230 protein-coding genes, 5 tRNA genes and 1 other RNA gene (1 of these 236 cut by a window edge) are annotated in these 222,319 nt (G+C 68.5%); 127 read left to right on the forward strand and 109 right to left on the reverse strand.

The genetic code is table 11. The features are described 5' to 3' along the window. Window positions 1-549: 549 nt before the first annotated feature. A complete protein-coding gene (locus ACZ5BU_RS26405; protein ID WP_465703105.1) occupies window positions 550-1,359 on the forward strand; it encodes an HAD family hydrolase in 810 nt (269 codons plus the stop codon). Window positions 1,360-1,363: 4 nt separating this feature from the next. Here ACZ5BU_RS26405 and ACZ5BU_RS26410 read toward each other — a convergent pair whose 3' ends face one another. From ACZ5BU_RS26410 to ACZ5BU_RS26435, 6 genes are all read right to left on the reverse strand, one after another. Then, entirely contained in the window at window positions 1,364-1,972 is a 609-nt protein-coding gene (locus ACZ5BU_RS26410) for a bacterial proteasome activator family protein (protein WP_465703106.1), read from the reverse strand. A 20-nt stretch (window positions 1,973-1,992) separates the two neighbouring features. Beyond that, on the reverse strand, window positions 1,993-2,523 hold the full coding sequence (locus ACZ5BU_RS26415) for a CGNR zinc finger domain-containing protein (protein WP_465703107.1): 531 nt from the start codon (window positions 2,521-2,523) through the stop codon (window positions 1,993-1,995). Window positions 2,524-2,683: 160 nt separating this feature from the next. Next, window positions 2,684-5,287, reverse strand: coding sequence for an ABC transporter permease (locus ACZ5BU_RS26420; RefSeq protein WP_465703108.1), 2,604 nt, complete (start codon window positions 5,285-5,287; stop codon window positions 2,684-2,686). Next, a complete protein-coding gene (locus ACZ5BU_RS26425) occupies window positions 5,287-6,003 on the reverse strand; it encodes an ABC transporter ATP-binding protein (RefSeq protein ID WP_465703109.1) in 717 nt (238 codons plus the stop codon). Before ACZ5BU_RS26425 ends, ACZ5BU_RS26420 begins: the two co-directional genes overlap by 1 nt. Continuing rightward, window positions 6,000-6,575 carry a helix-turn-helix transcriptional regulator gene (locus ACZ5BU_RS26430; RefSeq protein ID WP_465703110.1) on the reverse strand — a complete coding sequence of 192 codons (576 nt, stop codon included), beginning with the start codon at window positions 6,573-6,575 and terminating at the stop codon, window positions 6,000-6,002. The genes ACZ5BU_RS26425 and ACZ5BU_RS26430 overlap by 4 nt, the downstream gene beginning before the upstream one ends. A gap of 33 nt (window positions 6,576-6,608) precedes the next feature. Next, window positions 6,609-7,181 carry a TetR/AcrR family transcriptional regulator gene (locus ACZ5BU_RS26435; RefSeq protein WP_465703111.1) on the reverse strand — a complete coding sequence of 191 codons (573 nt, stop codon included), beginning with the start codon at window positions 7,179-7,181 and terminating at the stop codon, window positions 6,609-6,611. 72 nt (window positions 7,182-7,253) lie between these two features. On the opposite strand from ACZ5BU_RS26435, the gene ACZ5BU_RS26440 reads away from it, so the two are divergent. Next, window positions 7,254-7,673, forward strand: coding sequence for a VOC family protein (locus ACZ5BU_RS26440; RefSeq protein WP_465703112.1), 420 nt, complete (start codon window positions 7,254-7,256; stop codon window positions 7,671-7,673). Between the two features lie 114 nt (window positions 7,674-7,787). Here the strand turns inward: ACZ5BU_RS26440 and ACZ5BU_RS26445 are convergent, their stop codons facing one another. From ACZ5BU_RS26445 to mobA, 3 genes are read right to left on the reverse strand one after another with little or no spacing between them, the layout of a single operon-like run. Then, window positions 7,788-8,765, reverse strand: coding sequence for an NAD(P)H-quinone oxidoreductase (locus ACZ5BU_RS26445; RefSeq protein WP_465703113.1), 978 nt, complete (start codon window positions 8,763-8,765; stop codon window positions 7,788-7,790). A 16-nt stretch (window positions 8,766-8,781) separates the two neighbouring features. Beyond that, window positions 8,782-9,642, reverse strand: a complete 861-nt coding sequence (locus tag ACZ5BU_RS26450) for a phosphotransferase family protein (RefSeq protein ID WP_465703114.1) — start codon at window positions 9,640-9,642, stop codon at window positions 8,782-8,784. A gap of 32 nt (window positions 9,643-9,674) precedes the next feature. Continuing rightward, on the reverse strand, window positions 9,675-10,214 hold the full coding sequence (gene mobA / locus ACZ5BU_RS26455; RefSeq protein ID WP_465703115.1) for a molybdenum cofactor guanylyltransferase: 540 nt from the start codon (window positions 10,212-10,214) through the stop codon (window positions 9,675-9,677). Window positions 10,215-10,270: 56 nt separating this feature from the next. Between mobA and ACZ5BU_RS26460 the strand changes: the two genes are divergently transcribed. From ACZ5BU_RS26460 to ACZ5BU_RS26480, 5 genes are all read left to right on the forward strand, one after another. Then, entirely contained in the window at window positions 10,271-11,062 is a 792-nt protein-coding gene (locus ACZ5BU_RS26460) for a carbon-nitrogen hydrolase family protein (RefSeq protein ID WP_465703116.1), read from the forward strand. A 77-nt stretch (window positions 11,063-11,139) separates the two neighbouring features. Next, window positions 11,140-12,177 carry an Rv2231c family pyridoxal phosphate-dependent protein CobC gene (cobC, locus tag ACZ5BU_RS26465; RefSeq protein ID WP_465703117.1) on the forward strand — a complete coding sequence of 346 codons (1,038 nt, stop codon included), beginning with the start codon at window positions 11,140-11,142 and terminating at the stop codon, window positions 12,175-12,177. A 104-nt stretch (window positions 12,178-12,281) separates the two neighbouring features. Continuing rightward, window positions 12,282-12,776, forward strand: coding sequence for a hypothetical protein (locus tag ACZ5BU_RS26470; protein WP_465703118.1), 495 nt, complete (start codon window positions 12,282-12,284; stop codon window positions 12,774-12,776). Further along, window positions 12,773-14,056, forward strand: a complete 1,284-nt coding sequence (locus ACZ5BU_RS26475; protein WP_465703119.1) for a cupin domain-containing protein — start codon at window positions 12,773-12,775, stop codon at window positions 14,054-14,056. Before ACZ5BU_RS26470 ends, ACZ5BU_RS26475 begins: the two co-directional genes overlap by 4 nt. A gap of 32 nt (window positions 14,057-14,088) precedes the next feature. After that, entirely contained in the window at window positions 14,089-15,042 is a 954-nt protein-coding gene (locus ACZ5BU_RS26480; protein WP_465703120.1) for a sucrase ferredoxin, read from the forward strand. On the opposite strand, the gene ACZ5BU_RS26485 is transcribed toward ACZ5BU_RS26480, so the two are convergent. From ACZ5BU_RS26485 to ACZ5BU_RS26495, 3 genes are all read right to left on the reverse strand, one after another. Next, a complete protein-coding gene (locus ACZ5BU_RS26485) occupies window positions 15,014-15,613 on the reverse strand; it encodes a gamma carbonic anhydrase family protein (RefSeq protein WP_465703121.1) in 600 nt (199 codons plus the stop codon). The genes ACZ5BU_RS26480 and ACZ5BU_RS26485 overlap by 29 nt on opposite strands. Before the next feature lie 232 nt (window positions 15,614-15,845). Next, on the reverse strand, window positions 15,846-17,063 hold the full coding sequence (locus ACZ5BU_RS26490) for an MFS transporter (RefSeq protein ID WP_465703122.1): 1,218 nt from the start codon (window positions 17,061-17,063) through the stop codon (window positions 15,846-15,848). 76 nt (window positions 17,064-17,139) lie between these two features. Then, window positions 17,140-18,378, reverse strand: coding sequence for an MFS transporter (locus ACZ5BU_RS26495; RefSeq protein ID WP_465703123.1), 1,239 nt, complete (start codon window positions 18,376-18,378; stop codon window positions 17,140-17,142). Window positions 18,379-18,634: 256 nt separating this feature from the next. Between ACZ5BU_RS26495 and ACZ5BU_RS26500 the strand changes: the two genes are divergently transcribed. Then, window positions 18,635-18,723: transfer RNA gene (locus tag ACZ5BU_RS26500), tRNA-Ser, on the forward strand. A 1-nt stretch (window position 18,724) separates the two neighbouring features. Here ACZ5BU_RS26500 and ACZ5BU_RS26505 read toward each other — a convergent pair. Then, a complete protein-coding gene (locus ACZ5BU_RS26505) occupies window positions 18,725-19,465 on the reverse strand; it encodes a DinB family protein (protein WP_465703124.1) in 741 nt (246 codons plus the stop codon). 37 nt (window positions 19,466-19,502) lie between these two features. Between ACZ5BU_RS26505 and ACZ5BU_RS26510 the strand changes: the two genes are divergently transcribed. Together ACZ5BU_RS26510 and ACZ5BU_RS26515 are read left to right on the forward strand one after the other, a co-directional pair. Next, window positions 19,503-20,531, forward strand: coding sequence for an acyltransferase domain-containing protein (locus ACZ5BU_RS26510; protein ID WP_465703125.1), 1,029 nt, complete (start codon window positions 19,503-19,505; stop codon window positions 20,529-20,531). Next, window positions 20,522-21,301 (forward strand): alpha/beta fold hydrolase, encoded by a 780-nt coding sequence (locus tag ACZ5BU_RS26515; protein ID WP_465703126.1) that lies wholly within the window; start codon window positions 20,522-20,524, stop codon window positions 21,299-21,301. Before ACZ5BU_RS26510 ends, ACZ5BU_RS26515 begins: the two co-directional genes overlap by 10 nt. Here ACZ5BU_RS26515 and trpD read toward each other — a convergent pair. After that, window positions 21,287-22,327, reverse strand: coding sequence for an anthranilate phosphoribosyltransferase (gene trpD, locus ACZ5BU_RS26520; protein WP_465703127.1), 1,041 nt, complete (start codon window positions 22,325-22,327; stop codon window positions 21,287-21,289). The genes ACZ5BU_RS26515 and trpD overlap by 15 nt on opposite strands. Before the next feature lie 221 nt (window positions 22,328-22,548). Here trpD and ACZ5BU_RS26525 point away from each other — a divergent pair, with 221 nt between their 5' ends. Both ACZ5BU_RS26525 and ACZ5BU_RS26530 read left to right on the forward strand, forming a co-directional pair. Next, entirely contained in the window at window positions 22,549-23,427 is an 879-nt protein-coding gene (locus ACZ5BU_RS26525; RefSeq protein ID WP_465703128.1) for a sigma-70 family RNA polymerase sigma factor, read from the forward strand. 104 nt (window positions 23,428-23,531) lie between these two features. After that, window positions 23,532-24,800 (forward strand): FAD-binding oxidoreductase, encoded by a 1,269-nt coding sequence (locus tag ACZ5BU_RS26530; RefSeq protein ID WP_465703129.1) that lies wholly within the window; start codon window positions 23,532-23,534, stop codon window positions 24,798-24,800. A 45-nt stretch (window positions 24,801-24,845) separates the two neighbouring features. Here the strand turns inward: ACZ5BU_RS26530 and ACZ5BU_RS26535 are convergent, their stop codons facing one another. Together ACZ5BU_RS26535 and ACZ5BU_RS26540 are read right to left on the reverse strand one after the other, a co-directional pair. Next, on the reverse strand, window positions 24,846-25,805 hold the full coding sequence (locus ACZ5BU_RS26535) for a VldE C-terminal domain-containing protein (RefSeq protein ID WP_465703130.1): 960 nt from the start codon (window positions 25,803-25,805) through the stop codon (window positions 24,846-24,848). 163 nt (window positions 25,806-25,968) lie between these two features. Beyond that, entirely contained in the window at window positions 25,969-26,616 is a 648-nt protein-coding gene (locus tag ACZ5BU_RS26540) for a TetR/AcrR family transcriptional regulator (protein WP_465703131.1), read from the reverse strand. Window positions 26,617-26,672: 56 nt separating this feature from the next. Between ACZ5BU_RS26540 and ACZ5BU_RS26545 the strand changes: the two genes are divergently transcribed. After that, window positions 26,673-27,191 carry an ester cyclase gene (locus tag ACZ5BU_RS26545; RefSeq protein ID WP_465703132.1) on the forward strand — a complete coding sequence of 173 codons (519 nt, stop codon included), beginning with the start codon at window positions 26,673-26,675 and terminating at the stop codon, window positions 27,189-27,191. A 196-nt stretch (window positions 27,192-27,387) separates the two neighbouring features. Next, window positions 27,388-28,152 (forward strand): enoyl-CoA hydratase/isomerase family protein, encoded by a 765-nt coding sequence (locus ACZ5BU_RS26550; protein WP_465703133.1) that lies wholly within the window; start codon window positions 27,388-27,390, stop codon window positions 28,150-28,152. Here the strand turns inward: ACZ5BU_RS26550 and ACZ5BU_RS26555 are convergent, their stop codons facing one another. The 3 genes from ACZ5BU_RS26555 to ACZ5BU_RS26565 form a co-directional block, all read right to left on the reverse strand. Beyond that, complete coding sequence (locus ACZ5BU_RS26555; protein ID WP_465703134.1) at window positions 28,153-28,488, reverse strand: YciI family protein; 336 nt, start codon at window positions 28,486-28,488, stop codon at window positions 28,153-28,155. 71 nt (window positions 28,489-28,559) lie between these two features. After that, window positions 28,560-28,715: a DUF6131 family protein gene (locus ACZ5BU_RS26560; protein ID WP_185759276.1), complete on the reverse strand. Its 156-nt coding sequence runs from the start codon at window positions 28,713-28,715 to the stop codon at window positions 28,560-28,562. Window positions 28,716-28,725: 10 nt separating this feature from the next. After that, window positions 28,726-30,150, reverse strand: coding sequence for an MFS transporter (locus ACZ5BU_RS26565; protein ID WP_465703135.1), 1,425 nt, complete (start codon window positions 30,148-30,150; stop codon window positions 28,726-28,728). Between the two features lie 191 nt (window positions 30,151-30,341). Between ACZ5BU_RS26565 and ACZ5BU_RS26570 the strand changes: the two genes are divergently transcribed. From ACZ5BU_RS26570 to ACZ5BU_RS26585, 4 genes are all read left to right on the forward strand, one after another. Further along, window positions 30,342-30,695: a YciI family protein gene (locus ACZ5BU_RS26570; RefSeq protein WP_465703567.1), complete on the forward strand. Its 354-nt coding sequence runs from the start codon at window positions 30,342-30,344 to the stop codon at window positions 30,693-30,695. Next, window positions 30,692-31,918 carry an RNA polymerase sigma factor gene (locus ACZ5BU_RS26575; protein WP_465703136.1) on the forward strand — a complete coding sequence of 409 codons (1,227 nt, stop codon included), beginning with the start codon at window positions 30,692-30,694 and terminating at the stop codon, window positions 31,916-31,918. The genes ACZ5BU_RS26570 and ACZ5BU_RS26575 overlap by 4 nt, the downstream gene beginning before the upstream one ends. A 12-nt stretch (window positions 31,919-31,930) precedes the next feature. Further along, window positions 31,931-32,560: a hypothetical protein gene (locus tag ACZ5BU_RS26580; RefSeq protein WP_465703137.1), complete on the forward strand. Its 630-nt coding sequence runs from the start codon at window positions 31,931-31,933 to the stop codon at window positions 32,558-32,560. 432 nt (window positions 32,561-32,992) lie between these two features. After that, window positions 32,993-33,310 (forward strand): MerR family transcriptional regulator, encoded by a 318-nt coding sequence (locus ACZ5BU_RS26585; RefSeq protein WP_465703138.1) that lies wholly within the window; start codon window positions 32,993-32,995, stop codon window positions 33,308-33,310. Between the two features lie 37 nt (window positions 33,311-33,347). Here the strand turns inward: ACZ5BU_RS26585 and ACZ5BU_RS26590 are convergent, their stop codons facing one another. From ACZ5BU_RS26590 to ACZ5BU_RS26605, 4 genes are all read right to left on the reverse strand, one after another. Further along, window positions 33,348-33,899, reverse strand: a complete 552-nt coding sequence (locus ACZ5BU_RS26590) for a DUF4240 domain-containing protein (RefSeq protein ID WP_465703139.1) — start codon at window positions 33,897-33,899, stop codon at window positions 33,348-33,350. A 56-nt stretch (window positions 33,900-33,955) separates the two neighbouring features. Further along, window positions 33,956-35,434: a hypothetical protein gene (locus ACZ5BU_RS26595; protein WP_465703140.1), complete on the reverse strand. Its 1,479-nt coding sequence runs from the start codon at window positions 35,432-35,434 to the stop codon at window positions 33,956-33,958. 126 nt (window positions 35,435-35,560) lie between these two features. Then, on the reverse strand, window positions 35,561-36,505 hold the full coding sequence (locus tag ACZ5BU_RS26600) for an aldo/keto reductase (protein WP_465703141.1): 945 nt from the start codon (window positions 36,503-36,505) through the stop codon (window positions 35,561-35,563). Window positions 36,506-36,534: 29 nt separating this feature from the next. After that, a complete protein-coding gene (locus ACZ5BU_RS26605) occupies window positions 36,535-37,338 on the reverse strand; it encodes an alpha/beta fold hydrolase (protein WP_465703142.1) in 804 nt (267 codons plus the stop codon). Window positions 37,339-37,414: 76 nt separating this feature from the next. Here ACZ5BU_RS26605 and ACZ5BU_RS26610 point away from each other — a divergent pair, with 76 nt between their 5' ends. Then, on the forward strand, window positions 37,415-38,065 hold the full coding sequence (locus ACZ5BU_RS26610) for a TetR/AcrR family transcriptional regulator (RefSeq protein WP_465703143.1): 651 nt from the start codon (window positions 37,415-37,417) through the stop codon (window positions 38,063-38,065). Here the strand turns inward: ACZ5BU_RS26610 and ACZ5BU_RS26615 are convergent. Then, window positions 38,045-39,121 carry a LacI family DNA-binding transcriptional regulator gene (locus tag ACZ5BU_RS26615; protein WP_465703144.1) on the reverse strand — a complete coding sequence of 359 codons (1,077 nt, stop codon included), beginning with the start codon at window positions 39,119-39,121 and terminating at the stop codon, window positions 38,045-38,047. The genes ACZ5BU_RS26610 and ACZ5BU_RS26615 overlap by 21 nt on opposite strands. Before the next feature lie 208 nt (window positions 39,122-39,329). Between ACZ5BU_RS26615 and ACZ5BU_RS26620 the strand changes: the two genes are divergently transcribed. From ACZ5BU_RS26620 to ACZ5BU_RS26645, 6 genes are all read left to right on the forward strand, one after another. Then, a complete protein-coding gene (locus ACZ5BU_RS26620; RefSeq protein WP_465703145.1) occupies window positions 39,330-39,656 on the forward strand; it encodes an L-rhamnose mutarotase in 327 nt (108 codons plus the stop codon). A gap of 3 nt (window positions 39,657-39,659) precedes the next feature. Next, on the forward strand, window positions 39,660-40,823 hold the full coding sequence (rhaI, locus tag ACZ5BU_RS26625) for an L-rhamnose isomerase (RefSeq protein WP_465703146.1): 1,164 nt from the start codon (window positions 39,660-39,662) through the stop codon (window positions 40,821-40,823). Continuing rightward, the gene (locus ACZ5BU_RS26630) at window positions 40,824-42,857 is read left to right on the forward strand and encodes a bifunctional aldolase/short-chain dehydrogenase (protein WP_465703147.1); all 2,034 of its coding nucleotides are present in this window, start codon (window positions 40,824-40,826) and stop codon (window positions 42,855-42,857) included. A gap of 8 nt (window positions 42,858-42,865) precedes the next feature. Beyond that, on the forward strand, window positions 42,866-44,287 hold the full coding sequence (locus ACZ5BU_RS26635) for a rhamnulokinase (RefSeq protein ID WP_465703148.1): 1,422 nt from the start codon (window positions 42,866-42,868) through the stop codon (window positions 44,285-44,287). A gap of 5 nt (window positions 44,288-44,292) precedes the next feature. Beyond that, on the forward strand, window positions 44,293-44,535 hold the full coding sequence (locus ACZ5BU_RS26640) for a helix-turn-helix domain-containing protein (RefSeq protein ID WP_325036210.1): 243 nt from the start codon (window positions 44,293-44,295) through the stop codon (window positions 44,533-44,535). A gap of 74 nt (window positions 44,536-44,609) precedes the next feature. Then, the gene (locus ACZ5BU_RS26645) at window positions 44,610-45,056 is read left to right on the forward strand and encodes a hypothetical protein (protein WP_465703149.1); all 447 of its coding nucleotides are present in this window, start codon (window positions 44,610-44,612) and stop codon (window positions 45,054-45,056) included. Here ACZ5BU_RS26645 and ilvA read toward each other — a convergent pair. Next, window positions 45,049-46,320: a threonine ammonia-lyase IlvA gene (gene ilvA, locus ACZ5BU_RS26650; RefSeq protein WP_465703150.1), complete on the reverse strand. Its 1,272-nt coding sequence runs from the start codon at window positions 46,318-46,320 to the stop codon at window positions 45,049-45,051. The two genes, ACZ5BU_RS26645 and ilvA, sit on opposite strands and share 8 nt — an antisense overlap. A gap of 233 nt (window positions 46,321-46,553) precedes the next feature. Between ilvA and ACZ5BU_RS26655 the strand changes: the two genes are divergently transcribed. Then, window positions 46,554-47,420, forward strand: coding sequence for an HIRAN domain-containing protein (locus ACZ5BU_RS26655; RefSeq protein ID WP_465703151.1), 867 nt, complete (start codon window positions 46,554-46,556; stop codon window positions 47,418-47,420). A 233-nt stretch (window positions 47,421-47,653) separates the two neighbouring features. On the opposite strand, the gene ACZ5BU_RS26660 is transcribed toward ACZ5BU_RS26655, so the two are convergent. Further along, complete coding sequence (locus ACZ5BU_RS26660; protein WP_465703152.1) at window positions 47,654-48,490, reverse strand: NAD(P)H-binding protein; 837 nt, start codon at window positions 48,488-48,490, stop codon at window positions 47,654-47,656. Window positions 48,491-48,565: 75 nt separating this feature from the next. Between ACZ5BU_RS26660 and ACZ5BU_RS26665 the strand changes: the two genes are divergently transcribed. Further along, on the forward strand, window positions 48,566-48,985 hold the full coding sequence (locus tag ACZ5BU_RS26665; RefSeq protein ID WP_465703153.1) for a MarR family winged helix-turn-helix transcriptional regulator: 420 nt from the start codon (window positions 48,566-48,568) through the stop codon (window positions 48,983-48,985). On the opposite strand, the gene ACZ5BU_RS26670 is transcribed toward ACZ5BU_RS26665, so the two are convergent. From ACZ5BU_RS26670 to ACZ5BU_RS26700, 7 genes are all read right to left on the reverse strand, one after another. Beyond that, window positions 48,982-49,899, reverse strand: a complete 918-nt coding sequence (locus ACZ5BU_RS26670) for a hypothetical protein (RefSeq protein ID WP_465703154.1) — start codon at window positions 49,897-49,899, stop codon at window positions 48,982-48,984. The genes ACZ5BU_RS26665 and ACZ5BU_RS26670 overlap by 4 nt on opposite strands. A gap of 88 nt (window positions 49,900-49,987) precedes the next feature. Beyond that, window positions 49,988-51,391, reverse strand: a complete 1,404-nt coding sequence (locus ACZ5BU_RS26675; RefSeq protein WP_465703155.1) for an FAD-binding oxidoreductase — start codon at window positions 51,389-51,391, stop codon at window positions 49,988-49,990. A 113-nt stretch (window positions 51,392-51,504) separates the two neighbouring features. Beyond that, entirely contained in the window at window positions 51,505-54,675 is a 3,171-nt protein-coding gene (locus ACZ5BU_RS26680) for a BTAD domain-containing putative transcriptional regulator (RefSeq protein ID WP_465703156.1), read from the reverse strand. A gap of 61 nt (window positions 54,676-54,736) precedes the next feature. Beyond that, window positions 54,737-55,699, reverse strand: coding sequence for an acetylxylan esterase (locus ACZ5BU_RS26685; RefSeq protein WP_465703157.1), 963 nt, complete (start codon window positions 55,697-55,699; stop codon window positions 54,737-54,739). A gap of 4 nt (window positions 55,700-55,703) precedes the next feature. Further along, on the reverse strand, window positions 55,704-56,162 hold the full coding sequence (locus ACZ5BU_RS26690; RefSeq protein ID WP_465703158.1) for a hypothetical protein: 459 nt from the start codon (window positions 56,160-56,162) through the stop codon (window positions 55,704-55,706). A gap of 34 nt (window positions 56,163-56,196) precedes the next feature. Continuing rightward, entirely contained in the window at window positions 56,197-57,177 is a 981-nt protein-coding gene (locus tag ACZ5BU_RS26695) for a hypothetical protein (protein ID WP_465703159.1), read from the reverse strand. Between the two features lie 68 nt (window positions 57,178-57,245). Then, window positions 57,246-58,814, reverse strand: a complete 1,569-nt coding sequence (locus ACZ5BU_RS26700; RefSeq protein WP_465703160.1) for an LCP family protein — start codon at window positions 58,812-58,814, stop codon at window positions 57,246-57,248. A 266-nt stretch (window positions 58,815-59,080) separates the two neighbouring features. On the opposite strand from ACZ5BU_RS26700, the gene ACZ5BU_RS26705 reads away from it, so the two are divergent. Next, window positions 59,081-59,170, forward strand: a tRNA-Ser gene (locus ACZ5BU_RS26705). Between the two features lie 151 nt (window positions 59,171-59,321). Here the strand turns inward: ACZ5BU_RS26705 and ACZ5BU_RS26710 are convergent. After that, window positions 59,322-60,176 (reverse strand): LLM class flavin-dependent oxidoreductase, encoded by an 855-nt coding sequence (locus ACZ5BU_RS26710; RefSeq protein WP_465703161.1) that lies wholly within the window; start codon window positions 60,174-60,176, stop codon window positions 59,322-59,324. A 153-nt stretch (window positions 60,177-60,329) separates the two neighbouring features. Between ACZ5BU_RS26710 and ACZ5BU_RS26715 the strand changes: the two genes are divergently transcribed. Beyond that, the gene (locus ACZ5BU_RS26715) at window positions 60,330-60,980 is read left to right on the forward strand and encodes a phosphoribosyltransferase (RefSeq protein WP_465703162.1); all 651 of its coding nucleotides are present in this window, start codon (window positions 60,330-60,332) and stop codon (window positions 60,978-60,980) included. Window positions 60,981-61,036: 56 nt separating this feature from the next. Here ACZ5BU_RS26715 and ACZ5BU_RS26720 read toward each other — a convergent pair whose 3' ends face one another. From ACZ5BU_RS26720 to ACZ5BU_RS26735, 4 genes are all read right to left on the reverse strand, one after another. Beyond that, complete coding sequence (locus tag ACZ5BU_RS26720) at window positions 61,037-62,914, reverse strand: phosphoenolpyruvate carboxykinase (GTP) (protein ID WP_465703163.1); 1,878 nt, start codon at window positions 62,912-62,914, stop codon at window positions 61,037-61,039. A 326-nt stretch (window positions 62,915-63,240) separates the two neighbouring features. Beyond that, window positions 63,241-64,446, reverse strand: coding sequence for a hypothetical protein (locus tag ACZ5BU_RS26725; RefSeq protein WP_465703164.1), 1,206 nt, complete (start codon window positions 64,444-64,446; stop codon window positions 63,241-63,243). Further along, on the reverse strand, window positions 64,443-65,033 hold the full coding sequence (locus ACZ5BU_RS26730; RefSeq protein ID WP_465703165.1) for a hypothetical protein: 591 nt from the start codon (window positions 65,031-65,033) through the stop codon (window positions 64,443-64,445). Before ACZ5BU_RS26730 ends, ACZ5BU_RS26725 begins: the two co-directional genes overlap by 4 nt. Window positions 65,034-65,213: 180 nt before the next feature. Continuing rightward, complete coding sequence (locus ACZ5BU_RS26735) at window positions 65,214-65,768, reverse strand: hypothetical protein (protein ID WP_465703166.1); 555 nt, start codon at window positions 65,766-65,768, stop codon at window positions 65,214-65,216. A gap of 136 nt (window positions 65,769-65,904) precedes the next feature. Here ACZ5BU_RS26735 and ACZ5BU_RS26740 point away from each other — a divergent pair. Together ACZ5BU_RS26740 and ACZ5BU_RS26745 are read left to right on the forward strand one after the other, a co-directional pair. Continuing rightward, window positions 65,905-65,980: transfer RNA gene (locus ACZ5BU_RS26740), tRNA-Arg, on the forward strand. Window positions 65,981-66,235: 255 nt separating this feature from the next. Continuing rightward, window positions 66,236-66,373: a hypothetical protein gene (locus ACZ5BU_RS26745; RefSeq protein ID WP_465703167.1), complete on the forward strand. Its 138-nt coding sequence runs from the start codon at window positions 66,236-66,238 to the stop codon at window positions 66,371-66,373. A 22-nt stretch (window positions 66,374-66,395) separates the two neighbouring features. On the opposite strand, the gene ACZ5BU_RS26750 is transcribed toward ACZ5BU_RS26745, so the two are convergent. Next, entirely contained in the window at window positions 66,396-67,748 is a 1,353-nt protein-coding gene (locus ACZ5BU_RS26750; RefSeq protein ID WP_465703168.1) for a hypothetical protein, read from the reverse strand. Window positions 67,749-68,041: 293 nt separating this feature from the next. Between ACZ5BU_RS26750 and ACZ5BU_RS26755 the strand changes: the two genes are divergently transcribed. After that, complete coding sequence (locus ACZ5BU_RS26755; protein ID WP_465703169.1) at window positions 68,042-68,743, forward strand: toll/interleukin-1 receptor domain-containing protein; 702 nt, start codon at window positions 68,042-68,044, stop codon at window positions 68,741-68,743. A 460-nt stretch (window positions 68,744-69,203) separates the two neighbouring features. On the opposite strand, the gene ACZ5BU_RS26760 is transcribed toward ACZ5BU_RS26755, so the two are convergent. The 3 genes from ACZ5BU_RS26760 to ACZ5BU_RS26770 all read right to left on the reverse strand — a co-directional run bounded on the left by ACZ5BU_RS26760 (window position 69,204) and on the right by ACZ5BU_RS26770 (window position 71,642). After that, on the reverse strand, window positions 69,204-69,593 hold the full coding sequence (locus ACZ5BU_RS26760) for a TIGR02391 family protein (protein WP_465703170.1): 390 nt from the start codon (window positions 69,591-69,593) through the stop codon (window positions 69,204-69,206). 161 nt (window positions 69,594-69,754) lie between these two features. Further along, entirely contained in the window at window positions 69,755-70,285 is a 531-nt protein-coding gene (locus ACZ5BU_RS26765; protein WP_465703171.1) for a hypothetical protein, read from the reverse strand. A 679-nt stretch (window positions 70,286-70,964) separates the two neighbouring features. Continuing rightward, on the reverse strand, window positions 70,965-71,642 hold the full coding sequence (locus ACZ5BU_RS26770; RefSeq protein ID WP_465703172.1) for a hypothetical protein: 678 nt from the start codon (window positions 71,640-71,642) through the stop codon (window positions 70,965-70,967). Window positions 71,643-72,037: 395 nt separating this feature from the next. Here ACZ5BU_RS26770 and ACZ5BU_RS26775 point away from each other — a divergent pair, with 395 nt between their 5' ends. The 3 genes from ACZ5BU_RS26775 to ACZ5BU_RS26785 all read left to right on the forward strand — a co-directional run bounded on the left by ACZ5BU_RS26775 (window position 72,038) and on the right by ACZ5BU_RS26785 (window position 73,176). Next, window positions 72,038-72,178 carry a hypothetical protein gene (locus tag ACZ5BU_RS26775; protein WP_465703173.1) on the forward strand — a complete coding sequence of 47 codons (141 nt, stop codon included), beginning with the start codon at window positions 72,038-72,040 and terminating at the stop codon, window positions 72,176-72,178. Window positions 72,179-72,307: 129 nt separating this feature from the next. Continuing rightward, complete coding sequence (locus ACZ5BU_RS26780) at window positions 72,308-72,745, forward strand: hypothetical protein (RefSeq protein ID WP_465703174.1); 438 nt, start codon at window positions 72,308-72,310, stop codon at window positions 72,743-72,745. A 71-nt stretch (window positions 72,746-72,816) separates the two neighbouring features. Continuing rightward, entirely contained in the window at window positions 72,817-73,176 is a 360-nt protein-coding gene (locus tag ACZ5BU_RS26785; protein ID WP_465703175.1) for a VOC family protein, read from the forward strand. Window positions 73,177-73,206: 30 nt separating this feature from the next. Here the strand turns inward: ACZ5BU_RS26785 and ACZ5BU_RS26790 are convergent, their stop codons facing one another. The 3 genes from ACZ5BU_RS26790 to ACZ5BU_RS26800 all read right to left on the reverse strand — a co-directional run bounded on the left by ACZ5BU_RS26790 (window position 73,207) and on the right by ACZ5BU_RS26800 (window position 75,578). Continuing rightward, window positions 73,207-73,548, reverse strand: a complete 342-nt coding sequence (locus tag ACZ5BU_RS26790) for a hypothetical protein (protein ID WP_465703176.1) — start codon at window positions 73,546-73,548, stop codon at window positions 73,207-73,209. Window positions 73,549-73,627: 79 nt separating this feature from the next. Further along, window positions 73,628-74,509 (reverse strand): hypothetical protein, encoded by an 882-nt coding sequence (locus ACZ5BU_RS26795; protein WP_465703177.1) that lies wholly within the window; start codon window positions 74,507-74,509, stop codon window positions 73,628-73,630. Window positions 74,510-75,074: 565 nt separating this feature from the next. Next, entirely contained in the window at window positions 75,075-75,578 is a 504-nt protein-coding gene (locus ACZ5BU_RS26800) for a helix-turn-helix domain-containing protein (RefSeq protein ID WP_465703178.1), read from the reverse strand. A 99-nt stretch (window positions 75,579-75,677) separates the two neighbouring features. Here ACZ5BU_RS26800 and ACZ5BU_RS26805 point away from each other — a divergent pair, with 99 nt between their 5' ends. Continuing rightward, a complete protein-coding gene (locus tag ACZ5BU_RS26805; RefSeq protein WP_465703179.1) occupies window positions 75,678-77,048 on the forward strand; it encodes a serine hydrolase domain-containing protein in 1,371 nt (456 codons plus the stop codon). On the opposite strand, the gene ACZ5BU_RS26810 is transcribed toward ACZ5BU_RS26805, so the two are convergent. Beyond that, the gene (locus tag ACZ5BU_RS26810) at window positions 77,043-77,738 is read right to left on the reverse strand and encodes a hypothetical protein (protein ID WP_465703180.1); all 696 of its coding nucleotides are present in this window, start codon (window positions 77,736-77,738) and stop codon (window positions 77,043-77,045) included. The genes ACZ5BU_RS26805 and ACZ5BU_RS26810 overlap by 6 nt on opposite strands. 5 nt (window positions 77,739-77,743) lie before the next feature. Then, the gene (locus ACZ5BU_RS26815; protein WP_465703181.1) at window positions 77,744-78,178 is read right to left on the reverse strand and encodes a VOC family protein; all 435 of its coding nucleotides are present in this window, start codon (window positions 78,176-78,178) and stop codon (window positions 77,744-77,746) included. Between the two features lie 82 nt (window positions 78,179-78,260). Between ACZ5BU_RS26815 and ACZ5BU_RS26820 the strand changes: the two genes are divergently transcribed. Both ACZ5BU_RS26820 and ACZ5BU_RS26825 read left to right on the forward strand, forming a co-directional pair. Beyond that, window positions 78,261-79,016, forward strand: a complete 756-nt coding sequence (locus ACZ5BU_RS26820; RefSeq protein WP_465703182.1) for a phosphotransferase enzyme family protein — start codon at window positions 78,261-78,263, stop codon at window positions 79,014-79,016. Window positions 79,017-79,085: 69 nt separating this feature from the next. After that, window positions 79,086-80,342 (forward strand): DUF6652 family protein, encoded by a 1,257-nt coding sequence (locus tag ACZ5BU_RS26825; protein ID WP_465703183.1) that lies wholly within the window; start codon window positions 79,086-79,088, stop codon window positions 80,340-80,342. 5 nt (window positions 80,343-80,347) lie between these two features. Here ACZ5BU_RS26825 and ACZ5BU_RS26830 read toward each other — a convergent pair whose 3' ends face one another. Next, on the reverse strand, window positions 80,348-80,914 hold the full coding sequence (locus ACZ5BU_RS26830) for a histidine phosphatase family protein (protein WP_465703184.1): 567 nt from the start codon (window positions 80,912-80,914) through the stop codon (window positions 80,348-80,350). 122 nt (window positions 80,915-81,036) lie between these two features. Here ACZ5BU_RS26830 and ACZ5BU_RS26835 point away from each other — a divergent pair, with 122 nt between their 5' ends. The 5 genes from ACZ5BU_RS26835 (at window position 81,037) to ACZ5BU_RS26855 (ending at window position 83,872) form a co-directional block, all read left to right on the forward strand. Next, window positions 81,037-81,459, forward strand: a complete 423-nt coding sequence (locus ACZ5BU_RS26835; protein ID WP_465703185.1) for a hypothetical protein — start codon at window positions 81,037-81,039, stop codon at window positions 81,457-81,459. After that, complete coding sequence (locus tag ACZ5BU_RS26840; protein WP_465703186.1) at window positions 81,456-82,016, forward strand: AAA family ATPase; 561 nt, start codon at window positions 81,456-81,458, stop codon at window positions 82,014-82,016. The genes ACZ5BU_RS26835 and ACZ5BU_RS26840 overlap by 4 nt, the downstream gene beginning before the upstream one ends. 99 nt (window positions 82,017-82,115) lie before the next feature. Next, window positions 82,116-82,490, forward strand: a complete 375-nt coding sequence (locus ACZ5BU_RS26845; RefSeq protein WP_465703187.1) for a hypothetical protein — start codon at window positions 82,116-82,118, stop codon at window positions 82,488-82,490. A 70-nt stretch (window positions 82,491-82,560) separates the two neighbouring features. Next, window positions 82,561-83,403, forward strand: a complete 843-nt coding sequence (locus tag ACZ5BU_RS26850) for a DUF72 domain-containing protein (RefSeq protein WP_465703188.1) — start codon at window positions 82,561-82,563, stop codon at window positions 83,401-83,403. 19 nt (window positions 83,404-83,422) lie between these two features. After that, complete coding sequence (locus ACZ5BU_RS26855) at window positions 83,423-83,872, forward strand: hypothetical protein (protein ID WP_465703189.1); 450 nt, start codon at window positions 83,423-83,425, stop codon at window positions 83,870-83,872. Between the two features lie 110 nt (window positions 83,873-83,982). Here the strand turns inward: ACZ5BU_RS26855 and ACZ5BU_RS26860 are convergent, their stop codons facing one another. Both ACZ5BU_RS26860 and ACZ5BU_RS26865 read right to left on the reverse strand, forming a co-directional pair. Beyond that, window positions 83,983-84,474, reverse strand: a complete 492-nt coding sequence (locus ACZ5BU_RS26860) for a methylated-DNA--[protein]-cysteine S-methyltransferase (RefSeq protein ID WP_465703190.1) — start codon at window positions 84,472-84,474, stop codon at window positions 83,983-83,985. Window positions 84,475-84,510: 36 nt separating this feature from the next. Beyond that, the gene (locus tag ACZ5BU_RS26865) at window positions 84,511-85,341 is read right to left on the reverse strand and encodes a carbon-nitrogen hydrolase family protein (protein ID WP_465703191.1); all 831 of its coding nucleotides are present in this window, start codon (window positions 85,339-85,341) and stop codon (window positions 84,511-84,513) included. Between the two features lie 374 nt (window positions 85,342-85,715). On the opposite strand from ACZ5BU_RS26865, the gene fgd reads away from it, so the two are divergent. Then, window positions 85,716-86,720 carry a glucose-6-phosphate dehydrogenase (coenzyme-F420) gene (fgd, locus tag ACZ5BU_RS26870; RefSeq protein ID WP_465703192.1) on the forward strand — a complete coding sequence of 335 codons (1,005 nt, stop codon included), beginning with the start codon at window positions 85,716-85,718 and terminating at the stop codon, window positions 86,718-86,720. Between the two features lie 10 nt (window positions 86,721-86,730). Beyond that, on the forward strand, window positions 86,731-87,306 hold the full coding sequence (locus ACZ5BU_RS26875) for a GNAT family N-acetyltransferase (RefSeq protein ID WP_465703193.1): 576 nt from the start codon (window positions 86,731-86,733) through the stop codon (window positions 87,304-87,306). 132 nt (window positions 87,307-87,438) lie between these two features. Here the strand turns inward: ACZ5BU_RS26875 and ACZ5BU_RS26880 are convergent, their stop codons facing one another. Further along, window positions 87,439-88,200: an IclR family transcriptional regulator gene (locus ACZ5BU_RS26880; RefSeq protein ID WP_465703194.1), complete on the reverse strand. Its 762-nt coding sequence runs from the start codon at window positions 88,198-88,200 to the stop codon at window positions 87,439-87,441. 107 nt (window positions 88,201-88,307) lie between these two features. Between ACZ5BU_RS26880 and ACZ5BU_RS26885 the strand changes: the two genes are divergently transcribed. The 8 genes from ACZ5BU_RS26885 to ACZ5BU_RS26920 all read left to right on the forward strand — a co-directional run bounded on the left by ACZ5BU_RS26885 (window position 88,308) and on the right by ACZ5BU_RS26920 (window position 94,336). Beyond that, on the forward strand, window positions 88,308-89,465 hold the full coding sequence (locus ACZ5BU_RS26885; protein ID WP_465703195.1) for a DUF6986 family protein: 1,158 nt from the start codon (window positions 88,308-88,310) through the stop codon (window positions 89,463-89,465). A gap of 9 nt (window positions 89,466-89,474) precedes the next feature. Continuing rightward, window positions 89,475-89,714, forward strand: coding sequence for a thiamine-binding protein (locus ACZ5BU_RS26890; protein ID WP_465703196.1), 240 nt, complete (start codon window positions 89,475-89,477; stop codon window positions 89,712-89,714). Next, complete coding sequence (locus tag ACZ5BU_RS26895; RefSeq protein ID WP_465703197.1) at window positions 89,707-90,117, forward strand: helix-turn-helix domain-containing protein; 411 nt, start codon at window positions 89,707-89,709, stop codon at window positions 90,115-90,117. Before ACZ5BU_RS26890 ends, ACZ5BU_RS26895 begins: the two co-directional genes overlap by 8 nt. 88 nt (window positions 90,118-90,205) lie before the next feature. Beyond that, window positions 90,206-90,700 carry a 2-oxo-4-hydroxy-4-carboxy-5-ureidoimidazoline decarboxylase gene (gene uraD, locus ACZ5BU_RS26900; protein WP_465703198.1) on the forward strand — a complete coding sequence of 165 codons (495 nt, stop codon included), beginning with the start codon at window positions 90,206-90,208 and terminating at the stop codon, window positions 90,698-90,700. Continuing rightward, a complete protein-coding gene (uraH, locus tag ACZ5BU_RS26905; protein ID WP_465703199.1) occupies window positions 90,697-91,011 on the forward strand; it encodes a hydroxyisourate hydrolase in 315 nt (104 codons plus the stop codon). Before uraD (ACZ5BU_RS26900) ends, uraH begins: the two co-directional genes overlap by 4 nt. Window positions 91,012-91,016: 5 nt before the next feature. Then, window positions 91,017-91,922 carry a factor-independent urate hydroxylase gene (pucL, locus tag ACZ5BU_RS26910; RefSeq protein ID WP_465703200.1) on the forward strand — a complete coding sequence of 302 codons (906 nt, stop codon included), beginning with the start codon at window positions 91,017-91,019 and terminating at the stop codon, window positions 91,920-91,922. Beyond that, window positions 91,922-93,265, forward strand: coding sequence for an 8-oxoguanine deaminase (locus ACZ5BU_RS26915; protein WP_465703201.1), 1,344 nt, complete (start codon window positions 91,922-91,924; stop codon window positions 93,263-93,265). The genes pucL and ACZ5BU_RS26915 overlap by 1 nt, the downstream gene beginning before the upstream one ends. Before the next feature lie 117 nt (window positions 93,266-93,382). Then, complete coding sequence (locus tag ACZ5BU_RS26920) at window positions 93,383-94,336, forward strand: type IV toxin-antitoxin system AbiEi family antitoxin domain-containing protein (RefSeq protein ID WP_465703202.1); 954 nt, start codon at window positions 93,383-93,385, stop codon at window positions 94,334-94,336. A gap of 27 nt (window positions 94,337-94,363) precedes the next feature. On the opposite strand, the gene guaD is transcribed toward ACZ5BU_RS26920, so the two are convergent. The 6 genes from guaD to ACZ5BU_RS26950 form a co-directional block, all read right to left on the reverse strand. Beyond that, window positions 94,364-95,641: a guanine deaminase gene (gene guaD, locus ACZ5BU_RS26925; protein WP_465703203.1), complete on the reverse strand. Its 1,278-nt coding sequence runs from the start codon at window positions 95,639-95,641 to the stop codon at window positions 94,364-94,366. Further along, window positions 95,638-96,528, reverse strand: coding sequence for a xanthine dehydrogenase accessory protein XdhC (xdhC, locus tag ACZ5BU_RS26930; RefSeq protein ID WP_465703204.1), 891 nt, complete (start codon window positions 96,526-96,528; stop codon window positions 95,638-95,640). The genes guaD and xdhC overlap by 4 nt, the downstream gene beginning before the upstream one ends. Then, entirely contained in the window at window positions 96,516-98,843 is a 2,328-nt protein-coding gene (xdhB, locus tag ACZ5BU_RS26935) for a xanthine dehydrogenase molybdopterin binding subunit (protein WP_465703205.1), read from the reverse strand. Before xdhB ends, xdhC begins: the two co-directional genes overlap by 13 nt. Beyond that, complete coding sequence (locus tag ACZ5BU_RS26940) at window positions 98,840-100,279, reverse strand: xanthine dehydrogenase small subunit (protein ID WP_465703206.1); 1,440 nt, start codon at window positions 100,277-100,279, stop codon at window positions 98,840-98,842. The genes xdhB and ACZ5BU_RS26940 overlap by 4 nt, the downstream gene beginning before the upstream one ends. Further along, on the reverse strand, window positions 100,276-102,189 hold the full coding sequence (gene uraD, locus ACZ5BU_RS26945) for a 2-oxo-4-hydroxy-4-carboxy-5-ureidoimidazoline decarboxylase (RefSeq protein WP_465703207.1): 1,914 nt from the start codon (window positions 102,187-102,189) through the stop codon (window positions 100,276-100,278). Before uraD (ACZ5BU_RS26945) ends, ACZ5BU_RS26940 begins: the two co-directional genes overlap by 4 nt. A gap of 142 nt (window positions 102,190-102,331) precedes the next feature. Next, window positions 102,332-103,861, reverse strand: coding sequence for a PucR family transcriptional regulator (locus ACZ5BU_RS26950; protein ID WP_465703208.1), 1,530 nt, complete (start codon window positions 103,859-103,861; stop codon window positions 102,332-102,334). A 151-nt stretch (window positions 103,862-104,012) separates the two neighbouring features. Between ACZ5BU_RS26950 and ACZ5BU_RS26955 the strand changes: the two genes are divergently transcribed. From ACZ5BU_RS26955 to ACZ5BU_RS26980, 6 genes are all read left to right on the forward strand, one after another. After that, on the forward strand, window positions 104,013-104,825 hold the full coding sequence (locus tag ACZ5BU_RS26955; RefSeq protein ID WP_465703209.1) for a hydroxypyruvate isomerase family protein: 813 nt from the start codon (window positions 104,013-104,015) through the stop codon (window positions 104,823-104,825). Window positions 104,826-104,890: 65 nt separating this feature from the next. Further along, entirely contained in the window at window positions 104,891-105,775 is an 885-nt protein-coding gene (locus ACZ5BU_RS26960; protein WP_465703210.1) for a 2-hydroxy-3-oxopropionate reductase, read from the forward strand. Beyond that, the gene (gene gcl / locus ACZ5BU_RS26965; protein WP_465703211.1) at window positions 105,775-107,544 is read left to right on the forward strand and encodes a glyoxylate carboligase; all 1,770 of its coding nucleotides are present in this window, start codon (window positions 105,775-105,777) and stop codon (window positions 107,542-107,544) included. Before ACZ5BU_RS26960 ends, gcl begins: the two co-directional genes overlap by 1 nt. Continuing rightward, a complete protein-coding gene (locus ACZ5BU_RS26970; RefSeq protein ID WP_465703212.1) occupies window positions 107,544-108,704 on the forward strand; it encodes a glycerate kinase in 1,161 nt (386 codons plus the stop codon). The genes gcl and ACZ5BU_RS26970 overlap by 1 nt, the downstream gene beginning before the upstream one ends. Then, window positions 108,701-110,041 carry an allantoinase AllB gene (gene allB / locus ACZ5BU_RS26975; protein WP_465703213.1) on the forward strand — a complete coding sequence of 447 codons (1,341 nt, stop codon included), beginning with the start codon at window positions 108,701-108,703 and terminating at the stop codon, window positions 110,039-110,041. Before ACZ5BU_RS26970 ends, allB begins: the two co-directional genes overlap by 4 nt. After that, on the forward strand, window positions 110,038-110,853 hold the full coding sequence (locus ACZ5BU_RS26980; RefSeq protein ID WP_465703214.1) for a bifunctional allantoicase/(S)-ureidoglycine aminohydrolase: 816 nt from the start codon (window positions 110,038-110,040) through the stop codon (window positions 110,851-110,853). Before allB ends, ACZ5BU_RS26980 begins: the two co-directional genes overlap by 4 nt. 125 nt (window positions 110,854-110,978) lie before the next feature. On the opposite strand, the gene ACZ5BU_RS26985 is transcribed toward ACZ5BU_RS26980, so the two are convergent. Continuing rightward, window positions 110,979-111,518 (reverse strand): GNAT family N-acetyltransferase, encoded by a 540-nt coding sequence (locus ACZ5BU_RS26985; protein WP_465703215.1) that lies wholly within the window; start codon window positions 111,516-111,518, stop codon window positions 110,979-110,981. A gap of 50 nt (window positions 111,519-111,568) precedes the next feature. Next, on the reverse strand, window positions 111,569-111,928 hold the full coding sequence (locus ACZ5BU_RS26990; RefSeq protein ID WP_465703216.1) for a hypothetical protein: 360 nt from the start codon (window positions 111,926-111,928) through the stop codon (window positions 111,569-111,571). Between the two features lie 17 nt (window positions 111,929-111,945). Here ACZ5BU_RS26990 and ACZ5BU_RS26995 point away from each other — a divergent pair, with 17 nt between their 5' ends. Next, a complete protein-coding gene (locus ACZ5BU_RS26995) occupies window positions 111,946-112,713 on the forward strand; it encodes an SDR family NAD(P)-dependent oxidoreductase (RefSeq protein ID WP_465703217.1) in 768 nt (255 codons plus the stop codon). 13 nt (window positions 112,714-112,726) lie between these two features. Here ACZ5BU_RS26995 and ACZ5BU_RS27000 read toward each other — a convergent pair whose 3' ends face one another. Both ACZ5BU_RS27000 and ACZ5BU_RS27005 read right to left on the reverse strand, forming a co-directional pair. Further along, on the reverse strand, window positions 112,727-113,503 hold the full coding sequence (locus ACZ5BU_RS27000) for an ABC transporter permease (RefSeq protein WP_465703568.1): 777 nt from the start codon (window positions 113,501-113,503) through the stop codon (window positions 112,727-112,729). Beyond that, window positions 113,503-114,450, reverse strand: a complete 948-nt coding sequence (locus ACZ5BU_RS27005) for an ATP-binding cassette domain-containing protein (RefSeq protein WP_465703218.1) — start codon at window positions 114,448-114,450, stop codon at window positions 113,503-113,505. Before ACZ5BU_RS27005 ends, ACZ5BU_RS27000 begins: the two co-directional genes overlap by 1 nt. A gap of 97 nt (window positions 114,451-114,547) precedes the next feature. On the opposite strand from ACZ5BU_RS27005, the gene ACZ5BU_RS27010 reads away from it, so the two are divergent. Beyond that, window positions 114,548-115,318: a TetR/AcrR family transcriptional regulator gene (locus ACZ5BU_RS27010; protein WP_465703219.1), complete on the forward strand. Its 771-nt coding sequence runs from the start codon at window positions 114,548-114,550 to the stop codon at window positions 115,316-115,318. On the opposite strand, the gene ACZ5BU_RS27015 is transcribed toward ACZ5BU_RS27010, so the two are convergent. From ACZ5BU_RS27015 to ACZ5BU_RS27025, 3 genes are all read right to left on the reverse strand, one after another. Beyond that, a complete protein-coding gene (locus ACZ5BU_RS27015) occupies window positions 115,304-115,906 on the reverse strand; it encodes an FMN reductase (protein WP_465703220.1) in 603 nt (200 codons plus the stop codon). The genes ACZ5BU_RS27010 and ACZ5BU_RS27015 overlap by 15 nt on opposite strands. Beyond that, window positions 115,903-117,048, reverse strand: a complete 1,146-nt coding sequence (locus tag ACZ5BU_RS27020) for an LLM class flavin-dependent oxidoreductase (protein ID WP_465703221.1) — start codon at window positions 117,046-117,048, stop codon at window positions 115,903-115,905. Before ACZ5BU_RS27020 ends, ACZ5BU_RS27015 begins: the two co-directional genes overlap by 4 nt. Before the next feature lie 88 nt (window positions 117,049-117,136). Further along, window positions 117,137-117,655 (reverse strand): hypothetical protein, encoded by a 519-nt coding sequence (locus tag ACZ5BU_RS27025; protein ID WP_465703222.1) that lies wholly within the window; start codon window positions 117,653-117,655, stop codon window positions 117,137-117,139. A gap of 139 nt (window positions 117,656-117,794) precedes the next feature. Here ACZ5BU_RS27025 and ACZ5BU_RS27030 point away from each other — a divergent pair, with 139 nt between their 5' ends. Continuing rightward, window positions 117,795-118,478, forward strand: a complete 684-nt coding sequence (locus ACZ5BU_RS27030) for a hypothetical protein (RefSeq protein ID WP_465703223.1) — start codon at window positions 117,795-117,797, stop codon at window positions 118,476-118,478. A gap of 30 nt (window positions 118,479-118,508) precedes the next feature. On the opposite strand, the gene ACZ5BU_RS27035 is transcribed toward ACZ5BU_RS27030, so the two are convergent. From ACZ5BU_RS27035 to ACZ5BU_RS27075, 9 genes are all read right to left on the reverse strand, one after another. Continuing rightward, window positions 118,509-119,486, reverse strand: coding sequence for a hypothetical protein (locus ACZ5BU_RS27035; RefSeq protein WP_465703224.1), 978 nt, complete (start codon window positions 119,484-119,486; stop codon window positions 118,509-118,511). Further along, window positions 119,486-119,920 (reverse strand): hypothetical protein, encoded by a 435-nt coding sequence (locus ACZ5BU_RS27040; protein WP_465703225.1) that lies wholly within the window; start codon window positions 119,918-119,920, stop codon window positions 119,486-119,488. Before ACZ5BU_RS27040 ends, ACZ5BU_RS27035 begins: the two co-directional genes overlap by 1 nt. Before the next feature lie 2 nt (window positions 119,921-119,922). Next, complete coding sequence (locus tag ACZ5BU_RS27045) at window positions 119,923-122,319, reverse strand: zeta toxin family protein (RefSeq protein ID WP_465703226.1); 2,397 nt, start codon at window positions 122,317-122,319, stop codon at window positions 119,923-119,925. Between the two features lie 55 nt (window positions 122,320-122,374). Continuing rightward, window positions 122,375-122,569 (reverse strand): hypothetical protein, encoded by a 195-nt coding sequence (locus ACZ5BU_RS27050; RefSeq protein ID WP_465703227.1) that lies wholly within the window; start codon window positions 122,567-122,569, stop codon window positions 122,375-122,377. A 39-nt stretch (window positions 122,570-122,608) separates the two neighbouring features. Next, on the reverse strand, window positions 122,609-123,994 hold the full coding sequence (locus ACZ5BU_RS27055) for a type IV secretory system conjugative DNA transfer family protein (protein WP_465703228.1): 1,386 nt from the start codon (window positions 123,992-123,994) through the stop codon (window positions 122,609-122,611). After that, a complete protein-coding gene (locus ACZ5BU_RS27060) occupies window positions 123,994-125,250 on the reverse strand; it encodes a M48 family metalloprotease (protein ID WP_465703229.1) in 1,257 nt (418 codons plus the stop codon). Before ACZ5BU_RS27060 ends, ACZ5BU_RS27055 begins: the two co-directional genes overlap by 1 nt. Window positions 125,251-125,619: 369 nt before the next feature. Beyond that, window positions 125,620-125,964: a tetratricopeptide repeat protein gene (locus ACZ5BU_RS27065; RefSeq protein ID WP_465703230.1), complete on the reverse strand. Its 345-nt coding sequence runs from the start codon at window positions 125,962-125,964 to the stop codon at window positions 125,620-125,622. Window positions 125,965-126,003: 39 nt separating this feature from the next. Then, complete coding sequence (locus ACZ5BU_RS27070) at window positions 126,004-126,879, reverse strand: aldo/keto reductase (RefSeq protein WP_465703231.1); 876 nt, start codon at window positions 126,877-126,879, stop codon at window positions 126,004-126,006. A 75-nt stretch (window positions 126,880-126,954) separates the two neighbouring features. Then, window positions 126,955-127,803 carry a helix-turn-helix transcriptional regulator gene (locus ACZ5BU_RS27075; RefSeq protein WP_465703232.1) on the reverse strand — a complete coding sequence of 283 codons (849 nt, stop codon included), beginning with the start codon at window positions 127,801-127,803 and terminating at the stop codon, window positions 126,955-126,957. A gap of 85 nt (window positions 127,804-127,888) precedes the next feature. Here ACZ5BU_RS27075 and ACZ5BU_RS27080 point away from each other — a divergent pair, with 85 nt between their 5' ends. Continuing rightward, window positions 127,889-128,638: an SDR family NAD(P)-dependent oxidoreductase gene (locus ACZ5BU_RS27080; RefSeq protein WP_465703233.1), complete on the forward strand. Its 750-nt coding sequence runs from the start codon at window positions 127,889-127,891 to the stop codon at window positions 128,636-128,638. Between the two features lie 41 nt (window positions 128,639-128,679). Beyond that, the gene (locus ACZ5BU_RS27085) at window positions 128,680-129,162 is read left to right on the forward strand and encodes a GNAT family N-acetyltransferase (protein ID WP_465703234.1); all 483 of its coding nucleotides are present in this window, start codon (window positions 128,680-128,682) and stop codon (window positions 129,160-129,162) included. 120 nt (window positions 129,163-129,282) lie between these two features. Here the strand turns inward: ACZ5BU_RS27085 and ACZ5BU_RS27090 are convergent, their stop codons facing one another. From ACZ5BU_RS27090 to ACZ5BU_RS27120, 7 genes are all read right to left on the reverse strand, one after another. Next, a complete protein-coding gene (locus tag ACZ5BU_RS27090; protein ID WP_465703235.1) occupies window positions 129,283-130,329 on the reverse strand; it encodes a hypothetical protein in 1,047 nt (348 codons plus the stop codon). A gap of 88 nt (window positions 130,330-130,417) precedes the next feature. Further along, entirely contained in the window at window positions 130,418-131,857 is a 1,440-nt protein-coding gene (locus tag ACZ5BU_RS27095; protein WP_465703236.1) for a diguanylate cyclase domain-containing protein, read from the reverse strand. A 105-nt stretch (window positions 131,858-131,962) separates the two neighbouring features. Continuing rightward, complete coding sequence (locus tag ACZ5BU_RS27100; protein ID WP_465703237.1) at window positions 131,963-132,718, reverse strand: sugar phosphate isomerase/epimerase family protein; 756 nt, start codon at window positions 132,716-132,718, stop codon at window positions 131,963-131,965. A 15-nt stretch (window positions 132,719-132,733) separates the two neighbouring features. Further along, window positions 132,734-133,549: a sugar phosphate isomerase/epimerase family protein gene (locus ACZ5BU_RS27105; protein WP_465703238.1), complete on the reverse strand. Its 816-nt coding sequence runs from the start codon at window positions 133,547-133,549 to the stop codon at window positions 132,734-132,736. Then, entirely contained in the window at window positions 133,546-134,694 is a 1,149-nt protein-coding gene (locus ACZ5BU_RS27110; RefSeq protein ID WP_465703239.1) for a dihydrodipicolinate synthase family protein, read from the reverse strand. The genes ACZ5BU_RS27105 and ACZ5BU_RS27110 overlap by 4 nt, the downstream gene beginning before the upstream one ends. Beyond that, window positions 134,694-135,869 carry a Gfo/Idh/MocA family protein gene (locus tag ACZ5BU_RS27115; protein WP_465703240.1) on the reverse strand — a complete coding sequence of 392 codons (1,176 nt, stop codon included), beginning with the start codon at window positions 135,867-135,869 and terminating at the stop codon, window positions 134,694-134,696. The genes ACZ5BU_RS27110 and ACZ5BU_RS27115 overlap by 1 nt, the downstream gene beginning before the upstream one ends. 144 nt (window positions 135,870-136,013) lie before the next feature. Further along, entirely contained in the window at window positions 136,014-137,408 is a 1,395-nt protein-coding gene (locus tag ACZ5BU_RS27120; protein WP_465703241.1) for an FGGY family carbohydrate kinase, read from the reverse strand. 108 nt (window positions 137,409-137,516) lie between these two features. Between ACZ5BU_RS27120 and ACZ5BU_RS27125 the strand changes: the two genes are divergently transcribed. From ACZ5BU_RS27125 to ACZ5BU_RS27200, 16 genes are all read left to right on the forward strand, one after another. After that, complete coding sequence (locus tag ACZ5BU_RS27125; protein ID WP_465703242.1) at window positions 137,517-138,410, forward strand: nucleoside hydrolase; 894 nt, start codon at window positions 137,517-137,519, stop codon at window positions 138,408-138,410. Next, window positions 138,407-139,693, forward strand: coding sequence for an ABC transporter substrate-binding protein (locus ACZ5BU_RS27130; RefSeq protein WP_465703243.1), 1,287 nt, complete (start codon window positions 138,407-138,409; stop codon window positions 139,691-139,693). The genes ACZ5BU_RS27125 and ACZ5BU_RS27130 overlap by 4 nt, the downstream gene beginning before the upstream one ends. A gap of 4 nt (window positions 139,694-139,697) precedes the next feature. Continuing rightward, window positions 139,698-140,597 carry a carbohydrate ABC transporter permease gene (locus tag ACZ5BU_RS27135; RefSeq protein ID WP_465703244.1) on the forward strand — a complete coding sequence of 300 codons (900 nt, stop codon included), beginning with the start codon at window positions 139,698-139,700 and terminating at the stop codon, window positions 140,595-140,597. Continuing rightward, window positions 140,594-141,484 (forward strand): carbohydrate ABC transporter permease, encoded by an 891-nt coding sequence (locus tag ACZ5BU_RS27140; protein ID WP_465703245.1) that lies wholly within the window; start codon window positions 140,594-140,596, stop codon window positions 141,482-141,484. The genes ACZ5BU_RS27135 and ACZ5BU_RS27140 overlap by 4 nt, the downstream gene beginning before the upstream one ends. A 9-nt stretch (window positions 141,485-141,493) precedes the next feature. Further along, entirely contained in the window at window positions 141,494-142,489 is a 996-nt protein-coding gene (locus ACZ5BU_RS27145; protein ID WP_465703246.1) for a sugar phosphate isomerase/epimerase family protein, read from the forward strand. Continuing rightward, window positions 142,486-143,364, forward strand: coding sequence for a transketolase (locus ACZ5BU_RS27150; protein ID WP_465703247.1), 879 nt, complete (start codon window positions 142,486-142,488; stop codon window positions 143,362-143,364). Before ACZ5BU_RS27145 ends, ACZ5BU_RS27150 begins: the two co-directional genes overlap by 4 nt. Next, window positions 143,361-144,329, forward strand: coding sequence for a transketolase family protein (locus ACZ5BU_RS27155; protein WP_465703248.1), 969 nt, complete (start codon window positions 143,361-143,363; stop codon window positions 144,327-144,329). The genes ACZ5BU_RS27150 and ACZ5BU_RS27155 overlap by 4 nt, the downstream gene beginning before the upstream one ends. A 14-nt stretch (window positions 144,330-144,343) precedes the next feature. Continuing rightward, complete coding sequence (locus tag ACZ5BU_RS27160) at window positions 144,344-145,846, forward strand: glycoside hydrolase family 140 protein (protein WP_465703249.1); 1,503 nt, start codon at window positions 144,344-144,346, stop codon at window positions 145,844-145,846. Window positions 145,847-145,875: 29 nt separating this feature from the next. Continuing rightward, window positions 145,876-146,850, forward strand: a complete 975-nt coding sequence (locus ACZ5BU_RS27165; protein ID WP_465703250.1) for a sugar-binding transcriptional regulator — start codon at window positions 145,876-145,878, stop codon at window positions 146,848-146,850. Beyond that, window positions 146,851-148,203 carry a threonine/serine exporter family protein gene (locus ACZ5BU_RS27170; protein WP_465703251.1) on the forward strand — a complete coding sequence of 451 codons (1,353 nt, stop codon included), beginning with the start codon at window positions 146,851-146,853 and terminating at the stop codon, window positions 148,201-148,203. Window positions 148,204-148,294: 91 nt separating this feature from the next. Next, window positions 148,295-148,828, forward strand: coding sequence for a TetR/AcrR family transcriptional regulator (locus tag ACZ5BU_RS27175; RefSeq protein ID WP_465703252.1), 534 nt, complete (start codon window positions 148,295-148,297; stop codon window positions 148,826-148,828). After that, complete coding sequence (locus ACZ5BU_RS27180; RefSeq protein ID WP_465703253.1) at window positions 148,825-149,475, forward strand: VC0807 family protein; 651 nt, start codon at window positions 148,825-148,827, stop codon at window positions 149,473-149,475. Before ACZ5BU_RS27175 ends, ACZ5BU_RS27180 begins: the two co-directional genes overlap by 4 nt. Beyond that, window positions 149,472-150,863, forward strand: coding sequence for an FAD-dependent monooxygenase (locus ACZ5BU_RS27185; RefSeq protein ID WP_465703254.1), 1,392 nt, complete (start codon window positions 149,472-149,474; stop codon window positions 150,861-150,863). The genes ACZ5BU_RS27180 and ACZ5BU_RS27185 overlap by 4 nt, the downstream gene beginning before the upstream one ends. A 77-nt stretch (window positions 150,864-150,940) precedes the next feature. After that, the gene (locus ACZ5BU_RS27190) at window positions 150,941-151,339 is read left to right on the forward strand and encodes a cyclic nucleotide-binding domain-containing protein (protein WP_465703255.1); all 399 of its coding nucleotides are present in this window, start codon (window positions 150,941-150,943) and stop codon (window positions 151,337-151,339) included. Then, a complete protein-coding gene (locus tag ACZ5BU_RS27195; RefSeq protein WP_465703256.1) occupies window positions 151,329-152,297 on the forward strand; it encodes an adenylate/guanylate cyclase domain-containing protein in 969 nt (322 codons plus the stop codon). Before ACZ5BU_RS27190 ends, ACZ5BU_RS27195 begins: the two co-directional genes overlap by 11 nt. A 123-nt stretch (window positions 152,298-152,420) precedes the next feature. Continuing rightward, window positions 152,421-153,143, forward strand: coding sequence for a GNAT family N-acetyltransferase (locus ACZ5BU_RS27200; protein WP_465703257.1), 723 nt, complete (start codon window positions 152,421-152,423; stop codon window positions 153,141-153,143). Here the strand turns inward: ACZ5BU_RS27200 and ACZ5BU_RS27205 are convergent. Together ACZ5BU_RS27205 and ACZ5BU_RS27210 are read right to left on the reverse strand one after the other, a co-directional pair. After that, window positions 153,127-154,284 carry an HAAS signaling domain-containing protein gene (locus tag ACZ5BU_RS27205; protein WP_465703258.1) on the reverse strand — a complete coding sequence of 386 codons (1,158 nt, stop codon included), beginning with the start codon at window positions 154,282-154,284 and terminating at the stop codon, window positions 153,127-153,129. The genes ACZ5BU_RS27200 and ACZ5BU_RS27205 overlap by 17 nt on opposite strands. 29 nt (window positions 154,285-154,313) lie before the next feature. Continuing rightward, a complete protein-coding gene (locus ACZ5BU_RS27210) occupies window positions 154,314-155,186 on the reverse strand; it encodes a LysR family transcriptional regulator (RefSeq protein ID WP_465703259.1) in 873 nt (290 codons plus the stop codon). A gap of 111 nt (window positions 155,187-155,297) precedes the next feature. On the opposite strand from ACZ5BU_RS27210, the gene ACZ5BU_RS27215 reads away from it, so the two are divergent. Both ACZ5BU_RS27215 and ACZ5BU_RS27220 read left to right on the forward strand, forming a co-directional pair. Then, window positions 155,298-156,485, forward strand: coding sequence for an FAD-dependent monooxygenase (locus ACZ5BU_RS27215; RefSeq protein ID WP_465703260.1), 1,188 nt, complete (start codon window positions 155,298-155,300; stop codon window positions 156,483-156,485). Window positions 156,486-156,559: 74 nt separating this feature from the next. Then, a complete protein-coding gene (locus ACZ5BU_RS27220) occupies window positions 156,560-157,486 on the forward strand; it encodes a helix-turn-helix domain-containing protein (protein WP_465703261.1) in 927 nt (308 codons plus the stop codon). 102 nt (window positions 157,487-157,588) lie between these two features. On the opposite strand, the gene ACZ5BU_RS27225 is transcribed toward ACZ5BU_RS27220, so the two are convergent. Both ACZ5BU_RS27225 and ACZ5BU_RS27230 read right to left on the reverse strand, forming a co-directional pair. After that, window positions 157,589-158,455, reverse strand: a complete 867-nt coding sequence (locus ACZ5BU_RS27225; RefSeq protein WP_465703262.1) for a DUF559 domain-containing protein — start codon at window positions 158,453-158,455, stop codon at window positions 157,589-157,591. A 184-nt stretch (window positions 158,456-158,639) separates the two neighbouring features. Then, window positions 158,640-160,571 (reverse strand): Xaa-Pro dipeptidyl-peptidase, encoded by a 1,932-nt coding sequence (locus tag ACZ5BU_RS27230; protein ID WP_465703263.1) that lies wholly within the window; start codon window positions 160,569-160,571, stop codon window positions 158,640-158,642. Between the two features lie 145 nt (window positions 160,572-160,716). Between ACZ5BU_RS27230 and ACZ5BU_RS27235 the strand changes: the two genes are divergently transcribed. Continuing rightward, window positions 160,717-161,736 carry a LacI family DNA-binding transcriptional regulator gene (locus tag ACZ5BU_RS27235; RefSeq protein WP_465703264.1) on the forward strand — a complete coding sequence of 340 codons (1,020 nt, stop codon included), beginning with the start codon at window positions 160,717-160,719 and terminating at the stop codon, window positions 161,734-161,736. Then, window positions 161,733-162,635, forward strand: coding sequence for a 1,4-dihydroxy-2-naphthoyl-CoA synthase (locus ACZ5BU_RS27240; protein WP_465703265.1), 903 nt, complete (start codon window positions 161,733-161,735; stop codon window positions 162,633-162,635). Before ACZ5BU_RS27235 ends, ACZ5BU_RS27240 begins: the two co-directional genes overlap by 4 nt. A 16-nt stretch (window positions 162,636-162,651) precedes the next feature. Here the strand turns inward: ACZ5BU_RS27240 and upp are convergent, their stop codons facing one another. Then, entirely contained in the window at window positions 162,652-163,293 is a 642-nt protein-coding gene (upp, locus tag ACZ5BU_RS27245) for a uracil phosphoribosyltransferase (RefSeq protein WP_465703266.1), read from the reverse strand. Between the two features lie 119 nt (window positions 163,294-163,412). Between upp and ACZ5BU_RS27250 the strand changes: the two genes are divergently transcribed. The 5 genes from ACZ5BU_RS27250 to ACZ5BU_RS27270 all read left to right on the forward strand — a co-directional run bounded on the left by ACZ5BU_RS27250 (window position 163,413) and on the right by ACZ5BU_RS27270 (window position 166,383). Further along, a complete protein-coding gene (locus ACZ5BU_RS27250; RefSeq protein WP_465703267.1) occupies window positions 163,413-163,574 on the forward strand; it encodes a hypothetical protein in 162 nt (53 codons plus the stop codon). Between the two features lie 127 nt (window positions 163,575-163,701). Further along, a complete protein-coding gene (locus ACZ5BU_RS27255) occupies window positions 163,702-164,184 on the forward strand; it encodes a tRNA adenosine deaminase-associated protein (protein ID WP_465703268.1) in 483 nt (160 codons plus the stop codon). Window positions 164,185-164,215: 31 nt separating this feature from the next. Further along, entirely contained in the window at window positions 164,216-164,644 is a 429-nt protein-coding gene (locus ACZ5BU_RS27260) for a nucleoside deaminase (protein ID WP_465703569.1), read from the forward strand. Window positions 164,645-164,657: 13 nt separating this feature from the next. After that, a tRNA-Ser gene (locus ACZ5BU_RS27265) sits at window positions 164,658-164,748 on the forward strand. Window positions 164,749-164,871: 123 nt separating this feature from the next. Next, on the forward strand, window positions 164,872-166,383 hold the full coding sequence (locus ACZ5BU_RS27270) for a potassium/proton antiporter (protein ID WP_465703269.1): 1,512 nt from the start codon (window positions 164,872-164,874) through the stop codon (window positions 166,381-166,383). Window positions 166,384-166,544: 161 nt separating this feature from the next. On the opposite strand, the gene ACZ5BU_RS27275 is transcribed toward ACZ5BU_RS27270, so the two are convergent. Together ACZ5BU_RS27275 and ACZ5BU_RS27280 are read right to left on the reverse strand one after the other, a co-directional pair. After that, a complete protein-coding gene (locus tag ACZ5BU_RS27275; protein ID WP_465703270.1) occupies window positions 166,545-167,108 on the reverse strand; it encodes a LytR C-terminal domain-containing protein in 564 nt (187 codons plus the stop codon). A 32-nt stretch (window positions 167,109-167,140) separates the two neighbouring features. Beyond that, window positions 167,141-167,434: a type II toxin-antitoxin system VapB family antitoxin gene (locus ACZ5BU_RS27280; protein WP_141857271.1), complete on the reverse strand. Its 294-nt coding sequence runs from the start codon at window positions 167,432-167,434 to the stop codon at window positions 167,141-167,143. A gap of 159 nt (window positions 167,435-167,593) precedes the next feature. Between ACZ5BU_RS27280 and ACZ5BU_RS27285 the strand changes: the two genes are divergently transcribed. The 5 genes from ACZ5BU_RS27285 to ACZ5BU_RS27305 all read left to right on the forward strand — a co-directional run bounded on the left by ACZ5BU_RS27285 (window position 167,594) and on the right by ACZ5BU_RS27305 (window position 172,663). Beyond that, window positions 167,594-168,298 (forward strand): L,D-transpeptidase family protein, encoded by a 705-nt coding sequence (locus ACZ5BU_RS27285; RefSeq protein WP_465703271.1) that lies wholly within the window; start codon window positions 167,594-167,596, stop codon window positions 168,296-168,298. Between the two features lie 60 nt (window positions 168,299-168,358). After that, window positions 168,359-169,909: a helicase HerA-like domain-containing protein gene (locus ACZ5BU_RS27290; protein ID WP_465703272.1), complete on the forward strand. Its 1,551-nt coding sequence runs from the start codon at window positions 168,359-168,361 to the stop codon at window positions 169,907-169,909. 394 nt (window positions 169,910-170,303) lie between these two features. Then, window positions 170,304-171,644 carry a GGDEF domain-containing protein gene (locus ACZ5BU_RS27295; RefSeq protein ID WP_465703273.1) on the forward strand — a complete coding sequence of 447 codons (1,341 nt, stop codon included), beginning with the start codon at window positions 170,304-170,306 and terminating at the stop codon, window positions 171,642-171,644. Window positions 171,645-171,665: 21 nt separating this feature from the next. Next, on the forward strand, window positions 171,666-172,199 hold the full coding sequence (locus ACZ5BU_RS27300) for a SigE family RNA polymerase sigma factor (protein WP_465703274.1): 534 nt from the start codon (window positions 171,666-171,668) through the stop codon (window positions 172,197-172,199). Then, on the forward strand, window positions 172,199-172,663 hold the full coding sequence (locus ACZ5BU_RS27305; RefSeq protein WP_465703275.1) for a hypothetical protein: 465 nt from the start codon (window positions 172,199-172,201) through the stop codon (window positions 172,661-172,663). Before ACZ5BU_RS27300 ends, ACZ5BU_RS27305 begins: the two co-directional genes overlap by 1 nt. Here ACZ5BU_RS27305 and ACZ5BU_RS27310 read toward each other — a convergent pair. The 3 genes from ACZ5BU_RS27310 to ACZ5BU_RS27320 form a co-directional block, all read right to left on the reverse strand. Then, window positions 172,660-172,926: a hypothetical protein gene (locus ACZ5BU_RS27310; protein WP_465703276.1), complete on the reverse strand. Its 267-nt coding sequence runs from the start codon at window positions 172,924-172,926 to the stop codon at window positions 172,660-172,662. The genes ACZ5BU_RS27305 and ACZ5BU_RS27310 overlap by 4 nt on opposite strands. Window positions 172,927-173,208: 282 nt before the next feature. Beyond that, a complete protein-coding gene (locus ACZ5BU_RS27315; protein WP_465703277.1) occupies window positions 173,209-173,430 on the reverse strand; it encodes a hypothetical protein in 222 nt (73 codons plus the stop codon). A gap of 1,064 nt (window positions 173,431-174,494) precedes the next feature. Further along, on the reverse strand, window positions 174,495-175,703 hold the full coding sequence (locus ACZ5BU_RS27320; RefSeq protein ID WP_465703278.1) for a hypothetical protein: 1,209 nt from the start codon (window positions 175,701-175,703) through the stop codon (window positions 174,495-174,497). Window positions 175,704-175,876: 173 nt separating this feature from the next. Here ACZ5BU_RS27320 and ACZ5BU_RS27325 point away from each other — a divergent pair, with 173 nt between their 5' ends. Then, complete coding sequence (locus tag ACZ5BU_RS27325; protein WP_465703279.1) at window positions 175,877-176,392, forward strand: SigE family RNA polymerase sigma factor; 516 nt, start codon at window positions 175,877-175,879, stop codon at window positions 176,390-176,392. After that, window positions 176,392-177,441, forward strand: a complete 1,050-nt coding sequence (locus tag ACZ5BU_RS27330; protein WP_465703280.1) for a hypothetical protein — start codon at window positions 176,392-176,394, stop codon at window positions 177,439-177,441. The genes ACZ5BU_RS27325 and ACZ5BU_RS27330 overlap by 1 nt, the downstream gene beginning before the upstream one ends. A gap of 38 nt (window positions 177,442-177,479) precedes the next feature. On the opposite strand, the gene ACZ5BU_RS27335 is transcribed toward ACZ5BU_RS27330, so the two are convergent. Both ACZ5BU_RS27335 and ACZ5BU_RS27340 read right to left on the reverse strand, forming a co-directional pair. Further along, window positions 177,480-177,983 (reverse strand): DinB family protein, encoded by a 504-nt coding sequence (locus ACZ5BU_RS27335; RefSeq protein ID WP_465703281.1) that lies wholly within the window; start codon window positions 177,981-177,983, stop codon window positions 177,480-177,482. After that, window positions 177,980-178,774, reverse strand: coding sequence for a helix-turn-helix domain-containing protein (locus ACZ5BU_RS27340; RefSeq protein WP_465703282.1), 795 nt, complete (start codon window positions 178,772-178,774; stop codon window positions 177,980-177,982). The genes ACZ5BU_RS27335 and ACZ5BU_RS27340 overlap by 4 nt, the downstream gene beginning before the upstream one ends. Window positions 178,775-178,888: 114 nt before the next feature. Here ACZ5BU_RS27340 and ACZ5BU_RS27345 point away from each other — a divergent pair, with 114 nt between their 5' ends. From ACZ5BU_RS27345 to ACZ5BU_RS27355, 3 genes are all read left to right on the forward strand, one after another. Beyond that, window positions 178,889-179,251 (forward strand): nuclear transport factor 2 family protein, encoded by a 363-nt coding sequence (locus tag ACZ5BU_RS27345; protein WP_465703283.1) that lies wholly within the window; start codon window positions 178,889-178,891, stop codon window positions 179,249-179,251. Between the two features lie 71 nt (window positions 179,252-179,322). Further along, on the forward strand, window positions 179,323-179,523 hold the full coding sequence (locus ACZ5BU_RS27350; protein WP_465703284.1) for an alpha/beta hydrolase: 201 nt from the start codon (window positions 179,323-179,325) through the stop codon (window positions 179,521-179,523). After that, window positions 179,475-180,212 (forward strand): phytanoyl-CoA dioxygenase family protein, encoded by a 738-nt coding sequence (locus tag ACZ5BU_RS27355; protein ID WP_465703285.1) that lies wholly within the window; start codon window positions 179,475-179,477, stop codon window positions 180,210-180,212. Before ACZ5BU_RS27350 ends, ACZ5BU_RS27355 begins: the two co-directional genes overlap by 49 nt. Here the strand turns inward: ACZ5BU_RS27355 and ACZ5BU_RS27360 are convergent. Beyond that, complete coding sequence (locus tag ACZ5BU_RS27360) at window positions 180,193-181,050, reverse strand: aminoglycoside phosphotransferase family protein (protein ID WP_465703286.1); 858 nt, start codon at window positions 181,048-181,050, stop codon at window positions 180,193-180,195. The two genes, ACZ5BU_RS27355 and ACZ5BU_RS27360, sit on opposite strands and share 20 nt — an antisense overlap. Before the next feature lie 88 nt (window positions 181,051-181,138). On the opposite strand from ACZ5BU_RS27360, the gene ACZ5BU_RS27365 reads away from it, so the two are divergent. Together ACZ5BU_RS27365 and ACZ5BU_RS27370 are read left to right on the forward strand one after the other, a co-directional pair. Continuing rightward, window positions 181,139-181,939 (forward strand): methyltransferase domain-containing protein, encoded by an 801-nt coding sequence (locus tag ACZ5BU_RS27365; protein ID WP_465703287.1) that lies wholly within the window; start codon window positions 181,139-181,141, stop codon window positions 181,937-181,939. Window positions 181,940-182,401: 462 nt separating this feature from the next. After that, window positions 182,402-183,118: a hypothetical protein gene (locus tag ACZ5BU_RS27370; RefSeq protein ID WP_465703288.1), complete on the forward strand. Its 717-nt coding sequence runs from the start codon at window positions 182,402-182,404 to the stop codon at window positions 183,116-183,118. Between the two features lie 198 nt (window positions 183,119-183,316). Here the strand turns inward: ACZ5BU_RS27370 and ACZ5BU_RS27375 are convergent, their stop codons facing one another. The 3 genes from ACZ5BU_RS27375 to ACZ5BU_RS27385 form a co-directional block, all read right to left on the reverse strand. Continuing rightward, window positions 183,317-183,640, reverse strand: coding sequence for a hypothetical protein (locus ACZ5BU_RS27375; RefSeq protein WP_465703289.1), 324 nt, complete (start codon window positions 183,638-183,640; stop codon window positions 183,317-183,319). Further along, window positions 183,637-183,819 carry a hypothetical protein gene (locus tag ACZ5BU_RS27380; protein ID WP_465703290.1) on the reverse strand — a complete coding sequence of 61 codons (183 nt, stop codon included), beginning with the start codon at window positions 183,817-183,819 and terminating at the stop codon, window positions 183,637-183,639. The genes ACZ5BU_RS27375 and ACZ5BU_RS27380 overlap by 4 nt, the downstream gene beginning before the upstream one ends. Window positions 183,820-184,097: 278 nt before the next feature. After that, window positions 184,098-185,300 (reverse strand): MFS transporter, encoded by a 1,203-nt coding sequence (locus tag ACZ5BU_RS27385; RefSeq protein ID WP_465703291.1) that lies wholly within the window; start codon window positions 185,298-185,300, stop codon window positions 184,098-184,100. A 62-nt stretch (window positions 185,301-185,362) separates the two neighbouring features. Between ACZ5BU_RS27385 and ACZ5BU_RS27390 the strand changes: the two genes are divergently transcribed. Both ACZ5BU_RS27390 and ACZ5BU_RS27395 read left to right on the forward strand, forming a co-directional pair. Further along, on the forward strand, window positions 185,363-185,770 hold the full coding sequence (locus ACZ5BU_RS27390) for a helix-turn-helix domain-containing protein (protein ID WP_465703292.1): 408 nt from the start codon (window positions 185,363-185,365) through the stop codon (window positions 185,768-185,770). Between the two features lie 72 nt (window positions 185,771-185,842). Further along, window positions 185,843-186,619, forward strand: a complete 777-nt coding sequence (locus ACZ5BU_RS27395; protein WP_465703293.1) for a GNAT family N-acetyltransferase — start codon at window positions 185,843-185,845, stop codon at window positions 186,617-186,619. Between the two features lie 159 nt (window positions 186,620-186,778). Here the strand turns inward: ACZ5BU_RS27395 and ACZ5BU_RS27400 are convergent, their stop codons facing one another. Continuing rightward, a complete protein-coding gene (locus ACZ5BU_RS27400; RefSeq protein ID WP_465703294.1) occupies window positions 186,779-187,351 on the reverse strand; it encodes a TetR/AcrR family transcriptional regulator in 573 nt (190 codons plus the stop codon). 37 nt (window positions 187,352-187,388) lie between these two features. On the opposite strand from ACZ5BU_RS27400, the gene ACZ5BU_RS27405 reads away from it, so the two are divergent. After that, window positions 187,389-187,775, forward strand: a complete 387-nt coding sequence (locus ACZ5BU_RS27405; RefSeq protein WP_465703295.1) for a nuclear transport factor 2 family protein — start codon at window positions 187,389-187,391, stop codon at window positions 187,773-187,775. Between the two features lie 34 nt (window positions 187,776-187,809). On the opposite strand, the gene ACZ5BU_RS27410 is transcribed toward ACZ5BU_RS27405, so the two are convergent. Next, complete coding sequence (locus tag ACZ5BU_RS27410) at window positions 187,810-190,275, reverse strand: Tex family protein (RefSeq protein ID WP_465703296.1); 2,466 nt, start codon at window positions 190,273-190,275, stop codon at window positions 187,810-187,812. A 152-nt stretch (window positions 190,276-190,427) separates the two neighbouring features. Here ACZ5BU_RS27410 and ACZ5BU_RS27415 point away from each other — a divergent pair, with 152 nt between their 5' ends. Next, complete coding sequence (locus tag ACZ5BU_RS27415) at window positions 190,428-190,814, forward strand: hypothetical protein (RefSeq protein WP_465703297.1); 387 nt, start codon at window positions 190,428-190,430, stop codon at window positions 190,812-190,814. Further along, window positions 190,811-191,377: a hypothetical protein gene (locus ACZ5BU_RS27420; RefSeq protein ID WP_465703298.1), complete on the forward strand. Its 567-nt coding sequence runs from the start codon at window positions 190,811-190,813 to the stop codon at window positions 191,375-191,377. The genes ACZ5BU_RS27415 and ACZ5BU_RS27420 overlap by 4 nt, the downstream gene beginning before the upstream one ends. Before the next feature lie 26 nt (window positions 191,378-191,403). On the opposite strand, the gene ACZ5BU_RS27425 is transcribed toward ACZ5BU_RS27420, so the two are convergent. Next, window positions 191,404-192,888, reverse strand: coding sequence for a DHA2 family efflux MFS transporter permease subunit (locus ACZ5BU_RS27425; RefSeq protein WP_465703299.1), 1,485 nt, complete (start codon window positions 192,886-192,888; stop codon window positions 191,404-191,406). A 59-nt stretch (window positions 192,889-192,947) separates the two neighbouring features. Further along, the gene (locus ACZ5BU_RS27430; protein WP_465703300.1) at window positions 192,948-193,565 is read right to left on the reverse strand and encodes a DUF624 domain-containing protein; all 618 of its coding nucleotides are present in this window, start codon (window positions 193,563-193,565) and stop codon (window positions 192,948-192,950) included. 76 nt (window positions 193,566-193,641) lie between these two features. Between ACZ5BU_RS27430 and ACZ5BU_RS27435 the strand changes: the two genes are divergently transcribed. From ACZ5BU_RS27435 to ACZ5BU_RS27460, 6 genes are all read left to right on the forward strand, one after another. After that, entirely contained in the window at window positions 193,642-194,724 is a 1,083-nt protein-coding gene (locus ACZ5BU_RS27435) for a LacI family DNA-binding transcriptional regulator (RefSeq protein WP_465703301.1), read from the forward strand. Between the two features lie 117 nt (window positions 194,725-194,841). Further along, window positions 194,842-196,116, forward strand: coding sequence for an extracellular solute-binding protein (locus ACZ5BU_RS27440; RefSeq protein WP_465703302.1), 1,275 nt, complete (start codon window positions 194,842-194,844; stop codon window positions 196,114-196,116). Further along, window positions 196,113-197,051, forward strand: coding sequence for a carbohydrate ABC transporter permease (locus ACZ5BU_RS27445; RefSeq protein WP_465703303.1), 939 nt, complete (start codon window positions 196,113-196,115; stop codon window positions 197,049-197,051). Before ACZ5BU_RS27440 ends, ACZ5BU_RS27445 begins: the two co-directional genes overlap by 4 nt. Continuing rightward, window positions 197,044-197,946, forward strand: coding sequence for a carbohydrate ABC transporter permease (locus ACZ5BU_RS27450; RefSeq protein WP_465703304.1), 903 nt, complete (start codon window positions 197,044-197,046; stop codon window positions 197,944-197,946). The genes ACZ5BU_RS27445 and ACZ5BU_RS27450 overlap by 8 nt, the downstream gene beginning before the upstream one ends. Window positions 197,947-198,171: 225 nt before the next feature. Beyond that, a complete protein-coding gene (locus tag ACZ5BU_RS27455; protein ID WP_465703305.1) occupies window positions 198,172-199,584 on the forward strand; it encodes a S8 family peptidase in 1,413 nt (470 codons plus the stop codon). Between the two features lie 487 nt (window positions 199,585-200,071). Continuing rightward, window positions 200,072-200,785 (forward strand): nitroreductase/quinone reductase family protein, encoded by a 714-nt coding sequence (locus ACZ5BU_RS27460; RefSeq protein ID WP_465703306.1) that lies wholly within the window; start codon window positions 200,072-200,074, stop codon window positions 200,783-200,785. On the opposite strand, the gene ACZ5BU_RS27465 is transcribed toward ACZ5BU_RS27460, so the two are convergent. From ACZ5BU_RS27465 to ACZ5BU_RS27475, 3 genes are read right to left on the reverse strand one after another with little or no spacing between them, the layout of a single operon-like run. Then, a complete protein-coding gene (locus tag ACZ5BU_RS27465; RefSeq protein WP_465703307.1) occupies window positions 200,780-201,535 on the reverse strand; it encodes a class I SAM-dependent methyltransferase in 756 nt (251 codons plus the stop codon). The two genes, ACZ5BU_RS27460 and ACZ5BU_RS27465, sit on opposite strands and share 6 nt — an antisense overlap. Before the next feature lie 38 nt (window positions 201,536-201,573). Beyond that, a complete protein-coding gene (locus ACZ5BU_RS27470; protein WP_465703308.1) occupies window positions 201,574-203,904 on the reverse strand; it encodes an FtsX-like permease family protein in 2,331 nt (776 codons plus the stop codon). Beyond that, entirely contained in the window at window positions 203,901-204,599 is a 699-nt protein-coding gene (locus ACZ5BU_RS27475; RefSeq protein WP_465703309.1) for an ABC transporter ATP-binding protein, read from the reverse strand. The genes ACZ5BU_RS27470 and ACZ5BU_RS27475 overlap by 4 nt, the downstream gene beginning before the upstream one ends. 142 nt (window positions 204,600-204,741) lie before the next feature. On the opposite strand from ACZ5BU_RS27475, the gene ACZ5BU_RS27480 reads away from it, so the two are divergent. The 4 genes from ACZ5BU_RS27480 to ACZ5BU_RS27495 are packed head-to-tail and all read left to right on the forward strand — an operon-like array spanning window position 204,742 to window position 207,592. Continuing rightward, complete coding sequence (locus tag ACZ5BU_RS27480) at window positions 204,742-205,518, forward strand: sensor histidine kinase (protein WP_465703310.1); 777 nt, start codon at window positions 204,742-204,744, stop codon at window positions 205,516-205,518. Further along, on the forward strand, window positions 205,515-206,162 hold the full coding sequence (locus ACZ5BU_RS27485; protein ID WP_465703311.1) for a response regulator: 648 nt from the start codon (window positions 205,515-205,517) through the stop codon (window positions 206,160-206,162). The genes ACZ5BU_RS27480 and ACZ5BU_RS27485 overlap by 4 nt, the downstream gene beginning before the upstream one ends. An 18-nt stretch (window positions 206,163-206,180) precedes the next feature. Beyond that, entirely contained in the window at window positions 206,181-206,993 is an 813-nt protein-coding gene (locus tag ACZ5BU_RS27490) for an aminoglycoside phosphotransferase family protein (protein WP_465703312.1), read from the forward strand. Window positions 206,994-206,998: 5 nt separating this feature from the next. After that, window positions 206,999-207,592, forward strand: coding sequence for a hypothetical protein (locus tag ACZ5BU_RS27495; RefSeq protein WP_465703313.1), 594 nt, complete (start codon window positions 206,999-207,001; stop codon window positions 207,590-207,592). A gap of 43 nt (window positions 207,593-207,635) precedes the next feature. On the opposite strand, the gene ACZ5BU_RS27500 is transcribed toward ACZ5BU_RS27495, so the two are convergent. Then, window positions 207,636-207,723: transfer RNA gene (locus tag ACZ5BU_RS27500), tRNA-Ser, on the reverse strand. 64 nt (window positions 207,724-207,787) lie between these two features. Here ACZ5BU_RS27500 and ACZ5BU_RS27505 point away from each other — a divergent pair. Next, complete coding sequence (locus ACZ5BU_RS27505; RefSeq protein ID WP_465703314.1) at window positions 207,788-208,300, forward strand: GNAT family N-acetyltransferase; 513 nt, start codon at window positions 207,788-207,790, stop codon at window positions 208,298-208,300. Here ACZ5BU_RS27505 and ACZ5BU_RS27510 read toward each other — a convergent pair. Further along, window positions 208,289-209,104 carry a TIGR03620 family F420-dependent LLM class oxidoreductase gene (locus ACZ5BU_RS27510; RefSeq protein WP_465703315.1) on the reverse strand — a complete coding sequence of 272 codons (816 nt, stop codon included), beginning with the start codon at window positions 209,102-209,104 and terminating at the stop codon, window positions 208,289-208,291. The genes ACZ5BU_RS27505 and ACZ5BU_RS27510 overlap by 12 nt on opposite strands. A 230-nt stretch (window positions 209,105-209,334) precedes the next feature. Between ACZ5BU_RS27510 and ffs the strand changes: the two genes are divergently transcribed. Both ffs and nadE read left to right on the forward strand, forming a co-directional pair. Further along, an RNA gene (ffs, locus tag ACZ5BU_RS27515) (signal recognition particle sRNA small type) lies at window positions 209,335-209,431 on the forward strand. A gap of 54 nt (window positions 209,432-209,485) precedes the next feature. After that, window positions 209,486-210,304 (forward strand): ammonia-dependent NAD(+) synthetase, encoded by an 819-nt coding sequence (nadE, locus tag ACZ5BU_RS27520; protein WP_465703316.1) that lies wholly within the window; start codon window positions 209,486-209,488, stop codon window positions 210,302-210,304. Window positions 210,305-210,349: 45 nt separating this feature from the next. Here nadE and ACZ5BU_RS27525 read toward each other — a convergent pair whose 3' ends face one another. Then, window positions 210,350-210,754 carry an SRPBCC family protein gene (locus ACZ5BU_RS27525; protein ID WP_465703317.1) on the reverse strand — a complete coding sequence of 135 codons (405 nt, stop codon included), beginning with the start codon at window positions 210,752-210,754 and terminating at the stop codon, window positions 210,350-210,352. Between the two features lie 2 nt (window positions 210,755-210,756). Then, window positions 210,757-211,233 carry a MarR family winged helix-turn-helix transcriptional regulator gene (locus tag ACZ5BU_RS27530; RefSeq protein WP_465703318.1) on the reverse strand — a complete coding sequence of 159 codons (477 nt, stop codon included), beginning with the start codon at window positions 211,231-211,233 and terminating at the stop codon, window positions 210,757-210,759. A 153-nt stretch (window positions 211,234-211,386) separates the two neighbouring features. On the opposite strand from ACZ5BU_RS27530, the gene ACZ5BU_RS27535 reads away from it, so the two are divergent. Next, window positions 211,387-213,012 carry a long-chain fatty acid--CoA ligase gene (locus tag ACZ5BU_RS27535; protein ID WP_465703319.1) on the forward strand — a complete coding sequence of 542 codons (1,626 nt, stop codon included), beginning with the start codon at window positions 211,387-211,389 and terminating at the stop codon, window positions 213,010-213,012. A gap of 27 nt (window positions 213,013-213,039) precedes the next feature. Here ACZ5BU_RS27535 and ACZ5BU_RS27540 read toward each other — a convergent pair whose 3' ends face one another. Next, window positions 213,040-213,855 (reverse strand): nucleotidyltransferase domain-containing protein, encoded by an 816-nt coding sequence (locus ACZ5BU_RS27540; RefSeq protein ID WP_465703320.1) that lies wholly within the window; start codon window positions 213,853-213,855, stop codon window positions 213,040-213,042. Between the two features lie 83 nt (window positions 213,856-213,938). Between ACZ5BU_RS27540 and ACZ5BU_RS27545 the strand changes: the two genes are divergently transcribed. The 7 genes from ACZ5BU_RS27545 (at window position 213,939) to ACZ5BU_RS27575 (ending at window position 221,196) form a co-directional block, all read left to right on the forward strand. Then, window positions 213,939-217,211, forward strand: coding sequence for a DNA polymerase III subunit gamma and tau (locus ACZ5BU_RS27545; RefSeq protein ID WP_465703321.1), 3,273 nt, complete (start codon window positions 213,939-213,941; stop codon window positions 217,209-217,211). Window positions 217,212-217,843: 632 nt separating this feature from the next. Further along, window positions 217,844-218,368: a YbaB/EbfC family nucleoid-associated protein gene (locus ACZ5BU_RS27550; protein WP_465703322.1), complete on the forward strand. Its 525-nt coding sequence runs from the start codon at window positions 217,844-217,846 to the stop codon at window positions 218,366-218,368. 1 nt (window position 218,369) lies between these two features. Continuing rightward, window positions 218,370-218,969: a recombination mediator RecR gene (gene recR, locus ACZ5BU_RS27555; RefSeq protein ID WP_380190574.1), complete on the forward strand. Its 600-nt coding sequence runs from the start codon at window positions 218,370-218,372 to the stop codon at window positions 218,967-218,969. Next, a complete protein-coding gene (locus tag ACZ5BU_RS27560; RefSeq protein ID WP_465703323.1) occupies window positions 218,962-219,606 on the forward strand; it encodes a DUF5063 domain-containing protein in 645 nt (214 codons plus the stop codon). The genes recR and ACZ5BU_RS27560 overlap by 8 nt, the downstream gene beginning before the upstream one ends. Window positions 219,607-219,695: 89 nt before the next feature. After that, entirely contained in the window at window positions 219,696-220,208 is a 513-nt protein-coding gene (locus ACZ5BU_RS27565) for a hypothetical protein (protein WP_465703324.1), read from the forward strand. Between the two features lie 8 nt (window positions 220,209-220,216). Continuing rightward, a complete protein-coding gene (locus ACZ5BU_RS27570) occupies window positions 220,217-220,867 on the forward strand; it encodes a hypothetical protein (protein ID WP_465703325.1) in 651 nt (216 codons plus the stop codon). Further along, a complete protein-coding gene (locus tag ACZ5BU_RS27575; protein WP_465703326.1) occupies window positions 220,864-221,196 on the forward strand; it encodes a GNAT family N-acetyltransferase in 333 nt (110 codons plus the stop codon). The genes ACZ5BU_RS27570 and ACZ5BU_RS27575 overlap by 4 nt, the downstream gene beginning before the upstream one ends. A 1-nt stretch (window position 221,197) precedes the next feature. Here ACZ5BU_RS27575 and dinB read toward each other — a convergent pair whose 3' ends face one another. Beyond that, window positions 221,198-222,319, reverse strand: the 3' portion of a protein-coding gene (gene dinB / locus ACZ5BU_RS27580; RefSeq protein WP_465703327.1) for a DNA polymerase IV. The gene runs 81 nt beyond the window's last position; only the last 1,122 of its 1,203 coding nucleotides appear in the window; the start codon falls outside the window, past its right edge; it ends in the stop codon at window positions 221,198-221,200.

Below are 222,319 nucleotides of genomic sequence, written 5' to 3' on the forward strand. Positions count from 1 at the left end.
TCGACAGCCGCTCGAGAGCTTCTGCCCCCCGGCCCCGCTAGATTGGCGCTGTTGACGGTCATCAAGGCTCCCCAAGTATCAAGACCCGAGTGAACGAACGGTGAACGACGTTCGTTCGCACGGCTCCACTAGCTGGTGGACCCGCACTTTGTTGCCGGCCCACCGTGTCGTCCCGGGCGTGGGACGCACCGATCCATAACTCTTGACGCCACTGCCGCGGTTTTGGTTGCAGCCAATTCCGCAACAGTTCTTCGACGTTTGTGTGTGCTTCCGGAGTGGGTGGCATCAGTCGCGCTGATCCAGAACACGCATAGGACGCGGCCGAACGGCCCCCGGTTCCCCGCCAGACCTAGGCATGGAATCACGCGCCAACCCTGCAGTGCAGGGGAACTTGCTGCCTTTGCAGCATCCTGCCGTAACGGTCTGATGACGTTGTCAAAGGCTCAATCAGAAACGTCAAAAAGACCTGAATCCGGCTGCACACTGCTTGCGCCCAAGGCACTTGGAAGGGTAATGCGGTACGGGGTCGTTCAAGGCTACGGTTGCCCCGTGAGTGCTCCGCAGTACCCCCGCCTGATAGCCACCGATCTCGACGGGACGCTCGTCCGCAGTGACGGGACGATCTCCGAACGGACCCGCGCCGCGGTCCTCGCGGCCCAGGCCGCCGGAAGTGTTTTCGTGATGGTCACCGCCCGGCCACCTCGCTGGCTGCACGACCTGGCGGACCTGGTCGGCGACCACGGTGTCGCAATTGTTGCCAACGGCGCCATTCTGTACGACGTCCTGCGTGGTAAGGCGATCCGGACCCGGTTGATCGACCCAACGGTCGGTCTCGAGGTCGCGCGGGCGATCCGCGCCGCAATCCCGGACGTACAGTTCGCCATCGAGCGACCGGACCGCTACGGACAGGAACCGGTCTACCTCAACCGCTGGCCGAGACCCGACGACACGTTGATCGCCGACATCGAGGTACTGCTCGCGGAGCCGGCCGCGAAACTGTTGGTACGGCACCCGAGTCTGCACTCCGACGACCTGCTCGCACTGGTGGATCCGCTGGTCGGCCAACGAGTCACCGCCAGCCACAGTGGAGGTCACGGTTTGGTGGAGATTTCCGCGACCGGGGTGAGCAAGGCCGCGATGCTGGCCGATTTCGCCGCCACACAAGGGATCTCGGCGGCTGAGACGATCGCGTTCGGTGACTCGGTCAACGATCTGCCGATGCTCGCCTGGGCCGGTACCTCGTACGGCGTCGCGAACGCGCATCCCGAAGTCCTCGCGGTCGTCGACCGAACTGCCCCGTCAAACGACGAGGACGGCGTCGCCGCCGTCCTCGAAGGGTTCTTCCAGCCTTTGAAATAAGGCGTTACAGATACATCCCGCCGCTGCCCGGGCCGTCGGGGTTGCCGGCCTGCGGTGCGCCGGGGAACTGCCCGTCGGCCGGGAGCTGCTGGCCGCCGGGGAGCGCACGGCGCATCTGCTCCAGCTGCTGCCGCGCGGCCATCTGCTGCGCGAACAAGGCGGTCTGGATGCCGTGGAACAGGCCCTCGAGCCAGCCCACCAGCTGCGCCTGCGCGATCCGCAGCTCGGCGTCGGTCGGCGTGCTGTCGTCGGTGAAGTCGAGGCTGAGCCGTTCCAGCTCCTCGACCAGCTCCGGCGCCAGGCCGCTCTCCAGCTCCTTGATCGACGCCTCGTGGATCGACCGCAGTCGCGCCCGGGACGCTTCGTCGAGCGGCGCCGACTTCACCTCTTCGAGGAGTTGCCGGATCATGTTCGCGACCCGCATCACCTTGGCCGGCTGTTCCACCAGCTCGGTGACCGAACGCGGTTCGTCGTCCCGCTCGTCATCGTCGTGGTCGGAGCGCGGCGGCCCCTCGACGGCCATGCCGTCCGGCCCGACGATCAGCACCTTGCCGTCCTCGGTGCGCGCCCCGGCCATCGGAACTTCCTGGCCCTCGCTGCTGCTCTCGCTCATCTGCCCATCCTAGGTCGAGCTCAAGCGGTACGGGCGCGGTGCCTCCGTACAGCGTCGCGGTTGGCGCAGGCGGGGCTGCAGTAGCGCTGGCGACCGGTGCGGGACAGGTCGGCGTACACGTTCTCGCAGCCGTCCGTCGCGCAACGGCCGAGCCGGGTGACGCCACGACCGGCCAGGTGCAACGCCGTACCGGTGCTGATCAGTGTCGCGACCAGCCGCCCGACGGGGACGTTGGCGGGACGGTAGTGCATGTGCCAGCCGTCGCCGGCGTGGTTCGTGAGGCGCGGGTGCTCGGTGTACTTCGCGAGCATCGCGTTCACCAGATCGACGCGGGTCTGGTCGTCGGTGGCGTCAACGACCTGCAACCACTCGTCGAGCGCCGTACGTACGGTCGCGAGATCTTCGGCGGTGACAGTGCGCGCGCGGACGAGCCGGTTCTCGACGCCGCTCGCCTCGCATCGTTCGGCCAGCTCCTCCGGCGTGTTCGCCGGACGGGTGGCCAGGTTCACGGCGAGCATGACCGCGTCCGCGCCGTAAGGGTTGAGATGCATAATGCCATTACATCACGATGGGTGCATGACAGACACACACCGGCACCGCTGGAGCCCTGTCTCGAGTCACCAGGTCAGCGACGGACTCGTGGTGTACCAGCGATGCGCCTGCGGCCGATGGCGCATCACCTCTACACCGCCGCACCCCGTCGCCTACCCCTTACTCGACCCGGCTGACCATCGGTAGGCGCGAGCGCGTCAGTAGCCAGGCGAGCAGGCCGGCGAACAGCGGTACGACGAGAACGATGCCGCCGATCTCCGCCCACGGGACCACGAAGTGCGGCGATCCGAACGCCGCGTGCGCGGTGTAGCCGTACAGCGCGCCGACCCCCACGCCCAGCACGCAGCCCAGCTGCCCGAGCACCCACGCCTGGGCCGCCGCCAGCGACCGCCGGCGCCGCGGCGGGGCACCGATCGCCGCCAGCGTCGCGAGATCGGCCCGGCCCTCCGCGGCCGACAGCGACACCGAGATCGCGACGCCGAGCAGCGTCACCACCGTGGCCGCGAGCAGGATCCCGATCAGGAAGAGCTTCGCGGGGCTCTGATACCCCTTCTCCACCAGCAGTCCCTCGTCGGTGCCGAGGATCCGGCTGACCGCGGCGAGCTCGTCCTTGGTCGGCTCCCGCTTCAGCTCGAAATGCACCTCGGCGACCTGGATCGTGCCCAGCTTTCGCGCCGCGTCCTGACTGATCAGCGCAGTGTCGCGAAGGAACTGCACCGGCGGCGGCTTGCCGACCGACACCGCGTCCAGGTTCTTCAGGTACTTGTCGCTGTCATCGTTGTGCATGGCAACCTTCTGCCCTGCCTTCAGCGGTACACCCGGCAGTACGACCTTGCCGGCCCGCATCGCGGCGGCCGCCTGCTGGCCGTACTCACCGAACTGCGCGACGAACGCCGGATCCGCCGCCTGCAGGGCGAAGCCGGTGGAACCCTCGAAGTTCTCCGGCGTCGCGACCGACAGCGCCGGTACGTAGCCGTACTGGTTGGCCTTCGCGTTCGGCAACAGTACGTAGCCGAGCTCGTGCTGCTGCCGCACCGGAAGGATCCCGTCGAGGCTGCTGATCAGCTCCGGCTTGTACGTCAACCCACCCGGGACGCCCTGCGCGAACCGCAGTACGGCGTTCCCGTGGTTGCTGGCCGCGACGTAGTTCGCCGCGTCCGCCGCGATCGAGTTGGACGCCGCGAACGCGACCGCCGCGGTACCTGCGACCGCCATCATGATCGCCGCCGTTGCGGGCCCGGTGCGATGCCGGTGCCGGGACGCGTCCCGCAACGCCATCCGCCCGCTGAGCGGCAGGGCGCGCGCCAGACCGGCCGCCTTGGCGACCAGGCTCGGCAGCATCCACACCAACGCGGCGATGGTCGCCGTGATTCCTAGCAGTACGAGCGCGATCGGTCCGGTGGGTGTCGCCGTCGCCTGCGTCCCGAGCGGTGCCTGTCTCGCCGACCTCAGTGCCGCGGCGATCATCGCGCTGCCGCCGAACACGCACGCCGGCCCGGCGCCCAGCAGGACGACCGCGAAGGTCCGGATCCGCGCGGCCTTCGCCGTCACGGTGAACCGCCCGGCCAGCGCGGCCACCGGCGCCTGCCGTCCGGCGCTGATCGCCGGTACGACCGCGGCGGCGAGCCCGGCGCCGACGCCGAGGACCGCGATCCCGGCGATCGTGCCCCACGGGATCTGCCACGCGGTGAAGATCGAGTCGGTCATCGCCTCCCACAACGGCTTCGCGCTGAACACCGCGACGCCCGCGATCACCAGTCCGCCGAGCACCCCGACCAGCCCGGCGAACAGACCTTGTGTCGCGACGATCCGCCGGACGTCCCGCGGCGTACCACCGGCGGCCAGCACCAGGCCCAGCTCCCGCGTCTGGCGGCGAGCGCCGACTGCGAACGCCGTACCGGCGAGTAGCACGATCTCCAGGATCCCGAAACCGATCACCAGCGCCATCGCGGCGTACGGACCGACGTCGTCGGCGGTCGTGCCCGACGGCGAGGGCGGCGGATCGATGATGGTTGCCCGGGGCAAGAGATACAGGCCCTGGTCGACCAGCTTCGCGTTCAGCTGGTCGACGTCGGCGGCGTCCGGCAGGTCGACCAAGTACTGGACGGTGCGGGTCGGATCGGTGTCTGCCAGCGCGTTGTCCGGCGTACCGAAGATCGTCGGCGTGCTCTGGCTGGTGATCATCCGCGCGATGCCGACGACGGTGTACTTCGCACCTTCCGCACTGGTCACCGTGTCGGTCGCACCGAGCTTCGTCGCCAGCGACGGCGAGATCGCGACCTCGTCCGGCTTCGCGGGCATCCGGCCCTTGTCCAGCTTCACGGTCCCGGCCGCCAGCGGACTGGACCCGTCGCCGGTGATCAGCGTGGCCGACGTCTTCGAGTCCGCCGCCCGGAGCTCGGCGATCCCCGAGTCGACGAGTTGGCGCGCGAGCTTGGTGCCTGGCGGGAGCAGCGGCAACGGGTCGAACGTCGCCGGCGTCCGGACGGCGCTGTCGTGCCCGTCGGCCGGCGGCGGTTCGCCGTACAGCAACGTCTCGCCGGGCGGTACCTGGAGCTTGCCGTACTGCGTGACGTCGAGCCGGCCGTCGGCGCGCCCGATCGTGTTGTTCGCCAGCGTCTCGCCGGTCGGGCTCGCACTCTTCAGTACGATGCCCAGCCAGGTGGCGGCCAGGACCGGCAGGCCGATCAGCGCGGCGACCAGGATCGTCCGGCCGATCGATCGTCGTGCCGTCCGCCGCGCGATCCGCAGTGCCGTACCCATCAGTGACTGTCCTGCAGCAGCGCGTCGGCGTCGGCCAGCGGCCCTGCTTGTCCGACCAGTACGCCGTCACGCAGGTACACGACGCGATCCGCCCAGGCGGCATGGCGAGCATCGTGCGTGACGAGTACGCCGCCGATCCCGTGCTGGTCGCAGCGGTCCCGGAGCAGCCGCAGTACGGCTTCACCGGTCTCGGAATCGAGCGCTCCGGTCGGCTCGTCCGCGAGCAGCAGGCGGCGCTCGCCGACGATCGCGCGGGCGATCGCGACTCGTTGCCGTTGGCCACCGGACATGTCGTCGGGGAAACGGTCCGCGAGTTCGCCGATACCGACCTCCGCCAGCGCGGCGACGGCGTGCTTACGCGCGCTCCGGCTGCGCGTGCCGTCCAGCTCCAGTGGGAGCGCGACGTTCTCGGCCGCGGTCAGCGCCGGGATCAGGTTGAAGTCCTGGAAGACGTAGCCGATCCGGCGCCGCCGGAGCGCGGCGACCGCGTTGGTGCCGAGGGTGGCGAGGTCGTTGCCGTCGACAAGTACTTCGCCGCTGGTCGGACGGTCGAGACCGCCGGCACAGGTGAGCAGCGTCGACTTGCCCGAGCCGGACGGACCCATCACGGCGACCAGCTCACCGGCCGCGACCGTCAGATCCACGCCGCGCAGGGCATGTACGGCCTGCTCGCCCTCGCCGTGCGTGCGGGTCAGGTTGCGGATGTCGAGAATCATGAGCGGGCCTCCTGCTCGTCCGGTACGTGCGACTGGTTCTGCGGTACGGCCCGCGGCTTTCCGCGGTGGCGTAAGAGCATCGCCTCGCAGTGGTCGAGCCAGCGGATCTCGGCCTCGGCGCCGAAGATCATCGACTCGATGACGAGCTGCCAGGAGATCTCGCCGTCGGTGCTGTTCCGCTTCAGCCGGGTCAGCTCCTGCAAGGAGTGCATCGTCGACATCCGCTGCCGCTGCACCACGGCGCGTACGTCGACCCCCGGTACGGCGAGGGCGAGCGCGAGCTTGATCGCGAGCTCGTCGCGCGGCCGCGACTCCCGGGTCACCGGGGTCTCGAACCACTTCGCGAGCTCGATCCGCCCGGCGTCGGTGATCTCGTACATCGACCGGCCGTCGCCCTCGTGGGACGCGGCCCGGACCAGTCCGTCACGCTCCAGACGCGTCAGCGTCGTGTAGACCTGCCCGATGTTCAACGGCCAGGTCGCCCCGGTGGCGGCCTCGAACTCGCCGCGCAGCTGATAGCCGTACTTCGGCCCGTCCTGGAGCAGCGCCAGCAATCCATGCTTGATCGACATAGATACTGAGTATGCATACTGGGTATGCGCCCGTCAATCCTCCCGCACCAGGCGACGGACCAACCGGGCCGTGATCGCGTCGACGTCGTACGGGCGGCCGGTGCCCGGGGTGAGCTGGTCGAGCATCAGGCCGTCGATCGCGAAGTGCAGCAGGCGGATCTCCTCAGCGCCGCCGGGCAGGCCGGCGTTGGCGTTGAAGGCGACGTCGGCGTCGAAGCCCTGCCGGAGGGTGCGGGACAGGATCTCGTGCAGGCCGGGGCGGCGGGCGGCCTCGAGACGGAGCTCGAACAACGCGAGCGTGAGCTCGGGGCGGGCGAGTAAGCGCTCGACGATGTGGTGCACGTAGTCGATCGCGAGCTCGATCCCCGGTTCGCGTTTCGCCAGCGGTTCGAGGACGGTCTCGTCGGGGGCGAGGCGTTCGAAGATCCGCTCGCCGAGCGTGCCGAGCAGGGCGTCGCGGGTCTTGAAGTAGTTGGACGCAGTACCGGCCGGAAGTCCTGCGGCGGCGTCGACGGCGCGATGAGTCAGGCCGCGGGCGCCTTGGGTGGCGAGAACGTCGAGACCGGCGTCGGCCAACTGGGTGCGGCGTTCCGGGTTCCGGGGCATGTTGACAGGCTAGCAGAGTTCCACTACAACTGTCGTACACAACAACGACAGCTGTAGTAGTCAGGAGAATGTATGCAACCCGCAGCCTTCGGCGCGACTGTGGTCGCCGATCGCCCTTCGGACGTCGCCGCCTTCTACACGCAGTACCTGGACCTGCAGGTCGGGATCGACCTCGGCTGGTTCGTGACGGTCCGCCGCGGTATGGCGGACTGGGAGCTCGCGATCATGGAGCGCGGGCATCCGACGATTCCCGCCGCTGTGTCTGCTTCGACGGAGAACTCGAACGTCTTCGGTTTCGTGGTCGACGACGCCGACAAGGTCGCCGACGCGCTGCGCCACGGCGGCGTACAGCTCGAAGGCGACCCGGTGACCGAGCCGTTCGGCCAGCGGCACTTCTTCGTCCGCGACCCGGCCGGCACCTGGATCGACGTCATCCAACTGGTCGAACCGGACCCGGAATGGGCCGCGGCCAACCTGCCGCCGGCCCCATGATCCGTCGCTGCGGATCTCCAGCACTCAGCAAGTCGACCTGAACGCCGCGATCGTTGGTCGACTGAGCGTCAGCCGCGACCGGCGGCGCAGGTTGGTGAGTGCTGGGGGTCCGCCTCAGATGGTGAGGAGGACCTTGCCCAGTTGGGTGGACTGTTCGAGGGTCTGGTGTGCCTTCGCGACCTCGGCGAGCGGGAACGTGGAGTGCACGACCGGGAGGACCTTCTTCGCCGCGATCAGCGGCCAGACGTGGCCGACGACCTCGGCGAGGATCCGGCCCTTGTCCTCGACCGACCGGAACCGCAGGCCGGTCGCGATGATCGAACCGCGGCGGCTCATCAGCCGGCCCAGATCCACCTCACCGGTCGAGCCGCCCTGCATCCCGATCACCACCAGCCGCCCGTCGAACGCGAGCGACTTCACGTTGTCGGTCAGGTACTTCGCACCCATGATGTCCAGGATCACGTCGGCGCCCGCGCCCTTGGTGGCCTCGTTCACGACGGAGGCCCACTCGGCTTCGTTGTAGTTGATCGCGACGTCCGCACCGAGCCGGGTGCAGAACTCCATCTTGTCCTTGGTGCCGACCGTGGTCAGCACCCGCGCGCCGTGCGCGACGCCGAGCTGGATCGCCATCGACCCGATCCCAGACGAGCCGCCGTGTACGAGCAGCGTCTCGCCGTCCTTCAGGTGCGCGGTCATGAAGATGTTGGACCAGACCGTCGCCACGACCTCGGGAAGTGCGGCCGCGCTGATCAGGTCGAGACCGTCCGGTACCGGCATCACCTGCGGCGCCGGTACGACGACCTTCTCCGCGTACCCACCGCCGGCCAGCAGGGCGCAGCACTCGTCGCCGACCGACCAGCCCTCGACCTCAGCGCCGACCTTGGCGATCCGGCCGGACACCTCGAGCCCGATCGTGCCCGGAGCGCCGGGCGGCGGTGGGTAGAAGCCCTGGCGCTGCAGCAGGTCGGCACGGTTCACCCCGGCGGCGACGACGTCGATCACGACCTCGTCGACGGCCGGTTCCGGGTCCGGGATCTGGCCGATCCCGAGCAGCTCGATTCCGCCGGCACCATCAACCACGACAGCTCGCATGCAGCCCAACTTACCCTCAGTCGCCGACCAGCTTCTCCAGGTCCAGCGCGATGCTGTCGAGGTGAGTGGTCTCGCCGATCGACTTGAACCAGTCCCACAGTTCGAGTGAGTGGTACAGCCGGTAGAGGTCGATCCGGTCCTGCGGTACGGCGCCGTACCCGTCTGTGAGCCCTGCGAGTTTGGCGGCGTTGTCGTGGACCGAGTACTGGATGGTCTTCGCGAGGTCGATCAGCGGGTCGGCGGCGATCGCGTTCTCGACGTCGATGAAGCCGTTGACCTGCCACGTTGCCGGGTCGACGAGGATGTTGCCTTCGTGGAAGTCGTTGTGGCACAGGACGGCTGACTTGTTGTCCGCGAACAGGTGCTGGTTTCGCTCCACGTGCTGCGCGATCTTCGTGTGCAGCTCCGGGTCGCCTTCGAGCTCTTCGAACTCGTGTAGCTTCTTCGCGAACTGGCGGCGCATGTACTGGTCGTTGTCCGGCAGCGGGTCGACGATCTGGTCGGTCAGGTAGCCGTACTCCGGCTGTCCGATGCTGTGGATCCGCTGGAGTAGTTCGCCCAGCTCGGCGTACGTCGTACGCCAGTCTGTTGGCTGTGCCTGCGACAGTGGTACGCCGTCGAGCTTGCTGAGCATCGTGACGCCGTCGCCGACGTGCAGGACCTTCGGTACGTGACCGCCGACGACGGGCTCGAGCATGCCGTAGACGTGTACTTCTTTCGCCTGTTTCCAGCGCCACTCGGGCGCGTAGACCTTCACGATCACGGGGCCGTCGGTCGTCAGCACCTCGTACACGGTGCTCAGCTGACCGCCTGTGCGTTCCGTTGTGGTGCTGGCCTTGGTGTGGAGCGCGTCCTCGACCAGTTGCGCGACGTCCATGCTGTGAACCTATGGGCGCCGTCCAGCGGTTTTCAGTCGTCCAGGTCGGCCCAGGTGTCCACGTCGTCGCCGGCGCGGGTTGGTTCGGTCCAGGCGAGGTCGAGGGTGGCGAGAGTACGGCGTACCGACTTGTTGCGCGGGTCGCCTACCTGTGCGATGGCTTCGGCCAGAGCGGTACGGCGATACGCGGCGGCGAGCTGCTGCTCCTGGCCGGCGGTGTCACGCAGCCCGAACCCGTCGTGGTCGCTCAGACCGTTCACGAGCCTGTCTACGTCCCCCGTGGTGATCCAGGGCAGATCGCAGCTAACCACCACGACAACGGGCGCCGAACCGTACGTCAGCCCCGCAGCGAGCCCAGCCACCGGCCCACCCGCCGGCGGCTCCTCCAACGTCCACTTCACCGGTCGGTACGCCGTCCGCACCGCCCCCACCACCACGGTCTCGGCCGCACCGGCGGTCGCCGTCAACACCCGGTCCAACAACGACACCCCGTCCAAGACGAGCATCGCCTTGTCCACACCCCCGAACCGAGTAGACCCACCCCCCGCCAGCACCACCGCGTCGAACTCCACCCGCTCAGTGTCTCTCAGGGCGCGTTCAAGTGTGGGTTGTGCGGCACCATGGACAGATGAGGATCGCCGTGGTGCAGACCGCCAGCAGTGACGACAAGGCCGCCAATCGCGACCTGGTCACCCGCCTCGTCGCGGAAGCGGCACAAGGCCGCCCGGACCTCGTCGTACTGCCTGAAGCGATGATGTCCGACTTCGCAGTCGACGGACAGTCCGTAGCGGACGCCGCGGAGCCCCTGGACGGAGAGTTCGTCGCCACCCTGCGCAAGGCAGCGGTAGAGCACGGTGTGGCGATCGTCGCCGGCATGTTCGAGCGCAGCTGTGATCAGAACCGTCCGTACAACACCCTCCTCGCCGTGGGTGCCGACGGCGTACTGCTCGGCGCTTATCGCAAGATCCACCTGTACGACGCCTTCGGGTACAAGGAGTCCGACCAGCTCACACCAGGCGATGTAGCACCGGTAGTGGTCCAGGTAGGCGACCACACCCTCGGCTTGATGACCTGCTACGACCTGCGCTTCCCGGAACTCTCCCGCGCGCTCGTAGATGCCGGCGCGGAGGTGCTGGTCGTTCCGGCCGCCTGGGTACGCGGACCGCTCAAGGAGCACCACTGGACGACCCTCCTCACCGCACGCGCCATCGAGAACACCTGCTACGTCGCAGCCGCCGCACAGAACGGCAAGAAGTACTGCGGCCTCAGCCAGGTCGTAGACCCGCAGGGCATCGCTCTCGCCTCAGTAGGCGAGTCCGACGGACAGGCGTACGCAGAGATCTCCGCTGAGCGGCTGGCCGACGTACGCAAGCGCAACCCGTCCCTGCAGAACCGCCGGTACTCCGTCACGCCGCACTGACCCCTCGCGACGCTGCGGGGGACCGGGAGACACGCCCCGGGGTCCGGAAAACTCGCTGACCCGTTAGCCTCCTGAGCGTGCTGTTTGGGTTTGATCTGGAGCATCACGGCGATCTCGAGGTCGGTGAGGGGCTTGTCGACCTCGCCGTCAACGTCCGCGCGGGCACCCCGCCACCTTGGCTGCTCGACGCGATCACGGCGAGTCTGGCCGACCTGGCGGCGTACCCCCGCTCCGCCGCGGCCGTCAGCGCGGTCGCCGCGCGACACGGGGTGGCTACAGACCGGGTACTGCTGACCGCCGGTGCCGCGGAGGCGTTCGTACTGATAGCGCGGGCGTTCCGGCCGCGGCACCCGGTGGTGGTCCATCCACAGTTCACCGAGCCGGAGGCGGCGTTGCGTTCGGCCGGTCACCTGGTCGACCGGGTGATCCTGCGGCCCGAGGACGGGTTCGTATTGGACCCGGCCGCCGTACCGCACGACGCCGACCTCGTTGTCATCGGTAACCCGACGAACCCGACATCGGTACTGCACCGCGCCGACGACCTGCGGGAACTCGCGCGGCCCGACCGGATCCTGGTCGTCGACGAGGCGTTCATGGACGCCGTACCGGGTGAGCCCGAGTCGCTGGCCGGTGCGTCGATCCCGGGGCTGGTGGTGATCCGGAGCCTGACGAAGACCTGGGGGCTGGCCGGGCTGCGGGTCGGGTACGTGCTCGCGAGTGCCGGCCTGATCGAACAGTTGGGCGCCGTACAGCCGCATTGGCCGGTGTCCACTCCTGCGCTCGCGGCGGCAATTGCCTGCAGCAACGAGCGTGCTGTCGAGGAGGCGGCGCGGGCTGCGTTGGACATCGAACGGCAGCGTGTCCATTTGATTGACAATCTGCGTACGTTGAATGGAGTGTCGACGTACGGCGTACCTCGTGCACCGTTCGTACTGGTGCAGGTTCCAGGGGCTGCGCAGGTGCGGGAATCCCTTCGTACACAGGGGTTTGCGGTGCGGCGCGGGGACACCTTCCCGGGGCTGGGGCCGGACTGGCTGCGGATCGCCGTTCGGCCGGAAGACGTCACCGACAGATTTGTGAAGGTGTTGTCCGATGTAATCGAGTTGGCGCTGTAACGCGCCAGGGGGTTTAGCTGAGCTGCACTTTGCGCACAAGATGGCCAGGTGCCCATTTGATGTCTCGGGGCAACTTTCTGGCCGTTCGCGAAGGGAGTAGCACGATGGGTCTCAACGACGACGACATGAACACCTCGTCCGGAGGTGGCGAAGGCCTCGCCGACGGCGGCGCCAACCAGGGCGGCCACGACGGCGGTGCCGATGGCGGTGCGGGCGGATACGGCGGCTCGGGCGGAGGCGAGTCGGCTTCCCCGGGCGGCGGTTACGGCGGCGGATCGTCCGACAGTGGCGCTGACGGCGGCGCCGATGGTGGTGCCGGCTACGGCTCAGGCGGCGACTCGGGCTCCGACGACGGCTCTGGGTCGGGTGGCGGCGAAGGTCCCGCGGACGGCGGCGCGACGCCAGGCGGCGAGGACGGCGGCGCCGATGGTGGTGCGGGCGGCTACGGGTCGGGTGGCTCCGGTTCGGACGGTGGTTCCGGCTCCGGTGGTGGTGACGGCGAGGGTCTCGCGGACGGTGGCGCTACGCAGGGCGGCCAGGACGGTGGCGCCGATGGTGGCGCGGACGGTGGCGCCGGCGGGAACTCCGGAAGCTGGTGAGTGTTGTGCCGGAGGCCGGGCCGTTCCCGCTCGCACAGCAGCCCGCTGGTGATGGCCTGCTGACGAACGAACGCCCGGCCCTCCGGCGCTGTGTAGCCGGCGACCTGGACGACTTCGCCAGCTCCTACTGGGGCTCGCGCGCCCTGCTGTCGCACGGTCCCGACCTTCCCGCACCGTACGACGACCTGTTCAGTCTCGACGCTGCGGACGAGCTGTTGTCCCGCCGCGGTCTGAGAACGCCGTTCCTGCGGATCGCCAAGAACGGCGCCGTCGTGAGCGACAGCCAGTTCAGCGGACCGGCCGGTGCCGGCGCAGAGATCGCCGACCAGGTGCGGGACGACAAGGTAGCCGCGCTGTTCGCCAGCGGGCACACGGTCGTACTGCAGGCGCTGCACCGGACCTGGCCGGCGCTGGTCGACTTCTCGACGCAGCTGGCCGCCGACGCTGGTCACCCGGTGCAGATCAACGCGTACATCACTCCCGCCGAGTCGCAGGGGTTCTCCGCGCACTACGACGTACACGACGTGTTCGTTCTGCAGGTGGCGGGTGAGAAGCACTGGACGGTACACGAGCCCGTGTACGCCGACCCGCTGCGGAACCAGCCATGGACCGACCATGCCCGCGCCGTCGAGGCGGCCGCGCGTGACAAGGCCCCGGTGATCGATGAAGTACTGCGCCCAGGCGACGCGCTCTACGTGCCACGGGGGTTCCTGCACTCGGCCAAGGCGCTGGGCGGAGTTAGCGCGCACCTCACGGTGGGCCTGCACACTCTCACGCGGTACCTCCTGGTGCAGGAGCTTGCCGCGCTCGCAGCGAACCAGGCGTCGCTCCGCACGGCGTTACCGCTCGGCTTCGACCCTGGCGATCCGGACCAGCTGGCTCAGGTACTGCCCGAGGTGATCGAGCTCTTCACGCAGGAGCTCCACTCGGCCAGTCCAGAAGCGCTGGCCGACCGGCTGCGTCGCCGTACCTGGTCGAGCAATCGCCCAGCTCCGCTGCCACCGCTGGCGCATGCGGAATCGATCGCCTCACTGGCTGTGGGTACGACGGTCCGCCTGCGCGCCGGGCTCCGCTGCCGGCTGGTACCGGGCGATCCGCTCGTCCTTCAGCTCCCGGACCGGACGATCACCTTCCCACCGAGCACGGCCCCGGCCGTCGCCGAGCTCGTGTCCGGCGCAGACTGCAAGGTCGGTAACCTCCCCGGTCTGGACGACGCCGATCAGTTGGTGTTGGTCCGTCGCCTCCTCACGGAAGCAGTCGTGGTCGCGACGGCCCGGTGAAGGCTCGCCCTGTTAGTTGAAGCTGAGGTGCTGTGGACGTCAGGTACCGCCCGGAAACCGGCTGTGCAGCCCAGGCCGACCTCCGCCACGACTCCCTGACCGCCACCGCCCCACCCGCCGAACGCTGGCTGCTCATCGAGTCCCGCACTCCCTGGCCCCGCCAAGCCCTGACCTCCCTTTCTTCGCTGGGCGACGAGGTAGCGCGCCGCTGTCGAGCTTTAGGCATCCGCCCGGTACTGATCCGTCGCTACGGCCGAGTCGACCGCACGCAACCCTGCCGCTGGGGCCTGGTCGACTCCCGCCCAGGCCGGGAGGCCGTCCGCTGGGGCGAACTACCGACGGACGAACAACTACTGGACGTCCTCGACAACGCACGCGAGCACCTGCTCGACGTCCTCGACGACGCGCGCGAGCCGGTGGCGGTGGGTCGGTTGGGTACGCCGAGCAGCGAGCCGGTGTATCTCGTCTGCACGCATGGGCGGCACGACGCTTGCTGCGCTGTCCGGGGACGTCCGGTGGCGGCGGCTCTCACCGCCGTGTACCCGGAGCGGGCCTGGGAGTGCAGTCATATCGGTGGTGATCGGTTCGCGGCGAACGTGGTCGTGTTGCCGCACGCCTTGTTCTACGGGCATGTCACACCGACGCGGGCTCTCGAGGTCGCGCGGCGGTACGACGACGGTGACGTCGTTCCCGATCTCCTCCGTGGATCAGGGGCGTTCGTCCCGCCGGTACAAGCCGCGCAGGAGTTCGCTCGTGCGGCCGGGTATTCGCTTGCTGTTGGCAACCTCCTTCCGTGGCGCGTCCAAGCGCTCTCCGCGCACCGCTGGCGGATCCTCCTCGCATCCACCAACGGCACCGTCACCGTCGAGGTGTCGGCACACCTCGATACCGTCGATGCCCGCCTGACCTGTGCGGGTTCCTCTCCCGCCCAGCTCCGCCGGTTCGAACTCGAGAAGCTCAGCCCGGGTCCACCTCGCGATCCGTGACGTGCGCACCGTAGTAGTCCGACTGCCGCGCCATGATGTCGCGCATCGACGTCCCACGTGGCACGCCGTACACGGTTCCGGGGAAGTCCAGTTCGCGTTGGACCTGCCACAGCTCCTCGTGCCGGTCCGGGGAGAAGAGCTGCGCGGGGTCGCCGGCGGCGATCCATCCGATCGGGAGGACCGTGCCTGCTGCCAGTCGCGAGTTCACGTGCAGCACGCTGTTGATCCGGAGCTCGGCGCCTGCGCAGGCGACGGAGCCGGGGAACAACGCGGCGCCCGTGGCGATGAAGACCTCGTCCTCGACCGTGGCGCCGTTCACGTGTGCATGGGGACCTACCAGGACCGCGTCGCCGATCACCGCGGGATGGTCGGCCCGGCCGCGCACCAGGGCGTTCTCCATCACCACGCTGTTCTCGCCGAGCCTGACCTCGCCGTTCTCCGCGGTCAGCACCGCACCGTGCAGGACTCTGCTGCCTTCGCCGAGGACGACGGCGCCGCAGAGCACGGCCGATGGGGCGACGTACGCGGATGCGGGCACGACCGGTCGACGGCCGCGGTGTTCCATCAGCATCTGTCGGTGTCCTCTCGTAAATTGACCTCCTACAGCGTGTACCAGACGAAGTGTGCGGAATCTCCACAGCCCGGGCCCTCACAACCCGGGCGGCGGTGTCCTCCGGGCCGTCCACGTCGAGGTGGGAGGCTCGGTCCATCGGACAATCCGGGTGGAGAACCGCGAACTGAGCCAACATTAGAACAGATGTTCGACGACATGCAACGCATCCTGACGAGTCAGGAACCAGCGTTCAGATCCGCCCCGAGCTCAGTCGCGGAGCGACCCTGGCGAGTACGTAGATCGTCAGGCTAGCGATCAGCGCGAGGACCGCGAGCGCGACCCATGGCAGGTCGTGGTGCACCTCGAAGAGTTGCGTGAAGAACCCCGGCGCGAGCACGCTCGAGAAGGTGAACGAGTACTGCCAGTACGACAGGTACTTCCCCCGCCCGATCTCCGGCGAGATCGCCGCTGACAATGCATTGTTGGTCGCCGCATGCAGCACGTCTGCGAAGGCGTAGCAGGCAGTCGCGAGGACCAGCACCGGCACAACCCACCCGCCCGGGATGTGCACCTGCAGCGCCATCAGCAGCGCCCAGGCCGCGTACGTGATCCCGGCGACCACCATGACGTTCGTACGGCGCCTCTGCTCGGTGTGCCGTACGACGAGCGTCTGACCGGTCGCCAGTACGACAGACGTCGCCGCGATGAGTACACCGACCAGCCACTTGGGCACTGTCAGCGCCTCGGTGACGTAAACCGGCAGGCCGACGCCGAGCATCATCGTGCAGAGCGCCAGCGCCGTGTTGGCGCCGATCAGTACCACGAAAGTGCGGTCCTTGCGCAGCAAAGGTGCAGGTCCGCTGTCCGGGTTCGTCCGCTCGTGATGCGACGGGTGCAGCCGCAGGAGGAGCACTCCGGCAAGGTAGAAGCTCGCTGCGTTCACCGCCATCGCGATCAGGAACGGCCCGTCGCCGCCGATCGCCAGCAGCCAGCCGGCCGCGAGCGCTCCAAGTGCCAGACCGCCGGCCTGCATCATGCCGCCGAGCCCGAACCACTTGTCCCGCTCGCCCTCGTCGGCCACGTCCGCGAGCAGGCTGAAGATCGCCGACCAGAACACCCGCTGCCCAGTGGCCATCACCAGCGAGCACAGGAACAGCAGCCACTCCGACCGTCCGAGGAAGAAGCCCGTGAACGCCAGCCCCTGGCCGAACTGCGCGGCGACAACGATGTTCCGCGGACCGACCCGGTCGATGATCACACCGACGCCGGCCGGTGCGGCGATCGAGAACAGCGTCGCGACGGTCAGCATCACGCCGGCGGTCCCGAGCGGGATGTGCGCGACCTTGTTGAAGTACAGGAGCAGGAGCGGCCCGGCGCAGCCGCCGCCGAACGAGTCGATCGCCAGCCCGGCGAGCAGCGGTACCCGGCCGCGGACGTTCGGCAGACCGAGCGAGGTGGCTGCGGGCATGGCAAACCTCTCCCATCGGTCTTCGTCGGCGGCTGGCGAACCCTAGCAAGCGCTCGCCAGCCCATTCCAACCGATTTCAGTCCGTCGCGGGTACCTTTCGTACCGCAACGTGTCGCAGCGGACGCCAGGCGACCGCTGTCGTCACCACCATCGCCACGAAGGCGATCGCGAACGGCGCGGCCAGACCGAACCGCTGCGCCAGTACACCTCCGAGCGCAGAGCCGACCGCAGCACCGCCCACTGAGGCCAGCAGGTACACGCTGTTCACCCTGCCCATCAGCTTGTCCGGTGTGACCAGCTGACGCGTTGTAGTCGAGACAATGCCCCACACCACCGCGTGGACACCGAAGACGGCCATGGTGGCACCAGCGACCCACGGGTTCCGTGTGAGCGCCAGGATGAGGTGGACCGTCGTCTCGATGACCAGCCCGACGCGCAACAGCATCACTGGGCCCACGCGTGGTTCAAGGAAGTGGTACGTCGGCATGCCGAGCACACCGCCCACTGCGCCGACGGACACGAGCAGACCGAACTGTGTGTCCGTCAGCCCGAGCCGCTCGCGCGCGAACAGCACCCACGTCGCGAAAGCGGCACCGAACGTGATGTTCATGACCAGAATCGAGAGGGCCAACGTACGAACGCCAGAGTGCCGCCAGAGCCACCGGATGCCCTCCCGCACCTCGCTCGACATTGCTGAACGAGTGGACCGGTCGGGCAGCGGCGGCCGTACGGCGACCCGCGCGATGAGGGTCGCCGCCGCGGCGAACGTGACCGCGTCGAACACCAGCGGCACACCGGCGCCTGCAGCGAACAGCAATGCCCCTAGCGGTGGTCCTCCTAGCAGCTGAAGCACCGTGCCGCTGGCGAACAGCCGTGCGTTCGCCTTGCCGAGGTGCTGCTTCGGTACGGCGCTGACGAGCAGTGCGCCGGATGCGTTGTCTGCAAGGGTTTCCGCGGTACCCAGCAGGAACAGCGCGGCGTACACCGCCCACAGCGGTGCAGTGTCGAGCAGAACGGCGGCGCCGAGCGCAGCCAGTACCACAGCACGAAAGGTGTCAGCGGCAACGATCATCAGTCGTCGGTCGAGCCGGTCGACCAGTACGCCACTGAACAGTGCGAACAGCAGCCAGGGCAGTTGCTGGACGAACGCGGCGGCGCCAACAGCCGCCGGTTCGGTGGTGATCGAGGCGACGAGCAGCGGCCCAGCGGCGAGCATGGCGCCGTCGCCGAGGTTGGAGATGATCGAGGCCGGGAAGATCTTGCGGAAGTCGGGTCCGAGCTCGGACGGAACGACGTACGCACCGAGGGAACGCATCTGAACTCCTGAGGGCATGACGGAACAACGGAACACCGGCTGTCCGCAGCCGGCGGTCCGCCCGGTCAGTCGCTCAGTGCGCCGACCGGACGGTGTGTGCCATGTCCTCGAACGACGTAGACATTGCTCCCACCTCCGTCCGTACCCAGCGACGCCCTCCGCCGCTGCGCACACCGTACCGACCGCGTCCGCTCCCCGCACACCGTTTCCGCCCACCCAGCCTGCGCTATCCTCAACCGTCGGCGGCAACCGCCGAGGAGGGCTCGCATAGTGGCCGAGTGCGCTGGTCTTGAAAACCGGTATGGCGGGTGACCGTCATCGTGGGTTCGAATCCCACGCCCTCCGCTCAGTCCTCGGCGCGGGTGGCGGCGATGGTGTTGAGGTCTCGGGTGGCGAAGCGGTAGTGCTCCCATTCTTCTTCGAGGATTACGTGTAGGCAGGATCTGGTGGTCTCGGGGTTGGAGCCGCCGTGGGGGTTCTTGCGGGGGGTGTCGAGGTCGGCCGGGGTGACCGTGGCGAGGTAGTCGCGGACCATGGCGACCCGGCCGGCGCGGGCCTCCAGAACCTCGGCGTACGACGGTGGGTTGGGCTCTGACTGTGACGGGTCCGCGGTGTGGCCCAGGCCGAGCGGGTGGAAGTCCTCGCGTTCGAGGATGCTGCGGCCGAACCACATGTCGGTGGCGTGTACGAGGTGACGCTGGGTCTGCGCCCACGACCACTCGCCGTCGACCGACACGTCCACGGTGCCCTCGGGCATGGTCGCGACCCGATCGTGGGCGGTGGCCCAGATCCGTTCGAGCGCGGCCCACGCGGCGCGGAGGCCGTCCGGGTCCTCGGCGCGGCGGTCGGCGCGGCCGGGGAACTGCCGGTCGAGCTCGGCTTGGACGTACGGCGCGACCTCGACGCCGTTGATCTTCAGGCTGGCCCCGGCCTCACCGAGCCACGGCGCGTCGATGTCGGTGCCCTGGATGTCGACGCCCCGCATCAGCACCCCGCTCAGGTCGCACTCGACGAACCGCGCCCCCTTCAGATTCGCCTCGGTGAACTCCGCCCCTTGCAACTCGTCGGACGGTCCGAACTTCGCCATGCCTGCTCCTTCGGTAGCTGTCGCGAGGAGCCTAGTAGTGAGCTCCGACACAAAAGTCGTGCGCAAGCCGCCCGGCCCGTGGTGGGCTCGAATCATGGATGCGATGAGTGCAGCGAAACAGGTGGGCTTCTCAGAGCAGGACCAGATGCGCTTCAAGGGCTTGGGCACCGGACCGGAGCTCCCCGAGGACGCCGAAGAACTGATGGAGTACTGCGGGGTCGTCGAGGCGGATCGTCGCGAGATGCTGGCCGCTCGCCCGGATCCGCACAGGGACCCGGAGTGGTGGGCGATCACGTCTGCGCTGGCTGCTGAGGTCGAGCGCGATCTGGACCTCGCCATACCGCCCACAGGCTTCACAAGCTGGCCGACCGTGCCGGAGGACCCCTCACCGACCGGACTGTTCGCTGCTGCGTGGGCCTTGCTGGCGAGCCTGCCTCGGTTGCGTGAGTTGCACGCGCAGCGCGGCGTGCCGGAGTCGGTTACCGTGGCGACGGTGTCTGCGCTGGGCGGAGTGATGGGGACGCACCGGCACATCCACGGGCGCCCGGGCGTGGGGCTAATGCCGCTGTGGAGTCCACCGCTGCGTTTCCGAGGTGCGGACTTCGAGATCGGGCGGCACGCGTTCACGCGTACGCAGATGGGTCTTGGGGACGGTGTGTCCGGCCACGTGCTGTCGATGCACATCCCGCCGATAGGACCGTTGGACGGCCAGGAATCGGAGGAGTCTGTTGCGGCCGCGGTGGAGTACTTCAGGCAGTGGTACCCGGAAGAGCCGCTGGCTGGACTCGTTTGCCACTCCTGGCTTCTCGACCCGCAGCTGGCCGAATACCTCCGCCCTGAGTCCAACATCCTCCGCTTCCAGAGCCGCTTTGACCTCCTTCCGTATCTGCCTGGTGAGGACCCGACTGAGGGCGACCGTGAGCTGATGCGCCTTGGCTTGCATCTGCCGGAGCAGGACCTTGCTGCCGTACCGCAAGAGACCACTCTGCAGCGTGCGTTCGTCGCACACCTGAGGGCCGGGCGTCACTGGCACCTGCGAACAGGCATGCTGAAGACATGGAGCTGACGATTCCGGTTGGGCAGGACACCGTCTGGGCCGAGCACCGCGCAGGGGGTGGCGTACCGATTGTGTTGCTGCACCCCGGCATCGGGGACTTGCGGGTTTGGGACCCCCAGCTGCCAGGGCTCGACGGCAGACGCGTCCTCCGGTACGACGTCCGCGGCTACGGCCGGTCGCCGCTCCCGACGACTCGGTTCTCGTTGCTGAAGGACCTGGAGACTGTGCTGGACCAACTGGACCTCGAGCGGGTACTCCTGGTCGGCTGCTCGATGGGAGGCGGTACGGCGCTCAGTTTCGCGCTCGCGCATCCGGAGCGTACGCACGGCCTCGTGCTGTTGTGCCCAGGAGTACCTGGGTTCCCCTGGCCGGAAGAGCCTGAGCTGGACGCACGGTACGACGTACTCGCGGCCGAGCGGGATGTGGACGGGCTGGTGGAGTTCGGATTGCGGCAGTGGGTTGCGGCCGGCTCTGACGACGCGGTGGTCGCTCAGCTGCGTGCTGCGGTGCCTGCGTGGTTCGAGCAGGACGAGTACTTGCAGCCGGATCCGCCCATCTACGACCGGCTGCAGGACATCCAGGCTCCTGCCGTCGTCATGGTCGGCGACAAGGACCGCCCGATCCTCGCGGCCGTAGCCGGCGGCACCGCCGCACGTATCCCCGGCTGCGAGTTCATCTGGATGCCCGGCGTGGACCACTTCCCGAGCCTCCGCGAACCGCAACTGGTAACCGACACCATCCTGCGGTTCGCGGGTGACCAGTCATCACCGAAACGCTAACGAGTGGTTGGTCCAGCGATCCAGTACTGCCGCAGCACGTCCACTGTCCACCGCCTCCCGGCATCGCTCGAAACAGTCGGCCAACTGCTCCAGCCCGGACTCCAGCGAGAGGGTCGCCACGGCGGCCGCGGCATTGAGCAGTACGACGTCCCGGACCGGTCCGCGCTCTCCGTCGACCAGCCTGCGGAGGAGGCGTGCGTTGAATGCTGCGTCGCCGCCGCGGAGCTCGGCGAGTGAGGACGGTCGTAGACCGAGCGAACGTGGGTCGACGACCACCTCAGACATAGACCCGTCGTGTACTACCCAGACACGCGAGTAACCAGTCGTCGTGAGCTTGTCGAGTCCGTCGTCGCCTCTTGCCACCAGGGCCGAGCGCCCTTGTTTAGCGAGCGCTTCAGCGAGCACGGGGAGCATACGGGCGTTGGCGACGCCCACTAGTTGGTGCTGCGGATCTGCTGGGTTCAGCAGGGGTGCGAGTACGTTGAACGCGGTAGGGACGGCCAGCTCGCGTCGTACGACTGCTACTTGGCGGAGAGCGGGGTTGAAGCGCGGGGCGAACAGGTACGTCAGGCCGACGTCAGCGGCGGTCTGGGCTGCCTCTTCTGGGGACAGGTCGAGTGGTACGCCCAGGTGCTCGACCAGATCGCCCGAGCCGGCTGCCGACGATGACGCGGCACGGCCACCGTGTTTGACCACGGTTATGCCTGTGGCGGCGACGACTACGGCTGCCATCGTGGAGATGTTCGCTGCGCCTGTGCGGTCACCGCCGGTGCCCACGATGTCCACAAAGGGTCCACGGATCCGCACCGGGGTTGCGTGCGAGCGCAGTACTGCTGCCAGACCGTTGAGTTCGTCCGCGGTCTCGCCCTTGGCGCGCAGCGCGATCAGGAAGCCTGAGATCTGGGCAGGGGAGGCCTCGCCCAGCACCAGCTGGTCCATGGCCCAGCTGGTGTCCGCCGCCGACAGGTCGGAGCCGGCCAGGAGCGCGGAGATCAGACCGGACCACGTCCGGAGCGTTGTTGCCATCGGCATTCCTCAGGGTGCTGGGCCGCCCACGAGGAGAGCATGACAACGGCCGCCTCGCAGGAGACGGCCGGGTGGGGTACGCGCGGATCAGGCCGTCAGTCGACGGCCCACCACATGCCAGCGCGCAGGAACATGCCCCGACCTTACCCCCTCTGCCCGCGGCCACGAGCAGCTGTCACATCATGGTGGGCTGATCCGTCAGGGCTCTGAGGAGGGCATTAGTGGACGAGCACGAGCAGTTGGCGCGGCGGTTCGAGGAGAACCGTGGGCACCTGCGGGCGGTCGCCTACCGGATGCTCGGGTCGCTGGCGGAGGCAGAGGACGCCGTACAGGAGGCCTGGCTGCGGTTGAGCCGTACGGACGTGAGTGATGTCGGCAATCTGTCGGGCTGGCTGACCACGGTGGTGTCGCGGGTGTGTCTGGACATGCTGCGCAGTCGTAAGTCGCGGCGGGAGGACACGCTGGACACGTACGTCCCGGATCCGGTACTTGGTGAGCTGGGGCCGGAGGACGAGGCGGTTCAGGCGGATGCGATCGGGCTGGCGTTGCTCGTCGTACTGGAGACGCTGTCGCCGGCTGAGCGGCTGGCGTTCGTGCTGCACGACATGTTCGGGGTCGGGTTCGACGAGATCGCGACGATTGTGGACAAGTCGCCGGCTGCCACCCGGCAGTTGGCCAGCCGGGCGCGGCGGCGGGTGCAGGGTGCGCCGGCCGGCGACGGAGACGTGAGCCGGCAGCGCGTGATCGTCGAGGCGTTCATGGCGGCGTCACGAGGCGGGGACTTCGAGGCTCTGCTGTCGCTGCTCGACCCGGAGGTGCTGCTGCGGGCGGACGCGGGCGCTGCGAGCGCGCAGTACGCCGGGCCGGCGGTGTCGAAGCTGGTACGCGGGGCGAAGGCAGTTGTCGAGCAGGCACTCATGTTCGGCCGGATGGCGCCGCACCTGCAGGTCGCGACGGTCAACGGCATGCCCGGGCTAATCACTGTAATCAACGGTCGGCTGATGGGCGTCCTGGCGTTCACCGTGACAGACGGCTTGATCACCGAGCTGGACATCCTGGCGGACCTGGAGCGCCTGGAGGTTGTTCCGCTACCAGCCTGACTCGAGGTTGTGGGGCATTGGGGGAAAGTTTGCCGGGTGTGTCTATTCGGGGGGTCTTCCTTCGACGTATGAGCAGGAGCTGATACGGGCGAGGGAGTGGGCGGATGTCTACGCAGGTTGTGGTGGCGGGTGCTCGGGACGTTGTGGCGGGGTTGTTGGGTGCGGGCTTCAACGGGGCCGTGCACCTGCCGGGGGAGGCGGAGTACGACGAGCAGCGGCGGTCGGTGATTCCCGCGGTGGACTCTCGTCCACTCCTGGTCGCCGAGGCGTACGCGCGGACCGACGTACAGGCGGTGGTGCGAACCGCGCGCGAGTACGGCGTACCGATCGCGGTGCAGGCGACCGGGCACGGGACGCGGGTACCGGCGGACGGCGGGATCCTGTTGAAGACCACGCCGATGACGACCGTGCTGATCGACCCGGAGCGGCGGATCGCGAAGGTGGCGCCGGGTGCCCGCTGGGGTGCGGTGCTCGATGCCGCGCGGCAGTTCGGGCTCGCCCCGCTGTCCGGTTCGCACCGCGACGTCGGCGTCACCGGGTACACGCTCGGCGGCGGCGTGGGCTGGCTGGCCCGCAAGTACGGGTTCGCGGCCGACAGCGTGATCCGCGCCGAGCTCGTCACTGCGGACGGCCGCTTCGTCACCGCGAGCGCGGAGCAGCACCCGGACCTGTTCTGGGCGATCCGCGGCGGCACCGGCAACTTCGGCGTCGTCACGTCGCTCGAGTTCCGCGTGTACCCGGTCCGCCAGGTGCACGCCGGGATCGTGTACTACGGCATCGACCGCGCCGCCGCGATCCTGCGCCGGTACCGCGACTGGACCGCGACGATCCCGAACGACCTGAGCACCGCCGTCGTCCTGACCCGCGTCCCCGGCACCGAACAGCGCGCGGTCGCGATCAAGGTCCTGTACGCCGGACCCGCCGAGCTGGCCGAACACCTGCTGAAGCCGCTCTTCGCGACGGCCGGTCCGCGCCTGGCCGGCGAGCTGACGACCATCGAGTACGCCGACGCCGCGATGGGCGGCACACCCGCGCGGCACCTGGACTTCCTGGACACGCTGACCGACGAGGTCATCGACGTCGTCACCGAACTCAAGGACGCGACCGTCGAGGTACGGCACTGGGGCGGCGCGATGGCGCACCCGGGCCCCGGCGCCGGACCGGTCGGGCACCGAGAAGCGTCGTACTCGCTGATCATCGACCGCGAGGTCACCGGGCTGCCGAACTCGGGCCGTACGTTCGTGAACTTCCTCGGCGACCCGGGCCGCGCGGACACCGCGTACGACGCCGCGGACCTGCAGCGGCTGCGTGAGGTGAAGCGCGCCTACGACCCGGCGAACTTCTTCCACCTGAACACGAACATCGAGCCGTAGAAAAGCGGCCCGGGTCCCCGCCCTGGGCCGCTCTTCCTCGAACGATCAGACCGTGCCGACGTTGCCGTACACGGAGACGTGCACGTGGTCCATGTGGTTCGCGGTCGCGCTGCCGCGGTCCGGCATCGCGCGCCAGCCCTCGCTGCTGCGTTGCACCGTCCAGATGTGCTGTTCCCAGATCAGCTGGCTGACGCCGAGCCTCTTGTAGTTCGCCTTCAGCCAGTCGGCGATCGCCTGGCCTTCCGACGCGCTGTTGATCATGATGTCGATCGCGTGCCCGGTCGCGTGCTCGGAGCCGGTGTCGCCGGCCCGCAGACCGCCGTACGACGTGATGTCGGGGTACATCGCGCAGATCGCCCGGTGCACCCGGATCGCGTCCGGAGTCAACCCGTCCTCCACCGCGGAGCCGGACTTGCAGGCCGCCTGCGAGATCGTGCCGACGACGTCGGCGAGCGGCTTGGTCGCGGACAGGTACTGCGACTTCACCCAGCGGGACTTGCCGTCGCTCACGATCTCGGCGTACAGGCCGTCGACCTTGCCGGTGACCGAGACCTTGGTGCCCTTCGGCAGCACGTCCAGCAGGATGCCGGTCAGTGGCAGCGACCACAGGTTCACATCGGTGGTCGTGTACTTCGTGCCGGTGGCCTTCGGCGCCGCGGCCTGCAGGTCCTGTGCGGCCCGGGTCTTCGCGGACGTCGGCTTCGGGATCGGCGCCTGCTTCTTCAGATGCTTGGCCGACGGCGACGCGGTCGGCTTCGGCGTCGCGGTGCTCGGGTTGATCGGCGGACGCAGGGCGTCCCGGCTGATCGTGGTGTCGCGCGACAGCTGCAGGGACGAGCTGGCGATCGACGGGTCGAGCTGGACGTGCTGGCTGGGCAGGGCCGCGGCCGAACCGGTGGCCACCATCGCGACTGCCGCGCCGGGGATCGCCATCTTCGCGATACCGGGCTGGAGAACCTTGGCACGCGACTGCCGGTGCCGCGCCTGTCTATGTCGACCTGACACTTTGTTGACCCAATCTGCCGAGACCAAAACGTTATCGACCGCAGGAGTCAAGCACAGATCACCGCGCCGGTTCGAATCGGCCCCCAGTCTTAACGCATTGCGAACATCCACAGGCTCGCCCGCGCCGTAATCCGACCGCTATCCGGAAGTGATCGTTCCGAGATCAAACGCTTGGTCGGCACAGCGCCGCGATGACCACGGTCGCGAGGTGCTCCTCGTACCGTTCGAGCGACCAGCCGCGGAGCAGGACGAGCAGCTCGTACAGTTCGACCGAGATGTACGTCCAGAGCACGTCGACGACCTCGGCGAGGGTGATCCCGGCGCGCAGGTCGCCGGTCTCGAACAGGTGCCGGCCGAACATCGTCATCCCGGTGAGCCGCTCGTCGAGCAACGTCTGCCAGGTCTCGCGCAGCGTCTCGTCGCCGTGCCGCCCGTCCCGGATCAGGATCTGCACCCGGGCCGACCGTTGCTGTCGCTCCACGGCGCCGCTCAGGTACAGCCGGATCTTCCGCCGTACGTCGGGTTCGTCGTGGATCGTCTGGACCTGCGGGCGTTCCGCGATCGGGACCGGCTCGTCGTCGCCGGCGATGACGTAGTCGAAGACCGCCTTGGCGAGCGCGGCCTTGGTGCCGAAGCCCTTGTAGATGCTCTCCGCGGAGACGCCGGCCTGGCGGGCGACGGCACTGATCGTGGTCGCCTGGAAGCCGTTCGCGTCGAACAGTTCCTGCGCGGCGACCACCACGTCGAGGCGCCGCTGCCGGGCGCGCTCGCGCCGCGAAGTCGCGTCGTACGTCCTCTTGACTTCCGCCATCACCGATCCGATGCTTTTGGGTACAGTCACACTGTATCTAATAAATGGGGGACCTGATGAGTACGACAACACACGCCGGCGACCTCGCCGTCCGCAGCATCCTGATCATGGCCGACGGGGAACGGGCCGACTTCGACGAGCTGATCCACCCGGAGGCGGTGAACCGGGAGGGGCGGGTCGAGCCGCCGGCGTGCCGGGTCGGCGGCCCGGCCGGGTACTACGCGACCGCGCTGTGGTTGCGGACGGCGTTCGAAGGGCTGGCGTACGACATCCACCAGGTTGTTGCTGACGGCAACTTGGTGGCGGTGCACGTGACGATGCGCGGCCGGCACGTCGCGCCGTTCGTGGTGTGGACGCCGGAGGGTGAGGTGGACACCGCGTTCCCGCCGACCGGCAAGGAGTTCGCGGTCACGCAGTCGCACTGGCTGCGGGTGCAAGGCGGCCAGATCGTCGACCACTGGGCGAACCGCGACGACCTCGGCCAGGCGCAGCAACTCGGCTGGGTCCCACCGACGCCCGCTTACCTGGTCCGAATGGCCCGCGCAAAGACGCGTGCGAAGCGCACTGCCGCGTGACCCGGACCTGCAGCACTCACCAAAGTCTGCTCGGGGGCCCGCTCAGTGCGCGGTCGAGCGGGAGGAGCGGCCGGTGCCGGTTGTTGATGAGTGCTGGAGGTCCGCTCCCGCCAGGTGACCGACGTCGCCGCGTGACGCGGTACGCCATGTGACCCACGGCGCGGCGGGGTGGGCGTGGGTGCGGTTGACTGCGCGGGTGGGATTTCGGATCGAAGGTGGCGTGATCGCGCGGCTCGTGATCGACCGGGCCGCGAAGCGGAACGCGTTGACCCGCGCGATGTGGACGGAGCTGCCCGGCCTGCTCGCGGGACTGGCCGTGGACGACGACGTGAAGGTCCTGCTGGTGACCGGTGCCGGGCCGAGCTTCTCGGCCGGCGCCGACATCCGCGAGCTGATCTCGGGCGACGACCCGGCCGATCCGATGGCGGAGCTCCGCGAATCGAACCTGCGGGCACAGCAGGCGCTGCGGGAGTTCCCGAAGCCGACGGTCGCGGTCGTCCGTGGGCACTGCATCGGCGGTGGGCTGGAGATCGCGGTGAACTGCGACTTCCGGTTCGCGGCCCCGGACGCGAGCTTCGGCGTGACACCGGCCCGGATCGGCGTCGTCTATCCGCCGGACGCGATCAAGGTACTGCTCGACCTGGTCGGTCCGGCGACCACGAAGTACCTGCTGTTCAGCGGCGAACTGCTGACCGCCGGCCAGGCCGAGTTCAAGGGCCTGGTCGACCGCGTCGCCGACGATCCGCTGGCGGCGGCCGGGGAATTCGCGCAGACGCTGGTGTCGCGATCGCAGTTGACGATCCGCTCGGCCAAGGAATCCGTGAACGCCCTGCTGGCCGGCGACAACGCGGACGCGGCAGCGGTACGGCGGTACCGCGAGACGATCGCGTCCGGCGAGCTCGCCGAAGGGATCGAGGCCTTCACCCAGAAGCGGTCACCGAAGTTCGTCTGGCATCCCTGATCAGATGACAGTCGCGCGGAGCTCCACGCGGTCGCCGACCGCGGCCGAGACCCGCCCGGCAAGGGCCTGCGCGTGGTCGTCGTCGCGTGCGTCGACGAGGTAGAACCCGGCGAGCTGTTCCTTCGCCTCGCCGAACGGTCCGTCGGTCACCACCTGCTGACCGTCCCGGATCTGCACGATCCGGCCCTCCGCCGGTGGGCGCAGCCCTTCGGAGCTGACGAGCTCGCCGGTCTCGGCGAGCTCTCGCTCCAGCTGGATCAGCCGCTCGAGCGCGGTGTCGTCGTCCGCGGTCCACACCCGGTCGACGCTCCGGAAGATCATCACGACGTACTTCATGACCTCACCGTAGCCAGCCGGACCGACAGAACCCCGCGGACGGACCGCGGGGTTCTTCTGGGGCTACTCGGTCAGTACCAGACTTTTCGTCCGCCGACCGCGCGGCCGGTGGCGCCGAGGATCCAGAACACGGCTCCGACGAGGAGCAGAATGATGCCGATCGTCCACAGGATCGAAACGTTCAGCACGAACCCGAGGATCAACAGGATCAGCCCGAGGATAAGCATGGGACCTCCTTCAGCTGGGCCGCCTGGCGGCGACGACAGGCTTCCGGTGCCCACTCTTCTCGCCGCGAACCTCCAACGGGCGTTTGACCAGCAGGCAGCCGATGAGGCCGATCACGATGAAGAACCACACGCTCACGAACGCGATCCGGTAGCTCTGGGTCAGAGCGACGGGAGTGGTCCCCGACGTACTCGCCGTAGCCACGGCGGCGACCACCGCGACGCCGACGGCACCGCCGATCTGGAAGCTCGCGTTCTGCAGCCCGGACGCGACACCCGCGTCCTCGCTCGCCGCCTCGCTGAGTGACGCGATCGAGCCGGCGACCGCACCGGCGCCCAGGCCGGCGCCGAAGATCGTCAAGCCCCAGAACGCCAGCTCGAAGTACCCGGAAGTCACGGTGAGCCGCGTCATGAGCGTCGTACCGGCTCCTGCAACCAGGAGGGATACGAAGGCGACCTTGCGCGGTCCAAGGCGAGTGACGACGTGCTGTCCGATCATGGAGCCGCCGACGGCAGTTGCTGCGAGTACTGCGGACATGAGGCCGTAGCGGATCGCTGAGACGCCAAGAGCGAGCTGTGCGTACTGCGTGTACACGAAGTTGAGCCCGAACGCCGCCAAGCCCCAGCTGATCGTGATGAGGTTTCCACCGACCAGGGTGCGTGAGCGGAAGATCCTCAGCGGTACAAGCGGTGCAGCGGACCGCCGCTCCACGACGACGAACAGCGCGAACAGGACGGCTGAGAGCACCAGCAGGAGAACGGTGCTCGTCCAAGAGGACTCGGGGGCTTCGATGACGGCGTACACCAGCACGATGAGTGCTGCGGTGACCGTGACAGCACCAGCAACGTCGAAGCCGCGGCGGCCGGGTCCACGGCTGTCCAGCAGGAGCAGTGGCGCCAGTACGACGATGAGCACGCACACGGGCACGTTGATGAAGAAGATCCACTGCCAGCCGAGCCCGTCCGTCACAGGGCCTCCGATGAGCGACCCCGCCGTACCGCCGACGCCGCTGGTCGCTCCCCAGATCCCGAGCGCCTTGTTGCGATCAGGACCGGACGGGAAAGTCGTCATCACGATCGACAACGCGCTAGGGGCCAGTACGGCGGCCGCAGCGCCCTGCAGACCGCGGGCCAGTACGAGCGCATCCCCACTCCACGCGAGCCCGCACAGTAGGGAGGACCCGGCGAACAGGAGCAGCCCGGTGATGAACACGCGTCGCCGCCCCAGCAGGTCGGAGATGCGCCCACCAAGCAGGAGCAGCCCGCCGAACATCAGGGCGTATCCGCTCGGCACCCACTGCACGCCGCCGATCGAGAACGTCAGCTCCCGCTCGATCGACGGGATCGCGACCAGCACGATCGAGGCGTCGAGGATGATCATGAACCCGGTCAGACAGAGCAGTGCGAGCGCCAGCCAGCGCTTCGATTCGACAACCATCAGGCATCTCCAGTACGGCGGGGACGCCCCGGCTGAGCGTCACTCGCCTGAGACGTCGGGGCCGACCTGCTGTACTTCGACATTCGGAGACATGCTGGAACTGTCGAAGTACGGCGTACCTGCTTCGACGTACCTGTTGACTGGAGGTCACCGCGGCCTCCGCTGGGGACAGGATGGTGCCTGTGAAGTACATGCTGCTGATCTACAGCAACGCCGAGAGCTGGGAGGGCCTGTCCGCCGAGCAACGTGAGGGCTTGGTGCAGGCGCACGAGTCGCTCTCACAGGAGCTGACCGAGCAGGGGCTGCTCGTGAGTTCTGCCGGGCTGGCCGACCCGATCACGACGCGGACCGTACGGGTGGTCGACGACACGGCCACGACGACGGACGGGCCGTACGCGGAAGCCAAGGAGCACCTGGCCGGGTTCTACCTGGTGGAGTGCGACGACATCGACGAGGCGATCGGGTACGCGGCCCGGCTGCCCGACGCGGAGTACGTTGCTGTGGAGGTGCGGCCGGTCATGGACATGTCTGGGCTGGAGATGTGAACAACTTCGACCTCCTGCTGCGTGAGCAGGCGCCGCAGGTGCTGAGTGCTCTCGTCAGGCACTACGGCCACTTCGACCTGGCCGAGGAGGCAGTGCAGGAGGCACTGCTCGCGGCTGCACAGCAGTGGCCCGAGGAGGGTGTGCCGGACAACCCGCGCGGCTGGCTGATCCGCGTCGGGTCGCGGCGGCTCACCGACCTGCTCCGGAGTGAGTCCGCCCGCCGGCGGCGCGAGGAGAATGCCGCCCAGCTCGCGGCACCGGAGGAGTTCGTTGCCGCAGGCCCCGAGATCGACGACCCGGGCGGGCGGGACGACACGCTGACCCTGCTGTTCCTGTGCTGTCACCCGGCGCTGTCGCCGGCGTCGCAGATCGCGCTGACGCTGCGGGCTGTCGGCGGTCTCAGTACGGCGCAGATCGCGGCCGCGTTCCTGGTGCCGGAGTCGACCATGGCACAGCGGATCAGCCGGGCGAAGCGGAGCATCAAGCAGGCAGGTAGTTCGTTCGAGATGCCACCCGAGGCGGAGCGGGACGAGCGGATGGGCGCCGTACTGCACGTCCTCTACCTGATCTTCAACGAGGGCTACACGACGTCGTCCGGTACGTCGCTGCACAGCGCGGAGCTCACGACAGAGGCGATCCGGCTCGTACGTGGTGTACGGAAGCTGCTGCCCGACGACGGCGAGGTGGCCGGGCTGCTGGCGCTGATGCTGCTGACGGACGCCCGGCGAGCGGCCCGTACCAGTGCGGACGGGGCACTGATCCCGCTGGCGGAGCAGGACCGCTCCAAGTGGGACAGGGCTGCCATCGTCGAAGGCGAGGCGCTGGTGAGCGATGCGCTCATGCGGACCCAGCTCGGGCCGTACCAGGTCCAGGCGGCGATCGCGGCGGTCCATGACACCGCAGAGCGCGCGGAAGAGACGGACTGGCGGCAGATCGTCGCGCTGTACGACGTACTCGAGCAGCTGGTGGACAACCCGATGGTGAAGCTCAACCACGCGGTCGCGGTCGGCATGGCGATCGGCCCGAAGGAAGGTCTCGCCGTACTCGAGCCTCTGGCGTCGGACGACCGCATGAATCACCGGCTGGAGGCCGTGCGGGCCCATCTGCTGGAGATGTACGGTGATCTGGCTGCTGCGCGTGAGAGCTACCTCTTGGCGGCACGGCGTACGACGAGTGTGCCGGAGCGGCACTACTTGCAGTCGAAGGCCGACCGCCTGGCGTGAGATGTTGGAGGGGTGGATCTCACCAGGGCCTCCCTCCTTCGGGAGATGTTGAGCGGGACCGAGCTGGGCAGTCGTACTACGCAGTTCGGCTACGCGCTGCGGCGGTTCACGACCAGACGCAGCGGGCTGATGCTGTTCGGCCCGGTCGACCAGGAACCCTGGCACCTGACCGCACACCTGGACGACGAGCTGCGGATGGCCGGTGTCGAGGACATGCGGCCTTCACTGGTTCGCTGGGCGCCGCCGCCGGATGCTCCACCCCACCTGGCGATCGGTCTGGACCGTCTGCGCGACGCCGGTCGTGGTGAGTCCTTGCTGGTGGTAGCCGAGGACACGCCGGCCGACACGCTGCTGGAGCGGATCAGCGACGTACGCAAACGCGGTACGACGATCTTCAGCATCGGCAACGGCGACAAGGAGCTGACGTCGCTCAGCCACGAGGCACTCGTACCTGAGCTGCTGGTACCCGACGGGTTCGGCTGGACCACCCGTGAGATCGAGCAGACCACTGTGGTCGACGAGGGCTTCGAGACCGCCCAGCACCTCGTCAGCCTCGCTGCTGCCGACGAAGAAGCAGGCCAGTCCGGCTGGCGTCGCCGGCTCCGCAACGCCATCGAACGCCTGAGCGGCGAACCTGCCTGAAGCTCTCCTGAGACTTTACCAAAATCTATGGTGGCGGGATTAGACATTCGATCCTGGCGTCTGTAATGTCGTTCATGTCGACAGAGAAGAACATCGAAGCTGAGGCGGACAGCTACCGACCTGTCCAGAGTTGCTCCGAAGTAGCAGTTTGCAGTTGATGTCGCAGTACCAGCAGTTGCAGTTCCAGTAGTACGAGGTACACGAAGGGTCAAGGATCACGCCGTTCGCGGCTCGTCGATGGGAGGTGGTCTTCGGTTACGCAAGGTGGTAATGCCGCAGGGTCAGCTTCCAAGTGGCACGCTGCGGACGTGTAAGGACCGGCCTCACGGCCGGTAGCTAGTGATAATCCACAAACCCAGGGCCCCGGTGCTTCGGCACCGGGGCCCATCGACATGGAGGTGCAATGCCCCAAACCCGCACACGGAGACACTGATGAGTTCAACCCCGACCACGGGACCGGCCAACTTCGACGACGAGGACTACCCCGCCTTCACCATGGGCCGGGCCGCCGAGATGCTCGGCACCACGCCGGGCTTCCTGCGCAGCCTGGACGAAGCCAAGCTGATCACCCCGCAACGCTCCGAGGGCGGCCATCGCCGCTACTCCCGCTACCAGCTGCGTCTGGCTGCCCGCGCCCGGGAGCTCGTCGACCAGGGCACGGCGCTCGAGGCCGCTTGCCGGATCATCATCCTGGAAGACCAGCTCGCCGAAGCCCTGCGCATCAACGAAGAGATGCGCAACCGGGACTAGCCCCAGGTTCCCGCCCGGCCGGATCAGCCGGGCGCGGTCAAGCTTCCAGGTAGAGGGCCGCGAGGCGGGGCAGGTGCGTTTGGAGATCGTCCCCGTCGTCGAAGTCGATCTCGGCACCCGCCGGCAGGTCCGGGGTGTCCGGCGCCTCCGCGTCGACGGCCTTCCAGTACGCCGCCTCGTCGCCGGTCACGTTCTTGTACGCGCGACTGCCGACGTGCAGCATCCCTTCGCCGTCGAAGCCTTCGAACCCCTCCGGCCGGTCCTCGTCCACCACGTCGGCGAGCGAGTCCGGGTCCGCCAGCGCGGCCTCCCAGACCTCCCGCCCCTGGGCGACCAACCAGCCCCGGAACGAGTCGAACCCGTCCTCGGAGGCACCCGAGTTGATCAGGTACGCCGCAGCCCACAGGTCCCACCGGTACGACTCGACCTGCAACCGCGCAAGCTCGGCCCCGAACGCCACGATCTCCTCGGCCCGAGCCGTCCCCAGCACCTTGGTCAGCGCGTCCGCAACCCCGTCCGGATCAGCCACAGTGTCATCCACCGAGGCCCGCGCATCCTCGACCAGACCCCAGAACCCGTCCTTGTCCACCCCCAAACCATCTCACCGCACCCGGGTCCAACGGGAGCGTTGATCGAGATGGATCTTCAGAACGAAGACTCGGAACCGGCCGGGTGGCTCAGTGCCAGGCTCGAAACCAACGGTTCGACGGGTTCGGCATCCGCAATCTCCTCTTGGTCGCTGGTCGGCGCCGGCGGTTCTATCCCGTCGTCAAGCCCGCCTGGAGGCTCCTCGCCTTCGGGTCCGTCCTGCGACGACAGCGCAGTCGAGGTCAACGCGGCGCTCTCGTCGGGCCGCTCCGGAGCTTCGCGCAGTCGCGGCGGGGCTGCGGTCCATGCCCGCAGGTCCTGGACGATTTCCGCGTAAAACGTGTTGATCGCGTTCTCCACCGAGTCGATGAACGATCCGCGGCCGCGCCCACGTTTGCTGCCGAGCGGGGATCCGAGGGCCACCCGGAACGAGCGAAGTTCCTTCTTCGGGTCCTCGATCAGCAACGCCGGGTCGTCACGGACAGCACGCAGGAGCTCGGCAGTACCTGCGCCGCGGCCATGCATCACGAACGCCTCGATCCTGGTGGCGTCCGGCGCGTGACGCAGCTGGCGGAGCAACCAGTTGACACGCGTCGTCGCTCGGCCGTCTCGTGGCGCCGCAATGTCGACGTGACAGGTGACGACGCTCGCTCGAAGGTCGGCCGTGACGACCAGTTGGCCGACGGCGTTCGGGATGTTGATCGCTCCCTGCAAGGTCCCTTGCAAGCTCATCGATTGAACCAACGCCTGGGACCGCAGCGCCGGATCGGCCACTTCCTTGCGCGAGAGTGCTGGTGTGACGTCGTCACCCAGCTTCCGGCCGAGCTGCAAGCCGACGTACCTCAGCAGCGCGTCGAAGCGGCCCGCAACCTCCGGTGCGCATTTGTCGCCTGGCCGGAGTGTGCCGGAGGCAACGGCTTCCCTCGTAGTCACCCAGGAAGCGCCCATGTCGTCGAACTGGAGCGCGCCGGAGCGGGGGTGCTCGAGGTAGCGAATCAGTTCGCCCAGAATCCATGCCTGATCGGGATCCGCGACGCCTCGATGCTCCTTCTGCAGCACGGCTGCCGCAAGCACCATCGACCAGGACCAGTGGTGCAAGGCGACCCGCTTGAGCTTACGCTTGTCGACCTTCGTCGGATGCATTCCAGCAACCGCCGGAATCTCGTTCGAGATCGTGACGACCGCGTCGAAGCCTTGTTCACGGGCAACGTCGAGATAAGCGTCGAGTTGCTCGGCGTCCAGTGTGTTGACTCCGGTCTTCACCTCGACCAGCGCCGTCCACTCCTTCTGTCCGCGCCGTGCCCGGAGCAAGCCATCCGGGTAGAGGCGCCGCTCACCCAAGTGAAACGGCACCTCGATGAACGTCTCCAACTGTCCGGCAGGTGCGCCCAACGGTTGGGTCAGGACACGGCCGAACTCCCGCACCGATGACATCACCGCGAGGAGCGCCGACGTTGCGCGCCGCTCCTGCTCGTCAGCGCCGTTGATCCCCGACGTCGGTATCAGGCGTGCCTGATGCCAGCTCTCCTCTGCCATTTCCATCCCCCACGGGATTCGTCCCGGCAGACCCCCCACAGGTCCGCATCACCGTGATTGCCCGTCGAATCCGGCACATTACGCCTCTCGTCACGCTACGTGAAGAGTAGGATCGGAATCCGGTCTTTACCAGACCTCGTCGAGTTGCTGTCGTTGTTCGGGTGTGAGGTTCAGGTTGGTGCCGGAGAGGGCTGTGGTCAGGTAGGTGTCGGTGCTGATGCCGACGATGGGGGTGATGGCGGGAGTGCCGGTCGCGAGCCAGGCCAGGACTACCTCGGAGCGGGTGACGTTCAGTGAGGCTGCCAGGTCTGTGAGGACCTGTAGGCGGCGAGTGGTGCCCGGGTGGTCGAAGGCTGGGTCCAGCGGGCGGTCGGCGCGGTTCTCGTACGCACCCGACATCAGAGGGCTGTACGCGAACAGCTGCTGCTCCGGGTTGTTCTCGGCGTAGTCCAGGACCTCGTCCGTGATCCAGCCGAAGCGGTGGTCGTGGCTGTGGTCGCGTACGAACGGCCGCGGCTGCAGGTACGAGTACCGGAGCTGTAGCGCGGTCGGACCGGCTACACCCTGCTGCAGAGCCAGGTTGCGCATCCGCTCGACCCGCCAGAGTGCGTAGTTCGACAGGCCGATGCGGCCGATCGTGCCGTTCGTCGCGTGCTTACCGAACGCTGTGACGGTCTCCTCCAGCGGAGTAGACCTGTCGTCGCGGTGTGCCCAGTACAGGTCGATGTGGTCGACACCGAGCCGTCGGAGCGACGTCTCAAGGGCAGCGTCGATCGCTTGAGTGCTCAGGCCCTCTGAGTGCTCCGGGAAGCTGCCGGGCCAGAGCGGCTCACACCCGACCTTGGTGGCCAGCTTGATCCGGTCCCGTACGCCGGGCCGCTGCGCCAGCCACCGCCCGAGCAGTTCCTCGCTCTGACCACCGTGTCCGCTCGGGTCCTGCCAGAACGCGTAGCAGTTCGCGGTGTCGATCCACTCCCCGCCGGCGTCCACGAATGCGTCCAGCAACCGGAACGAGGTCTCCTCGTCGATCCGCGTCCCGTACTCCATCGCGCCCAGTGCAAGATTCACCATGCACTCGATCCAACAGGCTAGAGCCCTGTCTAGGTCAAGTCCGCGAACTCACGCAGTACCGGTGCCAGCGTCGCCGCCTCGGTCCCGTGGTTCTCGCCCGGGATCGCCCGCACCGTCGCGGTAGGCAGCACCGCGCCGACCGCCTGCGCCCCGGCGGACAGCGCCGGCCAGGTCTTGTCGCCGTACAGCACGAGCACTGGCACCTTGACGTCCGCCCAGCGGTCCGTCGGCAGCGGGTTGCCGGACATCGTCGTGCCCATGATGCGGCCGTCGTACGCGATCGTGTCGGCGATCTCCTCCACCGGCGCCCAGAACGGCGACTGCTTCATCCCGGCGACGGCCTCCGCGGGCAGCCCGGCGGCAGCGGTCATGAACAGCTCGGCGGCCTTGTCCCGGCGGCCCTCGGCGACGAACGCGTCGAGCTGCTCGACGTAGTCCGACGGCAGCGGCGGCCGTACGTCGCCGACGACCACCGGCGGCTCGAACAACACCAGCCCTCCGATCGGCAGCCCGGCCGCAGCGGCGTCCAGCGCCAGCAGGCAGCCCGACGACCAACCGAAGAGGATCGCCGGCTGACCGGCATCTTCGATCAGCGCGGCGATGTCCTCGATCTCTCGCTGGATCGCGTACGGCGCGGTGTCGGTGCTCTCGCCGCGCCCGCGCCGGTCGTACACGTACGTCCGGAAGCTGTCCTTCAACAGCTCCCCGACCTGGGCGTTCGTCGGGTTCACCGCGCGGTGCGCGGTCGCTCCGTCGATCAGGACCAGCGGCTGGCCCTCGCCGTACGCGTCGAAGCCGATCTTCGTGCCGTCGGCCGATGTCACGGTGCTCATGGTCTTCTCCTCACTCGCTGGGAACTAGACCGTACAGTACTCGCGCCAGAACTGGACTGTCTAGTATGATTTCCGAATGGAGCAGGTAGAGATCGAGGGACGGACGCCCCGCAAACGCCGCGCGATCCTGGCGGCGGCCACCGAGGTCTTCCTCCAGCACGGGTATCTGGGCGCGAGCATGGACGAGGTCGCCGCGAAGGCCGGCGTCTCCAAGCAGACCGTCTACAAGCAGTTCGAGAACAAGGAACGCCTGTTCGCCGAGATCGTGCTCGGCACCAGCGACGAGTTGATGGACGGCCTCGTCCAGGCGTACGTCGAGACGCTCGACGGAGCCGCGGACGCCCGGGAGGCGCTCCGTGCGCTGGCGCATCGCCTGCTCCAGAGCCTGACCGCGGACGGTGTCCTGCAGCTCCGGCGGCTGGTGATTGCCGAGGCCGACCGTTTCCCCGAGGTCTGCGGCGCGTGGTTCACCAGCGGCTTCGAGAAGTCGCTCGAAGCGCTGGGACAGGCGCTGACCAGGTTGAGCGACCGTGGTCTGCTGAAACAGCTGGACGATCCGACGCTCGCGGCGTACCAGTTCGCCGGTCTGGTGATGTACAAGCCGATGAATCGCGCGATGTTCGCCGGTACCCGGCAGCGCGCCGACGCCACCGAGCTCGTCACGCTGGCCGACCAGGCGGTCGACGTGTTTCTGGCGGCGTACGGGTTAGACAGCGCCGCGCGTTGACGTGCGGACGACCAGTTCCGGTGTGAACGTGACGCGCTGGTGCTCGTGGTCCGGGTTCGACGACTCGTCCAGCAACAGTTCCGCGGCGGTCCGGCCGAGCAGCTGGCGCGGCTGACGGACCGACGTCAACGGGACCGCGGCGGCCTCGGCGAACTCGATGTCGTCGTACCCGACGATCGCCAGGTCCTCCGGGACGCGCAGGCCGAGGCTCACGCACTGTTGCAGCAGTCCCAGCGCCAGCAGGTCGTTCGCGCAGAACGCGGCCGTCGGCCGGCGGTCCGCGGGCAGTCCGGCAAGTCGTTGCCCTGCGCCCCTACCTTCGGCGACGGTGAGGGCGCCCGTGGTCAGTTCGATCAGGTCCGTGATCGGCTTCCCAGCGGTCCGCAGCGCACGCCGGGCGCCGTCGCGCCGGTCGACGACCTGGCCGATCGTGTTCGGGCCGCCGACGTACGCGATCCGCTCGTGGCCGAGCTCGAGCAGATGCGAGATCGCGAGCTCACCGCCGAGTACGTCGTTCACCGCGACCGAGCAGTGCGTCGCGCTGTCGAGCGTACGGTCCACGACGACCACCGGCGTACCGCGCGACGGGAGCTTGAGCAGGCGGGACGAATTCTGGTCGATGGGGGTGATCAGGATGCCCTGGACGCGTTGCTGTTCGAGCAGGTCCAGGTACGCCGCCTCGCGGTCGGCGTCCTCGCTGCTCGTACACAGGAACACCGACAGCCCGGCCGCCTGAGCCGCCTCCTCGACGCCCTTCGCGACGTCGGTGAAGAACGGGTTGCCGGCGTCGAGCATCAGGTACGCGAGGATCCGGCTCGACCCGGCGCGCAACTGGCGGGCCGACTCGTTGCGGACGAAGCCGAGCGAGGCCATCGCCGCCTCGACCTTCGCGCGGGTCATCGGGCTGACCACCTCGGGCCGGTTCAGCACGTTCGAGACGGTGCCGAGCGAGACGCCGGCGGCCGCGGCGACCGCCTTCACCCCGGCCGCGTGCGGCTTCGGCGTACTCCGGCGCCGGGTGCGCCCGGGCAGGGCTTCCGCATCGTCCACGGACACCAGACCTCCCTGCGCACTTGAAACGTGTTAGCTGCCGAAGGATACCCGGTTTCCGCCGGATCTCCGCGTCACCGTACCGGAATCGGTCGTCAAAGCTGGGCAGGCTCTTGACGCCGGACCGTGCCCACACTTAGCGTCAAGGCACCTTCTTGAAACCTTTCATCTCCCGCGCAACAACCACCTACCCGCCCGAAGCACAGGTGACGCCGTGAATCGGTACTGCTTCTGCCTGCAGGTCCGGCCCGACCGGCTCGACGAGTACGTCGACCGGCACCGCCACGTCTGGCCGGACATGCAGGCAGCGCTGCGCGATTCCGGCTGGCACAACTACTCGTTGTTCCTCCGCGACGACGGTCTGCTGATCGGGTACGTCGAGTCCGAGGATCTCGAGGCGGCGCGGAAGGCGATGGCGGCCACCGAGGTGAACGCGCGCTGGCAGGCGCAGATGACCGAGTTCTTCACAGGGATCGACGGCCGGCCGCCGGACGAGTCGTTCCTGCTGCTGCCCGAGATCTTCCACCTGAAAGAGGTCTGATCCATGACACCCGATGCCGCGAAAGCAGCGCTGAGCCGCCAGGAGATCGAGCTGCCCTCGTGGGCGTTCGGGAACTCCGGCACCCGGTTCAAGGTCTTCACCCAGCCCGGCGTACCCCGGTCACCGGAGGAGAAGATCGCCGACGCGGCCGTGGTGCACAAGTACACCGGCGTCGCTCCGAGCGTCGCGCTGCACATCCCCTGGGACAAGGTCGACGACTACGCGGGCCTCGCGGCGTACGCGAAGGAGCAGGGTGTCCGGCTCGGGGCGATCAACAGCAACGTGTTCCAGGACGACGACTACAAGCTCGGCAGCGTCACGAACCCGGATCCCGCGGTCCGCCGGAAGGCCACCGATCACCTGCTCGAGTGCGTCGACATCATGGACCAGACCGGGTCGCGGGACCTGAAGCTGTGGTTCTCCGACGGTACGAACTACCCGGGCCAGGACGACATCCAGGACCGCCAGGACCGGCTCGCGGCCGCGTTGAAGGAGGTGTACGACCGGCTCGGCGACGACCAGCGGATGCTGCTCGAGTACAAGCTGTTCGAGCCGGCCTTCTACACCACGGACGTGCCCGACTGGGGTACGTCGTACGCGCACTGTCTCGAACTGGGGCCGAAGGCAACGGTCTGCATCGACACCGGGCACCACGCACCGGGGACGAACATCGAGTTCATCGTGGCGTTCCTGCTCCGCGCCGGCAAATTGGGAGCGTTCGACTTCAACAGCCGGTTCTACGCCGACGACGACCTGATGGTTGGCGCCGCCGACCCGTTCCAGTTGTTCCGGATCATGAACGAGATCGTCCGCGGCAACGCGCTCGACCCGGACGCCGGGATCGCGTTCATGCTCGACCAGTGCCACAACATCGAGGAGAAGATCCCCGCGATCATCCGCTCGGTGATGAACGTCCAGGAGGCCACCGCGAAAGCCTTGCTGGTGGACCGCGACGTACTGCGCAAGGCCCAGCAGGAAGGCGACGTACTCGGTGCGAACGCGGCGCTCATGGACGCGTACAACACCGACGTCCGCCCGCTGCTCGCCGAACTCCGCGAGTCGCAGGGCCTCGACCCGGACCCGATCGCCGCGTACAAGCGCAGCGGGTACTTCGACCAGATCACCAAGGACCGCGCCGACGGTCAGCAAGCCGGATGGGGAGCATAAGTGAGCGACACGTCAGCCGAGCTCGTTGCGCGTAGCAACCGACTGGGTGCCGATCCACGCAACACCAACTACGCCGGCGGTAACACGTCCGCAAAAGGTACCGAGACCGACCCGGTCACCCAGCAGCCCGTGGAGCTGCTCTGGGTGAAGGGATCCGGCGGTGACCTGGGAACCCTTACCGACAAGGGCCTTGCGGTGCTGCGACTCGACCGGTTGAACGCCCTGGTCGACAGCTATCCGGGCGTCGACCGTGAGGACGAGATGGTTGCCGCGTTCGACTACTGTCTGCACGGCAAGGGCGGCGCGGCCCCGTCGATCGACACCGCGATGCACGGGCTGGTCGACGCAGCCCACGTCGACCACCTGCACCCGGACTCCGGGATCGCGCTGGCGACCGCGGCAGACGGCGAGAAGCTGACCGCCGAGTGCTTCGGCGACCGGGTGGTCTGGGTGCCGTGGCGGCGGCCCGGGTTCCAGCTCGGCCTGGACATCGCGGCCGTGAAGCGCGAGAACCCGCAGGCGATCGGCTGCATCCTCGGCGGCCATGGCATCACCGCGTGGGGCGCGACCTCGGAGGAGTGCGAGGCCAACTCCCTGGACATCATCCGTACTGCGGAACAGTTCCTGGCCGATCGTGGAAAGCCCGAGCCGTTCGGTGCTGTCGTCTCCGGCTTCGAGGCCCTGCCCGTGGACGAGCGGCGTGCGCGCGCGGCCGTGCTGGCGCCGGTGATCCGTGGGTTGGCGTCGACCGACAAGCCGCAGGTCGGCCACTTCAACGACTCCGACGTCGTGCTCGAGTTCACCGCACGCGAGCGGCTGGCTGAGCTGGCCGCGCTCGGCACCTCCTGCCCGGACCACTTCCTGCGGACCAAGGTGCGCCCGCTGGTGCTGGACCTGCCGGCAGCAGCTCCGTTGGAAGATGCGGTGGCGCGGCTTCGCGACCTCCACGCGGCTTATCGCGAGGACTACGCGGCCTACTACAACAGGCATGCGGACGCCGACAGCCCGCCGATGCGGGGCGCCGACCCGGCGATCGTGCTCGTCCCGGGTGTCGGGATGTTCAGTTTCGGGAAGGACAAGCAGACCGCGCGGGTGGCGGGCGAGTTCTACGTGAACGCGATCAACGTGATGCGGGGCGCCGAGGCGGTGTCGTCGTACGCGCCGATCGACGAGCGGGAGAAGTTCCGGATCGAGTACTGGGCGCTGGAAGAGGCGAAGCTGCAGCGGATGCCCAAGCCGAAGCCGCTCGCGGCCCGGGTCGCGTTCGTGACCGGCGGCGGTTCCGGGATCGGCAAGGCGATCGCGCACCGGCTCGCGGCCGAGGGTGCGTGCGTCGTCGTCGCCGACCTGGACCAGGCGGCGGCCGAGGCCGCGGCGAAGGAGATCGGGTCCACCGACGTGGCCGTCGCGGTGGCGGCGGACGTGTCGTCGGCGGAGGCGGTCGAGGCCGCGCTGCGGGATGCCGTACTTGCCTTTGGCGGCGTCGATCTGATCGTCAACAACGCCGGCCTGTCGATCTCCAAGTCGTTGCTGGAGACAACGGAACGCGACTGGGACCTGCAGCACGACGTGATGGCGAAGGGCTCGTTCCTGGTCTCCCGCGCCGCCGCGAAGGTGCTGATCGACCAGGGGATGGGCGGCGACATCGTCTATATCTCCAGCAAGAACTCGGTGTTCGCCGGTCCGAACAACGTCGCGTACGGCGCCGCGAAGGCCGACCAGGCGCACCAGGTCCGGCTGCTCGCGGCCGAGCTCGGCGAGTACGGGATCCGGGTCAACGGCGTCAACCCGGACGGCGTCGTCCGCGGGTCCGGGATCTTCGCCGGCGGCTGGGGTGCCAAGCGGGCCGCGGTGTACGGCGTACCGGAAGAGGAACTCGGTGCGTACTACGCGCAGCGGACGCTGCTCAAGCGCGAGGTCCTGCCGGAGAACGTCGCGGCCGCGGTGTTCGCGCTGACCGGCGGAGACCTCACGCACACGACCGGTCTGCACGTGCCCGTCGACGCCGGCGTGGCTGCCGCGTTCCTGCGTTAGGTGTCGTCGTGAAGCGTGTCGCGGCGGTGGATCTCGGTGCCTCCAGCGGGCGGGTGATGCTGGGCGAGGTCGGCCCGGGCGTACTGCAACTGCGCGAACTCAATCGCTTCTGGAACGGCCCTGTCCGCGTCCGCGGCACGCTCCACTGGGACATCCTGCACCTGTACCGCTCGATCCTCGACGGCCTGCACCTGGCCGGTCCGCTCGACAGCATCGGCATCGACTCCTGGGCCGTCGACTACGGCCTGCTCGACGCGGACAGCCGCCTGCTCGGCAACCCGGTCCACTACCGCGACTCCCGTACGGACGGTGTGATGGAGCGGGTGCTCACACAGGTGCCGGCCGCGGACCTGTACACCATCACAGGCCTCCAGCAACTCCCCTTCAACACCATCTACCAACTGGTTGCCTCGGGTGTTCCGGCGGAGGCCGCCATGTTGCTGATGATTCCGGATCTGCTGGGCCATTGGCTCACCGGCGAGGTGGGTGCTGAGCGTACGAACGCGTCCACCACCCAGCTGTACGACGTCCGCACCCGGACCTGGAGCGACGAGCTGATCGCGCGCATGAGGCTGCCGCGACGGATCTTCCCGGCGCTGCGTGAGCCGGGGGATGTGATCGGGAACGTGCTGCCGGACGAGACTGGTTTGGCGCCGGGGATCCCGTTGATCGCGGTGGGGTCGCATGACACGGCTTCGGCGGTGGTCGCGGTGCCGGCCAGCGGCGAGCGGTTCGCGTACATCTCGTCCGGGACCTGGTCGCTGGTCGGGTTGGAGCTCGAGGCGCCGGTGCTGACCGACGACGCGCGAGCGGCGAACTTCACCAACGAGGGTGGGATCGACGGGCGGATCCGGTTCCTCCGGAACGTGATGGGGCTGTGGATCCTGCAGGAATGCCTGCGGAGCTGGGGCGACGATCTCGACGACCTGCTTCAGGCGGCCGCCGCTGCGCCGCCGTTCGCCGTACTGATCGACCCCGACGCCACCGAGTTCCTTGCCCCCGGCAACATGCCGGCCCGGATCGACGAACAGTGTCGGAACACCGGACAGGAACCGCCGCGGAACCGTGGCGCCGCGGTGCGCTGCATCCTGGAGAGCCTCGCGCTCGCGTACCGCCGTACGCTCCGCACCGCCCAGACGATCGCGTCCCGGGAGGTCGACGTACTGCACGTCATCGGCGGTGGTTCGCAGAACGAGCTGCTCTGCCAGCTGACCGCCGACGCGTGCGGCGTACCGGTGCTCGCCGGACCGGTCGAAGCCTCCGCGCTCGGCAACGTACTCGTCCAGGCTCGCGCACTCGGCGAGCCCTTCCCGGACCTGGACGCGATGCGCGCCCTGGTCCGGTCCACCCATTCTCTGCGGCGCTACGACCCGCAGGGCAAACCGGCCGACTGGGACGCCGCCGAGTCCCGGGTATTCGGAACCAGGTGATCAGTATGACCGTCCTCCCCCAGGAACTCCGACCGGTGGCACGCCGGGTGCCGCCGCGTGAGATCAGCCATGACGACCTGCAACTGCTCCGCCTGCTCGCCACCGGGCTGCCGGTCGACGGTGTTGCCCGGCGTCTCGACCTGTCCGAGCGTACGGTCCGCCGCCGCACCCGGCTGATCTGCGACCGGCTCGGCTTCAGTACCGCGATCGAAGCCATCGTCTGGGCCGCCCGCCGCGGCCTGGTCTGAAGTCCGACCGTACGACGTTAGGCGGCGACGACCCCGGGTACCGGTGGTTCTGACCATCGAGCTGAGGAGTAGCGATGAGCGGAATGACCATTGTCTGGATCGTCGTCGCCGTGGCCGTGCTGGTCATCGTGGTCGCACTTGTTGCCGGCATGGCCTCGCGCAGGTCGCAGCGCCGGCACCAGCAGGAGGCGTACGACCACGAGCAGCAGGCACGCGCCAACGCCGCACAGGCGGAGAAACAGCGCGCGATCGCCGACGAGGTGGACGCACGAGCACGCAAGGCGCAGGCGATCGCCGACGAGAAGACCGCGGAGGCGCACAGGCTTGCAGCCGGCGCGACCGAACGCCGCGACGCCGCCGACCAGGCCCGCGCCGTCTCCGAGGACCACCGTTCGCAGGCCCAGAACCTCTGGCCCGACGACGGCTCCCGCAACCGCGAGGGCCAGCCGGTCGACCCGCAATGGGACGACGGCACGCACCCCAACGACCCCGCCACCCAAAGCACTCGAAGCACTAGATGAGGTACCTGAACTCGGGGGAGTTCGGGTTGATGGGCTCGATGTCCAGCGGGGCGGCCTCCATCCGGGCGAGGAGTCCGGGGAGGTCGTCGCGAGTGCTGATCTCGATCCCGACGAGGGCGACGCCGGTTTCGCGGTTGTTGCGTTTCACGTACTCGAACAGGGTGATGTCGTCGTCCGGCCCGAGCGTCTCGTCGAGGAACGTGCGCAGTGCGCCGGGCTCCTGCGGGAACGTCACCAGGAAGTAGTGCTTCAGCCCTTCGTACACGAGCGATCGCTCGAGGATCTCGCCGTACCGGCTGACGTCGTTGTTTCCGCCGGACAGCAGGCAGACGACGGTCTCGCCGGGGCGTACGTCGAGACCGTTGCCCAGGGCGCTTGTCGACAAAGCGCCCGCGGGCTCGGCGATCAGCCCGTCGGTCTGGTACAGCGCGAGCATCTCCGAGCAGACAAGCCCTTCGGGTACGGACATCAGCTCGACACCGGCCTGCTGCACCAGCGGAAGCGTCACGTCACCGACCCGTCGTACGGCGGCACCGTCCACGAAACTGTCCAGGTGCGGCAACGTCACCGGAGCGCCCGCCTCGAACGCGGCCGCCATACTCGCGGCGCCACCCGGCTCGACGCCGACGATCCGTACGCCGGGATGCCGCTCCTTCATCCACGTTGCAACCCCTGCAACGAGACCGCCACCACCGACCGGCACCACGAGTACGTCGGGCGCGTGGCCGAGCTGCTCGACCAACTCGACGGCTACGGTCCCCTGTCCTGCAACGGTTCTCGGGTCGTCGAAGGCCGGCACCAGCGTCGCGCCGGTCGCCGAGCCTTCCGCGAGTGCTGCCGCGGCCGCGTCGTCGTACGTGTCGCCGGTGACGATCACCTTGATCTGCTTGCCGCCGAGTGCGGCGATCCGGTCCCGCTTCTGCCGCGGCGTCGTCCGCGGAACGAAAACCTTGCCCCGGACACCGAGGATGTGGCACGAATACGCCAGGCCCTGACCATGATTGCCTGCGCTGGCGCAGACGACGCCGGCCGCTTTCGCCGCGTCGTCGAGCTGGGCGATCAGGTTGTAGGCGCCGCGAAGCTTGTACGAGCGGCCGATCTGCAGGTCCTCACGCTTCAGCCAGACCTGGGCGCCGGTGCGCTCGGACAGGCGGAGGTTGCGCTGCAACGGAGTACGGACGGCGACGCCGTCCAAGCGCTTGATCGCGGCCTCGATCGCGCCGGCGTCAACCGTCGACCGAGCGACTGAACTGCTGCCCTGCATGGTGTTCCTTCCCGTGCATTTGCACGATCTTCGCCGATTCGCTCGCTGCCCAAGACGATCCGCGTCCAGAGTCCGGACCGCCGGATTCCTTTTGCGTTTCAGACTCTTGCACCATGCGTGAAACGGCCCTTCACTGGGGAGTCTAGTTTTCATACGCTCACTCGGTGTAACGACCAGGGTCCTGGTCGGGATGAGCCGGGTAAATGCCGGTCAGTGAGGACTGGAGGGCACAGATGGAACTGATTCCGTTCAGTCTGTGGGGCGACGCTTTGTGGTGCGGTCAGGAAGTCGTGCGGGAGACCCCGCACGAGCAGGCGATCCGTAGTCTGTTCCCTGACCCCATCCCGGCGCGCGGCGCAGATCTGGACACCGAGGCGGACCTCGTCCCGGAACCGCACAACCGTTTCGACCCGCGGTCGATCGCCGTCCGGGTGCAGGGCAAGGTTGTCGGCTATCTGCCGAGGGACGACGCGCACCGGTACCACCCGGTGTTGTCGGAACTGGTGGCGCAAGGCCTGCAACCGCAGGTGCCGTGCCACCTGTGGGTAAGTGAGTGGGAGCCGGCGGACTGGGAGGGCAAGGGCACCCAGGACACGCAGTTCCACGCCAGTGTCGCGGTGGCGCTCGGCCAGCCGCACATGCTGGTACCGGTGAATCTGCCCCCGCCAGGCAGTTATCACCTGCTACCGCCCGGCAGCGCGATCGTCGTACCGGGCAGCGAGGTCCATCCCGACGTACTGGCCCCGTTCTTCCGGGTGGAAGGCGAGTGCTGGGCGTACGCCACCATGCACGCGATCGAGGAGGAGGACGGTATTCAGGACCGGCACCGGATCGTGGTCGAGATCCGGCTGGACGACGAACCGGTCGGCCGGCTCAGCCCGCGGCTGAGCGCCGAGTTCCTGCCGGCCATCCACTACCTCGCCGACATACGTGCCGAGACCGCTGCCCGGGTGACCGTGCGCGGTGACCGTTCCGCATCGGAGGTGATCCTGTACGCGGCACGGAGTCACGACCTGCCGGCCACCTGGCCGGACGGCCTGGCCCGCTCCCCAGTTGCTTCCCCGCAATGGCACTACTGGGCGACCAAAGAGGCCAACTAGGGCGGCTGCGCAGTACTGACCATGCCTCACCAGGCCGGTACTGCGGAGCTACTTTTCCGGGTTGAACGGGCGCCGGGCAGCTTCCCTTGGAGAGCTGCCCGGCTGCGGGGTCCGAGCGCCCCGCACCGATGAGACGGTTGCGTTGGGCAATCATGACGTGCGTTTGTGAATCTCGAGGCTTCTTGTGGATAACTCGCCTGTGGACAGCTGCGGCGGGGCTGTGGATTGTGGATCTAATCTGTGGATAACTCCTCGTGCAGCAGGCCTGCGTTGGCGGCACACCACTGCGCGTACGTCTGTGGCTCCCGGCCGGTAACCCGCCGTACGATGTCTGTTCGCAGGCCGACCGTGTCCGCTCGCATCAGCTTCAGGCCTTCGACGATCGCGGCCGCCAGCTCCGGCGGAGCACCGTCGGGGTAGCGGAAGCGGACCGCTTCCTCCGGGGTTTCGATGGGCCGTACGTCGATGGTGCGGCCGAGTGCTGTGCCGAGGATCGCGACCTGTTCCGCGAGCGTGAACGCCTCGGGGCCGGTGATCGTGTACGCCTGCTTCTCATGGCCGTCCTCGATGAGCGCCGCCGCCGCGACCGCGGCGATGTCCGCTGGGTCGACCGGTGCTGCTCGGCCCGGGCCGATCGGGTCGAGGACGTAGCCGCCGGCGCGGATCGTCGGGAGCCAGTCGAACGTGTTCGTCATGAAGCCGGTCGGGCGGAGGAACGTTGCCGTGATCCCCGAGTTCTGGATGAGTTGTTCGCGCTCGTGGTGCCAGCGGCCCATCGCGGGGACCGGGTCGCCGAGCACGGCGTACGACGAGACGTACACGATCCGCTGCAACCCGTGGGCTGCCGCGACAACGTTTGCGGTGTGCGTGAGCCCGGTGCCGGGGACGAGCAGGAAGAGCTTGTCGATCCCGCGCAGGTCGAGCGGGCCGTCGAGGTCGCCGACGACCTGCTCGGCGGGCAGGTCCGGGCGTGGGGTGCGGACCAGGGCGCGGAACTCGGTGCCGCGCCGGTTGAGTTCGTCGACGAGGGCGCGACCGACGTGTCCGGTGGCGCCGGTGACCAGCAGCATGACAGACTCCTTTACCGGTTAACGATTTCGAAGAACGTTAACCGGTAAACGATCTGAGGGTCAAGGAGTGTGCCGGTGCCCGAGTTCCTGGAGCTGCACAGCAAGACGTCCAAGTTGCTGCGGACCGCCGCTGACAACGCAGTACAACGGCATGGTCTGCGGCTCGGGCAGGACCACCTGCTCGCGGCGTTGTGGGCGCAGGACGGGCGGACGCCGGGGGAGATCGCCGCCGCGGTGAACGTGACCACGCCGGCGGTCACCAAACTCGCCACCCGAATGGCCGAGTCCGGGCTCCTCGAACGCCGCCCGGACCCCCACGACAACCGCCTCGTCCGACTCTGGCTGACCCCAGCCGGCCGCGCCCTCCAGGCCCCGATCGAAGCCGAACGTCAGCAACTGGAGGACCGCATCACCGCGACTCTCACGAAGACCGAGCGGGCCCAGCTGATGAAGGCCCTGACCAAGATCCACCAGGCCCTGCTCGACGGCGCCTAGACCTCGCGTGCGCCGTTGCGGCCCGCCCCTGGCGGATCCATCCGGTAGGCCAGGCGCGGGTCCGTCGCCGCGCCGCCCGGTTGTCCGGAGCTGCCGGAGCTGACGGCCGGTGCGACGCCTGAGGACGCCGCGTTCCGCGCCGCGTGGCCGTCGAGAGCCGCCTGCATCGGTACGCCGGTCGATGCCGGCGGATACGCGAGGCTGCTCACTGCCTCGATACCTGCCCCGGCGATATCCGCACCGATCCTCTTGGTCTCGTCCATCGTCTGACGGATGTCCCGTGGCGGCACGCCCTCGTGTCCGCGGAGGTCGTCGTACGCAGCGTTCAGCCTGATGGCTTCATTCTCCATCGCCTGCTGGATGCTGGTGATCGCGTTCTCGTGGTGCTCGGGCGGCACCTGCGCCTGCGAGCTCCTGAACAGGGCGATCGCGGCCGTTCGCATCGGCGACATCTGCGGGCCCGCGCCGCGGGTGTTCGCCAGCACGTTGCGTGCCACATCCGCGGTGCGGAGGTGATCGCCGAGAGCCTCGGTGAAGCCTTCCGCCGCGGCCTGACGGAGCACGTCGTTGATATCTGCCGGTGCGGGCTCGCCGGAGGCACGCAGAGCCAGGATCGCGCGATCGGCGCGCGGGACGTTGCTCCGCGCGATCCTGTCGTCCACGTCCTGTACGGCCACCTGCCGGGCCAGCCCGCGAACGAGACCGACGTGCCGGAAGTCCCCGGCGTACGCGTCGGCCATCGCATCGCAGATCGTGGACCGCTGCTCGGCCACGTTCGTGGAGCTGCTGAACCGGCGGGTGTTGTCTATCATCGGCCGCCTGGTGTCCGCCCAGACCATCGCGGACATCCGGTCCCACCACTTGCCACGAGCAACCTCCGCCCGCTGCCGGCCCGATTTGATTCCGAAGACCACGTCCTGCTCCTTGCCGCCCGATGAACGAACCCCGATCGTACGACGGAGCAGGACGAACGCCCGCTTGACCCGAAGCTGGCCGCGAACGCTAGGCAGGTCGGATGTTCTGGTTGAGGTGGAACAGGTTCGTCGGGTCGTAGCTGTTCTTGACTGCCACGAGACGTTCGTAGGTTGCCGCCGGGTACGACGCCCGGACGATGTCCTCGTTCGTCTCACCGGTGAAGTTCACGTACGACGCCGCGCTCGGCCCGAGCGAACTCCCGGCCGAACGAGCCCACTCGACGACCCCGTCGTACCCGGCCGCGTCCTCGCTCCGGGCGACCACGTTCAAGATGTACTCGCGGTCACGGGTCCCGAACGCCGTGGCATCGGCCGGAACGCGTCCCATCGCACCACCGAGATGGTGGACGTGCACCTCGGACAGACCATTCGGTACTGCGGAGTGCGCGGCGACGAGCGCATCCACCGTGGCCGGCCCGAGGTCGCCGAAGAACGCCGACCGGAAGTAGTTCCGCAGGCCGCGCGGGAACAGCGGATCGAGCAGCGTCTGCATCGCGTTGTACGGCATCGGCCCGAACAGATCCGCGACGACCGGCGCGAGTTCGCGGAACGGCCGGGTCGCGGCCTCGCCGGCTTCCGCCGGTCCGGACCACATGCCGAGGACGGCGACGATCGGCTTGCCGTGCACGTCTTCGGGCAGGAACGGCAACGGCGGTGCGGTGGTGAGGTTGATTGCCAACGACAACTCGTCCGGCGCTGTGGCCGCCGCCGTACCGAAGCCACGCAGTACGTCGGCCGCCCGATCGCCGGGGTAGAAGACGAGGCCCGCGAACACCGTCGGACCGACGTCGTACGCCTTGAACTCGAACGAGGTGACGACACCGAAGTTGCCGCCGCCGCCCCGCAACGCCCACAGCAGCTCGGGATTCTCGTCCTCGCTGGTGTGCAGGTACCGGCCGTCCGCGGTGACGACATCGGCGCCGACGAGGTTGTCACAGGCGAGCCCGCACCGGCGGACCAGCCAGCCGATCCCGCCGCCGAGGGTGAAGCCGGCGACTCCGGTCGAGGACACCAGCCCACCGGTGACCGCCAGCCCGAAGGCCTGCGCCTCGGCGTCGACGTCCCCCCAGACACACCCGCCCTGCGCCACGATCCGGCGCCGGTCGGGGTCGATCCGGACCGCGTTCATCGGCGACAGATCGATCACCAGGCCGCCGTCGGTCGTCGAGAATCCGGGAATGCTGTGACCGCCGCCCCGGACCGCCAACGTCAACCCCTCGCTCCGGGCGAACTCCACGGCCCGGATGACGTCGGCGACCCCCTTGCACCGGACGATCAGCGCCGGCGACTTGTCGTGCGCGGCGTTCCAGATCGACCGCGCCTCGTCGTACGACGGGTCGGACGGGCGGATCAGCTCGCCACGAAGTCCTTCGGCGAGTTCACCGAGGGTGGCCTCCCCGAGCGTGTCCTGCCGCGCTTGCGTCGTTGTCATGTCCACTCCTGATTCGTCCCCGGTCCAGGACGTTTCCCGGACCCGCGAACGACATTAGGAACGACGTCTTCGCACTGACTTAGCGTGACTTAGCAGGTCGTGAGCAGCCTGCGTCAGGACGGGCGCGGCAGCGCGGCGGCGCGCGGCGTACCGATGCGGCAGCCCAGGCGGGCGAAGATCGCCGCTGCCGCCGGGCCGTGTTTGTGCAGCACCTCGGTGTCACCGTCCTCGACGGCCAGTTCCGCGGCGAGCAGCCGGGTCCACGCCTCGAGTCGCAGATATCCCTGCGGATGCAGGGCCTCGACGGCCTGTTCGACCAGCGTTCGTGCGGTACGGCGCTCGCCGGCGAACAACTCGACCACTGCCAGATTCAGCAGCGCACCGCCCGCGGCGGGCGCATCATCGACCGCCTGGCCGCGATCGAGGGCCGCGCGGGTGAGCCGCCGTCCGGCTTCGGGGTCGCCGGCCGCTGCGGCGAGCAGGCCGAGGTTGGCGAGCGCCAGGCTCTCACCGCGGCGGTCTCCCAGTTCGCGGCGGATCCGGAGCGCGTCCCGCAGATGCCTCTCGGCCGGATCGAACAGTCCTTGGTCGCGTTCGATGCAGCCGAGATGGTTGAGGGCATGGCCGAGTCCGGCCGCGTCCTCGATTCCGGTGAAGGTGTCGACGGAGCGTCGTACGGCATCGTGCGCGGCGTCCAGATTCCTCGTCAGCCGGTGGGCGTCGGCCAGCGCCGACAAGGCGTAGCCGGCGCCCTGGACGGCGCCGACCCGTCGACCGAGCAGGAAGGTTTCCTCGAACACCGGGACCCACCAGCCGTCCACCGGTGCGAGCGGCAGGCACATCGTGACGGCGGGGAAGAACCGCAGCGTGGTGGTGTCGATCAGCTCCAGCCGCCGCAGGCATTCTGCGAAGCGGGGCAGTGCGAGTTCGGCGTCTTCGCGGAACAGTGCGGTCATCGCGGCCAATCCTTGCGCGGCCGCGCCGAGGGGCTCTGCACCCAGAGAATCGGCCTGCGCGAGCGCGTCCACGGCAGTTTGCTCGACCTCGTCGAGATCACCGCTCCCGAGCAGTAGCGTGCCGCGCAGTACCCGGGTCGTGACGAGCTCGACTGCGTCGCCGGACTGCTCGGCCACCGCGACCGCCTCGTCGCCGAGACCGGGAAGCCGGTCGGCCAGGCCGCTCCGGGCGAGCAGAATCGCCAGCGCGAAGATGGCCCGCACTCGCTCGCGCGACGGTTCGACCGCCACCTCGAGGACACGCGCGAGCCAGCCCGCCCCCTCGGAGAAGTGACCTCGTGCCAGCCAGTACGGCGACAGGCTGAGCCCTAGGAGCAAGGCCCGCTCGTGGTCGTGGCCGAGTGCCCAGCCGAGTGCGGCGCGGAGGTTGTCGTGGTCGGCGTCGAGCAGCTGGGGACGTTCGACCACGACACCGGCGCGCTCGGGATCCTCGTCGGCCGCCAGCTCCAGGAAATGCCTGCAGTGCGCGGCCTCCATCGGCGCAGCCTCGCGCGCGGCGGCCAGACGTTCGTGCGCGAACTGCCGAATGGTCTCCAGGAGCCGGTACCGGGAACGCGGCCCGTCGTGGTCGACCAGCAGCAGCGACTTGTCGACCAGGCGGCCGAGGACGTCCAGAACCTCAGGAATCCGGTCGTCCGCACACACCTGCTCGGCGGACCGCAGCGAGAAGCTGCCGGAGAACACCGCGAGCCGGCGCAACAGCACCTGCTCGTCGTCCGACAGCAACGCATGGCTCCATTCGAGCGTCGCCCGAAGGGTCGCATGCCGGGTGACCTCACCGGGGCGGCCGAGCAGCGACAGCGCCGCACCGAGACGTACGGCGATCTCCGCGGCCTCGAGATGCGACGCGCGTGCGGCGGCCAGCTCCAGGGCGAGCGGGATGCCGTCGAGACAACGACAGATCTCCACGACGGCGGTGGCGTTTCCGGCGTCGAGAGCGAAGCCGGGCCGGACGTCCTGGGCCCGATCGACGAACAGCCGTACCGACGACAGCGTGCCGAGACGATCCAGTTCCCGCGCGTCCGACGGCTCAGGAAGTTCGAGTGAGGGCACCCGCAACGTCACCTCGCCGGGAGCGTGCAGGGGTTCGCGGCTGGTCGCGAGAAGGCTGACGCCGGGGCAGCTCCGCCGTATCGCGCTGGCCAGACCGGCGCAGGCGGCGAGCAGGTGCTCGCAGTTGTCGAGCACGAGCAGGAGATTCCGTGGCGCCAAGCGGGTGATCAGGGTGCGGGTCGAGTCCGAACCTGCTGCGGGGTCGAGGCCGAGGGCGGCCGCGACGCTGTCGGCGACGAGTTGCGGATCCGCTACCGGCACGAGGTCGGCGATCCAGACACCATCGGCGTACGAGTCGACCAGTCGGCGCGCCGCCTCCTCGGCCAAACGGGTCTTGCCGGCGCCTCCGACCCCGGTCAGTGTGACCAGCCGGCCTTGCTTCAGCAGTCGATGGACATCGGCGATCTCGCGTTCGCGGCCGACGAAGCTCGTCAACGCCGGCGCGAGATTGTGCCGGGTCTGCGCTCCGACGGTGACGGTTCCGGTCAGCAACTCTTGGTACAGGCGTTGGGTTTCCGGGTCGGGATCGGTGCCGTACGCGGTCCGCAGGTCGGTTCGCAGCCGTTCGTACTGCGCCAACGCCTCCGACGATCGCCCCATCGCCGCATGTCGTCGCATCAGGCTTCGGACGCCATGCTCATGCAGCGGATCGATGGCGAGCGCCTGCGTCAGGGCATCGACCGCCTCCGCCTCCTGCCCATCCGCGGCGGCCGCGTCCGCGAAGTCGACGAGAAGTTCGCCGAAGGTCGCCCGGAGTTCCTCCCGCGGGCGGACGGCCCAGTCCTCGAACCTGTCCTCGGGCAGGAGATCGCCCGCGTACGCAGCGACCGCGGCGCGGAGGTCGGACAGGTCACCGCTGGTCCGGCCGGCTGCCGCCAGCCGTTCGAACGTCCGTACGTCGACCTCGACGAGCCCGTCCGCGAGCAGTACAACGAAGTCGTCACGCAGTTCCAGCAATCCGTTGCTCGGTTCGTCGCCCGCGAGCGCTCTCCTGGCCACGTGCAGCGCCTGGTGGAGGTTGTTCACCGCGGAGGTCGAAGCCCGGTCCGGCCACAGCGTCTCGAGCAGCACGTCCCGGTGCAGCCGCTGCTCACGAGTCAACGCGAGCAACTTGACCACCGTCCGCGCCTTCCGCAACCGCCACACCGCCGCATCGACGGACCGCCCGCCGCGATCGACAGCAAAACCACCGAGCAGCCGAATGCGCACGTTCACCCCTCCTCCCACGATCGTAGGACCCACCATTGACGAGGACGGGCGAATGAGCCGCGCGGCGCTACTCCTGGAGCTTCGCGCCGATGAGTTGGTAGATGTCGTCGTGGGCGCCGGGGAGGTCGTCGTGGCCGAAGTCGGGGTAGGTGCGTAGTTCCTTGACCGACTGGAGTTTGTTGTAGGCGGCGAACTGGGTGGACGGCGGGCAGATCTGGTCTTCGAGGCCGGTGAAGAGAGTCACCTCGGCCTGGATCCTGGGGGCCAGGTGCTGGACGTCGATGTAGCCGAGGGTGTTGAAGACCTCGTCCTGGCGGAGGTGGCGGGGATCGCGTTTGCGGAACCAGGTGACGATCTCGTCGTACGGCGCGGTCTCCAGGTTCAGGTCCCACGTCCGCTGGTAGTCGCAGAGGAACGGGTAGACGCTCGCGGTGTACTTGATCGTCGGCGTCAGGGCAGCGGCGACCAGCGACAGACCGCCGCCTTGGCTCCAGCCGGTCGTCGCGATTCGGGCCGCGTCCACTTCGGGCAGCGCGCTGATGATGTCGGCCAGCCGCCGCGTGTCCAGGAAGACGTGCTTGTACAGCAGGCCGTCGGGCCCGTCGTCGAGGCCGTGGACCAGGTGGTTGTGCAACGAGAAGCTGTTCGGCGACTGCGACGGCGTACGGAACCCGACCTGCTCACGGACGTCGAGCGCCGCGACCGTGAACCCGCGGGCCGCGTACGGCAGCAGCTCGACCCACTTCGGCTGCTCGCCGCCGTACCCGTGGAACAGCAGGACCGCCGGACCCGTCGGCTCGGCCGGGCGGATCACCTTCGCGTGTACGCGGTACCCGCCGGTGCCGTCGAAGTACAGGTGCTGGGCGGTTGCCGTCGTCAGCGGGAAGGTGGCGTCGACGAACTCCGCGTTCGGCTCCACCTCGTCCAGCGACAGCAGCGCCTTGTCCCAGAACGCGTCGAAGTCCGCGGGCCGCGGGTTCGTGCCCTGGTAGGTCAGGAGTTCGTCGTACGACAGCTCGAAGGAAAGCACCGCATCATTCTGCGCCGTCGTCGTCCTCCGGGGCAGTCCCGTCCCAGATCGTGTACCCGTGCGCCGCGTTCAGCTTGTCCCGCAGCGCGGTCTCCAGCGTCGCGACCTGCTTCGGTACGAGCCACGAGACCGGCAGCAGGATCGGCTGGTCGGGCTGCTTGGTGCGCAGCACGATCGCCTCGCCGTGGGTGGTGTCGACCCGGCCGGCCTCGGTGATGTCGGTCCACGCCGTACGGACGCCGCGGACGTCGATCTCCTTGTCCCGCAGCTGGGCGACCTTCGGCGGCCGGGCCAGGATCCACAGCCCGGCGAGCGTGATCAGCCCGCCGAGCGTGACGAACACCGACACCGCGACGGACGGCAGGCCGAACGCCCAGAGCAGGGCGGCCACCCCGAGAATGATCAGCCCGGCGGCCAGGATCCCGAGGAATCGTCCCGCCCGCATCCGGTACGTCGTCCGCATCGCCACAGGATCTCATCCACCCGGGCCGGGCGGCTCAGAAGGCTTCCGTCTCGGACGACGGCGCGTTGCCGAGCGGGGACTTGGTCAGCGTGACCGTCCACGCGTACGAGCCGTCGAAGATGTCGTCGAACTTCTGGTAGGCGCAGTTCTCGGTGAACCGGTGGTTCCTCGCGTCCCAGTTCGTCCCGGACTTGAAGTAGACCCAGTAGTCCTGGTTGCGGACCCCGTTCAGGGTCGCGGTCTTGTTCGCGCGTACGTAGATCGAGGCCTCCGGCTTGCGCGGGTTGCTGGTGGTGACGACGACCACCACGTCGTTACCGGAGTTGACGATCTTGAGCGATCCCGGACCACGGCCGCCGGACCGCTGGAACACGTCGCCGTTCTCGCCGCGGCCGCCGATCACGGCCGGGGCCGCGGGCTTCGCCGGCACCGACAGCGCGCCGAACTTCACGCCCTTGCCGATCGACGTCTGCACGCTCTGCGCAAGCCCGGCGTACGCGGTCCGGATGCCGGACTTCGCCTCGTACAGCCGGACGTCGGGCGTCTTCGGGATGCCGCAACTGGTCCGGGTGTCGCCGGCCTTGGTCAGCTCGGTCGCCACGTCACCGGCGTACGCGTCGAAGGCGTCGAGTACCTCGGGATGCGCCGTCACCAGACCGCTCGGCGGCGTGATCTTGGCGAGCTCGTTCCGCTCGATGACGACCGCGGCGGCCAGCTGCTTGCGGCTCGCGTCGAACGCCGCGACCGTACCGGCGTTCATCACGCGGGCGACGTTCGGCTTCAGGACCTTCTCGACGTTCGTCAGCGCCCGCTGGTACATCGGCACCGACAGCGCGACCGCGGTCGGCGTCGGCTTGGGAGCCGGAGCTGTCGATGTAGGCGTGGACGACGACGGAGTGCTGCTGGTCGTCGTACCGACGGCCGACGGCGTGCCACCACTTTCCGGTTTACTGCTGCTGCAACCCGCAACGGCCAAGAGCGAAACCCCGACCACAACCGCCAACGAACGCCTCACGTCACCCCCAGGTGTGACCAATTTTCACTTTGGTCCAATTCTCCCCTGGGGAGGGGTTCAGGCCCTACTCAGTTTCCGGTACCGGTCTCGTTCGGGTTGTAGGCGCAGGCGTCGGCCAGGTTCTGCGCCTCGCCCGGCGTGGCGGTCTTCGTCGGCGTCGGCTTCTTCGTCGTGGAGGTGCCGGTCGTCGGCTTCTTGGTCGGCTTCGCCGTCGTCGTCGCGGGGTTCAGCGCCTTCTGGATGATCTGCTGCATCGCCGTGTAGTCCGGGTTCTTGCCGGTCGGGAAGTTCTTGTTCTTGTCCAGGTCGATGTTCGTGACCTTGGCGCTCTTCACCTTCAGCGCGAGCGAGATGAACGCCGACAGCAGCTCCTGCGGGATGTCGGTACGCAGCAGTTCCTTACCAGCCTTGGCGATCTGCTGGTAGCTGGTCACCAGGGTCGCGGGGTTCGCGCTGTTCACCAGCGCGTGGATCGTGCAGCGCTGCCGCTCCTGCCGCGACGGGTCGCTCAGGCCGTACCGGCCGCGGGCGAACCAGAGCGCGTGGTACCCGTCGAGCTTCTGGTTCGGGCCGGGCTCGATGTAGCCGCTCGGCAACTTGTGCCCGTTCGTACCAGGGCCCTCGCCGTAGTCGCCGCCGATCGGGACCCGGTAGTTGACGTTCACGGTGATCCCACCGAGCGCGTCGATGATCTGCTTGAAGCCGGCCAGGTTGACCTGCATGTAGTAGTCGATGTCCAGGCCGAGCGCCGCGCTCGCGGCCAGCTTCACCGCGTCCGCGCCCTCGTTGTCGGTCTGGCCGAGGATGCCCGGGTGCTGCTTCGGGATGTTGTCGTACATCGCGTCGAGGTAGTACTCCGGCTGCTCGACGTTGCCCTTGCTCGGGTCCCAGAAGCCGTCCGGGTACGCCTTGTGCAGCGGCGAGTCCTCCGGGAACGGCATCCGCATCCAGTTCCGGCTGAGCGAGATCAGCGCGGTGTTACCGGTCTTGGTGTCGATGCTCGCCACGATCACCGTGTCGGTCCGGACACCGGTCCGGCCGATGCCGTCGTCGGCGCCGAGCAGCAGCAGGTTCAGCCGCGGGATCTTCGCCCACGGGTCCGACTTGTTCACGTTCGGCCGGGTCGCGGACTTCGAGTTGCCCTCGGACTGGAACACGCTGCCGACCAGGTCGCGCTGCGCCATCACCGTCTGCGCCGCGACGGTCGTCGGTACGGCGATCGCGAAGCACAGCAACCCGACGAACATCGAGCCCGCCAGCCGTCCCGTGTACGTCATGCTGACCGGGCGGAGCAGCTTGTGCGACGCCACCACGACCCAGATCCAGCAGACGCCCAGTACGACGACGGCGCCGGTCGCGATCAGCAGCTGCCGCGGCGACACCGCGAGCGCCAGCACCGAGTCGCGCTGCGTCAGACCGACGTACGCGGCGAGCAGCAACAGGCCGATGCTGATCGTCAGGACGAACGCGCCGAGCTTCTTCCGGCCGCCCATCAGCAGGCCCGAACCGGGCACCAGGGCACTGACCAGCGTGAGCCCGATCGCCTTCGACGCCGTACGGGCGCGATGCGTACGAGCCCGGGCCCGAACGGCCCGCGGCGCTGACCTGCGACCGGCTGCCCGAGTACTCCGCGACATGGCTCCGTTTCCCTGATCGACGACGTCACAACCTATCCGTCGGCCGCTGCCAGGCAGCCCACGGTACTTCAGACGCCCACGACACCGAGTTGGTTGACGTGAAGCTGGCGACCCCCGTCGATGCCCGCCAGCGTACAGGTGCTCTGGGCTACCACCACAACGTGCCTTCTCAGCAACCGAGCGTGTCCGCCGCCCCGTTTTGCTCGTGGGCCGGTCGAGCAGATAGTCTTGGTCGTCGTCGTGTCCCCCGTGTGGGGACCGTCGGAGGAGGCGTCGCCTAGTCCGGTCGATGGCGCCCGCCTGCTAAGCGGGTTGAGGGTAAACCCCTCTCGCGAGTTCAAATCTCGCCGCCTCCGCTCTGGGAGTTCTATGCCTGCAAAAAGCGCAGGCATAGAGCTCCGGCTGTTTTCTGGGGGTGCAACCCCCAGACCCCGCCCGGCGGGGCTCCGCCCCCCGGACCCCCCGCGGGTTTCCGCGGGCGGCGGGCACCGTGCCGGCTGAGGGCGGTTACCTGGCCTCGGCTATGCGTTCTACGGTGCGTGGGGTCATGGGGTCGGGGGAGATGATCAGGTGGTCCACGCCTAGGTTTTCGTAGGCTGTGATGGCTTTGGGGAGTTCGGCTACTGGGATCGCGTTGGGGTTCGGGTCGGTGGACGGCTGGTCGGGGTCGCGGACGAGGATGCCTACGGTGCGGGTCATCGTGTCGGCCGGGCGGTTTGCGGTGACGAGAGCCTGGCGGAGGGTTTCCAGGCGCTCCTCGACCGTCAGGTTCGGGGTGCCGTACCAGGCGGTGTTCCAGGCGTCGGCCCACCGAGCCGTCAGCTTCATCATCCGGGGCCGGCGGCCGGCGACCAGAATCGGGATCCGGTGGAGTGGGGCCGGGTCGAGGTTGGCGTCCCGGACCGAGTAATAGGTGCCGTCGTACGTGACGGTCTCGCCCTGGATCAGGCGGGCGACGATTTCGAGCCATTCGGCGAATCGACCCACCCGGTGGTCCGTGGGGAGGCCGAAGGCTTCGTACTCGGGATCGTGCCAGCCGGCGCCCACGCCCAGGGTCAGGCGGCCGCCAGAGACCTCGTCGAGGGTCGCGGCCATCTTGGCGGTCAGGCCCGGGTCCCGGAACGAGGCGCACAGCACCATGTTGCCCAGCTCGACGCGTTCGGTGACGGCCGCGACCGCGGTGAGCAGAGTCCAGCTGTCGTGCATCCCGAAGACCTTCCCCTCCGCGTCCCGGTAGAGGAAGTGGTCCGCGATCCAGACGGAGTCGAGGCCGCCCTGTTCGGCCGCCTCGGCGACCGCTCGGACGTCCTTCCATCCCGGCGTCCCGCCGCCCGGACCGTCGCCGGCGCCGAGCGGAAGCATCACTCCGACCTTCACGCCCACGGGCCGACACCCCCGATCTTGTCGACGGCGATGTGGGTGATGTAGCCGGGCGGCCAGAGTGCGTTCGACTCAAGTACAGCTCGGGCGCTGTCAGGGATTCGCATGCGGTCAACGTACGTGGATCATGGGCGTATGAGGAGGCCGTACCCGGATCGGGCGGCCGCGGGGCGCGCGCTGGCCGAAGAGCTCGGCCCGGTCGCCGGATCCGTTCTGGTACTCGGGCTGGCGCGCGGCGGCGTACCCGTCGCGGGCCCGGTCGCGGCCGCCCTCGACGCGGAACTCGACGTACTGATCGTCCGCAAGCTCGGCCTGCCGTGGCAGCCGGAGCTGGCGATGGGCGCGATCGCCGGCGTCGGCGAGGACCTGCACGTCGTCCGCAACGAGCCGGTCGCGGCGGGGGTCGACCCGGAGCGGTTGGAAGCGGTACGCCGGTACGAGGAGGGCGAGCTGCGCCGCCGCGAGCGCGCGTACCGGGGCGACCGGCCGCCGATCGACGTACGGGACCGCGTCGTCGTCCTGGTCGACGACGGTCTCGCGACCGGTACGACGATGCGCGCCGCCGTGGAGGCGGTACGGCGGCAACACCCCGCGCGGGTGATGGTCGCCGTACCCGTCGGCGGACCGGACAGTTACCGGAAGCTGTCCGCGGACCAGGTGGTGTGCGCGTGGTTCCCGCAGTACTTCACCGCGGTCGGCCAGGCGTACCGCGACTTCTCGGAGGTCACCGACGACGAGGTTCGCCAGGTGCTCGCGGAAAGTACAGCGCGGCGCCCCGGGAGGTGATCCAGGGCGCCGCGATGCGTCCGGCCGCCGGCTTCCGACTCGGCGGCCGGTGCTCGTCAGCCCAGCCGGGCCTTCAGGTTGTCCAGCTCGACCTTGAGCGAAGCCGGGACGGTGTCGCCGAGCTTGTCGAACCACTCCTCGATCAGCGGCAGCTCGGCCCGCCACTCGTCGGCGTCGACGTTCAGCGCGATCTCCAGGTCGTGGTCGGTCAGCTCCAGACCGGCGACATCCAGGGCGCCTGCGGCCGGGACCCGGCCGATCGGCGTCTCGACCGCATCGGCCTGGCCCTCGATCCGCCCGATGACCCACTTCAGTACGCGGCTGTTCTCACCGAAGCCCGGCCAGACGAACTTGCCGGCCTCGTCCTTGCGGAACCAGTTCACGTAGAAGATCTTCGGCAGTTGCGCCGCGTTGTGCTGCTTGCCGACGGTCAGCCAGTGGTCGAAGTACTGCCCTGCGTCGTACCCGAGGAACGGCAGCATCGCCATCGGGTCGCGCCGCACGACGCCGACCTGGCCGACCGCGGCCGCGGTGGTCTCGGACGACAGCGTCGCGCCCATGAACACCCCGTGCGCCCAGTCGCGCGACTCGGTGACCAGCGGGACCGTGGTGGCGCGGCGGCCGCCGAAGATGATCGCGGAGATCGGTACTCCGTTCGGGTCGTCGTACTCGTCGGCGATGATCGGGCACTGCTTGATCGGCGTGCAGAACCGGCTGTTCGGGTGGCTCGACAGCTCACCGTTGTCCGGCGTCCACTCGCGGCCCTTCCAGTCGGTCAGGTGGTCCGGCGGGGTCGGCGAGTAGCCCTCCCACCAGACGTCACCGTCGTCGGTCAGCGCGACGTTGGTGAAGACCGAGTTGCCCTTCTCGATCGTGCGCATCGCGTTCGGGTTGGTCTTCCAGCCGGTGCCGGGGGCAACACCGAACAGCCCGAACTCCGGGTTCACGGCGTACAGGCGGCCGTCCTTGCCGAACCGCATCCAGGCGATGTCGTCGCCGAGCGTCTCGACCTCCCAGCCCTCCAGTGTCGGGTCGAGCATCGCCAGGTTGGTCTTGCCGCAGGCGCTCGGGAACGCGGCCGCGACGTAGTGCACCTTCTTCTCCGGCGAGATCAGCTTCAGGATCAGCATGTGCTCGGCGAGCCAGCCCTCGTCACGAGCCATCGCGGACGCGATCCGCAGCGAGTAGCACTTCTTGCCGAGCAACGAGTTGCCGCCGTACCCGGAGCCGTACGACCAGATCGCCCGCTCCTCGGGGAACTGCACGATGTACTTCTCGTCGTTGCACGGCCACGGCACGTCTGCCTGACCCGGCTCGAGCGGCGCGCCGACCGAGTGCAGGCAGGGGACGTACGGGGCGTCCGTGCCCATCTTCTCCAGCACCTCGGCGCCGGAGCGGCACATGATCCGCATCGACGCGACGACGTACGCCGAATCGGTGATCTCGACGCCGAACATCGGCTTCTCCGCCGTCAGCGGACCCATGCAGAACGGGACGACGTACATCGTCCGGCCGCGCATCGCGCCGCGGTACAGCCCGGTCAGCGTCGCCTTCATCTCGGTCGGGTCGACCCAGTTGTTGGTCGGGCCGGCGTCGGCTTCGACGGCGGAGCAGATGAACGTACGCTGCTCGACCCGGGCGACGTCGGACGGGTCGGTGCGGACCCAGAACGAGTTCGGCTTCTTCTCGTCGTTCAGCCGGACCATGGTGCCGGCCGCGATCAGGCCGTCGGTGAGCTGCGCGTACTCCGCGTCCGATCCGTCCACCCAGTGGATCCGGTCCGGCTGGGTCAGGGCGGCGACCTCGGCCACCCAGGCCAGCAGCCCGGCGTGCTGCGTGGGGGCGCCGGTCAGGTCGTACGCCTGCTCGAGGGGGTTCTCGGTGTCGGCTCGGTGGTCGGCTTTGGTACGGGTCGGATTGGCGATCGTCGTCATTCGCGGCTCATTCCCTCTCGGCTGCCGAGGTCCGGCGACGTTCGGCCCCTCGACGCTGAAAGGCGGCTACGGCGTCCGGCCGCCGGGGTCTCCGACGGTTCGGTGCAGCTGGCTGGCGGTGTGATCTGTCGCATACCAGTCGATCCAGTGGATACATACCAGTGTGCAAGTGGTACTACGGTACGCGACGCACCCGGGGTCTGAGAACCGGTTGGAAGTGAACCCGGTCACAAAGTTTTCGCGACAATCGCTTTCCGGTGCCGCTTGTGAAAATGAGAACGGCCCGCGCGTGCTGCGCGGGCCGTTCCAGGAGATTTTGCGGTACGTCAGCTGGTCTGCCGCCAGATGTCGTTCACGACCCGCTGGATGTCCGGCGCCTCGACCGGCTGGCCGGAGACCATCGTGCCGACCAGCCACCACTGACCGCCGCTCTCGAACGCCCGGGTCATCGTGATCGTGTACGGCTTGGAGACCGACAACCAGGTCCGGGCGTCCTTCGCGGTCGCCGGCGCCGTCGTCCGGTAGATCTTCGTCCACTGCTGGTCGAACGCCGGCCGCTCGGCCAGGCACTTCGCCAGCGATGCGCAGGGGTGCAGCGCGAACTTCGCCTTGAACGAGTTCTTCGCGCCGCTCGGGTCGTAGTCGGCCGACGTCACGACCTGGCGCAGGATCAGCCGCGACGACTCCCCGAGGAAGCTCACCAGCGGCGGCCGCGGCCAGCCGAATGCGAACGGGAGCTCGGCGTTCTCGACCACCTGCACGTCGGCACCGGCCGGATAGGTCGCGCCGAAGACACCGGCCGAGCCGTCCGGACGCTTGTACGGCGCGGTCGTCACGCGGTTGATCGCCGGGATCAGCACGGTCGGCGGGTACGCCTCCGGGCTGACGGCCGGGGTTGCCGCGGCCTCGTTCGGGTCGTCCTTGACGGCGCCGCCGATCGCCGTACCGACCGAGTACGCGATCGTGAAGACAATCAGCACTACGACGGCGACCACGGCGTACGCCCAGGGGCCGATCTTGCGGCGGTACTGCTGGGCGATCTCGAGCTTGGACAGCTGCGGCTCGTCGTGCTGCTCGTTGTGCTGTGGTTTGTCGACGTACGACGGGATGCTCTGTTCTTCCTGGGGCGCCGCTCCGGGGAGCGTCGGCGCGACACCGCCGAACCGGCTGAGCTGTTCGCGGACCGCGCGCAGCGAGTCCTCGTCGTTCCCGAGGACGCCGTCGAGCGGGTCGATCAGCCGCTCGGCGCCGGTCTCGCCGTGGATCAGCTGGGTGATCGCGTACGGGCGGTCCGAGCTGAGGTTGGCCGCCCAGAGTGGGGTCTCCTGCCGGCCCGGGGTCAGGGCGGCGTCGCGGCTGGCGCCGGAGAGCCGGTCGACGACGGTCTCGTTCCGGGAGCCGTCGTCGCTCAGGATCAGCGCGACGACCTCCATCCCGGTGAACGAGCGGCCGTGCCACAACTCCGCCAGCGGGTGCTGCAGGATCCGCTGGTCCAGCTGGTAGCCGGGGATCTCCGGCGTGCTGTTGCTCACTTGCTCTCCCAGATCGCGCGGTCTGCCAGCGCCAGCGCCGCCCGCTGCGCGGTGTCCCCGTCGATCGGGTTGGCCGTGTAGTCCACCAGTACGACGATGTCGGCGTGCTGGACCAGCGCGTGCACGTTCCACGACTCGCCGGCCAGACCGCTCTCGGTCCGTTCGACCTTGGTCGGGTACGGGCGGTCCTTGTCGTACCCCTTGAGCGGCGAGCGAGTGAACGTACGGTTCGCGACCTGGTCCGGTGTGAGCGGGGCGTTGCCCGCGCCGGCGTCCTGCCCGCCGTACGCCGTGATCGTCACCTTCACGCTCGCGGACGTGTACGCCCGGACCTTCGCGCGCGAGCTGCCCGCGGTGCAGGTGATGGTCGACGTACCGCCCTGGATCATCGTCACCGGACCACCCGATGCCTTGGGCAACAGGTTCGAGACGTCGCCGATCCGCGCGCAGAGGTCGCCCGGCAGCACGCGGGCCGGCACGATGTCGGACTTCGTCACCGGTTCCCCGACCGCGAACCCGACCCCGCCGCCCACCAGGGCAGCGACGCCGCACCCGATCGCCGTACCACGCAACAGCCGACTAGCCATGCCCGCGACCTTAGTCACGCGGAGGTCCTCCCTCGCCGCCCAAACACCCCGCGTTAGACGAACGTCACCCAACTCCGGTTCCGTGTCCGTGAACAAGCGACGGTGTCTGGGAACAAGCAATAGCCTGTCCCCAGACACCGGGAGATGTTCCCCGGCTCGGCCGCTGACCGCCGGGCGGGGTCAGCCGAGGAGGGTCTGGACGGAGCCGCCGGATTCGGTGAGCTTGGTACCGAGGCCCTTCAGCGCGTCGCCGACCGTCGCGAGGATCCCGGACAGGTCCTGAAGATTGCCGGCCAGACTCTCGATCTCGGTGGCGACCGCGCCGACCTGACCACTGCCGTCGTTCAGCTTCTTCGCTGCGGCGTCACCGATCCCCGGGATCTTGTCCAACTCGCCCGCCAGCCCCGACAGCATCCCCGCCGCGTCGTGCAGCCGGTCCTTGGCCGTATTCATCGTCCCGGCGCTCCCGGCCAGCGCCTTCCGCGCACCACCCTCGCCGTCGTCCCCGACGAGCGCCCCCGCCGCCTTCGCCGCCTGCTCACCCGCCTCCGCGAGCCCCGACCCGATCGTCTTCAGCAGTTCCGGCAGCTTTCCGATCACGCCCAGCGCATCGTCCGGTAGCCCGCGCACCAGCTCCAGCACCTTCTGGAAGTCGTCCGAGTTCTCCATCACGAACCCGACCGCCTTCTTCACATCCCCCAGATCCCGCCCACCCAGCAAGTCCTCGATTCCCATGCGCCGGATCGTAGAGCCGCACCCCACCACCCTCCCGCACGCCGCACCGCCCGATCGCACACCGTGATCCACCACCCCCGAGGACCCGATTGGCAAACTTCCGCCCCCTCCATGTATCGTTACTCGACGTTGTCCAGCGCTCGTAGCTCAACGGATAGAGCATCTGACTACGGATCAGAAGGTTGGGGGTTCGAATCCCTCCGAGCGCGCCACGTAGAAGCCCAGGATCAGCTCGCTGACCTGGGCTTTTGTGTTCCCCGGAGACATGCCAGAAGTGCGGCCCAACTGCCCGGCCACCGTCCCGTACGCCCATACCTACGCCAACGTCACTCCTCGTCGTGCTCCCCGAACAGCAACCCGAGCCGGCGCAACGGCGTATGGCTCAACGGTTACGACCCTGGCCGTGTTGGCCAGCTCCTGCGTGATGCGTCTGGGCGTACCTAGCCCGCGGCCCGATCAGACCTCGCATGTCGACCCGGAACTACCGCCGACTGGAGAGGCAACTCGTCCAGCCTCGGCAACGCATCATCCCCCTGATCGGCGAGGCCGACGTGCTGACCCCTGCATCCGCGCCCGTCCTGCTCGCCACCTGCGACCCCGGCTGACCTCCTCAGAGCCGGGGCCGCCTCACGTCTGCTTGCTCTCCGCCCACGGGACTGGCTCAGGACCTCCGATGTAGCCGTAAGGAGGGATTGCGCCTAGGTAGCCGCCGGTGTAGCCGATGGCGTGCAATAGAAGGAGGCAGATGTACTGCCGGCTCTGATGCCACGCCTCCTTGACCAAGGACTCCCGTGTGTACAAGCGGTCGTGTGGATCCGTTGGATGGATCAACCGGTTCCTCACCCATGCGACCGCCGCCGGACCATCGAGCCGCTTCTCCTCCGCGAGGTGATGCAGGGCAGGCAACCGCGTGGCGTCTATATCGACCGGGATCTTTGCGCGAGTAAGCAGCTCACGGAGGCGACGAGCGGTCGGCCAGAGCCTCGGTGTCTCGAAGTCCTCCTTGGGGACGAGTCCACCGAGCACGAATGTCTCCCAGCTGAGGTTCTCGATCGCAGGGAAGGCCGAGAAGATCCGATTTTCGACAAAGCCGACGTTGGATGTCTGAGTCGCGAGCTGCATCTGGAAACGGGTGGTATTGGCTGCGTTGCCGCCGTGCAGCTTGGCCACGCTCGCCTTGAGGAACGCCTCCAGATCATCGAAGACCGTGGGGCTGATCACGGGCTGGCCGATACTCTCGTAAGGCGCGCAGATCGGACTCACCCACCACCGCCACGCCTCCTGTCCTGTCATATCGAAACCGTTGAAGAGCGTCGGGGCTACCCATCGCCCGGCTGCGAACGAGAGCGACAGGCGCAGCGCATCTATCAGCTGCTTCGCGCTAGCGACATCGAACGAGCTGCCGTCGCTACGGCGAAGTTCCATGGTGTGCGTCAAGACGTAACGCGGCTGACCAACATCCTCGGTGAAGAGAGACCCGTTATCTGGTCGGCCATCGATAACGATGCTCCAGCCGTCGATCTCCAGGTCCAGCCGGCCGCGAGTCCATGTCCGACCGGCATCGCTGATGTGGCAGAGGGTCGTGTTGCCGGCGTAGTTCGGCAGATTCATCCAGTGCACCAGGACGCGGTCCAGTCGGCCACCGGACTCGGACTCAAGCTGTGCGGAACTGCCTGCGGCGGAGTCGAACGAGGTGTTGCTGATCATGCTGTGACCGGTCATTTCGCCAGCGGTCATCTCGAACTCGTGACCCACGCGATCGATCGTCGGGTGGTGGCCCTCGGTGTGTGGCACATCGACCTGCCAGCGCAGGTCTGGCGAGGGGAAGGGCACTAGGCGGATCGTCCCTTCCAAAGTGCCGTCAGCCAATCCGCCGATCGGTCCGGAGTAGAGATCAACCACCTCGCCCGGTTTGTTGAACGGATAGACGGGCGTCAGCGGATCGTTGCCGCCCTCGTCGTCCGGATCCTTTGTGGACACGCAGGTCATCCTGCACCCGCCAACGCCGGTGCTCAACAGGCCCTGTAATCCGCCAACAGATCCGGGACACATTTCCGTCGGCTGATGTGCGCCAGGCTAGACCTCTGGCGACCGACTGCGGGCGACGGCCAACGCACGGGTCTGCCGAAATCCGAGTTGAGCAGCGCCCGCATGTCCGCACAGAGTGAGCGGAAGAACTTCGCCGACGAACGTCGTCTTCCCCCGTTTCACGCGGGCCCTGCGGATCCACACGTCGTGATCTGAGTGTCGGAGGAGGCCTCTAGCATAACTTCATGGCGCAATGCACAGCCCCCGTCCGTGGTCACCGCTCATCTGCCGCGGCAGCGAACTGCCCTGCGTGCGGCGGGCGGTCGCGGTACCGCTCCTCTTACCCCTCCTACGGCGGTTCGTCGTCGTATGGCAGCGGGCGGGGATCGACATACGGGTCGTCCTCGGCCGGCGGCTCTACCTCGCGACGCACCAGGACCGGCAAGTCCGTCTCGTACAGTCCTAGCGAGTGGCGGGCCGTTGAGCCCTACGCTGAGAAGGCTGCGGAGCAAGCTCGTACCCACCCGGACCGTCGCGACCTCTTCCTCTGCCACGCCTGGGACGACCGTGCAGGCAGCGCGGCTGACCTCAACCGTCAACTGAAGGCGAACGGGGCGACTGTCTGGTTCAGCGAGGAAGACATTCCGCTCGGTTCGCTGATGATTCGCGAGATCGACAAGGGGCTCCGGAACTCTCGCATCGGGATTGTGCTGGTGACGCCAGCGCTGCTCAAGAGCATCAAGAACGAGGGCATCGCAGAGAAGGAACTCGCCGTGCTGCTCCATAGCAGGCGTGTCGTTCCCGTCACGCACGGCGTGACCTTCGACGAGTTGTACGACGTCAGCCCGATGCTCGCGTCGCACGCCGGACTCAGCACGGCGGAGTCCTCGCTTGACGACGTGGCTGCCAAGCTCGCTGCTGCAGCCGCCGCGCTCCCTGCCGCGTAGACCCGTCTACATCGCGACATCTTCCGCGCCGTACCCCGATCCGCGCATTCGCACTGTCGCAGACCACCAGGCGGACGACCGTCGCACATCACCCGACGGACGACAGTGCTCAGCAGGGCCCTCGCTGCCGGATTAACCTCTTAAGAATCAAGGCGCGCCGCAAGCGGCGCGCAGCGCGGCCCGGGCTTACGACCTCCGGCCGACGCCCTCCGCCGCGCGCACCATCTGCGTACGACCGGTCTCAACCGCTCATCCCGCCGGACAGGACGAGGCTGGTGGCATCGAAAGGTCGTCGGTCTGGCCCCGTCCCCCTGGCCGCTCGATCGTACGGTCACCACGACACGCCTCAAGAGCGCTCTGCGTCCCTCCGGGATCGGCAAGCCGACTCTTGACCCGCACCGCGCTGACCTTGGTTGGCAGCTATCAGGGGGACGGGGCAGGTGTGGGAGTCGGGTAGCGGTCAGGTGTTGCGTCGCCGACGAGTGCGAGTAGCGGCTTTGGTCACGCTCATGAGGTGCTGAACGTGCTCAAGCATCATGATCGTATTGAGTGGAGAATCCTCGAATTGACTGCTGTGAGCCCGGGGATTCCGCCACGCGGCAACAACTCCTTGACACATCATCATGTGGCCGCGCTGTTCACTCTTGTCACTGTCGGAGCGAAGGCGGTTCAACCGCAGCAGCGGATTGTTGGCTGAGAAGGCCGTCGTCATCAGCGTGTCACCATCGAGCGCGAGTCCGGTACGAGAACGCACGCATTCATTCAGAGCTTTTACGCCTGCCTCGACTGCGTCGGCATAGTGGGTCGATATGAAGCGCGAACGGGTCGCCGCCCGGAGGTCTGCGTCCACGACACGCCTGTCGTACTCCGCTAGAAGTGGCTCAGCAGGATCTAGCTCACTCTGTTGAGATGGCTCGGTTGAGGATCTTGCAGTCGGCTGGCCGAACTCAGCAACGTCACCGGCAATCCGCCGAGCCAGTTGAACGCTCAGATGAGGGTCATCCCTGGGCATCATCGACCGTAAAGATGCTTGCCCATACTGGCGAAGATCTGATCGATCTGCTCCGGGGTTGCATCGGAAGGGATGTGGATCTGAATATCGAGATGAACCTTTGGCAGATTCTGTCCATCACCGCTACCGCCACCGGCACCGTTGCTGCCTAGATCATGGACCGTCGACGCGTTCGGCTTGGGCGGCTGGACCGTAGACTTCTTTGCTTTGCGAGGCTCAGACTTCGCACGCTGACCTGACGATCCATTTGCTTCCGCTGAGCCGGGTTCCGGCAGCTGCTTCTTGGCGATCATCGCGTAGGTCGCTGCCATTTGGCGAGCGTTGGACGTCCCGAGTCCGCTGTGTTCGAACCACGCCTGTACCTTGCCGGCATCGACCGCACCAGCGCTATCAGTGAGGCCAGCCAAGTCATCCGGATAAACTTCATCCAGCATCTCCTGACATGCCTCGCTGTACGACTCCTTCACCCGCCACTTGCGACCTCGGTCAGTCAACGTTCCGTCTTCATCGATAAGACCGAGACGTCGCATCGGGTTCACAACGTTGGTTCGTGCACTGTCGGGGCTCCCGAAGTCCAGGAGGGACGCTACGTACTGAGGCGAGAACTTCACCGACGGCGCGGAGCTTGCTCGTTCCTGCAGAGCGCGCCAAGCCTTCGCTGGAACCTTTGGGTAGGTCGTAGGAGAATCCGCCATCGATGACCCCTGATCGCTTACCGAGTAAAAGTCCCCAGACTCGCGAACGTACACCCGGAGTCCGTCAGATGGGCAGGGAGACACGCGAGATCCGGCTATCGGGCAGGCCGAGGAGGGGCGCTGGACCAGAGCTGAACCGGCGATGTCGGGTGGATACCGGCTGCGCCGGAGACGGGATCGGGCACTGCGCCCGGCTGAGATCGTGTACCCCAGTCGTACCCCAACTACCCCTCACACTCGGCCGATCGTCGCACCTGCTGGCCCTGCCGACGAACCTGACGCGGGCTGCCGCACATGTGCTGCCGGGTCCTACGGATCAGAAGGTTGGGGGTTCGAATCCCTCCGAGCGCGCAACAGAAACCCCAGGTCACGAGCTGGATGACCTGGGGTTTCGCATCTCCGGACCTCCCGACTGACACGGCCAACGCACGGATCTGCCAATGCGCGGACGCCGCGTGCCGTCGAGAGCTCGCAACGGATCGTGGCGGAGTTGCGCCCGGGTGCTGACCGTCGACTACGTGCCCATCGATCGGCTGCTCGCTGCACCTTTTGGCCGGTGGGCGCGGACGAGGAGCAGGATGCTGACGATCACGATCCACAGCCACAGTAGGAGGTAAGGCAGGAGCCAGAACGTGCTGAGCCACAGCGCCCGGGCGACCACGAACCCCGCGGCGGCGACCAGCGCCCACCAGCCCAGCCAGGCGGGTACGGCCCGGCCGGTGAGCACAGCCACGCCGGCGCCAGCGGCGAAGCCTCCGAGGAGCACCCACGAGTTCGCGAATGTGAGGCTGCCCTGGTCGTAGATCAGCCGGGCGATCTGCGGGTCGAGGTCGCTGGCCCGCAGCACGGCAAGCTCCCACCCGCCGACCGTCACGGCGACGACCAGAGCCACCGTGCAGAGCTGGGCCGCCCGCACCGCCAGTACCGGCACGCCCTCACCGGTGGGCGCCAGCACGTCACGCAGCCCGGCGGCAAAGGTCAGAAACGCCACCATGCCCGCGAGGACGATCACCGTGCCGGCGGTCTGCGGACCGCTGCGGAGCGAGTGGAGGAACGCCACGATCTCCTGCGTCGAGCTGTCGAACGCCGGCTCGGTGCGGGAACCGATCGCGCCGACGAACTGGCCCGCGAACAGCAGCACCACGGCGGCGATGCCGGCGACTCCGGTGATGAACTTCGATGCGGTGCCCATGGCAATCCTCGTAGGGCCGGGTCAACACGATCCAGCGTACTGTTCTGCCCCGATCCGGCACCGCCTCCCGGATTTCTTTCGAGGATTCCGGTACGCCGGTTGTGAGCGATCCGACAGCCCGACCGTTCCGGGGCGACTGCGCCCCACTCCTCATGCGCGCCCAACGCGGACGAGCTCTGCGACCAGACCAATCGCGCAGCCCTCGACTCGTCGTCGCGGCCCGCCACGCCGGCCCACGAACCACCATGCGCTACGACCGCGCCCGCACCAACTTCGACTTGTACCCCAACTACATCCTCGCGGCCCACACGGCCTCCGCCACCTGACATTCGCGCCCATCCCCGGCGTACGGTGGATTCAGGAAGCCAGTCAGGCTTCCCGCTCAAGGAGCAGCCATGGCCGACAAATCGCCTCGGCAACACATGTCCAAGAAGGCGGGTAAGTCTCTCAAGGAGAAACGCGCCGAGAAGCACGCGAAGGCAGAGGACAAGAACAAGACTCAGATCGTGCCGCCGAGCAAGCAACGCCAAACGTAGCCTTCAGCTCCGCGTGCGTCAGCGCCGGTCCGGATGCCCCGTTCCGCGCGCTCAGGTCGACGTGCGCTGCCGCGCCGCCCGCGACGCCGCCGTCGTCGTTTTGGGGGATCGCCTCGTTAGTGTCGGCTCATGGCAGCGACGGCTTCTGGGGTGTTTCGGCGGAGTGCGATCGAGCGGGCGGATCAGCGCGTCTCGTGGGAGCGAACGGATCAGGCGTTCTTCTCGAGTGGGGCATGCCACGTCCTCGCTTGGACGTGCCGGGATTTCTATCCTGATCGGGAGATCTCGTTGGCGGCGATGTACATGGGTGACTTCGAGCATCCGATGCACACGTACGCGAGGTGGGGTAGCTGGGCGTTCGACGCGTCGGGGTGGAACCTCGAGTCCGAACTCCTGCAGGTCAACAGCGACTTCGAAGGTCTTCCCGTACGTGAGGTCGAGACGATCACAAGTGACCTTCGGGAGTTCTGCGAAAAGCACGTGCATCGACAGCCGCATCAGTACTGGTCAGACCCGACCGAACGCGCACGGGCGTACGTGGCCCGACACGACCCACCTTGGCTCTAGCCGATCCGTGAAGGAGTCGACGAACCACGCAAGGTTCCGATGAGGCAGCGTCGGAGTTCCGATGGAACGCGGTGTGCATCGACTGCGGGCCCGACGATTACGACGCTGAGGTCGCCTTCTATCGCGACCTGCTCGGGGCGGAGGTCGCCGAGCGCGAGCGGCGTTGGGCTGCACTGCGAGAGTCCCGCAGTGGAATGTGGCTCAATATCCAGGCCAACGACTGGTACGTGCCTCCGGTGTGGCCGGAGGAGCTTCCCGCGCAGACGAAGATGATGCACTTCGAGATCCGGGTGGAGGACGTCGAAGCTGCGGTGACGCGCGCAGTCTCAATCGGTGCTCGTGAGGCTCGTCGACAGCCCGCGGACCGAGACCCGCGCCGGTTGAGGGTGATGCTGGATCCTGCTGGGCATGCCTTCTGCCTCTGGAGCTGATTCCGACCAGGTTGCCCAGACAAGCTACGCCTAGCTCAGCTGAACCGGGCTTTTGTATTTCTCGGGTGTCGGGCCTACGCCCCAGGTGTGGGTGGTGAGGGACAGGTGGTGGCTGATGGCGCGCAGGTGTGTCGTGTGCAGTTCGATCCGTCTTGTGTCGGCCGAGCCGGGAGTGCTGAAGTGCCCGTAGATGTACGGGTACTCGGGTGGGCCGCTGGCTTCGAGGTAGCGCAGTACGGCGTCACCAGGCACCGTCGTGGAGATGCCGACCGAGGCTGCGGTGACGGGATGACCGCATGCGAGGGCGGCGTTGATCTCGTGGAGCTGAGCCAGCTCCACCGTGTGCGTCGTACGCGACAGCTGATGGTGCATCGTCTTGACCCTCCTCACTTCAGGGTGCGCAGCCGGCGGGCGGCGCGGGCAGGGCCAGAAGTCCCGATAGCGAGGTCTGCTAGTCGGCCAGTGCGGCGAGGGCGTCCAGGTAGCTCCGTGGGATCTCCGCCCGGGACCGGAGCTCGATCGGGTCGGCGTACGGGATGAGGCGTCGCCAGGAGATCAGGCGGTGTACGGCTACGAGTGGTTCGGTGGCGTTCAGGTCCTGGCGGAGTACGGCGGGGTCGGCGTCGAGGTGGTCGCTCCAGATCGTGAGGTAGGTGGCGTACAGCTCTTCGCGGTGCTCGCGGGACAGGGGGCTGCGGGTCCACTCCAGGACTGAGTCGAGGAAGCCGTGCACGGTGACGAACGGGTGCGCCCACAGCGTGTTGCCGAAGTCGAAGAAGCGTGGGCGGAGTACGCCGGTCCTGCGGTCGGCGAAGATGTTCGCCGGGTAGACGTCGTTGAACTCCAGGTCGAGCGGAACGGTCCCACTAAGAGCCGCCGTACGTCGATCCAAAACGTCAGCCGCCGACTCGGCACGCGCCACCAGTTCCCGCTCGATCCGCAACGGATGCCCGGCCGGCAGCTCGGCCCACTCGCGAACCACCCCGCGTACCCGATCCCCGGCCGTCTCCGGTGCGAGTTCGAGCATCGCCCGTTCGAGCTCCCCGAGCACGGCGCACTGCAGCCGAGCCAATGCCCGTACGACGATCAGCCGCGTCGCCTGATTCGCGACCTCGGCGTGCGAGAGCGTCGTACCGCAGTCGTCCGTCAGCAACCAGCCCCGCTCACGATCCACCGCCAGCGGAACGATCACGTCCTCAGGCACCAGCCGAGCCAACTCCCCAACCAGCCCAGCCTCGAACCGCTGCCCCGGATTGTTCTCCTTGAACCAGACCAGCCCGTCATCCGTCCCATAACACCGAACCACCGACCAGAACCGGACCCGAGAAGTCACCCCCGCACCAACGACCCGCCGACCCACCTCCCGCAATCGGCGGTCGACCCACTCGTCCACCACCTGAACCCACCCACCCGAACACCACCACCGAACCCATCGCCCTGCAGCGTCGGGTCCCAACGGCCGCGCGTCGGGCAGGCTGACTACCATTCCGCGACCCTAATGCCGGCGACAACATGTGCGTGGCAGACGTTGCCGTTCGAATACGTGCGTCGGGGGACTTGGCTGGGACGCGGCGCGATCCAGGTCCGACCGCCGCCCGCCGAGCTGAGCGTGTCCTGTCTCGACGGTGCGATAGGTGATCTCGGCCGTAGTGAGACGAATACGAACGCAGCTGGCGCGCACACGTCCTCCCCACGGAGCAACTGGTCGAACTACTGGCCCTGGAACCCGGTCCGAGCTGAACTCATGTCGAGTGGGCGGGCTTCAATCCCGTTCGGGCGAGCTGGACCTGTCGGTGCGGGGCCGGATTCCTGGGGTCGCTCATGCGGTTACCAGGTCGCGGGCGGGGACGAAGAGGTTGAGTTGGGCGAGGTAGTCCGGGGTTTGCTCGATGATTTTTTCACGGTCGAGGAAGGGATGCTCCGGGATCCACGGTTCGGCAAGCGGCTTGATCTTGCTCCACTCCGGCGGGTCTTCGCCGGCTGCCCCGGAACTCGTGAGCGGTCAGGGCTGCGAGCAGTGCGTCGAAACCAGCCTGTCCCGTCGTACCAGGGGCTGCTTCCCACGCACCCTCGGAGCCATCGTGCCGGAGTAGCAGCAGGTGCAGGTGATCGCGGCCTTGGAGCAGCATCCGCCAGGCCCACTCGTCGTCAGTCGCCTCGCGAATGGCTGCCGCGGTCGCCGGTGCGGTCATGATCCGGTACTCGCGTGCCGCCCGCAGCGCGTGAGCAATCCGTTGGGCTCGTAGGAAGAACTGTGCGGTCGGCTTGGTCTTGCCGGAGCGGTACGTCGAGAGTCGGGACGCGGAAGTACCAAGTGCAGTCGCGAACGCTGCCTGAGACAGACCGCTCTCGGCGAGCGCCTCGTCCAGCAACGCGCCGACCGCCTGGCTGTCCTTGTCCATCCCGGCACCTCGATCCTTATCTGATCAGATAACGGTTCAGGTCCATGGTCAGGCCAATATCCAGTTGATCGCAGGTCGGATCTTGTTAGCGTTCGGTGGGTGGAACTGTTGCCGCGGGGTCGGGCGTCAGGGGCGGTTGGTGGGTTGCTCGACGGGCTTCGGGAGCGGGGGGTCGAGTGTCATTCGTTGATGGTGGTGCACCGCGGGCAGGTTGTTGCTGAGGGGTGGTGGGCGCCTTACTCGGCGGAGCGCGTACATCTGCTGTATTCGTTGACGAAGTCGTTCACCTCGATCGCCGTGGGGATGGCGATCGGCGATGGGTTGTTGTCGGTAGACGATCGTGTTGTGGATGTGCTGCCGGAGCATGTCCCGGCGGACGTTTCGGAGCAGGGGCGGCGGATCAACGTTCACCACTTGTTGTCGATGACCGTCGGGCACGAGGATGACAGTCTCGAGGAAGCCTGGCAGTTGGAGCCTCGGGATCTGGTGAAGGGGTTTCTGCGGGTGCCGTTCGTGCACGTCGAGGGGACGCGGCACATGTACGACAACGCCACCACCTTCATCCTCGCCCGGATGGTGGAGCGGGTCACGGGGCAGGGCTTGCCCGAGTACCTCGATGAGCGGCTGTTCAAGCCGATGGGGATCGAGCACGCCGAATGGGATCGGGTCGCCAGTGGTGCCGCGTTCGGGTTCCACGGGCTGCACCTGACGACCGAGGCGATCGCCGCGTTCGGTGAGCTGCTCCTGCGCGGCGGACGCTGGGGCGACCAGCAACTGGTGCCGCGTGAGTGGGTGGAGCTCGCGACGACGAAGTATGTGGACACGCTGCCGCACCCAGAGTGGTCGGAGAACGCGGACTTCCTGTGCGGCTACGGCTATCAGTTCTGGATGTCGCGGCACGGGTACCACGGGCACGGCGCGTACGAGCAGTACTGCGTCGTCGTACCATCATACGAGCTTGTCGTCGCGGTGACCGCCGCCATCCAACAGGACGACGCGCTGCCAGGCCTCCTCTGGGAGCGCCTGTTGCCGGCGCTGGACTCCGCCGACGACTCGGTCGCCGATAGGTTCGGCGGGTTGTCGCTTGCGACCGTCGAAGGTACGGCGGGACGCTCGGCCGAGGCGAGCATCGACGGCTCCCCCGAGGCCTCGGCGCTCCCCGACGGCACGGCGGTGACCCTGACTCCCGTCGACGGCGGCTGGACGCTCCAAGTCGGACCGCTGACCGTCGACGTCGGCCACGGCGAGTGGCGGGAGAGCTCACCTCTCGGCCGGCCGATCGTCGCAATGGGCGCGTGGCAGGACGACACGTACGTCGCCGACCTGTACGTGATCACCACGCCACACCGGGTACGCCTCACCATCAACGGCAGTACTGCCACCGCGACCTGGAACGTCGTACCGCTGACCGGCCCCGACCTGGTCAAGCATGTCCGGGCGCCATTGATGACCCGACCCGACGTCTCATAAACCGAACTCCCGCGCCCACTCCTCGGGCGCGGTGGATCGGAGCCGACGGGCCATGTCGGTGGCGGCTCGGGCCGGATCCTGTTCGGAACTGGTCAGGTGGAGGAGCAGTTGCCCGTGCTGCTTGATCGAGAGAACGACGCCTTCGTCTTGCCAGGCAGGGCTGACCCATTCGAGGGTCGGCATCGGGCGTAGCTGCTCTTCGAGAAGGCGGGCCGTCAGGCGGCGCGGCGTCTCCCACGAGCGGTCGGCGGTGGCTCGGCGTACCTCGGCCAGGTACTCGTCGCGGTCGAAGTGCAGGTCCGGGAAGCCCCACGACCGGCCTTCGTACTCGTCGGAGCTCGGCGCGAGCGGGCGTGTGAACACGCCGGTGTAGTCGCGGAAGTCGACCCACGAGATGCGCCGGCGGTCCGGTGAGGCGACGATGTACGGCGCGATCACCCCGCAGCCGGGCTCGCCGCACGAGCAGCGGTACACGGCCACGCGCCGCCCGTGATCGTCGGGGACCAGTGGCGAACCTTCGCCGAGGATCTGGGCCGGATCGAACTCCTGCCAGCCGTCCTGCCCGAACGGGTCACGGCCGTTGACGCGGATCGCGACAACCGGCCAGTCGGGGCGATCAACCGGTACGACGAATTCGAGCGTGAGTACATCGTTCATGTGAGCGGCGTTCTTCGGCACGTCGTAGGCCATCTAGTTTAGTCGAGGCAGAAGTCGTTGCCTTCGACATCGTTCATCCAGATGCAGGATTCGTTGACGCCGTCGGCCTCCTGGAGGAGTACTTCGACGGCGCCGAGTGGGATCAGGCGATCACGTTCGGCCATCAGGGCGGCGAGGCGTTCCGCGCCGACGAGACCGGTGCCGACGCGGACGTCGAGGTGTACCCGGTTCTTCACGACCTTGCCTTCGGGTACGCGCTGGAAGAACAGCCGCGGGCCGATTCCGTTCGGATCGGTGCACGCGGACCAGCTCCCGCGTTCGTCCTCCGGCTGCGTGAGGTCGTACTCCTCCCACGATGCGAACCCGTCCGGCGGCTGCGGTAGGACGTACCCGAGGACCTCGCACCAGAAGCGGGCGACGCGCTCCGGCTCCGCGCAGTCGAAGGTGACCTGAAACTGCCTGACCGTTGTCACCGGTCCACGGTAAAGGTGTCGAAGGCCACGGTCCACCGTAAATCCGTACCGCGCACCGCCCCGGCACGACATGATGGCGGGCGTGTACGACGAGGAGGTGCTGACCGGCGGGAACGTCGCGGACGTCGTCGTCCGGATCGGTTCGACCGTACGGAAGCCGGCGCTCGCGCATACGGCAGGCGTCGAGGCGATTCTCGAGCACCTGAAGGATTTCGAAGGTGCTCCGCAGACGCTGGGCCGGGACGACCAGGGGCGGCACGTCCTCGAATACATCCCCGGCGCACTGGCGGACACGCTGCCGCCGCTCACCGTCGACGAACTGCACCGCATCGGCAGGATGATCCGCGAGCTCCACGACGCGATGGAAACCTTCGTGCCCCCGCCAGACGCCGAGTGGCATCCCGTCGTACCCGATCCGGCCGGCGGCGACCTGATCCTGCACGGCGACCTCGCCCCGTGGAACCTGGTCCGTACCGACGACCGCTGGGTCTTCATCGACTGGGACAACGCCGGCCCGTCGACCCGCCTGTGGGACCTCGGGTACGCCGCCCAAACCCTCGTGGCGCTGCTACCGTGGGGCGACGCGGAGGTCGACGCCCCCAGACTGCGCGCCTTCGCCGACGGCTACGGCCTGAACCGCGAACAGCGCCTGGCCTTCCCCGCCCAGATCGCCGCCCGCACCCGCGGCTCGTACGACCTCCTGGTCCGCGGCCACGAAACCGGCGAACAACCCTGGGCCAAACTCTACGAAGAAGGCCACACCAACTTCTGGGGCCCGGCCGCCGACTACTCCGCCAAGAACCACGACCGCTGGGTCGACGCGCTGATCAGCTCCTGAACCGTCGTCGACGGCTGACCTGTTCGGGCGAGAGGATGGGGCCGCGGCTCAAGGCCAGGAGAGGCGGACATGGGAAGTACGGGGACGGCCAAGGCGCTGGCCGTGGTGCTCGCGGTTGGCGCGGTGCTGATGGCGTTCGTTGCCTTTGGCATCGGGATGGGCAAGCCGTTCCGGATCGACGACTCGGGGGACCTCGCGGTCGCGTTCGTCGTGCTCGGTGCGTGGCTGGCGGTCTACCTGCTGCTGGGTGGTCTCGCCGTCGTCGACGCGGTACGGCTGTCGCGCCGGCGTGATCTCGGCGCGCTCCAGGAGTCGGCGAACCTGGCGAAGCTCGGCGCCGTCCCGTTCTTCGTCCTGAACTTCGTCGCCCTCGCGGAGACGGTCGCCGTGGTCGGTGCCGGTGACAGCGATCGCCTCGGCCTGGCCGGGATCCTCCTGGGGCTGCTGTTCATGGTGCTGACGTACGTCGTGATGTTGCCGACGTCGGCGTACGGTGTGGCGATCCTGGTGCTACTGCGCGAGGACGACCGGATCGGGCGCGCGTTCCTCGGTATCAATCTGGCGATGCACTTCCTGTTCGTCGTCGACGTCGTCAGCATGATCCTGGTGGTCGAGGTAGCCCGGCGCATCCTCGGAACGAGCCGGCCGCCGGGGGCGTTCGCCAGGAACCTGCTCACCGTGGTCCTCGCGGTCGGGTCGGCAGTCGCGCTGATCTGGCTGGCGTTCGTCGCGATGCTCTACTTGGTCGACTACCACTCCCTCGGAGATCCCGGAGGCTTTGTGGCCGAGGGTACGTACTGGCTCTCGTTCGGCGCGTCGCTGGAGTTCGTTCTGCTCGTGGTCGCCCCGGTCGTGCCGCTGGTCGCGTTCCGTACGGCGGTCCGATTGTTCCTGCTCGACGACCTCGAAGCGCTCCGCCGCTCGGCCCGCGCCGTCAAGCTCGTCATGATCCCACTCTTCGTCCAGAACTTCGTGCTGTGCGCCGTCGTCGTACTCGCGGTGACGCTGATCCCGGTGGCGATCACCCGCGGCGCAATCCTCCTGATGGGCCCCGCCGGAGTCGCCTTCGTCGGCACCCTCACCGCGGCCGCCCTGGTCCCCGCCGTGATCGGCACCTATCTGATGCTTCTCCCCACCTCGATCTACAGCATCACCTACCTGTCCGTACTCCTCCGCCGCCGGTCCATCACGCCGAGCCGGTTCGCCGTCCACGCGGCACTCCAGCTGCTCTTCGTCACCGACATCATCAGCACCCTCATCACCACCCGCCGCCCCACCTCACCCCAGCAGCTGACCCCGGCCGTCACGACCCAGCAGCCCACCTAGCGCCGTCATGGTGCGCTTGGTAGGAAGACGTTGGCGGTTGTGGGGTTCTGCAGGGTGTACTGGCGGATGCCGCAGTGTTCGATGCCGCGTTCGCCGGTGAGGGTTTCGATGACCATGCTGTGGCAGACGGCGATGAATCGGTCGCCGGTGGATTGGCGGTGCAGAGCGTTCAGGGCGCGGCGGCGTACGGACGATCGCGGCTCCCAGGTTCGGGTCTCGCCGGGCGGCCATTTGCCGTCGTACTTCGTGTAGTCGTCGATCGCGGCGAGGGCTTGCTCGGAGCGCCAGGACAGCGTGTTGTCCGGCAGCCATTCGCGCAGGTCGACGTCGACGGCGGTGATCGGGAGCTGCGTCTCGGCGGCGATCAGCGCGGCCGTCTGCAGGGCGCGCGTCATCGGTGAAGCGACGATGCGCTGAGCGCCGGAGTCGCGCAGTCGCCTGCCTGCGTGTTTGGCTTGTCGTACGCCGAGCGCGGACAGCGGGGCGAAGTCGCGGGCAGGACCCCACCAGCCTTCGTCGTCCAGCTGGGACCCGTCGGCCTCACCGTGCCGTACGAGCAGGATCTGCGGCATCTACTCCTCCCCCGAGTACCGCTCCCAGGCGGCTTGGTGCTCGGGCGACGCGTCGTACGAGGTTGCGGTTTCCGCCATGGTCCGCGAGCGTAGACGGCCCCGCCGACAATTAGGTTGGGTCCGTGTACGTGCGATATCAGAGCCCCTTCCCGGATCGTCGCGGCCGGCGGATCGGGATCTTCGGGCTGGTCAACATGCTCGCGCACCGCGGGTACCTGAGCGCCGAGGAGGAGCGCTTCCGGCGTACGGCGAACGACTGGTACGACGCGACGTACACCAACCCGTCGACCGTCGACCCCACGATCTACGCGGACAACCCGCTCGCCGCATCCTGGTTCAAACCCACCGCCGCCCACCTCCTCGAACCGATCCCCGGCTACCTCGACATCCTCACCAACCACAACGTCCCCTGCGCCCGCTACACCTCCCCCAACCCCGGCCGAGTCCTCTACGAAGACGACCACCAACTGGTCGTCGTACCAACCGACCCCCACGAACCCGTCACCACCATGCTCTGGCTCGCCCCGAGGACCAGTCGCCAATGACGCTCGTGTACCTCACCGGGGTGTCGGGTGTCGGCAAGACGGCAGTGGGGGAGGAGCTCAGGCGGCGCGGGTACGTGGTGTACGACGTCGATGTGGATGGGTTGGCCCGCTGGTTCGAGAATGCGTCCGGGGTCGAGGTGTCGATGGCGGCGGACCGGGGCGACAGTTGGTACGGCGGGCACACGTACCGCCTGCCGCCCGAAACCGTACGGCGCCTCACGCCCGGCGCCGGAATCACGTTCATCACCGGGACCGTCGGCAACGAGGACGAGGTTTGGGACCTCTTCAGCAAGGTCGTCCACCTGATGGTCGACGCAGCCACCCTCAAGCGCCGTCTCCTCCAGCGGGCCAGCTTCGGCTCACGCCGGGTGAGCTGGAGCGCGTACTTGGATGGCAGGCCCGGGCCGACGCGGACAACGCGCGGTACGGCGCGCGCCTGGTCGACGACACGGCGCCGGTCCACGAGGTCGCCGACCGCGTACTCGAGGCCTTACGTCCCTGACGTCGGCCCCGCCGAGTCGTGGCGATCGGCTCGGGCCGCCTCCGTCGAGTCGTGAGAAGTGGCTCTCTCAGGCGACCGATTCCCACGACTCGACACCGGGCTGCGAGTCTGAGTTGGGGTGAAGTGAGTCCGGGGATCACTTACGGTGATGCCTATGGCGTTTGCTGCGAAGGGGAGCAAGGGGGAGTCGTTCCTTGCGGTGGTCGTGGGTGGTGGGGCGGCTTTCGGGTTGATCGTGATGACGTCGCGGGCGTGGAAGGCGTGCCGCGTGGACGTCACCGGGAGTGTGCCGAACGGGCTGACGTTGCTGTTCCTCGGTGTACCGATCGCGTTGATCGTCAACCTGGTGCTGTTCACCGTCGTCTTCCGGTACGCCGGGAAGGCGTTTCTGTTCTCGCTGTTCGCGGCCTGCATCGCGATCGCGATCGCCGACCTCGCGCTGTTCTCCTGGCAGGGCACCCCGGCCGGATCCCCCGGGATCTGCCCGGGCAACGTCCCGCCATGGTGGCCGAAGGTGATCCCCACCTGACGGGTCGTCCCAGGCGGTCCGGCGCCCACAAAGCCAGCGCCGACACCGGCCTGAGGTCGATAATCGAGGGATGACACGCTGGCCGGACACCCAGTTTCGCGTCGGCATTTCCGGCTGGCGCTATCCGCCGTGGCGCAAGGCGTACTACCCCGACGGGCTCCCGCAACGGGCCGAGCTCGAGTACGCGTCCAACCGGCTGAACTCGATCGAACTCAACGGCTCCTTCTACGCGCTGCAGCGCCCCGAGTCGTACCAGCGCTGGTACGACGAGACGCCCGAAGGCTTCGTGTTCTCCGTCAAGGGCCCGCGCTTCGTCACGCATCTCAAACGCCTGGCCGATGTGGACGCCCCGCTGGCGAACTTCTTCGCCTCCGGAGTCCTTGCGCTGGGCAACAAGCTCGGCCCGGTCCTGTGGCAGCTCCCGCCCAACTTCCAGTACGACGCGGCCCGGTTGGCGGATTTCTTCGCGCAGTTGCCCCGGACAACGGTCGCCGCGGCCGGCGTCGCGAAGCGGCATGACGAACGGATGGAGGGCCGCGCGCTGCTCGAACCGCGCGTCGACCAGCCGCTCCGGTACGCGATCGAAGTACGCCACGACAGCTTCAAGGCGACCGGCTTCACCGACCTCGCCCGCGAGCACGACATCGCCGTCGTCTGCGCGGACACCGCCGGTAAGTGGCCGATGTTCGACGACGTCACCGCGGATTTCGCGTACGTACGGCTGCACGGCGCGGAGGAGCTCTACGTCAGCGGGTACGACGACAAGTCCCTCGACCGCTGGGCGCGCAAGGTTCGCTCCTGGAAGTGCGACACCTACGTGTACTTCGACAACGACGTCAAAGTGCGAGCGCCGTACGACGCCGAAGGTCTGGCGCGCCGCCTCGGGATCAGTTCGGCCGCCGCCGAAGCGTGACGGCCTTACCGTCGCCGGTATGACACAGAACCCGGGAGAACTGGTCGAACAAGCGGTGGAGCGTTCGCTGAAGCTGGTCGTGACGTGGCCGGCCTGGGACGGTGTACCGCGGACCTCCGACGACGACCGTACGTTCACGCCGCACAAAGCGGTGCGCCGGATCGCGGACCACCTGATCGATCACCTGGCGGAGGTCGAGGCGCTGCTGGCGGGCGTACCGACGCAGCCCGACGAGTGGCACGCGAGCGCGCCCACCTCCGCGGCGGACCTCGCGCCGTTCACCGTGGAGGACGTACGGGAGGCCGAGCAGCGGCTGCGCCGGCTGGGCAGGACGTTCGTACTGCGGTACGCCGCCCTCGACCCGGCCGAGTGGGACAAGGACCGCAGCCCGAACTGGACCCTCCGCCAGATCGCCGAACACCTCACCGAACTCGACTGGTACGCCGAACAGGTCGGCGACCTGAGCTGACGCGCGGACGCCCACCACTCACCAACCCCTCCGCGTCGAACCGAAGCACGCTCAGCCGCGGCGGCGGGACGGTCGCGGACCGAGGTTAGTGAGTGCTGCAGGTCCGCCTCTCAGAACAACCGCGCGCCGACCGGTTCCTCCAGGTCGAGGAGGAACTGCTTGCGTTTCAGCCCGCCGGCGTACCCGGTGAGCGATCCGTTCTTCCCGATCACCCGGTGGCACGGGACCACGATCGACACCGGGTTCTGCCCGACGGCCTTCCCAACAGCCTGAGCCGGTTCGCCGAGCCGGGCCGCGATCTCGCCGTACGTCATGGTCTCGCCGTACGGGATCTCCTCGAGCACCGCCCACACCCGCCGCTGGAACTCATCTCCCTCGAGCCGGACCGGCAGGTCGAAGGAAACCCGCGATCCGGAGAAGTAGTCCTCCAGCTGTGAGACCACGACCGCGATGAGCGGGTCGGTCGACTCGACCCGCTCACCCAGCGTCTCCGCTGACGGCTTCACCCAGTGGTGCGGAAAGTAGATCCCGACCAGGTCCGTCTCCGACACCACCACCGTGAGCTCACCGATCCGGGTGCTGACCACCGCATGCCTGTTCATGCAGATAGAACGCGTCAGCACCCGGACCTGTGAGTACTACGACCCGATCCGCTCCCGCGTCCGCCGCCGGAAGTCCCGGCCGATGGTGATGAGTTCGTCGGTGTGCAGCTCAGCGACCGCGACCGACGGCGTGCCGTCGTCCGCGCACTGTGCCAGCCACTCGCCGCGGGGTCCGGCTACTCCGGACACCAGGCCGGTGCCCGGGTCGGCGGTCGCCGCGAGGCTGATCCAGGAGGTGTTGTTCGCGGCCGCGCCGCGAACCTGCACCCCGATGTGGTCGTTCCGGCCATTGGTGCTGGCGTACGACACCAGTACCACGTCCGCTCCGGACCGGTCGTACTCCGTGAAAAGCTCCGGGAACAGGACGTCCAACCCGAGCATGAGCCCGAAGCGGACCCCGTCGACCTCGAACGTCACCGGCTCCTTGCCCGCGGAGTACATCCAGGTGACCTTGGTGGTGGAGAGCATGCGCTCGTCGTACCGGGCGACGATCTTGCCCTGGTCGGACACGACGTACATGCTGTTGTGCGGTCGGGCGTCGGCGACCTGGTGCACGGACGGGATCACCGTCCAGATCCCGAGCTCACGGGCGAGCGCGGCGATCTGGTCGAGCTCGGACTGCAGCGCCGTCCAGTCGGCCTTCGTCCAGTCGGACGGGCCGATCTCGTCCGGGCCGAGCTCGGACATCACCCTCTTGCTCGGGAAGCAGATCGCTCCCTCGGTGAAATGCACCAAGCGGGCGCCCGCCGCCGCGGCCTCCCGCATCAGAGTGCGGACCTCGTCGCCGCTCTGCCGGAGCAGGGTGGCGTCGGTGGGGTCTTCACGGACCGTCGACTGGGTCGCGGCGATTCGTACGATTTCCGGCATGTCTGGTTCTCCTGGTGGAGTCGGACGGAAGTGCCGGAGGGCAGTCGTGTAGGACTCGCCGGTTTTCGCGGCGCGGGCACGGACCCGTTGTTTGAAGTTCCTGTGCGCTGTCATCTGGCCTTCCACGCACTCGTACGCGATCCCCCAGCGATCCGTCCGAGGCGGGTGACCAGGACGAGCGGCCCGAGACAGGAAGTCCCTTTGCCTTCTCGCTGTGACCGGGCTGGGGCCGGTCGACGAAGGTGAGGCGCGGGCCGCGCCGGTTCCATATCCTCTCCGAGCCCCACGGCCGGAGTCAATCAGCGACGCGGCATAAAGTCGGACCTGGACGCGGTTGTTTCCGAAGTACGCGCAGACGACGTTTGGAGCAGAGGGTGAGCATTCGGGTCGGGTACAAGGCGTCGGCCGAGCAGTTCGGGCCGCGGGACCTGGTGGAGTACTCCGTTCGGGCCGAGCAGCTGGGACTCGACAGTGTGACCGTGTCGGACCACTTCCTGCCGTGGCGGCACGAGGGCGGGCACGCGCCGTTCGCGCTGGCCTGGATGGCGGCGGTCGGCGAGCGGACCTCCCGGGTGATGTTGGGTACGTCGGTACTGACGCCGACGTTCCGGTACAACCCGGCGGTGATCGCGCAGGCGTTCGCGACGATGGGCGTGCTGTACCCGGGGCGGGTGATGCTCGGCGTCGGCACCGGCGAGGCGCTGAACGAGATCGCCGTGTCCGGGCGCGAGTGGCCCGAGTTCAAGGAGCGATTCGCCCGGCTGCGGGAGGCCGTACAGCTGATCCGCGACCTGTGGACGAAGGACGGCGTCAGCTCCGAGGGGCCGTACTACAAGACCGTCGACGCGTTCATCTACGACCGCCCGGAGACCCCGCTGAAGGTGTACGTCGCCGCCGGCGGTCCGCTGGTCGCGCGGTACGCGGGCCGTGCCGGTGACGGGTTCATCGCGACGTCGGGCAAGGGCATGGAGCTGTACACCGAGCAGCTGATCCCGGCGGTGAAGGAGGGCGCCGAGAAGGCCGGGAAGACGTTCGAGGACGTCGACCGGATGCTCGAGGTGAAGATCTCGTACGACCGCGACCCGGCGCTCGCGCTGGAGAACACCCGCTTCTGGGCGCCGCTCTCGCTGACCGCGGAGCAGAAGCACAGCGTCACCAGCGCGACCGAGATGGAGCGGCTCGCCGATGAGCTGCCGATCGAGCAGGTCGCGAAGCGGTGGATCGTCGCGTCGGACCCGGAGGAGGCGCTGAAGCAGTTGCAGCCGTACGTCGAGGCCGGCTTCAACCACTTCGTCGTCCACGGTCCGGGCAACGACCAGGAACGGTTCCTCACCCAATTCACCGAGGACGTCCTTCCGTTGCTGCGCAAACTGGGCTGACAATCACCTGGTGGGGGACTACGAGATCGTTCAGGAAGGTGACCCGCGGTGCGCCGAGCTGGAAGCGGCCGGGTACCGCGTGGTCGCCGAGTCCTGGGCGGTCCGGTTGTACGACCCCGACCGCGACCTGCTGGAGTCGGCGGTACGGCGAGCCACCGCGGGCGGGCTGACCGTCCGTGAGCTCGGGCCCGAGTCCGCCCGTGACCTGCACACTCTGGAGACGACGAACGCGCCGGACTACCCGGACACGCCGGCGACCCACCACGAGATCGGCGACGTCGCGAGCGTCGAGGCACTGTGGCCGGCGAACCGCGTCTTCGGCGCCTTCGACGGCAACCGCCTCGTCGCCGCCACGGTGATCCGCACCCACGACGGGTACGGCGACACCGCCTTCACCTCGGTGCTGGCGGCGTACCGCCGGCGCGGCGTCGGCCAGGCGGTGAAGGCCGCTTCGATCCTCGCGTTCCTCGACATCGGCATCACCCGCTTCAGCACCGGTGGAGCCGCGGTGAACCAGGCGAGCCTCCAGGCGAACCAGTCCCTCGGCTACGTCCTCACCGAACGCTGGCGCACGTACGCCCCCTGACCCTCGCCGAGTCGCGAAATCCGCGCCATGGATCCGCGCAGCCTCATCTTTGAGAAGCCACCGACCATGTTGAGGCGGCGAAAATGGTCGATGGCTTCTCAAAGTTGCCGGCGTGGGAGCAACGGAGGTGCCCTAGTGCAGGTCCTCGGAGAGGGCCTTGGCGGCCTGGGTCAGGAGTGGGACGGCTTGCTCGACCAGCGGCTCGGTCATGCGGCCGGCGGGGCCGGAGATGGAGATGGCCAGCGGGGAGGGGGCGTCGGGGACGGCTACGGCGACGCAGCGGACGCCGACCTCCTGCTCGCCCTCGTCCATCGCGTAGCCGTTGCCGGCGGCCTGGTGGAGTTGGGCGGTGAAGGCGTCGGGCGAGGTGATGGTGTTGTCGGTGTGCTTCGGCATCCCGGTGCGGTGCAGCAGCTCGCGGACCTCGGCGTCGGGGAACTGGGCCAGGATCGCCTTGCCGACCGCGGTGCAGTGCGGGAGGACCCGGCGGCCGACCTCGGTGAACATCCGCATCGAGTGCCGGGACGGGACCTGCGCGAGGTAGACGATCTGGTCGCCGTCGAGCATCGCCATGTTCGCGGACTCGCCGAGCTCGTCGACCAGGCGCGCCAGGTGCGGCCGGGCGAACACACTGAGCATGTGCGACGAACTCTCCCCGAGCCGGATCAGCTTCGGACCAAGGACGTACTGCCGGGACGGCTCCTGCCGCAGGTACCCGAGGTCGACGAGCGTGCGCACCAGCCGGTGGATCGTCGGCAGCGGCAGCCCGGACGCGGCGGCGAGCTGGGACAGGCCCATCATCCCGCCGGCGTCGGCCATCGTCTCGAGCAGCCCGAACGCGCGCTCGATCGACTGCACACTGCCGGTCCGGGTCTTGCCGTCCGTCTCCGCCATATCGTCCACCTTTCCGGATCATGGAAGTTTAGCGCCAGATCGTGGAACCCTTGTGTCTTCCGCACAGTAGATATTAGTCTCCACAATACGGAAAAAGGAGGCCGCACGTGGATGACCTGGTGACCGAGCTCGACCGTCGGCTGGCTGCCGCCGACGCCGCCCTGACCGCCGACTACCGCGGTGACCGCGGCGTCCGGCAACCCGTGCACACCGTCTACGTGCCGGCCGACCGGTTCGACGGACGGACCGTGGCCGACTGGGGAGCGCAGGCGCGTACGGCGCTCGACGAGCACCCGGAGTTCGCGAAGATCCTGGACCTCCCGGACGACGTGTACGAGCGGGTCCGCGGCAAGCTCGAACGCGAGCCGATCGAGGACCTCCGGATCGACTTCGAGGACGGGTACGGCAACCGCCCGGACGACGAGGAGGATGCGGCCGCGATCGCCGCCGCCAAGGTCGCCCAGCAGACTCCGTACTACGGCCTCCGGATCAAGTCGCTGGAAGCGCCGACCAGGCGGCGCGGCGTACGGACCCTCGACCTCTTCCTCGGACACCTGGGCGCGATCGGCGACGGCTTCGCCATCACGCTCCCCAAGGTGACGTCCGTGGAGCAGGTCGAGGCGATGGTCTACGTACTCGAAACCCTCGAACAGAAGCATCAACTGCCGCAGTTGAAGTTCGAGATCCAGGTCGAGACGCCCCAGGCGATCCTCGGCGCGGACGGTACGGCGCTGATCGCCCGGATGATCAAGGCCGGCGGCGTGCGCGTCACCGGGCTGCACTACGGCACCTACGACTACTCCGCCTCGCTCGGCGTCGCCGCGGCGTACCAGAGCATGGAGCACCCGGTCGCGGATCACGCCAAGGACGTCATGCAGCTCGCCGCGGCCGGCACCGGCGTCTTCGTATCCGATGGTTCGACCAACGTTCTCCCGGTCGGTGAGGCGATCGACGACGCATGGCGCCTGCATTTCCGGCTGGTACGGCGTTCGCTCGCGCGTGGCATCTACCAGGGCTGGGACATGCACCCGGCGCAGCTGCCGACCAGGTTCGCGGCGACGTACCTCTTCTACCGTGAAGGTCTCGACCAGGCCGCGCTCCGGCTGCGCGCGTACCTCGGCCACGGGGACTCCGGGTACCTCGACGAGCCGGCGACCGCCGTCGCGCTGGCCGGTTTCGTACTGCGGGGCATCGAGTGCGGCGCCGTCGACACGTCCGAGTTCGACACCACCGAGCTTGCCAGGCTCGCCCGCCGGGCGGTCTAGCCTCGCAGTATGCGACTGGTAGCGGAGTTCACCACGGAACCCTTCGACGTGGAGGGCTCCCCGCCCGCGCACGCCACCGAGGCGTTGCGGGCGGCGGAGGCGGCCGGGCTCGACTGCGAGTTCGGCCCGCTCGGTACGCAGGTCAGCGGCGAGCAGCACGTCCTACTGCCCGCGCTCCCGAAGGTGCTCGAGGCCGCATTCGCCGGGGGCGCGAGCCAAGTGACCCTGCAGGTGCGACGCGATGCCTGAGCAACACCCGCTGGTCCAGGCGATCACGCCCCTCGTCGAACGGCTGAGCGCCGAGCTCGTCGACCCGGCGGAGGCCTCCGGCGACGACGTCACGCTGGAATGGGAGGGCGAGCCCGTGGTCGCTGTTCGACTGCCCGCCGCAAGCGCGGCGGCAGGGAGAACGCCCGAGCCGCCGGCGCGGGCGGAGCGCTCCGCCGATGGCGGCGTGCAAAGCCTGCTGGCCGATGTCGCGGCGGAGCTCGGGGGCCCGCTGCGTGACCTGTCCCGGCACGACAAGCAGCAGGCCGTGCTGTTGCTGGAGTCGCGCGGTGCGTTCGAGTACCGGAAGTCGGCGGAGATCGTGGCCGAGGCGCTCGGCGTCACGCGCTTCACCGTCTACAACTACCTGAACCGCTCGCGCTGAAATTCAACAAACTGTTGACGACGGGCGGGATGGCTGTCACGCTCTCGTCATACGGAAAGTCGATTTCGGGATTCGAGAAGGTGTGATCGTGGACCTGGAGGAGTTCAACACGACTCCGAGCGACCGGCTGCGGCCGGCGCTGGCGGCCTGCTGCGACGTACCCCGGTGGGTCGACGCGGTGCTCGGCAAGCGTCCGTACGGCGATCTCGCCGCACTGACCGCGGTCGCCGACCAGGTGCTGCGGGAACTCGGCGACGACGAGGTCGATCGGGCCCTGCGGGCGCATCCGCGGATCGGCGACCGGCCGCGGGGCGCGAGTACCGAGGCGTCCTGGTCCCGGTCCGAGCAGTCCGGCGTCGGCGATGACGCCGGCGTCCGGCAGGAACTTGCCGAGGGCAACCGTCAGTACGAGGACCGGTTCGGCCGGGTGTTCCTGATCTGCGCCACCGGGCTGTCGGCGGCGCAGATGCTGAGCAGTCTGCGGACCCGTCTCACGCACGACGACGCGACCGAGGCGGCGGTTGTCCACGAGGAGCTGCGCAAGATCGCGCTGCTCCGCCTGAGCAAGGTGGTGGAGGCATGAGTTCCCTGTCCACGCACGTCCTCGACACCGCATTGGGGCGACCGGCCGCCGGGGTTCCGGTGCAGCTGTCCGCCGGTGACGCCGTACTGGCAAGCGGTACGACGGACGCGGACGGGCGGATCGCGCTGGCGCCGACGCTCGGCCCGGGAACGTACCGCCTCCGCTTCGACGTCACGACGTACGCGGAATCCACCGGCCAGGACATCTTCTTTCCCGAGGTTTCCGTGACCTTCACGGTCGCCGACGAGCGGCACTACCACGTCCCGTTGCTGCTCAGCCCGTTCGCGTTTTCCACCTACCGAGGGAGCTGACCGGAATGGCCATCCACCTGGGAGCCAACCAGTACGGCAAAGCCGAGAACCGCGTCGTCCGCATCTACCGTGACACGCCGCGCCACCAGATCCGCGACCTCAACGTGTCGACCGCGCTCCGCGGTGACTTCGAGGCCGCGCACACGACCGGCGACCAGTCCGTCGTACTGCCGACCGACACGCAGAAGAACACCGCGTTCGCGTTCGCCAAGGAGAAGGGCGTCGGCGCGATCGAGGACTACGCGCTGACTCTCGGCGACCGGTTCCTCGAGGCGTCGCCGGCCGCGTCCGGCGCCCGGATCGCGGTCGAGGAGTACGCCTGGGAGCGGATCCTCGTCGACGGTCAGGAGCACAACCACTCGTTCGTCCGCAGCGGTGCCGGAGTACGGAACACGGTCGTCAACATCGACGGGCGCGGCGCGGACCGGAAGGCGTACGTCGTCTCCGGGATCAGCGACCTCGTCGTCCTCAAGTCGACCGGGTCGGAGTTCCACGGGTTCCTGAAGGACGAGTACACGACACTGCCGGAGACGAACGACCGGATCCTTGCGACATCGCTGGTCGCACGGTGGCGGTACGACCACTCCGACGTCGACTGGGACAAGTCGTACGACGGGATCAAGGCGCTGTTGCTCTCGCGGTTCGCGACGATCCACAGTCTCGCGTTGCAGCAGACGCTGTACGGCATGGGCTCCGCCGTACTCGAAGAGCACCCGGAAGTTGCCGAGATCAAGTTCTCGGCGCCGAACAAGCACCACTTCCTGGTCGACCTCTCGCCGTTCGGTGTCGAGAACCCCGGTGAGGTGTTCATCGCCGCGGACCGTCCGTACGGTCTGATCGAGGCCACGGTGACGCGCGACGACGCCAGCGACTCGGGCAGTGCCTGGGTCAACATCGCCGGCTTCTGCTGATGGAACGGATCGTGATCGAGGGCGCCTATGTGGCGACCCTCGATCCGGCCCGGCGCGAGTTCACCGGCCATGTGGTTGCCGAAGGCAATCGCCTGATTGCGGTCGGGCCGGGGCCGGCGCCGGCGTACGAGGGTGCGCGCGTGGTGGACGGGCGGGGGTGTCTCGTCACGCCCGGGTTCGTGAACACGCATCAGCACCTGTACCAGTGGGTGACGCGCGGGCTGGCCGCGGACGCGACGCTCTTCGAGTGGCTGACGACGCTGTACCCGGTCTGGGCGGGCATCACCGAGGAAACCGTGTACGTTGCGGCGCGGGCGGCGCTCGCCCAACTCGCGCTCACCGGATGCACTACGGTCGCTGATCACCACTACGTCTTCCCGCGTCGTGGTGGTGACCTGCTGGCGGCGGAAATTGCGGCGGCATCTGAGATCGGGCTGCGCTTCCACCCTGCTCGCGGGTCGATGGACCGCGGTCAGAAGGACGGCGGGCTGCCGCCGGACTCGGTGGTCGAGGACCGCGACGAGATCCTCACCGCGACCGAGGCCGCGATCGACCGTTGGCACGACCCATCACCTGACTCGATGCTGCAGATCGTCGTCGCGCCGTGCTCCCCGTTCAGCGTGAGCGGCGAACTGATGCGCGAGTCGGCCGAGCTGGCCCGGCGTCGCGGTGTACGAATGCACACGCACCTCGCGGAGACGACGGACGAGACGTCGTGGTGCCGGGAGACGTACGGGTGCACGCCGCTCGAGTACGCCGACGGCCTCGGCTGGACGGGCCCGGACGTGTGGTTCGCCCACGGCATCCACTTCGACGACGCGGAGATCAAGCACCTCGGCGGTACGGGTACCGGCGTCGCCCACTGCCCCAGCTCGAACGCCCGCCTCGGCGCCGGCATCGCCCGCACCGCCGACCTCCGCGCCGCCGGATCCCCAGTGGGCCTAGGCGTGGACGGTGCCGCCAGCAACGAATCCGGCAGCCTCGTCGAGGAACTCCGCCACGCCCTCCTCTTCGCCCGAGCCCGCGGCGGCCCGCAAGCGTTGACCGTCCGCGCCGCCCTCGAAATGGCAACCCTCGACGGCGCCCGCATCCTCGGCCGCTCCGACGACCTCGGCTCCCTGGAACCCGGAAAGCTGGCCGACCTCGCCGTCTGGAACCTCACCGGCCTCCCCCACGCCGGCATCCCCGACCCGATAGCAGCCCTAGCCCTCTCCACACCCCCACCCCTGGCCCTACTCCTAGCGAACGGCCACCCCGTCGTCGAACAAGCCGTACTCCAAACCGCCGACGAACACGCCCTAGCCGCAGCCACCACCCGCACCCAAGCCGCGCTGGTCCGCTGACCCGGCATTGATCCTGGGGACTGGCGATAGGCAATGTCCTATTGCGAGTCCCCGGGGGTTATCCACAGTTCGATGATTGCGTGCTCGAAGGGTGCGGAACGACTGCATCTTCTTGGTGTGAACAGGAGATTGGAAGTGATTGCGGCCGGGCGGGGTGGGTGGTTCACCCGCCCGGACGCGCTGGCCGCTGGGTACAGCGACAGCGAGTTGCGGCAGCGCGTGCGGACCGGGCAGTGGGTCAGGATGAGTTTCAACTCGTACGTCGACCCGCGAGGCTGGCCGGCCGACGAACCGCCGTGGGACCGCGCGATCCGGCTGCATCGGTTGCGCGTGCGGATGGCGCGCGAGCGACTCGGTGGCGTCGTAGTGAGTCATCAGTCGGCGGCGATCCTCCACCAACTGCCCATCTGGGGCACGGATCTGGCGAAGGTCCATTTCACGCGGCTGGGGACCGGGCTGTCGCGCGTCGGGCGTGGGCTGCAGGTGCATCGTGCCGCGATCGACAACGACGAGATCGTAGAGCTGGACGGTCTGCATGCCACCACGTGCGAGCGCGCGGTGGTCGAGACCGCCTGTACGACGTCGTACGAGGCGGGTGTCGTTCTGGCCGACGCCGCGCTGCGGTTGCGGCTAACCACGCGCGACCGGCTCGCCGACGTCGTACGGCGTCATCGGCACTGGCGTGGGATTCCGGCCGCGAGGGCTGCGACACAGTTCGCCGACGGACTGAGCGGGTCCGTCGGCGAGTCACGTCTCCGCGTACTGATGGCCAGCCAGGGCCTGCCCATACCCGAGCTCCAGGTTGAGATCTGGGACTACGCCACCCGGTTGATCGGCCGCGTGGACTTCCTGCTGGCCAGGCGGCTCGTGGTCGAGTTCGACGGCGCGATGAAGTACGCCGACGGCGCGGACGTCGTTCTGGCGGAGAAATGGCGCGAAGACCGGCTTCGCGAACGCGGGTACGGCGTGATCCGCATCAGCTGGTCCGACCTGGACAACCCCCGCGAAGCCGCCGTGCGGATCCGGCGCGCGCTCTCGGCATTGACGAAGGGGACCGGCGATAAGCAATGACCTGTCGCCAGTCCCCGAGGGGTGTTGTCAGTGCAGGAGGGCGCCGTTGAGCCAGACGGCTTGGATGTCGGCGGGGGTGCCGAGGGTGAAGATTCGGGCCAGGGCTTCTTCGGTGTCTTCGGCGTGGGTGATGGCTACCGCCAGGGGGGAGCCTTCGGCGGGGCGGAGGAGTTGGGCGTCGAAGTACTGGCCTACGGACAGGTGCCCTACCTGGGGGAGGTTCAGGGCTTCGGCGCCGGCGGTGGTGGCCAGGTACAGGAGGTGCGCCGCGGTCAGCGGGCGGCCCTGGTCGCCTAGGAGTTGCTGGCAGAAGTACGCCTGCAGGCCTTCCTTCAGGAGGGAGAAGCCGGTGCCGGCGCCGACGTCGGAGCCCAGGGCCACACGTACGCCGTGCTGCAGGTGGCGCGTCAGCGGGAACAGGCCGCTGCCCAAGGCCGCGTTGCTCGTCGGGCAGTGGGCGACGGTGGCTCCGCTCGTGGCGAGCAGTTTGAGTTCGACGTCCGTTGGGTGGACGTTGTGGGCGAGGACGGTACGGCGGTCCACCAGGCCGTGGCGGTCGTACGTCGTCACGTAGTCGCTGCCCCCGAACAGGTCGGCGACGGTCGCGATCTCGGCCTCGTTCTCGTTCACGTGGGAGGTGAACAGCGCGCCGGGGATCGCGTCCATCAGCTCGCGGCAGGTGGCGAGCAGGTCGTCGGTGCAGGACAGCGAGAAGCGCGGCGTCACCGCGTACCGGTTGCGGCCGACGCCGTGCCAGCGGTTCGCGAGGGCGAGCGATTCGGCGTACGCGCGGACCGGGGTGGTCAGCAGTTCCGGGCGGAGGAGGCGGTCACTCAGCACCAGGCCGGACGTAATCCGCAGGCCGACCCGCGACGCCGCCGTGAACAGCGCGTCGACCGCGTCGGCGTAGTGCGCGCCGAAGACGAGCGCGGACGTCGTACCGGCTGCGGCGAGTCCGCGGACGAACTCCTCCGCGACGCCGGTCGCGTACTCGACATCCGCCATCCGCGCCTCCTCCGGGAGGGCGTACCGGTCGAGCCATTCGAGCAGCGGCAGGCCGAGACCGCCGACCGCGCGGATCTGCGGGAAGTGCACGTGGGTGTCGACGAACCCGGGCAGTACGACGCCGTCGCGGAGATCCACGACCTGCTCGGCCGGGTGTGCCTGGCGGAGTTCCGCGTACGGGCCGCGGGCAACGATCAGCCCGTCCTCGACGAGGAGGCCGGCGTCGCTGTCGACCCGCAGCCCGGCGCCCTGGAACGGGTTCTCCGGGGTGTCGATGAACGTGCCACGATAGAGAGTCATGCTTGTGCCTTACGCTGAGCCGAGGCAGGGCGACGCTCGGCAGGTCGAGCCGGCACGGGGAGCCGCGCGGCGGTTTTCGGGGCGGTTGACTGCTCGGTGAAGCGCTGCAGGAGCCAGGCGGCGACGCTCACCGCGATCACGGCAGGTTCCTTGCCGGGGAGGTCGGGGAGACCGATCGGGGTGGTGATGCGGGCGATCGCCTCGGGTGGGTTGCCGTCCTCGGCGAGCTTGCGCTGGAACCTCGTCCACTTCGCGCTCGACCCGATCAGCCCGATCGTCGCTAGCTGGTCGTTGCGGATCGCGGCGTCGCAGAGCGCGGCGTCCTCCGCGTGGTCGTGGGTCATGATCACGACGTGTGTGCCTGCCGGAAGCTCACCGACCACCAGCTCGGGCAGAACCGGGACGTTGTGGACGTGCACCTGCGCGACCGCGTCGTCCACTACGGCGAGGCGCCCTGCCGTCAACTGGTCAGCGCGGGAGTCGACCAGGTGCAGCTCGATGTCGTGCCGCGCGAGGATCCGCGCCAGCTCGAGCCCCACATGTCCGATCCCGAAGATCGCCACTGAAGGCACCACAGGCAACGGCTCCAGCAACAGCTGCACCTCCCCACCACAACACTGAACCCCGTGCTGGTACGGCGCTTTGTCGGACAACGCCGCGGTCAGCACCTCAGGCCTGCCGATGCCCTGGGCAATCATCTCCCGCGAACGTTCAACGCCAAGCGCCTCGAGGTTGCCGCCGCCAACCGTCCCCCAGACGTTGTCCACAGCAACAACCATCTTCGCCCCGGCCTCCCGGGGCGCATGCCCGCGCACAGACAGCACCGTCACCAACACTCCGGCTTCACGGCGAGCGCGCAGACGCTGAACAGCCTTCACCCACTCCATGAGGCACCTCCTCGCGCCCGCTCAACGGCCCAGTAGACGGCCTCGGGAGTGGCGGGGGAGGGAAGGTCGACGCTCGTTCCGGGTGGACCGAAGGCGGCGGCCGCTTGACGTAGGGCTTCGCGGACGGAGAAGGCGAGCATCAGCGGGGGTTCGCCGACGGCCTTCGAGCCGTAGACGGCGCCATCCTCATGCGCCTTCTCCAGCAGCGTCACGTTGAAGACTTCCGGCATCTCGGAGAAGCTCGGGAGCTTGTACGTGCTGGCCGCCTGGGTGGACAGCCGTCCGGTGTTCGAGTCCCAGCGGAGGTCTTCCAGCGTCAGCCAACCGGCGCCCTGGACGAAGCCGCCCTCGATCTGGCCGATGTCGATCAGCGGGCTGAGGCTGTCGCCGACGTCGTGCACGATGTCGACCCGGCGCAGCGTGTACGCCCCGGTGAACCCGTCGACCTCGACCTCCGACGCCGCGACGCCGTACGCGAAGTACTTGAACGGCTCGCCGCGCATCGCGTTCGCGTCCCAGTGCAGCCCCTCGGTCCGGTAGAACCCGGCCGCCCACAGTTGCACCCGCTGGTGGTACGCGAGATTGACGAGCTCGTTCCAGTCCACGCCGTCCCCGGACAGACCACGGACGACGCCGTCCACGAACCGAACGTCCGACGGGCTGATCCCGAGCTTTCCGCCGGCGACCTGCGCCAGCCGCTCCCGGATCTGCTCGCACGCGTTCTTGATGGCCGCCCCGTTCAGGTCGGCGCCCGAGGATGCCGCGGTAGCAGACGTGTTCGGTACCTTGTCCGTCCGCGTCGGCGCCAGCCTCACGCGCGACAAAGGCAAACCCAAGGTGGTCGCGGCGACCTGCAGCATCTTCGTGTGCAGGCCCTGCCCCATCTCGGTGCCGCCGTGGTTGATCAGTACGGACCCGTCCTTGTACACGTGCACCAGCGCACCGGCCTGGTTGAACGCCGTCAGGTTGAACGAGATCCCGAACTTCACCGGCGTCAGCGCCAACCCGCGCTTCGCCCACGAATGCGAAGCATTGAACTCCGCAATCGCAGCCTGCCGCGCCGCCACCTCGCCGTTGGACAACACCTGCGACCAGCACGACTCGAGCCGATCCGCGTGCCGTACCGGTTGCCCGTACGGCGTGGAGTCGCCCGGCTGGTAGAAATTCCGCCGCCGCAGTTCGGCCGCTTCGTACCCGAGCAGCGGAGCGCAGCGCCCGAGGATGTCCTCGATCACCAGCATCCCCTGCGGCCCGCCGAACCCGCGGAATGCGGTCTGCGACGTCTTGTTGGTCTTCGCGATCCGCCCGTCGACGCGGACGTGCGGGATCTCGTACGCGTTGTCGATATGGCACATCGCCCGCGCCAGCACGGGCTCCGACAGGTCGAGGCTCCAGCCGCCGTCCGCGGTCAAGGTCGCGTCCAGTGCAACAAGCTTGCCATCGGCCCCGAACCCGACGGTCCAGGACGAGTGGAACCCGTGCCGCTTGCCCGACATGGTCATGTCCTGCGTCCGGTTCAGCCGCAGCCGTACTGGCCGTCCGGTCAGCGTCGCGCCCAGCGCGGCGATCGCGGCGAACCCGTGCGGCTGCATCTCCTTGCCGCCGAACCCGCCACCCATCCGCAGGCACTGCACCGTCACCGAGTGGCTGGCCAGCCCGAGTACGTGCGCGACGATCTCCTGCGTCTCGGACGGGTGCTGCGTACTCGACTGCACGAAGATCTGCCCGTACTCGTCCACCAGCGCCAACGCCGAGTGCGTCTCCAGGTAGAAGTGTTCCTGCCCGGCGAACTCGAACTCCCCGCTGAACACGTGCGCCGCCCCGGCCAACGCCTCGGTCACGTCACCGCGCTCCAGGTGCCGCCCGATGCCCTGGAAGCTCCCGGCGTCGATCGCGTCGCGGACCTCGATCAGCGCCGGCAGCGGCTCGTACTCGACCTCAACGGCACACGCCCCGAGGCGCGCCGCCTCCAACGTCTCGCCGAGCACCCAGCACACCGCGTGCCCGTTGAACATCACCTCACCCGGGAACAACGGCTCGTCATGCTTCACGCCCGCGTCGTTCACTCCCGGTACGTCGTCCGCGGTCAGCACCCGGACCACGCCAGGTACGTCGTACGCCGGCTTCACCCGGAGCGCGGTGATCCGCGCGTGCGCGTGCGGCGACTGCACCGGCCACGCATGCAGTACGTCGCGGGTACGCATCACCAGATCGTCCGTGTACAAGGCAGTTCCGGTCACGTGCAGCGCCGCGCTCTCGTGCGGCATCGGTACGCCGACCACGGACTGCAACGGCCGCTCCGACAGGTGGCTCATGCTTCGACCCCCTTGAAGTAGAAGCGCAACAACGACTGGCCGAGCATCGCGGAGCGGTACGACGAACTCGCCCGGTGATCGTCCATCGGCGTACCTTCGCCCGCCATCACCGCGGCCGCGGTCCGTACGGTCGTCTCGTTCCACGGTTGACCGATCAGCGCTGCCTCGGTCGCCGTCGCGCGCAACGGCGTCGCGGCGACTCCGCCGAGGCCGATCTTCGCGTCCTGAACGGTGCCATCGGCAACAGTCAGGGCGTACCCGATCGCGACGCTGGAGATGTCGTCGAACCGCCGCTTGGCGATCTTGTGGAACGCGGTCATCGGTGCCAGAGGCAACGGAACCACGATCGTCTTGATCAGCTCGTCCGGCGCCTTCACGGTCTGCCGGTATCCGGTGAAGTACTCCGCCAACGGCACCACCCGCTCACCCCGCTGCGATGCCAGCACCAGCCGCGCATCCAGCGCCAGGAGTGCTGGCGGTGTGTCTCCGATCGGTGATCCGGTCCCCAGGTTCCCGCCGATCGTCGCCCCGTTCCGGATCAACCGCGACGCGAACTGCGGGAACATCTGGGCCAGCAACGGTACCCGTCCCGCCAGTCGCCGCTCGATCTCGGTGAGCGTCAGCGCAGCGCCCAGCCGTACCTCATCCGGCCCGAAGCTGAACTCCCGCAACTCCTCCAGCCGATCGATCGCGATCGTCAGCGGAGGCCGCGACCCGAAGATGTTCACCTGCACACCTAGGTCGGTCGAGCCGGCAACTACCACCGCATCGTCCCGCTCACCGAGGACTGCCAAAGCAGCTTGCAGGGTGGGTGGGCGGAGGAACTCGCCTTCGGCGGAGACCATGCCGGTCGCCGCCGGAGCAGGCGGCGGCGAGTCCCGGCGTACGGCGAGCGCGTCGTCCTCGGCCGGCTCGTCCAGCGCGTAAGCAGCGTCCCGGATCGGCCGGTACCCCGTACACCGGCACAAGTTCCCGCTCAGCGAGTGAAGGTCGAACCCGTTCGGCCCGTGCTCATGATCAGCCGACGAACCACACGAGCGGTCGGGGCGGTAGTACTCCGCAGCCATGCTGCAGATGAAGCCCGGCGTGCAGAAGCCGCACTGGGAGCCGCCACGCACAGCCATCTCCTGCTGCACCGGGTGCAATGCGTCCGGTGCGCCAAGACCCTCCGAGGTGATGACTTCCTGACCGTCGAGCGATGCGACCGGGAGGAGGCACGCGTTGACGGCGGTCCACTCGGTCGACGACGAGGTGCCGGGGCGGGCGACCAGGATCGAGCAGGCGCCGCACTCACCTTCGGCGCACCCCTCCTTGGCGCCGGTCAGGCCGCGGTCGCGGAGCCAGTCGAGGACGGTGGTGTGGACGGAGACGTCACCGATCGGGGTGACGTCGCCGTTCACGGTCAGTGCAGGAGCCCGGAGGGCTTGGGTGGTCATCGGTTGCTGCTCCATCGAGTACGTGCGGAGTGGATCGGGTTGGCGTCGGAGACGTAGTCGTCGAAGCGGTAGCCGGCGATCTTCGCGATCTCGAGCAACGCGGCCGCGTGCTCCTGGTTCTCGCAGTTCCCCAGCCGCTCGCGCCCCTGCTCGACGATCCGTTCGTACGACTCGGCGTCCCGTACCGAGATCACCAGCGGGAACCCGAACCGCTCCTCGTACGCCGAGGTGATCGCGGTCAGTTCGTCCCGCTCCGGATCACCCAGGAACGTCAGGCCCTTGTCGGACTGGTCCCGCAGCGACGCCTCGCCGCTCAACCCGTCCGCGACGAACTGCGACCCGAGCTGCGGGTACGCCTGGATCAGCTCGATCTGCTCGTCCTTCGACCCGGAGAACAACGCCTCCTGGAAGGAACGCCGCAGCGCGTGCGTGTCGGCGTACGGCCGCATCTCCCAGGCCCGCTCGACCGCCCACCGCGGACCCTGGAACAACCCACCGAACGTCTCGACGAACTCCTCACGCGTCATCTGGTTCACCTGGTCGAGCCGGACCGAGTCGCCGGGCTGCCCCGCGACCGCCGGGCCGAAGTTCTTGCCGACGTGGTGGAACAGGATGTTCAGGAAGATCGCGGTCAGGCTGCCGAGCGTGATGCCGCTGCCGAAGATGATCTCGGCCCAGTGCGGTACCGCCTGCGCGACCTGCGGCTGCGCGGTCACGTACATCGCCAGCCCGACGCTGGTCGCGACGATCACCACGTTCCGGTGGTCGTGGAAGTCGACCTTGGCCAGCGTCTGGAACCCGACCACGGCAACCGTCGCGAACATCGCCAACGCCGCGCCGCCGAGCACCGGATGCGGTACGCCGGACACGATCGCACCGGCCTTCGGAACCAGCCCGATCAGGATCATGATCGCCCCGGCGGTCGCGACCACCCAGCGGCTGCGGATCCGGGTCAGCCGGACCAAGCCGACGTTCTCCGCGAAACAGGTGTACGGGAACGAGTTGAAGACGCCGCCGATCGTGGTCGCCAGGCCGTCGGCCCGCAGCGCCCGGGCGATGTCGTCGCGGCCGATCCGCTTCTCGACGATCTCGCCGGTCGCGAAGACGTCACCGGTGGTCTCGACCGCGGTGATCAGCATGACCACGATCATCGAGATGATCGCCGCGACGGAGAACTTCGGCCAGCCGAAGTAGAACGGCTGCGTCACGCCGACCCAGGCCGCGTCGTGCACCGCACCGAAGTGCGCGTCGCCGAACGCCCAGGCCACCAGCGTCCCGACCACCAGGCCGACCAGTACGGCGATGGTTGCCATGAACCCCTTGGACACCCGCTGGATCAGCACGATCAGCGCCAGCGTGCCGAGCGCGTACGCCATGTTCTTACCGCTCGTCGGTGCCGCCGTCGGTCCCGCCCCGCCGACCGCGTCCCCGGCCGCGACCGGTAGTAGCGCGAGACCGATGATCGTGATCACCGAACCGGTCACGACCGGCGGGAAGAACCGGATCAGCTTGCTGAAGTACGGCGCGACGAAGAAGGTGGCCAGCCCGGCGACCAGTACGGAGCCGTAGATCACCAGCAGACCGTTGGTGCCGCCACCGGCCGCGAGGCCGATCGCGATCATCGGCGAGACCGCCGTGAACGTGACGCCCTGCAGCAGCGGCAGCCGGACGCCGACCTTCCAGAACCCGACGGACTGGATGATCGAGGCGATCCCGCAGGTGAAGAGGTCCGCGTTGATCAGGTGGATCAGCTGCTGGGTGTTCAGCCCGATCGCGCTGGCGAGCAGGATCGGTACGATCACCGCTCCGGCGTAGAACGCCAGCACGTGCTGGGTGCCGTACACCGCGAGCTTGCCAGGCGGCAGCACCTGGTCGACGGGGTGGCGGCTGGGCCGCAGGTTTGCCTTCATCGGGGACACGCTCCTCGGGCTGCGTGGGGCGGCGGGGGGATTTGACCTGCCCTTGAGCATCGGCTCACCGCGGCCCGGATTGCACCCCGTGAACCTCCGAAGATGAACGGCCGGAGAACGTCCAGTTTGTGTGATCACACAACTACAGCGATTTGAGCGCGAGGAACACGTCCACCCGGTCCTCGAGGCTCGACAGATCGCGTCCGGTCAGTTGCTCAACGCGTTCGATCCGGTAGCGAACAGTGTTGACGTGCAGGTGCAGCGACTCCGCCGTACGGGTCCACGAACACGAGCAGGCGAGGAACGCCTGCAGCGTCATGAGCAGGTCGGCATGGGTACGGCGGTCGTGGTCGAGGACCGCTCCGAGGACGCGGTTGCTGTACGTACGCCGTACGTCGTCGGGCAGCGTGGCGAGCAGGAGGACGTGCGACGCGACCTCGTCCGACGTCACGACCGAGACGGGTGCACGGGCCGCGCCGGCGGCCCGATGCGCGAACCGGGCCTCCTCCAGTGCGCCCGCGAGCGCGTCGATCGCCGTCTCACCGCTGATCCCGACCGCGAGGTGTGCGCGGTTGAGCCCCGGAGCCAGCCGTCCGAAGGCTCGTCGGAGATGCTCGGCGAGCGCCGGCGTGGAGGGTAGGAACGCGACCAGCAGACCGTCCCGGCCGAGCGCGACGACGGCCGGGCCGAACGTGAGTGCGACGTCCTCGATCAACGACAGCGCGACCTCGCCGGGACCGTCGTCGCGGAGGCCGGCGACCGCGACGACCAGCGGGCGTTCCGAGTGCGCGCCCGCCTGACGCAGGCGTGCGGCGACGTCGGCCTGCGCAGCACCCGACTCGACCATCGCCAGCGCGTCGGCGACCAGCGGGCGCAGGGCGCGCCGTCCCTCGTCGCGGCGGGCGCGGTCCAGCGCGGCGATCGCACAGAGTTCATTCACCGCCTCGACGTGGTCGCGGGTCCAGGTGTTGTAGTCGCCGTCGATGACCAGCACCCACGCGGTCAGCCGGTTACCGAACCCGGACCCGATCGGGAACAGGCTGTACGGGTCGGCCGCGGCTGCCACCGTGGGCATCCGGTCCGCGGTCAGGAACCGTCGCGTGACCGCGTCGACCGTGTCGGGGTCCAGCTCGCTCGGCCCGGGTACGACGTGCCGCCCGGTCGCGGTCAGCACCCGGCAGTCGTGACCGATCTCGGCCGAGATCCGCGCCGCAAGCTCGTCGAGGCTCCGCCCGGCGGCGATCGACGAGAGCAGCTGCCGTTGCCGGACCAGGCTCGCCGACAGCCGCGCCCCGGTTTCGGCGGATCCGGCCGCCGCGACGTACTCGGTGATGTCCGCGAACGCGATCTCGACCGGTACCTCGATCAGCGTCACCTCGTGCCGCCGGCACGCCTCGATCAGGTCGGTCGGTACGTCGCCCAGCTGCGCCTTCCCGGCCAGGATCGTGGTGGCGCCGCGGCCGGCCATCGAGGCGACGAACACCTCGCTGTCCATCGGCCGGCGCCGCCAGACCAGCCCGGTCAGCACCACCTCGCCGCCGTTCAGGTACCGCCCGGGCTCGAGCAGGTCGGTCGTCACCAGCCGCCCGATGGGCCGGTCCAGTACGCCGCCCGCGGAGTGCAGCAGGCGCAACCCGAGCTCAGGCGCGTCGAGTAGCTCGGTCAGCAGCACGGCGTACCTCCTTTAGAGGAACGTACAACGCGCGCGCCCGCGTGGGACAGCCCCATCCAGGACCGGTCGGCGCTTGACGGCCCGGACCCGGCGACTTATGGTCATTTCGCAGAACAGAAATCAAGTTCCACAATGCGGAAGTTGGGTCAGGATGAGTCACCAGCTGCGGTACACGGTGAACTGTTCGTTGCTCTTCACCGAGCTGCCTCTGCTCGAGCGGCCCGCGGCCGCGAAGCGGGCCGGGTTCAGCGCGGTGGAGTTCTGGTGGCCGTTCGTCGAGGCCGTCCCGCCGGACCGCCAGGTCGACGCGTTCGTGAACGCGGTCACCGAGGCCGGCGTGCAGCTGACCGGCCTGAACTTCTTCGCCGGCGACATGCCTGGCGGCGACCGCGGCCTGGTGTCCTGGCCGAAGCGTTCCGGCGAGTTCCGCGACAACGTCGACGTCACCGTCGGCATCGGCGAACGCCTCGGAGCCCGGGGCTTCAACGCCCTGTACGGGAACCGCGTCGAGGGCAGCAACGACCAGGAGCAGGGCGACCTCGCGGTCGAGAACCTCGCCCTTGCCGCCAACGCCGCCGCGCGGATCGGCGCCACCGTGCTCGTCGAGCCGGTCAGCGGCGCCGCGCAGTACCCGCTCAAGCTCGCGGCCGACGCGCTCGGCGTGATCGACCGCGTCCGGGCGGCGTACGACGTACCGAACCTCGGGCTGCTCGCGGACCTGTACCACCTCGCGGTCAACGGCGACGACGTCGACCAGGTGATCGCCGACCACACCGACCGGGTCGCGCACGTACAGATCGCCGACAACCCGGGCCGCAACGAACCCGGTACCGGCACGCTCCCGCTCGACGCCCAGCTCACCGCCCTGCAGGCCAACGGCTACGCCGGCTGGGTCGGGCTCGAGTACAAGCCGTCCACCACCACAGAAGCAAGCTTCGGCTGGCTGCCGTACGAGCGCCGCTGACACCGACCACGCCTCCTCTCTTTCCATTCTTCATCGCAGGTCACGCACTTCCAGGAGAACGAACTATGACGAACATCGCCTTCATCGGCCTCGGCATCATGGGCAACCCGATGGCCGTCCACCTCGCCAACGCCGGGCACTCCGTGACCGGCGTCGACCACAGCCCCGAGCGCGCCGCGGCGCTGATCGAGGCCGGCGGCCGGTCCGTCTCCTCGATCGCCGAGGCGGTCAAGGGCGCCGACGTGATCTGCGTGATGGTGCCCGACTCGCCGGACGTCCAGGATGTCCTCGCCGGCGAGAACGGCGTCTTCCAGAACGCCGACACCGGCGCGCTGGTCATCGACTTCTCCAGCATCCGCCCGGACGTCACCCAGGAGCTCGCCGAGCAGGCCCGCGCGCTCGGCTTCCGGCTGCTCGACGCCCCGGTCTCCGGCGGCGAGGCCGGCGCCAAGAACGCCGCGCTGTCGATCATGGTCGGTGGCGAGGCGGACGACTTCGCGCAGGCCAAGGAGGTCTTCGACGTGGTCGGCAAGACCGTCGTACACGTCGGCCCGAGCGGCTCCGGCCAGACCGTGAAGGCGGCCAACCAGCTGATCGTGGCCGCGAACATCCAGGCGGTCGCCGAGGCGGTCGTCTTCCTGGAGGCGTACGGCGTCGACACGAAGGCCGCCCTCGAAGTACTGGGCGGCGGTCTCGCGGGGTCGACCGTACTGAACCAGAAGAAGGAGAACATGCTGTCGCGCTCCTTCGAGCCCGGGTTCCGGATCGACCTGCACCACAAGGACATGGGCATCGTCACCGCGGCGGCCCGCGAGGCCGGTGTCGTCGTACCGCTTGGCGCCCTGGTGGCACAGCTGGTGGCGTCGGCCCGCGCGAACGGCGACGGCAAGCTCGACCACTCCGCGCTGCTCCGTGGCGTCGAGCGGCTGTCCGGGAAGGACGTCAACTGATGGCTCGCATGCGGGCGGTCGATGCCGCCGTACTGATCCTGGAGAAGGAAGGCTCGACGCAGGCGTTCGGTCTGCCGGGCGCCGCGATCAACCCGTTCTACAGCGCGATCCGCGCGCACGGCGGGATCAAGCACGTACTGGCCCGGCACGTCGAGGCCGCGTCGCACATGGCCGAGGGGTACACCCGGGCCAAGGCCGGCAACATCGGCGTCTGCATCGGTACGTCAGGACCGGCCGGTACCGACATGATCACCGGGCTGTACTCCGCCTCCGCCGACTCGATCCCGATCCTGTGCATCACCGGGCAGGCGCCGGTCGCGAAGCTGCACAAGGAGGACTTCCAGGCCGTCGACATCTCCGCGATCGCCAAGCCGGTCGCGAAATGGGCGGTCACCGTGATGGAGGCTGCGCAGGTCCCGGGCACCTTCCAGAAGGCGTTCCAGGTGATGCGCGAGGGCCGTCCGGGTCCGGTGCTGATCGACCTGCCGATCGACGTCCAGCTGACCGAGATCGAGTTCGACATCGACACGTACGAGCCGCTGCCTGTCTCGCGTCCGGCGGCGACCCGGGCACAGGCGGAGAAGGTACTCGACCTGCTGGCCGGCGCGGGGCACCCGCTGATCGTCGCCGGTGGCGGCATCGTCAACGCGGACGCCGCCGACCTGCTGGTTTCCTTTGCGGAGCTCACCGGCATTCCCGTCGTACCGACGTTGATGGGTTGGGGTGCGATCCCGGACGACCACCCACTGATGGCGGGCATGGTCGGGCTGCAGACGTCACACCGGTACGGGAACGCGACGATGCTGGCCGCCGACGTCGTCCTCGGGATCGGCAACCGCTGGGCGAACCGGCACACCGGTGGGCTGGATGTGTACCGCGGCGACCGGAAGTTCATCCACGTGGACATCGAGCCGACCCAGATCGGGCGCGTGTTCGCGCCGGACTACGGCGTGGTGTCGGACGCCCGCGCCGCGCTGGAGGTCTTCGTCGAGGTCGCCCGCGAGCGCGCCGGTTCGTTGCCGGACCGTACGGCCTGGGCCGCGGAGTGCCGCGAGCGCAAGACCACGCTGCAGCGCAAGACGCACTTCGACGCGGTGCCGATCAAGCCGCAGCGGGTGTACGAGGAGATGAACCGCGCCTTCGGGCCGGACGTCCGGTACGTGTCGACGATCGGGCTGTCGCAGATCCAGGCGGCGCAGATGCTACACGTGTACCGGCCGCGGCACTGGATCAACGCCGGACAGGCCGGGCCGCTCGGCTGGACCGTACCGGCCACGCTCGGGGTCGCGACGGCGGATCCGGAGAGCACGGTCGTCGCGCTGTCGGGTGACTACGACTTCCAGTTCCTGATCGAGGAGCTCGCGGTCGGGGCGCAGTTCAACATCCCGTACATCCACGTGGTGGTGAACAACTCGTACCTCGGCCTGATTCGTCAGGCGCAGCGGAACTTCGACATGGACTACTGCGTGCAGCTGTCTTTCGAGAACATCAACAGCCCCGAGGTCAACGGGTACGGCGTCGACCACGTGAAGGTCGTCGAAGGACTCGGCTGCAAGGCGCTGCGGGTGTCCGAGCCGGACGGGATCCTGCCGGCCCTGGAGCAGGCGAAGAAGCTGATGGTCGAGCACCGGGTCCCGGTCGTCGTCGAGGTCATCCTGGAGCGGGTCACGAACGTGTCGATGGGCGTCGAGATCGACAACGTGATCGAGTTCGAGGACCTGGCGATCGCGCCCGAGGACGCGCCCACGGCACTCGCGTTGCTGGACTGATGGCCACCGCGTCGTTCGAGGGGTTCGGCCTGCGAGTGGTCGTTGCCTCGGACAAGTTCAAGGGAACGCTCACCAGCGCCGAGGTCGCGGAAGCGGTCGGCGTCGGGGTACAACGAGTCTGCCCCGATGCCACCGTGATCCCGGTACCAGTAGCCGACGGCGGCGACGGCACCCTGTCGGCCGCCGTCGCCGCCGGCTACAAACTGTTCCCGGTCACCGCGTCCGGCCCCACCGGCGAGCCGGTCCGTACGGCGTACGCCCGCCGCGGCAACACCGCGGTAGTCGAACTCGCCGACGTCTCCGGCCTGATCCGCTTGCCGGGTGGAGTGCCGGCTCCGCTCACGGCAACGTCGTACGGCACCGGCGAGGTCATCGCCGCCGCCGTGGACGCCGGCTGCACCCGGATCATCCTCGGCATCGGCGGAAGCGCCTCCACCGACGGCGGCCGCGGCCTGATCGACGCGCTTGCCGGTTCGTCGTCGGAGCTTTCCGGAAACAATTCGGCGCTATCCGACGAAAATGTTCCGGAGATCGGCGCGCTGACCCTCCGCGAACGACTCGCCGGCGTGCAGGTGGTCGTCGCGTGCGACGTCGACAACCCGCTGACCGGCCCCCGGGGCGCGGCGGCCGTCTACGGGCCGCAGAAAGGGGCTACCCCGGAGCAGGTGGTGCAGTTGGATGCCGCCTTGACGGAGTGGGCGGACCTGGTGGCCCGGGAGACCGGGACGGACCTGCGGGACGTACCAGGCGCGGGTGCGGCCGGTGGGGTCGGGTTTGCGGCGATCGCTCTCCTCGGTGCCGAGCTGCAGCCGGGTATCGACCTGGTGCTGGAGCTGGTGCGGTTCAGGGAGCAGCTCACCGGTGCGGACCTGGTGGTCACCGGCGAAGGCGCCCTCGACGAACAGACTCTCCACGGCAAAGCCGTTGCAGGAGTAGCAGCAGCCGCCCGAGGTGTTCCGGTGGTTGCGGTGTGTGGGGTGAATCGGTTGGCGCCGGAGCAGCTGCGGGAGATTGGGGTGGCCGCGGCGTACGCGTTGACCGAGGTGGAGCCCGACGTACGGAGATGTATCGCCGAGCCGCGTCCGCTGCTGGAAGCGCTCGGCGAACGGATCGTGGTGGAGCACCTTACGATGACACGAAGAGCGAAGGGGATCGCATGAGTCTTCTGGATCTCGTGGTACGGGCCCGGCGGGTGGTGCGCGGCGGGGGCGAGCAGGCGTGTGCGATCGGGGTCCGCGACGGGCGGATCGTCGCGATCTCGCCGTACGACGCGGAGCTCGACGCCGCGACGGAACTCCGGCTCGCCGACGACGAACTACTGCTTCCGGGCCTCGTCGACTCCCACGTACATGTCAACGACCCCGGCCGGACCGAGTGGGAGGGGTTCACCTCCGCGACGAAGGCCGCGGCCGCCGGCGGCGTAACCACGATCGTCGACATGCCGCTGAACAGCATCCCGCCGACCTGCGACGTACCGGCGCTGAAGCTCAAGCGGAAGACCGCCGAGACCCAGGCGTACGTCGACGTCGGCTTCTGGGGCGGCGCGATCCCGGGCAACGTTCCCGACCTGCGTCCGCTGCACGACGCCGGTGTCTTCGGCTACAAGTGCTTCCTGCTGCACTCCGGCGTCGACGAGTTCCCGCCACTCGACCCGCCGCAGCTCGAAGCCGCCATGCGCGAGATCGCAAACTTCGACGGCCTGCTGATCGTGCACGCCGAGGACGCCCACCGCATCGACGAGGCGAACGAACCCAACGGCGCGAGCTACCAGGCGTTTCTCGACTCCCGCCCCCGTGCGGCGGAGAACGAGGCCGTGCAGCACGTCATCGACCTCGCCCGCGAGACCGGCTGCCGGGTCCACATCCTGCACGTCTCCAGCGCCGAGGTGCTCCCGCTGCTCGCGAAGGCCCGCGCCGACGGCGTCCGGATCAGCGCCGAGACCTGCCCGCACTACCTCAGCTTCGACGCGGAGGACATCCCGGACGGCGCCACGCAGTACAAGTGCTGCCCGCCGATCCGCGAGGCCGCGAACCGCGAACTGCTCTGGGACGGCCTCCGCGACGGCACCATCGACCAGGTCGTGTCCGACCACTCGCCGTCGACGATCGACCTCAAGCACCTGGACACCGGCGACTTCGGTACCGCCTGGGGCGGCATCGCGTCCCTTCAGCTCGGCCTGCCCGCGGTGTGGACCGAGGCTCGTCGCCGCGGCTTCACCCTTCCGGATGTGGTCCGTTGGATGGCCGAGGCGCCCGCAGCACAGACCGGCCTGCAGACCAAGGGCCGGATCGAGATCGGGTACGACGCCGACCTGTGCGTGCTCGCCCCCGACGAGACCTTCACCGTCGACGCGCACCAGCTCCAGCACAAGAACGCGATCACGCCGTACGACGGCCGCACGCTGACCGGGGTCGTCCGGAGCACCTGGTTGCGCGGCGTACCGGTCGACCTCACCGCCCACCCGCGCGGCCGCCTGCTGACCCGAGGAGAACGATGACTTTCTATGCCCCGAAGGGCGGACTGCCCGCGCAGACCGACCTCACCACCGACCGCGCGGTCTTCACCGAGGCGTACGCCGTGCTGCCGCGCGGGACGATGCGGGACATCGTCACCAGCCGGCTGCCGTTCTGGGACGACACCCGGCTGTGGGTGATCGCGCGTCCGCTGTCCGGGTTCGCGGAGACGTTCTCGCAGTACATCGTCGAGGTCGCGCCCGGTGGTGGCAGCGACAAGCCGGAGACCGACCCGGCCGCCGAGGCCGTACTGTTCGTTGTCGCAGGCAACATTGTGCTGACGGTGGCGGGCGAGAAGCACGCGCTGACCTCCGGTGGGTACGCGTACCTCCCGCCGGGTGGCGACTGGACTGTCCGGAACACCAGCGACGCGAACGCCACGTTCCACCTGGTGCGGAAGGCGTACGAGCGGGTCGAGGGGATCGACGTACCGCCGGCGCTGGTCACCAACGAGGCCGACGTCGAGGGTCGCGAGATGCCGGACACCGACGGCGCCTGGCGGACGCAGCGGTTCGTCGACCCGGACGACGTACGGCACGACATGCACGTCAACATCGTGACGTTCGAGCCGGGCGGGGTGATCCCGTTCCCGGAGACGCACGTGATGGAGCACGGCCTGTACGTCCTCGAGGGCAAGGCGATCTACCTGCTGAACAAGGACTGGGTCGAGGTCCAGGAGGGCGACTTCATGTGGCTGCGCGCGTTCTGCCCGCAGGCCTGCTACGCCGGCGGGCCGGGCCGCTTCCGGTACCTGCTCTACAAGGACGTCAACCGGCACCCGAAGCTCACCCTCTGATTTCCGCCCAGTCCGTCTGCAGCTCGACAGGACGTATACGCACACCGACGGCGTCTGCACGCCGGGGAGCGGGCTCGTTCGCAAGCCAGTGGACATGTACGTCCTGTCGAGTCGCAGACGTCGGGTCAGCTGACGATGCGGACCGGGCGGTTGGGTGGGTTCAGCGGGTCGGTGACCAGGCGGGCGTGGCGTTCGACGTCGTACCGGGTTCCGTCGAAGGCGAGGCGCTGGCGTTCGATGCCCTCGGAGAGGAAGCCGGCGCCCGCCGCGACCGCGCACGAGGCGGGGTTGTTCAGGCGGTGCCCGAGTTCGAGCCGGTAGAGCCCCGCCTCGTGGTGGGCCCAGCTCGCGAGCGCGCGGAGGGCGTCCCGCGCGATGCCGTGGCCGCGGACGTCGGAGAGCGTCCAGTACCAGATCCAGCCGACCCGGTGCCGGTCGATGTTCGTCACCGCGACGCACCCGATCGGGTGGTCCTCCGCGTCCGCGACGGCGTACACGTGCCCGTTGTCGAGATCCGCGACCCGGCCGATCCAGTCGACCGCGGACGCCCGGTCCACGATGCCGCCCTGGTTCACCATCGCCGGATCGTCGTGCGCCGCCGCCAGCCGCAACGCGTCACCAGTCCGCCACCGCCGGAGCCCGAGCTCCCCGAGCGCGTATCCCATCCATCGAAAATACCCCCGCCCCCACCCCACCACCCCGCCACCCGGCGCGTTCAGTCCAACGGCAGCGCCACGACTCCGAGGATCGCGACCAATGCGCCCAGGATCTCGACCAGGCGGTCGCCCACCGGGATCTTCCCGTCGTACTCCCAGTAGGTCGTGCCCTGGTCGATGTTGAGCGTCAGCCCGCGACCCGTCGCCAGGCAGACGACCACCGCGAGCACCCCTCCGGCGAACAGACCCAACGGCAGCGCAACATCCGTCGGCGTAGCCGTCGTCGCCAGCACGAGCGCGACCAGGATGGCGAGCCCGGTGACGATCAGGCATCGCGCGCGAGCGCGTGCCACCAGGCGCAGCAGCACCGCACCTGCGGGCCAGGCGACATACGCGGCGACGAGAACGGAATGCGGCACTGGGAGAGGATATGCCCATGGCATATCTGGATTTCAGGGATCAGGTCGTGGTGGTGACCGGGGCGAGCAGTGGGATCGGGGCTGCGGCGGCGGTCGGGTTCGCGGAGACCGGGGCGACGGTCGCGCTGCATTACCACCGGAACGAGGAGGGCGCGAGGCACACCGTCGGGGCGGTGCAGACCGCGGGTGGTACGGCGTCCCTGCACCAGGCGGACCTCGCCGACCCGAAGTCGGCCGACGCGTTCATCGACGAGGTGCTCGCGCAGCACGGGCGCATCGACGTACTCGTGAACAACGCCGGCGACCTCGTCCACCGATCACCGGTCGCCGACGTACCGGACGAGGAGTTCCACCGGATCCTGGACGTCAACCTGACCTCGGTGTTCGCCCTCAGCCGGCGGATCGTACCGGTGTTCAAGGCGCAGGGCGGTGGCTCGATCGTGAACGTCACGTCGATCGCCGGGCGGACCGGTGGCGCCGGCGGTTCGGTGGTCTACGCCACGTCGAAGGGCGCGGTCAGTACGTTCACCCGCGGACTGGCCAAGGAGCTCGCGCCGGACGGGATCCGGGTGAACGCGATCGCGCCCGGCGTGATCAAGACCCCGTTCCACGACCGCCACACCGGCGACGCCCAGCTGCAGGCGATGCTCGCGACCATCCCGATGGGCCGCACCGGTACGCCGCACGAGTGTGTCGGCACCATCCTGTTCCTCGCCTCCGAACGGATGGCGTCCTACGTCACCGGCCAGATCGTCGAGATCAACGGCGGCCAATTGACGCCCTAGGCAACCAAGGTGATCAGCGGGACAGCGTGCGGAAACGGTGGGCCGACAACGGCAGGAAGATCGCCGTCAGCACGAGTGGTGCGATGACTGCTGCGACGCCCGCGTGAGAGCCGATCCAGGTTGTGGTGGTTGACGGATCCGGGTTGCCGAAGAGGCCGCGGGCTGCTGTGGCTGTGGCGGACAAGGGGTTCCATTGGGCGATGGTGCCCAGCCAGGGCGGCATCGTGGACGTGGCTACGAAGGTGCTGGAGAGGAAGCCGACGGGCCAGACGAGGACCTGGACCACGGTGACGCTCTGGGCGTTCTTGACGGAGAGGCCGATGAAGATGCCTACCCACAGGAGCGCGAAGCGGAGCAGCAACAGCAGCCCGAACGCGGCCAGCGCTGACATCAGCCCTTCGTGCCACCGCCAACCGAGGATGAGCCCGGTGGCGACCAGCACCGCCAGCGTGACCACCGAGTCGAGCAGGTCCGCGATGCATCGCCCGAGCACCACAGCCGCCGAACTCATCGGCAGCGAGCGGAACCGATCCGTCACCCCCTTCGACACATCCGTAGCGACCGCGGTCATCGTGCCCTCCAGCCCGAACAGCATCGCGAGCGCGAAGATCCCCGGTACGAGCAACTCGTAGTACGACGAATCCGTCACCATCGCGCCGCCCAGCAACCCGCCGAACAGCAGCAGCATCAACACCGGGAAGAACCAGGTGAACACCACCAGCCCCGGCTGCATCCGCCAGTGCAGGAAGGTCCGCCGCGCGATCGTCCAGCTGTCCGCGAACACCCACATCACGCCGCCACCTCCGTACCGGTCAGGTGCAGGAAGACCTCGTCCAGCGTCGGCCGCCGCAACGTGATGTCCTCCGGTTCGATCCTTGCCTCGTGCAACGAGTTCGCCATCACCACCAGGGCTTTCGTCCGATCCTGCACCGGCACACTCACCCGTACGTCGACCACCTGCACCTGCCCGGCCGCCAGCGGCGCGGCCAGCTCCACGACCCGCGGTACGTCGGCCGGATCCGCGAGTACCAGCTCCAACCGGTCCGCGCCCAGCTGCGTCTTCAACTCGTCCGGCGTCCCTTCCGCGACGACCTTCCCCGCCTTCAGCATCGAGATCCGGTTCGCCAGCTGATCCGCCTCCTCCAGGTACTGCGTCGTCAGCAACACCGTCGTACCGCCGTCGACCAGCTGCCGTACGGCGTTCCACACCTCGATCCGCGCGGCCGGGTCCAGACCCGTCGTCGGCTCGTCCACGAACAGCACCCGCGGCGCGACGATCAGGCTCGCGGCGAGGTCGAGCCGCCGGCGCATGCCGCCGGAGTACTTGCTCACCGCCTGCCCGGCCGCCTCGGTCAGGCTGAACCGCTCGAGCAACTCGTCCGCCCGGGCCTTCGCGTTCCGCAGGTGGTTCAGCCGCCCGAACATCACCAGGTTCTGCCGCCCGGTGAGTACCTCGTCGACCGCGGCGTACTGCCCGACGAGCCCGATCCGGCGGCGTACCTCCGCGCCTTGGCGGCGTACGTCGTACCCCGCGATCGTCGCCGTACCGGAATCCAGCTCCAGCAGCGTGGACAGGATCCGCACCGCGGTCGTCTTGCCGGCGCCGTTCGGGCCGAGCAGGCCCGTCACCGTACCGGCCGTGACCTCCAGGTCGAAGCCGTTCAGCCCCGCACCCTCCGTACCGCCGCGGTAGTTCTTCCGTACGCCGACGGCCTCGATCACTTGCTCTGTTGCCATTCCCAGCCTCTCGTGGTCGTTGAACCGTAGAGTGTACCGTACATTGTACGGCTCAGGTACGATGCGTCCAACGACGATCGGTGGAGGAAGGTTCCGCGTGGCGGGAAGAAAGGCGGCGGCGCCCGATCCGGCGCGCAGTCTGGCGCTGCTCTGGGGTAGCCACACCAAGCCCGGCCGTTCCGGCCTGACCGTGCGCGCGATCGTCGACGCGGCGATCGCGCTGGCCGACGAGTCCGGGCTCGAGGCGCTGTCGATGCGGATGGTCGCCGACCGGTTGAAGGTCGGCACGATGTCGCTCTACACCCACGTCCCCGGAAAGGGTGAGCTGACCGACCTGATGTTCGACCAGGCGTACGGCGACCTGTACGACGACGCCGAACCGGCCGGCCAACCCGGCGGCTGGCGTGGCGCCCTCGAATTCATCGCCCGCCGGAACTGGGACGTCCTCACCGCGCACCCGTGGATCCACGAGGTCCCCACCATGCGGACGGCGCTGGGCCCGAACATCACCCGCAAGTACGAGATAGAACTACGTCCGCTGGACGGCCTGGGCCTGACCGACGTCGAGATCGACTCCGCTCTGTCGCTGGTCCTCACCCACGTCCAGGGCACCGCCCGAGCCGGCGCCGAACAACTCCGCACCCAACGCGAATCAGGCCTGTCGGACCAGGAGTGGTGGCGTCAGATCTCCCCAACCCTCACCACAGTCATGTCCAACACGCACTTCCCCCTAGCGGGCCGAGTAGGCACCTCCGTAGGCGAACACTTCCAGTCCGCCCTGGACCCCGCCCACGCCCTGACCTTCGGCCTGACCACCATCCTCGACGGCCTTACCCAGCTGATCGCGTCGCGCTCAGCTGTTGAGTAGGTCTTCGAACGGGGTTGGGTTGGCGAACGGGTCTGTGTGGGTGGGGGTTTCGTGGTGGAGCGCGGCGACCAGGTCGGAGGCGGCTTGGGCGATGCGGGGGCGGAGGGTGGCCGCGTTCGGGCCCCAGTCGGTGGAGGCGGCGTAGACGGCCGTGGGGACCGGGAGGGCCTTCAGGTATGCGAACAACGGCCTCAGGGCGAACTCGAGCACCAGCGAGTGGCGTTCGGTGCCGCCAGTGGCGGCCAGGAGGACTGGTTTGCCGGCCAGGGCCTGGTCGTCGAGTACGTCGAAGAACATCTTGAACAGGCCGGAGTACGACGCGCTGAAGGTGGGGCTGACCACGATCAGGGCGTCGGCCGCGGCGACTGTTTCCAGGACCTCGCGCAGCTTGGCGGGCGGGAAGCCCGTCAGCAGGTTGTCGGTCAGTTCGTGGGCGTGGTCCCGGACCTCGATCAGCTCGATGCGCGTGCTGATGCCGCGACCGGACAGCTCGTCGCGGACGGCCTCGGCCAGCTGGTCGGCGAGCAGCCGGGACGACGACGGAGTCGTCAACCCAGCTGTCACGACGGCAATCACGCGTTCGTTCATCGCGTCGGCTCCTCGGCGGCCGGTTCGGCCACCACGGCCGGCTCGTCGATCGTCTCCAGGTCGCGAGCCCGCTCGGCGGCGGCCTTCAGGGAAGCGTGGGTCGGGGCGTCGGGTACGTGGGCCGGCTTCAGCGCGGCGAACTCCTTCCGCAGTACCGGTACGACCTCCTCGCCCAGGATGTCCAGCTGCTCCAGCACCGTCTTCAACGGCAAGCCGGCGTGGTCCATCAGGAACAGCTGCCGCTGGTAGTCGCCGACGCTCTCCCGGAAGCTCAGGGTCCGTTCGATCACTTCCTGCGGGCTGCCGACCGTCAACGGCGTCTCCCGGGTGAAGTCCTCCAGCGACGGGCCGTGCCCGTACACCGGCGCGTTGTCGAAGTACGGCCGGAACTCCCGTACGGCGTCCTGCGAGTTCTTCCGCATGAAGACCTGACCGCCCAGCCCGACGATCGCCTGGTCCGCCGCGCCGTGCCCGTAGTGCTCGAAGCGCGTCCGGTAGAGCTCGATCATCCGCTGGGTGTGGCTCATCGGCCAGAAGATGTTGTTGTGGAAGAACCCGTCGCCGTAGTACGCCGCCTGCTCGGCGATCTCGGGCGACCGGATCGACCCGTGCCAGACGAACGGCGGTACGCCGTCCAGCGGCCGCGGCGTCGACGTGAACCCCTGCAGCGGCGTACGGAACTTGCCCTCCCAGTCGACGACGTCCTCACGCCAGAGCCGCCGGAGCAGCGCGTAGTTCTCGACCGCGAGCCCGATCCCGTTGCGGATGTCCTGCCCGAACCACGGGTACACCGGACCGGTGTTGCCGCGACCCATCATCAGGTCGACCCGGCCGTCGGCCAGGTGCTGCAGCATCGCGTAGTCCTCGGCGATCTTCACCGGGTCGTTGGTGGTGATCAGCGTCGTCGAGGTGGACAGGATGATCTTGGACGTCTGCGCCGCGACGAACCCGAGCTGGGTGGTCGGCGAGGACGGCACGAACGGCGGGTTGTGGTGCTCGCCCTGCGCGAACACGTCCAGCCCGACCTCTTCGGCCTTGAGCGCGATCCGCACCATCGCCTTGATCCGCTCACCCTCGGAGACCGTGGTCCCCGTGGTCGGGTCCTCGGTCACGTCCCCGACGCTGAATACGCCGAACTGCATCCGTCCTCCTCGACTAGGTAGTTCACAATTAAACTACTAACACCCCACAGAACACCAATCCCCGGCAACTCATTCCACCCTCTGCGGCTCAGATCCCCGGCCGCTCGATGACACCTCGAGCATCCCGAGCAGCCACCCACCACACCTGCTTGCGGAACAGCAGCACGATCCCGGCCAGCGCCGCACTGCTCAACAGCCCGGCCACGATGATCAGGGCGAGGCTGTCGAACAGCCCACCGACCACGACCAGCGCCAGCCCGCACACGGCCGCGGCCGTCGACAGCGTCACGGCCGCAGCCTTGCTCTGCCACGCCCACTGTCCGCCGCGCTCGACCTCGGCTGCGATCCCGGTGGCGAACACGCGCAGGTCGTTGTCCCAGGGGGCGAGATCGAGGATCTCGGCGGCCTCGCGCCGGCACAGTTGCCGTTGCCGCTCACTGGCGATCATCCGTACCTGATAGACGGTGACGGCGAGCGAGGCCTCGATCATCCGCCGGATCGCCCAGGCCAGCCGGGTCCGCAGGTCGTTGTCGTCCGGCCGCGATCGCAGCTCGTTCCGTAGCCGCTCGACCTCGGCGGCAGGGTCTTCATCCGGTTGTTGAGCCAATGTCCCTGTCCTGCCTTGTCGGACAACCTGTTGTCGCCTACAGTGCGCTTGCGAGTGCTCCCGGTAGCTTAGGTCGACCGGCGGCTCGCGGGGAGTCCGAACTGGCGACGCGTACTGGGGAACCATGAGTCAAGCGCGGATGAGTTCCAAGCAGCTCGCCGTGATCGCGTTCGCCGGCAACCTGGTCGTCTGCGGCCTGATCGGTGGCTCTCTGCTGGTACTGCGTTCGCCCGGCGACTCGGCCGGTGCCGCGACGCCGAAGCCGACCGCGATCTCGTCGACTCCGACCGCGGCGCCGTCCAGTTCGGAGACCTCGCCGACCGAACCGCAGCCGAGCACACCGTCCCCGGCGAAGCCGTCAGTCGTGCAACCGCCTCAACCCGGTATCCCCGCCGGCTTCCAGGCGGCGAGCGGACCGGGCGGACTGACGACGTTGATCCCCGTCGGTTGGCCGGCCGCGGTCCGCTCCACCGGCACCGACACGCAGGCCACCGACCCGAACGACTCGACCAGCTTTCTCCGGTACGGCGGTTCGCCGGCGCCTGGTCGCCCACTGGCCTCGGTGATGCAGGACACCGAGCGTGGGTTCAGAACGAAGTACCCCGGTTATCAGTTGGTCGGGCTTCACCCGTCCACCTGGCGTCAGCACGAGGCTGTCAGCTGGGAGTTCGAGTTCGACTCCGACGCAGGGCGCAAGCACGTCAGGTCGATCTATTGGCGCGTCGGCAGCCAGGACTACGTGCTGTACGCGTCGTCGTTGCTCACGAACTGGCAGCGGATGCAGGCCATCTACCAGACCGCATCCGCCGCGACGAAGCCGTAGGTCCTGGCTGGTAATCCAGACAGGACCTAGTCACTCTCCAGGCGTGTAGACGACCTTCCCGTCCGGCGCGGTGACCGTGCCGTCGACGGCGAACTCCTGCGTGTCCGTGTACGGATAACCGCCGTACTGAGTGCCTGTCACCGTGGCCTCTCCGTCGGTGGCGGTCCGCACGACGACGGATCCGTCGTCGGCGAGGAGCAGTTCGATGGTCGGGTACTTCACGATCCGCCAGACCGGTTTGGTCACCTCTGTGGACAAGTTGAACGGGCAGGAGTCGTTCGCGTTGGTCAGGCAGCCTGTGAGGTACGACTTGATCTGCCCGTCGACGGCGGTCTTCGCCTCGGGCTTCACGGTCGGCGTCAACTCCACGTCCTGCTGGCCGAACGCCGCGTCGATCGTGACCGGTTCGCTGGTGATCAACGGGCCGTCCGCGACGGTCACGACGTACCGTCCGGGGAAGAGTTCGACCTGCGACGCCGAGCTGTTCTCGTCGACCGGAAGTGGCTTGCCGTTCACGCGGACGGCGGTCGGGTTCGGCGTGGAGACCTGGAGCGAGGGGCGCGAGGTCTCGATCGTCCAGCCGCGGAACATGCCGAACGTCAGCTTGTCCTTCGCGCGCAGCCGGAGTGTGCCGCTGACGTGGTTGTCGCCGATCGAGTAGCTGATCTTGGCGATCCGCGTCTTGCTGTCGTCGCCCTTCTCGATGCTCTCCACCTTCAGCCCCGTCGGCGGCACGTACTGATCCGAGGCGAGCGCCCCGTCGATGCTGCCGGCCGGATCGTTCAGGTACGTCGCGGCCTTGCCGGCGTCCCGCTCGCCGAGCGCCCTGAAGTACCCCTCCACCGCCGACTCCGGCTTGAACCAGATCCGCTCTACGACGAAGCTCGCCGTACTGATCGAGACGACAAGGGCGACGATCAGCGCGGTCACGACGATGAACCGCTGCGTGGGCTTCCACGGCTCCACGAACGGGTTGACCACCTGCGGAGGGGGAGTTGTCTGGGTCATCACGCCTCCTCGGCGTCGCGCACCACGTCAGCGGGCCGTGGCTTGGCTGCTTCTGCTTCGGCCCGTACGGCCTGGGTCAGAAACTCGTTCTGCTTGATGCGGCGGTCGGCCATGATCTGGTTGTGGTGCGACACCGGCGGCTCGTGCCGGCAGGTCGACAGCTCCCGCCAGGCCTGCGCGGACCGGCGCAGTTCGTTGTGCCACCGAACGCCGTCGATCGGGTTGGCGGCCTTCGACATCAGCCAGCGATGCCAGTACCAGAACATCGTCAGCTCGGTGCGGAGCCCTTCGTGCACCGGCCAGCACGGTGGCAGCATCACCCACGGCGCGTAGGCCTCCTCCAGCCACGTCACCCAGGCCGCCAGCCGCGACCAGGACTCGGCCCGAACCTCATCACTCAACCCGTCCCAGACCCAGGGTGGTGCAGACGCCACCGTCACTCCCTCCCCATGTCAGCCGTCGCGGAGTCGTCGTACGAGTCGTCCCCGTAATCCGCATCCCCGCCTTCTTCCATAGCCCCCGCCACCCGGTCGTCATCAGCCTCAGCCTGCTGCTCATACCCACCCCCAGCTTCATCCCCACCGGCCTCAGCCCCGCCCCCACCAGCCTCAACGTCGTCCGCCTCGGCCTCTTCCCCACCGGCCGCCATGTCGTCCCCGCCGGCTTCAACCTCTTCCCCATCCGCCTGGACATCGTCGCCGGCAGCCTCCTGCTCCTGCCCACCAACCTCGACGTCCTGCTCGCCGGCCGCGAGATCCTGCTCCTCAGCCTCCGCAGACTCAGCCTCCGCGGACTCAGCCTCGGCCTCCTCCTCACGGACCTCGGTCTCCTGACCGTCGGCCTCCGAGCCCTCCCCAACGTCAGCCTCATCCTCCCGCTGCACATCAGCCTGCTCCGCCTCCGCCTCCGCGTCGTCCTGAGCATCTGCCTCGGCCTGGGCGTCAGCGTGGGCATCAGCGTCGGCCTCACGATCTACTTCAGCATCTACCTCAGCGTCGGCGTCAGTGTCGGCCTCCGCGTCGGCTTCGTCCTGAGCCTCAGCCTCTGCCTCGGCCTGCGCGTCAGTGTCGGCCTCCGCGTCGGCCTCGGCCTCGGACTCAGCGTCAACCTGCGCCTGGGCGTCGGCTTCGTCCTGCGCCTCGGCATGGGTATCTGCCTCGTCCTGAGCGTCTGCGTCCGCGTCCGCTTGCGCCTCGGCCTCATCCTCCGCGTCGGCTTCAGCATCTGCCTCAGCCTGGGCGTCCGCGTCGTCCTGAGCGTCGGCGTCCGCGTCCGCGGCTGCCTCGGCTTGGTTCTCGGCGTCTGCGGTTGGCTCGGTTTCTGTGTCTGGGTCGGAGGTTGTTACGCCGGGCTGATCAGCGTCGTCCCCGGCTTGATCGCCGGTGCGTCCGTCCGCTCGATCCGCAACGTCACCCGGTTCGTCCCCTCGCTCCTCGGGGTCGGGAACTCGATCCCGAGAATCCGGATCGGCTGCCTCGTGTCCTCCGTCAGCAAGGTCGTCCCGCCCGAGATCACTCCCGTCACCAGCTCGCCCGGAACCAGGATCCCGTCCCTGTTCGGCAGGTCGAACGTCGTCTCGACCACGAACCTGATCGCCGTCATGTTCCCTCAGCCTTTCCAGCGCCGGAGCTTCGCTCGCGTACGCCTCATCTTCGAGATCCTTGAGTGTTTCCGAGTCGAAGTCAGGGTCGGACATGGCCCGGAGTTGTTCGACGTGTGTCTTCTCGTGCGCGAGTGTCGCGACCAACATCTCACGGTCGGCGAAGGCCGCCGGTCCGAGTCGTATCTCGTCACCACCGCGCTCGCTCGGCGTGTACGCACACGCCTGCTCATGGTCGAGATAGCGAATCTCGTCCGGCTCGTCGACGATCAGTACGTCCACTCCGGTGAGATCGATCCCACCGGCATCGGCCGCCTCCCGCACGCTCTCCTGCGTACGCGGCAACCCGTCACCGGAGTCGACGATCTCCTGATTGGTCCGCGATCCGCCACGCGAGTACAGCTTGGAGCTGTCGTGTTCCGAGTACAGTTCGTCGGCTCCGGCTGCCTCGGGGTTCAGGTGGGCCTTCCGCTTGAAGGCGTCGTACTCCGCGGGACGGTAGACCTCGAGTGCACCCCCCGGCTCTTTCTCCGCGATCAACACGCTGCCGTTGTTGGTGTCGAAGAGCTTCGCTTCGTCCGCCAGGTCTGCGTAACTCGCGAAACCTTCGCTGAATCCTTTGTGCGCCTCGAGTTGCGAGCTGACCGGAACGTAGCGACCGGTTCGCTCCGCGCGCTTGCCGTTGCGCTCGACCGCGGTGACAGGATCGACGGTGACGCCGTACAGCCGCACGTCGTAGCCGGCGTCCTTGGCGGTCTGGATGAGGGTGCGTCCCTTGTCCGGGTTGCCCATCGTCACGTCGTAGACGATGTCCCGGCGCCCTTCCATGGCCGCACCGAGCACCTGCTTCGAGAGCGCGCTGCTCTCCTCGTGAACCGTCGCTGCCGCACGACTGTCCCCGGCTGCGACAATCGCGTTGTACTCCGGGACGCTGGTCTTGATCTCGTCGGGATCGAGATTCACCACGTTCTGCGCGGGTATTCTTCCTCTCTCAATCTGCGCATCCTTGACCGCCCCTTTGCCGGACGCGCCGCCGCCACCCATCAGGTACAGAACCGGCTTGCGGTCCGTGACGGGCGTCGAGCCGGCCAGATGGTCTTCGACGACCTGTCGCCGAAACGCCTCGCGCTCCGGGGTTTCGATGGTGTTCGTCGGCGTCAGGAGCGGATCGTCGTCCGCGAGCGTGATCGGGAACGACCGGATACCCCAACCGTTGGCCTTTCCGGCGTTCATCGGCCCGGCACCTCCGTGACGAGATCAGGGCGATGAGCCGGCCGGCCCCCGGGACTCAGGAGTCGGTGTCGGAGTCCGGAACAGGGAAGGGCTCTTTGTCGCCGAAGATTCTGCGACCCTCCGCTTCTTCCTTCTCGCGTTGCTTTCTCAGGATCTCCTCCCACTCTTCGCCGGTGACATCCTCCTCGCGCGTCCGCCTGGCGATCTTCTCCGGATCTGCCGTCTGCGGTTCCGGCGGATTGTCGGTCATAGTGCGCACTCCTTGCTTGTGGTCCGGTTCCATGTTCTCTCATGATCCGAAGCCTCTGAGCTGGGCGAATTCCGAGATGGCCCCGGCGGGGCGGGCCTCGACCTGGAACGGGGGTTCGCTGCGCCAGAAGAGCCAGGCGTGGAAGGGTGGCAGCATCTGGATCGCGTTGACCGGGAGAGCCGGGCGGTAGATGTTGCTGACCGTGGTGTTCTGGCCGGCGATGGCTCCGCTGACGCCGACCGGTCCGGTACTGCCGGGCGTCTGACCAGGCTGCGGTCCTAGTTGCATGCTGGTGGTGGTTTGGCGCTCCTCACCGGCCCAGGACGAAATGTTGTGCAGGTCCTCGCCGTTCGACAGTCCACCGAAGATGAGCTTTGCGGTGGTGGCCGCCAGGATCGCCGCCTGCTGCTCCACGCCGTACCGATTCCTCAACTGGGCAAGGCTTTGCGTTGCCCACATCGTCACGATGCCGCGACCGCCACCCTCGCTGACCAACGAGGGGAGACTCGACAACGGTGCGATGTTGGCGATCTCGTCGAGTGCCAGCATCAGCGGTGGCTCCAGTCTGCCGCCCCGTTCGGCGGCGATCTCCGACGCACGTTGCGCGATGCTGTCGACCAGGCCTGCCATCAGCGGCGCGATCGCCTGCTGCTGGTGGGACGGACCGATGATGAACAGCGACGACCGGCTCTCCAGGAACTCGTCGATGTTCAGCTCGTTCTTCGAGCAGGACGCGAGCACGGTCGGTTCGGACGTCGCCTCGAGCGTGTTCCGCGCAACCGAGTAGAAACTGCCGCGCTCCCGGTCGCCGAGCAACTTCACCGCATCCAGATCGTCCGCCCACATCGCGCCCGGACTCGACGACAACCGCAGAATCGCCGTAGGGTCGCGCGTTTCCTGAGCAGTGAGCCACCGTCGTACGACGGAAATCGGCAACTGCTCCAGCGCGGCCGCGTGGAAGTACGCGCGGAGGATCGCGGCAGCCCCGCCACGCCAGTGGTCACCGTCCTGCACTCCCTGACCCGCGACAGCTGTCATCGCCGCCACCCGTCGGTAGCAGACGGACGGGTTCTCGCAGTCCGCCAACGGCGACCAGCGCATCGACAGCTCGGGATACTCGCTGCCGAACGGGTCGTACACCTTGACGTCTCCGCCGTACGGCGCTGCCAGCGCGCGCCGGCGATTCCCGGCGAACCCGAGGATGTCGCCGCGGGTCGACGTGCAGACGAGTGGACCTTCCCACCACATCACCGACGGGATGATCAGTCCGGAGGTCTTGCCGTAGCGAGGAGGCCCGACGATCCCGACCGAGTCCTCGGGCGCGCTCCAGCACCGTTTGTAGCCACCTCGGGCGTCCCAGCCGAGAAACACCTGGCGGCGCGGCTCCAGGCTGAACGGCGGGATCACCGGCCACTGTGCGTTCATCAGTCCCTGGCCAACCCGCCGGTGACGATCACCGGCATCGGCACATCGGGGTTCTCGGCATCAGGCAGTGGGTACTCGACGCCCGGCTCCTCGAGAGCCTCCAGCCGCAACTCGCTCGGCGGGTGCGTGCTGAGGACGGACCGATCCCATCCGTTGCGCGCGCCGTCGAAGCTGGCGCGGAAGCGGGTGAGAACCCTGCGCAGACCGTCCCGATAGCCGGCCGCCACGGCACCTTGGTCGGCCCGGAATTCCATCGCGCGGCTGCCGGAGGCCTGCAGCGGCATCACGACGTACCTGATGCTCACCAGGATCGGCCATGTCACCAGCACGACGAAGAATTGGATGATCCCGCGGGTGAAACGCAGCAGCCAGGTGCAGACGTTGTACGAGATGTAGAGCGGGAGGGCGACGCCGCGAATGAAGTAGCTCGAGACCGTGTCCGCGTTGCGCCAATGGGTCAGCTCGTGGCAGATGACACCGGCCAACGGCTCGGGGTCGTAGTCGAAGTCGTCGAGGAACCCCTTGTTGACGATGATGTGCCGCGTGGCCGCCGCCGCGTTGGGTGTGCGGTCGTCGTCCATCAGCAGTTTCGGTGTCGAGGTCAGGCCCAGCCGCCGAGCGCAGTCCTCGACGATCGGCTCGATCAGCGCTCGTTCCCGGCGGCTCGGTTGTCGCGCACCCGAGACTCGCAACATCCAGCCCTCGCTGGCGATGCCCCAGATCGTGTAGAGCACGCCGCAGAAGAACGCGACCAGGAGCTGGGCAAGGAACCGGCCGAGGCCTTCGGCCGGGCTGCTCGCCGCTAGCGCAAGCCAGGGCACGACCAGGCCCAGCAGGAACCCGCCGAGCGCGCCGGCGGCCGCGCCCAGAAGCATGCCGAGAATACCGCCGCCCTGCAGGAACGCACTGCTGAACAAGCCGTCCAGGACCGGAATGCCGGCGAACCAGGAGTCCGCTCGGCTGTTGCCGCTGACCGCACCGCCGATGTAGCCGTAGATGCCACCGGCAACCAATCCGGTACCGCCGAGGAGCACGGCGACCGGAAGGTTGAACCAGGTCGCGAGCAAGGCGCCGAACAGCCCGCGCTTGTCCCGCAGCATACCGGTGACCAGCCAGACGAAGACGTTCTGATAGCCCGGCGGCCGGGTGAACAGGCTGCGGACCTTCGCCCGGAACCCGGGGCCCGACGCGCGCTTGGTCGGCGCGGCCGGGGCAGCCGGAGTGGTAGGCGGGTGGATGCCGATCGGCGGTTGCACAGGAGGAGCGGGTACATCGTCCCGCCCGCCGTCACGTGGTCCGGGACCGAACCATTGTCCTTGCGGATGAGGCTGCTGCGCGGTCGGCGGCAACGCCGTTGCCCCGCAATGCGGGCAGGTTTGGCTGGCAGGGTCTCGCTGGTTCCCGCAGCGGGCGCAGATCCCCACTTGTCCTCCGCGGTCTCGGCTGGCCGGGTGTACTTCTGTATCCCACGCCCTGCTACTTCACAGTCACGCAGTGGCAGTGCGTTGAGATTAGCGGCGGAGGAGGTCGGTGTCGTCGCCATTTCGGACCTTGTGGACAAGTTGCCACTTGTTGCATCACAAAGGCCCGCGATCGCGGGGATCACGGGCCTTCGAGGGTGTTCGTCAGAGCGACTGTGACTTGAGCAGCTCGTCGTCGCCGGTGAGGGCCGCGGCGATGCGGCGGTGTTTGCCGGCCTCGTCGGGGCGGGACTGGCGTTCCAGTGTGCGGGCCATCATCAGGTGTGCGTAGTACTCGGTGGGCTCGCGTTCGATGACCGCGAGGAGGTGTTCCTCGGCGGGCTTGAGGAGTGCGGCGTGGTAGTACGCCCGCGCCAGCAGCAGCCGGGTGCCGACGTCGTCGGGCGTCTCCTCGACCACCGGCTGCAGCGCGCGGATCGCGCCGCGGTAGTCACGTTCCTCGAAGTACTGCTGTCCGAGGCCGTAGCTCAGTGCGCGCATGTCTTCCATGCGCACTCCAACAGCGGCGGTACGGCGAATATGCCCAGGTCAGGCGGCATCCAGTACGGCGACCTGCTCGGCCGTCAGCTGCAGGTCGATCGCGGCGTAGGAGTCGCGGATCGTCTCCGGGCGGCTCGAGCCGGGGATCGGGATGACGTACGGGGACTTCGCGAGCATCCACGCCAGCGTCACGCGCTGCGGCGAGACACCGAGCTCCGCGGCCAGCGTGTGGAACGCCGGGTGCTTCGCGCCGAGCTCGCCGGCCCGCGCGATCCCGCCCAGCGGCGACCACGGGAGGAACGCGATGCCGAGCTCGTCGCACAGCTCGAGCTCCGGCTCGCTGGACCGGAACGCGGGCGAGAACTGGTTCTGCACCGACACCAGCCGGCCGCCGAGGATCTCGTTCGCCTGCTTGATCTGCGAGGGGTTCGCGTTCGAGATACCGGCCATCCGGATCTTGCCGGCGTCGAGCAGGTCCCGGATCGCGCCGATCGAGTCCTCGTACGGGACCCTTGGGTCGGGCCGGTGGAACTGGTACAGCCCGATCGCCTCCACGCCGAGCCGCTTCAGCGACGCCTCGGCCGCCTCCGCGAGGTACTCCGGCGACCCGTTCTGCGTCCAGCTCCCGTCGCCGGGCCGGAGGTGTCCGCCCTTCGTCGCAACCAGCACGTTCGAGGTGTCAGCGCCGTACGACGCCAGCGCCTTCGCGATCAGGATCTCGTTGTGGCCGTCGTCGGTCGCGGTCAGGTGGTACGCGTCGGCGGTGTCGATCAGCGTGATGCCGGCGTCGAGCGCGGCGTGGATGGTGGCGATCGACCGCTGCTCGTCCGGGCGTCCCTCGATCGACATCGGCATCCCGCCGAGCCCGATCGCGGACACCTCGACGTCGCCGATCGTGCGGGTCTTGTTCGTGTCAGCTGCCATGTATCCAACCTCCCGCGCGGTCGGCGACAATTCCAACAGGAATATCCGCACACAGTGAGCAGCCCGATTGCTTAATCACCCCGGTACGTCGAGACGCTGCGTGCCGACCACCGACAGCAGCCGGAGCGCCTCCTCCGAGGGCGATCCCGGTGGCGCGGTGTACAGGATGAGTTGCTGGTCGCGGTCCGGGATCGCGAGCGCGTCGCAGTTCACGGTGACCGGACCGACCAGCGGATGGTCGAAGGTCTTGCAAAGCTTCAGTTCGGCGGCCACGTCGTGGGCGTCCCACAGTTCGGCGAAGCGCGGGCTTCCGTGGCGGAGTTCGTCGATGAGCTGCTGAATCTCCAGGTTGTCCGGGTAGCGCGCCGCGGTCGCGCGTAGATAGTTCGTGGCGTGTTCTGGGAACCCTCCGTCGCCGGACGCCCGGAAGATCCGGCCGTCGGCGTCGCGTGGGCCCAGAAAGACGCGGCGCAGCAGGTTGCGGTCGCGGGGCGCACGCTGCGAGAAGTCCTCGAGCAGCGCGGCGGCGAGGTGGTTCCACGCGATCACTTCGTACGTCGCCGAAAGCACCAGAGCCGCCGTCGTCGGCAGTCGTTCGATCAGGTCCAGGATGCTTTGCCTGACCTGTCGCGAAGGCCCGGGTGGCATCCTCGGTACGCCGGCCAGCTGATAAAGGTAGTTGCTCTCGGCATCGGACAGCCGGAGCGCTCGAGCGACGCCGGCCAGCACCTCGCCCGACGGATGCGGTGCCCGGGCCTGCTCCAGCCGGGTGTAGTACTCGGTCGAGATGTAGGCCAGCTGCGCGACCTCCTCGCGACGGAGCCCTGGCGTACGGCGTCGGCGCCCGCCGGACAGTCCTACGTCGGCAGGCGTGATGCGCTCGCGCCTGCTCCGCAGGAATGCCGCCAGCTCTGCCTTGTCCACACCTCAAGTCTGCCTGTTTCCGGGCGCTGATCCAGGTACTACTGGTGTCTGGATGAGAGGCACGGCCCGGAACAGGATCGTCGGCATGGAGAGATTGCTCGAAGGAAAGGTCGTCCTCGTCACCGGTGCCGGGCGGGGAATCGGCGCCGCGGCCGCGCGGCTGTTCGCCGCCGAAGGTGCGCGGGTGATGCTGGCTGCCCGTACCGAGGAACAGTTGGCCGGCGTCGCGAAGGAGATCGGCGACGCCGCGTACGTCGTCTGCGACCTCGCGGAGCCGGAGTCCGTCCGCGCGGCGGTGGATCGTACGGTCGCGGAGTACGGCCGTCTGGACGGCGCCTTCAACAACGGCGCGTCGGGACAACCACCGGGATCGGTCGACACGTTGCCGGAGGCTGAGCTGGATCGGCTGTACGCCGTGAATCTGCGTGGGCTCTGGGCGTCGATCAGCGCCGAGGTGACCGCGATCCGGGCCACGGCCGGCCGCGGCAGCATCGTGAACACGTCCAGTGTCGGCAGCTTGCGCGGCAACCCGGCGCTGCCGGCGTACGGCGCGCTCAAGCGAGCCGGGAACAGTCTCACCGAATCGGCCGCCAAGACGTACGGCCCGGAGGGGATCCGGGTGAACGCGATCGCTCCGGGCGCCACCCTGACCGAGATGCTGCACGACTGGGACGGAGCATCGCCCGGGATCATCGACCTGATCGTTGATCAGACCCCGCTGCGGCGGGCCGCGCGGCCGGAGGAGGTCGCCGAGGCCGCCGCCTGGCTGCTGAGCGACCGGTCGTCGTACGTGACCGGCGCCGTCCTGCAGGTCGACGGCGGCCTGGCGGCCTGATCAATCCGAGTCTCAGGCCGGACCGGTGCAGGATAGGTCGTATGCAGACCGACGACCGCATCCGCCGAGCCCGTCCCGACGACGTACCTGCTCTGGTGGAGTTGGTGTACGCCCTCGCCGAGTACGAACGCGCTCCGCAGGAATGCCACCTGACCGTGGACCAACTGCAGACCGCCCTGTTCGGCGAATCCCCGGCCGTCTTCTGCCACGTCGCCGAACACGAAGGCGAGGTCGTCGGCTGCGCCATCTGGTTCCTCAGCTTCTCCACCTGGCGAGGCGTACACGGCATCTACCTGGAAGACCTCTTCGTCCGCCCCGAAACCCGAGGCACCGGCCTCGGCAAAGCCCTCCTCACCGCCCTGGCCCAAGAATGCGTCCGCAACAACTACGAACGCCTCGAATGGTCCGTCCTCAACTGGAACACCCCCGCCATCAACTTCTACAAATCCCTAGGCGCCAAACCCCAAGACGAATGGACCATCTACCGCCTCACCGACGAACCCCTCAAGTCCCTGGGCTCATAAGAACCGCTCCCGCAACTCGGCGGCCAGCCGCTCTTCATCCTGCCGCGCGCTCTCTCGCTTCCGTTTCGCGAACTCCTCCGGCGTCGGTTGCCGCAGTACCGGACCCGGTAGTTCTGCGCATCAGATCAGCTCCGGGAAGGTCAGCCGCAGCTCGGCGAGCAGCAGTGGCTTGTTGGCGAACGGGCCGAGGCTCCACAGCACCGCACGGATCGCGCCGCGGAGAGAGTTCTCGTCGTACGTCGGCTGCACCACCATCTTCACGTTCTCCAGCGGCGCTGCGTCGTCCCGCCAGCCGTACTTCACGGTGCCGAGGACAAGCGTGACCTCGCCGGAGGGGTTGGGCACCGGCGGATGGAACAGGGGCCAGTAGTCGTCGCCGCGGTCCATGCCGTCGAGGATCGCCGCGATCTGATCGTCCTGGGCATAGCCGGCCTCTACGCAAGCTCGGCGGGCAGCCCAGCGAGCCACCGCACGACGTGTCACTTCGTCGGCTCGTTCCAGCGCGTCGACCAGCGGGCGGTCCAGACTGCACAGGTCCTGGGCGAACATCATGTCGCGGAGGCGGTCGCTCGGCAGGGTTCCTCCCCAGGCGGCGGCTTCCTCGGCGATGCGCTTCTCCTCGGCCAGACGCGCACGGTCGGCTCGTTGCTGGGCGAGTTGCTCCAGAGTCGGTAGTTCGCGGGCTACGCGGTGCCAGTACGCCGCCTGCCGGCTCGTCACCTTCACCACCCGCTCGGGCGCCGGGCGGGCAGGCCAGAACTGCAGCAGGTACCGGTCGACCAGCGACTCGTCGTCGGCGGGCGGGCCGGATTGATGCCCCGCATCCATCCCCCAGGCGGAGTACCGAACTCGATATCCGATCGGCTCCAACTCCAGAGGGACGCCATGGCCGCCGAGCGCCGACAGTTGCGCGTCCCCGGACGCGAGGTACGACGCTTCGACGACGTCCTCGGCGTCGTACTCCACTGAGGGCATGCGTTCGTGTACCTCGACCCGAAGGCCCACCTTCCCGGTGTGCAGGCCGGTCCGCAGGTGGAGATGCCCCGGCGCCGCGGCTCCACACAACCCGTTCTGCTGCCCGGCGAAGCACGTCTGCGGCTCCGTGTACCCAGCTACAAAGAATTGGCCGTACTCGAGCCAGAACGGCCCGTCCATGACAACGCGCATCTTCCCCCCAGGTCGAACGATGGCCCTATTTCAAGCACATCCGCACGTCCGGCGGCAATGAACACGAGCTGCAGGTTGCTGCAATCGGTCAGCCGCGGCGGTTCTTGGCGGCGTACATGGCTTGGTCTGCTTCGTGGAGTAGGGCGTCGAGGTCGGTGGTGGTGGGGGTGATGGGGACGGTGCCGACGCTGGTGGTCACCTGGATGGTGATGTTGGGGAGGGGGCGGGTGACGGCGTCTTTCAGGCGGGTTATCAGGGTGGTGAGGTCGTCGCCGGTGATGTCTTCGGCCAGTACGGCGAACTCGTCGCCGCCGAGTCGTGCGACGGTGTCGCCATGGCGGACCGCGGTGCTGAGACGGGTGGCGATCTCGCAGAGGGCGTGATCGCCGGCCTCGTGGCCGTAGCTGTCGTTGACCAGTTTGAAGTGGTTGAGGTCGCAGAACAGGAGCGCTCCGGAGCGGCCGGTGGCTCGGGTCTGTTCCAGGACCTTGGTGAAGCGGTGCTGGAGGAGCCGGCGGTTCGGGAGGCCGGTGAGCGGGTCGTGCGCGGCGTGGTGGCGGAGTTCGCGTTCGGCGTCCTTGCGGGCCGTCACGTCGTCGATCTGCACGAGCAGGATCCGCGGTTGGCCGGCGCCCTGCGCGACCAGGGCCGCCGTACCGCCGAGCCAGATCAGGTTGCCGTTCGGCTGCGTGAACACCCGCTCGAACCGGTACGTACTGTTGTTGGCGGCAACTTCTTCGAGCTCGCTCCGGGTCTGGTCCGGCTCCTCGTCGCGCAGGAACGTGACGAGCCGCGTCCCCACCAGCTGATCCGCCGAGTACCCGGTGATCCGGCAGAACGCGTCGTTCACCCGCAGGATCCGGCCGAGGTCAGGCCCGTCGAACGCGACCGTGGCCATCCCGTTCCCGGCGCCTTCGAAGACGAGCCGGAACGTCGCCTCGCTCGCCTCGAGCCGGGTCTTCTCGGCGAGCAGCTGTTCGGTCAGCCGGGCCTTGTCGATCGCCAGCCCGGCCTGGGTGGCGAAGATCTCCAGCAGTTCCCGGTGGATCGGCCCCGGCCGTCGGTGATCCTCGGGCAGGTCGACGGACAGCATCCCGACCAGCTCACCGGCAGGGGAGTACAGCGGCGCGAAGAGCGCGTCCAGCGGGTGCCACGCGTCCGGGTCGTCGGAGACCGGGACGTCGGGCACCCACCCGACCACCTCACCCTCGCCCAAGCGCTCGTGCGGTACGAACCGGAGCCGGCCCCAGGTGTCCGCGATGGCGAAATCCGCGTCGAAGACATCGGACGCACTCACCCGGCCGAGCAGCGCCTCCCGGGCCTCGGGCGATCCGGCGACCGCGATCACCTCGAACTTCCCGTCCGGGTGCCGCAGGTTCAGTACGGCGATACCGAAACCGAGCCCGTTCACCACGCCGTCGACGACCGCCTGCAGAGTCTCGGCAAGGCTGCGCCCAGCGCCCATCCGCGTGCTCACCTCGTACAGGCGACGGACGGCGGACAGCCGGACCGCTGGCTCGTTCTGCACCTGTTGAGAATAGGCCGATTTCACCACGGGTGAGCAGACGTATCCACAGCTGACCCGGTTAAGCGTTTGTTGTCACAGCAAACAGCCGTTTGTTGGCACCCCAAATCAGTAGCGCAGCTCGGTCAGCCCGCGGTAGCTGCGTTCGGCCGACTTCCACGCGTCCGTGGGCTTGTCGTGCTCGACGAGGTACTGCTCGACGCCGCCCGACTCCGCGTACGCGAACATCGCGCCGAAGTCGAGCTTGCCGGCGCCGACGTCCTCCCACGCGCCGTCCTCGGCCATGTCCTTCACGTGCAGGGCGGGGAAGCGGCCCGGGTGGTCCTGGAACAGCTTGGCCGGGTCGTGGCCACCGTCCACCGCCCAGTACAGGTCGAGCTCGAACCCGAGCAGCTCCGGATCCACGTCCAGCAGGATGTCGTACAGCACCCGCCCGTCGACCTCTTCGAAGTCCCGGCCGTGGTTGTGGAACAGCAGCTTCAGCCCGGCGTCCCGGGCGGCCTTGCCTGCCTCGGTGAACGCCGCCGCCGCGGTCTTGAAGCCCTCCACGGAGTGCAGTTCGGAAGGAATCGACGGTACGACGGCCCACTGCCCACCGAGCGTCCGTACGTCGGCCAGCGCGCCGGCCCAGTCCTCCAGCATCCGCGCGTACCCGACGTGCTCGAGCACGATCCCGAGGCCGGCGTCGTCGGCGAACCCACGGATCTCCGCCGCGCTGTGGTCGAACCGCCCGCTCACGCCCACGGTCCGGTACCCGATCCCCGCGAGCCGCTTCAGCGTCCCCGGGTAGTCCTCGGCCAACACGTCACGCATCGTGTAGAGGTGCATCCCGATCCCGTCGGCGGGAATGGTCCGGTCAGTCATACAGGTAACTCCTTGTCAGAGGACGTGTTCCTGATACCTCGCGTACGCCAGGTCGAACACCTCTTGACCCGGCGCGTCCCACAGTTGCTGGTTGAAGATCTCGACCTCGATCGGGCCGTCGTACCCGGCCGCGTCGCAGGCGGCGCGCAACCCGCGCAGGTCGATCGAGCCGTCGCCGATCATGCCCCGGCCGAGCAGGGTGTCCTCGGGCAGCGGCACCACCCAGTCGCTGACCTGGTACGACAGGATCCGCTCGCCGGCGCGTTCGATCTGCCGGTAGACGTCCGCGTCCCACCACAGGTGGTACGCGTCGACGACCACGCCGACCTGGTGCGCCGGGAATTGCTCGGCCAGGTCGAGCGCGCCGCCGAGCGACGACACCACGCAGCGGTCCGAGCAGAACATCGGGTGCAGGGCCTCGACCGCGAGCGTTACGCCGCGTTCCTCGGCGTACGGCGCCAGCTCGGCGAGCCCGTCGCGGACCATCGCGCGGGCGCCCTCGAGATCCCGGGAGCCGGGCGGCAGTCCTCCGCTGACGAGGATGAGTACCGACGTACCGATGGTGGCGGCCTCGTCGATCGCGCGCTGATTGTCCTCGATCTTCGCCTGCCGTTCGGCCGCGTCGGTCGAGGTGAAGAATCCGCCGCGGCACAGTGACGAGACCTTGAGGCCGGCGTCCGCGACCAGCTTCGCCGCCTTGTCGACGCCGTACTCCTGGATCGGCTCGCGCCACAGCCCGATCCACGCCAGGTTCGCGGCGGCACTCGCTGCGACGACGTCCTCCAGCGGCCAGTACTTCGTGGTCGCCTGGTTGAGGCTGTACCGGTTCATGCGTCGATTCCGCTGACGCGTAGGAGCTGGCGGAAGCGGTCGACGGCGAGTTCGGGGTTCGTCAGTACGCCGGCCTGATCCGCCAGGCGGAACGTGTCCGCGAGGTGGGGCAGCGAACGCCCGGTCTGCAAACCGCCGACCATCGTGAAGCCCGGCTGGAACCCGTTGAGCCAAGCGAGGAAGGCGATCCCGGTCTTGTAGTAGTACGTCGGCGCCGAGAAGATCTGCCTCGCCAGCGGAACCGTAGGCGCGAACACCCGCTCGTAGGTCTCCAGATCACCGGCGTCCAGGGCCCTCAGAGCAGCTGCCGCAGCGGGGGCGATCGCCGCGAAGATCCCGAGCAGGGCGTCACTGTGACGCTCACCGTCCCCGCGAATCAGCTCCGGGTAGTTGAAGTCGTCACCTGTGTACAGTCGTACGCCTTCGGGAAGCTGGTTGCGTAGGGCAATCTCTTTCGATGCGTCGAGCAACGAGATCTTGATGCCGTCGACCTTGTCCACGTTGTCGTTGATCAGCTCGACAACTGTCTTCAGCGAGGCTTCGAATGATCCGCTGCCCCAGTATCCTTCCAAAGCAGGGTCGAACATGGGGCCGAGCCAGTGCAGGATGACCGGGCGCGACGACTGCGTGAGAAGGCGGTCGTACACCTTCCGGTAGTCGTCCGGCGATTCGGCGGCCGCGCACAACGCCCGGCTCGCCATCATGATCGGCTGGGCGCCGGCGGCTTCAGCTACGGAGAACTGCTCTTCATAGGCCGCAACGACATCCTCTACAGAATGGTTGCCAGCAGCAAGTTGGTCGGTGCCCGCGCCGACGGCGATGCGGCCGTCGGGCGCCTCCGCGGCCGAGCGGCGGATGAGTTCCTGGGTGGCGGCCCAGTCGAGGCCCATCCCGCGCTGTGCGGTGTCCATGGCCTCCGCGACCGACAACCCCAACGACCACAGGTGCCGCCGGAACTCCAGCGTGTGGTCCCAGTCGACCACCGCCGGAGCCCCCGGCGAGTTGTTCGCCAACGGATCCGCCACCACATGAGCCGCCGCAAACGCCAACCGCGACCGCGCCGGCCTGTAGTTGCCGTGAGCAACCGGCTCACCAACCAGCCGATACGTCTCCAGCCCGCCTCCGGAAGGAAGCCTCAGTTCCATCAGTTCGCCTTCAGGTCGAGCTCGGGGACCTCGAGCTTGCGGCCCTCGTGCCAGGACTTGAGGCCGAGTTCGGCCAGCTGGACGCCCTTGGCGGCCTCGACGAAGTCCCAGGTGAACGGTGCGTCGTCGACCACGTGCCGCAGGAACATCTCCCACTGCACCTTGAAGCCGTTGTCCATCACCTCGTTGTCCGGCACCGTCGCCCACTGGTCGCGGAACTTCTCGGTGGCCGGGATGTCCGGGTTCCAGACCGGCTTCGGCGTGGCCGAGCGGTGCTGGGCGCGACAGTTGCGCAGGCCGGCGACCGCGGAACCCTCGGTACCGTCAACATGGAACTCGACCAGTTCGTCGCGGAAGACGCGCGTCGCCCAGGAGGAGTTCAGCTGGGCGACGATCCCACCTTCGAGTTCGAACACGCCGTACGCAGCGTCGTCGGCGGTCGCGGCGTACGGGTTGCCCTGCTCGTCGACCCGCTCCGGGATGTGCGTCGCGCCCTGGCAATAGACGGACCTGACCTCGCCGAACAGCTGGTCGAGCACGTACCGCCAGTGGCAGAACATGTCCAGGATGATGCCGCCGCCCGCTTCGGACTTGTAGTTCCAGGACGGCCGCTGCGCCTCCTGCCAGTCGCCCTCGAAGACCCAGTACCCGAACTCGCCGCGCACCGACAGGATCCGGCCGAAGAACCCGCCGTCGACCAGCCGCTTCAGCTTCCGCAGGCCGGGCAGCGACAGCTTGTCCATCACCACGCCGTTCTTCAGCCCGGAGTCGACGACCAGCTTGGCCAGGTCGACGGCCGCGTCCAGGCTCTCCGCGATCGGCTTCTCGCAGTAGATCGCCTTGCCGGCCTCGACGGCGGCGCGGACGCCCTTCTCGCGGAGCTGGGTGAGCTGGGAGTCGAAATAGATCTCGACGTCCGGTGCGGCCAATGCCTCGGCGAGGTCGGTAGTCCACCGCTCCAGCCCGTACTGCTCGGCGATCCGCCGCAGCTTCGACTCGTTCCGGCCGACCAGGATCGGCTCGGGGACGATCATCGTGCCGTCGGCGGCGGGGATCCCGCCCTGCTCCCGGATCGCCACGATGGAACGCTCGAGGTGCTGGCGCAGGCCCATCCGGCCGGTGACGCCGTTCATCACAATGCCGATGCGTCGCTCGTTCACAGTCGTACCTCTCACGCTCACACCTGGGAAAGGGCTTTCCGTGGCTGTGAGCGCAACCATAAATGTCCCCCATCCCCCAGTCAACCTGCAACGGAAAGCGATCTCCAACCGCCACCACCCGCCGACTCGACGCCGGCGGGGCAGGGTGGGTTTGGGAGGTCAGGGGGTTGTTGTGCGGACTGCGGTGACTGCGGCGGCCCATGCGGTGCGGCGTGGGGTGGGGTCTTCGGTGGTGGGTTCGTACGTGCGGAACGTGCGGTGGGACGACCAGGCGGTGGGGGCGCCGAGGGTAGTCCAGGCCAGTTCGGCGGTGCCGAGGGCGGAGATCTCCGGTACGTCGGCTGCGTCGACCGCGTGGCCCAGGAGGTCGGCCTGGGTTTGCATGAGGAGGTCCGAGACGGTTGCCCCGCCGTCGGCGCGGAGGGTGGTGAGGCCGCCGGGGATGGTGTCGGTGATGTCGCAGATCTGGTGTGCGACGGCGTCGACGGCGGCGCGGGCCACGTGGGCGCGGGTGGTCGAGCTGCTCATCCCGGTGAGTGCGGCGCGGGCCTCGCGGTCCCAATGTGGTGCGCCCAGGCCGGCGAAGGCCGGGACGAGTACGACGCCCTCGGCCGACGGGACTGTTGCCGCCAGCATTATCAGCGTGCCGACGTCCGGCAGACCGAGCAGGTCCGCGGTCCAGGCGAGCGCGGCACCGGACGAGACGATGTTCCCTTCCAGTGCGTAAACGGGCCGATCGGTCAGCCACGCGAGCGTGCAGCCGCCCGGGACGAACTCGTCCACCGGCGTCATCACCGACGAGCCGGTTCCGTACGTGGCCTTCACCATCCCGCTCCGCGTGCACCCCTGGCCGTACATCGCCGCATGCGAGTCGGCGAGAACGGCGACGATCGGGATCCCGTCCGGTAGACCCGGCACGTCCTTCGTGTGCCCGAAGCCCGCGTTGGACGGCCGCACCTCGGCGAGCGCGGTCCTCGGCACCCCGAACGCATCGAGCAGCTCTGCGGACCAGTCCAGGGTCGTCAGGTCGTACAGCAAGGTACGCGACGCGTTGCCGGCCTCGGTCAGATGCTCCCGGCAACCAGTCAGCCGATGGATCAACCAGCTGTCGACGGTGCCGACGTACGCGTCCGAGCGATCCAGCAACCATCGCATCTTCGGCGCCGAGAACATCGCGTCGACCCGGAGCCCCGTACGCCGGCGTACCAGCTCGTCAACCGCCGGCGGTAGTTGGGCGCACCAACTACTGGTCCGAACGTCCTGCCAACCCAGAACCGGCCCGACGGGGTTACCCGAACGATCCCACCCCACAACAGACTCGCGCTGCGTGGACAGCGCTATCCCCACGAGCTGTACCTCGGGTAGCAAGCAGGCCTGAACTGCGGTGAGCGCGCTCTGCCACAGGTTTTCGGCGTCTTGTTCTACCCAGCCGGGGTGAGGGGTGGAGAGGGCAACCGGAGACGAACCAGTGGCGAGCACCTGGCCGTCCGCGGTGACCAGGGCGGCTTTCGAGTTGGTTGTGCCCTGGTCTATTGCCAGCACCACCTGGCGCATCGGCCCTCCAAGTTTCAACTGAGGTCTTGACGGGACTCTAGCTGCGTGGTGACACTCATGGCGACAGGCTATGCACTATTGAATATCTATTCAAGCGAGAGGTCAAGCGTGAAGCCGAGTAGACGCCGGGTGATCATCAACACCGATGCCAAGAACGAGGCCGACGACCAGTTCGCGATCGTGCACGGGCTGTTGTCGCCGACCTTCGACGTACGTGGTCTGATTCCGGCGCACTTCGGCACCCACCGGTCGGATCGGAGCATGGAGGAGTCCCGCGAGGAGATCGACCTGCTGCTGGACCTGCTCGACCTGACCGGCAAGGTCACCGTCGCGAACGGTGCGCCGGCCGGCATCCCGGACGAGCAGACCCCGCGTGACTCCGACGGCGCCCGCCTGATCGTCGAGGAGTCGAAGCTGGCCGGCGAGAACGACCCGCTGTTCGTGTCGTTCCTCGGGCCGCTCACCGACATGGCGTCGGCGATCCTGCTGGACCCGGAGCTCGTGCACCGCAACGTGATCGTGGTCTGGATCGGCGGCCGTGGTTACAACGGTTACGCGGCCGGTCACGGGATGGAGTTCAACCTGTCGAACGACGTCCACGCGGCCAACGTGGTCTTCGGGTCCGGGATCACCGTCTGGCAGGTCCCGAGTGACGTCTACACCAAGGTTTCGGTCAGCTACGCGGAGCTCGAGGAGAAGATCGGCGACGCCGGCCTGCTCGGCAAGTACCTGATCGAGCAGTTGATCGAGTGGAACGCGAGGTACCACGGCGAGCCGATCGAGTCCCGCTCCCTCGGCGACTCGCCTGCGATCTCCCTGATGCTCTACCCGCACAGCGGCAACTTCCGGACCCGTCCGGCGCCGCGCTTCGGTGTCGACGGCTGGTACCTGCCGGGCACCGACAACCCCATCCAGGTCTGCGAGCAGGTCGACGTGCGCTTCCTGCTGGAGGACATGTTCGCGAAGATCCGCCGTTTTGCCCGCCAAAGGAGCACCCAATGATCAGCCGTAGAGGTTTCCTCGGTTTCACGTCCGCCGCCGCGCTCGGCGCCGGTCTGTCCGCCTGTACGGGCGGTGGTACGTCGACCGGCGGGGCAGCCACTCAGGCGGCGTCGAACAACCTGCGCCTGTTCACGTACGAGGACGACTCGACGATCGGCCTGCTGAAGGCGCAGGTGAAGAAGTTCGACGCACAGAACGGGACCACGACCACCGTCGACAGCCTGCCCGGTTCGGGTGCCGCGGTGTACCCGGACAAGCTCCGTACCGAGCTGCTCGGCGGCAAGGGCCCGGACGTCTGGCGGATCTGGGGCGGTCAGATCGGCGCGCCGTTCGCGAAGGCCAAGCAGTCCCTCGACCTGAAGCCGTACTTCGACAAGTACGGCTGGGACTCGAAGATCAACCCGAAGGCGATCGGCGGGATGACGTTCGACGGGGTGAAGTCCGGCGTACCGTTCATCTCGCTCGGGATCGGTGCCTGGTACAACAAGTCGCTGTTCGCGAAGGCCGGGATCGCCGCTCCGCCGGCGACGTACGCCGAGCTAGAGGCCGCCAACGACAAGCTGGTCGCGGTCGGCGTCACGCCGTGCGGGCTGGGCGGCAAGTACGGATGGGACATCATGCGGCTGTTCGAGTACCTGCTCGAGCACACCGCCGGGCCGGACCTGCACGACAAGCTGCTGACCGGTGGCGAGAGCTGGGACCGACCCGAGGTGGTCGAGGCGTTCACGCTGTTCAAGAAGTGGCAGGACAAGAAGTGGCTGCCCCAGGGCGCCCTGGCGCTCGACCCGTCCGACGTGGAACCGTGGTACGTGCAGGGCAAGACGGCGTACACGATCACCGGACCGTGGACCGAGGCCGGCGCGATCCTGGCGGCGAAGAAGAGCTCGTCCGCGTTCGGCAACTTCGAACTGCCGACCGACAAGACCCCGGCGCGGCACTCGGGATTCGTCGAGGGCTACATGATCAACGCCCGGAGCGGGAACGCGGACAAGGCGGCCGCACTGATCGACTTCATCGTGCAGCCGGCCACCCAGAAGGCGATGAACATCACCGCCTCGACGGTCAAGGGCGCCGAGCCGGACCCGAAGACGCTGCCGCTCGCGGCCGAGTGGGCCCAGAAGTACTCGGGCAACCCGTTCTACACGATCCAGGACCAGGCGTTCCCGAAGAAGCAGGCCGACCAGTACTTCAGCATCCAGAGCGACCTGCTGCAGGGCTCGGTCAAGCCGGACGCGGCGGCGAAGAAGATGCAGGAGATCGTCTCCGCCTGGGCGAAGAGCTGACGGCATGGCAGCAACCGTTGCAGTCAAACAGGTGAAACGTGGTGGCCGGTGGTCACCGTGGTTGTTCGCCATCCCCGCGTTGGCGGTGTACGTCGCGTTCCTGGTGTACCCGGCGTTGTCGTCACTGTTCTTCAGCCTGACCAACTGGGACGGCCTGAGCGCCACGTACAAGTTCGTTGGGCTGAGCAACTACTTCAAGCTGCCGCACGACCCGGTCGTGGTGACCGCGGTCAAGAACAACCTGATCTGGACCGTGGTCACGATCGCGGTCCCGACCGTCATCGGCCTGCTGCTGGCGATCGCGCTGAACGGCAAGGTGCACGGCAAGCCGATCCTGCGGCTGGTCTTCTACACGCCGGCCGTCCTGCCGCTGGTGTCGATCGCGAGCATCTGGGGCTGGCTGTACAACCCGCAGTACGGCGCGATCAACTCGTTGCTACGGGCAATCGGGTTGGACGGGCTGGCGCAGCCGTGGCTCGGGCAGGACTCGACCGCGCTGTGGGCCGTGATGGTCCCGGCGATCTGGCTGCGTACGGGCTTCCCGATGCTGCTCTACTTGGCCGCACTACAGGGGATTCCGAACGAGTTGTACGAGGCCGCGACCGTCGACGGTGCGTCGAAGTGGCAGCAGTTCTGGCACGTGACGATGCCGAGTCTGCGGCCCGCGCACTACATCGTGCTCGCGCTGTCGCTGATCGATTCGTTCAAGGTCTTCGACATGATCTACGCGATGACGTACGGCGGCCCCGGTACGTCGACGCAGGTGATGGGTACGTGGATGTACTTCAACGTCTTCCAGTACTACCAGGCCGGCTACGGCACCGCGATCGCCGTCGTCATCACGCTCGTAGCGATCGCCGTCGGCATCCCGTACGTCCGCTCCCAGACCCGGGAGGCCTCATGACCCTCACAGCCCAAGCGCCGGTAGAGCTGCCGGCACCGACAACCCAGCCTGACAGTCCTGGACCCAAGGGCCGTCGCGGTCTGGTGATCACCCTCGCCCTGGCAGTGATGGCACTCTTCTGGATCTCACCGCTCGCCCTGCTGGTGATCACCGCCGTACGCCCCCTCGCGGACTTCATCGGCAACGGTCCGCTGAGCTGGCCCGACCACCTGACGTGGAGCAACTTCAAGGACGCCTGGGACATCGGCAACTTCGCCACGACGTACCGGAACAGCGCGATCCTGGCCGCGATCAAGGTCCCGCTCGGCGTCCTGGTCTCGGCGATGCTCGGATTCGCGCTGGCCAAGCTCCGGATGAAGTTCCGCCGGACGGTGATGTTCTCAGTGTTCCTCGGGCTGACCATCCCGATCTACATCACGATCGTCCCGGTCTTCATCATGATGCGCTCGGCCGGGATGACCGACAGCATCTTCGGGCTGATCGGGCCGTACCTGGCGTTCGGTATCCCGTTCGAGGTGCTGGTGCTGCAGTCGTTCTTCCGGCAGATCCCGGACGAGATCATCGAGGCCGCCAAGGTGGACGGGGCCGGCGACTGGCGGGTCTTCTTCACGATGATCCTGCCGCTGTCGGTACCGGCGCTGGTGACGGTGGCGATCCTGGACGCGGTCGCGACCTGGAACGAGTTCCTGTTCGCGCTGATCCTGCTGAACTCGGACGCGCACAAGACGATCCCGGTCGGGCTGCTGAACTTCCAGGGTCAGTTCGCGAACAACAACACCGGGCTCGCCGCGGGCATCCTGATCGCGGTGGTCCCGATCCTCATTGCCTACACCCTGCTCCAGCGCTGGATCGTCGGCGGTCTGACCGCCGGCTCCCTCAAAGGATAGGAACACGATATGACCGATATGCCGGTTTTCGGCGCGGGTATCTGGCACTTCGCCACCTACAAGGACCGCTACGCGACGGACGGGTACGGCGAACCCGTCACCCTGATCGAGCAGATCGACCGCGCCGGCGCCGTCGGCGACCTCTCGGTGGTCGACCTGAACTGGCCGTTCGCCGGGTACGACGGGACGCTCGACGACGTCAAGGCCGCGCTGCAGCGGAACAACCTGAAGGCGATCGCGATCACCCCGGAGATCTACACCAAGGACTTCGTCAGGGGGTCGTTCACCAACCCGGACCCCGCTGTACGGAAGCAGGCGCTCGAACTGTTGCACCAGGCAACGGAGCTGGCGAAGGACCTCGGCTGCTCGTACGTCAAGCTCTGGCCCGGTCAGGACGGCTGGGACTACCCGTTCCAGGTGGACTACCACGACATCTGGAACCTGGCCCTGGACGGCCTGAAGGAGCTGGTGTCGGCGCACCCGGACATCAACTTCGTGATCGAGTACAAGCCGCGCGAGCCGCGGGTGAAGATCATCTTCCCGAACGTCGCCCGCACCCTGCTCGGGATCGAGAAGATCGGCCGGCCCAACCTGGGGATCCTGCTCGACTTCGGCCACTCGCTGTACGGTCAGGAGACGCCGGCCGACGCGGCGCAGCTCGCGATCGACTACAACCGGCTCTTCGCGATCGACGTCAACGACAACATGAAGGGCTGGGACGACGACATGGTCGTCGGCTCGGTGCACCTGGTGGAGACGTTCGAGTTCTTCCACACGCTGCGGAAGAACAACTGGGAGGGCGTCTGGCAGCTCGACCAGTTCCCGTTCCGCGAGGACAGCGTCCAGGCCGCGAAGCAGGCGATCACGTTCCTGAAGGCCGTGCACCACGCGCTCGACGTACTGGACGATGACGCGCTCGCCGCCGCTCAGGCGTCGCACGACGCGCTGGCGGCGCAGAAGCTGGTCCAGAAGGTGCTGCTGAGTTCGATGGCGGAGATCGTATGACGCTGACAGTCGAGCACACGACGATGCCGGTCCTCGGGCGGCTGCCGATCCACAGCAGCCGTACCGAGCAGATCGCGCACATCGCCGAGGCCGCCCGGCAGATCCGGATCCAGGACCTGAAGCTGGTCCACCACGCCGGCGCCGGCCACATCGGCGGCGACTTCTCCGCGATCGACATCCTGGCCACGCTGTACGGCGCGGTGCTCGACATCTCGCCGGAGACGGTGAACGACCCCGAGCGGGACCGCTTCATCCTGAGCAAAGGTCATGTTGCCGGAGCGCTCTACACCACGCTGGCGGCGTACGGCTTCCTGCCCGTCGAGGAGCTCGCGACGTTCCTCAAGCCACTCTCCGCGCTGAACGGGCACCCGAACCGGAACAAGGTCGCCGGCGTCGAGGCGAACACCGGCCCGCTCGGGCACGGCCTTCCGGTCGCAGTCGGGCACGCGCTGTCGGCAAAGCTCGACGTCTCACTGCGGCGTACGTACGTCCTGGTCGGCGACGGCGAGCTGCAGGAGGGCTCGAACTGGGAGGCGATGATGGCGGCCTCGCAGTACCAGCTCGACCGGCTGACCGTGATCGTCGACCGGAACCGGCTGCAACAGGGCGCGACCACCAAGGAGACCAACGACCTCGACCCGCTGCCGGATAAGGCGACCGCGTTCGGGTTCGCGGTGGTGGAGGTGAACGGCCACGACCACGGCGAGCTGCTCGACGTACTGTCCGCGATCCCGTTCCGGCCTGGCAAGCCGACGTTCGTGATCGCGCACACGCACAAAGGGCACCCGATCTCGTTCATGAGCAACAACGTCGCCTGGCACCACCGTGTACCCGATGCCGCTGAGTACCAGCAGGCCCTGAAGGAGCTGCGATGACCGTCCTCGAGACCCGTTCGATCGCCGACCAGCCGCGGTACGACTGCCGGGACGCGTACGTCGAGACGCTCGCCCAACTTGCCGAGGCCGATCACCGGATCGTTGGCGTCGTCAACGACTCGGTCGGATCGAGCAAGCTGAACAGCTTCCGAAAGGCGTTCCCGGACCGGCTGATCAACGTCGGGATCGCCGAGCAGGACATGGTCGGCGTCGCGTCCGGGCTGGCCAACGGCGGCCGGATCCCGTTCGTGTCGGCGGCGTCCTGCTTCCTCACCGCCCGCGCGCTCGAGCAGATCAAGGCGGACGTCGCGTACTCGAACACCAACGTGAAGCTCTGCGGGATGAGCCCCGGCGTCGCGTACGGCGAACTCGGGCCGACGCACCACTCGATCGAGGACATCGCCTGGCTGCGCGCGATCGCCGGGATCAGGATCATCGTCCCGGCGGACCCGATCGAGACCGCGGCCGCGCTGCGCTGGGCGGCTGAGGTGCAGGGGCCGGTGTTCATCCGGGTCAGCCGGATGAGTGTGCCGAAGGTGTACTCCGAGGACTACACGTTCGAGCTCGGCAGGGCGATCACGGTCCGGGAGGGCAACGACGTGACCGTGATCAGCAACGGTACCGTGCTGTGGCGGGCGCTGGCCGCGGCCGAACGGCTCGCCGCGGAGGGGATCTCCGCGCGGGTGCTCTCGATGCCGACGGTGAAGCCGCTGGACACCGAAGCAGTGGTCGCGGCCGCGCGGGAGACGGCCGGCATCGTGACCGCGGAGGAGGCGGTGGCCGCCGGCGGTCTCGGCGGTGCGGTCGCGGAGACCGTCGTGCAGCAGCATCCGGCGCGGGTGACGATCCTCGGGTTCCCCGAGTTCGCGCCCACGGGGTCGGCCGGCTACCTGCTGGACCGGTACGGGCTGTCCGCCGAGGGAATCGCCGACGCCGCCCGCAAACTGGTCACGACAGGTAGCTGATCACGGGAGGCTCGATGTCCATCTCATCCACCTGGCACGAGATCGAACTCCCCGCCACCTGCGATTGGGTCGAGTTCTCGCACGAGGATGGTCTCGTGCTGCGGCGGCCCACCTTCCTCGACGGCGCCGCGGCGGCGGGAGGCGACGGAGCGGGCGGGGCCGGCGGTGCGCGGAGGGTGCGGTTCGCGGCGCCGGTGGCTGGGCGGTGGAGGTGGGTGGATGGGCAGGAGTCGGGTGAGTTCGACGTACGGCCGGCGGCTGCGGGGGAGGGGAATCCGTTCTACGCGCATGGGTTCTGGCGGATGTCGCCTGGTGGGCGGAGTCTGGTGCATGCGGATGGGACGCCAGCTGTGCTGGTGGCTGACACCGCTTGGGCGCTGCCGTGGCGTGCTACGCCTGACCAGGTACGCGAGTACGCCGCTGACCGACAGGCCAAGGGCTTCAACGCGGTGCTGCTGATGACGGTGCAGCCGGACATGCGGGCGGTCGGCCCGCGCGACCGTACGCAAGACGAAGGGTTCGGGGTCGCCTTCGAAGATCTTCCTGACGGCCACCTCAAGCAGCTGAACTTCGAGTACTTCCGGTACCTCGACGACTTGCTGAGGATCCTGGTCGAGCATGGCATCGCCCCCGTCCTCCAGCCCGTCTTCCACGGCTTCGGTTGGAAGGGCCTTGACGTGGCAGGCCCGGTCGTACCGCCGGAGGAGTACGCCGCGTACTGCCGTTATCTCGTCGCGCGGTACGGCGCTCAGCCGGCGATGTACCTGGTCGGAGCGGACGGCGCCGGCACCGAGCCGCAGATCGCGGCGGGTGGTGAGGAGGTGCACGCGGTCGACTGCTACGAGCAGCCGACCGGCATCCACTACCGGCCGCACGTCCGGCCGGCAGCCCACCAAGACGCCGACTGGCTCGACTTCCAGTGGTGCCAGACCGGCCACACCGGCGAGCACGTCCCCGAGCGGGTCGCGGATATGTGGCGGAACCACCCGGCGAAGGCAGTGGCGAACGGCGAGCCGACGTACGAGCACACCGGCCGGACCGGCGTCGCCGAGGGCTGGTGGCAGGGCCACGAGGCGTGGAGCAACCTGTGCGCGGGCGGCACGATGGGCGTCGTGTACGGCGCCGGCAGCCTCTGGCAGTGGCGCCTGCACCCGGAGGAACCGGGCCATTCCGAGTTCTTCCTCGCGCCCGGCGCGGGCTGGCGCGAGGCCGTCCGCTTCGAGGGTTCGGCGTACGTCGGCCTGCTCGGGAAGATCCTGGCCGGCCTGCCGACCACCGACATGGTCCCGGACTGGACCCGGGTCATCTCCGGTCGCGCGCTGAGTACCAAGGACGGCGGCCTGATCGTGTACCGCGAGAACGGCGGGCCGGTGATGGTCTTCGACGACACCGTGCCGCTGGCGTACACGATCGTCGATCCGCGGGACGGCTCGGTGGTCGCGACCGGGAAACGGGACACTCCGGAGAGTCCGTTGCCTGACGCCGGTGGCGCACCGAGGGTCTACATCTGCCTATAGTCCAGTTTGACCGGGTCGAGAGGGGTGTCGTGAACAGCAACCGCGCGGTGCGCCAGCCGGGGCTGGACGAGCTGCGGCTGCTCGCGAAGGTGGCGCGGATGTACCACGAGAAGGGCATCCGGCAGCCGCAGATCGCCGCCGAGCTGAACCTGTCCCAGGCGCGGGTATCCCGGATGCTGAAGCAGGCCGTCGACGTCGGCATCGTGCACACCGTGGTGACCATGCCGAGCGGCGTGCACAGCGACCTCGAGGACGAGCTGCAGGGCCGGTACGGGCTGCGCGACGCGGTCGTCGTCGACACGATCGGCGTCGGCGACGAGGTCCTGCCCGCGCTCGGCTCGGGCGCGGCGGCGTACCTGGACATGACTCTCACCGGCGGGCACGTGGTCGGGATCTCGTCCTGGAGCGAGACGCTGATCTCGGCCGTGGACCGGATGCCGCGCAAGAGCGTCCCGGTGGTGGACAAGGTGGTGCAGATCGTCGGCGGTCTCGGCGACGCCGCGGTGCAGATGCAGGCCACCCGGCTGACCGCGCGGTTCGCGGAGCTGACCGGTGGGATGCCGGTCTACCTGCCGGCGCCCGGGCTGGTCGGGACCCCCGCCGTACGCCGGGCGATGATGAACGATGTGTCGGTTCGGGACGTTCTGGGCACGTGGGGACAACTCACCGACGCCCTGGTCGGGATCGGCAGCCTGGAGCCGTCGCCGCTGCTGCAGCGCAGCGGCAACGCGGTTGCAGAGGCCGACCAGGACGAGCTACGCCGGCTCGGTGCCGTCGGGGACGTGTGTTTCCGGTTCTTCGACGAAGAGGGAAAGCTGGTGCGTTCGACGTTCGACCAACGGGTCATCGGGGTGACCGCGAAGGAGCTGCTGGCGGTGCCGCGGCGGATTGGGGTCGCCGGCGGTGAACGCAAGTACTCCGCGATCCGCGCCGCCCTGCTCGGCGGCTGGGTCAACATCCTGATCACCGACCTCGCGATGGCCCACCGGCTGCTCGAGCAGTAGATGCAGCCTGACGAGCAGCGGGAGATCTACGCGACCATCGACCTGGCGTTGCGGGTCGGTGAGGTGCTGCTGTCCAGCGGCGCCGGTACGGCGGACGCGACCGCGACGATCCTCGGTGTCACCGCGGCCGGGGGACTGCGCGGGTGCGAGGTCGACATCACGTTCACGTCGATGGCCGTCTCGTACCAGGCCGCCCCGGACGTCGCGCCCGAGACACACATCCGGTTGGTCCGGTACCGCTCGCAGGACTTCTCCCGGCTGACCGACGTCGACCGGCTGGTACGGCGGTTCGCCCGCGGTGAGCTGTCCCGTGAGGAGGCGTCGCGCGAGCTGGCTCGGCTGACGTCCGCGGGTCCTCCGTACCCGCGCTGGAGTGCGGTGCTCGCGTGGGGCGTGATGGCCGGTGGTGCGACGTTGCTGCTCGGTGGTGGCTGGCTGATCACCCTGGTCGCGGTGCTGACCGCGATCGTGATCGACCTGAACAACCGATGGTTCAACCGGCAGCGGCTGCCCGCGTTCTACCAGCAGGTCGCGGGCGCGTTCGTCGCGACCGCGGTCGCCCTGGTGCTGTACGCCCTGAACGCACCGGTGAAACCGTCGCTGGTAGTTGCCGCCGGCATCATTATGTTGCTGGCCGGGATCGCCCTCACCGGTGCCGTCCAGGACGCGATCACCGGATATTACGTGACCGCCGCGGCCCGCAGTCTGGAAGCGATGCTGCTCACCGGCGGGATCATCGCGGGCGTCTCGCTCGGTCTCGCGCTGGGGCTACGGCTCGGTCTGAAGGTCGGGATCGAGCCGCAGACGATCCAGCTGGCGAACCTCCCGGTGATGGTGATCTCAGGCGCGGTGATGGCGGTCGCGTTCGCGTACGCGTCGTACGCACCGCTGCGCGCACTCCTGCCGGTCGCGGTGATGGGTGCGCTGGCCTCGCTGATCTTCACCTTGATGACCAGGGCGTCGTTCGGTCCGGCCTGGTCCACCGCGGCGGCTGCCTTCGTCGTCGGCCTCGGCGGGTACTCCGGCGGCCGGCGGACCGGCGTACCGCCACTGGTCGTGGTGGTCGCCGGCTCGATCCCGCTGCTGCCGGGGTTGACGATCTACAAGGGCCTGTACGAGCTGACGGCCGGCGGTCAGCTGATCGGCATCGTCAGCCTCACCACCGCGGTCGCGATCGGCGTCGCGCTCGCGTCGGGGCTGATCCTCGGTGAGTACGTCGCCCAGCCGATCCGCCGCGAGGCCCGCCGCCTCGAGGACCGCCTCGCCGGCCCCCGCCTGGTCGGCCCCCGCCGCCCGATCCGCCGCCGGACCAACCGCACCAACCGCCCCCGCCGGCGCCGCCGCTCCGCTTGACGAAGGTTATCCGGGTGTGTAACTTTTACTCATGCGGATAAATCAGAGCACGGACCGGACCCGGAGCACGGCGGCGCGGAGGGATCAGATCGTGGCGGCGACGATCACCGTGCTCGCCCAGCGTGGGTACGGCGCGACGTCGTACGACGCGATCTGCGAGGAGGCCGGGCTGAGCAGCAAGCGGCTGATCTCGTACCACTTCTCGACCAAGGACGAACTGCTCGCCGAGGTGCTCCGCCGGGTCACCACCGATGCGGCGGACCGGATGCGGCCGGCGATCGACGCGGCGGAGCGGATGGACGCCAAGTTGGCGGCGTACATCCGCTCCAACGTCGAGTTCATCGCGGACCGGCCGGACCACGTGCGGGCGGTGCAGCAGATCGTGTACGGCGGTGCGCCGGTGCCGACCGAGGAGGCCGACGCGGCGGTCGCCCGGCTGGCCGCCTTGTTCGAGGAGGGGCAGCGGACGGGCGTCTTCCGTACGTTCGACCCGATGCTGATGGCGCACACCGTCCGCGCCGCCATCGACGCCTCCGCCGGCCGCCTGATCGCCGGCGCCGACCCCACCCACTACGCCGAAGAACTCACCGAGCTCTTCCGCCGAGCCACGAGGGCCGACCGATGAGCGCCGCCGAGCCAGGAGTTGAAGGGAAGGCGAAGGCACGGTGGGGTGCTGTGTTGGCGCCGGTGGTGGTCGATCTGGTCGTGCCGTTGGTCATCTTCTACGGGTTGCGGCGAGCTGGGGTAGGCGTGGTGGGGGCGACGCTCGCGGGGTCGGTGATTCCGGTGGGGCGGACCGTGTACTCGATTGTTCGGGGCCGGAAGGTCGATTGGATGGCCTTGTTCGTGATTGTGGCGTTGGCGGTGGGGACCGTTGCCTCATTGGTGATGCACAGTCCGCGGATGCTGCTTGCGAAGGACGGCGTGATCACCGCGCTGTGTGGCCTGTGGATGCTCGGGACCGTTGCCCTGGGCAAGCCTCTGCTGCTCGCGATCGGCCGCGGTATCGCGGAGGCCAAGCGTGGTACGGGCGGCGGCGAGGTGTGGGCGAGCCGATGGGATCGCGAACCACGCTTCCGGCACGGGATTCGGCTGATCACGATCGTGTGGGGCGTGGGGCTCGTGTTCGATGCGGTGGTGCGCGTGGTCATCGCGTACGCACTCCCGCTCGATGCGGTCCCCGGCGCGACGACCGTCCAGTGGATCGTCCTGTTCGTCCTGCTCTACGGCTTCATGATGATCTACTCGCGCAAGAACGACCTGCTCGCATGACGGTCCTCGTCGTAGGTGCCGGACCGACCGGCCTGCTGCTGGCGTCCGAACTGGCCCTCGCCGGTGTAGACGTTCTGATTGTCGACAAGGCGACGAAGCGGTCCGGCCAGTCCAAGGCGCTGACCCTGCAGCCGCGTTCCGTGGAAATCCTGCACTCGCGCGGGCTGCTCGACGACCTGGTGGACAACGCGCCCCGGTTGCCCGCCGGACACTTTGCCGGCCTCCCGGTACCACTCGACTACACCGCACTCGACACCCGCTTCCCTTATCAGCTGGGGATTCCACAGCTCCGTGTGGAGCAGCTCCTCGAAGATCGCCTCGCCCAAGCAGTACAACGTGGCCTGGAGCTGACCGCGCTGCTGCAGGACGACTCCGGCGTCGACGCGACGTTCGCGGACGGTACGACGATTCGCGCGGACTGGATCGTCGGCTGTGACGGAGCCCGGAGCGCGGTACGGCACCTGGCCGGGATCGGCTTCCCCGGACGCGACGGGCGGTTCACCGCGGTCGTCGCGGACGTGGTGATCTCCGGCGTACAGCCCGGCTGGCAACTGCCCTCGCTGGTGCCGCGGGACGGTGCCGTGATGACGCTGGTCCCGCTCGAGGACGGCGTACACCGGGCGCTGTTCACGGGCCCTGAGCAACAGAACCTCCCGAAGGAACAGCCCGTCACCCACGACGAGGTCGCGTCCGCGCTGCACGCTTGGTACGGCGACGACGTCGTACTGCGGGAACTCCGCTACGCCTCGCGCTTCACCGATGCGGCGCGGCAGGCCGACCGGTATCGGGCCGGCCGGGTGTTCGTGGCCGGGGATGCCGCGCACATCCATTCCCCGACCGGCGGGCAGGGCATGAACCTCGGGCTGCAGGACGCGTTCAACCTCGGCTGGAAGCTCGGCGCGGTCGTCCGCGGTGACGCGGACGAGGGCTTGCTGGACAGCTACCACGACGAGCGGCACCCGGCCGGGAGCGCCGTACTCGCGAACACCCGGGCGCAGGGCGTGCTGATGGTGCCCGACGACGACGTCGCGTGTCTGCGCGAGACGTTCGTGGACCTGCTCGGCGTACCGGAGGCGAATCGGCGACTCGCCGGGGCGATCTCGGGAATCGGACTCGCCTACGCACCGGGTGAGCATCCGTTGGTGGGTCGGCGGATGCCGGACCTGAGGCTTGGTGACGGTACGACGGTGGCGGAACGGCTGCGGGCCGGCCGGCACGTGTGGCTGGACGCTGCCGAGGACGGGGAGCTGGAGGCGGACCGGGGGCTGCCGGCGGCGCGGGTCCTGGTCCGGCCGGACGGATACGTGCAATGGGCAACCGATGACCCGGACGCGCCGGAACCGCCGATTTTCGGCCACCGGATGACCCCGGCCGCTTCGAGCCGTTAGAGTTACCGACGGGAAACATCGTCCGGCCCGACCGGGCCGGCGCGGTTCCGAACTGGGGGCCGACGAGGAGGATCGACGTGGCACTGGGTAGGACGTCCCCGCGGGACCTGCCGCTGTTCGCGGATCTGTCCGGACGGGACATCAGGGACATCTTCCGGGCCGGCGAGGAGGTCTCGGTACCGGCCGGCTGGTCGCTGATCCTGGAGCAGACACCGCCGGACGCGGCGTACCTGATCCTGAGCGGCACCGCCGCGGTCCGGGAGAAGGGCGAGGAGATCGCCGTGCTCGGGCCGGGCGACATCGCCGGCGAGGTCGCGGTCCGGAAGAACACGTTGCGGACGGCAACCGTCACGGCGAAGTCGCGGCTGCAGCTGCTGCACTTCACCCGGGAGAAGTTCGACGACCTGACCCGGCGGCTGCCCGCGTTCCGGGACGCCATCGACGCCACCATTGCCGAGCGCCGCGGTGGCTCCTGAACCTGATCTCGCCGCGGTCCAGCGCGAGTTCGAGCGCACCCTGCTCGGTGGCGAGCGGAAGTTCACCCGGGTGCAGGTGTCCGAACGGGCCGGGATCTCGATCCAGCGGGCCGAGCGGATGTGGCACGCGCTCGGGTTCGCGACGGTCCCGGACGACGAGGTGGCGTTCACCGACGACGACGTCGAGGCGTTGCGGTTGGTCGCGGCGCTCGAGGACGACGGATTCATCGAGCCCGAGATGGAGTCGTCGCTGGCCCGCAAGCTCGGGCAGACGCAGTCCCGGCTGGCGTCGTGGCAGTCCGCGATGTTCCTGGAGTTCCTCGGCAGCTCCAAGCTGCCCGCGGACGAGGCGATCGAGGTCGCGGGCCTGCTGCTGCCGGCCATGGAGCGCCTGCAGACGTACGTCTGGCGCCGCCACCTGGCCGCTGCCGCCGGCCGCGCGGTGGCCGGTTCCGACGAGCTGGCCCGCGGCGTCCGGGCGGTCGGTTTCGCGGACATCGTCAGCTACACCCGGCTGACCCGGCGGCTGACCGAGACCGAGCTCGGTCAGCTGATCGAGCGGTTCGAGGGGATGGCCGCCGACGTGGTCGCGCTGAACGGCGGCCGGGTGATCAAGTCGATCGGCGACGAGGTGCTGTTCGTCACCGACACCGCCGCACAGGCCGCCGCGGTCGCGCTCGCCCTGCAGGACGCGGTGAGTGCCGACGAGGACCTGCCCGAGCTGCGGATCGGCCTCGCGTACGGGACGATCCTGATCCGGCTCGGTGACGTGTACGGCGAGGTGGTCAACCTGGCTGCCCGGCTCACCACCGAGTGCAAACCCGGCCGCGTCCTCGCCGACCGAGAACTCGCCGCCGCCCTCGATGGGCACCCCGACTACACCCTCCACCGCCTCCGCCGAGTAGCAGTCCGCGGCTACCGCCACCTCGTCCCGTACGCCGTCCAACGTGCCGACTGAGCTGCAGCTCGACAGGACGTATACGCCCACTGCCGCTCGGCGGACGCCTGCGTGCGCCTGGAAGCCCGGCCAATCGACGGACACCTCCTGTCAAGCTGCGGCTCGTCGCATACGGTTTGTGCCGTGCGGGAGATCAGGACGCCGGCTGAGCTGGAGTCGGCGAGCGGGGGCGACGCGATCATCGGGTGGGCGGCGCAGGGCTTTGCGGCTGGTGTGCGGTGCTGGTCTGCAGGCGATGCGGTAGCGGTCGCGTCACCGGACGTCTCGAAGCACGACCGGCTCGCGGTCGTCGGGCCGGTCGAGGATGCCGTACGTCTGGTGACCGGCGTGCTGGCCGAGGTAGGTCCGTCGTACCGGCCGTACGGGGACGAGGGGCTGATCCGCGCGCTGGCTGATCGCGTGCCCAGGTTGAGGTTCTCGGCCGCGTTCGGGTGGATGGATGCGGATAGGGTGCCGGACGTGACCACGAGTGCGACCTGGCTCGACGGGGACGCCGGTGTGGAGGAGTTGCTCAGCGAGGCGTCGCCGTCGTCGTACGCGTGGCCCGAGCATCCTGGCGTACGGCGATGGGCCGCGGTGACGGGTGATCGCGGCGAGCTGCTGAGTATCGCGGCCGACGCCTGGAGTGCGCCGACCGTCGGTTTCCTCGCCGGTGTGGCGACGCATCCTGTTGCCCGGGGCAAGGGGCTGTCCCGGCAGGTGTGCGGGTTCGTGACCGCGGAGCTGATGAAGAGCTACGGCCGGGTCGCGTTGATGGTCGACGGGGACAACGCGGCCGCGATCGCGGTCTACCGGCGGCTCGGGTACACCTACCGCCGGGTGGCAGCGGCTAGCGCGTCGGCTTGACCGTCGGCTTGGGCGTGGGGGTGGCGGCCACTGCCGGTGGCGGTGAGAACGGGGCCTTGGTGGTGTCCTTGCAGTTCTTCTCGTCGGTGACGACGCCGTTCTCGTCCGGCTCGATCGTGGCCAGCGGGAACAGGTTGCTCGTACTGCCGCGCTGCCCCGGCTGGTAGGTTTCCGCGCAGTCCTGCCGGTCCAGGTCGATCGGATTGCCGTCCTGGTCGTACAGGCGGACGTCGACCTGCTTGCCCTGGGCATCGAACGGGTAGATGTTCGTCACCGGCGTACCGTTCAGCAGCAGCCCGTTGTCCGGCGGGTTGTACGCCGAGCTGCCGCCGTACCGGTTCTGGTAGTGGTTGAGGAACCCGAACGACGCGCCCATGTACGCGGCCGCGAGGAACGCCGGTACCGCGACCGCGGCGACCACGTTCAGCGGTACGACGTACCACAGCCAGCGGGCGTCGTGCTGGGTGCGGCGGCCGATCCAGATCGACGCCACGGCGCCTGCGAACGCCGCGACCACGGTCACCGCCGGCGCCCCGAACAGCGCGAAGAACCCGCCCGCGCCGATCATCCCGCGCGCCACCCACCAGATCGGCTGGCCGATCGTCACCAGCTCGTGCCGGATGTTCGGCGGGATCTGGTCGATCCAGCCACGGATCGCGGTCGCGGCCCGCGCGCCCTGCGGCGTCTGGAGCACGATCCGCGGCTCGTTCCCGCGCAACGCCAGGATGCCGAGGAACGCCGCGACGAACAGCACGCCGAACCCGAGCGACCCGAAGAACGACGTCGCCCCGCGTGACCAGGCAAAGATCGCGACCGCGATGAAGAACGGGCCGACGATGGCGGCGACCAGCCCCCAGCGCAGCGCGCCCCAGCCGGCGGCCATCCGCTCCTGGTGGCTCTGACCGGCCGGACCGCCGCGTGGCGGGTATCCGGCCGCGGTACGGAGCTCGTCGGCGTACTGGCGTGGCGTACCGAGGCGATCCTGCAGGTCGCTGATGGTCGGTTCACTGCCGAACTCGGACGCGACCTCGCTGAGGCGACCGCTGACGTCCCGCAGTACGTCCTCCAGCTCGCCCGGAGGCAGGTCGCTGAGCTCGGCCCGGACCTGCGCCAGGTAGATCGCTGGTGCCCCGGTGTTCACGCGCCCTCCTTGTTAGCGGACCGGCCACACTACTGCACAACGGTTTCGGCGAGAGCGCGGATCAGGGAGGTTTCGCCGGTGCTGCGCCAGATCAGGGCCCACCGGCACGGCTGGGCGTCACTGATCGGAATGTAGGCAATGTTCGGCCACGGGTAGAAGCGGCCGGATTCGGCGACGACCGCGCTGACGACCTCGCCGGCGGCGACGAGCGTCATCTCCTCGTGCCAACTCGACACGACCGGGCCGCGCGCGATCGGGCGACCCGACGGCGTCAGGTAGGGATTGAACACCGCTTCCATGGAGGCCGGGAGTGCGTTCGGCGTCAGTACGGTGCAATCGCCGAGGTCTTCCAGACAGACCGATGCGCGACTCGCGAGCGGGTGGGTCGCGCCGACCATCAGGACCTGGTCCGAGGTGTGCGTGACCGGGCCGACGGTCAGATCCGGTTCGTGCACGGGAAGCCACGCCACCGCCACGTCCACCGTACCGGCCCGCAACTCCTCGAACGGCGCCGGCGGCTGGATCTCGCAATGGCGTAGTTCGACCGCGGGGTAGCGGTCCCGGAACCGCTCGATCAGGTCCCGGACCATCCAGGCCTGCGCTCCCATCAGACCGAGCCGAAGGACGCCGGACAGACCACCGGCCGCGACTGTCGCCGCCTGGATGCCGTCGATGATCCGCTGGTACCCCGCCCGCAGTTCCTGATGGAGTTGCTCCCCGAGCGGGGTCAGCCGGACGACGCGGGTGGAGCGGTCGAACAACGGCGCACCGATCCGCCGCTCCTGCTTCTTGATCGACTGACTGACGCGGGCCGGGGTGACACGTAACCGCTCGGCCGTCCGGCCGAAATGCAGTTCCTCGGCCAGCGTCAGGAAGATCTCGATGTCGCGGAGCTCCAACACCCCTCCCGGATTGTGAACCTGTCGCTAAACAGTACGTTGCCGAGGTCGTCGTTGCCGACCCCTCCCGCCACCGATGACGCTGGAGTTCCACCAGAAAAACAAGGAGCTACCGTGAACGTCCTCATCTCCGGCGCCGGCGTGGCCGGCCCCACGCTCGCCTACTGGCTGCACCGGTACGGGATCGCCACCACGATCGTGGAGCGTGCCCCCGGGCCACGCGCCGGCGGCTACGCGGTCGACTTCCGCGGCGAGGTACATCTGACGGTCCTACGGCAGATGGGCATCCTGCCCGCGATGGAACGAGCCCGGACCGGTATGGGCTCGATGTGGTACGTCAACGACGCGGGCAAGCCGCAGGCCAAGATGCCCGCGGACCTGTTCGCCGGCGACCTCGAGATCCTCCGTGGCGACCTCGGCCAGATCCTGTTCGATGCAACGAGGGAGCACACCCGGTACGTCTTCGGCGACTCCATCACCTCGATCACCGAGGACGCCGACGGCGTGACCGTCGAGTTCGAGCACAGCGAGCCGGGCCGGTACGACGTCGTGATCGGCGCCGACGGGCTGCACTCGAACACCCGCCGGCTGGTGTTCGGTCCGGAGGAACAATTCGTCAAGCACCTCGGCGTCTACTGCGCGATCTTCACCACGACCAACTACCTCGAGCTGGACCACATCGGCCACGCCTACCGCACCGCCGGCCGGCTGGCCGCGCTCTACAGCTCCCGCAACAACACCGAAGCCAAGGCCGTGTTCTACTTCGCGGCACCCGAACTCGACCTCGACCGCCGAGACGTGGCCCGTCAGCAAGCCGCGCTGTCGCAGACCTTCGCCGGCAACGGCTGGCAGAGCGACCGGTTGCTGAGCCTGATGCGGGACGCGCCGGACTTCTACTTCGACTCGGTCGGCCAGGTCCGGATGGACAGTTGGGCGAGCGGCCGGGTCGCGCTCCTCGGTGACGCGGCGTACTGCCCGTCCTCGCTGTCGGGCATGGGCTCGGGACTGGCCGTCGTCGGCGCCTACGTCCTGGCCGGTGAGCTCGCCGCCGCCAGAGGTGATCACCGCGTCGCGTTTTCCCGCTACGAGCAGCAGTTGCGCGAGTACGCGGTCGGTTGCCAGAAGATGGGCGACGGCGTTGCCAAGCTGATGATCCCCGGTAGCCGCGTCATGGCGACATTTCTCAACAGTTACTACAAGCTGATCCCGTACCTGCCGGGTAAGAACATGGCCGCGAAGATCGCCCGGAAGGCGGCCGAGAACATCACCCTCCCCACCTATCGGGAGCCCGTCAGACCCTGAGGTCGCGGCGGGTTCGGGATGTCTTCAGCAATTTCGATCAAGTACTGCCGGCGTTCGGCGGGCACAGTGGTGGCATGGCGGATGTGTTCGAGGAGTTCGTGGCGGTGGTCGCGGCCGGTCTGAGCGGTTCGTACGACCCGGTGTCCGGCGCGGGGCTGGCCGGGCGGGTGCACCTGTCGCGGTTCCACTTCGACCGGGTGATCGGCGCGGCGGCGGGGGAGTCGCCGTTCGCCTTCCGGCGGCGCGTGCTGCTGGAGCGGGCGGCGTACCACCTCCTGACCCAACCGGTGACCGTACTCGAGGTCGCCGTCGAGGCCGGGTACGGGTCGAACGAGGCGTTCACGCGCGCGTTCGCTCACGCGTACGGGATGCCGCCGCGGGAGTGGCGGCGGGAAGCGTCGCGGGTGTTCTTCCTCGCGGCGCCCAGTGGAGTGCATTTCCAGCCGCCGGCCGGACTCCGGCTGCCGGCCCGCAGAAAGGTGAGGGGTATGGACGTACTTGTCAGGATGGTCGAGCACCACGTCTGGCTGACCGGAGAGCTGATCGAACGCGGCGCGCGGCTGGACGCCGCCACCCTGGACCGGCCGATCGAGTTGTCCGTCGAAGGCATCGACGACGACATCTCGATCCGCTACCTGCTGGACCGGCTGGTCTGGCAGGAGGAGATGTGGCTCGCCTCGGTCGAGGACCGCCCGTTCCAGGTCCCCGAATGCGGCCGCGAGGTGGTCACCCCGATCCCCGAACTACGCACCCGGCACGCCGACGCCGGCGCCCGGTTCGTTGCCCTCGTCCACGACCTCAACGAGTCCGGCCGCTTCGACGAGTCCTTCGTCGACACCACCTGTGAGCCGCCACGGGTCTTCACGTACGGCGGCATGATCGCCCACGTCCTGACCTTCGCCGCCCACCGCCGATCCCTCCTCGTCGGCGCCTTCTACACCGCCGGCATCACCGACCTGTCCTACGGCGACCCCATGCACTTCGTAGCCGAAGGCAACTAACTCGTCGAGTCGTGGAAATTGGCGAGCAAAACCCGCCCGAATCCACGACTCGGCGGAGGGGGCGGTGCAATTTGCCACGACTGGGCGCGGCGGGGCGCGTGATCAGGCGGCGAGGCTGGGGTGATGGCGGGCACGCAGGTCCTGCGCGATGCGGGCGACGACTGTGTGGGGGATTTGCATCACGTCGTACGAGGTGAAGACCCGGATCAGCCAGCCTTCGCGTTCGAGGTTTTCGCGGCGGCGGATGTCGAGGCGCCACTGACGCGCATCCCCCAGGTGGTGCTGCCCGTCGTACTCGACGGCGAGCCTGAATTCGGGGTACGACAGGTCCGGTGTCGCCAGCCACCCGCCGGCCGAGTCGTTGATGACGTGACCGACGCGGGGCTCCGGGAGCCCGGCGAGGACGAGGAGCAGCCGCAGGCGGGATTCCATCGGGGAGTCCACGCCGGCTCGAACCAGTGCAGCGGCCTCGCGGGCCAGCCGGACGTTGCGGACGCCGATCGCCGCCGTCGCCTTTTCGACCAGGTGTATCGGCTCGACCGCGGTACGTCGTACCAGCGAATCTCCTGCGGCGACGAGGTCGGTGAAGTCGCAGTACGGCGCGAGGTCGAGGAATGTCCGTTCGGGTGGGGTCAGCGGCAGTCCGTCTCGCAGCGTGTGCTCGAGGTGCTGTACCTCGTGCACACGCAGGCCACCGATCCGCGGCCGGGTCGACGGCGGATCGCGGTGGACGGAAACGTGTATGACGTCATCGGCGCGGACGTTGGCGGTCCACAGGCTCAGCGCGGTGTGGTGACTCACGACCGCGTCGGGCGTCAGCAGGAGCGCGGCCTCGGCCTGCAACCTGGGCGTCACGGCGACCTTCCCGTCGACGTACACGGACCCGAGCACCCGCCGGTACCGCGTCCCGCGTAGGAGACCACGGGAGATCCCCGCCTCCCGCGCCTGCGCCGCCGTGAACAACAACACCCCACCATTCTCCCGAAACCCCCCGACCGACGTCACCGGTCATCCACAACCCCGCCGAGTCGTGGCGAACGGCTCCCACGCGTTCCGCCGAGTCGTGGATATAGGCGGGCGAAATCAGCCAGAATCCACGACTCGGCGAACGGGGGGCCGGACCATTTGCCACGACTCGGCGAACGGAGGCGGATCAGTTCTTCGGGTCGCGGAGGTCGGGGCGTTGGGTGGGGGTGGTGATGTCCACGTCGATCGGGTGGAGTTTGGTGGGGGCGGTGATTTTGCCGCCGGTGATCGGGATGTTGAGTTTGCTGCCGGCTACATCGATGTCGATGGTGGCGCCGGTGTCGTTCGGGGTGGTCCACTCGGTGTCGGAAAGGGTGATCGCCAGACCCAGTACGCGGCCCTTGGGGATGAGCTCGTCCTGGGCGCGGAGCGGGACGTTCACGGTGGTCCACTGGCCGGGTGTCAGCGGGGTCGGGTCCGACAACGACTTGCTGTGTGCGGCGTCGATCCAGCCGCGGCTGACGATGCCGTGGTCGCTGTCGGTCGTCAGCTTCTGCACCGTGTAGTAGCAGCTGTCGTCGTAGTCGGTGCTGGACCCCTCGCAGGTGCTTTCGTCCGTACGGCGGATACCGGAGTACCGTTCGCCGTCGCCGTACTCGATCAGCCGCGCCGTGATCGGCGTGGTCGTCGAGTCGGACTTCAGCCGCAGCGTGACCGACGGCGTACCGCTGACCCGCAGCGGCGCGGCGAGTGGCGCGGAGACGAACATCTGCCGGCCCGCGATCACCTCGGTCGGGTCCGCGACGATGTCGTCCTCGGTCAGGTCCGAGTCGTCGGTGATCGTCACCGTACCCTTGCCGGCGGCACCTAGTTTACCCGTTGCCAACGGCACCGACATCGGCCGGTTCACGGCCGGCCAGGTCTTGTAGTTCCGCCACACGTCCGGCGTCGTCTCGACCGAGACCATCGGCTCCTTCATGACGTCGTTGTGCAGACCCTGCAGCCAGTAGTCGAACCACTTGTGCAGCTCGTCCACCCACTCGTCGCGGCGGAACTCGAACGGGTCCACGTGGTCCTCGAGTCCCAGCCACAGCTTGCGCGGCACGTTGTTGCGCGACAGCCCCGACCACCACTGCGAGAAGTGATTGGTCTGTACGTTGTAGTCGCTCAGCCCGTGCGTGATGAACACCGACGCCTTCACCTTGGACACGTCCTTGGTGTAGTCGCGCTCGGCCCAGAACGCCGTGTAATCGCCGGTGTCGTCGTCATCGTTGTCACCGAGCTCGCCGCGGACTTCGTCGCAGGCAGGGTCGTCGTGGCCGACGTACCCGCCCAGCCAGGGCATGTAGTCGTCCGAGTACGGTACGCCGCCGGACCGGGTGTAGTCGTACCACGAGGAGATCGCCGAGATCGGCACGATCGTCTTCAGGCCCTGCACTCCGGTCGCGGCGACACCGTTGGCCAGCGTGCCGTCGTACGACTTGCCGATCATGCCGACGGCGCCGGTCGTCCAGGTCGCCTTCACCGGTTGCCCGTCGGCGGTGTGCGCGGTGTTGCGGCCGTTCAGCCAGTCGATCACGTCGACGACGGACTGGATCTCGTCCCGGCCGCCGACGTCGCCGCAGCCGGTGGAACGGCCGGTGCCGAGGACATCCACGCCGACCATCGCATAGCCACGCGGGACGAAGTAGTTGTCGTAGAACAACGGCATCTTCCGGATCATGCCGTCGCTGTCGTACGTCTTCTTCTCGTTCTCGTTGCCGCGTCCGCAGCAGGTGTAGTACGGCGAGGCGTCCATGATCACCGGGATCTTCACGGCGGCCAGGGCGGTCTCGCTGGGCCGGACGATGTCGACCGCGATCACGTCGTTCTTGCCGTCGGAGTCGGTGTCCATCGTGGTGTCGACGTACACCGACTCGCGGATCGCCGCGGAGTAGTCGTAGACCGGCTGTGTGCTCTGGGTGCGCGCGTCGACGTGCTGCGGCACACTGGGAGCTGCCGGGGCCGGCGTACTTGGCCCGTCCGGGATCGGGGCAGCCGTCGCGGGACCGGTGAGGGTGGTCAGGCTGAGCACAGCGGACGAGACCAGGATCGTCACCCTGGCGCGGACGGTCCTCATGGCTGGGAAGGCTAGTCACTCCCGCGCCGCAATGCCAGGTTCTGCCGAGATTGGCAGCGACCTGCCCGATACTCAGCGTAAGAAGTGACCAGTTCGGTATGGTGACCGGCACCGCCCACCGGGGGGACGTAAGGAAGGGTAGGCCATGAATCTGCGAGCACCGGTGACACTGCTGGACGTGGCGCAACGTGCGGGTGTGTCGGTCGCGACCGCGTCCCGCGTGCTGAACGGCGGGGACCGGGTGCCCCGTCCGGAACTGCAGGAACGGGTCAAGGCCGCCGCCGACGAGCTCGGTTACACGCCGAACGCCCAGGCCCAGGCGCTGGCCAAGTCGTCGACGAACCTGGTCGGCATCCTCGTGCACGACATCGAGGACCCGTACTTCGCCGCGATCGCGAACGGCGTGATGCGGGCCGCGGACGAACGCAACCTGCTGGTGATGATGGCCAGTACGTTCCGCGACTCAGACCGCGAGATCGCTTACCTGTCGTCGTTGCGGGCGCAGCGGGCCCGGGCCGCGGTGATGATCGGCAGCCGCCGTACCGACGCCGAGAGCCTCGCGCGAACGGCGACCGAGGTGGAGAGTTTCCTCAACTCCGGCGCGGGTCTCGCCCTCGTCAGTCAGTCCGGGATGCCGGCGCACACCGTTGAACCGGACAACAGTTCGGGTTCGGCGGACCTGGCGCGTGAGCTGGTGCGGCTCGGCTATCGCAAGTTCGCCGTACTCGGCGGGCCGGAAACTCTTGCCACCGCACGGGATCGGCGCGACGGGTTCGTTGCCGGACTCTCCGAATCAGGCCTGGAAGCGATTGCGGTCGAGACCGGTGACTTCACCCGCGACGGTGGGTACGCGGCCGCGGAACAGCTGCTCGACCGGAACACCGACGTCGAGTGCTTGTTCGCGGTGAACGACGTGATGGCGGTCGGCGCGATGTCCGCGTTGCGGGCGCGCGGTGTCGACGTACCGGGCAAGCTCGGCGTCGCCGGGTTCGACGACATCGCCACGCTGCGGGACGTCTGGCCGGGCCTCACGACCGTACGGCTGCCGTTGGAGCAGATGGGCCGCCGGGCGCTCGAGCTGGCGATCCAAGGCGGCGAGGCGACCACCGAGACCTTCAAGGCCGAAGTCGTCCTGCGGGAGAGCACGGCTATTCTCCGGGGGTGACCGTCTCCGAGATCTTCGACCCGTCGGCCTGGAAGCAGGTGGACGGCTTCGAGCTGACCGACATCACCTACCACCGCGCCGTCGACGCCGGGGTGGTGCGGATCGCGTTCGACCGGCCCGAGGTGCGCAACGCGTTCCGCCCGCAGACGGTCGACGAGCTGTACCGCGTCCTCGACCACGCGCGGATGTCGACCGACGTCGGCTGCGTGCTGCTGACCGGCAACGGTCCGTCGCCGAAGGACGGCGGGTGGGCCTTCTGCTCCGGTGGTGACCAGCGGATCCGCGGCAAGGACGGCTACAAGTACGCCGAAGGTACGACCGCGGAGTCGATCGACCCGGCGCGGGCGGGACGGCTGCACATCCTCGAAGTACAACGGCTGATCCGCTTCATGCCGAAGGTGGTGATCTGCGTCGTCCCGGGGTGGGCCGCGGGTGGCGGGCACAGCCTGCACGTGGTGGCGGACCTCACGCTGGCGTCCGCGGAGCACGCGCGGTTCAAGCAGACCGACGCGGACGTGGCGTCGTTCGACGGTGGGTTCGGTTCGGCGTACCTGGCCCGCCAGGTCGGGCAGAAGTTCGCGCGGGAGATCTTCTTCCTCGGCGACGAGTACTCCGCCGCCGACGCGTACCGGATGGGCATGGTGAACAAGGTCGTCCCGCACGCCGAGCTCGAGGCGGTCGCGCTCGAGTGGGGCAAGAAGATCTGCGCGAAGTCGCCGACCGCACAGCGGATGCTGAAGTACGCGTTCAACGCGATCGACGACGGGCTGGTCGGGCAGCAGCTGTTCGCAGGTGAGGCGACCCGCCTCGCGTACGGCACCGACGAGGCCGCCGAAGGCCGCGACTCGTTCCTCGAGAAGCGGCCTGCCGACTGGTCCCCGTACCCGTACGCGTTCTGATAGTTGTCGCAGGCAATTACTGCGCGACGCCGTACAGGCGGTCGCCGGCGTCGCCGAGGCCGGGGACGATGTAGCCCTTGTCGTTGAGGTGGGAGTCCATGCCTGCGATGACGAGGTTGCACGGCACGTCGAGGTGCGTCAGCTCGTTCTCGACCCGTTTGACGCCCTCGGGGGCCGCGAGCAGGCAGATCGCGGTGATGTGGTCGGCGCCGCGGTCGACCAGGAACTGGATCGCCGCCGCGAGCGTTCCGCCGGTGGCCAGCATCGGGTCGAGGACGTAGCACTGGCGGCCGGACAGGTCCTCCGGGAGGCGTTCGGCGTACGTCGACGCGGTCAGCGTCTCCTCGTTGCGGACCATGCCGAGGAAACCGACCTCCGCGGTCGGGAGCAGCCGGGTCATGCCCTCGAGCATGCCGAGGCCGGCACGCAGGATCGGGACGACCAGCGGCTTCGGCGCGGCGAGCTTCACGCCCTCCGCCGCCGCGACCGGGGTCTGAACGGTGACCGGACCGGTGCGTACGTCCCGGGTCGCCTCGTAGGCGAGCAGCGTGACGAGCTCCTCGGTCAGCCGGCGGAACGTGGGTGAGTCCGTCCGTTCGTCGCGCAGCGCGGTGAGCTTGTGGGCGACGAGCGGGTGGTCCACGACGAGGATCTGCATAAGGCCGAACGGTACCGTCGGCGATTCGGCGCGGGAAAGCGCGCTCGCTGAAAGAATGGAGTGCTGCCCTTCTTTGGGCACCGGAATCTGCCCTGCCGCCCTCCAGGGAGCGTGAGCCGATGACCGAGAAGTCGCCCGAGCAGCTGGACCGGTTACGGCGGCGCGCCGCGTTCCTGCGGGAGCGCGAGGAGGCCCGCGCGCTGCGCGACCGGATCGCTCCCCGCCGGGCCCGGGTCCGGCGGCTGCGTGACGCCATGTGGCGGGCTACCTACCATCACTGACCGCCAGGCCATCACGATCGGGCCGGCTCGGCCGGCCCAGGCGGGCGATCGGTCGAAGAGACGCAATTGTGATGGCCTGGCGCCCCGGAACCTCCCACCGGCAGCCAGAGTCTGCGACGATGATCCGGTGTCAGATACGGCTACGGACCTGGATTTCGCGGTCGCTGCCTACACCGAGGACGGGCATTGGACCGTTACTCCGCTGGTCCTGCGTGGTGAGCTGGACCTGTCCACGCTGGTCTCGGCGCTCCGCCGGTTCCCGGGCGAGGCCGGGGTGCTCGGGATGGTCTCGGTCGACGAGGACTTCTTCGTCCTGGTCCGGGTGCAGGGTGGCAGCGCGCGGCTGCTGATCTCCGACGTCACCGCGGCGACCGAGTGGCCGCTGGCCCGGCAGATCGTGGACGAGCTCGACATCCCGCTGGCCGATGACGACGACGAACAGGTACCGGCCGGTGATCTCGCGATCGTCGCCGACCTCGGGATGTCCGCCATGGACCTCGGTGCGCTCTGCGACGAGGTCGACCTGTACCCCGAGGACATGCTCGAGGAGATCGCCGACGTGCTCGGGTTCGGCAACCAGTTCCACGACGCGATCGAAGCTGTTGGCTAGTCCGCTGCTGCGCCGGGAGTGGTCGCGGTTGATGACGCTCGCGCTCGAGGAGGGCGAGCGGGCGTTGCCCGACGTACCGATCGGCGCGCTGGTGGTGACCGAGGACGGCGAGATTATCGGCCGCGGGCACAACGAACGCGAGGCGACCGGCGATCCGACCGCGCACGCCGAGGTCTTGGCGATCCGGGAGGCGGCCAAGCACGTCGGCGAGTGGCGGCTGACCGGCTGCACGCTCGTGGTCACGCTGGAGCCGTGCACGATGTGCGCGGGGGCGATCGTGCTGTCCCGGCTGGAGCGGCTGGTGTTCGCGGCGTACGACGAGAAGGCCGGCGCGGTGGGGTCGCTGTGGGACGTCGTACGGGATCGCAGGCTGAACCATCGACCCGAAGTGGTGGGCGGCGTGATGGCCGATGTGGCCGGTGCGCGGCTGCGCGATTTCTTCATCGGCCACAGACCTTGATATTGTCCTCGGCGGTGGCGTGTCCGAGCGGCCGAAGGAGCGCGCCTCGAAAGCGCGTGACGGGCAACCCCCGTCCGAGGGTTCAAATCCCTCCGCCACCGCCAACCGCCCTTCGGGACGGCAGCTAGGCCGGAGACCCTGATGCTGTGTGATGCGTCAGGGTTTTCGTCTCTCTGCAGCTGACTCGGGGGACGACCTGACCCGGGACGCTCGACGAGAGGGCCCCTATGGATGTTGCGGAGCTCGACCGGATCCTGCTCGCGGGGGCGGCGATCCTGCTGGTCGCGGTCGTCGCGGTCCGGCTGTCCGCGCGGGTCGGGCTCCCGTCGCTGCTGATCTACCTCGGCATGGGCCTGCTGCTCGGCGAGGCGGGGCCGGGGCACATCCACTTCGAGGACGCGCAGCTGGCGCACGCGCTCGGGTTCGCGGCGCTGGTGGTGATCCTGACCGAGGGCGGCCTGACCACCCGGTGGAACGAAGTACGCCCGGTGATGCCGCTCGGGCTGGTGCTGGCGACGGTCGGTGTCGCGATCAGCGTCGGCGTGGTCGCCTGCGTGGCGCATTTCGTTCTCGGCCTCAACTGGCAGCTGTCCGTACTGCTCGGGGCGGTCACGTCGCCGACGGACGCGGCGGCCGTGTTCTCGGTGCTGAGAAAGGTGCCGATCCGGCCGCGACTACGAGGTGCGTTGGAGGCCGAGTCCGGGCTGAACGACGCCCCGACGGTGCTGCTGGTCACGCTCGTGAGCACCGGTGAGGTCGGGGAGAAGGGTCTGCTGTCGTTCACAGGCCTTGTCTTGTACGAGCTGGTCGTCGGCGCGCTGTTCGGGCTCTTGATCGGCTGGGTGAGCGCCGGCCTGATCCGGCGGATGGCGCTCGGGTCCGCGGGTCTCTACCCGCTCGCGGTGCTCTCGGTGGCGTTCATCTCGTACGCCGGGGGCTCCGTACTGCTCCACGTTTCCGGATTCGCCGCTGTGTACGTGACCTCGCTGGTCCTGGGACGTGCGGAGTTGCCGCACCGGATGGCGACCCGTTCGTTCGTCGACGGGATCGCCTGGCTCGCGCAGATCGGGCTGTTCGTGATGCTCGGACTGCTCGCGTCACCTGGCTCTTTCGGATGGAACGACGTACTCGTCGCGCTGGTGATCGGGATCGCGGTGACGGTCGTCGGGCGGTTCGCGTCGGTGGCGATCTCGGCGGCGCCGTTCCGGTTGCCGTGGGCGGAACGGACGTTCATCTCGTGGGCCGGGTTGCGCGGCGCCGTACCGATCGTGCTGGCGACCATCCCGCTGGCCGAGGGCGTACCGCAGGCGGAGCGGATCTTCGACGTCGTCTTCGTGCTCGTGCTCGTCTTCACGCTGCTGCAGGGGCCGTCGCTGCCGTGGCTGGCAAAACGGCTGAACGTACTGGACGAGAACGCGGCGTACGAGGTGGACATCGACGTGGCGCCGCTGGAGTCGCTCGGCGCGGACATGCTGCAGGTCAAGGTACCGAGCGAGTCGCGGCTGGCCGGGGTGGAGATCGGCGAGCTCCGGCTGCCACCGGGGGTGTCGGTCTCGCTGGTGATCCGCGGGGAGCAGGCCTTCGTACCGGACCGCCGTACCGTGCTCCGGGCCGCGGACTCGCTGCTCGTGGTGGCGCCGAGCCCGGTGCGCGAGCAGACCGTACGGCGGCTCCGCGCCGTATCGCGGGCCGGCCGCCTGGCCGGCTGGTTCGGCGAACGCGGGCGGGAACAGAGCTAGGCCCTGTCTGGTAATCCAGCGCCTACTGCGGGGCACTCGGCACGGCACCTCGCCGCACGGGTGCAAAGGCCACGATGCTCCGCATCGAGTCCTTCGCCCCCGCACGCCGATGCACCGCACCGAGCACCTCCTCGCTACGGCGCTGGATCACCAGACAGGACCTAGTTCGGGTTCTGCCCGGACGGGACCGGTTGTGGCGTACCGATGACCGGGAGGCAGACCGTCGTACCGGGCTTGACCACGACCGACGGGATGCCCTTGAGCTTCACCGAGCCGAAGCCGGCGCCGATCACCAGGTCGACGGTGTGGTCGGTACGGCCGTCGGCGATCAGCTGCGCCTTCTGGTTCAGCTGACCCGCGACCAGCAGCATCTCCGGCGCCGTCTCGGAGGCACCGCGCAACGCCACGACGTCGGTCTTGTCGCCCTTCGGCTCGTTCGCGACCTTGTCGATGTTGAACCCGCGCTTCTTCAGCACGTCCGCGACCCGGCCGGCCGAGCCCGCGCGGGCGCCACCGTTGTAGACGTTCAGCACGACCTGCTTGGGCAGCAGACGGTTGTTGGTCAGCTTCTGCTCGGTGCAGGTCGGCTCGGCGCTGGAGCTGATCAGTGACTTCCAGCCCCACCAGCCGCCCCCGGCCAGGATTCCCAGCAGGATCACCATGGTGATCGGTGTACGCCACCGGATCCGCGAGTGCGGTCTCGGTTGCGGATGGATCGCTGTCATTTGCTCCACCCCCCGTGAGCGGCAGCCATTGGTCAGTCCACTACCAGTACCCGTGCGTGCAACACCTGACGCTGCTGGAGCGCGGCACGGAGCGCGCGGTGCAGGCCGTCCTCGAGGTACATGTCGCCCTTCCACTCCACGACATGCGCGAACAGGTCGCCGTAGAAGGTCGAGTCCTCGTCCAGCAGCGCGTTCAGGTCAAGGGTGCCCTTGGTCGTGACGAGTTCGTCCAGCCGGACCTGCCGTGGTGGCAGAGCCGACCAGTCCTTGGGCCGCAACCCGTGGTCCGGGTACGGCCGATCGTCCCCGACGCGCTTGAAGATCACCCCCCGGAGTCTAGCGGGGTCCAAGGTCTCACGAGGAGGTCATGAATGTCACTGGAATAGTCCGCTGCCGGATTTCAACCTTTTGGAGGAGCTGTGCGTCACACCGGCAGAACACCGGTGCACGTCACCCGGCGGGCACCGCGAGGGGGGGTGAACGTGATGGGAATTCTTCCGAAACTCAGCATGGCAGCCGTTGCGGTGGTCGCCGTCGGTCTCGGTGCGACGGTCCCGGCGGACGCGAGCACGGTGACCGAGGTGAAGGGCGCACAGACCCGGCTGAACGCGCTCGGCTGCGTCTCCGGTCCGGTCGACGGCCAGGCCGGCGCGATGACCCAGGCCGCCACGGCCCGCTTCCAGTCCGCGAACGCTCTCGGGCAGACCGGCCTTCTGAGCGGTACGACGTACTCCCGGTTGATGGCCTCGACCGCGAAACGCTGCGACGTCCGTGCGGTACCGCGGGGCTCGGGGAGCGGGCGCCGGATCGTGATCAGCCAGACCCAGAACTGGCTGTGGCTGATCGATGCCCAGGGCAAGGTGGTGCGGCAGGGCGGGATCATCGACAACCCGACGTACCTGAAGGCCGGGACGTACACCAGCGGCTCGAAGTGCGGCCGTCCGGCCCGCGTACTGCAGAACACCGACGGGGGACGGCTCTACCTGAATCACTACGTCCGGTTCGCGCCGTGCGGGTTCGGGTTCCACCAGATTCCGACGTACAAGTCCAACGGCGCACAGATCCACCCGGACTGGTTGCTCGGTACGAACTACCGGGCCTCGCACGGCTGCATCCGGGTCTCGTCGTCGATGTCGGTGACGATCTGGTCCTTCGCGGCCGGCGCAACGCGTGTGGTCGTGATGCGGTGACGTCACGGGACTAGCATGCCCCCGGGACGTTTCCGTTCAACCGGGGAAAGGCACGCTGAGATGGCCGAGAAAGCCGACGTCGTCGAGACCGTCAAGCAGGGGTACGCGTTCGAGGGGGCCGCGCTCGAGCTCGGTGCGCTGCTGGTGGACGGCGAGCCGAAACCGGAGGCGGCGGTCCGGATCCCGCTCGGGATGATGAACCGGCACGGCCTCGTCGCGGGAGCTACCGGTACTGGTAAGACGAAGACCCTGCAGCTGATGGCGGAGCAGTTGTCGGCGGCAGGTGTGGCCGTGTTCGCGGCGGACGTGAAGGGCGACCTGTCGGGTATCTCGCAGCCGGGCGCGGGCGGCGACAAGCTGCTCGCCCGGACCAAGTCGATCGGCCAGGACTGGACCGCGACCGGGTTCCCGACCGAGTTCTACGCGCTCGGCGGCCAGGGCACCGGGATCCCGATCCGCGCGACGATCACGTCGTTCGGGCCGGTGCTGCTGTCCAAGGTGCTCGGGCTGAACGACGTCCAGGAGTCCTCGCTCGGGCTGATCTTCCACTACGCCGACAAGGCCGGGCTGACGCTGCTCGACCTGAAGGACCTGCGCTCGGTCATCCAGCACCTCACCTCGGACGAGGGCAAGGACGACCTGAAGGAGCTCGGCGGACTGTCCGCGGCGACCGCGGGTGTGATCCTGCGGGCGCTGATCGGGTTCGCCGACCAGGGCGCCGAGGCGTTCTTCGGCGAGCCCGAGTTCGATACCTCCGACCTGCTGCAGCAGCGCGACGGCAAGGGCGTCGTCTCGCTGCTCGAGCTGCCGAACCTGCAGGACCGGCCGGCGTTGTTCTCGACGTTCCTGATGTGGCTGCTCGCGGATCTGTTCCACGACCTGCCCGAGGTCGGAGACGTGGACAAGCCCAAGCTGGTGTTCTTCTTCGACGAGGCGCACCTGCTGTTCAACGACGCCTCGAAGGCGTTCCTGGACTCGATCGCGCAGACCGTACGGCTGATCCGGTCGAAGGGCGTCGGCGTGTTCTTCGTGACCCAGACTCCGAAGGACGTGCCGGACGCGGTGCTCGCCCAGCTCGGTTCGCGGGTGCAGCACCAGCTCCGGGCGCACACGCCGAACGACGCGAAGGCGCTGAAGGCGACGGTGTCGACGTTCCCGAACTCGTCGTACGACCTCGGTGAGGTGCTGACCCAGCTCGGCATCGGCGAGGCGATCGTGACCGTGATGAACGAGTCCGGCGCGCCGACCCCGGTCGCGTGGACCCGGCTGCGGGCGCCGCAGTCGCTGATGGCGCCGGCGTCGGCGGAACAGCTGACGGCTGCGGTGCAGGCCTCGCCGAACAACGCGAAGTACTCGCAGAGCGTGGACCGCGAGTCGGCCTACGAGATCCTCGCGGCGAAGGTGCAGGCCGGTGCGGCGCAGGCCGAGGCGGAGAAGCAGCAGCAGGAGCAGGCCGAGCAGGAGCACGAGCAGGCGCCGCGGCCGCGCGCGCAGAAGCCGGAGAAGTCGATGGTCGAGCAGGTCATCGGTTCCTCAGCCTTCAAACAGTTCGCCCGCTCCGCCGGCCGCGAAATAGTCCGAGGCCTCTTCGGCGCCGCCCGCAGACGCTAACCACCCCCACCATCCGCTCGGCGCCCTCCCCACCCCGGGGTAGGCGCCGCACCCGCCCCGGCGCCTCCGCGCTCCCAGCGCCCTCCCGGCCGCAGCGCCCTCCGGCCCCAGCGCTCTCCCCGCCTCCGGCGTCTCCCGCCCCCGGCGCCTCCGCGCCCCCGGCGCCTCCGCGCCCCCAGCGCACTCCCGACTCCAGCGCCTCCGCCCCCAAGGATCGCCGCCCGGGATTACTCCCCCGCCCCGGAGCGAAGCGGAGGGGCGGGTGCTTTCTGCCCTTGATTTGTTGATCAAACGGATGAATTTCGGCTGATCGGCGATCGTTCTCAACTCGTCATCCAGCAGCGCGCCGTCACCGATTGGGAGTGTGCGCCTACTCGTCGTACCGTGTGAGGTGATGGTTGCACAGAGTAGGCAGGCGGTCCGGTCCTGGGCGCTCTGGACCCTGACGGTCCCGGCGTTCTTCGTCGTCGTGCTCGTCGACCTGGCCGCGATCGGGTACGGCGTCCACGCGTTCAGCGAGCGCCCGAGCTGGCGCGGCTTGGACGTCGTGTTCGCACTCACCGTCTCCGCTTTGATCTCGGTCGAGGGAGCGCGCCGGGTCGAGAGCCGGCGGCGTCGCGGTGGAGCGTTGCACAAGGACCTCGCCCCGGCCTGGATGATCGCCGCGGCCGTGGTCCTGCACCCGGCGCTGGCGATCCTGGTCGCCGTACTGCTGCGCATCTGGTGGCGGATCCGGGCCGGCAAATGCATCCCGTACCGGTGGGCCTTCTCGACCGCGGTGCACGTTCTCGCCGTCGGTGCGGCGCACGCGGTGTTCGTCTCCGCGCGGCACCTGACCGGTGACAGCGGCCTCGGCCTGGTCGTCTCGATGGCCGGCGGCGCCATCGCGTACGTCGTCACCGACACATTGCTGTGCGGGCTGGCGATCTCGCTGATCATCCCGGGCAGCAATCGGCGCGAGACGGTCGGCGGCCTCGACGACCTGTGCACCGACGCGACCGCCGCCACGCTCGGCTGCCTGCTCGCGGCGGCCTGCCTGATCACGCCTTGGTTCGCGTTCGTCGCGATCCCGATCACGCTGACCGCGCAGCGCGCGCTCCTCCTCGGCCAGTTGGAGACCGAGGCGCAGACCGACCCGAAGACCAGCCTGACCAGGGTCGACTGGTGGCGCCGCCGCACCGAGCAGATGCTCCGTACCGCGCGCAACCAGCACGAACCGATGGCCGTCCTGCTGATCGACATCGACCACTTCAAGCAGGTCAACGACCGGCACGGCCACCTGGTCGGCGACGAGGCGCTGCGCGCGGTCGCGACGATCCTGCGCAGCGCGATCCGGGTCAAGGACGTGATCGGGCGGTTCGGTGGCGAGGAGTTCGTGATCGCGCTGCCCGACACCGGGATCGACGAGGCCACCGTGACCGCGGACCGGCTCCGGAACGCGGTCGCCAACAGCCCGCTGGCGGCGATGTGTGCCGGCGTACTCGACGACCCGGACCTGGACCCGGACACGTTCCACCTGACCGTGAGCGTCGGGGTCGCGGTCTACCCGAACGACGGGTCCTCGGTGGACGATCTGCTGCTGCGCGCCGACCGGGCGATGTACGCCGCCAAGGCCGCCGGCCGCAACCGCGTCCGGCTGGCCGCGGACGTCGTCGAACTGCCTCCGTTGCTGCCGTCGACAAAATTCTCCGAACAGACAGAACCTTTGGCTCCGGCTCAGCGTCCTGCGAGGTGAGGACGGCAGGACGGAGCACGCATGGCGGCAACGGGGAGTCGTGACGACGACTTCACGGCATTCGTGCTGGCCAGATCCGCGCGCTTGGTCCATTTCGCCCGCATGCTCTGCGGTGACACCGGACTCGCCGAGGACCTGGTGCAGACCGCCCTGGAGAAGGCGTACCTGCGCTGGGACCGGATCGAGATGGCGGACCCGTTCGCGTACGTCCGGCAGGCGGTGGTCAACCAGCACCTGTCGTGGGTACGCCGACGCCCCTGGCGCGAGCGCCTGACCGGAGACGCCGCCGAGCTGGATCTGTTCCTGGAACCAGCAGGTGACCCCAGCACGGGAATCCAGCACCGCGTAGCCATCCGCGCAGCCCTGGCCGCGCTGAGCCGCCGCGAGCGAGCGGTCGTCGTGCTGCGCTATGTGGAAGACCTGACGGAACGCGAAACGGCTGCGGTCCTCGGGGTGGCGGTCGGAACAGTGAAGAGCGCGAACGCCCGGGCCCTGGACAAGCTGCGATCCGCTCCGGAGTTGGCCGGCCTCGTTGGTTTGGGGGTGGGGATGTGATGGAGGACGAACTGCGGGACGCGCTCGCGCCGGACGACTCGATTGCGCCGCTCGACCCGGCGTCGGTGATCGCCGGGGCACGCCGCCGGAGAAGCCGCGGACGGGTCGGCGCGGTGGCGGCTTCGGTCGCTGTCGCCGGGGTGATCGCGGCAGGGGGAGCTTTCGGTGCCGGCTCGCTTCGAGGCGACGTACCGCAGCCCGCCGATCCTCCGTCGACTGTGCCGGTACGACCCGCTACCCCGACGCCGACGTACTCGAGCACGCACTCGCCGACGTACCCGCCGAGTTCGCCCTCGCCGACATACTTCCCGAGCACGCCCTCGCCGACGCCGACCGAGCCTCCCACGGCACCACCATCGATCCGCCCGACCGCGACCCGAATCCAGTCGTCGCCGACCGCAACACCCTCTGGGCCTCGGACTCCGGTCCGCTACACCACTCCGACCACCCGCTCACCGCGCTAGCAGAACCATTTGACCTGGCGCTGGCGTCCTTCCGCGTGACCGAACATCACATAGGTGCGGAGGGCAACAATGAACGAGGTGGGACGGAAACGGCGGACTACCCGGATTCTGCTGGGCGGGCTCGCGGCCGCGGCGGTGGTCGGGGTCGCAGTCGCCGGTACGGCGATGGCACGGAGCAACCACGCTGACGCCGACGCAGCCGCCCAAGGCGGACCGGCCGCCACGCCGGCCCAACCGACCGCCACCCCGATCGAGGCGAACACGCCGACCTCCTCCCCGTCAGCCCACCCCGTCCCAACCCCAACCTGCTGGACCACCCGCACCCCCACCGCCACACCCACCGACCCCCCGACCCGCCGCCCGGCACCCACCCCAACGGCCCCCACCTCCACCCGCGCCGCCACCCCCGTACCAACCACGACCCCAACCCGCGCGGCCACCCCGGTGCCGACCCCAACCCGCGTCGCCACCCCAACCCGGCGCGCCACCCCAGTGCCAAGCGAGACCCCATCCCGCGCCGCCACTCCAGTGCCGACCCCAACCCGTCACGCGGTTCGTACGCCGAGCCTCCCGCCCACGGCGAGCCCGACTCGGCGCCCGGTCCCGACCCCGACTCTGCCGCCTACGGTCAGCCCGACCCGCCGAACGGTGCCTACGGCAACGGTTTCGTCCGCCGTGCCGTCACGCCGCCCGGCTGCCACGCCAAGCGTGCCGCCGACCGCGGCCCCGACCGCCCCGCCGACCTGCGACCCGAACGCGACACCCACCGCCTCCCCCTCGACCCCGCCAACCCGAACCCCCGGCCCGCGCCCAACCCCAACCGAGCCGCCGACCGTGGCACCAACACGCACGCCAGGCCCGCGCCAAACCCCAACCGTCGACCCAACCCGCACCCCCGCCACACCCCGCGGCAAGTAGCCGCCGACCGGACCTGCATCACTCACTAAGCGAGCGGTCGCGCGCCCGCTGAAGAAGCAGCGAGCGTGCGGGTCGCGGCGCTGACGTCGGTTGTTGAGTGGTGCAGGTCCGGCAGTCAGGCACCAAGCCGGCCCAGGGCTGCCGGCCGCGGCGCCGGCGCGCACGCCGGGCCCGCGCCAGCCCCTGACCGTCGACCCGACCCGACCCGAGCCGCACCCCGCCCCGCGTCCGACCTCGACCGAGCGTCGCACCCCGCGGCAAGTAGCCGCCGATTCGCCCCGCGCGAGTCGTCGCCGAGCGGCGGCCGACGCCAAGTCGGCGGACCTGCACCACTCGCTAAACAAGCGGCCGGGCGCCCGCTGAAGGAGCAGCGAGCGTGCGGGTCGCGGCGCTGACGTCGGTTGCTGAGTGGTGCAGGTCCGGCAGTCATGCACCAAATGGGCCCAGGGCTGCCGGCCGCGGCGCAGGCGCGCACGCCGGGCTCGCGCCAGACCCTGACCTTCGACCCAACCCGCGCCCCGCGGCAAGTAGCCGCCGGCCGTAGCGCCGGCGCGCACGCCGGGCCCGCGCCAGACCCCAACCGTCGACCCGACCCGCACGTCGGCCGCGCCCCGCGGCAAGTAGCCGCCGAGCGGACCTGCATCACTCACCAAGCGAGCGGTCGCGCGCCCGCTGAAGGAGCAGCGAGCGTGCGGTCGCGGCGCTGGCGTCGGTTGCTGAGTGGTGCAGGTCCGGCAGTCACGCACCAAGCGGGCTCAGGGCTGTCGGCTGCGGCGGCGTTGCAGGTGGGTGTGCCGACGTGCAGGCGCGCCGAGTGTGGGGGACCGCCAGGCCATCTCAATCCAGTGGGCGGTGGGTGGTTACGCCGGGGGCGGCGAGCCGGCCGGGGATTGTGATGGTCTGGGTGTCCGGGTCAGCAGGGGCCGAAGGTGCCGGTGTTGACCCACGCCTTGGCTACGTACATGCCGGCGTTGACGCGGAGCCAGACGTTGCTGGTGCCTTGGGAGCCGGTGACGGATTCGCCGGTGGTTTGGCATTCGACGGTTACCTGGGCTGACTTGCCGGCCATGCCTACGACCGCGCCGGACGAGTTGGGCGCGTTGCGTACGTTCAGGTAACCGGACGAGATGGAGACCGTGCCCCGGCCCCCGTCGCCCGTCCACAGGTAGGTGACGTCGACCCAGCTGTTGTCGGCCAGCTGCAACGCGTCCCAGAACACGCCGTCCGCCAGGTCGATGCCGGCCGGGTTCGACACCGTACGGCCGAACTGGTCCTTCCCGCCGTTGTAGCCGTTCTGGTACGCCGCCTGCGCTTCCGGCTTGCCCTGCGGCAGGTCCTGCCACATCTCCCGGGTCGCGCTCGGGTTCCAGTAGTCGTCCTTGGTGTTCCACGGGCCGACGTCCCACACCGGCTCGAACGCGCAGCGCGACGCGGTGCAGACCTTCACCGAGTACGTTCCGGATCCGTTGGCCGAGAGCCCGCGTCGCGACGGCAGCGCGACGAAGTGGTCGCGGCTGACGATCACGTGGCCGTTGGCCGTCGTACCGCCGACCAGACCCTCGCGGGTCGCGAACACGTGCGACTTCAACGGAGCGGCCTGCAGCGACATCCGCGGTGCGGCCGCCGTGTCGGTGGACTGGACGGAAACATCACCGACCCACGGACGGGCGCCGGTCGGCGGGGCGAGCAGGATGATCCGTACCTGGACCCTGTCGCTCGCGCCAGGCAGTGCGGTCGGCGTACCGGCAGCCACCGCGGTCCACTCGGACCAGCGGTCGTTCAACCACGCCCGTACGTCGACCTCGGCCGACGAGCCGTCCGGCGTACCGGACGCATACCCGACGACAACAGCCGACGTCGGCGCGGCGAATCGGATCGGGTTCAGTTCAGCGAGACCCGAGCGCTGCTTGATCGCGGCCGCGCCGATCGCGGCCGCGGCGTCGCCGAGGACGATCCGGTCGCCGTCCAGCTTCACGTTGCTGGAGTCGGCCGGCCGGGCGGAAACGGCGACCGGTGAGGTCGGGGCCGCGGTGCTCGTCGGGGCGAGCGTAAAGGTCGCGGCAAGGATCGCCGCGGCAGCCGTGAGACCGGCTGCGGACGTGCTTCGACGGGTGATACGCATGGGCGGAAACCTCCGGGGCGGTGAAGGCGTGTGAACCCAATGTGACTCATGAACATCGCGTCTGACTAGCTCGTCAATAAATTTCTTCCAAGCAGTTGATGACGGAACAGAACCTGATCGGTCGCTCAGCGGGTTTGGACCGGTGTGACAGAGGCTGAGGCTGAGGAGAATCGATGACCCGGACCGCGGACGCCGACTTCGAGCGCTTCGTGCAAGCGCAGTCGACCCCATTGCTCCGGTTCGCGGAGATGTTGTGCGGCGATCGGCACACTGCCGAGGACCTGGTGCAGCAGGCGTTGATGCGGTCCTACCCGAAATGGCACCGGCTGGACGGTGACCCGTTGCGGTACGTCCGGCGGGTGCTGGTCAACCGGTTCCTCACCCAGACCCGCCGGCGCTGGAACAACGAGGTACCCAGTGACCCGGTGCTCAACGATTGGGACCAGCGAGCGGTGGCGGACTTCGCCGGGGAGGTGCAGACCAGGGAGGCCGTGCTCTCGGCCTTGAACGGTCTGACCGTCCGGGAGAGAGCCGTGGTCGCGCTGCGCTACTCGCAGGATCTCTCCGAGGCCGAGACCGCCGAGCTGCTCGGCATGGCACCCGGGACCGTGAAGAGCACGGCTTCCCGCGGGCTGGCCAAGTTGCGTCTGGCACCCGACCTGATCGACAGCGGAGTTGGAGGAAACTGATGAGTGACGAGCAGCGGGTACGAGACGCTCTCACGTACGACATGGAGCCGTGGCAGCCGAACGCCGGCGAACTGATGCGGCGCGGCAAGCGGCTGACCTGGCTGCGCCGGGGCCTGGCCGCGGCCGGAGTCACCGCGCTGGCCGGAACCGTTGCGACGGTGTCTGCCGCGGTCGGTGGACCGGCTCCGGTGAAGAACCTGCTGGCCGGTGGCGGTAAGCCGCCCGTACCGGCCGTGATCCCGACCGGCACCCCGCAGCTGCCGTCGGCCGACCCGACCTGCCTCCCGCAGAAGCCGGGCAAGCCGCAGCTGCCGAAGGTGACGGTGTCGGTGAACAAGACCATCGACCCGAACAACCCACCGTCGGTGAAGCCGACCCTGCCGGCCAAGCCGACGCTCCCGACCGCCAAGCCCACGGTGCCGACGCTGCCTTCGGGCAAGCCGTCGCTGCCGCAGCTCCCGACCACCAAGCCGAGCTTCCCGACGACGAAGCCCAGCTTCCCGACGACGAAGCCCAGCTTCCCGACGACCAAGCCGTCATTGCCGACGCTTCCGACCGCGAAGCCGACGCTGCCGTCGGGCAAGCCGTCGCTGCCGGGCAAGCCGAGCCTGCCGTCGACCAAGCCGACGCTCCCGACGCTGCCTTCGGGTAAGCCGTCGCTGCCGGCCAAGCCCACGCTCCCGACCGCCAAGCCCTCGCTCCCGGCCAAGCCGACCCTCCCGTCGACCAAGCCGAACCTGCCGAAGCTGCCGGACTGCGTGAACGGCGTACCGACCGACAAGCCGACCCTGCCGACGGTCCCGGGCAAGCCGACCGGCAACCCGTCCGTACCGACCCCGGCCGTGCCGACGGTCTCCGTGTCCGGTCGGGTCAAGGTCACGGTCGGCCCGGGCAACGTCACCATCCCGACCGCGAAGCCCACGCTGCCGTCGACCAAGCCGACCCTGCCGAGCAAGCCGACGTTCCCGACGCCGACCGGCACGCCGAGCTTCCCGACCCCGAGCGTCCCGACGGCCTTCCCTACCGGCCACCCCTCCTCCGGCCGGTAGGTCTCCCGGCCACCGGAGAATAGGTCAACCCTGCAGGCCTATTCTCCGGTGGCTCCATCCGCGAGTTCGCGGGCCACGTCCAGGTGGCCCGCGTGCCGCGCGTATTCCTGCAGTACGTGGAACAGGATCCAGTTCAGTGTCGGCCGGTCGTCGGTCCCGAAACGGCCACCGGCCGCCGCGCTCTCCGCCGGATCCCGCCCGCTCACGGCCTGGCGCGTGAACTCCCCGCCCGAGCGCAGCTGAGCGAGCAACCCCTCGAGCGTGTCGTCCGGCGCAAGCGTCCAGCGTCCGTTCGGGTCATCCGCCGAGTCACCCCAGGGACGTTCGACCTGTTCGGCCAGGAACCCCCAGCGGATCCAGCGCCGCTCCATGAAGACCAGATGCTTCAGCAGCTCCAGCGGCGTCCAGCCCGACGGCAACCGGCTGCTCCGCAGGTCGGCGTCGCTCAACCCGGTCAGCTTGTCCTCGACGATGCTGCGGAAGCGTTCGAGGTTCTGCAGATGCGACTCGATCGTCTCGGCGAGTTCCCTCGGCGGCTTCATCCGAGGCTCTTCAAGTAGTCGGCGGTCGCGTCGTCGGCCGGGTAGAACGACTCGATCATCAGCTCGGACACCGTCACGTCGAGCGGTGTCCCGAACGTCGCGATCGTCGTCAGCAACGACAGTTCCCGTCCGTCGTGGGTCAGGTTGAACGGTATGACGACCTCCGTCGGCCCGGGCGCGGCCGGCTTGTCGTGTACGGCGTACTCGCGGAGCTCGTCGTACAGGTCCTGGAGTTCAGGGTCGGCCGTACTGGTGACCTGCCGTTGCAGGCCGGCCAGCGCCGCGGCACGGACCTCGGCGAGGTTGCCGATCCGCCGGGCCAGGCCGTCCGGGTGCAGGGTCAGCCGGAGCGCGTTGATCGGTGCCTGCAGCAACTTCTCGTCGACGTCCGCGGTGAACAGCGCGATGCCGGCGTTCGCCTCGACGATGTTCCACCAGCGGTCGACGACGAGCGCCGGGTACGGCTCGTGGGCCTTCAGCAGCCGGCGCAGGGTCGTACGGATCGCGAGCATCGTGGGCGAGTGCAGCGACGCCTCGCTGTAGATCGGTGCGAACCCTCCGGCCAGCAGCAACTGGTTGCGGTCCCGAAGCGGTACGTCGAGGTGCTCGGCGAGCCGCAGCACCATCTCCCGGCTCGGCTTGGACCGCCCGGTCTCCACGAAACTCACGTGCCGGGTGGACACCTCGACCCGGTTCGCCAGCTCGAGCTGACTGAGCCGCCGGCGCTCCCGCCAGCCGCGCAGAAGCTCGCCCACCGGGCGCTGGAACGTCTCCTCGATCGTCGCTGCCATACCGCCGACCGTATCGGGTCGCGTAGACAAGGCCATTACCTCTGAGGTCATCGACGGTACGCCGGGTGCGACGGCAAGGTTCTGGTCATCGCAACCGATCGAGGAGGAAACACCATGAACGCCAACGCTCTCGCCGACCAGTACTTCGCGATGTGGAACGCCGCCGACGCGGACCGCCGCGCCGAGCTGATCGCGGGTACCTGGACGACCGACGCGACCTTCCAGGACCCGAGCTTCGAGACCACCGGCCACGACGAGCTGAACAAGCTGGTCGGCGCCGCGCAGCACATGTTCCCGGGGCTGTCGTTCGTCCGGATCGGCGACATCGACGAGCACCACAACTACCTGCGCTGGACCTGGCACCTGCAGGCCGAAGGTCAGGAGCCGGTGGCCGGCGGTACCGACATCGTCGTGCTCGACGCCGACGGCAAGATCCAGAAGCTGATCGGCTTCCACGACTTCGCTCCCGCGCACTGATACCGAGGGATGATCCGGGACCAGCTGGCGGCCGCCGCGGAATCCCTTCAGTGGAAGGAATGTAAGCCCGGTTGCTCACGGCCGGCACCTTCGGGCACACGGCGTACTTCAACTCGCAGTGCGCGCGGGACACGATCAGGACGTACCTGCTGAAGGGCCGGATGCCTACTGGCAGCTGCCAATTCGGTCGCGCTCTGTCGGCGGCGGGCGCAGGATGGAATGCATGCTCACTGCCGAGGAACTGGACAGTTTCGAGCGGGACGGGATCGTGAAGATCCCGTCCGCGTTCTCCGCCGACGAAGCCGACGGGATGCGCGACGTGTTGTGGCGCGAGCTCTCCGAGCGGCACGGGATGGACCGCGACGACCGTACGACGTGGACCGTACTGCGGCCGACCGGTCTGAAGACCACCAAGGCCGACCGCCGGGCGCTGGCGGTCCTCGGACCGCGGGTGCGTTCGGCGCTCGACGGCCTGCTGGGTAAGTGGCTCGAGCCGAAGCACCTGGGGCAGGTGCTGGTCACCATGCCCGAGGGTGTGCCGTGGGCGGTGCCGCATCGTCAGTGGCACACCGACGCGGGCTTCGAGGAACCGGTCGGTGCGGTGAAGATCTGGGCGTTCTACGACTCGGTCGGTCCGGGCGGCGCCGGTACGCCGCAGGTCGCGGGCTCGCACCGGGTGTTCGAGCGGTTCCTGACCACGACGGACGAGCGGGACTTCAAGGAGGTCCGCGATCAGCTGCTGCGGTCCGATCCGTGGTTCCGCAACCTGACGTCGGAGGAACGGACGATCGATCCGATGGAGCCGGCGGAACTCGACGGGCTGCCGGTCCGCGTGGTCGAGCTGACGGGCGAGCCGGGTGACGTCTACCTGACGCATCCGTGGATCCTGCACTCGATCGCGCCGAACGCGTCCGACGTACCGCGGATGATGCGCAGCCGGTTCATCTGGAAAGCGCGGTAACCAGTCGCGCGCACCGGACCGGGTCCTCGGTGAGCCCGGCTGAGAGGCCCCACAGCCAGTAGTCGACGGTCCGCCAGATCACCCAGTCACGAGCTCGGTCCCGATCCAGCCCGGCTTCCGTGACCGCGAGATCGAAGTACCTGACGATGTCGTCCATCCTGTCGAGGTCCCACCACAGGACCCGGCCGAGGTCGTACTCGATGTCGCCCCGGAACAGCACCGGGTCGACGGTCAGCCACTCCTCCCGTTCACCCGCCAGCACCTGGGCGGAGTGGAAGTCGCCGTTGACTGCGAGCGTCGACGAGGTCTCGGTCGGCGCGACGGCGAGCGCCTCGCGCAGGATCGCGACGTCGAACGGGCGGCCGAGCCGTTCCCACTGCGGCTCCAGCTCGGCCGACCGGGTCGTGACGATGTCCGCGGTCGACCGCGCGTCGTCCGGCGCTGGTACGGCGAGGCGGCGCATCAACCGCCCGAGCACCGCGACCGCTTCGTCGATCGGGCGGGTCGCCAACGGCGTGGACAACCGCTCCAGCAGCATCGCGCCCGCCTCGGCGTCGGCGTCGTACAGCCGGGCCATGCCCCGACCTGCCCACCACCGGAGCGCCCAGACCTGCTCGGCGACCTCGGTTCCCGGCGGTGACATCCGCAGTACGAACTCCGCACCGGCCCGCGCGACCGGGACGACAATCGCGTTCGACCCGTGTGAAACCGCTCCCACCACGCTCAGATCCCATCGCGCGCACTGCTGATCGACCGCCTCCGGCAGACGCTGGAGCCACTCGGCGCCCTCCGTCCACCACCGCGGCATCGCCAAGAACGCCTCCGGCACAGTGATCATCGCGTCAAGTTATCGGGGCAACCCGGGGCATTTCATCCGATTTCGATCTGGCCTCCCCGGCGGCGGGATCGAGGATCATGATGTGGGGATGGGCGGAGAGGTTGACGTGGACGGGTTGCAGTTCGACGCGCAGGTGTCGGGACAGATCGAGGCGGTGTACACGACGCCGGACATGATCGAGCAGCGGCGGGTTGTGCGGGCCGCGCTCGCGTTGCGGCCGCGTGATCGGGTTCTGGACATCGGGGTCGGGCCGGGTCTGCTGGCTACGGAGATGGCCGCCGAGGTCGGGCCGGACGGGCGGATCTGCGGTGTCGACATCAGCGACAGCATGCTTGCGATCGCGCAGACCCGTGCCGAAGTTCCAGGTGGACCGCGGATCGAGCTGGAGCAGGCGTCGGCCGACCGGCTCCCGTACCCGGCGGAGAGCTTCGACGTGGTGGTCTCCACGCAGGTCTTCGAGTACGTCGAGGATGTGGCCGGCGCACTGCAGGAGGTACGGCGGGTGCTCCGGCCCGCAGGTCGCGTCGTACTGCTCGACACCGACTGGGGTTCGCTGGTGTGGCGGTCGAACGACGACGCGCGGATGGCGCGGGTGCTGACCGCGTTCGAGGACCACCTGGCTGATCCGCATCTGCCCCGGACGCTGGCCGACCTGCTCGTGAAGACCGGTTTCACGCCGACGCACGAGCAGGTCGTACCTATCCTGAACACCGGCTACGACCCGCGGACGTTCAGCGCCGGGCTGATCGGCATCGTGTCGGAGTTCGTACCAGGCCACGCGGACGTGACGGCGGACGAAGCGCGCGCCTGGGCGGACGAGCTGCGCAGCCTCGGCGACAGCTACTTCTTCAGCCTGAACAGGTACTTGTTCGTCGCGTCGGCGCTCTGAGCGGTCCCGCGCAGGTCTCCGGACTCGGCGGGTGCATCCTGGGAGTGACACACCCGCCGGGCCGGTCGTCCTCCCGCCCCTCAGTGGGAGAACTCGCGGCTCGGTGAACACCACCCATGCCCGAATGGCACTGACCGAACCGCGGGACCACCTACAGGTACCCCAGATCGGGGCCGGGTACACACCCCGGCACGCGAAGTCGCCGGAAAACTTCACATTCCTCAAACCTTCGCCGGTAGTGCCTGACCTCACAGCGGCCTAGGCTGGTTCGCGATTTTCGTGCACCAGGGGGCGGTGCGCGGACACCAAGGGGGAAGGAACAGGCGATGCCTGAAGTGTTCGACGATGAGTTGACCGAGGCCGAGCTCGACCAGCTGGAGGCGCTCGGCGCGGCCGACGACGCCGAGCTGATCCTCGGGGAGAAAGATGCCTGAGGCAAGGATTTCCTGGCGGGGCGTCACCATGAACAAGCGCACCGTGGCGATGGTCGAGGCCGCGGAGCAGCTGTACCACTCGAAGTTCGCGATCCTGCAGGGGTCGTACAACGCCGGCGGCGTCGAGGCCTCCGCCGGTACCCACGACGGCGGCGGCGCGGTCGACGTCGACGTACGGACCAAGAGCGCCGCGCAGCGGGTCGCCGTGCTGAAGGCGCTCCGCGCGGTCGGGTTCGCCGCCTGGCTGCGGACGCCGGCGCAGGGCAACTGGCCGTACCACGTGCACGCGATCGCGGTCGGCGACAAGGACCTGTCCCGGGGCGCGGCCGTGCAGGTCGCGGAGTACCACCGCAAGCTGAACGGGCTGGCGAACTGGGGTCCGGACGACGGGCCGGCCGGGTACTACGGGATGACGTGGGAGCTGTACCTCAAGGCACACCCGCCGAAGGTGCCGGTGCCGGACTCGACGATCTCGCTGGCGGCGATGGCGTACGCGCGGACGCATGACGCGATGACCGGGGTCTGGGGTGCGGATCGGGCCCGGGTGATCGCGTGGGCGGCGCATCCGCGGGTCGGTGCGATCACCAAGGCGGAGACGGTGCCGGCGGCCGGGGTGCCGTGGCACCTGCACTTCCAGCGGGTGATCCGGGAGATCCAGACGCACTTCAAACTCGAGGTGACGGGCGTCTTCAACACCGCGGTCGCCGGAGAGATGAAGCGCTACGGCTACAAGATCGTCGCCTGACCACACGACAAGGTCCTCCGGTGGCAGCCGGTGGGCAGCCTTCTTCGACCGGACCACACGACAAAGCCCCACCGGTAGCAGCCGGTGGGGCCTTGGTGGTCCACTACCGCCCGGGCATCCCCGGTGCAGCTGTGGAGGTGGAGAGCGGAACCGACGCCGATGCAGGGGTCAAGACGTCAGCTCCGCTTGCCTGTGGAGTTATCTCGGATCTACCGCCCACACGTGGGCGTGGTGGAACTCGAGGTGTTGCTGTAGTGCGGCCGGAGAGCCGCCGGGGTTCCCGAGGCCGAGGTGGTTCATCGTCGGTACGACGACCGCCCGGACATCCGAGCGCTTCACCTCGTCGAGCAGTGCGCGGAAGGCCGCGGACTCGGCCGAGTCGCGCTCGGTGTACACGGTGCCGAGGGTGAATCCCTCCGCGCTGGCGAAGGCGGCGAGGGAATCCGTCGCCGCGGCCAGTTCCTCCGCGCAACTCAGCGCGTCGGCCCGTACGTACCCGAGCAGCGTCGGCCGGGTGGTCATCGCGCTGCGTCCACCGCCACCGGCTCGCTCGTCACCCGGAGGGAGGCGAAGCGGCGCCGCATGGCTTCCTCGTACTGCACTGCCTGCTCCGCGTCGGCGGTGTGGTCCGCGATCGGGTGCGCTCCGAACCAGACCCGCACCCGGTGGTGCGTTGCGGGGGATTCGAGCGTCTCGGTCATCGCGGTTCCTTCGGCAGTGTCGGGATGCCCCCGGACGGCTTTGTCCGGCGTTGAGATAAAGAACACCAAACCGACGGGTCCCTTCGGAACAGTTCGGTAGGGACCTTTACAGAGCCTTGACGCAGAGTAGGGAAACCTTCGAATGTGCAGGTCAGACCCGTCTCCGCAGCGTCACCGGCCCCTCGGGAATCGGTGTCAAGAATGTTTGCAGTTATTTGCAAATAACGATTCGGAGACGCCGGGGCTATTCGATCTGCCCCGAAATATATGACGTCCTGCTAACCCTTTGCGCGCACCCGCTCACGGACCGGCAACAGGTGTGCCGGATGCCGCGGTACGACGACCAGCGTGAGCACCGCCGCGCCGACCGCCAGCGCTGCCAGCAGGTTGAGCGTGAGCGGGAGTCCGATCGCGAGCGTGATCGCCGGCGCAGCGAGGCCGCCGATCAGCAGCGCGAGCGAGTCGGCGGCGAAGAAGATTGCGCCGACGCTCGCCAATACTTCTGGTGGGGCTGCCCGCTGGATCGTGGTGCCGGCCGTGATCAGCAGGATGCTGCCCGGGAATCCGATCAGGACCGCGGCGCCGACGGCCAGTGGCACGTTCGGGGCGTTGAAGAGCGCGAAGTACGCGGCGGCGCTGGCGAGCTGGGTGACCGTGAGGAGTTCGCGCGTCCCCAGACGGCGGGCGGCGTACGTGCTGAGCGAGGCGCCGACGAGGTAGCCGGCTCCGAGGCCGGAGATCAGGTAGCCGACGACGTACCCGGGCGAGTGCAGCCGTGCCACGGTGAAGGGGACGAGGAGCGCGGTCAGGCCCGCGTTCGCGGTGAGGAAGGCGGTCTGGCCGATCAGGACGCCGCGCAAGGCCCGGTGTTCGACGGTTGCGCGGAGTCCTTCGAGGGCTCGCGGCGGTTCGGCGGCGGTCGCGTGACGGCGTGTGCGGACCGTGGTGATGGTTGCTGCCGACAACAAGTAGCTGATGACGTCGACGGCGAGAACGAACGTGATCCCAGGGCCGGCGAGGAGCAGTGCGCCGAGCGGTGGTGCGGCCAGTCGCAGCACGCTTCCGGTGACTGCATTGAGTGCGTTGGCTGACGTGAGCTCGTCGCCGGTGCCTACGACCGCCGGCAGCAGAGCGCGGGAGGCCGGCCGGAATACCGTCGTCGCGGTGTTCTCGAGCAGGATCGCTGCGTAGATCAACCAGACGTGGTCACGGTCCGCGAACAGGATCAGCCCGACGGCGGCCGCGCTGACGAGATCGGCGATCCACATCGCCCGAGCCAGGTCCCAGTGGTCCAGCAGTACGCCGGCCCACGGGCCGATGATCTGCGGCGGGAGCGCCTCGAGCGCGAGCGTCAGCCCGGTGGCGACGGTCGAGCCGGTCAGCGTGAAGACGTGGACCGGGATCGCCACGACCAGCAGCCACGAGCCGAGGCCGGACACCGCGCCGCTGAGCCAGAGCCTGCGGAAGTCTCGGTTCCTCACGGCTCGGGAATCTATCTTGATGGGATAGACGTCGGCAAGAGTGTTTTGTGAGAATAGATCGCATGGAGCTTGGCGACGTACTGCGGGATCGTCGGAAGGCGGCCGGGCGGACCATCGCGTCCGTGGCCGTCGACGCGGGGCTGTCGGTGCCGTACATCGCGAACCTGGAGAACGGGCGCGGCAATCCGACCCTGTCCGCCCTCGACCGGCTCGCCACGGCCCTCGGCGCGCGCCTCGAAGTACGCATCGACGACGAGGAGCCGCCACCTGCACCGTCTGTTGCCGCGGAGTTGCTGGCGACCTCCGACCGAGTCGGCAGGGTCCTCGCCACCCTCTCCAACGGCCGCTCCCGCGCCGCAACCCGCCGCGACCTGACCACAACCATCGACGCCCTACAGTCCCTCCTCGGCCGCCCACCGACCCCCACAGACCTGAACCGCCTCCTGGACCTCCTGCAACTCGCCGACTGACCTCGACTGCCTCGCACACGGCGGCTTGCAACTCGGCTGACTGGGGCGGGGTGGTCGCGTAGGGTCCGGCGCATGGAGATCGGGGCGCGGATTGCGCGGGCGCAGGTGGACGGGTTGGCGCGGTCGCGGCGGCAGATTGTTGCCGGGCCGCTGGTGGGGATGTTGCACGAGCGCGACGACTGGTACCTGTCGGGCATGCTCGCGGCCGAGCCCGGGGAGCCGTTCGGCGCGGACGATGTCCCGTGGGCGCTCGAGACGATCCGCCAGGCGTTCGGTGCCGAGGGGCGGTGGCTGAGCGCGGAACTCGTCGACGAGGCGAACCCGGGTCTGGCCGAGGCGCTCGAGGCGAACGGGATGACGATCGTGTCGCGCCTACCGCTGCTCGTCGTCGAGCCGGCCGACCTGGTCCTGCCGGAACTCCCGGACGGCGTGACGGTCAAGGTCGTCGAGTCCGAGGCAGAGCAGAAGGTCGCGGACGAGGTGTCTTCGGAGGCGTACGAGATGCCGGGCTCCGGGTTCGCGTTCAAGCCCGATCCGGTGAATGGCGGAGCGGTGCTCGTGTACGCCGACGACGTACCGGTGGCAACTGCTGCGTGGACCGCGGTGGCGGACGCGGTGACCGAGGTGGCCGGGGTCGGGACGATCCACAGTCAGCGGCGGCGCGGGTACGGCGGGATCGCTTCGGCGTACGCGACCTTGAAGGCGTTCGAGCTGGGCGGGGCATCGCTGGCCTGGCTGACGCCGGGGGACGACGGCGCGGACCGGGTGTACCGGCGCCTCGGCTATGCCCCCCAGGCAACTGCGGTCCACCTCGGCGACCCCGGCGGCCACCTGGCCGACCTGCGCTGACCCGCTGACCTGCTGTCCCGCCGGCCTGCGCCGGGTGCGGATCGCGGTCGCCTGCCCGGTCGGCTTGGCGGCTGGAGGGGGCCCGCCCGCGGTGCTGGGTGGAGTCCGGCGCCGCGGGCGGTCGTTGCGTCGTACCCACTGAGCTCCGGAGCTAACCGGTTACGCCTGGAGGATGCGGGTGAGGGTGGTGTGAAGGGACTTGTAGGCGGTGCGCGGGGCGAGGCGGCCGGCTGCGACCGACTCCCCGGCGGCGTGGCCCAGCGAGATGAGCGTGGTGACGAGCCAGTGCGCGGAGAGGTCGCGGGTGATCTCGCCGGCGCGCTGACCGCGGCGGATCAGCGGTTCGAGGCGGTCGGTCAGCGGATCGTGGCGCGCGTCCGGCGTACCGGTCTGCGACACGTGCAGCAGGATCGGATGCTGCTCGAACGTCCGCCAGGCCAGATCGATCAGACCGAGCGCGTTGCCGAGCGCCGACCCGTGGTCGAGGTCCAGGTCGTCGATCGCCTTCATCGTTTCCGCGGTGAGTTCGTCGAGTGCGGCGCCCAGCAGCGCGTCGCGGGACGAGAAATGCGCGTACACCGTCTGCCGGGTGACCTTCGCCGCCTCGGCGATCCGTTCCAGGCTCGCCTCCGGGTCCTCGTCGAGCAGCTCGACGGCCGCGCTCAGGATCGCCGCCCGGCTGCGGTCGGCGTCCGCCCGGCGGCGTCGTCGTACCGGCTTGTCCTCTGACATCTTGTCAAGGTTAGCGGACGCGCTTATGTTTGACGATATGTCAGACTTAAGCGCACGAGAGTTCGTCGCGGACTTCTACGAATCGTTCACCCGGGACGCCCTCGCCGACGAGGACGCCGCCGCGGTCGTCGACCGGTACTACACCCCCGACATCGAACAGGTGGCCGACGGCGTCACCCTCGACCGGGAACGCCTGATCGCCCACCTCCGGCCGATCCGCAAGAACGTCATCTCCTGCACGTACGACGTTCACGAAGCGATCCGCACCCCGGACCACCTCGCCGCCCGCTTCACGATCCACGCCGAGCTGCGCCGCGGACGGACGATCTCGACCGAGGTCTACCTGTTCGGCGACCTGGCCCCGGACGGCCGGATCAGCCGCACAACCCAGTCCACGCGAGACGTGAGCGGCGCGGCCGGGTAGCCGAAGAGGCCGTACTCGTCCGCCACCTTCCAGATCAGCGGACGGTGAAACCTGCCTTGCGGAAGGCGTCGGCGAGGGAGGTTTCGTCCATGGAGGTTTCGGGCTGCTTGCGGTTGCCCTGACCACCGGCGCCACCACGACCTTGACCGCCACCGCCCGGGCCACGACCCTGGCCGCCCGGTCCGCGGCCGCCCTGGCCGCCGGGACCACGACCGCCGCCCTGGCCACCGCGGCCTTGACCACCCCGGCCTTGACCGCCGCCCTGGCCACCCCGGCCTTGGCCGTCGGCCTGGCCTCGGTTCTGGCCGCCGCGGCCGCCTTGACCGCCGGAGCCGACCTCGTCGTCGAGACGGAGGGTGAGGGAGATCCGCTGCCGCGGGATGTCCACCTCGAGGACCTTCACCATCACGATGTCGCCAGGCTTGACCACCTCGCGCGGGTCCTTCACGAAGTTCTTCGACAGGGCGGACACGTGCGCCAGCCCGTCCTGGTGGACGCCGATGTCGATGAACGCACCGAACGCCGCCACGTTCGTGACCTGGCCCTCCAGCCGCATCCCCGGCTTCAGGTCCGCGATCTTGTCCACACCCTCCGCGAACACCGCGGTCTTGAACGCCGGCCGCGGGTCCCGCCCCGGCTTCTCCAGCTCGGCCAGGATGTCGGTCACCGTCGGCAGACCGAACATGTCGTCGACGAAGTCCGCCGCCTTCAGCCGCTTCAGTTCGGCCGAGCCGATCAGCGACTTCACGTCCGACCCGGTCGCGTCGAGGATCCGCCGTACGACCGGGTACGCCTCCGGGTGCACGCTGGACGCGTCGAGCGGGTCGTCGCCGTCGGGGATCCGGAGGAAGCCGGCCGCCTGCTCGAACGCCTTCGGGCCGAGCCGCGCCACCTCGCGCAGCGCCGTACGGGACTTGAACGGACCGTTGACGTCGCGGTGCTGGACGATGTTGTCGGCCAGGCCGGGCGTGATACCGGAGACCCGGGTGAGCAGCGGCGCGGACGCGGTGTTCAGGTCGACGCCGACCGCGTTCACACAGTCCTCGACGACCGCGTCGAGCGAACGGGACAGCGAGTTCTCCGGGAGGTCGTGCTGGTACTGCCCGACGCCGATCGACTTCGGGTCGATCTTCACGAGCTCGGCCAGCGGGTCCTGCAGCCGGCGCGCGATCGAGACCGCGCCGCGCAGCGACACGTCCATCCCGGGCAGCTCCTGGGACGCGAACGCGGACGCGGAGTACACGGACGCGCCTGCCTCGGACACCACAGCCTTGGTGAGCTTGAGCTCCGGGTGCTTCGCGATCAGCTCCGCGGCCAGCTTGTCGGTCTCGCGCGACGCCGTACCGTTGCCGATGGCAATGAGCTCGACGTTGTGCGCGGCGGCCAGCGCGGCCAGGGTGGCGATCGACTTGTCCCACTGGTTCTGCGGGACGTGGGGGTAGATGACACCGGTGTTCACGACCTTGCCGGTCGCGTCCACGACCGCGACCTTCACGCCGGTCCGGAAGCCCGGGTCCAGGCCCATGGTCGCGCGGGTGCCGGCCGGGGCGGCCAGCAGCAGGTCGCGCAGGTTCGCCGCGAACACCCGGATCGCCTCGTCCTCGGCGACCTGCCGCAGCCGCATCCGCAGGTCGATGCCGAGGTGTACCAGGATCTTCGTCCGCCAGGCCCAGCGGACCGTCTCGACCAGCCACTTGTCGGCCGGGCGGCCCTGGTTCTCGATGCCGACCTTGCGGGCGATGGTGGTCTCGTACTCCGTCGGGCCGTCGGGCTCCACGCCCGCGGGCAGCGGCTCGACGGTGAGCTGCAGTACGTCCTCCTTCTCGCCGCGGAACAGCGCCAGGATCCGGTGCGACGGCATCTTCGTGAACGGCTCGTCGAACTCGAAGTAGTCGGAGAACTTCGCGCCGTCGGTCTCCTTGCCTTCCCGTACGGCGGACGCCAGCCGGCCCTGCTCCCACAGCCGCTCGCGGAGCTCACCGATCAGGTCGGCGTCCTCGGCGAACCGCTCGACCAGGATCGCCCGGGCGCCGTCGAGGGCGGCCTGCGGGTCCGGGACCTCGGCGTTCACGAACACGGCCGCGGCCGCGATCGGCTCGATGTCCGGGTCGGCCATCAGGCCGTCGGCGAGCGGCTCGAGACCGTTCTCCCGGGCGATCATCGCCTTGGTCCGGCGCTTCGGCTTGAACGGGAGGTAGATGTCCTCGAGCCGGGACTTGGTGTCCGCGGCGAGGATCTGCTCCTTCAGCGCGTCGTCCAGCTTGCCCTGGCTCTCGATGGACTCCAGCACGGTCCGGCGGCGTTCCTCCAGCTCGCGGAGGTACCGCAGGCGCTCCTCGAGGGTCCGTAGCTGGGCATCGTCCAGCATCCCGGTGACCTCTTTGCGGTACCGCGCGATGAACGGGACCGTCGAGCCCTCGTCCAGCAGCGCCACCGCTGCCCGCACCTGGTTCTCCCCGACCTCCAACTCGCCGGCGATCCGCTGCTCGATCGACTGCACCACCACTATCCGTTCCCCTCTACGACCAACAACCACCGAGCTTCTGCCCCGGCCAGGCCCCATATCCTTCCCCATCCCACCCCCCACCCCGAAACCCGTCCCACCCCGGCCTGTGGACAACCCATGCGATCATCCTTCCGGGGAGGAACCACATGGGGCAGTTGAAGCAGTACGCCGAGCGCACCGGCCCGCCGTCCGGGGTGGTGCGGGTCTTCTGTCTGGTCGCGCCGATCGCTCTCATCGCACAGGCGGTCGACAGCCGCCGCCTCGAAGACATCGTCATGGCCGTGTTCGCCACGGTGGTGTTCTTGCCGTCCGGTATCGCGCCAAAGGCATACCGCGCCCGCCTCGCAGCGCTGGAGAAACACCTGATACTGGGCACCGCGTTCGTGTTCTTGTTCATGCTCTGCGCGCTCTTCGTCCTCCTCACCGAGTTCACGAGCCGCGCCACCAGCCTGTACATCGCCCTGCCGGCGGCGACCGTACTAGCCGTCTTCTCCGCCGTCCGTCAACGCGCACGCACCCGCGCCAGAGAATGAGCGGAAACGTCGACTGGCCGGGGCGGGGGCCGACCTGGTTGGGGGTGCCGGCGCTCGTACTGACGCTCGTCGGGGTGCTTGGTCTAGCCGAGTTCACGTCCCGCGAGAGCCTTGGCCGCGAGCTGCTCGACTCTGGCGTACGGACCACCGCAACGTCGGTGCAGGTCGACGTCGTACCGGGCAAGGGGAGCCCGTTCATCGACGAGGTGCGGGTCGACTTCGTGGCCGATGGTGGTCAGCTCGTCCACTCGGTCCTCGACAACCAGGAGGACGACCGGCAAGGCATGCCCGAGGGTGTGCAATCGCCGGCGCCAGGGACCCGGTACGCGATGCCGTTGCAGTTGGCGTACAGGCGCACTGATCCGTCCGTCGTGCTGGCGGTCGCCGACGCACAGCTGTGGACCGCAGACAGGGAAACGCCCCGCGTCTTCACCTGGCTGCTCACCGGCGGCTCGACGTTCGTACTGGCAGCGATCGTCCTCCTCACCATCGGAGCTCGCCGTCGCGGGCTCGCCTGGTGGAAGTGGTACAGCCGTGGGCAAGGGAACTCCCCGCAACCCTGAGACGCGGTTGCGGGGAGTTGGGTGACTCAGGCGGCTTCGAGCAGCAGGTCCTCTTCATGCTCTACGGAGGAGGCCTGCTTTGCGGGGCGCATGACGGTGACGGCGATGGCTACGGCGGCGGCCACGATGAGGGCGGCGATGGCGAAGGAGAGGTGGTAGCCGTCGGTCAGGGCGTTCAGGGTGGGCTTGGTGGAGGACACGGCGGCGGTGCGGGTGGCCGACAGGGTTGCCAGGACGGCCAGGCCCAGGGCGGCGCCTACCTCGCCCATGGTGCCGATCAGGCCGGAGGCCAGGCCGGCGTCTTCGGGCTTCACGTCCGCCATCGACAGGCCCATCAGCGCCGGGAAGCAGACCCCGCCACCCAGACCCAGCAGCACCAGCACCGGCAGTACGTGGACGAAGTAGTTGCCGCCAACGGGAGCCTGCGTGAACAGGGCCAGTCCGACGACGATCAGCGACAGCCCGACGATCAGCGGACGGCGCGGTCCGAACCGCATCACCAGCTTCTCGGAGTACTTCACCGACAGCAGCCCCATCACCACGGTGGTCGGCAGGAACGCCAGCCCGATCTCCAGAGCGTCGTACCCCAGAACCCGCTGCAGGTAGAGCGAGCCGAGGAAGAAGATGCCGAACATCCCGGAGCTCGACAGCGCCTGGATCAGGTTCGCACCGGTCAGCGTGCGGGAGCGGAAGATCCGCAGCGGCACCAGCGGGTTCGCGGCGGTCGCCTCGCGGACGATGAACGCGGCCAGCAGCACCAGCGTCACCCCGCCCAGCACCAGCGTCCGCGGCGCGGTCCAGCCCAGCTCGGCGGCCGGCTTGACGATCGTGAACACGCCGACCATCAGCGAAGCGGTGATGAAGACAGCACCGGGTACGTCGGTGCCGCGACCCAGCCCGAGGCCCTTGTCCTTCTCGATCAACTTGAGCGCCAGTACGGTCGTCAGCGCGCCGATCGGCAGGTTCACGAAGAAGATCCAGTGCCAGCTGATCGCCTGCGTCAGTACGCCGCCGGCCAGCAGACCGATCGATCCGCCCGCGGAGGCGACGAACGCGAACATCCCGATCGCCTTCGCCTGCTCCCGCGGCTCCGGGAACAACGTCACGATCATGCCCAGGATCACGGAGGAGGTCAGCGCGCCACCAACACCCTGGATGAAGCGTGCGATGACCAGCACCTCCTGCGAGCGTGCCAGGCCGCAGAGCACAGAGGCGGCGGTGAAGACGATCAGTCCGGTCGTGAAGACGTTCCGCCGGCCCAGCAGGTCACCGAGGCGGCCGGCCAGCAGCAGGAGGCCGCCGAACGCGATCAGGTACCCGTTCACCACCCATGCGAGTGAGGAGCTCGTGAAGCCCAGGTCGTCCTGGATGGCCGGCAGGGCCACGTTCACCACGGTCACGTCGAGCACGATCATCAGCATGCCCGCGCAGAGTGTGTAGAGGGCCAGCCAGCGCGAGCGGCCGCCCAGCGCGGCCGGCGTCGTCGCCAGGGTGTCGGTCGTCGCGTACATTCCGGTTCTCCTTGAGTTCGTCGTAGTGGCCTTACACCTCTACGTCGAACTGGGAGAGCTCAGATTGACACGTCCTCAGAAGTTTTTTCGCGACGGGGTCGAGAGAGTGTGTACGCCGTGAGCGCCGGCACCAGACCACTCCCCACGACGAGCAGTGTCGGCACCTGCGACGCCAGAGCGAACCAGGTGAGCAGTACGACGACACCGCAGGCCACGGGCAGCGGCCGGCGGAGCAGGAACAGGTTGGCGGAGCGGAACAGCTCCTTCATCGTCGCGGTGGGCGACGCCTGCGGGAGGATCGCCAGACCGCTCAGGTAGAGCCCCAGGATCATGCCGGTGAGCGGGATCAGGATCGCGAGCGCGAAGATCCGTACCGGCCCGGAGGCGTACGCCCAGAAGGAGATGCCGAACGCGAGCATCAGCCCGCCGGTCCACAGACCGAACCCGGGCAGCCAGTACTGCTTCAGCGCCTGCCGGAACTCGCCAAGGAACCGCCGCATCAGCTGCGGCCTCTCCTGGCTGATCGCGTCCGGTACCACTCGCTGCAGCGCGAACGCGGCCGGGAAGAGGGTCAGGATGCCGAGGCTGATCACCAGGAACGCGAGCTGCAGCATCAGCAGGTCGCCGACGACCGCCAGCTTCCCCAGCACGGTGTTCGTCCGGTTGGCCTTCTGCACCGATCGTCTCCTCGTTCCGTACGGGCGGGTCCTGATCGTATGATCACGAACAATCACGATCAGATCAGGGGACTGCATGCTTGCACAGGAGCGCCACGAGCTGATCCTGCGCAGCCTGCGACGCCACGGCCGGCTCCGGGTGGCCGATCTGGTCGCCGAGCTGGGCGTCTCCGCGATCACAGTACGCCGGGACCTGGCCGAACTGGACTCGGCCGGCCTGCTCCGCCGGGTCCACGGCGGCGCGATCGGGACCGCCACTGCCGACCAGGCAGGCTCCGGCAGCCGGCTGACGATCGGCATCGTGGTGCCGAGCGCGACCTCGTACTACTCCGACGTGATCCGCGGCGCCGAGGCGATGGCCGACCGGTACGGCGCCCGCCTGGTGCTCGGCGTCTCGTCGTACGACGTGGCCACCGAGCGTGAGCGGCTCGACAAGGTGCTCGGGATCGGGGTCGCCGGGCTGCTGCTCAGCACCGCGCTCGGTGACGCCGGCGCGGACCGGATGGACACCCGGCTGGACGACATCGACGTACCGGTGGTGCTGATGGAGCGCGCGTTCGGGTTCCCGCAGGTGCGCCGCGAGTACGACCACGTCCGGACCGACCACGCGTACGGCGCGATGCTGGCGCTGCGGCACTTCGCCGCACTCGGCCACCGGCGGATCGCGATCAACCTGCAGGCCACGGTCACCGCGTACTGGCTCCGGCTCGGGATCGAGGCGGCCGCGAAGACGCTCGGCGTCGAGGTGTTCCTGTCGCCGGTCGACCTGCCGGCCCGCGGCGACGACCCGGGCGCGGCCGCCCAGCTGGACGCGTTCCTGGCCGAGTGCGAGTCGTTCGGCAGCCGCGCCGTCCTGGTGCACTCCGACGAACACGGCGCCGGCCTGGTCGAACGCGCGATGGATCTCGGCCTGCGCGTTCCCGAGGACCTCGCGGTGATCGCGTACAACGACGTCACCGCCTCGCTGGCCGTCGTACCCCTGACTGCCGTCTGCCCGCCGCGCAGAGCGCTCGGGGAAACCGCGTGCGACCTCCTGCTCCGCAAGATCCAGTCGCCGGACTCGCCCGTCCAGCACCTGAGCCTCCTCCCCACGCTCAACATCCGCAGTTCCTGCGGGGCCGCGCCGGCGGAACAGAACCTCTCCGTGTTCCGCTCTTGATCGAATGTGATCATTCGAGCGCCGAGGTATTGACGGGGAAAGCCCTTTCCCATACTTTCGCTGCACTTGGGGCCGCGATAGGGCCCAGCTGAAGAACATCAGCGAAGGAGTTGCCCGGTGAGACGTGGAGTGGGACTGACACTGCTGGCCGCCGCGCTCAGCGTCGCGGTCAGTAGTTGTGGCAACGGGGTGATCGACAAGAGCACGGACGGTGTGCCGCCGGCCGAGGCGACCGGGACGTTGCGGGTACTGATCCCGTCGTTCCCGCCCAGTACGAAGGGGCGCGACGCGTTCCAGAAGGTCGTCGACGACTTCCACCAGACCTATCCGAAGATGAAGGTCGAGCCGGACTTCGCGACGTACAAGAACCTGAACGAGAAGATGTCCACCTCGATCGCGGCCGGTATCCCGTACGACGTGATGGTCACCGGTGTCGGCTGGGTGCAGCCGTTCGCGTCCAAGCGGATCTTCGAGGACCTCGGCACGTACGGCGTGACGCCCGACGTCATCAAGCAGAAGAGCACGCCGGCGCTGATCCCGGCGGTGACGTACGACGGCAAGCTGTACGCGTACCCGCTGGTCGCCGACGCCCGCGCCGTCGCGCTCCGCAAGAGCGCGTTCATCGAGGCCGGCCTCGACCCGAACAAGCCGCCGACGTCGTTGGCCGAGATCAAGGCCGACGCGGAGAAGCTGACCAAGCGGGACAAGAACGGGAACATCACCCGGAGCGGCTTCGACCTCGCGTCGGCGACCGGCTTCCGGCAGTCGTTCACCACCTTCCTGGCCTCGACCGGTACGCCGCTCTACGTCAAGGGCGAACCGAACTTCGACAACAAGGCAGGCCTCGACACGCTGCTCTGGATCAAGTCGATGATCAACAACGTCCAGCCGTACGGCCAGACGAACGCCGCGCAGCAGCCCCTCGTGCTCACTGGTGAGGCCGCGATGGGGATCGTCAACGGCGGCGTGGACTGCTCCGCCGACGGCATCGGCCAGAAGAACTGCGACGACCTGAAGTTCTTCCGCTTCAACAGCGGCAAGGAGATCGAGTACGTCGGTGGCGACCTGGCCTCGATCGGGTCCCGCAGCCGGCACAAGGACGCGGCCTGGGCGTTCATCCAGTCGCTGACGAAACCGTCCAGCCTGGACCGGATCGCGAAGCTGAACAAGAAGATCCCGGCCTACAAGGACGCCAGCAACTCGCCGCAGGCCAAGTCGAACCCGCTCAGCCAGTTCGTCGCGGACGGTCTGGTGTACGCGGTCAACGAGAACGAAGTGCCGGGCAACTGGCTCGAGATGCGCGGCAACTTCGACATCCAGCTCACCCAGGCGGTCCTTGGCGAGAAGGATCCCGCCAAGGTGCTGCACAACCTGGCAGGACAGTCCAGATGAGCACAACTCTTGAACGTCCCGCACTCGCGACGCCCGGCAAGGTGTCGTCGTCCAAGGACAGCCGCGCGCTGGTCCGCAATCAGGTCCGGGCCGGCTGGGCGCTGCTCGCGCCGGCGCTGCTGCACTCCGGCATCTTCATCGTGATCCCGGTGATCGCCGTACTGGTCCTCAGCCTGACCGACTACAGCTTCGGCGACTCCTTCGAGTGGGTCGGGTTCGGCAACTACGCCGACCTGTTCCGCGACCCCAACTTCGGGGCGTCGCTGTGGCACACCGTGCTGTACGCGATCGTGGTGATCCCGATCTCGATGGCGATCTCGCTGGCGGTCGCGATCGGCCTGAGCCAGAAGATCCGCGGCCTCGGCTTCTTCCGGACCGCGTTCTACATTCCGACCGTGACCGCGACCGTCGCGGTGGCCACGATCTGGCTGTGGATCTACAACCCGGGCTCCGGCCTGGCGAACGGGTTCCTCAGCCTGTTCGGGTTCGCGCCGAACCGGTGGCTGGCCGACCCGGGCACCGCACTGCCGTCGCTGATGGTGGTCGGGATCTGGCAGGGCCTCGGTACCAAGATCATCATCTACCTGGCCGCGCTGCAGGGGGTGTCCCGCGACCTGGTCGAGTCGGCGCAGCTCGACGGCGCCGGCCGCTGGCAGCGGTTCGCCAACGTCACCTGGCCGGCGATCGGGCCGGTGCAGTTCTTCGTACTGATCACGTCGATCGTCGGCACCTTCCAGGTGTTCGACCTGGTGTACGTGATGACGCAGGGCGGCCCGGGTTCGTCGACCCGGGTGCTGGTGATGGACATCTACCAGAACGCCTTCCAGAACCTGAAACTCGGCTACGCGTCCGCCGAGACGGTGATCATGATGATCGTGATCGCGATCTTCATCGCCGCCGGACGCCTGCTCCAGAGGGCGGATACCAATGACTAGCGTTTCGTTGCCGGCCGCCGCTGCGGCGAAGCCGTCGGCCTTCCGGGCCGGCCGGATCGTGCTGTACGTCGTACTCACCGTCGGCGCGCTGCTGATGATCGTGCCGTTCGTGTGGATGCTGCTGACCGCGTTCAAGAGCAACCTCGAGATCGCGAAGTTCAACTGGCTGCCGCAGGAGCTGCGCTGGCGGAACTTCGTCGACGCGATGCAGACCGCGCCGTTCCTGCGATACTTCCGGAACAGCCTGTTCATCGCGGTCGGCGAGACGGCGTTCACGTTGGCGGTCTGTACGACGGCCGGCTACGCGCTGGCGAAACTGCCCATCCGTGGCGGCAAGGTGCTGCTGAACTACTTCATCGTGCTGCTGCTGGTGCCGTTCCAGATCATCCTCGTACCGCTGTTCCTGATCGTGAAGTCGATCCCGTTGTTCGGCGGCAACAACATCCTCGGCCAGGGCGGGATCGGCTGGCTGAACTCGTGGTGGGGCCTGATCATCCCGCTCGGTGCGGCTCCGCTGTTCACGTTCCTCGCGCGGCAGTTCTACGTCTCGCTGCCCGACCAGCTGGCGCAGGCCGCCCGGGTCGACGGGCTGGGTGAGTTCGGCATCTTCTGGCGGATCATGACGCCACTGATCAAGCCGGCCCTGATCACGATCGCCGTCTTCCAGATCGAAGCGGCGTGGAACGGGTTCCTCTGGCCGCTGATGATCACCACGTCGGACGAGATGCGCCCGCTCCAGCTGGGGCTGGCGATCTTCTCCCAGAACCCGGCCGAGATCCAATGGCCGTACCTGATGGCCGGCACCGCCCTGGCGACGTTGCCGATGATCGTGCTCTTCGTGTTCGCCCAGAAGCGCTTCGTCGAAGGCATGGCGAACGTAGGCATCAAGGGCTGATTCCCACGGCAAGGGCTCATCCCGCCTGGGGTGAGCCCTTGCGTCATGGGTGGCAACGGGCACATGATCCCGCCACCGCCGGGCGCGGCTTCTTGGGTCGTGCCCGCGGCACACGGAGATCTGTGGATCGATTCAAGGGGAGGGACCGTGAGCCGTCACGTCTTGCACAGAAGGGGTTTCGTTGCCGGCAGTGCCTTGCTGGTTGCCGCCGGTAGCCTGACAGCGTTGCCATCGGCATCAGCCGACACCGGATCGCAGTCGACGTACGTCGTCGTCTACAAAGCCGGAGCGAAGAGCGCAGGCGCAGAACAAGCCGTTGCCGCCGCCGGCGGCACCCTGGTCGCCAACTACGGCGAGATCGGCGTTGTCGTCGCCCGGTCGTCACAGACCGGGTTCGCAGCAGCCATGAACCGGTCGGACGGCGTCGACTCAGCAGTCGCGACCGGTGGGTTCGGCGTCAAGTCCCCGGACGTCGCGTCGAGCGATGGCTCGGTCGCGACCTCGCTCGCGAGCTGGGGTGACTCGTTGTCCGGGTTGCAGTGGGACATGCGCCAGATCAACGTCCCGCAGGCCCATGCGATCAACGCCGGCAGTAAGTCGGTGCTGGTCGGTGACATCGACACCGGCCTGGACTTCACGCATCCCGACCTGGCGCCCAACTACGACGCGGCCAACAGCGCCGACTGTTCCGGCGGGTCGCCGCAAGCCCTTGCTGTGGGCAACGACAAGAACGGTCACGGGACCCACACCGCGGGTACCATCGCGGCCGCGGCCAACGGTACCGGCATCGTCGGTGTGGCACCGAACGTCCGGATCGCGGGAATCAAGTCCAGCAACGACGACGGATTCTTCTTCCCGGAGATGGTGATCTGCTCGTTCATGTGGGCCGCGACCCATGGCGTCGACGTGACCAACAACAGCTACTTCGCCGATCCGTGGCTGTTCAACTGCCGCAACGACGCCGGCCAGCGGGCGATCTGGAACGCCGAACGCCGTGCCATCGGGTACGCCCAGCACAACGGTGTCCTCGTGGTCTCTGCTGAGGGCAACGACAGCACGGACCTGTCGCACCCGACGACCGACATCATCAGCCCGGACTTCCCGCCGAACTCCACGGTCGAACGCAGCGTCACCAACGCCTGTGCCGTGGTGCCGGTCGAGGTGCCCGGTGTCGTCGGCGTGACGGCGACAGGCAACAAGCGGATGAAGTCGTTCTACTCGTCGTACGGGATCTCGACCGCTGATGTCGCCGCACCTGGTGGCGACTCGGTCCTGCAGGTCACGCCGGAGGCGCCCAACGGCCGGGTGCTGTCGACGTACTCCAGCACCGCCGGAGGCTGCCTGCGGCTCGTGGTGGAGAACGGCGCGAAGTACTGCTACCTGCAGGGCACGTCGATGGCGTCGCCGCACGCCGTGGGAGTCGCCGCGCTGCTGCTCAGCGCACACGGCTCCATGACGTCCGGACAGGTCGCGGCGGCCTTGCAAGGCTCGACGAACGCGCTGAGCTGCCCGGCCGACGTGTCGGCGTACGCGCCGTTCCCGCAGAACAGCGGCCAGCCCCAAAGCTGCCAGGGCGGCAGCGCGCACAACAGCTGGTACGGCTCGGGAGAGGTGGATGCGCTGAAGGCCGTGAGCTGACGGCTCTTCCTCTAACAGGTGCTCACCCCGCCCCGGGTGAGCACCTGCGAGGCCCCCCACACACGGTGGTCCCGAAGAAGCACCGGAGCTTCCCCTCGGCCCCCCGCGGGTCGCTCACCCGTCTTATCGGCGGCGTGTGCCACTCGTTACAGAATTTGTGGGGATTTTTCGGCCAATATCCCGCTGCACGACGTATCGCACGCAAACGGCGACGTTCGGTAGGCGAATCAGCGGGACGTGACTGTGGATATGGGTCGCACTCGGGTACTATCGCCGACGTGACTGCCGGGTCGGCTTCGAGCCATTACCGAGTTGGGTCCCCGGCTGCGTTCTGAGCGCCGCGCGGGCGCCGCCCGCTCTCTCTGATGTCTGTTCCTTTCCACCACATCAGAGAGAGAAGCGAATCCTGAACGATTTCACTGCACGACTCATCGAGGAGTTCAAGGCGAACGCCGGCCAGGTCGGCGGGCCGTTCGAGAACTCCAGGTTGTTGCTCCTGACAACCACCGGCGCACGTACCGGTCAACCGCGGACGGCGATCCTCGGCTACTACCCGGACGGCGACCGCGTCCTCGTCGTCGGCTCGGCCGGCGGCAGCCCGAAACACCCCGCCTGGTACCACAACCTGCTCGCCGATCCCCGGGTCAGCGTCGACACCGGCCTGTTCAGCTACCCGGCAACGGCCGCCGTACTGCGGGGCGCCGAGCGCGACGAGGTCTTCGCCCGGCTGGTGGAGGCCGACGCCGGGTGGGGCAAGTACCAGGCCGGCGTGACCCGTACGATCCCGGTCGTCGCGCTGGTCCCGGGCGGACCACCCGGCGGGCAGAGCGGCTCGTTCGCCGAGGCACTGAAGAACATCCATGCGGCGTTCCGGCGGGAGCTGGCGCTGATCCGGCACGAGATCGTCGCGTCGGACGGAGGCCCGGGGCTGGGCGCTCAGCTCCGCATCAACTGCCTCACGCTCTGCCAGGGCCTGCACTACCACCACACCGGCGAGTCGACGATGCTCTTCCCTGGACTGGTCGAGCAGCACCCGGAGCTTACCGACGTAGTCGCCGTACTGCAGCAGGAGCACGACCAGATCGCCGTACTGCTGGACCAACTGAAACAAGAGATCTCACTTGAGCAGGTGGACGAGGTGATCGCTCAGCTCAACGTCCACCTGGACCGTGAGGAGGCAGCGCTACTGCCTTATCTATAAGGGTTTCTGAGCCAGCAGTGCGTAGGAGTTGGGTAGACGGCCTTCCCAGGCGGCGGCCCGGGTGTCGTCCTGCGGTCGCCAGAACGGCTCGGCATACTCCTCGAGGACCTTGAGGTGTAAGCCGGCCGTGGTGATCGCCGTGACGATCTGGCCGAGCGTCCACTGCCACTCCTGCGCGCCGTTGGCCGGGAACGTGTCGTTGATGTGGGACTCGGCGAAGTAGCTCCGGTCCGGGCGGATCCGGGGCTCGTCCGTGTCCCATGTCCACAGCGGTACGGCCGGGTGGGCCTCGTACACGAACAGATGCCCACCCGGCCGTACCACTCTCGCCACGTCCCGAGCCCAGGCGTCGATGTCCCGCATCCAGATCAGCGCACCCTTGCCCGTGTACACGAGATCCGCCGCAGCGTCCTTGACCGGTACGCCGGGCACTTCCGCCACGACGTACCGGCAGTCCACGCCCACGTCCCGAGCCCGCCGCTGCGCCGCCCCGGCCGCTACCGAGCTGTAGTCCACGCTGACAACCCGCCGCGCACCGGCCTTCACCAACCCGACGTCGTCCAGCCCATGCCCACTCTGCAGATGCACCACAAGCGGAGCGTCCGCCAACACAGCCGCCAACAACTCCCGCTCCCGCTGCACCAGCAACTCGTCCCCACGAGCCTCCTCGAGCAACTCGTCGTACTCCCGAACATGCTTGACAGAGGCCTTCTCCCAGACCACCCGATTACCCGCAACCACCTCATCCATCCCCCAAGTCAGCCCGACCCGAGCCCTTCAAGCAACTGTCATTCGTTGTGGAGGACTTGGGCGATGGTGGTGCGGGCTGCGGTGCGGGCGGGGAAGTAGGCGCCGGCGGCGGCGATCACGATGCCGGCCAGTACGAGTAGGGCGAGGAGGGTCACGGGGTAGACGTGGAGCGTGAAGTCGGGGAGTTCGACCTGGGCGCCGTTCGCCATCGCGGGCACTACGAGGCGGTGGGCGATGATGCCCAGCGGGATCCCCAGCAGACTTCCGAACGCGCCCAGTGCGGTCATCGACGTGACGACCATCGCGGTGACCTGCGCCGGCGTCATACCGATCGACTTCAGCATGCCCAGGTCGCGGCGGCGTTCACGGGTGTTGAGTACGACGGTGTTGAACACACCGAGCGCCGCAACGGTCCCGAGCATCAGCGTGAGCAGTACTACGGTCGCGATGACGATTGCGACGAAGGTGCCGGATTCCTGTCCGCGCGTCTCGATCAGCCCTGGGTCCTTTGCCTGCACGGCCGCGACGAAGGCGTCCAGGTTCGTACCAGGCTTGACGTTGATCTCGTACAGATTGGCCCGCAAAGTCGGAGCGATCAGCTTCAGTGTGTCCCAGTTCGACAGCAGCTCGTCGCCCGAGTTGTAGAGCGCCTTGCCGACGATCCGCACCGGAACGGTCTTGCCCTGCGACTGCAGCGTGATCGTGTCCCCGATCGCGAGTCCGCGCTGGCGCAGGAACCGCTCGGACACCACCACCTGCCCGGGGCCGTCGAACCAGTGCCCGTCGAGGAGCCGGAAGCCCACCTGTTCGACGTTCCCGCGATAGAACGACATCCGGAGGTCCGTCTGCGTCCCGGCCAGCCGCATCCCGAGGTCGGTGCTCGGCGTCACCGACACCGTTCCGGGAATCGACCGCAGCAGGGCCTCGTCCGCCGTATCGCTCAGCTTGGCGGCCGGCGGCGCGCCCGAACCAGCAGGAGCCGGACCGCCGAAGGCCTGCGGGGCGAACATCGACAGGTCAACGGCATCGACCCGGCTGGCGGCGGTCTGGTACGTCGTCAGCGACTTACCGAGCCCGACCGCGAGCGTCACGCTCGTGACACCGAGTACGACGGCCGCCAGCGTCAACGCCGTACGCCCTGGCCGTGCGAACGGAAGGCCTAGCCCCAGGCTCATCGACCGCGGCAACCGAGTACCGCCGAGCCAACGCTGCGCCCCCAGCCCGCGCCCTGCCCGCGGCGCACTGCCGGCACTGATCGCCTGCGCCGCGGACAGACTCCTGGCTCGCAACGACGGCAGGAGAGCGGCCAGTGCGACCAACGCCGGAACACCGACCGCCGTCGCCACATCCACCCAGATCGGTACTGTGTCGCCCTTCGCTCCGTAGTTCTCGAACGCCTTTGTCAGCAGGGATTCCGCGAGCACATTGCCGAGTACGACGCCGACCACACACCCGGCGATCGCGGGGATCGAGATCATCGCCAGGTAGACCGCCATCACCTGGGCGGGGCTGAACCCAAGAGCCTTCAGTACGCCGATGTGCTTGAAGCCGGCCACCACGGCACCACTGACCACGTTCGCCACGATCAGTACAGCCACAGCGAGCCCTAGCCAGCCGAACACCATCAAGAACGGTACAAACGTGTTCGGCTCACCACTGACGAGTGCCCGCAAGCCCAGGTAGGACTGTGTGCCCACCAGCGCACCGGAGGGCAGACCAGCTGTTACCGCGCGCTGCCCTGCAGACACCTGCTCGTTGGTAGCGGCGTGGGTGAAGCGATAGAGCATCTGCGTCGAGGTTGGCTTGAGCGAAAGCATCTGCTCAGGGGTGACCCAAGCGTCGGCGGACTGACTCACGCTGTACGCGAACCCGACAACGGTCAGCCTCTCGCCGCCGGGTGCCTGGATGGTCGATCCGAGTGTCGTCTCTCCGCGCCCACCGGGGTCGGTAGGGTTCCGGTTGAGCACGATCTCGCCCGGCTTCTGCGCCCAGCGCCCCTTCCACACGTTGAGCCGGTCGACCGGTCCGTTCGGATCCGCGCGGCCCACTGTGAGCAGGGAATCCGAATCGCCCTTGGGGTTCATACCGAGGTCGAGCGTTGTCAGCGCAAAGGGCCCGGCGGTGGCTTCAGCAGCTGATGCGTTGGTTGTCAGCTGGCTGTCGCTGACCTTGCTCCGGTCGTACGTCGCAACGAGGTGCGCGCCTCGCTGTTGGCTGTACGCCCGGTCGAACGGACCGCTCGACGCAGCCAGCAGGCCGAGCGCGACCACGATCATCGTTGTGGAGAGCAGTACGACGACCCCGATGACCACGGTCTGCACCCGACGCCGCCGTACGGCTGCTCGGGCAACCAGCCAGACCGCGCTCACCTCGTACGCTCCAGGCTGCGCTCGTCGGCGATCTGCCCGTCGACGAAGTCGATGACCCGGCTCGCGCAGCGTGTTGCGAGCTGCTGGTCGTGCGTCACCAGCAGGAGCGTCTGGCCGATCTGATTGAGGTCCAGCAACAGGTCCATCACCTGCTCACCGGCACGGGAGTCGAGCGCGCCCGTGGGTTCGTCGGCGAGCAGGATGGCCGGGCGGTTCATCAGTGCGCGGGCAACTGCGACGCGTTGACGTTCACCACCGCTCAGCTGCGCCGGGTAGGTGTTACGGCGTCCTGTGATGCCCAGCTCCTCGAACAGCTCGAGCGCACGCTTCCGTGCGGGGGCGGCCGACGTACCGGTGAGCTGTGCCGCCAAGGCGACGTTGTCGAGAGCGGACAGGTCGTCCAAGAGGTTGAAGAACTGGAAGATCATCCCGATCCGCCGGCGCCGGAACAGCGCGAGCCCCTTCTCGTTCAGCGTGCCCAGGTCGTCACCGTGGACGACTACGGATCCGGCCGTCGGCCGGTCGAGTCCGGCGATCATGCTGAGCAGCGTGGACTTGCCGCTGCCGGACGGTCCCATGACGGCGACCGCCTCGCCGGCCTTGATCTCCATCGAGACCCCGTCGAGCGCTACCGATTCGCCGTACTCCTTGCGTACCGCGGTGAGCTGTACGACTGCCTGTCCGTTCTCCGTCATGCTCCTCACGCTAGGGGTGTCAGGCTGGCCCTGGCGTCACCCTGCCGGGCGAATGTCCGGCGGCTCTCATCCTGGAGATGTACGGCGTGCACCTGGCGGTTGATGCGGCCTTTGGGTGGCGTTTGGGACAGTGGATCTCGTGATGTGGTTCCTCGTTGCGCTGCCGACCGTGGTCGCGGCTGTGCTCGCGTACGCGTACGTCCGAGCGCGGCGGGCACACACGCGAGCTCTGGAGGAGCGCGGATGGCTGCTGGAACGTGAACGCGAGACAGCCGCCCAGAGCGCTGTCGACGCGGAACGGGCACGCATAGCCCACGACCTGCACGACATCGTGAGCCACAACGTCAGCGTGATGGTCATCCAGACCGGCGCGGCCCGGCAGGTGCTGGCTACGTCTCTTGAAGAGGTAGAGGCAGCCCTGCTCGCAGTCGAGGCGGCAGGTCGCGACACCATGGCTGAGCTGCGGCACCTCCTTGGAGTGCTCGCTCCTAAGGGCGATGGGGACGTACTCTCCCCACAGCCGAGCCTGACGCGTTTGAGCGAGCTGATCGACCGTATGGCGTTTGCCGGCCTGGCAGTCGACGTACGGATCTCCGGCGACCCGTGCGCGCTTCCGACCGGCGTGGACGTCACGGCGTACCGCATCATCCAAGAGGCGCTGACCAACGCCCTGCGACACGGGGACGGTGTTAAGGCCGAAGTGACGGTTCGCTACGCGCAGCACGCCCTACGCGTGGAGGTACTCAACAGCGGCCCCAGTGTGCTGACAGGTGGCCGGCCAGCCGCGCCGGAGGGGGACGGGCGAGGCCTGCTTGGCCTCAAGCAACGAGTAGCCGTGTACGGCGGCCAGTTCGACGCCCGGCGCCGCCTCGGCGGAGGCTTCCGCGTCCGCGCCAAGCTCCCGCTGGAGCGCCCATGACTCGCGTGGTGATCGCCGACGACCAGGCCCTGGTACGGACCGGCTTCCGGATGATCCTCACCGCCCGCGGTATCGAGGTGGTCGGCGAGGCAGCGGACGGTGCCGAAGCAGTCGACGCCGTACGACGCCTGCATCCCGACGTCGTCCTGATGGACATCCGCATGCCCACCATGGACGGCCTGGAGGCCACGCGCCGCATAGTCGCCACCCCGACCGAGTGCCGAGTCCTGATCCTGACGACCTTCGACCTCGACCAGTACGTCTACGCGGCCCTGGCAGCCGGCGCCAGCGGCTTCCTCCTGAAAGACGTCACCCCAGAACACCTGGCGGCTGCAGTACGCCTGGTCACCACCGGAGACGCCCTACTGGCCCCCTCCATAACCCGCCGCCTGGTAGAACGCTTCGCCACCCCTCAGCCGACCCTCCACCGAGACCTCTCCACCCTCACCCCCAGAGAGCTGGAAGTCTTGACCTTCATGGGCCAAGGCCTCTCCAACGCCGAAATAGCCACCGCCCTGACCCTCAGCGAAGCCACAGTCAAAACCCACGCCGCCCGAATCTTCGCCAAACTAACCCTCCGCGACCGCACCCAAGCCGTAGTCCTCGCCTACGAAACCGGCCTAATAACCCCCGGCGACCACTGACCAGAGGTAACCTCGGCCATGAGGGAAGACCTACTCGCCTGGGCCGCCGCCATGATCGGCCGCATTCTCGAAGTCCATCCGCTCCACGACGACCAAGGCCCCTGGCGCCTCGTCACCCGCGACCGATCCGTCGTACTGCGCGCACCAACCCCTCGTGTAGGCCCGGCCATGATCGCCACCGGCGCCACAGCCTTGCAGGTAGCCGAGCGCCACCACCTGCCCGCGCCCCGGCTCATCGACGCGGACTTGTCCGGCGACTACGCCGGCATACCCGCCTCCCTGGAAACCGTCGTCCCCGGCACCACTACCTGGCCCGCCGCCACCCGCGAAACCATGCAAACCGCCTGCGATGCCCTGAGCCGTCTCCACAGCATCGAGATGGACCCGCAGGAACACCTCCCGTTCCGCCCACGCCCCATAGCCGTGGACGACTTCGCCAGGGACCGTCGAACAGGCCGCATGCCCACCACCCCACTCCTGCAAGAGGCAGACGACCTGATCCGTGCCCACGGCCAACCCCCAGAGCCCACCGTCTTCCTCCACGGCGACGTCTGGCCCGGCAACCTCATCTGGTCCACCAACGCCATCATCACCCCGATCGACTGGAAGACAGCCGGCGTAGGCGCCCCCGGAATAGACCTCTCCGAACTCCGCAAACAGATAGCCATAACCTTCACCCCCGAAGCCCTGACCAACTGGCACCAAGACTTCCCCAACACCGCCTACTGGGACGCCGTAGCCGCCCTGAACACCCCCACAACCCTCTACTCGCCCACAGCAACCACCCGCCGCGACACGTTCCTCCGCCGAGCCCTGACAGCGCTAGCGTGAGCCGGGTGACCGCTCTCGAAGGAGCCCGCCTCGGCGCGGCCGCCGCACAACGCCTGGCCGACAACGGACTCTACGACTTCGAACCAGGCCTGACCGACGCCGAGTTCGAACAGATCGAGGACATGTACGGCTTCGAGTTCGCCGACGACCACCGAGCCTTCCTGGCAGCCGGACTCCCGATCAACAACCCGCCGACGGAAGGCCAAACCTGGTCCAGGCCCTGGCCCGAATGGCGCACCGACGACCCGGACACCCTCCGCCAACAACTCAACTGGCCCATCGAAGGCATCCTGTTCGACGTCGAACACAACAACTTCTGGCACCCCACCTGGGACAACCGCCCAACCGAGACGCCCACCGCACTGGCCGTAGCCCGCCGCCACCTGGCCGACGTACCAACCCTCGTCCCCGTCTACGCCCACCGCTACCTACCCGCCGGCCGACACACCTCCGGCCACCCGATCCTCTCGATCTGGCAAACCGACATCATCTACTACGGCGAGAACCTCCCCGACTACATCAACCGCGAGTTCAACAACACCCACAGCGACGCGTGGACCCCCGAAGCAACAGTCCCCTTCTGGCGAGACCTCCTCTAACGCCAAAAGCCCGGCCGCCAACCAGCGAACCGGGCCTCCGAAGTGGCGGAGGATACGAGATTCGAACTCGTGAGGGGTTGCCCCCAACACGCTTTCCAAGCGTGCGCCCTAGGCCTCTAGGCGAATCCTCCAAGCGGAGAGGATACCGGGCGGCGGTGGGGAATCTGAAATCGGGGCAGGGGCTAAGGTCGGGTGGTGGCTGAGTTGGGGTTGCGGGTGATCGGGCCTGCGGACGTGGATGCGGTGCAGGAACTGATCGAGGCGGATCCGGGGTACACCGAGCGGATCACGGGGTATCCGCCGGGGGCGGCGGACGCGCAGAGTTTGTTGATGATGCGGCCGGAGGGGTTGGCTGAGGAGGCCAAGGTCGTGCTGGGGGCGTTCGACGGGGAGCAGCTCGTGGCTGTCGTCGACCTGCTCAGGGGGTTTCCGAAGGACGGTACGGCGTTCATCGGGCTGCTCCAGGTCCACGCTGGGCACCAGGGGCGTGGGTACGGCGGTACGACGTACGGCCTGGTGCAGGCGTACGTCGAGAGCTCCTGGCCTGACGTACGGACCATGCGGCTGGCTGTTGTCGACACCAACGCGGAGGTCGCTGAGGGGTTCTGGGAGCGGCAGGGCTTCAAGGCGACCGGTGAGGCGCGCCCGTACCGGTACGACAAGCTGGAGTCGACCGCACGCCTCTACGAGAAGCAGCTACCCGAGTAGTACCGGCGTCAGCGCACGCCACTGTTCTATTGGCTGTGGCCCAGTCACCCCGGTGATGACGTTCACTGCGACGTGGTCGGCGCCGGCGTCGAGATGTTCGGTCAGCTTAGCTTTGATGTCGGCGGGGCGGCCCCACGCGGCCAGTGCGTCGACCATGCGGTCCGGTAGCTCGGTCAGATCGTTCTGGTTGAACCCCTGGCGCTGCAGCGAAGCGACGTACGAAGGGATCGTCGTGAAGAAGCTGATGGTGTCCCTGGCGATCGCACGTGCTCTCTCGGCGTCCGTCTCGAGTACTACTAGGTGGCTGACGGCGAGGAGCTTGTCCGGACCGAGGACCTTCCGCGCCTCGGCGGAGTACGCCGCACTCGTCAAGAACGGGTACGCCCCGGCAGTACGCTCCGCCGCGAGCTCCAGCATCCGCGGGCCGAGTGCAGCGAGCACCCGGCGCTCTACCGGTACGTCGAGCTCGTCCAGGTAGCTCTTGAGCGTGGCGATCGGCCTAGCGCCGTGAGCACCGCCCAGACCGACCGTGAACCGACCCGGCGCAGCCTTCTCCAGAGCGGCGTACGTCGTACTCACCTCGGCCGCGCTGTACTTCACCACGGCGAGAATCCCGCTCACGAACTTGATGGCCGACGTAGCACCGACAAGGTCGCTGATGGTTTGCAGACCGGGCAGCGGCCCACCGGACAGCCAGATCACCGGCCACCCCAGCTCCTCAGCTGCCCGCGCCGCCGCAAGCGAGTCCGCGCTGCTGGTCAGCCCTGTCGTGATCCCGAAGCGCCCAAATTGATGATCCGTCACTCTTCAAGCTTGAACCGCCACCGGCAGATCCGCATCAGTGTTCGCTCAGAGCGAGCGCGGTACGTCGTACACGGCCGGCCCGGCGCCTGTGGAATCGAAGCCCGTCCCAGCCGGCGACCAGCGCGTGCAGCGCTCCGCCGAGTCGACCTCCAGCGCCTACCCCAGTGCGGTCATGAGCCGAGGGTAGGAGTCCGATTCCCGGTTGGCGAGGCACATCCCGTACACTCTGTGCTGGTTCCCCGCGTGGCGGTATCTCGCCCAATCCCCCCAGGGCCGGAAGGCAGCAAGGGTAAGTGAGCTCTTCCGGGTGCGCGGGGAATCCTCATGTTCAGGTCGTGGCCACGACCTAGGCTTGGTGCTCCCAGATCGAAGAGGAGCCTGATGAACCCCGAGAGCCGTTACCTGCAGGAGCTGATCATCGCCGAGCTCGGCGTGCCTGCGGCGTTCGACGTGGACAGCGAGATCGACCGCCGGGTCGATTTCCTGGCCCACTGTCTCCGCCGGAGCCGCGCGACGGCGTACGTACTCGGGATCAGCGGCGGGGTCGACTCCGCCACGGCCGGTCGGCTGTGCCAGCTCGCCGTGGAGCGGGTCCGGGCGGAGGGTGGTCAGGCGACGTTCGTCGCGATGCGGCTGCCGTACGGCGTGCAGGCGGACGAGGAGGACGCCCAGCGCGCACTCGAGTTCATCAAGCCCGACGAGGCGCTGACCGTCGACGTGAAGCCGGCCACCGACGCCATGGTCGAGTCGGTCCGGCACGCCGGGCTCGGCGACCGCGAGGACTTCCACGTCGGCAACATCAAGGCCCGCCAGCGGATGGTCGCGCAGTACGTCGTGGCCGGCGCGCGCGGCGGTCTCGTGGTCGGCACGGACCACGCCGCCGAGGCGGTGATGGGCTTCTTCACCAAGTACGGCGACGGCGCCTGCGACCTGACGCCGCTGTCCGGACTGAGCAAGCGGCGCGTCCGCGCGGTCGGCGAGCGGCTCGGCGCCGGGCCGGAGATCACCGGGAAGGTACCGACCGCGGACCTGGAGACGAACAACCCGGGCGTACCGGACGAGGCGGTACTCGGCGTGACGTACGACGAGATCGACGACTTCCTCGAAGGACACGAGGTCGACGAGAAGGCGGCGAGCACGATCATCGCGACGCATCGCCGTACCGTGCACAAGCGGGCGGTCCCGCTCGCCTTCAGCTGAGGAAATCGCACACCAGCGCGCATCCGGCTGTTCCGCGAGCAGAGGTCAGGCGGTGTGCGCCAGCTGCAGCTGACGTACGCGGTTCGCGAGCCGGGCCAGCCGGATGGTCGCGATGTTCCGGTACGCCGGGCGGAGGACTGTCGCGAGCGGCCCGGACTGCTCGAACGTGTGGGTGACGCGGCTGTCCGCGCCGATGGTCCACGTGCCGACCTCACGGAAGCCAGGGACCTGCCAGACGATCTCGACGCGGTCTGCCTCGACGACCGTGTACTGCAGCTCGCCGGAGAAGCCGGGACGTACGCGGAGGGCGTAGCGGGTCCCCGGATTGGTCTCGCGCGGGCCGTCGATGGCGAGGAACGCCTCGTTCCACTCCGGCAGGCGTAGGGCGTCCAGCAGCACCTGCCGGATCGCCGCCTGGCCGGCGTGGATGGTCTCAGTGGCCTTTTCCATGACTAGTTCTCCTGGTGGGCGAGTGCGGGACCCCGGCGCCGGGCCAGCGCGGCCCCAGTAGGAAAGGCGTCGGCGAGCGAGCGAAGGGTGCTGATGGTCTCGTCCAGCGCCTGGCCGGCGAGAATGTCGTGCAGGGTGCGGTGCAACCGGTTCTCCGCGGTCACGATGCGGCGGTGCAGCGCGCGGCCTTGCGCGGTCAGGCTGAGCGTCAGGTAGCGCCGGTCGACCTGGTCGATACCGCGTTTCACCAGCCCCTGGGCGACCAGGCGATCGACGAGGCGGCTCGGGCTGTTGCCGGTCTCGCAGACGAGCAGACCGCCGAGCGCGTTCAGCGTCATCGGGCCGTGGTCGCGAAGGACGCGCAGAACCTCTGCCTGCGAAGGCGTGATGCCCAGCGGGCGCAACTCGGCGGCGAGCAGCCGATTGCCCTCGCGCTGGATCGCCAGCACGAGATAGCGAAACTCCTCGACAACCTTCATGCCAGATATGTTACACGACACGTATGTCGTGTCATCTATCTGGCGCGAAATATCTTCGGTTGTTGTTGCCTGCGGCTCCAGTTCCGGACGGGTTCCGGAGAAAGTCCGGTCGAGGTCATGGTCAAGGTGCAGCGCGGCTGGCACAGTGGCTTCATGAAGGGTCTGATGCAGAACTACCAGCTCTCGCTGGACACGATCTTCCGCCGGGCCGAGCAGTTCTACCCGGACAAGACCGTCCATACCGGCGGTCCGGCGCCGACCACGTTGACGTACGGCGAGTGGGCCGATCGGACCAGACACCTGGGCGGGGTGCTGGACACGCTCGGGATCAGCGCCGACGGCCGGGTCGCGACGTTCGCGTGGAACTCCGGCCGCCACCTCGAGCTGTACTTCGCCGCGCCCTGCACCGGCCGGGTGCTGCACACCCTCAACATCAGACTCTTCCCGGACCAGGTCGTGTACATCGCGAACCATGCCGAGGACGAGGTCGTCTTCGTCGACCGGTCGCTGCTCGGTCTGTTCCTGCCGCTGCTCGAGCGGCTCCCGGAGGTGCGGCATGTCGTGGTGATGGACGACCTGCCACCGGGTGCCCCGGGGGTCGAGGTCCCGGACGACCCGCGGTTCCACGACTACGAGGAGTTGCTGGCCGCGGCGTCACCGGTGGAGTTCCACGTCGCGGACGAGAACCAGGCCGCCGCGATGTGTTACACGAGCGGTACGACGGGAAACCCGAAGGGCGTCGTCTACTCCCATCGGTCCACCTGGCTGCACTCCATCGGGGTGCTGACCAACGCCGGGATCGGGCTGGCCGAGACCGACACCGTGATGCCGGTCGTGCCGATGTTCCATGCAAACGCGTGGGGCCTTGCGCACGCGGCTCCGATGGCCGGCGCGTCGCTGGTGTTCCCGGGGCCGGACATGAGTCCTCAGGGGATCCTCAAACTGCTGGTGGAGCAGGAGGTCACGCTGTCGGCCGGCGTACCGACGATCTGGCAGGGGTTGTTGCCGCTGCTGGACGGGGTCGAGTTGCCGAAGCTGCGGCGGATCCCGTGCGGTGGTTCGGCCGTGCCGGAGGCGCTGTCGGAGGCGTTCCGGAAGAAGCTCGGCCGGCCGATCCTGCAGGCATGGGGGATGACTGAGACGAGCCCGGTGGCGACCGCGTCCCACGTCCCGTCGCGCAACACGGATCTTCCCGAGGAGGAGCAGGCGCATCTGCGCGCACGCGCGGGTCTGCCGCTGCCCGGGGTCGAGGTGCGGATCGTCGAGCCTGGTTCGACCACGCCGCTGCCGTGGGACGACGAGGCGACGGGCGAGTTGCAGGTCCGCGGCCCGTGGATCGCCGCGGAGTACTACCAGCCCGACGACGGTGCGCAGCTGAACACCGAGGACGGCTGGATGAAGACGGGGGACGTCGCCGCGATCGACCAGTACGGTTCGGTCCGGATCGTTGACCGGACCAAGGACCTGGTGAAGTCCGGCGGCGAGTGGATCAGCTCCGTCGAGCTCGAGAATCTGTTGATGGCCCACCCGGCGGTCAAGGAGGCCGCAGTCATCGGCGTACCGCACCCGAAGTGGGACGAGCGCCCACTGGCGTGTGTCGTGCTTCAGGAAGGGTCGACCGTGACGGGCGAGGAGATCCTCGATTACCTACGCCCACAGGTCGCGAAGTGGTGGCTACCGGACGCGGTCGAGTTCATCGAGGAGGTGCCGAAGACGTCGGTCGGGAAGTTCTCCAAGAAGGACCTGCGAACTCGGTTCGCCAACTACCACCTGCAATAGGTTTGTTGCCATCGGCACCTTCACGGATCAGGAGAAGTCGACGCCGAAATGATTGCGGAGGTGTAGCAGGGTCGCGTCGACGAACTCGGCCGGCCAGGGATTGTCGGTGAGCTTGGCCAAGGCGGTGCCGCGGGTGATGAACTGGCGGCAGATGTACTGGTTGGCCGCGATGATGTCCGACGGGTCGGTGCCGGCCGCGGGGACAGCTTCGAGCGCGGCGCGCTGCTCGTCGGACAGCAGCGCGTTGAGGCGCTTGGCTCCGCCGGTCCGGCGTACGCCGCGTTCGGCGAGCATCAGTGCCACGAGCTGGTCGCGTACGGCGCCGACACCCTGGTTGCCGACGATCCGCTCGTCGCGCCCGAGCACCGTGACGAGATTGCCGAGGAAGTAGAAGAACAGCCGCACGTCGACCGCGGGCCAGTACGGTTCCCCGGGTCGGTCGCCCGTCGGTGCGATGTCGCCGTCCGGAAACAGCGTCCCGTCCCGGTCGAACAGCACCCGTACTCCGTCGTACTGGAACCGGTCGAAAGCCGCGAGCGGATGTGCGACGAGATCGACATGGAGCCAGTCGGCGGTGATCCCCAGCCCGCCGATCAGCCCAGGTACCCGGTCGGTGAGAACGGTCGGCCCGGTGATCTTGCGCAGCACGTCGTCCCAGTACTGCTCGAACCAGTCGATGCTGTCGTCCGTGACGACAAGGTGTACGTCGACGTCGCTGAAGCGGTCCGCCTGCCCGGTGCCGTAGCTGCCGATCAGGTAGACCGCGAGGATCCGCTCGTCCGCGGGCAGCAGGTCCCGGGCACGCACGATGACTTCCTGTTGCCGATCGTCCCCAGTCGTCATCGGGCCAGCGTAGGGCGCTGGCGAGCCGTGGCTCGGCGCGGGCGTGGACGGGAACTGTCGCCGGGCAGCGCTAGGGTTGCGGCGTGGAAGCGCCCCTTGCCTTGTATCGCCGGTATCGCCCGGAAACCTTCGCGGAGGTGATCGGGCAGGAACACGTCACCGCGCCGCTGCGGAACGCGTTGAGTAACAACCGGGTCAATCACGCCTACCTGTTCTCCGGCCCGCGCGGCTGCGGAAAGACCACCAGTGCGCGGATCCTCGCCCGGGCGATCAACTGTGAGAAAGGCCCGATCGCCGAGCCGTGCGGGGTGTGCAAGTCCTGCACCGACCTCGCCCGCGGCGGGCCCGGCAGCATCGATGTGATCGAGATCGACGCCGCGTCCCACGGTGGTGTCGACGACGCCCGTGACCTGCGCGAGCGGGCGTTCTTCGCGCCGGTCGAGAGCCGCTACAAGATCTACATCATCGACGAGGCGCACATGGTGACCACGCAGGGCTTCAACGCCCTGCTGAAGCTGGTCGAGGAGCCGCCGCCGCACCTCAAGTTCATCTTCGCCACCACCGAGCCTGACAAGGTGATCGGGACGATCCGGTCCCGGACGCACCACTACCCGTTCCGGCTGGTGCCGCCGAAGGTGCTCGCCGACTACATGGCGACCCTGTGCGAGTCGGAAGGTGTCGCGATCGAGCCGGCTGCTCTCCCGCTCGTCGTACGCGCCGGCGCCGGGTCCGTACGTGACTCCCTGAGCGTGCTCGACCAGCTGATCGGCGGCGCCGGGCCGGAGGGCGTGACGTACGCGCTGGCCGTTGCGCTGCTCGGGTTCACGCCGGATTCGCTGCTCGACGCGTGCGTGGACGGGTTCGCGGCGCACGACAGCGCCGCGGTGTTCGAGACGGTCGAGAAGGTCATCGAGACCGGCCAGGACCCGAAGCGCTTCGCGGAGGACCTGCTACGGCGGCTGCGGGATCTCGTCGTACTGTCCGCCGTACCGACTGCCATTACCTCCGGCCTGATCGAGGCCGCCGAGGACCAGGGCGAACGCCTCCAGACCCAGGCCGCCGGAATCGGCCCCGCTGAGCTGACCCGGGCCGCGGACATCGTCGCCGCCGGGCTCCTGGAGATGCGCGGCGCCACAGCTCCGCGATTGCAGCTCGAGCTCATCTGCGCCAAGGTCCTGCTGCCCGGCGCCGACGACTCCACCAACGGCATCCAGGCCCGCCTCGACCGCATCGAACGCCGCCTGACGATCGGAGCCCCCGCCGGCCCGCCGGAAGCAACAGGACCCGGTACGTCCTACGCACAGCCGGAAGCCCCCGGAGCGACCGACTCCGCTACGAGCCGAGCCGCGGCCCGAGCAGCCGCAAGCTCTGGCGCGCGGACGGCGCCAGGTCAGGCCGACCCGGCCGCCGCAGAGCGCGCCTCGGACAACGACGGCGCTGGTGTTGATGGATCGGGTGCTGACGGACCGGGTGTTGCGGGCTCGGGTGTTGCTACGTCGGGTGTTGCGGGCTCGGCTGGCGCCGCGGCATCAGGTGGTGGTGGACAAGCGAGCGATCGGTCGGACCGTGGTGCGGCCGGTCCGGCGTTCGTGGACGGAGCGGACGGCGCCGCACCTCGTGGTGACCTGGACGGGGCCGAGGCGAGCCGCGGGTCGGGTGACGCGCCGTCTGCTGATGCGGCGAGCGGTTCGTCGAGTGCTGGAAGCGGTCCAGTCGCCGCTGGCGGAGCGAGCGGACAACCCCCGGTTGGTGGGTCTGCGGCAGGTGCTCCGGCGGGCAGCGGCTCGGCTGGTGGGCCCGGGGTAGGCGCTCCGGCGTTGAGTGGCTCGGTTGGTGGGCCTGGGGCAGGCGGTCCGGCGGGGAGTGGCTCGGCTGGTGGGCGTACGGGCGCTTGGGGAGATGAGCCTGCGCACACCGAGTCTGGAGTTGGCGGCGGTGGGAGTTCGGCTCCTGGAGCGACTGCCGCTCAGGCGTCCTCGGCCGTCACCCCTTCGGTCGCAGCTACTCCGGCCGGCGGCGCGGCACCGAGTGGTGGGACCGTTGGTCTCGCGGATATTCGGCGGTTGTGGCCTGAGGTGTTGGAGGCTGTCAAGGCCAAGCGACGGTTTGCCTGGATCATGCTGAGCCAGAACGCCCAGGTCATCGCGATCGACGAAGAGACGCTGACTCTCGGTCTGGTGAACGCGGGGGCTCGGGAGAGCTTCGCGCGTTCCGGCAGTGACGAGATTCTGCGCCAGGCGATGATCGACACGATCGGCGTCAACCGACGCGTCGAAGCAGTCGTCGACCCGTCAACCGACCCCGGCGCCGGAGGCGGATCCAGCAGCGGCCCCGGCGGCCGTCCGGGCCCGCAGTCCGGCAGCCCACAGGCGAGCGGTCCCCAGGCGAGTGGTCCGCAGGCGGGTGGTCCGCAGGCGGGTGGTCCCGGCGGCGCAAGCTTCGCCGGCCCAGCAGCAGGTCAAGGTGTCCCTGGGGCAGGAGCCGCCGGAGCAGCGGGTGCCAGCGGCCCCGGGACAGGTGGTCCCGGTGCAGGCGGTCCTGGTGCAGGCGGTCCCGGAGCAGCCGGTGCCAGCGGATCCGGTGCCAGCGGATCCGGGACAGGTGGTTCTGGTGCGGGCGGTCCCGGTATGAGCGGGTCCGGCATCAGTGAAGCAGGTGCGGGTGGTCCTGGCGGCGGTGTGGCTGGCGTTGGCGGGACGGGCTCTGGCGGACCCGGTGGTGCTGGAGCTGGGCTCGATGGTGCGGGTAGTGCTGCAGCGGGTGCCGCGGGTGCCGCGGGTGCCGCGGGTGGCGCGGGTGGCGTGAGCGCTGGCGGGCCGAGTGGCGCAGGCCCGTCTGGGCCGGGGGGATCGGCTGGTGGGTCGGTCGGTGGTGGAGTTGCTGGTGGCGCCCAACTGGGTGCCGCGAGGTCTGACCAGTCCGGGGTTTCTGGGGCCGGGGCTGGGACGGCAGGTGCAGCCAGGGCGGCAGGTGCTGATGCCGGAGGCGCAGTTGCTTTGCAGGAGCCGCCGGACTCTGAGTACGACGTACCGCCCGAGGATCCCTGGGATGACGGGCCGGTCGGGCCTTCGCCCCAGCGAGCGGCTCAGCAGGGTGGGCAGGCCGGGCGGCAGGGGGCGGATCGGCGGGAGCAGGCAGCTAGCAAGCGGCGGGCGGCTGAGGCGGCTGTGGCTGCTGAGCAGGCTCGGCAGGCGGTGGCCGCGGCTTCGGCGGTGCCTGAGGTACGGCTGACGCCCGAGGAGGAGGCGGACGCGATCGGGGAGGATGACGTGGTCCTCGAAGATGACTCCCGCTCGCACACCGATCTGCTCCGCGAGACGCTCGGCGCCCAGATCATCATGGAAGAACCCAACTGAGCTCGCTCGCACTGGACAAAGCTCGTCGGCGCAGTGCTCGGGTTGCTCGGGACCGGACTGGGCTCGGTCTGGGCTGCGGTGGGTTGCCCGGGACTGCGATCGGCTCGCTCCGCGCTCGGTAGAGGTCGCGTGGGCGCTGCGGTGGGGTCGCTGCGGGCTGGACTGGGCTACTCGGCTCTGGGGTTGCAACTCGCGCCCGTGGGGTTCTCTGCGGGGGTGCAGGTCGTGGCGCGGCTGAGGCACGCATACCGACGGACAGCTCCGACGTGTGCAGGTGCTGCTGGTTGACGTGGCTGCTTGGGGCGTGGGCTGGGGTTGGTTCGCAGCGGTGGGGTGGGGCCGGGGTAGGGGCGGCTGGGGGTGGGAATGGGGGCGGCTGGGGTGGTTGGGGCTGGGGTGGGTGGTCGCCAACAGGGTTGTCCACAGGGTGGGGTCTGGGTGTGACGGTGGGTGTGCACGTGGTTCACAGGGTTGTGGATGGAGTTGTCCACAGGGTTGTGGATAAGTTTGGGGAGACTGGGTGGTTTCCGGGGGTGGGTGGGGTTGTCGGGGGGACCGGCTAGTGTTGAGGCTCCGGCTTTGGGTGTGTCTGATGCCGGCGTCAAGGTAGCGGTTCGGGCGAGGAGATCGCGGTGTTCGACGGTGGCGGTGCTGGGGGCTTCGACATGTCCAACCTGCTCGCGCAGGCGCAGGCCATGCAGAACCAGTTGATGGAGGCTCAGGCCAACCTCGAGGAGCAGGAGATCGAGGGGTCGGCCGGTGGTGGTCTGGTGACCGCGCTGGTGTCCGGTACGGGTGAGCTGCTCAGCCTGGACATCAAGAAAGAGGCTGTGGACCCGGACGACGTCGAGACGCTGGCCGACCTGATCGTCGCCGCGGTGCGGGACGCCTCGGAGAACGCCAAGCAGGCTGCCGCCGCGGCGATGGGCCCGCTCGCCGGTGGGCTCGGTGGGGCCTTCGGCGACGGCGGGATCCCCGGGTTCGGGGGCGGTGCGCCGGCCGGCTTCGGGCTGCCGAGCGCGATCCCGTCTGCTGTCGAATCCGGTGACGACGAGCCAGGTACGTCGAACGGCGGCAATTCGGACGCGGACAATCGTGGTGTCGGGTTTGTGAACCCGGGGAGCGGGGCCGGCGAAGCCGGTCAGAACCCGGGCTGACGTGTACGAGGGGGCCGTTCAGGACCTGATCGACGAGCTGGGGCGATTGCCGGGCGTGGGTCCGAAGTCGGCGCAGCGGATCGCGTTCTACCTGCTCGCCGCGGACGAGACCGACGTACGGCGGTTGGCGCATGTGCTCGTGCAGGTCAAGGAGAAGGTCAAGTTCTGCGAGATCTGCGGCAATGTCGCGGAGGAGGTGCAGTGCCGGATCTGCCGGGACCCGCGCCGCGACCTGAGCCTGATCTGTGTGGTCGAAGAGGCCAAGGACGTGGTGGCGATCGAGCGCACCCGCGAGTTCCGTGGCCGGTACCACGTGCTCGGCGGGGCGATCTCGCCGATCGAGGGCGTCGGGCCGGACGAGCTGCGGATCAAGGAGCTGATGCAGCGGCTGGCCAGCGGAGAGGTGACGGAGATCATCCTGGCCACCGACCCGAACCTCGAGGGTGAGGCGACCGCGACGTACCTGAGCCGTCTGCTCCGGCCCATGGGCTTGCGCGTCACCCGATTGGCTAGTGGACTTCCTGTAGGCGGTGACCTCGAGTACGCCGACGAGGTCACACTCGGACGGGCGTTTGAAGGGCGACGATCGATCGATGACTGAACCAACCGATATTGCAGAGCGCGCGCTGGCCACGGACTCCGAGGACCTGGAGGAGTTCGCCGAACAGATCGCCGACCAGGTCCGGAGCTTCCTGATCTCGGTACGCGACATCGCCGCGCAGCCGGACGAGGACGGGGTCGACGAGGGCCTCGCCTCGCTGCCGTACCTGCTGCTCGAGGTCAGCCAGTTGCTGCTGGCCGGCGGCCGGCTCGGTGCGTTCGAGGACTTCGTACCGGAGGAGCGCTTCGAGAGCGACGCCGGCCCGGACCCGGATCTGGACGCGATGCGGGACCGGCTCGCGGTGCTGTTCGAGGGCCTGGACGAGTACGCCGAGGTCTTCGACCCGTACGCCGCGCCGCCGGAGATCACCGTCAACCGGCTGTCCGACGACCTGACCGCGATCGCGACCGACCTCGTGCACGGCCTCGCGCACTACGAGGACGGCCGGGTCGTCGAGGCGCTGTGGTGGTGGCAGTTCTCGTACGTCTCCACCTGGGGTGCGGCCGCGAGCGCCGTACTGCGGGCCATCCAGTCGCTGATCGCCCACGACCGCCTCGAACCGGCGCACGACGCCGAGACCGAAGCCACCGACCGCGAGCTGGTCGAGGTCGCGGAAGAGGTCGTTCAGCGCCGCTGACGAGGTTATCCACAGCTTGCTCCTGACCGCCCCGCGCGGGGGTCCGCCGCCCATAGGGTGGGGGCTCGACGACGGTCAGGAGGCCTGCTGTGGAGGAGCAGACGTACGCGAAATTCAGCGCGTCACGCGTGCGCTCGGCGATCGCTGCGCCGATCGCGACGGTGCTGGCGGTGGGACTGGTGCCTCGCGATTTCGACTTCAGCGAGTACCCGGCGCTGACCGTGATCCTCGACCTGGTGTTCCTGTTGTGTTTGTACGTCGCCGTGCGGACCTGGATTGTGGTGTTCCGCGGCCCGTTCAATCTCCGGCTGGCTGCGGGCGGGATGACGATGCGGCGTGGCTGCCGTGAGATGACCCTGCCGTGGGCCGAGGTGTCTCTGGTCCGGATCGTCTGGAAGTCGAAGATCCCGTGGGTCGTGGTGTGGCTGGACGAGGCGGTGCCGGCCGACCAGGTGCCGGTCCGGCCGGAGCGGGACGGCAGCTACCGGGTGTTGCCGATCGGGCGCGGGCGGACGGTGCGGAGGCGGATGAAGCAGGCCACCCGGTTCCGCGCCGAGATCATGGGATACGGCGGGCGCTACATCGACGTGAAGTGGGGTTGAATGGCGGCATGTCTGTCCTCGAACTCGTGCGGCGGTTGCCGGGGCCTGATGTCGTACGGCGGGTGAGTCGGGCGCTTGCGGTGCTCGATGTCGTGCTGAACGAGGATGCGAGCACCCGCTACTTCGACTTCGATGCGCGGTGGTCCGCGACCGAGGAAGCTGCGTTGATGCGGGACGGGTCCGGTGGTGAGTACTCGATCGTGTTCTCGCCGGCCGGGGTATTCGCGTACGGGTTCGACCACGAGTCGCCGATGTCGCCGTACGTCAACGGGATGAAGCCTTGGCCGGGGTTGCTCGACGGTATCCCGGAGGCGTTTCACGAGCAGCGGGACGACAAGGCCTTCAACCAGGACGGTACGCCGCGCGCCACGGTGTGTTTCTGGCGTACGACGGACGACGACGGCTGGCGTTGCGGTCCGGTGGAGAACGCGCAGACAGACGGTGCCGACCAGTTGTTCGAGCTGCTCGCGGACCCTCGGCCGGAGGCGTACCTGACGTTTGCGGAGGAGTACTACGAGGTTGCGCTGGACCTCGAGCCGATCCGGTACGTGTACGCGTTGATGCCGTTGACGGAGTACGTCGTGACGTCGCTGAATCGCGGACGCCGGCTGAGTGATCTCAAGGAGAGCATCGCCGAGATCGGGTACCCGCGATCGTGAGAGTGCGAGCCGCAGGCACCGCGGACGAGGCCGCGGTCAACGGGATCCTGGAGAACGTCGGGGCGAGGCAGATCGTGGTCCACGGTACGACGTACGACGCGGCGACCCTCCCGGCCCTGGTAGCGGAGCAGGACGGTCAACTCGTCGGCCTGTTGACCTACAACCTGCGCGACGACGAACGCGAGGTTGTGAGCCTCCACGCCGTCGTCCGGCAGCGGGGTGTCGGAGCGCCCTGCTCGACGCGGCGCGGGAGCTCAAGCCCTCGATCCCGCGGACCGGCGACTACGGGATCCCGCTGCACGACGAGCTGGAGCTCGAGCTCCGGATGAACTAGTCCGGCAGCATCGGCATCTCCAGGCCGGGCTTCTTGCCGAGGAGGACGCCGCGGGTGATGGCGTTGGTGCCGAACCTGTCCTTCACCAGGTCGAGGGCGGTGTCGAGTTCATTGTTCGCGGCTTTGTCGAAGGGGAGCGCGAGTTGCAGGGCGGCCTCGTTCTCCAGGTTGCCGACCGAGATGCCGATCATGGTCAGGCCCTGGGTGCTGATCAGCGGTTGCGCGGCCCGGAGCAGGGCTCGTGCGGTGATCAGCACCGCGCGCGTCTGATCTGTTGCCTGCGGCAACGTGTGGGAGCGGGTTGCGCGGGTGAAGTCGTCGAAGCGGAGGCGCAACGTGACCGTCCGGCCGGAGCGACCGGCGGAGCGCATCCGGCGGGTCACCCGGTCGACCAGGCCGGCGAGAATCGCGTCCAGGGTCGCCGGCGACTTCGGCGAACGGCCGAGAGCGCGCTGCGAGCCGATCGAGCGGCGGCGCCGGCCGACCTCGATCGGGCGTGGGTCGCGGTTGTGGGCGAGGGCGTGCAGGTGCCGGCCGGAGGCTCGGCCGAGCATCGCGACCAGGGCCGCCTCGGGCAGCATCGCGACGTCGCCGACCTTGGTCAGACCGCGGCTGCGGAGCTTCTCCGCGGTCACCTCGCCGACGCCCCACAGTCGCGAAACGTCCAACGGGTGCAGGAAGTCCAGCTCACCGTCCGGTGCTACCTCGAGCAGCCCGTCCGGCTTCGCGACGCCGCTGGCCACCTTCGCCAGGAACTTCGTCCGCGCCACCCCGACGGTGATCGGCAGCCCGACCCGGGACATCACCTCGGCGCGCAACCGTGCCGCGATCTCGACCGGCGTACCGCGGATCTTCCGCAGGCCGCCGACGTCGAGGAACGCCTCGTCGATCGACAGGCCCTCGACCAGCGGCGTGGTGTCCTCGAACACCTTGAACACCGCCTTGCTGGCCTCGGAGTACGCCGACATCCGCGGCTCGACGACGATCGCGCCGGGGCAGCGGCGGAGCGCCTGCCCGCCGTTCATCGCCGTCCGCACGCCGTACGCCTTGGCCTCGTAGCTGCAGGCGAGCACGACGCCGGCGCCGACGATCACCGGGCGGCCGCGCAGGCGCGGGTC

The organism is Kribbella sp. NPDC031520 (genome assembly GCF_055580825.1).

Bases quoted from the DNA above. Each gene is read 5' to 3' on its own strand.
- ACZ5BU_RS27435 (WP_465703301.1), top strand. From the start codon at position 193,642: ATGCTTGCACAGGAGCGCCACGAGCTGATCCTGCGCAGCCTGCGACGC.
- ACZ5BU_RS26855 (WP_465703189.1), top strand. From the start codon at position 83,423: ATGACACAGAACCCGGGAGAACTGGTCGAACAAGCGGTGGAGCGTTCG.
- ACZ5BU_RS26970 (WP_465703212.1), top strand. From the start codon at position 107,544: ATGGCCACCGCGTCGTTCGAGGGGTTCGGCCTGCGAGTGGTCGTTGCC.
- ACZ5BU_RS27345 (WP_465703283.1), top strand. From the start codon at position 178,889: ATGAACGCCAACGCTCTCGCCGACCAGTACTTCGCGATGTGGAACGCC.
- ACZ5BU_RS27450 (WP_465703304.1), top strand. From the start codon at position 197,044: ATGACTAGCGTTTCGTTGCCGGCCGCCGCTGCGGCGAAGCCGTCGGCC.
- ACZ5BU_RS26425 (WP_465703109.1), bottom strand. From the start codon at position 6,003: ATGATTCTCGACATCCGCAACCTGACCCGCACGCACGGCGAGGGCGAG.
- ACZ5BU_RS27005 (WP_465703218.1), bottom strand. From the start codon at position 114,450: ATGGCAACAGAGCAAGTGATCGAGGCCGTCGGCGTACGGAAGAACTAC.
- ACZ5BU_RS26690 (WP_465703158.1), bottom strand. From the start codon at position 56,162: ATGCGGACGACGTACCGGATGCGGGCGGGACGATTCCTCGGGATCCTG.
- ACZ5BU_RS27295 (WP_465703273.1), top strand. From the start codon at position 170,304: ATGGTTGCACAGAGTAGGCAGGCGGTCCGGTCCTGGGCGCTCTGGACC.
- uraD (WP_465703207.1), bottom strand. From the start codon at position 102,189: ATGAAGGCAAACCTGCGGCCCAGCCGCCACCCCGTCGACCAGGTGCTG.
- ACZ5BU_RS26595 (WP_465703140.1), bottom strand. From the start codon at position 35,434: ATGGCAGAGGAGAGCTGGCATCAGGCACGCCTGATACCGACGTCGGGG.
- ACZ5BU_RS26735 (WP_465703166.1), bottom strand. From the start codon at position 65,768: ATGGGAATCGAGGACTTGCTGGGTGGGCGGGATCTGGGGGATGTGAAG.
- ACZ5BU_RS27070 (WP_465703231.1), bottom strand. From the start codon at position 126,879: ATGGCAGCTGACACGAACAAGACCCGCACGATCGGCGACGTCGAGGTG.
- ACZ5BU_RS27560 (WP_465703323.1), top strand. From the start codon at position 218,962: ATGACTGAACCAACCGATATTGCAGAGCGCGCGCTGGCCACGGACTCC.
- ACZ5BU_RS27445 (WP_465703303.1), top strand. From the start codon at position 196,113: ATGAGCACAACTCTTGAACGTCCCGCACTCGCGACGCCCGGCAAGGTG.
- ACZ5BU_RS26980 (WP_465703214.1), top strand. From the start codon at position 110,038: ATGACTTTCTATGCCCCGAAGGGCGGACTGCCCGCGCAGACCGACCTC.
- ACZ5BU_RS27180 (WP_465703253.1), top strand. From the start codon at position 148,825: ATGAGCGCCGCCGAGCCAGGAGTTGAAGGGAAGGCGAAGGCACGGTGG.
- ACZ5BU_RS27380 (WP_465703290.1), bottom strand. From the start codon at position 183,819: ATGACCGAGACGCTCGAATCCCCCGCAACGCACCACCGGGTGCGGGTC.
- ACZ5BU_RS27285 (WP_465703271.1), top strand. From the start codon at position 167,594: ATGGGAATTCTTCCGAAACTCAGCATGGCAGCCGTTGCGGTGGTCGCC.
- guaD (WP_465703203.1), bottom strand. From the start codon at position 95,641: ATGACTCTCTATCGTGGCACGTTCATCGACACCCCGGAGAACCCGTTC.
- ACZ5BU_RS26840 (WP_465703186.1), top strand. From the start codon at position 81,456: ATGACGCTCGTGTACCTCACCGGGGTGTCGGGTGTCGGCAAGACGGCA.
- ACZ5BU_RS27300 (WP_465703274.1), top strand. From the start codon at position 171,666: ATGGCGGCAACGGGGAGTCGTGACGACGACTTCACGGCATTCGTGCTG.
- ACZ5BU_RS27000 (WP_465703568.1), bottom strand. From the start codon at position 113,503: ATGTGGGTGTTCGCGGACAGCTGGACGATCGCGCGGCGGACCTTCCTG.
- ACZ5BU_RS27370 (WP_465703288.1), top strand. From the start codon at position 182,402: ATGAACAAGCGCACCGTGGCGATGGTCGAGGCCGCGGAGCAGCTGTAC.
- ACZ5BU_RS27330 (WP_465703280.1), top strand. From the start codon at position 176,392: ATGAGTGACGAGCAGCGGGTACGAGACGCTCTCACGTACGACATGGAG.
- ACZ5BU_RS27055 (WP_465703228.1), bottom strand. From the start codon at position 123,994: ATGAACGCACAGTGGCCGGTGATCCCGCCGTTCAGCCTGGAGCCGCGC.
- ACZ5BU_RS26505 (WP_465703124.1), bottom strand. From the start codon at position 19,465: ATGGCGAAGTTCGGACCGTCCGACGAGTTGCAAGGGGCGGAGTTCACC.
- ACZ5BU_RS27490 (WP_465703312.1), top strand. From the start codon at position 206,181: ATGAGGGAAGACCTACTCGCCTGGGCCGCCGCCATGATCGGCCGCATT.
- ACZ5BU_RS27150 (WP_465703247.1), top strand. From the start codon at position 142,486: ATGACGCTGACAGTCGAGCACACGACGATGCCGGTCCTCGGGCGGCTG.
- ACZ5BU_RS26775 (WP_465703173.1), top strand. From the start codon at position 72,038: ATGGCCGACAAATCGCCTCGGCAACACATGTCCAAGAAGGCGGGTAAG.
- ACZ5BU_RS27015 (WP_465703220.1), bottom strand. From the start codon at position 115,906: ATGAACGAACGCGTGATTGCCGTCGTGACAGCTGGGTTGACGACTCCG.
- ACZ5BU_RS27130 (WP_465703243.1), top strand. From the start codon at position 138,407: ATGATCAGCCGTAGAGGTTTCCTCGGTTTCACGTCCGCCGCCGCGCTC.
- ACZ5BU_RS26430 (WP_465703110.1), bottom strand. From the start codon at position 6,575: ATGTCGATCAAGCATGGATTGCTGGCGCTGCTCCAGGACGGGCCGAAG.
- ACZ5BU_RS26600 (WP_465703141.1), bottom strand. From the start codon at position 36,505: ATGGTGAATCTTGCACTGGGCGCGATGGAGTACGGGACGCGGATCGAC.
- ACZ5BU_RS26545 (WP_465703132.1), top strand. From the start codon at position 26,673: ATGAGTACGACAACACACGCCGGCGACCTCGCCGTCCGCAGCATCCTG.
- ACZ5BU_RS26675 (WP_465703155.1), bottom strand. From the start codon at position 51,391: ATGACAACGACGCAAGCGCGGCAGGACACGCTCGGGGAGGCCACCCTC.
- ACZ5BU_RS26700 (WP_465703160.1), bottom strand. From the start codon at position 58,814: ATGTCGCGGAGTACTCGGGCAGCCGGTCGCAGGTCAGCGCCGCGGGCC.
- rhaI (WP_465703146.1), top strand. From the start codon at position 39,660: ATGACACCCGATGCCGCGAAAGCAGCGCTGAGCCGCCAGGAGATCGAG.
- ACZ5BU_RS27390 (WP_465703292.1), top strand. From the start codon at position 185,363: ATGGAGCTTGGCGACGTACTGCGGGATCGTCGGAAGGCGGCCGGGCGG.
- ACZ5BU_RS27260 (WP_465703569.1), top strand. From the start codon at position 164,216: ATGACGCTCGCGCTCGAGGAGGGCGAGCGGGCGTTGCCCGACGTACCG.
- ACZ5BU_RS27170 (WP_465703251.1), top strand. From the start codon at position 146,851: ATGCAGCCTGACGAGCAGCGGGAGATCTACGCGACCATCGACCTGGCG.
- ACZ5BU_RS26765 (WP_465703171.1), bottom strand. From the start codon at position 70,285: ATGCGACGTCTCGGTCTTATCGATGAAGACGGAACGTTGACTGACCGA.
- ACZ5BU_RS26450 (WP_465703114.1), bottom strand. From the start codon at position 9,642: ATGGACGTCGCGCAACTGGTCGAGGACGCGCTCCACACCAAGGCCAGC.
- ACZ5BU_RS26715 (WP_465703162.1), top strand. From the start codon at position 60,330: ATGAGGAGGCCGTACCCGGATCGGGCGGCCGCGGGGCGCGCGCTGGCC.
- ACZ5BU_RS26955 (WP_465703209.1), top strand. From the start codon at position 104,013: ATGAGTCACCAGCTGCGGTACACGGTGAACTGTTCGTTGCTCTTCACC.
- gcl (WP_465703211.1), top strand. From the start codon at position 105,775: ATGGCTCGCATGCGGGCGGTCGATGCCGCCGTACTGATCCTGGAGAAG.
- ACZ5BU_RS27525 (WP_465703317.1), bottom strand. From the start codon at position 210,754: ATGGAAAAGGCCACTGAGACCATCCACGCCGGCCAGGCGGCGATCCGG.
- ACZ5BU_RS26790 (WP_465703176.1), bottom strand. From the start codon at position 73,548: ATGCACCATCAGCTGTCGCGTACGACGCACACGGTGGAGCTGGCTCAG.
- ACZ5BU_RS26420 (WP_465703108.1), bottom strand. From the start codon at position 5,287: ATGGGTACGGCACTGCGGATCGCGCGGCGGACGGCACGACGATCGATC.
- ACZ5BU_RS27120 (WP_465703241.1), bottom strand. From the start codon at position 137,408: ATGCGCCAGGTGGTGCTGGCAATAGACCAGGGCACAACCAACTCGAAA.
- ACZ5BU_RS26810 (WP_465703180.1), bottom strand. From the start codon at position 77,738: ATGGCCTACGACGTGCCGAAGAACGCCGCTCACATGAACGATGTACTC.
- ACZ5BU_RS26485 (WP_465703121.1), bottom strand. From the start codon at position 15,613: ATGCTGATGGAACACCGCGGCCGTCGACCGGTCGTGCCCGCATCCGCG.
- ACZ5BU_RS27480 (WP_465703310.1), top strand. From the start codon at position 204,742: ATGTGGTTCCTCGTTGCGCTGCCGACCGTGGTCGCGGCTGTGCTCGCG.
- ACZ5BU_RS27235 (WP_465703264.1), top strand. From the start codon at position 160,717: ATGAATCTGCGAGCACCGGTGACACTGCTGGACGTGGCGCAACGTGCG.
- ACZ5BU_RS27230 (WP_465703263.1), bottom strand. From the start codon at position 160,571: ATGAGGACCGTCCGCGCCAGGGTGACGATCCTGGTCTCGTCCGCTGTG.
- ACZ5BU_RS26940 (WP_465703206.1), bottom strand. From the start codon at position 100,279: ATGACCACCCAAGCCCTCCGGGCTCCTGCACTGACCGTGAACGGCGAC.
- ACZ5BU_RS27030 (WP_465703223.1), top strand. From the start codon at position 117,795: ATGAGTTCCAAGCAGCTCGCCGTGATCGCGTTCGCCGGCAACCTGGTC.
- ACZ5BU_RS26515 (WP_465703126.1), top strand. From the start codon at position 20,522: ATGGAGCTGACGATTCCGGTTGGGCAGGACACCGTCTGGGCCGAGCAC.
- ACZ5BU_RS27270 (WP_465703269.1), top strand. From the start codon at position 164,872: ATGGATGTTGCGGAGCTCGACCGGATCCTGCTCGCGGGGGCGGCGATC.
- ACZ5BU_RS26860 (WP_465703190.1), bottom strand. From the start codon at position 84,474: ATGAACAGGCATGCGGTGGTCAGCACCCGGATCGGTGAGCTCACGGTG.
- ACZ5BU_RS26985 (WP_465703215.1), bottom strand. From the start codon at position 111,518: ATGGGATACGCGCTCGGGGAGCTCGGGCTCCGGCGGTGGCGGACTGGT.
- ACZ5BU_RS27320 (WP_465703278.1), bottom strand. From the start codon at position 175,703: ATGCGTATCACCCGTCGAAGCACGTCCGCAGCCGGTCTCACGGCTGCC.
- ilvA (WP_465703150.1), bottom strand. From the start codon at position 46,320: ATGCAGGGCAGCAGTTCAGTCGCTCGGTCGACGGTTGACGCCGGCGCG.
- ACZ5BU_RS27045 (WP_465703226.1), bottom strand. From the start codon at position 122,319: ATGAACGCCGGAAAGGCCAACGGTTGGGGTATCCGGTCGTTCCCGATC.
- ACZ5BU_RS27155 (WP_465703248.1), top strand. From the start codon at position 143,361: ATGACCGTCCTCGAGACCCGTTCGATCGCCGACCAGCCGCGGTACGAC.
- ACZ5BU_RS26640 (WP_325036210.1), top strand. From the start codon at position 44,293: ATGACCGTCCTCCCCCAGGAACTCCGACCGGTGGCACGCCGGGTGCCG.
- ACZ5BU_RS27475 (WP_465703309.1), bottom strand. From the start codon at position 204,599: ATGACGGAGAACGGACAGGCAGTCGTACAGCTCACCGCGGTACGCAAG.
- ACZ5BU_RS27080 (WP_465703233.1), top strand. From the start codon at position 127,889: ATGGAGAGATTGCTCGAAGGAAAGGTCGTCCTCGTCACCGGTGCCGGG.
- ACZ5BU_RS27185 (WP_465703254.1), top strand. From the start codon at position 149,472: ATGACGGTCCTCGTCGTAGGTGCCGGACCGACCGGCCTGCTGCTGGCG.
- pucL (WP_465703200.1), top strand. From the start codon at position 91,017: ATGGCCATCCACCTGGGAGCCAACCAGTACGGCAAAGCCGAGAACCGC.
- ACZ5BU_RS26890 (WP_465703196.1), top strand. From the start codon at position 89,475: ATGCGACTGGTAGCGGAGTTCACCACGGAACCCTTCGACGTGGAGGGC.
- ACZ5BU_RS27140 (WP_465703245.1), top strand. From the start codon at position 140,594: ATGACCCTCACAGCCCAAGCGCCGGTAGAGCTGCCGGCACCGACAACC.
- ACZ5BU_RS26780 (WP_465703174.1), top strand. From the start codon at position 72,308: ATGGCAGCGACGGCTTCTGGGGTGTTTCGGCGGAGTGCGATCGAGCGG.
- ACZ5BU_RS26850 (WP_465703188.1), top strand. From the start codon at position 82,561: ATGACACGCTGGCCGGACACCCAGTTTCGCGTCGGCATTTCCGGCTGG.
- ACZ5BU_RS26530 (WP_465703129.1), top strand. From the start codon at position 23,532: ATGTCTACGCAGGTTGTGGTGGCGGGTGCTCGGGACGTTGTGGCGGGG.
- ACZ5BU_RS26800 (WP_465703178.1), bottom strand. From the start codon at position 75,578: ATGGACAAGGACAGCCAGGCGGTCGGCGCGTTGCTGGACGAGGCGCTC.
- ACZ5BU_RS26585 (WP_465703138.1), top strand. From the start codon at position 32,993: ATGAGTTCAACCCCGACCACGGGACCGGCCAACTTCGACGACGAGGAC.
- trpD (WP_465703127.1), bottom strand. From the start codon at position 22,327: ATGGCAACAACGCTCCGGACGTGGTCCGGTCTGATCTCCGCGCTCCTG.
- ACZ5BU_RS27325 (WP_465703279.1), top strand. From the start codon at position 175,877: ATGACCCGGACCGCGGACGCCGACTTCGAGCGCTTCGTGCAAGCGCAG.
- ACZ5BU_RS26660 (WP_465703152.1), bottom strand. From the start codon at position 48,490: ATGCTGCTGGTCACCGGCGCCACCGGACACGTCGGTCGCGCCCTCGTC.
- ACZ5BU_RS27405 (WP_465703295.1), top strand. From the start codon at position 187,389: ATGTCAGACTTAAGCGCACGAGAGTTCGTCGCGGACTTCTACGAATCG.
- ACZ5BU_RS26895 (WP_465703197.1), top strand. From the start codon at position 89,707: ATGCCTGAGCAACACCCGCTGGTCCAGGCGATCACGCCCCTCGTCGAA.
- ACZ5BU_RS27220 (WP_465703261.1), top strand. From the start codon at position 156,560: ATGGCGGATGTGTTCGAGGAGTTCGTGGCGGTGGTCGCGGCCGGTCTG.
- ACZ5BU_RS26915 (WP_465703201.1), top strand. From the start codon at position 91,922: ATGGAACGGATCGTGATCGAGGGCGCCTATGTGGCGACCCTCGATCCG.
- ACZ5BU_RS27110 (WP_465703239.1), bottom strand. From the start codon at position 134,694: ATGGAACTGAGGCTTCCTTCCGGAGGCGGGCTGGAGACGTATCGGCTG.
- ACZ5BU_RS26460 (WP_465703116.1), top strand. From the start codon at position 10,271: ATGAGGATCGCCGTGGTGCAGACCGCCAGCAGTGACGACAAGGCCGCC.
- ACZ5BU_RS27425 (WP_465703299.1), bottom strand. From the start codon at position 192,888: ATGTACGCGACGACCGACACCCTGGCGACGACGCCGGCCGCGCTGGGC.
- ACZ5BU_RS26445 (WP_465703113.1), bottom strand. From the start codon at position 8,765: ATGCGAGCTGTCGTGGTTGATGGTGCCGGCGGAATCGAGCTGCTCGGG.
- ACZ5BU_RS26710 (WP_465703161.1), bottom strand. From the start codon at position 60,176: ATGCTTCCGCTCGGCGCCGGCGACGGTCCGGGCGGCGGGACGCCGGGA.
- ACZ5BU_RS26830 (WP_465703184.1), bottom strand. From the start codon at position 80,914: ATGCCGCAGATCCTGCTCGTACGGCACGGTGAGGCCGACGGGTCCCAG.
- ACZ5BU_RS26720 (WP_465703163.1), bottom strand. From the start codon at position 62,914: ATGACGACGATCGCCAATCCGACCCGTACCAAAGCCGACCACCGAGCC.
- ACZ5BU_RS27535 (WP_465703319.1), top strand. From the start codon at position 211,387: ATGAAGGGTCTGATGCAGAACTACCAGCTCTCGCTGGACACGATCTTC.
- ACZ5BU_RS27540 (WP_465703320.1), bottom strand. From the start codon at position 213,855: ATGACGACTGGGGACGATCGGCAACAGGAAGTCATCGTGCGTGCCCGG.
- uraH (WP_465703199.1), top strand. From the start codon at position 90,697: ATGAGTTCCCTGTCCACGCACGTCCTCGACACCGCATTGGGGCGACCG.
- ACZ5BU_RS26410 (WP_465703106.1), bottom strand. From the start codon at position 1,972: ATGAGCGAGAGCAGCAGCGAGGGCCAGGAAGTTCCGATGGCCGGGGCG.
- ACZ5BU_RS27360 (WP_465703286.1), bottom strand. From the start codon at position 181,050: ATGATCACTGTGCCGGAGGCGTTCTTGGCGATGCCGCGGTGGTGGACG.
- ACZ5BU_RS27415 (WP_465703297.1), top strand. From the start codon at position 190,428: ATGGGGCAGTTGAAGCAGTACGCCGAGCGCACCGGCCCGCCGTCCGGG.
- ACZ5BU_RS27160 (WP_465703249.1), top strand. From the start codon at position 144,344: ATGTCCATCTCATCCACCTGGCACGAGATCGAACTCCCCGCCACCTGC.
- ACZ5BU_RS27340 (WP_465703282.1), bottom strand. From the start codon at position 178,774: ATGGCAGCGACGATCGAGGAGACGTTCCAGCGCCCGGTGGGCGAGCTT.
- ACZ5BU_RS26435 (WP_465703111.1), bottom strand. From the start codon at position 7,181: ATGCCCCGGAACCCGGAACGCCGCACCCAGTTGGCCGACGCCGGTCTC.
- ACZ5BU_RS27465 (WP_465703307.1), bottom strand. From the start codon at position 201,535: ATGGATGAGGTGGTTGCGGGTAATCGGGTGGTCTGGGAGAAGGCCTCT.
- ACZ5BU_RS26490 (WP_465703122.1), bottom strand. From the start codon at position 17,063: ATGCCCGCAGCCACCTCGCTCGGTCTGCCGAACGTCCGCGGCCGGGTA.
- ACZ5BU_RS27305 (WP_465703275.1), top strand. From the start codon at position 172,199: ATGGAGGACGAACTGCGGGACGCGCTCGCGCCGGACGACTCGATTGCG.
- ACZ5BU_RS27570 (WP_465703325.1), top strand. From the start codon at position 220,217: ATGTCTGTCCTCGAACTCGTGCGGCGGTTGCCGGGGCCTGATGTCGTA.
- upp (WP_465703266.1), bottom strand. From the start codon at position 163,293: ATGCAGATCCTCGTCGTGGACCACCCGCTCGTCGCCCACAAGCTCACC.
- ACZ5BU_RS27090 (WP_465703235.1), bottom strand. From the start codon at position 130,329: ATGCGCGTTGTCATGGACGGGCCGTTCTGGCTCGAGTACGGCCAATTC.
- ACZ5BU_RS26880 (WP_465703194.1), bottom strand. From the start codon at position 88,200: ATGGCGGAGACGGACGGCAAGACCCGGACCGGCAGTGTGCAGTCGATC.
- ACZ5BU_RS27365 (WP_465703287.1), top strand. From the start codon at position 181,139: ATGGGCGGAGAGGTTGACGTGGACGGGTTGCAGTTCGACGCGCAGGTG.
- ACZ5BU_RS26440 (WP_465703112.1), top strand. From the start codon at position 7,254: ATGCAACCCGCAGCCTTCGGCGCGACTGTGGTCGCCGATCGCCCTTCG.
- ACZ5BU_RS26745 (WP_465703167.1), top strand. From the start codon at position 66,236: ATGTCGACCCGGAACTACCGCCGACTGGAGAGGCAACTCGTCCAGCCT.
- ACZ5BU_RS27050 (WP_465703227.1), bottom strand. From the start codon at position 122,569: ATGACCGACAATCCGCCGGAACCGCAGACGGCAGATCCGGAGAAGATC.
- ACZ5BU_RS26560 (WP_185759276.1), bottom strand. From the start codon at position 28,715: ATGCTTATCCTCGGGCTGATCCTGTTGATCCTCGGGTTCGTGCTGAAC.
- ACZ5BU_RS26470 (WP_465703118.1), top strand. From the start codon at position 12,282: ATGGGTCTCAACGACGACGACATGAACACCTCGTCCGGAGGTGGCGAA.
- ACZ5BU_RS26865 (WP_465703191.1), bottom strand. From the start codon at position 85,341: ATGCCGGAAATCGTACGAATCGCCGCGACCCAGTCGACGGTCCGTGAA.
- ACZ5BU_RS26605 (WP_465703142.1), bottom strand. From the start codon at position 37,338: ATGAGCACCGTGACATCGGCCGACGGCACGAAGATCGGCTTCGACGCG.
- ACZ5BU_RS27020 (WP_465703221.1), bottom strand. From the start codon at position 117,048: ATGCAGTTCGGCGTATTCAGCGTCGGGGACGTGACCGAGGACCCGACC.
- ACZ5BU_RS26610 (WP_465703143.1), top strand. From the start codon at position 37,415: ATGGAGCAGGTAGAGATCGAGGGACGGACGCCCCGCAAACGCCGCGCG.
- ACZ5BU_RS27375 (WP_465703289.1), bottom strand. From the start codon at position 183,640: ATGACCACCCGGCCGACGCTGCTCGGGTACGTACGGGCCGACGCGCTG.
- ACZ5BU_RS26755 (WP_465703169.1), top strand. From the start codon at position 68,042: ATGGCGCAATGCACAGCCCCCGTCCGTGGTCACCGCTCATCTGCCGCG.
- ACZ5BU_RS27035 (WP_465703224.1), bottom strand. From the start codon at position 119,486: ATGACCCAGACAACTCCCCCTCCGCAGGTGGTCAACCCGTTCGTGGAG.
- ACZ5BU_RS27250 (WP_465703267.1), top strand. From the start codon at position 163,413: ATGACCGAGAAGTCGCCCGAGCAGCTGGACCGGTTACGGCGGCGCGCC.
- ACZ5BU_RS26845 (WP_465703187.1), top strand. From the start codon at position 82,116: ATGGCGTTTGCTGCGAAGGGGAGCAAGGGGGAGTCGTTCCTTGCGGTG.
- allB (WP_465703213.1), top strand. From the start codon at position 108,701: ATGAGTCTTCTGGATCTCGTGGTACGGGCCCGGCGGGTGGTGCGCGGC.
- ACZ5BU_RS26555 (WP_465703134.1), bottom strand. From the start codon at position 28,488: ATGAAGTACGTCGTGATGATCTTCCGGAGCGTCGACCGGGTGTGGACC.
- ACZ5BU_RS27355 (WP_465703285.1), top strand. From the start codon at position 179,475: ATGCTCACTGCCGAGGAACTGGACAGTTTCGAGCGGGACGGGATCGTG.
- nadE (WP_465703316.1), top strand. From the start codon at position 209,486: ATGAACCCCGAGAGCCGTTACCTGCAGGAGCTGATCATCGCCGAGCTC.
- ACZ5BU_RS26540 (WP_465703131.1), bottom strand. From the start codon at position 26,616: ATGGCGGAAGTCAAGAGGACGTACGACGCGACTTCGCGGCGCGAGCGC.
- ACZ5BU_RS27275 (WP_465703270.1), bottom strand. From the start codon at position 167,108: ATGACAGCGATCCATCCGCAACCGAGACCGCACTCGCGGATCCGGTGG.
- ACZ5BU_RS26960 (WP_465703210.1), top strand. From the start codon at position 104,891: ATGACGAACATCGCCTTCATCGGCCTCGGCATCATGGGCAACCCGATG.
- xdhC (WP_465703204.1), bottom strand. From the start codon at position 96,528: ATGGAGTGGGTGAAGGCTGTTCAGCGTCTGCGCGCTCGCCGTGAAGCC.
- ACZ5BU_RS27065 (WP_465703230.1), bottom strand. From the start codon at position 125,964: ATGGAAGACATGCGCGCACTGAGCTACGGCCTCGGACAGCAGTACTTC.
- ACZ5BU_RS27085 (WP_465703234.1), top strand. From the start codon at position 128,680: ATGCAGACCGACGACCGCATCCGCCGAGCCCGTCCCGACGACGTACCT.
- ACZ5BU_RS27145 (WP_465703246.1), top strand. From the start codon at position 141,494: ATGACCGATATGCCGGTTTTCGGCGCGGGTATCTGGCACTTCGCCACC.
- ACZ5BU_RS26495 (WP_465703123.1), bottom strand. From the start codon at position 18,378: ATGCGTTCCCTCGGTGCGTACGTCGTTCCGTCCGAGCTCGGACCCGAC.
- ACZ5BU_RS27335 (WP_465703281.1), bottom strand. From the start codon at position 177,983: ATGAAGCCGCCGAGGGAACTCGCCGAGACGATCGAGTCGCATCTGCAG.
- ACZ5BU_RS27135 (WP_465703244.1), top strand. From the start codon at position 139,698: ATGGCAGCAACCGTTGCAGTCAAACAGGTGAAACGTGGTGGCCGGTGG.
- ACZ5BU_RS26565 (WP_465703135.1), bottom strand. From the start codon at position 30,150: ATGGTTGTCGAATCGAAGCGCTGGCTGGCGCTCGCACTGCTCTGTCTG.
- ACZ5BU_RS26770 (WP_465703172.1), bottom strand. From the start codon at position 71,642: ATGGGCACCGCATCGAAGTTCATCACCGGAGTCGCCGGCATCGCCGCC.
- ACZ5BU_RS27395 (WP_465703293.1), top strand. From the start codon at position 185,843: ATGGAGATCGGGGCGCGGATTGCGCGGGCGCAGGTGGACGGGTTGGCG.
- ACZ5BU_RS27105 (WP_465703238.1), bottom strand. From the start codon at position 133,549: ATGAACCGGTACAGCCTCAACCAGGCGACCACGAAGTACTGGCCGCTG.
- ACZ5BU_RS27485 (WP_465703311.1), top strand. From the start codon at position 205,515: ATGACTCGCGTGGTGATCGCCGACGACCAGGCCCTGGTACGGACCGGC.
- ACZ5BU_RS27400 (WP_465703294.1), bottom strand. From the start codon at position 187,351: ATGTCAGAGGACAAGCCGGTACGACGACGCCGCCGGGCGGACGCCGAC.
- ACZ5BU_RS26415 (WP_465703107.1), bottom strand. From the start codon at position 2,523: ATGCATCTCAACCCTTACGGCGCGGACGCGGTCATGCTCGCCGTGAAC.
- ACZ5BU_RS26645 (WP_465703149.1), top strand. From the start codon at position 44,610: ATGAGCGGAATGACCATTGTCTGGATCGTCGTCGCCGTGGCCGTGCTG.
- ACZ5BU_RS26825 (WP_465703183.1), top strand. From the start codon at position 79,086: ATGGGAAGTACGGGGACGGCCAAGGCGCTGGCCGTGGTGCTCGCGGTT.
- ACZ5BU_RS27100 (WP_465703237.1), bottom strand. From the start codon at position 132,718: ATGACTGACCGGACCATTCCCGCCGACGGGATCGGGATGCACCTCTAC.
- ACZ5BU_RS26655 (WP_465703151.1), top strand. From the start codon at position 46,554: ATGGAACTGATTCCGTTCAGTCTGTGGGGCGACGCTTTGTGGTGCGGT.
- xdhB (WP_465703205.1), bottom strand. From the start codon at position 98,843: ATGAGCCACCTGTCGGAGCGGCCGTTGCAGTCCGTGGTCGGCGTACCG.
- ACZ5BU_RS27290 (WP_465703272.1), top strand. From the start codon at position 168,359: ATGGCCGAGAAAGCCGACGTCGTCGAGACCGTCAAGCAGGGGTACGCG.
- ACZ5BU_RS26570 (WP_465703567.1), top strand. From the start codon at position 30,342: ATGCTGCTGATCTACAGCAACGCCGAGAGCTGGGAGGGCCTGTCCGCC.
- ACZ5BU_RS26995 (WP_465703217.1), top strand. From the start codon at position 111,946: ATGGCATATCTGGATTTCAGGGATCAGGTCGTGGTGGTGACCGGGGCG.
- ACZ5BU_RS27420 (WP_465703298.1), top strand. From the start codon at position 190,811: ATGAGCGGAAACGTCGACTGGCCGGGGCGGGGGCCGACCTGGTTGGGG.
- ACZ5BU_RS26730 (WP_465703165.1), bottom strand. From the start codon at position 65,033: ATGGCTAGTCGGCTGTTGCGTGGTACGGCGATCGGGTGCGGCGTCGCT.
- ACZ5BU_RS27530 (WP_465703318.1), bottom strand. From the start codon at position 211,233: ATGAAGGTTGTCGAGGAGTTTCGCTATCTCGTGCTGGCGATCCAGCGC.